Annotated in this window: 210 protein-coding genes, 2 tRNA genes, 3 pseudogenes and 3 riboswitches (2 of these 218 cut by a window edge); of the genes and pseudogenes, 106 read left to right on the forward strand and 109 right to left on the reverse strand. The window is 55.0% G+C overall.

From position 1 onward, the window contains the following. The 8 genes from A7E78_RS13025 to A7E78_RS13060 form a co-directional block, all read right to left on the reverse strand. A tRNA-Thr gene (locus A7E78_RS13025) sits at positions 1 to 57 on the reverse strand (it extends 19 nt beyond the left edge of the window). 193 nt (positions 58 to 250) lie between these two features. Then, positions 251 to 1,912 (reverse strand): hydroxylamine reductase, encoded by a 1,662-nt coding sequence (hcp, locus tag A7E78_RS13030; RefSeq protein WP_072284675.1) that lies wholly within the window; start codon positions 1,910 to 1,912, stop codon positions 251 to 253. Between the two features lie 484 nt (positions 1,913 to 2,396). Further along, a complete protein-coding gene (locus A7E78_RS13035; protein ID WP_072284676.1) occupies positions 2,397 to 2,678 on the reverse strand; it encodes a DUF2325 domain-containing protein in 282 nt (93 codons plus the stop codon). Between the two features lie 43 nt (positions 2,679 to 2,721). Beyond that, the gene (locus A7E78_RS13040; protein WP_083553110.1) at positions 2,722 to 3,405 is read right to left on the reverse strand and encodes a DUF3793 family protein; all 684 of its coding nucleotides are present in this window, start codon (positions 3,403 to 3,405) and stop codon (positions 2,722 to 2,724) included. Positions 3,406 to 3,587: 182 nt separating this feature from the next. Beyond that, positions 3,588 to 4,553: a CDF family Co(II)/Ni(II) efflux transporter DmeF gene (dmeF, locus tag A7E78_RS13045; protein WP_072284678.1), complete on the reverse strand. Its 966-nt coding sequence runs from the start codon at positions 4,551 to 4,553 to the stop codon at positions 3,588 to 3,590. Positions 4,554 to 4,820: 267 nt separating this feature from the next. Next, complete coding sequence (locus A7E78_RS13050; protein WP_083553111.1) at positions 4,821 to 5,963, reverse strand: LbtU family siderophore porin; 1,143 nt, start codon at positions 5,961 to 5,963, stop codon at positions 4,821 to 4,823. Positions 5,964 to 6,180: 217 nt separating this feature from the next. Then, on the reverse strand, positions 6,181 to 8,025 hold the full coding sequence (gene feoB / locus A7E78_RS13055) for a ferrous iron transport protein B (protein ID WP_072284679.1): 1,845 nt from the start codon (positions 8,023 to 8,025) through the stop codon (positions 6,181 to 6,183). Positions 8,026 to 8,076: 51 nt separating this feature from the next. Then, positions 8,077 to 8,298 (reverse strand): FeoA family protein, encoded by a 222-nt coding sequence (locus A7E78_RS13060; protein ID WP_072284680.1) that lies wholly within the window; start codon positions 8,296 to 8,298, stop codon positions 8,077 to 8,079. A gap of 277 nt (positions 8,299 to 8,575) precedes the next feature. Here A7E78_RS13060 and A7E78_RS13065 point away from each other — a divergent pair, with 277 nt between their 5' ends. From A7E78_RS13065 to A7E78_RS13085, 5 genes are all read left to right on the forward strand, one after another. Next, positions 8,576 to 9,178 (forward strand): TetR/AcrR family transcriptional regulator, encoded by a 603-nt coding sequence (locus tag A7E78_RS13065; RefSeq protein ID WP_072284681.1) that lies wholly within the window; start codon positions 8,576 to 8,578, stop codon positions 9,176 to 9,178. Positions 9,179 to 9,339: 161 nt separating this feature from the next. Next, positions 9,340 to 10,653, forward strand: coding sequence for a 4Fe-4S dicluster domain-containing protein (locus A7E78_RS13070; protein WP_072284682.1), 1,314 nt, complete (start codon positions 9,340 to 9,342; stop codon positions 10,651 to 10,653). Between the two features lie 123 nt (positions 10,654 to 10,776). Next, entirely contained in the window at positions 10,777 to 11,013 is a 237-nt protein-coding gene (locus tag A7E78_RS13075; protein WP_072284683.1) for a hypothetical protein, read from the forward strand. Positions 11,014 to 11,015: 2 nt separating this feature from the next. Next, positions 11,016 to 12,098: an NADH:flavin oxidoreductase gene (locus tag A7E78_RS13080; RefSeq protein ID WP_072284684.1), complete on the forward strand. Its 1,083-nt coding sequence runs from the start codon at positions 11,016 to 11,018 to the stop codon at positions 12,096 to 12,098. Further along, positions 12,085 to 13,356 (forward strand): MFS transporter, encoded by a 1,272-nt coding sequence (locus tag A7E78_RS13085; protein WP_158516116.1) that lies wholly within the window; start codon positions 12,085 to 12,087, stop codon positions 13,354 to 13,356. The genes A7E78_RS13080 and A7E78_RS13085 overlap by 14 nt, the downstream gene beginning before the upstream one ends. Positions 13,357 to 13,586: 230 nt before the next feature. On the opposite strand, the gene A7E78_RS13090 is transcribed toward A7E78_RS13085, so the two are convergent. Beyond that, a complete protein-coding gene (locus A7E78_RS13090) occupies positions 13,587 to 14,558 on the reverse strand; it encodes a GlxA family transcriptional regulator (protein ID WP_072284685.1) in 972 nt (323 codons plus the stop codon). Positions 14,559 to 14,719: 161 nt separating this feature from the next. On the opposite strand from A7E78_RS13090, the gene A7E78_RS13095 reads away from it, so the two are divergent. Next, the gene (locus A7E78_RS13095; RefSeq protein ID WP_072284686.1) at positions 14,720 to 15,403 is read left to right on the forward strand and encodes a transglutaminase-like domain-containing protein; all 684 of its coding nucleotides are present in this window, start codon (positions 14,720 to 14,722) and stop codon (positions 15,401 to 15,403) included. Between the two features lie 52 nt (positions 15,404 to 15,455). Here A7E78_RS13095 and A7E78_RS13100 read toward each other — a convergent pair whose 3' ends face one another. Next, a complete protein-coding gene (locus A7E78_RS13100; protein WP_072284687.1) occupies positions 15,456 to 16,400 on the reverse strand; it encodes a M28 family peptidase in 945 nt (314 codons plus the stop codon). Positions 16,401 to 16,527: 127 nt separating this feature from the next. Then, positions 16,528 to 16,602, forward strand: a riboswitch (cyclic di-GMP riboswitch). A 182-nt stretch (positions 16,603 to 16,784) separates the two neighbouring features. Between A7E78_RS13100 and A7E78_RS13105 the strand changes: the two genes are divergently transcribed. Then, a complete protein-coding gene (locus tag A7E78_RS13105) occupies positions 16,785 to 18,875 on the forward strand; it encodes a methyl-accepting chemotaxis protein (RefSeq protein WP_072284688.1) in 2,091 nt (696 codons plus the stop codon). A gap of 67 nt (positions 18,876 to 18,942) precedes the next feature. Here A7E78_RS13105 and A7E78_RS13110 read toward each other — a convergent pair whose 3' ends face one another. The 8 genes from A7E78_RS13110 to A7E78_RS13145 form a co-directional block, all read right to left on the reverse strand. Further along, positions 18,943 to 19,575, reverse strand: coding sequence for a class I SAM-dependent methyltransferase (locus tag A7E78_RS13110; RefSeq protein WP_072284689.1), 633 nt, complete (start codon positions 19,573 to 19,575; stop codon positions 18,943 to 18,945). Positions 19,576 to 19,614: 39 nt separating this feature from the next. Then, a complete protein-coding gene (locus A7E78_RS13115) occupies positions 19,615 to 20,010 on the reverse strand; it encodes a DUF805 domain-containing protein (RefSeq protein ID WP_072284690.1) in 396 nt (131 codons plus the stop codon). Between the two features lie 13 nt (positions 20,011 to 20,023). Beyond that, positions 20,024 to 20,860 (reverse strand): DUF1189 family protein, encoded by an 837-nt coding sequence (locus tag A7E78_RS13120; RefSeq protein ID WP_072284691.1) that lies wholly within the window; start codon positions 20,858 to 20,860, stop codon positions 20,024 to 20,026. Positions 20,861 to 20,981: 121 nt separating this feature from the next. After that, on the reverse strand, positions 20,982 to 21,749 hold the full coding sequence (locus tag A7E78_RS13125; RefSeq protein WP_072284692.1) for a M48 family metallopeptidase: 768 nt from the start codon (positions 21,747 to 21,749) through the stop codon (positions 20,982 to 20,984). A gap of 89 nt (positions 21,750 to 21,838) precedes the next feature. After that, positions 21,839 to 22,312, reverse strand: a complete 474-nt coding sequence (locus A7E78_RS13130; protein WP_072284693.1) for a YbjQ family protein — start codon at positions 22,310 to 22,312, stop codon at positions 21,839 to 21,841. 14 nt (positions 22,313 to 22,326) lie between these two features. Further along, positions 22,327 to 22,641 (reverse strand): YbjQ family protein, encoded by a 315-nt coding sequence (locus A7E78_RS13135; RefSeq protein ID WP_072284694.1) that lies wholly within the window; start codon positions 22,639 to 22,641, stop codon positions 22,327 to 22,329. Between the two features lie 90 nt (positions 22,642 to 22,731). Further along, positions 22,732 to 23,781, reverse strand: coding sequence for a CNNM domain-containing protein (locus tag A7E78_RS13140; protein WP_072284695.1), 1,050 nt, complete (start codon positions 23,779 to 23,781; stop codon positions 22,732 to 22,734). A 192-nt stretch (positions 23,782 to 23,973) separates the two neighbouring features. Continuing rightward, the gene (locus A7E78_RS13145; protein ID WP_072284696.1) at positions 23,974 to 26,007 is read right to left on the reverse strand and encodes a GGDEF domain-containing protein; all 2,034 of its coding nucleotides are present in this window, start codon (positions 26,005 to 26,007) and stop codon (positions 23,974 to 23,976) included. Positions 26,008 to 26,125: 118 nt separating this feature from the next. Further along, positions 26,126 to 26,204: riboswitch (cyclic di-GMP riboswitch) on the reverse strand. Between the two features lie 209 nt (positions 26,205 to 26,413). On the opposite strand from A7E78_RS13145, the gene A7E78_RS13150 reads away from it, so the two are divergent. The 15 genes from A7E78_RS13150 to A7E78_RS13220 all read left to right on the forward strand — a co-directional run bounded on the left by A7E78_RS13150 (position 26,414) and on the right by A7E78_RS13220 (position 46,283). Next, positions 26,414 to 27,325, forward strand: a complete 912-nt coding sequence (locus tag A7E78_RS13150; RefSeq protein WP_072284697.1) for a DMT family transporter — start codon at positions 26,414 to 26,416, stop codon at positions 27,323 to 27,325. Positions 27,326 to 27,893: 568 nt separating this feature from the next. Further along, the gene (locus tag A7E78_RS13160; RefSeq protein WP_072284699.1) at positions 27,894 to 29,198 is read left to right on the forward strand and encodes a cation diffusion facilitator family transporter; all 1,305 of its coding nucleotides are present in this window, start codon (positions 27,894 to 27,896) and stop codon (positions 29,196 to 29,198) included. A gap of 165 nt (positions 29,199 to 29,363) precedes the next feature. Then, on the forward strand, positions 29,364 to 31,217 hold the full coding sequence (locus tag A7E78_RS13165) for a lysophospholipid acyltransferase family protein (RefSeq protein ID WP_072284700.1): 1,854 nt from the start codon (positions 29,364 to 29,366) through the stop codon (positions 31,215 to 31,217). A 29-nt stretch (positions 31,218 to 31,246) separates the two neighbouring features. Beyond that, positions 31,247 to 31,420, forward strand: coding sequence for a hypothetical protein (locus A7E78_RS15110; protein ID WP_158516117.1), 174 nt, complete (start codon positions 31,247 to 31,249; stop codon positions 31,418 to 31,420). Positions 31,421 to 31,471: 51 nt separating this feature from the next. Further along, the gene (locus A7E78_RS13170) at positions 31,472 to 33,937 is read left to right on the forward strand and encodes a hypothetical protein (RefSeq protein WP_072284701.1); all 2,466 of its coding nucleotides are present in this window, start codon (positions 31,472 to 31,474) and stop codon (positions 33,935 to 33,937) included. After that, positions 33,912 to 34,919, forward strand: a complete 1,008-nt coding sequence (locus A7E78_RS13175) for a phosphatidylserine decarboxylase (protein WP_072285164.1) — start codon at positions 33,912 to 33,914, stop codon at positions 34,917 to 34,919. Before A7E78_RS13170 ends, A7E78_RS13175 begins: the two co-directional genes overlap by 26 nt. A gap of 164 nt (positions 34,920 to 35,083) precedes the next feature. Continuing rightward, complete coding sequence (locus A7E78_RS13180) at positions 35,084 to 36,136, forward strand: prolipoprotein diacylglyceryl transferase family protein (RefSeq protein ID WP_072284702.1); 1,053 nt, start codon at positions 35,084 to 35,086, stop codon at positions 36,134 to 36,136. Further along, entirely contained in the window at positions 36,114 to 36,620 is a 507-nt protein-coding gene (locus A7E78_RS13185; RefSeq protein WP_072284703.1) for a DUF2062 domain-containing protein, read from the forward strand. Before A7E78_RS13180 ends, A7E78_RS13185 begins: the two co-directional genes overlap by 23 nt. Positions 36,621 to 36,885: 265 nt before the next feature. Further along, positions 36,886 to 38,049 (forward strand): glycosyltransferase family 4 protein, encoded by a 1,164-nt coding sequence (locus A7E78_RS13190; protein ID WP_072284704.1) that lies wholly within the window; start codon positions 36,886 to 36,888, stop codon positions 38,047 to 38,049. Beyond that, positions 37,991 to 39,847, forward strand: coding sequence for a GGDEF domain-containing protein (locus A7E78_RS13195; protein WP_235606839.1), 1,857 nt, complete (start codon positions 37,991 to 37,993; stop codon positions 39,845 to 39,847). Before A7E78_RS13190 ends, A7E78_RS13195 begins: the two co-directional genes overlap by 59 nt. A 90-nt stretch (positions 39,848 to 39,937) precedes the next feature. After that, positions 39,938 to 40,507 (forward strand): phosphatase PAP2 family protein, encoded by a 570-nt coding sequence (locus A7E78_RS13200; RefSeq protein ID WP_083553124.1) that lies wholly within the window; start codon positions 39,938 to 39,940, stop codon positions 40,505 to 40,507. Positions 40,508 to 40,576: 69 nt separating this feature from the next. Continuing rightward, entirely contained in the window at positions 40,577 to 42,772 is a 2,196-nt protein-coding gene (locus A7E78_RS15470; protein ID WP_072284705.1) for a methyl-accepting chemotaxis protein, read from the forward strand. Between the two features lie 326 nt (positions 42,773 to 43,098). Beyond that, the gene (gene serB, locus A7E78_RS13210; protein ID WP_072284706.1) at positions 43,099 to 44,301 is read left to right on the forward strand and encodes a phosphoserine phosphatase SerB; all 1,203 of its coding nucleotides are present in this window, start codon (positions 43,099 to 43,101) and stop codon (positions 44,299 to 44,301) included. Further along, positions 44,298 to 44,993, forward strand: a complete 696-nt coding sequence (gene sfsA, locus A7E78_RS13215; protein WP_072284707.1) for a DNA/RNA nuclease SfsA — start codon at positions 44,298 to 44,300, stop codon at positions 44,991 to 44,993. The genes serB and sfsA overlap by 4 nt, the downstream gene beginning before the upstream one ends. 42 nt (positions 44,994 to 45,035) lie before the next feature. Further along, positions 45,036 to 46,283: a nucleotidyltransferase gene (locus A7E78_RS13220; RefSeq protein WP_072284708.1), complete on the forward strand. Its 1,248-nt coding sequence runs from the start codon at positions 45,036 to 45,038 to the stop codon at positions 46,281 to 46,283. Positions 46,284 to 46,588: 305 nt separating this feature from the next. On the opposite strand, the gene A7E78_RS13225 is transcribed toward A7E78_RS13220, so the two are convergent. The 3 genes from A7E78_RS13225 to A7E78_RS13235 form a co-directional block, all read right to left on the reverse strand. After that, positions 46,589 to 47,221 carry a TPM domain-containing protein gene (locus A7E78_RS13225; RefSeq protein ID WP_072284709.1) on the reverse strand — a complete coding sequence of 211 codons (633 nt, stop codon included), beginning with the start codon at positions 47,219 to 47,221 and terminating at the stop codon, positions 46,589 to 46,591. A gap of 208 nt (positions 47,222 to 47,429) precedes the next feature. Continuing rightward, positions 47,430 to 48,137 (reverse strand): TPM domain-containing protein, encoded by a 708-nt coding sequence (locus A7E78_RS13230; protein WP_072284710.1) that lies wholly within the window; start codon positions 48,135 to 48,137, stop codon positions 47,430 to 47,432. 1 nt (position 48,138) lies between these two features. Further along, the gene (locus A7E78_RS13235) at positions 48,139 to 48,729 is read right to left on the reverse strand and encodes a LemA family protein (protein ID WP_072284711.1); all 591 of its coding nucleotides are present in this window, start codon (positions 48,727 to 48,729) and stop codon (positions 48,139 to 48,141) included. 131 nt (positions 48,730 to 48,860) lie between these two features. Here A7E78_RS13235 and A7E78_RS13240 point away from each other — a divergent pair, with 131 nt between their 5' ends. From A7E78_RS13240 to A7E78_RS13270, 7 genes are all read left to right on the forward strand, one after another. Beyond that, a complete protein-coding gene (locus A7E78_RS13240; RefSeq protein WP_072284712.1) occupies positions 48,861 to 50,003 on the forward strand; it encodes an NAD(P)/FAD-dependent oxidoreductase in 1,143 nt (380 codons plus the stop codon). A gap of 15 nt (positions 50,004 to 50,018) precedes the next feature. Then, positions 50,019 to 50,870, forward strand: coding sequence for a rhodanese-like domain-containing protein (locus A7E78_RS13245; RefSeq protein WP_072284713.1), 852 nt, complete (start codon positions 50,019 to 50,021; stop codon positions 50,868 to 50,870). A gap of 291 nt (positions 50,871 to 51,161) precedes the next feature. After that, positions 51,162 to 51,644 (forward strand): TadE family protein, encoded by a 483-nt coding sequence (locus tag A7E78_RS13250; RefSeq protein ID WP_072284714.1) that lies wholly within the window; start codon positions 51,162 to 51,164, stop codon positions 51,642 to 51,644. Further along, positions 51,631 to 52,218 (forward strand): TadE family protein, encoded by a 588-nt coding sequence (locus A7E78_RS13255; protein WP_083553131.1) that lies wholly within the window; start codon positions 51,631 to 51,633, stop codon positions 52,216 to 52,218. Before A7E78_RS13250 ends, A7E78_RS13255 begins: the two co-directional genes overlap by 14 nt. A gap of 19 nt (positions 52,219 to 52,237) precedes the next feature. Beyond that, positions 52,238 to 53,581: a vWA domain-containing protein gene (locus A7E78_RS13260; protein WP_072284716.1), complete on the forward strand. Its 1,344-nt coding sequence runs from the start codon at positions 52,238 to 52,240 to the stop codon at positions 53,579 to 53,581. Positions 53,582 to 53,687: 106 nt separating this feature from the next. Further along, positions 53,688 to 53,819 carry a hypothetical protein gene (locus tag A7E78_RS13265; protein ID WP_083553133.1) on the forward strand — a complete coding sequence of 44 codons (132 nt, stop codon included), beginning with the start codon at positions 53,688 to 53,690 and terminating at the stop codon, positions 53,817 to 53,819. Positions 53,820 to 53,961: 142 nt separating this feature from the next. Beyond that, complete coding sequence (locus tag A7E78_RS13270; RefSeq protein WP_083553135.1) at positions 53,962 to 54,576, forward strand: CAP domain-containing protein; 615 nt, start codon at positions 53,962 to 53,964, stop codon at positions 54,574 to 54,576. A gap of 118 nt (positions 54,577 to 54,694) precedes the next feature. Here A7E78_RS13270 and A7E78_RS15785 read toward each other — a convergent pair whose 3' ends face one another. The 9 genes from A7E78_RS15785 to A7E78_RS13315 form a co-directional block, all read right to left on the reverse strand. Then, positions 54,695 to 54,802: an RCKP-type rubredoxin-like domain-containing protein gene (locus A7E78_RS15785; protein WP_072284717.1), complete on the reverse strand. Its 108-nt coding sequence runs from the start codon at positions 54,800 to 54,802 to the stop codon at positions 54,695 to 54,697. A gap of 129 nt (positions 54,803 to 54,931) precedes the next feature. Then, a tRNA-Arg gene (locus A7E78_RS13280) sits at positions 54,932 to 55,008 on the reverse strand. Between the two features lie 213 nt (positions 55,009 to 55,221). Then, positions 55,222 to 56,289: a hypothetical protein gene (locus A7E78_RS13285; RefSeq protein ID WP_072284718.1), complete on the reverse strand. Its 1,068-nt coding sequence runs from the start codon at positions 56,287 to 56,289 to the stop codon at positions 55,222 to 55,224. Beyond that, complete coding sequence (locus tag A7E78_RS13290; RefSeq protein ID WP_072284719.1) at positions 56,271 to 56,723, reverse strand: quinol:electron acceptor oxidoreductase subunit ActD; 453 nt, start codon at positions 56,721 to 56,723, stop codon at positions 56,271 to 56,273. Before A7E78_RS13290 ends, A7E78_RS13285 begins: the two co-directional genes overlap by 19 nt. Position 56,724: 1 nt before the next feature. Beyond that, a complete protein-coding gene (gene nrfD, locus A7E78_RS13295) occupies positions 56,725 to 58,017 on the reverse strand; it encodes an NrfD/PsrC family molybdoenzyme membrane anchor subunit (protein ID WP_072284720.1) in 1,293 nt (430 codons plus the stop codon). 44 nt (positions 58,018 to 58,061) lie between these two features. Next, positions 58,062 to 60,860, reverse strand: a complete 2,799-nt coding sequence (locus tag A7E78_RS13300) for a molybdopterin-dependent oxidoreductase (protein ID WP_072284721.1) — start codon at positions 60,858 to 60,860, stop codon at positions 58,062 to 58,064. A gap of 62 nt (positions 60,861 to 60,922) precedes the next feature. Beyond that, positions 60,923 to 61,435: a cytochrome c3 family protein gene (locus A7E78_RS13305; RefSeq protein WP_072284722.1), complete on the reverse strand. Its 513-nt coding sequence runs from the start codon at positions 61,433 to 61,435 to the stop codon at positions 60,923 to 60,925. A gap of 94 nt (positions 61,436 to 61,529) precedes the next feature. Beyond that, complete coding sequence (locus A7E78_RS13310; protein ID WP_145924909.1) at positions 61,530 to 62,864, reverse strand: c-type cytochrome; 1,335 nt, start codon at positions 62,862 to 62,864, stop codon at positions 61,530 to 61,532. A gap of 172 nt (positions 62,865 to 63,036) precedes the next feature. Next, positions 63,037 to 63,723, reverse strand: coding sequence for a DUF1573 domain-containing protein (locus tag A7E78_RS13315; RefSeq protein ID WP_072284724.1), 687 nt, complete (start codon positions 63,721 to 63,723; stop codon positions 63,037 to 63,039). Between the two features lie 173 nt (positions 63,724 to 63,896). On the opposite strand from A7E78_RS13315, the gene hpt reads away from it, so the two are divergent. From hpt to A7E78_RS13330, 3 genes are read left to right on the forward strand one after another with little or no spacing between them, the layout of a single operon-like run. Continuing rightward, positions 63,897 to 64,433, forward strand: a complete 537-nt coding sequence (gene hpt, locus A7E78_RS13320) for a hypoxanthine phosphoribosyltransferase (RefSeq protein WP_072284725.1) — start codon at positions 63,897 to 63,899, stop codon at positions 64,431 to 64,433. A gap of 23 nt (positions 64,434 to 64,456) precedes the next feature. After that, on the forward strand, positions 64,457 to 64,948 hold the full coding sequence (locus A7E78_RS13325; RefSeq protein ID WP_072284726.1) for a zinc-ribbon domain-containing protein: 492 nt from the start codon (positions 64,457 to 64,459) through the stop codon (positions 64,946 to 64,948). A gap of 41 nt (positions 64,949 to 64,989) precedes the next feature. Further along, complete coding sequence (locus tag A7E78_RS13330) at positions 64,990 to 65,616, forward strand: DUF3426 domain-containing protein (RefSeq protein WP_145924910.1); 627 nt, start codon at positions 64,990 to 64,992, stop codon at positions 65,614 to 65,616. Between the two features lie 216 nt (positions 65,617 to 65,832). Here A7E78_RS13330 and A7E78_RS13335 read toward each other — a convergent pair whose 3' ends face one another. The 4 genes from A7E78_RS13335 to A7E78_RS13350 all read right to left on the reverse strand — a co-directional run bounded on the left by A7E78_RS13335 (position 65,833) and on the right by A7E78_RS13350 (position 66,915). Continuing rightward, entirely contained in the window at positions 65,833 to 66,024 is a 192-nt protein-coding gene (locus tag A7E78_RS13335; RefSeq protein WP_072284728.1) for a twin-arginine translocase TatA/TatE family subunit, read from the reverse strand. Between the two features lie 213 nt (positions 66,025 to 66,237). Further along, entirely contained in the window at positions 66,238 to 66,408 is a 171-nt protein-coding gene (locus A7E78_RS13340) for a 4Fe-4S binding protein (RefSeq protein ID WP_072284729.1), read from the reverse strand. A 95-nt stretch (positions 66,409 to 66,503) separates the two neighbouring features. After that, the gene (locus A7E78_RS13345) at positions 66,504 to 66,674 is read right to left on the reverse strand and encodes a 4Fe-4S binding protein (RefSeq protein WP_072284730.1); all 171 of its coding nucleotides are present in this window, start codon (positions 66,672 to 66,674) and stop codon (positions 66,504 to 66,506) included. 70 nt (positions 66,675 to 66,744) lie between these two features. After that, positions 66,745 to 66,915 carry a 4Fe-4S binding protein gene (locus A7E78_RS13350; RefSeq protein WP_072284730.1) on the reverse strand — a complete coding sequence of 57 codons (171 nt, stop codon included), beginning with the start codon at positions 66,913 to 66,915 and terminating at the stop codon, positions 66,745 to 66,747. Positions 66,916 to 67,187: 272 nt separating this feature from the next. Between A7E78_RS13350 and A7E78_RS13355 the strand changes: the two genes are divergently transcribed. Both A7E78_RS13355 and A7E78_RS14865 read left to right on the forward strand, forming a co-directional pair. After that, positions 67,188 to 68,450, forward strand: a complete 1,263-nt coding sequence (locus A7E78_RS13355) for an acetate kinase (protein ID WP_072284731.1) — start codon at positions 67,188 to 67,190, stop codon at positions 68,448 to 68,450. Between the two features lie 112 nt (positions 68,451 to 68,562). Further along, a protein-coding gene (locus A7E78_RS14865; protein ID WP_418361389.1) for an IS3 family transposase occupies positions 68,563 to 69,797 on the forward strand; the annotation gives its coding sequence in 2 pieces (ribosomal slippage) (positions 68,563 to 68,931 and positions 68,934 to 69,797; 1,233 coding nt in all). 53 nt (positions 69,798 to 69,850) lie between these two features. Here the strand turns inward: A7E78_RS14865 and pta are convergent. Next, a complete protein-coding gene (pta, locus tag A7E78_RS13370) occupies positions 69,851 to 70,852 on the reverse strand; it encodes a phosphate acetyltransferase (protein ID WP_072284732.1) in 1,002 nt (333 codons plus the stop codon). A gap of 142 nt (positions 70,853 to 70,994) precedes the next feature. Between pta and A7E78_RS13375 the strand changes: the two genes are divergently transcribed. Beyond that, a complete protein-coding gene (locus tag A7E78_RS13375; RefSeq protein ID WP_083553137.1) occupies positions 70,995 to 71,882 on the forward strand; it encodes an energy transducer TonB in 888 nt (295 codons plus the stop codon). Positions 71,883 to 71,891: 9 nt separating this feature from the next. Here the strand turns inward: A7E78_RS13375 and gcvH are convergent, their stop codons facing one another. The 3 genes from gcvH to A7E78_RS13390 all read right to left on the reverse strand — a co-directional run bounded on the left by gcvH (position 71,892) and on the right by A7E78_RS13390 (position 73,825). Then, positions 71,892 to 72,275 carry a glycine cleavage system protein GcvH gene (gene gcvH / locus A7E78_RS13380; protein ID WP_072284734.1) on the reverse strand — a complete coding sequence of 128 codons (384 nt, stop codon included), beginning with the start codon at positions 72,273 to 72,275 and terminating at the stop codon, positions 71,892 to 71,894. 131 nt (positions 72,276 to 72,406) lie between these two features. Further along, positions 72,407 to 73,453, reverse strand: coding sequence for an aminopeptidase (locus A7E78_RS13385; protein ID WP_083553139.1), 1,047 nt, complete (start codon positions 73,451 to 73,453; stop codon positions 72,407 to 72,409). A gap of 117 nt (positions 73,454 to 73,570) precedes the next feature. Next, positions 73,571 to 73,825: an FmdB family zinc ribbon protein gene (locus A7E78_RS13390; RefSeq protein WP_072284736.1), complete on the reverse strand. Its 255-nt coding sequence runs from the start codon at positions 73,823 to 73,825 to the stop codon at positions 73,571 to 73,573. Positions 73,826 to 74,075: 250 nt separating this feature from the next. Here A7E78_RS13390 and A7E78_RS13395 point away from each other — a divergent pair, with 250 nt between their 5' ends. Continuing rightward, positions 74,076 to 75,944: a sensor domain-containing diguanylate cyclase gene (locus A7E78_RS13395; RefSeq protein WP_072284737.1), complete on the forward strand. Its 1,869-nt coding sequence runs from the start codon at positions 74,076 to 74,078 to the stop codon at positions 75,942 to 75,944. A 76-nt stretch (positions 75,945 to 76,020) separates the two neighbouring features. Here the strand turns inward: A7E78_RS13395 and A7E78_RS13400 are convergent, their stop codons facing one another. The 3 genes from A7E78_RS13400 to A7E78_RS13410 are packed head-to-tail and all read right to left on the reverse strand — an operon-like array spanning position 76,021 to position 78,769. Further along, positions 76,021 to 76,803: a nucleoside phosphorylase gene (locus A7E78_RS13400; protein ID WP_072284738.1), complete on the reverse strand. Its 783-nt coding sequence runs from the start codon at positions 76,801 to 76,803 to the stop codon at positions 76,021 to 76,023. Then, entirely contained in the window at positions 76,800 to 77,222 is a 423-nt protein-coding gene (locus A7E78_RS13405; protein ID WP_072284739.1) for a cytidine deaminase, read from the reverse strand. Before A7E78_RS13405 ends, A7E78_RS13400 begins: the two co-directional genes overlap by 4 nt. Before the next feature lie 20 nt (positions 77,223 to 77,242). Next, the gene (locus tag A7E78_RS13410) at positions 77,243 to 78,769 is read right to left on the reverse strand and encodes a mercuric reductase (protein WP_072284740.1); all 1,527 of its coding nucleotides are present in this window, start codon (positions 78,767 to 78,769) and stop codon (positions 77,243 to 77,245) included. 20 nt (positions 78,770 to 78,789) lie between these two features. Here A7E78_RS13410 and A7E78_RS14975 point away from each other — a divergent pair, with 20 nt between their 5' ends. Next, entirely contained in the window at positions 78,790 to 79,035 is a 246-nt protein-coding gene (locus A7E78_RS14975; protein WP_145924911.1) for a hypothetical protein, read from the forward strand. A 7-nt stretch (positions 79,036 to 79,042) separates the two neighbouring features. Here A7E78_RS14975 and def read toward each other — a convergent pair whose 3' ends face one another. Further along, on the reverse strand, positions 79,043 to 79,546 hold the full coding sequence (gene def / locus A7E78_RS13415) for a peptide deformylase (RefSeq protein WP_072284741.1): 504 nt from the start codon (positions 79,544 to 79,546) through the stop codon (positions 79,043 to 79,045). Positions 79,547 to 79,549: 3 nt separating this feature from the next. After that, on the reverse strand, positions 79,550 to 80,089 hold the full coding sequence (locus A7E78_RS13420) for a glycine cleavage system transcriptional repressor (protein WP_072284742.1): 540 nt from the start codon (positions 80,087 to 80,089) through the stop codon (positions 79,550 to 79,552). A 109-nt stretch (positions 80,090 to 80,198) separates the two neighbouring features. On the opposite strand from A7E78_RS13420, the gene A7E78_RS13425 reads away from it, so the two are divergent. After that, positions 80,199 to 80,516, forward strand: coding sequence for a peptide chain release factor-like protein (locus A7E78_RS13425; protein WP_235606752.1), 318 nt, complete (start codon positions 80,199 to 80,201; stop codon positions 80,514 to 80,516). A gap of 29 nt (positions 80,517 to 80,545) precedes the next feature. Here the strand turns inward: A7E78_RS13425 and A7E78_RS13430 are convergent, their stop codons facing one another. The 7 genes from A7E78_RS13430 to A7E78_RS13460 form a co-directional block, all read right to left on the reverse strand. Next, complete coding sequence (locus A7E78_RS13430; RefSeq protein ID WP_083553141.1) at positions 80,546 to 81,370, reverse strand: potassium channel family protein; 825 nt, start codon at positions 81,368 to 81,370, stop codon at positions 80,546 to 80,548. 39 nt (positions 81,371 to 81,409) lie between these two features. After that, on the reverse strand, positions 81,410 to 82,183 hold the full coding sequence (locus tag A7E78_RS13435; protein WP_072284743.1) for a UbiA family prenyltransferase: 774 nt from the start codon (positions 82,181 to 82,183) through the stop codon (positions 81,410 to 81,412). Beyond that, entirely contained in the window at positions 82,180 to 83,112 is a 933-nt protein-coding gene (gene coxB, locus A7E78_RS13440) for a cytochrome c oxidase subunit II (protein WP_072284744.1), read from the reverse strand. The genes A7E78_RS13435 and coxB overlap by 4 nt, the downstream gene beginning before the upstream one ends. A gap of 163 nt (positions 83,113 to 83,275) precedes the next feature. Beyond that, positions 83,276 to 83,560 carry a cytochrome C oxidase subunit IV family protein gene (locus tag A7E78_RS13445; protein WP_072284745.1) on the reverse strand — a complete coding sequence of 95 codons (285 nt, stop codon included), beginning with the start codon at positions 83,558 to 83,560 and terminating at the stop codon, positions 83,276 to 83,278. Positions 83,561 to 83,570: 10 nt separating this feature from the next. Continuing rightward, complete coding sequence (locus A7E78_RS13450; RefSeq protein WP_072284746.1) at positions 83,571 to 84,167, reverse strand: cytochrome c oxidase subunit 3; 597 nt, start codon at positions 84,165 to 84,167, stop codon at positions 83,571 to 83,573. Next, positions 84,164 to 85,777, reverse strand: coding sequence for a cytochrome c oxidase subunit I (gene ctaD, locus A7E78_RS13455; protein ID WP_072284747.1), 1,614 nt, complete (start codon positions 85,775 to 85,777; stop codon positions 84,164 to 84,166). The genes A7E78_RS13450 and ctaD overlap by 4 nt, the downstream gene beginning before the upstream one ends. A 69-nt stretch (positions 85,778 to 85,846) precedes the next feature. After that, entirely contained in the window at positions 85,847 to 86,770 is a 924-nt protein-coding gene (locus A7E78_RS13460; protein ID WP_072284748.1) for an SCO family protein, read from the reverse strand. Between the two features lie 211 nt (positions 86,771 to 86,981). Here A7E78_RS13460 and A7E78_RS13465 point away from each other — a divergent pair, with 211 nt between their 5' ends. The 5 genes from A7E78_RS13465 (at position 86,982) to A7E78_RS13485 (ending at position 90,907) form a co-directional block, all read left to right on the forward strand. Continuing rightward, positions 86,982 to 87,173 carry a SlyX family protein gene (locus tag A7E78_RS13465; RefSeq protein ID WP_072284749.1) on the forward strand — a complete coding sequence of 64 codons (192 nt, stop codon included), beginning with the start codon at positions 86,982 to 86,984 and terminating at the stop codon, positions 87,171 to 87,173. Further along, the gene (locus A7E78_RS13470; protein ID WP_072284750.1) at positions 87,166 to 87,678 is read left to right on the forward strand and encodes a rhodanese-like domain-containing protein; all 513 of its coding nucleotides are present in this window, start codon (positions 87,166 to 87,168) and stop codon (positions 87,676 to 87,678) included. Before A7E78_RS13465 ends, A7E78_RS13470 begins: the two co-directional genes overlap by 8 nt. Then, positions 87,675 to 88,103 carry a MauE/DoxX family redox-associated membrane protein gene (locus A7E78_RS13475; RefSeq protein WP_072284751.1) on the forward strand — a complete coding sequence of 143 codons (429 nt, stop codon included), beginning with the start codon at positions 87,675 to 87,677 and terminating at the stop codon, positions 88,101 to 88,103. Before A7E78_RS13470 ends, A7E78_RS13475 begins: the two co-directional genes overlap by 4 nt. After that, positions 88,096 to 89,685 carry a B12-binding domain-containing radical SAM protein gene (locus tag A7E78_RS13480; protein ID WP_072284752.1) on the forward strand — a complete coding sequence of 530 codons (1,590 nt, stop codon included), beginning with the start codon at positions 88,096 to 88,098 and terminating at the stop codon, positions 89,683 to 89,685. The genes A7E78_RS13475 and A7E78_RS13480 overlap by 8 nt, the downstream gene beginning before the upstream one ends. Before the next feature lie 184 nt (positions 89,686 to 89,869). Beyond that, positions 89,870 to 90,907, forward strand: a complete 1,038-nt coding sequence (locus A7E78_RS13485) for a KamA family radical SAM protein (RefSeq protein ID WP_072284753.1) — start codon at positions 89,870 to 89,872, stop codon at positions 90,905 to 90,907. Between the two features lie 900 nt (positions 90,908 to 91,807). Here A7E78_RS13485 and ilvY read toward each other — a convergent pair. Next, complete coding sequence (ilvY, locus tag A7E78_RS13500; RefSeq protein WP_072284756.1) at positions 91,808 to 92,704, reverse strand: HTH-type transcriptional activator IlvY; 897 nt, start codon at positions 92,702 to 92,704, stop codon at positions 91,808 to 91,810. A 290-nt stretch (positions 92,705 to 92,994) separates the two neighbouring features. On the opposite strand from ilvY, the gene ilvC reads away from it, so the two are divergent. Next, positions 92,995 to 94,467: a ketol-acid reductoisomerase gene (ilvC, locus tag A7E78_RS13505; RefSeq protein ID WP_072284757.1), complete on the forward strand. Its 1,473-nt coding sequence runs from the start codon at positions 92,995 to 92,997 to the stop codon at positions 94,465 to 94,467. 688 nt (positions 94,468 to 95,155) lie between these two features. Here ilvC and A7E78_RS13510 read toward each other — a convergent pair. Together A7E78_RS13510 and efp are read right to left on the reverse strand one after the other, a co-directional pair. Next, complete coding sequence (locus tag A7E78_RS13510) at positions 95,156 to 96,067, reverse strand: EF-P lysine aminoacylase GenX (RefSeq protein ID WP_072284758.1); 912 nt, start codon at positions 96,065 to 96,067, stop codon at positions 95,156 to 95,158. Between the two features lie 6 nt (positions 96,068 to 96,073). Further along, positions 96,074 to 96,637: an elongation factor P gene (gene efp, locus A7E78_RS13515; protein ID WP_072284759.1), complete on the reverse strand. Its 564-nt coding sequence runs from the start codon at positions 96,635 to 96,637 to the stop codon at positions 96,074 to 96,076. Positions 96,638 to 96,827: 190 nt separating this feature from the next. Here efp and A7E78_RS13520 point away from each other — a divergent pair, with 190 nt between their 5' ends. Together A7E78_RS13520 and A7E78_RS13525 are read left to right on the forward strand one after the other, a co-directional pair. Then, positions 96,828 to 97,655: a nitroreductase family protein gene (locus A7E78_RS13520; RefSeq protein WP_072284760.1), complete on the forward strand. Its 828-nt coding sequence runs from the start codon at positions 96,828 to 96,830 to the stop codon at positions 97,653 to 97,655. Positions 97,656 to 97,718: 63 nt separating this feature from the next. Further along, positions 97,719 to 98,072, forward strand: a complete 354-nt coding sequence (locus A7E78_RS13525) for a hypothetical protein (protein WP_072284761.1) — start codon at positions 97,719 to 97,721, stop codon at positions 98,070 to 98,072. A gap of 62 nt (positions 98,073 to 98,134) precedes the next feature. Here the strand turns inward: A7E78_RS13525 and A7E78_RS13530 are convergent, their stop codons facing one another. The 6 genes and pseudogenes from A7E78_RS13530 to A7E78_RS13555 all read right to left on the reverse strand — a co-directional run bounded on the left by A7E78_RS13530 (position 98,135) and on the right by A7E78_RS13555 (position 105,432). Further along, a complete protein-coding gene (locus A7E78_RS13530) occupies positions 98,135 to 99,268 on the reverse strand; it encodes a metallophosphoesterase (RefSeq protein ID WP_072284762.1) in 1,134 nt (377 codons plus the stop codon). Between the two features lie 39 nt (positions 99,269 to 99,307). Beyond that, positions 99,308 to 99,865: a nitroreductase family protein gene (locus A7E78_RS13535; RefSeq protein WP_072284763.1), complete on the reverse strand. Its 558-nt coding sequence runs from the start codon at positions 99,863 to 99,865 to the stop codon at positions 99,308 to 99,310. A 445-nt stretch (positions 99,866 to 100,310) separates the two neighbouring features. Further along, positions 100,311 to 101,141 (reverse strand): CvfB family protein, encoded by an 831-nt coding sequence (locus A7E78_RS13540; RefSeq protein WP_072284764.1) that lies wholly within the window; start codon positions 101,139 to 101,141, stop codon positions 100,311 to 100,313. A 366-nt stretch (positions 101,142 to 101,507) separates the two neighbouring features. Then, positions 101,508 to 102,077, reverse strand: a complete 570-nt coding sequence (locus A7E78_RS13545; protein ID WP_072284765.1) for a LemA family protein — start codon at positions 102,075 to 102,077, stop codon at positions 101,508 to 101,510. Between the two features lie 48 nt (positions 102,078 to 102,125). Continuing rightward, entirely contained in the window at positions 102,126 to 104,075 is a 1,950-nt protein-coding gene (locus tag A7E78_RS13550) for a GIDE domain-containing protein (RefSeq protein ID WP_072284766.1), read from the reverse strand. A gap of 53 nt (positions 104,076 to 104,128) precedes the next feature. Continuing rightward, positions 104,129 to 105,432 (reverse strand): annotated as a pseudogene (locus tag A7E78_RS13555) (DUF3422 family protein). Between the two features lie 194 nt (positions 105,433 to 105,626). On the opposite strand from A7E78_RS13555, the gene A7E78_RS13560 reads away from it, so the two are divergent. From A7E78_RS13560 to A7E78_RS13570, 3 genes are all read left to right on the forward strand, one after another. Further along, the gene (locus A7E78_RS13560) at positions 105,627 to 106,190 is read left to right on the forward strand and encodes an elongation factor P (RefSeq protein WP_072284767.1); all 564 of its coding nucleotides are present in this window, start codon (positions 105,627 to 105,629) and stop codon (positions 106,188 to 106,190) included. Between the two features lie 53 nt (positions 106,191 to 106,243). Beyond that, on the forward strand, positions 106,244 to 106,543 hold the full coding sequence (locus A7E78_RS13565; RefSeq protein ID WP_072284768.1) for a hypothetical protein: 300 nt from the start codon (positions 106,244 to 106,246) through the stop codon (positions 106,541 to 106,543). 163 nt (positions 106,544 to 106,706) lie between these two features. Then, positions 106,707 to 107,186, forward strand: coding sequence for a GreA/GreB family elongation factor (locus A7E78_RS13570; RefSeq protein ID WP_072284769.1), 480 nt, complete (start codon positions 106,707 to 106,709; stop codon positions 107,184 to 107,186). Between the two features lie 59 nt (positions 107,187 to 107,245). Here A7E78_RS13570 and A7E78_RS13575 read toward each other — a convergent pair whose 3' ends face one another. Then, positions 107,246 to 108,166, reverse strand: a complete 921-nt coding sequence (locus A7E78_RS13575; protein WP_072284770.1) for a LysR family transcriptional regulator — start codon at positions 108,164 to 108,166, stop codon at positions 107,246 to 107,248. A 148-nt stretch (positions 108,167 to 108,314) separates the two neighbouring features. Here A7E78_RS13575 and A7E78_RS15235 point away from each other — a divergent pair, with 148 nt between their 5' ends. The 3 genes and pseudogenes from A7E78_RS15235 (at position 108,315) to A7E78_RS13590 (ending at position 111,824) form a co-directional block, all read left to right on the forward strand. Next, positions 108,315 to 108,491, forward strand: coding sequence for a symporter small accessory protein (locus tag A7E78_RS15235; RefSeq protein WP_201258005.1), 177 nt, complete (start codon positions 108,315 to 108,317; stop codon positions 108,489 to 108,491). Between the two features lie 16 nt (positions 108,492 to 108,507). Beyond that, positions 108,508 to 110,123 (forward strand): annotated as a pseudogene (locus tag A7E78_RS15790) (sodium:solute symporter family protein). Positions 110,124 to 110,265: 142 nt separating this feature from the next. Continuing rightward, positions 110,266 to 111,824, forward strand: a protein-coding gene (locus tag A7E78_RS13590) for an IS3 family transposase (RefSeq protein ID WP_145924912.1) whose coding sequence is annotated in 2 segments (ribosomal slippage) — positions 110,266 to 110,737 and positions 110,737 to 111,824 — 1,560 coding nt in all. Because the reading frame shifts where the segments join, the coding sequence is not laid out codon by codon here. Positions 111,825 to 112,116: 292 nt separating this feature from the next. Here the strand turns inward: A7E78_RS13590 and A7E78_RS13595 are convergent. The 3 genes from A7E78_RS13595 to A7E78_RS13605 form a co-directional block, all read right to left on the reverse strand. Then, positions 112,117 to 112,437: a putative quinol monooxygenase gene (locus A7E78_RS13595; protein ID WP_072284772.1), complete on the reverse strand. Its 321-nt coding sequence runs from the start codon at positions 112,435 to 112,437 to the stop codon at positions 112,117 to 112,119. 130 nt (positions 112,438 to 112,567) lie between these two features. Then, positions 112,568 to 113,146 carry an acyl carrier protein phosphodiesterase gene (locus A7E78_RS13600; protein WP_072284773.1) on the reverse strand — a complete coding sequence of 193 codons (579 nt, stop codon included), beginning with the start codon at positions 113,144 to 113,146 and terminating at the stop codon, positions 112,568 to 112,570. A gap of 13 nt (positions 113,147 to 113,159) precedes the next feature. Further along, positions 113,160 to 114,500 (reverse strand): M23 family metallopeptidase, encoded by a 1,341-nt coding sequence (locus A7E78_RS13605; protein WP_072284774.1) that lies wholly within the window; start codon positions 114,498 to 114,500, stop codon positions 113,160 to 113,162. A 384-nt stretch (positions 114,501 to 114,884) separates the two neighbouring features. Between A7E78_RS13605 and A7E78_RS13610 the strand changes: the two genes are divergently transcribed. The 4 genes from A7E78_RS13610 to hrpB all read left to right on the forward strand — a co-directional run bounded on the left by A7E78_RS13610 (position 114,885) and on the right by hrpB (position 120,240). Beyond that, on the forward strand, positions 114,885 to 116,021 hold the full coding sequence (locus A7E78_RS13610) for a M20/M25/M40 family metallo-hydrolase (RefSeq protein ID WP_072284775.1): 1,137 nt from the start codon (positions 114,885 to 114,887) through the stop codon (positions 116,019 to 116,021). A gap of 484 nt (positions 116,022 to 116,505) precedes the next feature. Then, the gene (locus A7E78_RS13620; RefSeq protein WP_072284777.1) at positions 116,506 to 117,684 is read left to right on the forward strand and encodes an aminotransferase; all 1,179 of its coding nucleotides are present in this window, start codon (positions 116,506 to 116,508) and stop codon (positions 117,682 to 117,684) included. Further along, positions 117,677 to 118,060, forward strand: a complete 384-nt coding sequence (locus A7E78_RS15670) for a hypothetical protein (RefSeq protein WP_335743812.1) — start codon at positions 117,677 to 117,679, stop codon at positions 118,058 to 118,060. The genes A7E78_RS13620 and A7E78_RS15670 overlap by 8 nt, the downstream gene beginning before the upstream one ends. Next, a complete protein-coding gene (gene hrpB / locus A7E78_RS13625; RefSeq protein ID WP_335743813.1) occupies positions 118,057 to 120,240 on the forward strand; it encodes an ATP-dependent helicase HrpB in 2,184 nt (727 codons plus the stop codon). The genes A7E78_RS15670 and hrpB overlap by 4 nt, the downstream gene beginning before the upstream one ends. Before the next feature lie 424 nt (positions 120,241 to 120,664). On the opposite strand, the gene A7E78_RS13630 is transcribed toward hrpB, so the two are convergent. Beyond that, the gene (locus A7E78_RS13630) at positions 120,665 to 121,486 is read right to left on the reverse strand and encodes a mechanosensitive ion channel family protein (RefSeq protein ID WP_235606753.1); all 822 of its coding nucleotides are present in this window, start codon (positions 121,484 to 121,486) and stop codon (positions 120,665 to 120,667) included. Positions 121,487 to 121,623: 137 nt separating this feature from the next. Here A7E78_RS13630 and A7E78_RS13635 point away from each other — a divergent pair, with 137 nt between their 5' ends. From A7E78_RS13635 to lspA, 8 genes are all read left to right on the forward strand, one after another. After that, positions 121,624 to 122,814 (forward strand): MFS transporter, encoded by a 1,191-nt coding sequence (locus A7E78_RS13635; protein WP_072284778.1) that lies wholly within the window; start codon positions 121,624 to 121,626, stop codon positions 122,812 to 122,814. Between the two features lie 384 nt (positions 122,815 to 123,198). Further along, positions 123,199 to 123,480 carry a hypothetical protein gene (locus tag A7E78_RS13640; protein WP_072284779.1) on the forward strand — a complete coding sequence of 94 codons (282 nt, stop codon included), beginning with the start codon at positions 123,199 to 123,201 and terminating at the stop codon, positions 123,478 to 123,480. A 203-nt stretch (positions 123,481 to 123,683) separates the two neighbouring features. Then, positions 123,684 to 124,541: a bifunctional 5,10-methylenetetrahydrofolate dehydrogenase/5,10-methenyltetrahydrofolate cyclohydrolase gene (locus A7E78_RS13645; protein ID WP_072284780.1), complete on the forward strand. Its 858-nt coding sequence runs from the start codon at positions 123,684 to 123,686 to the stop codon at positions 124,539 to 124,541. A gap of 254 nt (positions 124,542 to 124,795) precedes the next feature. Further along, positions 124,796 to 127,024 carry an ATP-binding protein gene (locus tag A7E78_RS13650; protein ID WP_072284781.1) on the forward strand — a complete coding sequence of 743 codons (2,229 nt, stop codon included), beginning with the start codon at positions 124,796 to 124,798 and terminating at the stop codon, positions 127,022 to 127,024. A 25-nt stretch (positions 127,025 to 127,049) separates the two neighbouring features. Next, positions 127,050 to 127,757: a type 1 glutamine amidotransferase gene (locus A7E78_RS13655; protein WP_072284782.1), complete on the forward strand. Its 708-nt coding sequence runs from the start codon at positions 127,050 to 127,052 to the stop codon at positions 127,755 to 127,757. A gap of 357 nt (positions 127,758 to 128,114) precedes the next feature. Continuing rightward, entirely contained in the window at positions 128,115 to 128,273 is a 159-nt protein-coding gene (locus A7E78_RS13660) for a plasmid mobilization protein (RefSeq protein ID WP_072284783.1), read from the forward strand. Positions 128,274 to 128,627: 354 nt separating this feature from the next. Next, positions 128,628 to 131,411, forward strand: a complete 2,784-nt coding sequence (ileS, locus tag A7E78_RS13665; protein WP_072284784.1) for an isoleucine--tRNA ligase — start codon at positions 128,628 to 128,630, stop codon at positions 131,409 to 131,411. Continuing rightward, complete coding sequence (lspA, locus tag A7E78_RS13670) at positions 131,411 to 131,896, forward strand: signal peptidase II (protein WP_072285172.1); 486 nt, start codon at positions 131,411 to 131,413, stop codon at positions 131,894 to 131,896. Before ileS ends, lspA begins: the two co-directional genes overlap by 1 nt. A 448-nt stretch (positions 131,897 to 132,344) precedes the next feature. On the opposite strand, the gene A7E78_RS13675 is transcribed toward lspA, so the two are convergent. Beyond that, positions 132,345 to 133,250: a rhomboid family intramembrane serine protease gene (locus A7E78_RS13675; RefSeq protein ID WP_072284785.1), complete on the reverse strand. Its 906-nt coding sequence runs from the start codon at positions 133,248 to 133,250 to the stop codon at positions 132,345 to 132,347. A gap of 85 nt (positions 133,251 to 133,335) precedes the next feature. Between A7E78_RS13675 and A7E78_RS13680 the strand changes: the two genes are divergently transcribed. Together A7E78_RS13680 and ppsA are read left to right on the forward strand one after the other, a co-directional pair. Continuing rightward, positions 133,336 to 133,572, forward strand: a complete 237-nt coding sequence (locus tag A7E78_RS13680; RefSeq protein WP_072284786.1) for a DUF4911 domain-containing protein — start codon at positions 133,336 to 133,338, stop codon at positions 133,570 to 133,572. Positions 133,573 to 133,677: 105 nt separating this feature from the next. Then, positions 133,678 to 136,067: pseudogene (gene ppsA / locus A7E78_RS13685) on the forward strand (phosphoenolpyruvate synthase). Positions 136,068 to 136,678: 611 nt separating this feature from the next. On the opposite strand, the gene A7E78_RS13690 reads toward ppsA, so the two are convergent. Then, on the reverse strand, positions 136,679 to 137,803 hold the full coding sequence (locus A7E78_RS13690; protein ID WP_072284787.1) for a mechanosensitive ion channel family protein: 1,125 nt from the start codon (positions 137,801 to 137,803) through the stop codon (positions 136,679 to 136,681). Between the two features lie 219 nt (positions 137,804 to 138,022). Between A7E78_RS13690 and A7E78_RS13695 the strand changes: the two genes are divergently transcribed. The 3 genes from A7E78_RS13695 (at position 138,023) to A7E78_RS13705 (ending at position 143,959) form a co-directional block, all read left to right on the forward strand. Continuing rightward, on the forward strand, positions 138,023 to 139,960 hold the full coding sequence (locus A7E78_RS13695) for an aconitate hydratase (protein WP_072284788.1): 1,938 nt from the start codon (positions 138,023 to 138,025) through the stop codon (positions 139,958 to 139,960). Between the two features lie 197 nt (positions 139,961 to 140,157). Further along, on the forward strand, positions 140,158 to 142,380 hold the full coding sequence (locus A7E78_RS13700) for a lipopolysaccharide kinase InaA family protein (protein ID WP_072284789.1): 2,223 nt from the start codon (positions 140,158 to 140,160) through the stop codon (positions 142,378 to 142,380). A 103-nt stretch (positions 142,381 to 142,483) separates the two neighbouring features. Beyond that, complete coding sequence (locus A7E78_RS13705; protein WP_201258009.1) at positions 142,484 to 143,959, forward strand: sensor domain-containing diguanylate cyclase; 1,476 nt, start codon at positions 142,484 to 142,486, stop codon at positions 143,957 to 143,959. Between the two features lie 260 nt (positions 143,960 to 144,219). Here the strand turns inward: A7E78_RS13705 and msrA are convergent, their stop codons facing one another. The 4 genes from msrA to A7E78_RS13725 all read right to left on the reverse strand — a co-directional run bounded on the left by msrA (position 144,220) and on the right by A7E78_RS13725 (position 147,433). Then, positions 144,220 to 144,876 carry a peptide-methionine (S)-S-oxide reductase MsrA gene (gene msrA / locus A7E78_RS13710; RefSeq protein WP_083553152.1) on the reverse strand — a complete coding sequence of 219 codons (657 nt, stop codon included), beginning with the start codon at positions 144,874 to 144,876 and terminating at the stop codon, positions 144,220 to 144,222. 47 nt (positions 144,877 to 144,923) lie between these two features. Continuing rightward, positions 144,924 to 145,448: a peptide-methionine (R)-S-oxide reductase MsrB gene (gene msrB, locus A7E78_RS13715; protein ID WP_235606756.1), complete on the reverse strand. Its 525-nt coding sequence runs from the start codon at positions 145,446 to 145,448 to the stop codon at positions 144,924 to 144,926. Between the two features lie 169 nt (positions 145,449 to 145,617). Next, on the reverse strand, positions 145,618 to 146,712 hold the full coding sequence (locus A7E78_RS13720) for a sensor histidine kinase (RefSeq protein WP_072284790.1): 1,095 nt from the start codon (positions 146,710 to 146,712) through the stop codon (positions 145,618 to 145,620). A gap of 4 nt (positions 146,713 to 146,716) precedes the next feature. Continuing rightward, positions 146,717 to 147,433, reverse strand: a complete 717-nt coding sequence (locus A7E78_RS13725; RefSeq protein ID WP_072284791.1) for a response regulator transcription factor — start codon at positions 147,431 to 147,433, stop codon at positions 146,717 to 146,719. A gap of 363 nt (positions 147,434 to 147,796) precedes the next feature. Between A7E78_RS13725 and pduL the strand changes: the two genes are divergently transcribed. The 10 genes from pduL (at position 147,797) to A7E78_RS13770 (ending at position 156,339) form a co-directional block, all read left to right on the forward strand. After that, positions 147,797 to 148,408 carry a phosphate propanoyltransferase gene (gene pduL, locus A7E78_RS13730; RefSeq protein ID WP_072284792.1) on the forward strand — a complete coding sequence of 204 codons (612 nt, stop codon included), beginning with the start codon at positions 147,797 to 147,799 and terminating at the stop codon, positions 148,406 to 148,408. A 289-nt stretch (positions 148,409 to 148,697) separates the two neighbouring features. Further along, entirely contained in the window at positions 148,698 to 149,204 is a 507-nt protein-coding gene (nrfH, locus tag A7E78_RS13735) for a cytochrome c nitrite reductase small subunit (RefSeq protein WP_235606757.1), read from the forward strand. Next, a complete protein-coding gene (locus tag A7E78_RS13740) occupies positions 149,197 to 150,624 on the forward strand; it encodes an ammonia-forming cytochrome c nitrite reductase subunit c552 (protein ID WP_072284794.1) in 1,428 nt (475 codons plus the stop codon). The genes nrfH and A7E78_RS13740 overlap by 8 nt, the downstream gene beginning before the upstream one ends. A 96-nt stretch (positions 150,625 to 150,720) precedes the next feature. Continuing rightward, entirely contained in the window at positions 150,721 to 151,500 is a 780-nt protein-coding gene (locus A7E78_RS13745) for an inositol monophosphatase family protein (protein ID WP_072284795.1), read from the forward strand. A 57-nt stretch (positions 151,501 to 151,557) separates the two neighbouring features. Further along, entirely contained in the window at positions 151,558 to 152,157 is a 600-nt protein-coding gene (locus tag A7E78_RS13750) for a DUF924 family protein (protein WP_072284796.1), read from the forward strand. Positions 152,158 to 152,343: 186 nt separating this feature from the next. After that, positions 152,344 to 152,508, forward strand: a complete 165-nt coding sequence (locus A7E78_RS15115) for a nitroreductase family protein (protein WP_158516120.1) — start codon at positions 152,344 to 152,346, stop codon at positions 152,506 to 152,508. 287 nt (positions 152,509 to 152,795) lie between these two features. Further along, positions 152,796 to 153,794, forward strand: coding sequence for an AAA family ATPase (locus A7E78_RS13755; protein ID WP_072284797.1), 999 nt, complete (start codon positions 152,796 to 152,798; stop codon positions 153,792 to 153,794). Between the two features lie 85 nt (positions 153,795 to 153,879). Continuing rightward, positions 153,880 to 155,043 (forward strand): vWA domain-containing protein, encoded by a 1,164-nt coding sequence (locus A7E78_RS13760; RefSeq protein WP_072284798.1) that lies wholly within the window; start codon positions 153,880 to 153,882, stop codon positions 155,041 to 155,043. A gap of 48 nt (positions 155,044 to 155,091) precedes the next feature. Next, a complete protein-coding gene (locus A7E78_RS13765) occupies positions 155,092 to 155,292 on the forward strand; it encodes a hypothetical protein (RefSeq protein ID WP_072284799.1) in 201 nt (66 codons plus the stop codon). Positions 155,293 to 155,403: 111 nt separating this feature from the next. Continuing rightward, entirely contained in the window at positions 155,404 to 156,339 is a 936-nt protein-coding gene (locus A7E78_RS13770; RefSeq protein ID WP_072284800.1) for an NAD-dependent epimerase/dehydratase family protein, read from the forward strand. Positions 156,340 to 156,533: 194 nt separating this feature from the next. Here A7E78_RS13770 and A7E78_RS13775 read toward each other — a convergent pair whose 3' ends face one another. The 3 genes from A7E78_RS13775 to A7E78_RS13785 all read right to left on the reverse strand — a co-directional run bounded on the left by A7E78_RS13775 (position 156,534) and on the right by A7E78_RS13785 (position 161,205). Beyond that, positions 156,534 to 158,828, reverse strand: coding sequence for a Tex family protein (locus tag A7E78_RS13775; RefSeq protein ID WP_072284801.1), 2,295 nt, complete (start codon positions 158,826 to 158,828; stop codon positions 156,534 to 156,536). A gap of 33 nt (positions 158,829 to 158,861) precedes the next feature. Continuing rightward, the gene (locus tag A7E78_RS13780) at positions 158,862 to 160,514 is read right to left on the reverse strand and encodes an ABC-F family ATP-binding cassette domain-containing protein (RefSeq protein ID WP_072284802.1); all 1,653 of its coding nucleotides are present in this window, start codon (positions 160,512 to 160,514) and stop codon (positions 158,862 to 158,864) included. 142 nt (positions 160,515 to 160,656) lie between these two features. After that, on the reverse strand, positions 160,657 to 161,205 hold the full coding sequence (locus A7E78_RS13785; RefSeq protein WP_072285176.1) for an O-acetyl-ADP-ribose deacetylase: 549 nt from the start codon (positions 161,203 to 161,205) through the stop codon (positions 160,657 to 160,659). Positions 161,206 to 161,292: 87 nt separating this feature from the next. Here A7E78_RS13785 and A7E78_RS13790 point away from each other — a divergent pair, with 87 nt between their 5' ends. The 6 genes from A7E78_RS13790 to A7E78_RS13820 all read left to right on the forward strand — a co-directional run bounded on the left by A7E78_RS13790 (position 161,293) and on the right by A7E78_RS13820 (position 166,072). After that, complete coding sequence (locus A7E78_RS13790) at positions 161,293 to 161,688, forward strand: MAPEG family protein (RefSeq protein WP_072284803.1); 396 nt, start codon at positions 161,293 to 161,295, stop codon at positions 161,686 to 161,688. Between the two features lie 142 nt (positions 161,689 to 161,830). Next, entirely contained in the window at positions 161,831 to 163,072 is a 1,242-nt protein-coding gene (locus tag A7E78_RS13795; protein WP_072284804.1) for an FprA family A-type flavoprotein, read from the forward strand. A 44-nt stretch (positions 163,073 to 163,116) separates the two neighbouring features. Further along, positions 163,117 to 164,415: a DUF2157 domain-containing protein gene (locus A7E78_RS13800; protein WP_072284805.1), complete on the forward strand. Its 1,299-nt coding sequence runs from the start codon at positions 163,117 to 163,119 to the stop codon at positions 164,413 to 164,415. After that, positions 164,412 to 164,966: a GDYXXLXY domain-containing protein gene (locus tag A7E78_RS13805; protein WP_072284806.1), complete on the forward strand. Its 555-nt coding sequence runs from the start codon at positions 164,412 to 164,414 to the stop codon at positions 164,964 to 164,966. The genes A7E78_RS13800 and A7E78_RS13805 overlap by 4 nt, the downstream gene beginning before the upstream one ends. 10 nt (positions 164,967 to 164,976) lie before the next feature. Continuing rightward, positions 164,977 to 165,600, forward strand: coding sequence for an NUDIX hydrolase (locus A7E78_RS13810; protein WP_072284807.1), 624 nt, complete (start codon positions 164,977 to 164,979; stop codon positions 165,598 to 165,600). A gap of 85 nt (positions 165,601 to 165,685) precedes the next feature. Continuing rightward, the gene (locus A7E78_RS13820) at positions 165,686 to 166,072 is read left to right on the forward strand and encodes a DnaJ domain-containing protein (protein ID WP_335743815.1); all 387 of its coding nucleotides are present in this window, start codon (positions 165,686 to 165,688) and stop codon (positions 166,070 to 166,072) included. A 238-nt stretch (positions 166,073 to 166,310) separates the two neighbouring features. Here A7E78_RS13820 and A7E78_RS13825 read toward each other — a convergent pair whose 3' ends face one another. After that, entirely contained in the window at positions 166,311 to 166,988 is a 678-nt protein-coding gene (locus A7E78_RS13825) for a PEP-CTERM sorting domain-containing protein (protein WP_072284810.1), read from the reverse strand. Between the two features lie 93 nt (positions 166,989 to 167,081). On the opposite strand from A7E78_RS13825, the gene A7E78_RS13830 reads away from it, so the two are divergent. From A7E78_RS13830 to A7E78_RS13865, 8 genes are all read left to right on the forward strand, one after another. Then, a complete protein-coding gene (locus tag A7E78_RS13830) occupies positions 167,082 to 167,354 on the forward strand; it encodes a hypothetical protein (protein WP_072284811.1) in 273 nt (90 codons plus the stop codon). A gap of 354 nt (positions 167,355 to 167,708) precedes the next feature. Continuing rightward, complete coding sequence (gene amaB / locus A7E78_RS13835; protein ID WP_072284812.1) at positions 167,709 to 169,247, forward strand: L-piperidine-6-carboxylate dehydrogenase; 1,539 nt, start codon at positions 167,709 to 167,711, stop codon at positions 169,245 to 169,247. Positions 169,248 to 169,362: 115 nt separating this feature from the next. Continuing rightward, a complete protein-coding gene (gene lat / locus A7E78_RS13840; protein ID WP_072284813.1) occupies positions 169,363 to 170,724 on the forward strand; it encodes an L-lysine 6-transaminase in 1,362 nt (453 codons plus the stop codon). Next, positions 170,724 to 172,352, forward strand: coding sequence for an FAD-binding oxidoreductase (locus tag A7E78_RS13845; protein ID WP_072284814.1), 1,629 nt, complete (start codon positions 170,724 to 170,726; stop codon positions 172,350 to 172,352). The genes lat and A7E78_RS13845 overlap by 1 nt, the downstream gene beginning before the upstream one ends. After that, entirely contained in the window at positions 172,345 to 173,691 is a 1,347-nt protein-coding gene (locus A7E78_RS13850; protein ID WP_201258010.1) for a hypothetical protein, read from the forward strand. Before A7E78_RS13845 ends, A7E78_RS13850 begins: the two co-directional genes overlap by 8 nt. A gap of 58 nt (positions 173,692 to 173,749) precedes the next feature. Continuing rightward, entirely contained in the window at positions 173,750 to 174,331 is a 582-nt protein-coding gene (locus A7E78_RS13855) for a hypothetical protein (RefSeq protein ID WP_083553154.1), read from the forward strand. A gap of 220 nt (positions 174,332 to 174,551) precedes the next feature. Beyond that, positions 174,552 to 175,388, forward strand: a complete 837-nt coding sequence (locus A7E78_RS13860) for an MBL fold metallo-hydrolase (RefSeq protein WP_072284815.1) — start codon at positions 174,552 to 174,554, stop codon at positions 175,386 to 175,388. A 272-nt stretch (positions 175,389 to 175,660) separates the two neighbouring features. Beyond that, complete coding sequence (locus tag A7E78_RS13865; RefSeq protein ID WP_072284816.1) at positions 175,661 to 176,002, forward strand: PAS domain-containing protein; 342 nt, start codon at positions 175,661 to 175,663, stop codon at positions 176,000 to 176,002. Between the two features lie 132 nt (positions 176,003 to 176,134). Here the strand turns inward: A7E78_RS13865 and A7E78_RS13870 are convergent, their stop codons facing one another. From A7E78_RS13870 to hslV, 18 genes are all read right to left on the reverse strand, one after another. Beyond that, positions 176,135 to 176,980, reverse strand: coding sequence for an alpha/beta hydrolase (locus tag A7E78_RS13870; RefSeq protein ID WP_072284817.1), 846 nt, complete (start codon positions 176,978 to 176,980; stop codon positions 176,135 to 176,137). A 662-nt stretch (positions 176,981 to 177,642) separates the two neighbouring features. Next, positions 177,643 to 178,158 carry a thermonuclease family protein gene (locus tag A7E78_RS13880; protein WP_072284819.1) on the reverse strand — a complete coding sequence of 172 codons (516 nt, stop codon included), beginning with the start codon at positions 178,156 to 178,158 and terminating at the stop codon, positions 177,643 to 177,645. After that, positions 178,158 to 178,583, reverse strand: coding sequence for a hypothetical protein (locus tag A7E78_RS13885; protein WP_072284820.1), 426 nt, complete (start codon positions 178,581 to 178,583; stop codon positions 178,158 to 178,160). The genes A7E78_RS13880 and A7E78_RS13885 overlap by 1 nt, the downstream gene beginning before the upstream one ends. Positions 178,584 to 178,605: 22 nt before the next feature. Beyond that, on the reverse strand, positions 178,606 to 179,415 hold the full coding sequence (gene larE, locus A7E78_RS13890) for an ATP-dependent sacrificial sulfur transferase LarE (protein ID WP_072284821.1): 810 nt from the start codon (positions 179,413 to 179,415) through the stop codon (positions 178,606 to 178,608). A 4-nt stretch (positions 179,416 to 179,419) separates the two neighbouring features. Beyond that, positions 179,420 to 180,343: a cysteine synthase A gene (gene cysK / locus A7E78_RS13895; RefSeq protein ID WP_072285179.1), complete on the reverse strand. Its 924-nt coding sequence runs from the start codon at positions 180,341 to 180,343 to the stop codon at positions 179,420 to 179,422. 352 nt (positions 180,344 to 180,695) lie between these two features. Further along, positions 180,696 to 181,928, reverse strand: a complete 1,233-nt coding sequence (locus A7E78_RS13900; protein ID WP_072284822.1) for an LL-diaminopimelate aminotransferase — start codon at positions 181,926 to 181,928, stop codon at positions 180,696 to 180,698. 213 nt (positions 181,929 to 182,141) lie between these two features. Then, positions 182,142 to 182,945 carry a 4-hydroxy-tetrahydrodipicolinate reductase gene (gene dapB, locus A7E78_RS13905; RefSeq protein WP_072284823.1) on the reverse strand — a complete coding sequence of 268 codons (804 nt, stop codon included), beginning with the start codon at positions 182,943 to 182,945 and terminating at the stop codon, positions 182,142 to 182,144. A 34-nt stretch (positions 182,946 to 182,979) separates the two neighbouring features. Continuing rightward, entirely contained in the window at positions 182,980 to 183,858 is an 879-nt protein-coding gene (gene dapA / locus A7E78_RS13910; RefSeq protein WP_072284824.1) for a 4-hydroxy-tetrahydrodipicolinate synthase, read from the reverse strand. A gap of 73 nt (positions 183,859 to 183,931) precedes the next feature. After that, positions 183,932 to 185,185, reverse strand: a complete 1,254-nt coding sequence (lysA, locus tag A7E78_RS13915) for a diaminopimelate decarboxylase (protein ID WP_072284825.1) — start codon at positions 185,183 to 185,185, stop codon at positions 183,932 to 183,934. Between the two features lie 122 nt (positions 185,186 to 185,307). Beyond that, entirely contained in the window at positions 185,308 to 186,066 is a 759-nt protein-coding gene (locus A7E78_RS13920; protein WP_072284826.1) for a fibronectin type III domain-containing protein, read from the reverse strand. A 4-nt stretch (positions 186,067 to 186,070) separates the two neighbouring features. Then, a complete protein-coding gene (gene argH / locus A7E78_RS13925) occupies positions 186,071 to 187,456 on the reverse strand; it encodes an argininosuccinate lyase (RefSeq protein WP_072284827.1) in 1,386 nt (461 codons plus the stop codon). Between the two features lie 406 nt (positions 187,457 to 187,862). After that, on the reverse strand, positions 187,863 to 189,092 hold the full coding sequence (locus tag A7E78_RS13930; protein WP_072284828.1) for an argininosuccinate synthase: 1,230 nt from the start codon (positions 189,090 to 189,092) through the stop codon (positions 187,863 to 187,865). A gap of 213 nt (positions 189,093 to 189,305) precedes the next feature. Further along, positions 189,306 to 190,013 (reverse strand): RDD family protein, encoded by a 708-nt coding sequence (locus A7E78_RS13935; RefSeq protein ID WP_083553156.1) that lies wholly within the window; start codon positions 190,011 to 190,013, stop codon positions 189,306 to 189,308. A gap of 32 nt (positions 190,014 to 190,045) precedes the next feature. Beyond that, positions 190,046 to 190,954, reverse strand: coding sequence for an ornithine carbamoyltransferase (gene argF / locus A7E78_RS13945; protein ID WP_072284829.1), 909 nt, complete (start codon positions 190,952 to 190,954; stop codon positions 190,046 to 190,048). Between the two features lie 56 nt (positions 190,955 to 191,010). Beyond that, positions 191,011 to 192,204 carry an acetylornithine transaminase gene (locus A7E78_RS13950; RefSeq protein ID WP_072284830.1) on the reverse strand — a complete coding sequence of 398 codons (1,194 nt, stop codon included), beginning with the start codon at positions 192,202 to 192,204 and terminating at the stop codon, positions 191,011 to 191,013. Continuing rightward, positions 192,204 to 193,091 (reverse strand): acetylglutamate kinase, encoded by an 888-nt coding sequence (gene argB / locus A7E78_RS13955; protein ID WP_072284831.1) that lies wholly within the window; start codon positions 193,089 to 193,091, stop codon positions 192,204 to 192,206. Before argB ends, A7E78_RS13950 begins: the two co-directional genes overlap by 1 nt. Positions 193,092 to 193,327: 236 nt before the next feature. Beyond that, positions 193,328 to 194,656, reverse strand: coding sequence for an ATP-dependent protease ATPase subunit HslU (gene hslU / locus A7E78_RS13960; RefSeq protein WP_072284832.1), 1,329 nt, complete (start codon positions 194,654 to 194,656; stop codon positions 193,328 to 193,330). Beyond that, on the reverse strand, positions 194,653 to 195,186 hold the full coding sequence (gene hslV / locus A7E78_RS13965; RefSeq protein ID WP_072284833.1) for an ATP-dependent protease subunit HslV: 534 nt from the start codon (positions 195,184 to 195,186) through the stop codon (positions 194,653 to 194,655). Before hslV ends, hslU begins: the two co-directional genes overlap by 4 nt. 346 nt (positions 195,187 to 195,532) lie before the next feature. Here hslV and A7E78_RS13970 point away from each other — a divergent pair, with 346 nt between their 5' ends. Then, a complete protein-coding gene (locus A7E78_RS13970) occupies positions 195,533 to 196,708 on the forward strand; it encodes an integrase core domain-containing protein (RefSeq protein ID WP_072284237.1) in 1,176 nt (391 codons plus the stop codon). A gap of 92 nt (positions 196,709 to 196,800) precedes the next feature. On the opposite strand, the gene A7E78_RS13975 is transcribed toward A7E78_RS13970, so the two are convergent. From A7E78_RS13975 to A7E78_RS14010, 8 genes are all read right to left on the reverse strand, one after another. Next, positions 196,801 to 197,145 (reverse strand): cupin domain-containing protein, encoded by a 345-nt coding sequence (locus tag A7E78_RS13975; protein WP_072284834.1) that lies wholly within the window; start codon positions 197,143 to 197,145, stop codon positions 196,801 to 196,803. 404 nt (positions 197,146 to 197,549) lie between these two features. Next, complete coding sequence (alaS, locus tag A7E78_RS13980; RefSeq protein ID WP_072284835.1) at positions 197,550 to 200,201, reverse strand: alanine--tRNA ligase; 2,652 nt, start codon at positions 200,199 to 200,201, stop codon at positions 197,550 to 197,552. 122 nt (positions 200,202 to 200,323) lie between these two features. After that, positions 200,324 to 200,788 carry a regulatory protein RecX gene (locus A7E78_RS13985; protein ID WP_158516121.1) on the reverse strand — a complete coding sequence of 155 codons (465 nt, stop codon included), beginning with the start codon at positions 200,786 to 200,788 and terminating at the stop codon, positions 200,324 to 200,326. Next, complete coding sequence (locus A7E78_RS13990; protein WP_072284837.1) at positions 200,775 to 201,941, reverse strand: type IV pilus twitching motility protein PilT; 1,167 nt, start codon at positions 201,939 to 201,941, stop codon at positions 200,775 to 200,777. The genes A7E78_RS13985 and A7E78_RS13990 overlap by 14 nt, the downstream gene beginning before the upstream one ends. After that, complete coding sequence (recA, locus tag A7E78_RS13995) at positions 201,928 to 202,965, reverse strand: recombinase RecA (RefSeq protein WP_072284838.1); 1,038 nt, start codon at positions 202,963 to 202,965, stop codon at positions 201,928 to 201,930. The genes A7E78_RS13990 and recA overlap by 14 nt, the downstream gene beginning before the upstream one ends. 33 nt (positions 202,966 to 202,998) lie before the next feature. After that, a complete protein-coding gene (gene thpR, locus A7E78_RS14000; protein ID WP_072284839.1) occupies positions 202,999 to 203,577 on the reverse strand; it encodes an RNA 2',3'-cyclic phosphodiesterase in 579 nt (192 codons plus the stop codon). A gap of 16 nt (positions 203,578 to 203,593) precedes the next feature. Next, complete coding sequence (locus A7E78_RS14005; RefSeq protein WP_072284840.1) at positions 203,594 to 204,832, reverse strand: competence/damage-inducible protein A; 1,239 nt, start codon at positions 204,830 to 204,832, stop codon at positions 203,594 to 203,596. After that, positions 204,829 to 205,302, reverse strand: coding sequence for a phosphatidylglycerophosphatase A family protein (locus tag A7E78_RS14010; protein WP_072284841.1), 474 nt, complete (start codon positions 205,300 to 205,302; stop codon positions 204,829 to 204,831). The genes A7E78_RS14005 and A7E78_RS14010 overlap by 4 nt, the downstream gene beginning before the upstream one ends. 695 nt (positions 205,303 to 205,997) lie before the next feature. Between A7E78_RS14010 and A7E78_RS14020 the strand changes: the two genes are divergently transcribed. Beyond that, positions 205,998 to 207,959, forward strand: a complete 1,962-nt coding sequence (locus A7E78_RS14020; protein ID WP_072284843.1) for a TonB-dependent receptor plug domain-containing protein — start codon at positions 205,998 to 206,000, stop codon at positions 207,957 to 207,959. Between the two features lie 150 nt (positions 207,960 to 208,109). Here A7E78_RS14020 and larC read toward each other — a convergent pair whose 3' ends face one another. The 3 genes from larC to A7E78_RS14035 form a co-directional block, all read right to left on the reverse strand. Further along, positions 208,110 to 209,294, reverse strand: coding sequence for a nickel pincer cofactor biosynthesis protein LarC (larC, locus tag A7E78_RS14025; RefSeq protein ID WP_072284844.1), 1,185 nt, complete (start codon positions 209,292 to 209,294; stop codon positions 208,110 to 208,112). Then, entirely contained in the window at positions 209,291 to 210,049 is a 759-nt protein-coding gene (gene larB / locus A7E78_RS14030) for a nickel pincer cofactor biosynthesis protein LarB (RefSeq protein ID WP_072284845.1), read from the reverse strand. Before larB ends, larC begins: the two co-directional genes overlap by 4 nt. 210 nt (positions 210,050 to 210,259) lie before the next feature. Beyond that, positions 210,260 to 211,354, reverse strand: coding sequence for an AAA family ATPase (locus A7E78_RS14035; protein ID WP_072284846.1), 1,095 nt, complete (start codon positions 211,352 to 211,354; stop codon positions 210,260 to 210,262). A gap of 316 nt (positions 211,355 to 211,670) precedes the next feature. Here A7E78_RS14035 and A7E78_RS14040 point away from each other — a divergent pair, with 316 nt between their 5' ends. From A7E78_RS14040 to A7E78_RS14085, 10 genes are all read left to right on the forward strand, one after another. Next, positions 211,671 to 213,029, forward strand: a complete 1,359-nt coding sequence (locus tag A7E78_RS14040; RefSeq protein ID WP_072284847.1) for an ABC transporter ATP-binding protein — start codon at positions 211,671 to 211,673, stop codon at positions 213,027 to 213,029. After that, a complete protein-coding gene (locus tag A7E78_RS14045; RefSeq protein WP_072284848.1) occupies positions 213,016 to 213,708 on the forward strand; it encodes an energy-coupling factor transporter transmembrane component T family protein in 693 nt (230 codons plus the stop codon). Before A7E78_RS14040 ends, A7E78_RS14045 begins: the two co-directional genes overlap by 14 nt. 57 nt (positions 213,709 to 213,765) lie before the next feature. Continuing rightward, positions 213,766 to 214,317, forward strand: coding sequence for a hypothetical protein (locus A7E78_RS14050; RefSeq protein ID WP_072284849.1), 552 nt, complete (start codon positions 213,766 to 213,768; stop codon positions 214,315 to 214,317). 36 nt (positions 214,318 to 214,353) lie between these two features. Next, on the forward strand, positions 214,354 to 215,094 hold the full coding sequence (locus A7E78_RS14055; protein ID WP_072284850.1) for a hypothetical protein: 741 nt from the start codon (positions 214,354 to 214,356) through the stop codon (positions 215,092 to 215,094). A gap of 312 nt (positions 215,095 to 215,406) precedes the next feature. After that, positions 215,407 to 215,610, forward strand: coding sequence for a hypothetical protein (locus tag A7E78_RS14060; RefSeq protein ID WP_072284851.1), 204 nt, complete (start codon positions 215,407 to 215,409; stop codon positions 215,608 to 215,610). Positions 215,611 to 215,638: 28 nt separating this feature from the next. Further along, positions 215,639 to 216,466 carry a hypothetical protein gene (locus tag A7E78_RS14065; RefSeq protein WP_072284852.1) on the forward strand — a complete coding sequence of 276 codons (828 nt, stop codon included), beginning with the start codon at positions 215,639 to 215,641 and terminating at the stop codon, positions 216,464 to 216,466. 178 nt (positions 216,467 to 216,644) lie between these two features. Beyond that, positions 216,645 to 217,340, forward strand: a complete 696-nt coding sequence (locus A7E78_RS14070) for a MotA/TolQ/ExbB proton channel family protein (protein ID WP_072284853.1) — start codon at positions 216,645 to 216,647, stop codon at positions 217,338 to 217,340. Then, entirely contained in the window at positions 217,340 to 217,735 is a 396-nt protein-coding gene (locus A7E78_RS14075) for an ExbD/TolR family protein (RefSeq protein ID WP_072284854.1), read from the forward strand. The genes A7E78_RS14070 and A7E78_RS14075 overlap by 1 nt, the downstream gene beginning before the upstream one ends. A 3-nt stretch (positions 217,736 to 217,738) precedes the next feature. Beyond that, on the forward strand, positions 217,739 to 218,440 hold the full coding sequence (locus A7E78_RS14080) for an energy transducer TonB (protein ID WP_072284855.1): 702 nt from the start codon (positions 217,739 to 217,741) through the stop codon (positions 218,438 to 218,440). A gap of 214 nt (positions 218,441 to 218,654) precedes the next feature. Next, the gene (locus tag A7E78_RS14085; protein WP_072284856.1) at positions 218,655 to 219,005 is read left to right on the forward strand and encodes a hypothetical protein; all 351 of its coding nucleotides are present in this window, start codon (positions 218,655 to 218,657) and stop codon (positions 219,003 to 219,005) included. Between the two features lie 88 nt (positions 219,006 to 219,093). Here the strand turns inward: A7E78_RS14085 and A7E78_RS14090 are convergent, their stop codons facing one another. The 4 genes from A7E78_RS14090 to A7E78_RS14105 form a co-directional block, all read right to left on the reverse strand. Then, a complete protein-coding gene (locus tag A7E78_RS14090) occupies positions 219,094 to 222,162 on the reverse strand; it encodes an efflux RND transporter permease subunit (protein ID WP_072284857.1) in 3,069 nt (1,022 codons plus the stop codon). Between the two features lie 62 nt (positions 222,163 to 222,224). After that, a complete protein-coding gene (locus A7E78_RS14095) occupies positions 222,225 to 223,343 on the reverse strand; it encodes an efflux RND transporter periplasmic adaptor subunit (RefSeq protein WP_072284858.1) in 1,119 nt (372 codons plus the stop codon). A 296-nt stretch (positions 223,344 to 223,639) separates the two neighbouring features. After that, the gene (locus A7E78_RS14100; RefSeq protein ID WP_072284859.1) at positions 223,640 to 224,221 is read right to left on the reverse strand and encodes an HD domain-containing protein; all 582 of its coding nucleotides are present in this window, start codon (positions 224,219 to 224,221) and stop codon (positions 223,640 to 223,642) included. After that, positions 224,214 to 226,208 (reverse strand): monovalent cation:proton antiporter family protein, encoded by a 1,995-nt coding sequence (locus tag A7E78_RS14105; RefSeq protein ID WP_072284860.1) that lies wholly within the window; start codon positions 226,206 to 226,208, stop codon positions 224,214 to 224,216. The genes A7E78_RS14100 and A7E78_RS14105 overlap by 8 nt, the downstream gene beginning before the upstream one ends. 322 nt (positions 226,209 to 226,530) lie before the next feature. On the opposite strand from A7E78_RS14105, the gene A7E78_RS15795 reads away from it, so the two are divergent. Next, positions 226,531 to 226,764: a (2Fe-2S)-binding protein gene (locus A7E78_RS15795; RefSeq protein WP_072284861.1), complete on the forward strand. Its 234-nt coding sequence runs from the start codon at positions 226,531 to 226,533 to the stop codon at positions 226,762 to 226,764. Between the two features lie 176 nt (positions 226,765 to 226,940). Here A7E78_RS15795 and thiC read toward each other — a convergent pair whose 3' ends face one another. Together thiC and thiD are read right to left on the reverse strand one after the other, a co-directional pair. After that, on the reverse strand, positions 226,941 to 228,227 hold the full coding sequence (gene thiC, locus A7E78_RS14115; RefSeq protein WP_072284862.1) for a phosphomethylpyrimidine synthase ThiC: 1,287 nt from the start codon (positions 228,225 to 228,227) through the stop codon (positions 226,941 to 226,943). A 74-nt stretch (positions 228,228 to 228,301) separates the two neighbouring features. Then, complete coding sequence (gene thiD, locus A7E78_RS14120; protein ID WP_072284863.1) at positions 228,302 to 229,756, reverse strand: bifunctional hydroxymethylpyrimidine kinase/phosphomethylpyrimidine kinase; 1,455 nt, start codon at positions 229,754 to 229,756, stop codon at positions 228,302 to 228,304. Between the two features lie 85 nt (positions 229,757 to 229,841). Continuing rightward, a riboswitch (TPP riboswitch) is annotated at positions 229,842 to 229,863 on the reverse strand (it continues 83 nt past the right edge of the window).

The raw sequence follows: 229,863 nt of genomic DNA on the forward strand, positions 1-229,863 counted from the left end.
TGAACCGACGACCTACGCATTACGAGTGCGTTGCTCTACCAACTGAGCTAGGGCGGCAATTGTTTAGGTCACTCTATCTACCGCAATTTGTTTCTCTAGTCAAATACTTTTGGTGACGATTCGGTACGATAGGCCATATGTTATGAAGCCATTCCGTTTCTCAGGTACTTTATGGGACTCTTTCTAGGCTTCTAGGGCAAAAGGCGGCACACCGAAATGTGCCGCCTTTTAATCTCATACAGAGTAGTTGTTAACCGAGAATTGCCTTGAGGTCCTCCTCGGCCGTGGTAATAGGAGCGATGTTGAAGTTTTCCACCAGGAAATTAAGAACATTCGGAGTGATAAAGGCCGGCAGGCTGGGCCCAAGCTTGATGTTCTTAATGCCGAGGTGCAGCAGGGTCAGGAGGATAACCACCGCTTTTTGCTCGTACCAGGATAAGATCATGCTCAGCGGAAGATCGTTGACCCCGCAATCGAAAGCTCCGGCCAAAGCCACAGCAATTTGAATGGCACTGTAGGCGTCGTTGCACTGGCCGATGTCGAGCAGGCGCGGGATGCCGCCAATATCTCCAAAGTCGAGCTTATTGAAGCGGTACTTGCCGCAGGCCAGGGTCAGGATCACGCTATCCTGGGGCACCTTCTCGGCGAACTCGGTGTAGTAGTTGCGACCCGACTTGGCTCCGTCACAGCCGCCGATCAGGAAGAAGTGCTTGATGGCTCCCCCCTTAACCGCCTCAATGACTTTGTCGGCCACGCCGAGTACCGCGTTGTGGCCGAAGCCAACCAGGATATCCTTGCCTGATACCTCTGCCAGGTCAGGGCAGGCCAAGGCTTTGTCGATGACCGCAGAGAAGTCGAAACCGTCAATGTGGGTAACCCCGGGCCATGCCGTACAGCCCCAGGTGAACAAGCGGTCCTTGTAGGACTCGGCCGGTTTCTGAATGCAGTTGGTGTTGAAGATGATCGCTCCGGGGAACTGGGGCAGCTCCTTGGCTTGATCTTGCCACGCACCACCAAAGTTACCTGCAAGATGGGTGTATTTCTTGAGGCCTGGATATCCGTGAGCCGGTAGCATCTCGCCGTGAGTATAGACGTTGATGCCCTTGCCTTCGGTCTGCTTGAGAAGTTCCTCGAGCATCTTCAAATCATGTCCTGAGACCAGAATGCCCTTGCCGGTCTTGGTTCCAGTACTAACCGGGGTCGGTACAGGATGGCCATAGTGTTCAACATTGCCCTCGTTGAGCAGGCCCATGGTGGTCAGGTTCTGTTTTCCGCACTCCATGCTTAAATTGACAAAGTCCATCAAACCAAGATCAGGATCACAAGTGGCTGCTAACGCTTGATGGTTGAAAGCCAGAACTTCTGGGCTAGTTTTGCCAAGAATTTGCGCATGGTCAGCATAGGCAGCCATGCCCTTGATACCGTAGATGAGGATCTCGATGGCCGAGCGGATGTCGGGATCATTATGCAGGGTTTCGATGCCGACCTGTTCGCCTTGTTTGACCAAGTCTGTAGCAGGGGTCCAAGCCATAGGGCCTTTACCGGTCACCTCAGCGCCGAAAAACGCTTTTATGCGGTCAAATAACGAGCTTCCCTCTTCGTGGCCGCCGGCCTTCAGGAACATGTCCCGGGCCTTGTCTTTCATCTTCGCACATTTCTGGATTACGGCAGCAAGATGGTTTGGGTCGAAGTCGACGTTGGTCACCGTGGCGAACAACCCTTCCAACATAAAAATGTCGATGTCCGGATCGGTGGCTCCCAGCTTTCCTGCCTCGCTGGCGTAGCAAGCTAGACCACGCAGGCCATAGAGTAGATTGTCCTGCAGGGCCGCTACATCCGGTTGTTTTCCGCATACTCCTACTTTGGTACATCCGGCGCCTTTAGCGGTTTGCTCGCATTGATGACAAAACATAATTGATCTCCTTTTGACTAAGTGTCCGGTTGGAATACTCTCGATGCATAAGCGCAATTTTTGTTTGCTGTGGTATGAGAATACCTTTTTTTATTTTCCGAAAGTTGATCGATATCAACTTTCGAATGATTAGTACGACTCAGCCATGGATTTAAGAATAACAATGTTTTTTTAGGTTTCCACTACAATAGTGGATGGAGAGGGCGGATGAAAATGTTTTGTAGGAGAAATATTATTAAGTTGTATGATTAGAATAAAGCTTGGCTCGCAGAGTGGATCTGTTTGTCAACGGAGTTTTGCCAGGGCCGAACAAAGAAATAAAGTCGAAGGTATGGGGGGAAGAAAACGAAGAGTCATAGACGATGTCAAAAAGTTTGAAATTATCCTTTTCGCATCATGTTGATCGGTTGTTTACTTTGAAAGAATTTGAAAGGCAGCGGAGATTGAAAAGGAGTCTTCATTGGACTCTGCCTGCTGCCAATGATTACTGAGCCAACCGATCCAACTGTTCACTCATTTCACTCCAGCAACGCCGGCAATGGAGGCAAGGCAGCCCCAGCTTCTTGGCTTGCGATTTAAGTTTACGAGCGGCCGTATGATGTAAAAAATCGGTGAAAAACAGTACCGCATCAACATGGACTGGAATGGTGTTTTTTGCAACCTTACGATTTCGTGCGGGCCAGTGCGTAATCCGGGATGCTCCCAATTCTTCGAGACGAGGGACCAGAGCGCCGATACGGTCAGCTCCTACGATGAGAATGGACATGGCAGTTGGTTCCTTTTCAGGGTAGTCATAATGTGTATGTGGGTTATTGAGTCCACGAAGTCGTTTGCAGCAGAGCGATAGGATTCCCTGCATCCCTGAGCTGGCTTGCCATGCCTCGCCTGCAAGCAGCATAGCGATCGCTCAGAGCCAGACTTGGAGCGGGGTCACCATAAATACGCCACTGGCGGCAGCCGGTGCAGGGTTTATCGCTGCAGCCCATGAAACCGGCAACGTCCTTGAGGGGATAGCCGAGGAAAAGACCTATTTCATGGGGCATATCAACTTCGGTCTGAAAGCGCTTCTGCAGTTCTGCCAGGGTCTGCTGCAGATTTTCCGGGGTAAGATAGCCCAGTTGCTTGAGAAACTTTGCCGTTTTAGGGTGTTGCAAATGAGACTGTAGTAGTTCCGGAGTGTAGAACAACATCAAGTCGCCGGTCTCTTTTTGTCGCAAGGAAAGGGCTTTGAGAGCGCTGCCAGCCAACAGGGTGTTGCTGTACAATTTCCATAGCTGGTGAAGGTTGCGCCCACAAGGTTGGCGACGGTTGCGCAGTTGAACCAGGTTGGCTGGTTTGACGCCGGCCAGGACCTCGGCGGCTTCCAGGGCTAGAAATGACGCCAGGCAGTCCCTCTCGTCCGGGAACTTCCAGCTAAAGTCCAGCCACCTGGCCCTGGATTTTCTGCGGGTTTGGGTGCATTGTTTTGCGGCGTGGGTCATTGGCGATAGCATGGACTTTCTCCTTCAGGCGGTGTGATTTCGATGATTCAATCTATCAGAAAATGAAAACCGATTTCAAGTAAAAAGTGTGCTGAATTCCTGAACAACCTAAAATGTTGAGTAATGTTTTTTTGATCCGGTTAGCTGGGGGCATTCAAGTGTTTCGGGATATAGATTATTTATTCCTATTCAATTCAAGTTTTCTGCTCTAGTGCAATACACGGTTTGCCCTCGCATTGCACTACCTCAATGGTGATGTGTTTGAGGTGGTGGAATTTGGCCAACAGTTGCTTGTAGCTTTCCACAGGTTGAGGATAGTGGGTCACCAGGGTGATGATAGCTGCCAGATGGTGAGGTCCGACTTTCCAGATATGCAGATCCGCGACCCGATTGTCGCCATCCTCTTCAATCGCACTTTGAATTTTATCCCGCACCCCACCATCGACACTAGCGTCGAGCAATATCGCACCGCTCTCTTTGAGTAGTCCCCAGGCCCAGCGGGTGATCACCAGTGCCCCAACGATCCCCATCAGCGGATCAAGGGCCCACCAACCGAAGGTTCTGCCAAACAATAATGCAACGATGGCCAAGACCGAGGTCAAGGCATCGGCTAAGACATGAAAGTAAGCAGCCTTTAGGTTGTGGTCTTCATGATGATGGTCGTTGTCTTCGCAGTAAGTATGCCCGTGCTGATGATGGTGCCCATGACTGTCGTGCAGCAAAAAAGCACAGGCAATGTTAACCAAAAGGCCGATCCCGGCCACCAAAACGGATTGTCCATATTGGATCTCTACCGGAGAAAAGAAACGGCCTATAGATTCGACAGCCATGACTAAGGCTACTACTCCCAATGCGACAGCACTTGCAAAGCCGCCAAGGACATTGATTTTTCCGGGCCCGAAGGAAAAATCAGGACTATCAGCGTTCTTTCGAGTGTATCGATAGGCAAATAGAGTGATCATGAAAGCCGCAACATGTGTCCCCATGTGCCAGCCGTCAGCCAGTAGTGCCATTGAACCGAACGCAAGCCCGGCAAAGATCTCGACGGCCATGGTAATAACCGTAAGGCCCATTACCTTTTGGGTGTTCTTCTCATTTTGTTCACGGTGCACAAAGAAGTTGTGCCGATGTTGCCATTGCTGGATTTTATGAATATGCATCTAACTTATAACTCCTTTGCAAAAGCTCATGCTGTGCAGAAGTGGGCATAACTAAAAACTTTTGGCTGCAATAACAGTGGCTTACAAAAGCCAGCTAAAATACAGGTGATTTTCGCTGGTATAAGGGGGCAGGTTCATGTTTGCAAATAAAAATCCTCTCCATTTATATAGATGAAGAGGACTTTTAAAGCTAAAGAACTTTTCAATGCTTAGTGTGCGAGGTTAGGCATTGAGCAGCTCTGCGTTGAGCTTTCTTAAAAAGGTCATTTAGAATTCAAAGGCAAGCTGTGCTGTTACCACGTCCTGCTCGTCGTCGTTTTCAAATTCGCCGTGCAAGTATTCCACGGCTAGGGTAGTGCTCTCGAACAGGCCGTAACTGGCGGCGATACCGTACTGACTATCTGGAAGCAAATCACCTAGGTCGTCTCCGCCTTCATAGCGGACAGCCACTTCCAATGCTTCGGTGACGGCATAGCCGAGTTCTACGTTCCAGGTTTTCGGCTCGAATTCATCGCCACCGTCAAAGGTAAGCTCGCCGGCTTCGAATTTGTCCAAGGCGCCGAGGTATTCTGCGATCAGAGTCCACCGTTCGTTGAGGGTGGCCGTAACGAAGGCGGCTATGCCGTTGACCTTGTCGTCGAGTTCGGAGCCAACTACTTCTTCTCCCAGCACGTCGCTGTCGGCGATGTTGGAGATCCAGGAAACCCCGCCGGTCAGGGCCAGGCCGGCAACGGCGTTTTCGGGCAAGGTGTAGACGGCGCTGGCGACAAAGCTGTTGATGTGATCGTCTTTCCCGGTTTCATCGATGTCGCCGTTGAACGCGCCGAAGGAAAGATCGAACATGTCGTTGGCATAGCCGACGACGGCGGCTGATTCCCGGGTTTCGCCCAGTTCCAGGGTCAGTGGATCGCTGATGAACATGCTGTCGAAGTTGCCGAAAGGTACGTACATCTTACCTGCCTGCAGGTAGAGGGGCAGGACATCTTCGCCGTCGAGGCGGATATACCCTTCGTCGACAATCAGGTGGTCGCTCTCTTCGTCTTCTTCCCACAGCAGCAGTAGGTGGCCGGAGACGTGCTTGACAAAGTCGGCGTCGATGCCGAGTTCTACCGTGGCCAGCGTCAGGTCGCTCTCGTCTTCGCTGCTGCCTGCTTCCGGATCGGTGTTAAAGTAACCGGCTTCCACTTCGATCAAGCCACTGAGAGAGACTTTTTCCGCTAGTCCGGACAGGGATAGAGAGTCCTTTTTCTCAGCGCTGTCGGCAAGGACTTTCTCGGCCTCCAAGGCTTCAATGCGTTGCTTCAAGTCTTCAATTTCGCTCTGGGAAGCGGCCAGGGCCGGCCCGGCCGTAAGTGCCAGAACAGCGACCAGGGCGATGAGTTTTAAGGTTCGGGTAAGATGGATGAGCACAGTAAACCTCCTCGGTTCATTCAATGGTCAAGATACGCTTGTGAGCGAAATAGTCAGTGACGTCCGCAGTTGCCACAGCCGCTGCAGGATTCCAGCTCCCGGCGACAACGAGGGCATTGCCTCCAGCTGCGATCTTGCAGTGGGCAACCGCAACCGGGGCAGGTTGCGGCATGATGGCTGGATTTTTGAACTTTGTCTATCGGTTTCATGGCAGTCCCTAAAGAACGATCTGTGCCAGCAGGCCGCCAACACTAAAGGCGAGCACCCAAGCTCCCAGCCACACGGTTGTTGCTTCCTTAAACCCTCGTTCTTTAAACAGGATCATCAGGCTGGCGATGCAGGGTACGAAAAGGGTGATGACCACCAGGGAGACAACAACCTGCCAGGGTGAAAGAGTTAGGTCAGTCAGGCCGGCAGCGCCAAAATCACGGCGGACCATGCCCATGACGAACGCCGTGGCCGCTTCTTTCGGAAGGTGCAGCCAGCCTTCTGTCAGGGGGGCCACCAAGTTCTGCCATGCTTTGAGACCGCCGCTTACCTGAAGCAGGGACACGCCCAGCGAACCGGCAAAGAACCAGATGTAAGCTTCCTTCATGAAGAAAAAGGAGCGAATTGCAGTTTTGCGCAGTACGTTTGTCGGGCGGGGCAAGCGCATAGGCGGCAAGTCGATGAGCAGAGCACTGCTTTGGCCTGGGATAACTTTGTTGAGCACCGTTCCGAGCACCGCCAGGCAAGTGAAGATTACCGCGACATAAGTCATGCTGAGCATGAAGCCAACGGCGGCCAACATACCGGCGATAACACCGATCTGAGCGCTGCAGGGCACGACAAAGTTAAGGATTGCCGTGGCGATGGTGCGTTCCCGTTTGCAGCCGAGGATGCGGGTGGTAATGGTGCCGAGCTGGACGCAACCGAAGCCGAGGATGACCGGAATGATGGCGCGACCGTTCAAGCCGATGGAGGTCATCAGTCGGTCGACAAAGGTTGCCAGACGCGGTAGATACCCCGAGTCTTCAAGGAGAGAAAGGGCGACGTAGAAGCCGACAACCAGGGGCAGCAGTAGTCCAAGCAAGTAAGTAATTGTCATGGTCAGCAGACCGAATTCACCAATGAGGATCTGTCCGAAAACCGAGCTTTCAGGCACCAGGGGGTTGACCAGGCCACGAATCCATGGCTCCCAATGGCCCTGCATAATCGCTTCTTCGGTGAGGCCGACGATGTCACCGGCCACCCAGACGCCGATTAATTGGTAGCAGCCCCACAATACCGCGCTCAGGATCAGCAGGCCGCTGGTCGGATGCAGGCAGAGCCGTCCCAGCAGGTCGCGAAAGCGGGCTGTTTTTTCCGGACGGTTTACCGTTGCGCCAACGATATCGTTGGCTCGCTGGCGGCGCAACAGGTAGACCCTTTCCCGATCGTTCTCCGGGGTGACGCCGTGCCGCTCAGCTACTACCTCGTCCCCTTCGAGCACCATCAGTGCTTCGGGGCGCGTATCGATGCGGTCGAGCAGATTAGTGACCGCCTGGTCTATTTCGGGGTGGGAAAGACCAGGTCGAGCCAGCGCCAGTGCGGCGAAGACTTCCTTCAGGCCGTGATTTTTAACCGCCGAGGTCGAGACCACCGGTACGCCAAGTCGTTCTTCCAGGCCCTTGGTGTCGATGCGGATGTCGAGGTTTTCGGCTTCGTCGCAGAAGTTCAGGGCTACCACCATAGGGATCCCCATGTCGGCCAGCTGCAGGGTAAGAAAGAGGTCGCGCTCCAAGTGGGTGGCATCGATTACGTTGACCACCAGGTCGGCCGTCAGAATAACATCGCGGGCGACTCGCTCTTCGTCGTTAAAGGAGGAAACACCGTAGACGCCGGGGGTGTCCAGCAACACGTCTTCCCCGATCTTTCCGCGGCTGATCTCTACCGTAGTGCCGGGAAAGTTCGACACGTCGGCATACACGCCGCTCCAGGCGCTAAAGAAAATTGACTTGCCGACGTTAGGGTTGCCGACCAGAACGATGTTGCGTTGGCCTGCTTCAGTGCAGGCGGCATTACTGCAGCAAGATGGGGACATTTTACTATTTCTCCGGGTTGACGGTAATGAGTTTGGCTCTTGCGGGAAGGATCAATATGCGGTTTTGATGGTTACCTGGCGGGCAATCTCGCGGCCCAAAGCGATTTCCTGGCCGCCATATTTGAGGACCACGGGGCCGAAGGGCAGTTTGCAATGGCAACTAACCTGAGAGCCATTGATGATCCCAAAGCGCAATAATTGTATCCGCAGATTTTCGTCGGGGACGTTGGTGATCGTGGCGCTCTGGCCTCTTTTTAACTCATTCAAAGACATGGAATCCTCCTGGTTGATGAATGTGAAACTGAAATCGAATATCAAGATAGAGGGGTTGGGTGTGTTGGTCAAGAAAAAAAATGAAAAAGAGATTCAAAATCTGTTGAAGGCGGGTTGACGTGTGGGAAGGGGGCTGCACACAGGATGCTTAGTTTAGGTCTTCATAGCACGTGTCTCACTGTAAATGAGAGTCAAATAAGTTGGTCCAGCCGAGCCGGTGATAGTTTTGCGAGGCTAACGATTGACAATAGAAAACCTATCATGCATACTGGTCGGTATGAGACCTAATAAAAACTCAGAACATACTCGGCAAACGCTCCTGGATGCAGCCGCTCATGAGATACATCGCCATGGCTTTCAGGCCGCCAGCCTGAGCCGCATTCTGGCAACCACCGGGTTGACCAAGGGGGCGCTGTATCACCACTTCCCTAACAAGAAGGCCCTGGGCTACGCGGTGCTGGAAGAAGTTATTCTTGCTCGCGGCCGGGAGACCTGGATCGCTCCCCTGGAACAGTGCGCCGATCCTGTTGACTGCCTGCAAGAGATGATTGCTGCTAGGTTTAAGAACATGACCGAACAGGACCTTTTACTCGGTTGTCCTCTGAACAACTTGGCCTTGGAAATGTCCCCCATTGACGAAGGTTTCCGGCGACGGGTGCAGGATATATACGACCGGTGGACACGGGCCCTGGCGGCGATCCTTGCTCGCGGACAGGGCAGTGGCAGCGTCAACCGTGTGATTGATTCCTTCAAAGTAGCGACCTTTATCGTCGCTTCTATCGCCGGGATTCGCAGTTTGGCTAAGACCGCCCAGAACGCCACGGTCCTGGAGGCCAGTGCTGACGCGTTGATCGATTATTTGGAAACCTTACGCCGCTAGCGAGTTTTTTTACGCAAATAGATACCGACCGGTATGAACTCTCTTGGGTCTTTTACCACCGGTTTTGACAAACACAGAGATAAAGAGTCGACCTTCGAAGTCTGTTAAAACTCAGCCGTAAGGGATTCAGAAAGTGGGCCCCGAGCAAAAGGAGGCGAGTCATGGGACATCTGGTTGGAAAGGATATTTACCGCAAGCTTGGCAAGAAGGTTGACAATCTTACCCTGCGAGCTCCCTGGAACGATACTCTGTTCGCCATTTTGAAAGAAATCTATACCGAGGAAGAAGCGAATGTCGTTGTCCGGATGCCCTATGTGTTGTCGAATCTGGAGCGCATTGCAGATATTACCGGCTATGCGCCCGCTCGGTTGCGGACCATTCTTGACGACCTGTGCGACAAGGGTCTGATTCTGGACCTGTGGGTTAACGACGAATACAATTATATGCCTTCACCGCTGATGGTCGGTATCTTTGAATTCACCATGATGCGCACCGGCAATAACGTGAACAGCAAGGAATTGGGCAAACTATTTCACCAGTATATTGATGACAACAAGGCATTCTTTTCGGCGAACTTCAATGATGACATGAGAGTCTCCATAATGCGCACCCTGCCGCACGAAGAAGCGGTCAGGCAGGGGGAGTATATGGAAATTCTAGATTATGAAAAAGCCTCGGAACTTATTGAATCATCCTCTAAGTTCGCCGTTAGCCTTTGCAGTTGTCGTCACGAAAAACTGCATGCCGAAAAGAAAGAATGTGATGTGCCGCTAGAGTCCTGTACGACCTTTGGCTATGGGGCGGATTACATCATACGGCATAACCTGGGCAAGGAAATCTCCAAAAGTGAGATGCGAGATCTTTTCATCCGCTCAAAGGAAATGGGCCTGGTTCTTAATGCTGACAACGTACAGAACAATCTTGCCTTTGTCTGCCACTGCTGCAAATGCTGCTGTAATCCGCTACTGGGCATTCGTGTCTTCGGTTATCCCCACAGTTTGGTCACTTCCAATTTTATCGCTGAAATTGATTCCTCTGCCTGCGTCGGCTGCGGCAAATGCGCCAAGGCCTGCCCCATCGAGGCTGTCGAGATGGTTCCGGTCCCCAAAGGACAGGGCAAGGGTAAAAAACTTGCCAAGGTCGATAGTTCAATTTGTCTCGGCTGCGGGGTCTGTGCCCTACCGTGCAAATTTGAGGCGTGCCGGCTATGCAAGCGCGGTCAGCGCGTGATTCATCCGGAAACCACCTTTGAGCGGGTGATGCTGCAATGCCTGGAGCGGGGTACATTGCAAAATCAGATATTCGATAACCCGCAGAGCCTGGGGCACAAATTTATGCGCGGTTTTGTCGGCGGATTCCTGAACCTGTCGCCGGTCAAGCGGGCCTTGATGAGCGATACCATGCGCTCCCGGTTCCTTGCCGCCATGAAAAAGGGAGTGGAAAAACAGGGTAAGGGTTGGTTGGCTGAGATGTAGATATGCGACGAAATGGGTGAACGGCATGACGATGCCAAAAAGGAACCCTGCTTTTGTGCGATCGCCGGGAAGGAAAGCATCCTCTATACACGATGGGTTAAAAGAGCATAAGGAGATCTGGGAATGAATAGCGAACGCTTCAAACATCTTCGAGATTATGTAGGCTATGACAATGAGCGTCTGGCAAAGATGTTAAACATTGATGTCGCAGAAGTAGAGGAATATTGTTCCGGCGGCAAACCCATCCCGGACCGCATGGCCAATGAACTTGAAGCTTTTGCTGATTGGTCGAGTGAGGTCGGAGACACTACAGTGAAACGGGAATTGGCAATGAAATACTTGGGGAAAGAGGGACGATAATCATGGCAACCTTGTTTGAGAAAACCTCGATCAAAAACCTGGATATGCGTAATCGCTTTGTACGGTCGGCAACCTGGGAGGGAATGGCCGATGAACAGGGGGCGCCAACTCCCGAATTAAATCAATTGATGGCCGACCTGGCCCAGGGTGAAGTCGGGCTGATCATCAGCGGCCATGCCTATGTAAGCCCAGAGGGGCAGGCCAGCCCTTGGCAAATGGGAGCTCATGACCCGGAACTGCTGCCGAAGTTGACGCTGATGCCGAAGGCGGTCCATGCCGCAGGGGGGCGCATTGCCTTGCAGTTAGCCCACGCTGGCGTTTACGGGATTGTTCCGGAGGGGACGATCGGTCCCTCGGCTATTGCCGACCATGAAGGGAAAAACTGCCAGGCGATGACCAGCGAAGATATTCAGCGAATCGTAGCCGCTTTTGCCGATGGCGCTAGTTTGGCTAAGCAGGCCGGTTTCGATGCGGTACAGATTCATGCGGCCCATGGCTATCTGCTCAGCCAGTTCCTTTCTCCCCATTACAATCGCCGTGAGGATGAGTATGGCGGCAGCCTGGAAAACCGTGCTCGAATAGTGCTGGAGGTGTTGGCCGCGGTTCGCCAGGCGGTAGGTGAAGATTATGCCGTGTTGATCAAACTCAATTCCGACGATTTCATCGATGGTGGTTTGACCACAGAAGACATGCTTCAGATAGCGGAATTCCTTGAACCAGCCGGTATCGATGCCATCGAAATCAGCGGCGGAACCATCTGGGGGCCGAGTCAATACCATGCGGTGCGTATGGCCCCGGAAGCCCTGACTCACAAAGCTTATTATCGCAAGGCGGCCAGGCTTTGCAAGGCCTTTGTGCGGGTTCCGGTGATACTGGTGGGCGGGATTCGCTCTCTGGGCGTTGCGGAAGAACTGCTGACAGAGGGAGCCGCCGATTTTATCGCCCTGTGCAGGCCGCTGATTCGCGAACCGGATCTGATCAAGCGCTGGGCTTCGGGCGATCAGGAACCGAGCGGCTGCCAATCTGAAAATGCCTGCTTCGGGCCGATTTTGGCCGGCAAGGGAATCTCCTGTGTCCTCAAGTAAGACCGACTCGGCAGATAGCGCAGAAGGTGTTCTACGACCTTCTGCAGATTCCAATGATCTCCTCAAAACCGAATCTGCCTGGCCGTCGCCACTGCTGCTTTGTTGCGTCATTTCTCTGTTGTGTTATGTAGCTTCCTATATCCGCATGCCGGTGGTGCCGAAACTCGCTATCGATTTAGGCATCAGTCCCGCAGGCATCGGTCGCATCAACGCCGCTTTTTTTCTGACGGCAGGGGTGGCTGCCTTTCCTTTGGGGCGGCTTAGCGACCTGGTCGGCAAGAAGCAGGTCGCCATGGGGGGGCTGGTATCTCTGTCTGCTGCTGGCTTTCTATTGGCATTCAGTTCCACCTTCCTGCAATTGGTTACCGGTTACATTCTGGTCGGGCTCGGCATGGCCGCTTTCGGCTCGGCGATGATGTCCCTGGTAACCGACCTGTCAACGTCTGCTCGGCTTGGACGCGCCTACGGTTGGTACACCCTGACCCTATATGCCGGCATGAGTTTCGGACCTGCTCTTGGTGGTCTTCTGGCAGGCAAGATGGCTCTTGCAAGGGTGCTGCTGCTGGCTGCAGTGCTGACGACTCTGGTGACGGTGATCGCCAAGGTTTTTTTGCCGGCAACCACGGCGGAAAGCCACAGGCGGGATCATCATCGTACTGCCGGTTCCGCCCTGCGCACTCTATTGCGGAATCGGCCCCTGCTAGGCTGTTGGGTAGCGACTCTGGGGGCCTGTTTCAGCATGGGGATGTTCCTGACCTTTTACCCGGTTTATGCCTACGCGGAAGGCTTTAACACCAGTCAGGTCGGGATTGTCTTTCTGTTTCATGGAGTCGGCAACGGTTTGATCCGGCTTCCATCCGGATATTTCAGCGACCATGTCGGTGACCGACGTTTTTTGGTGTTTGTCGGGCTAGCAGGCTGTTCGCTGGCTATGGTGGTTTTAGGCCTGGCGAACACACTAGGGTTGGCCAATGTAGGGGCCGCAACCCTCGGCCTGAGTCTCGGCGTGGCCTTCCCGTCATTGGGGGCTTCCATCGGCGAGGTGGTGCCCAGGCATTTGCGAGGTGCGGCCATGGGAGGCTTCAATGCCTGCATCTTTCTCGGGATGTTGGCTAATGCCATGCTCATGGGGGTGGCCATTGAAATCATTGGCTATGGCAACTGTTTCTGGCTGAGTGCTTTGGTCAATGGGCTATTGGCCGGGCTGGCTCTGGTATTAATGCGGGGTATGCGTAAGAAACCTTGTCCCGCTACTTGAATTATCCGCAGGGTTTCCTGTGGAGCTAAAACAATCTTGCATTACGAAAAAGGGACAGGCCTCTAGCGCATAGAAGGCCTGTCCCTTTTTCGTTTCTTATATTCAGTAGAGACTCAGGATTCAGACTGCCGAGTGCAATGGAAACAGCAAGTATTGACGAAGATGTCTTGGTTCTGGCGCCTTATCCGTCCGGCTAATCGCTGTGCCAAGGTTTGTCTGCGCGGTCGGAATCAGGAACGGCGAAATTTCTGCCGGTACTCTTGAGGCCGCAGGCCGGTGTGCTTTTTGAACACCTTGCGGAAAAAGGAACTGTCTTCGTAGCCGAGCCGATAGGCGATTTCATTGAAGGAGTGGGTCGCGGTTTCCAGCAACCCCTTGGCGCTCTCGACTCGCAGACGTTGCAAATAGAGTAGCGGGGCGTCGCCTGTTGCGGCCTTGAAGCGCCGTTCAAGGGAGCGGCGGCTCATGCCGTGTTTCTGTGCCAGGCGATCGATGTCGTGGTGGTCGGAACAGTTTTCTTCCAGCTGTTGCTGCACCGCCAGTATTTGTGCATCGTTATGTTCCTTGCGAAAGCGGTGTACTGCGTAGGGGGTTTGAGAGGAACGGCCGACATCATGGAGCAGGGTCTTGGAACTCTCCAGTGCCGTTTCCGGCCCGCAAAAGCGCGCGATGAGGTAGAGGGACAGGTCGATGTAGGAGTTACAAGCTCCGGAGGTAAGTAGGTCCCCCTCGTCGGTGATCAGCTTGTCCGGGCGAAGTTTGACTCGCGGGAAGAGCTTACGGAAGGCCTCGACGAAACCCCAGTGGGTGGTGGCTGTCTTGCCGTCGAGCAGGCCGGTGGCCGCCAGCATAAATGAGCCGAGGCAGATGCTGCCGATGAGTGTTCCGCGCAGGCGATGCTGGCGCAGCCAGTGTCCGACCTGTTCGGCATGGGCCAGAGGCTCGTAGCTGGCGAAGGAGGCAATCAGGATCAGGTCGGCCTTTTCGATGTCCCCGGCTGCGCAATGGGGAGTTATGGGCGCGCCGTTGAAGCTGGTTACCGGTCCCCCGTCGAGAGTGACGATGTTGACCTCGAAGCGCGGCGTCGGGGCTTGGCCGAAGATGTGGTTCCAGGTCAGGCCGGCCTGGCAGAAGATATCCATAGGTCCCATGACCGAAGCGGCCATGGCTTGTTCCAGGGCCAGAATAGCTATTTTCTTCATAACGGCCTCTTTTTTTTGTCGCAATACACCTCTTCTTTGTCGTTTGTGCCACTTTCGCGGACTGTTGTCAAATGCGAGGATAAGATCAAAGACAGTCGTTTGGCGGCCGGCCACGGTCGGTCTGCTCCAGAGGTACAACCACCCGATAGAAGGAGGACGACATGAAAGTGAATCCAAAAGAAGCGTTGGCCAAGACCCATTACTGCGACCATGACCACCCGGCGATCAGCGCCTTGGCGGCGCAGCTGGCAGAGGGATGCACCGATCAGCGGGAGATTGTCCAGCGCGCCTTCCGCTCTGTCCGTGATCAACTTCCTTTCGGCTTCGCTCTCTACCGCCGAAAGGCATCCGAAGTGCTACAACGCGGCTATGGGGTCTGCTGGAACAAGTCGTTGCTGTTGACGGCCCTGTTGCGCGGCAACGGCATCCCGGCACATTTTGGTTCTATCCCCTTGCGTCGCACCTTTATCGCACCGGTTATCGGCGGTCTGCACCGGTTGGCTTCCGATCCCTTTAATCACTGTCTGGTCCATGTCTGGCTGGATGATCGTTGGTTTGTTCTCGATCCGGTGCTCGATCGAAAAACCTATGAAACATTTTTCCGCCCTTTAAAGGTACCGTGGGGCATCGACTGGGAAGGCCAGGACGATTGTCATCTCTATACTGAAAGCGTACTCGGTCCGCCGGTCATGCATTTAGATATCGATGCGGCGATTAATAACCGGGTCGGCAACAAAGAACTGGCGGAGCCCCTGGCGGTAGTGGCCAACAGCCAGCTCAACAAACAGCTTTGGAAAAAAGCGGGTATCCAGATCGGAAAAACAGCTATGGCCGAGGGTTCGTAGGGTAAGCCATCCCGGGAGGAATAGCGTCTTAATCCTGCCCTGAGTCATCAGTTCATCGAAGTGCATCAGGTTCGGTTATCGTATGCGCATTTGAAATGCTACCGGTTTGGTCCAGGGCGATTATAAGTCCTGCCACGGCGCTGCCGACGGCCGTGGCGAAGTCAAGATTGAGGGTCTCAAGGGTGTCGCTGGGCTGATGATAGTGGGGGTTGCGGAAATTGGTGGTGTCGGTGAGCATGATGGCCGGATAGCCTTCATCCCAGAAAGGGGCATGATCGGAGCGGCGGGTGTCGGGGATCATTTCTCCATTTCCTGGCACGACCAGGGGCACTTTTGGGAGGTCGGGCTGATGTTTTTCCGCTGCGCGCAGAAAGGCCTCAACCAGGTAGTCAGAAGCCTTGTTGCCAATCACGGCGATAAAGTCTCCAACCGTCGGCACGTCAATGGGTAAGCCATCGGGTATGGTCTGAACTGCATCCTCACTGGCATAGGCCACCGATTCCAGAACGATGACACCAGCCAAGCTCCATCTCTCTTTTCGGGCATGTTGTGCCAATGCTCGACTCCCGCGCAAGCCTCGTCCCTTTGGTTTCGTTTCCCGTTCGTTCTCCTCCAGGTTGACGGCAACAAATTCCATTGTTCGTTTGAGGCGGGTCAGTGCGCATATTCTGGCCAGTTCCAGCAACAACGCCACGCCGCTGGCATTGTCATCGGCCCCGGGGGAATTGGACACCGTGTCGTAATGGGCAATTATCAACAGCTTCGGTTGGTTCTTGACTGTGCCAGGCAAGGTGGCGATCAGGTTGCGATATTCTCTACCGTTATCTAAAAAACAGTGATTTTTTATCTTGTAACCGGAATTTTGCAGGGTCGATTCAATATAGTTGGCGGCTTTTTCCAAGGCCTCGGGGGCGACCAGCGGGTGCCGGACGCCTTGCAGGGAAGCGATATGCCCTCTAAGGGCCCCTGTGGAAACGGGAGGGATTGATGGCTGCATGGGAAAGGTCTCCTGGTTGGCGAAAAAAATGGTGTTTTAAGGAGAGGTTGAAAAAAATACATTAGAAATGTTGACAGTTAAGAGTGTGTTTATTATAAAAAGCAACTATTGGTTGCTGTTTGTTGAGATGTTAACTGGGCAAAACCGGGGAGATCCGGTGACGCAAAGCCACGGGTCCTTCGAGGATCGCCGGGTTGTTAAATAAAATGATACAAAATCATCATAGTATTAACATAGAGATAGAACGAGAAAATAGTTAATTGCCCTTCGCCTGCTGTTCTTCAGCCATGCGAAGGGTTTTCCTTTTTCTAATCCATGAATGTGCTCATTCTCTTTTAATTGCAATGTAATAACTTGAGGTCCAACTTTCAGAAAGGGAGAACTATGAAACTCAATTTGCGTGCAAAACTGCTGCTGCCAACTTTTGCGGTGATAATCTTATGCCTGGCTGTGACAGGTTTTTATTCTTATCGTACCGCCAGAATATCTGTGGAAACGGCTTTGAAAGAGCAGATGAAAACGATCGCCGATAATATGAGTAAGCAGATCGAGGCCAATGTAACAGATCTGACTCGCACCTTTCGCAGTCTGGCCGGCCGCAGTGTAGTCCGCACTCTTTTGGTTGATAGCGGGACTACTGCAACGGAAAAGGTACCGGAGGCCGAAGCCGCGTTGCTGCAGATGATGCAGGACTACCCGGGAGAGTTTGAGTTCCTGGCCGTCATTGGGGGGGACGGCCAGGCGTTGGCCGCCTCAAACCACGAGTTGGTCGGTCAACTCAACGTGGCTGATCGCGGTTATTTTAAAGGCAATCTAGCCGGAAAAGTTGGCTACGAGGTGGTCAAGAGCCGGGTATCGGGCGAGCCGATCCTGGTATTGGCAGTTCCGGTCTCGATACAGGGGCAGCCTCGAGGGGCCTGTATCGGCGCCGTACGCATCAGTTATTTTGCCGAGCAGTACGTTTCGCCGGTTAAGGTTGCTGAGCGTGGCTATGCTTATCTGGTCGATGCAACCGGAACCTTTCTCGCTCATCCGGATCCTAAAAACATTCTCAACGGCACCATCGGTGATTATGACTGGGGGCGCAAGATGCTCGCCGAAGGCAATGGCTTTCAGGTTTATGACTGGAAAGGTCAGAGCAAAGTCGTTTCTTACCAGGTTATTCCCACAACTGGTTGGGTCATTGCCGCCGGTGCTGAATTCGACGATATGTTCGCTCCCTTGGCTGGAATCGCTCAGGCCAATATCCTGGCGGCTGTGCTGACTCTGATTGGAGTTGGGGTGGTGCTGTTTGTGATTGCCACGTCGATCGTCAAGGCGGTGCAACAGGGGGTCGATTTTGCCGAAGAAGTCAAGGAAGGCGATGTCGGTCGGCGATTGAATTTGGCTCGCCACGACGAAATCGGCACTTTGGGTGCCGCTCTTGATCGGATGGCGGATGGCCTGGAAGAAAAGGCCCTGCTGGCTGAAAGCATCGCCAATGGTGACCTGACGGTTGAAGTCGGCAAGTTTGGTGAGCGCGACCGCCTCGGTCAGGCTTGCGCCAGGATGGTAACTAACCTCGGCGACCTGATGACCCAGTTGCAGGCGGCTGCGGAGCAGATTGCCGCTGGCAGTGTGCAGCTCGCTGAAGGCAGTCAAAGTCTCTCCCAGGGTGCCACGGAATCGGCGGCGTCCCTTGAGCAGATCAGCGCCTCCATGACCGAAATGGCTTCGCAGACAAAGCTCAGCTCCGATAATGCGGACCAGGCTAACGGACTTTCCAACGAAGCGATGAGTGCAGCCACTAACGGCAGCGAATTGATGGCTGAGATGGTCACAGCTATGGGAGCCATCAACAACTCGGGCCAGGATATCGCCAAGATTATCAAGGTCATCGACGAAATAGCGTTCCAGACCAACTTATTGGCTCTTAACGCCGCGGTTGAGGCGGCCCGTGCCGGTCAACACGGCAAGGGTTTTGCGGTGGTGGCTGAGGAGGTTCGCAACCTGGCGGCACGAAGTGCCAAGGCTGCCAAGGAAACCGAGGAACTTATCGAGGATTCGGTCACGAAAACTCGCCATGGCAACGAAATTGCGGAGAAAACTGCTGCCGCGTTAAAGGGGATTGTCAGCGGTACCACCAAGGTTTCGGATCTGGTGGCAGAGATTGCCGCTGCCAGCAAAGAGCAGTCCGAAGGTATCGGTCAGGTCACAGAGGGACTCGGCCAGATCGACCAGGTCACCCAGCAATCGACGGCCAATGCCGAAGAGACTGCCGCTGCGGCTGAGGAACTTTCCGGCCAGGCCGATCATCTGCGACAAAACCTGGCTCGGTTTAAGGTGAAAGGGGGGGCGGCCCAGTTCTCAGCCCGCTCCGTTGCTCCGCCGTCTCTCCCTGCCGTTCCTCCGACCGGTATGGACGCTGTTGGATTCGATGCCCCAAGGTCGGCACAGGTTATCGCCCTTAACGATGGGGAGTTTGGTAAGTACTGAGTGGTTTGTAAGACAGGAAAAAGCCCGGCAGAATAATCTGCCGGGCTTTTTCCTTCTGGTAGATTCTTCAACAGGCAGGTTTGCGGACTTGTAGAAAAAACAGCGGATAATCCCTTAACCGCCCCTTGGAATCAGCTCTCTGCATAGTATGGCTGTTGTAACAATTCTCGACAACCAAACCAAAGTTAACCAGAATAGAGGCAAGGTGCTGGTAATCAAAACCATGATGCACCTGCATTTCGTTCTGATGAAAAGAGCCGTCTTCGGTTTCCAGATCACCGATGCACAGGACGCCTCCGGGGTTTAAGAGCTGCACCAATTCGGCCAGCGTTTGATCTGGATTGACAACATGGTGCAAGGCCATGTTGCTGTAAATCAGGTCAAAACTCTCCTTTGCTGGGTCTATGACCGACAGGTCGCCCAGCCGAGGATGCATATTGGAGATCTCATGATGGGCGATCTTTTGCTGCAATACTTCTATCATACCTGCTGAGGTGTCGAGTAAGGTGATGGATGCGACAAGGTGGCGTAGTTTCGTACTTACCAGCCCGGTGCCGCAGCCAAACTCCAGCAGATCCATAGTCGGTAACAAAGGCACATTCTTCTGCAATTCGTCGACGAAAACCTGAGCGACTTTCCTCTTTCCCGGATGTTCATCCCATTCTTGTGCTTTAGCATCAAAGTGTTCCCTGTTCGTCATTACAAAATCCTGTGCTGTAGTCCCTGATTGAACTTGTATCTAAGAGGTTGCGCTCTCGAGAGAAACTTGGGTGTCCCCTTCTTTCGGGTTAGGTCCGTATTGATTGCTGGCGGGCTGGCTGTCCAGCACCATGAATATAAAGAGTACGATGCCGCCGATGAGGGGAACCAGGCCAATCAACAACCACCAACCGCTACGGCCGGTATCATGCAAACGGCGCACGGACACTCCCAGAGCGGGCAACAGAACAGCCAGTGTATAAAGGGTGGAGAGTAAACCCAGACCGCCTTCGCCTCCCATGCCCAGTATCCCCTCGATAATCATCAGAGCGATATAAACCAGCATGTTAAAGAGGGTAAACATCCAATACTCTTTACGGCGGGCGCGACCCTGAAAGACGAAATACTTTTTTAATACATCCAGATACCAGTTCATAACATCCTCCCTTTTATTCGTTGTTGAGTTTCCTGGCAGTCAAATGGGGTCGTTCAAATTGGAAGGTCGGCCCGCCGTTGCCGACAGATGCGCGGATGCCGAACAGCAGGTAGCCCATTGAGAGCAGAAAAAACCACAGACCTTCCAAGGGTAGGCTGACGGCGGCGGCATCGAACAGGGTGCCGATGATGATGGCCGGAGTAATGGCGATTACGCTTAGCCGCAACAGGGCGTCAAAGGGCAGCTTGCCTTTGCAAAGGTTAGCAATGAGCAGCCCGATGCAGGCATAGAGCAAGGCCTGAACAATGCGGTAGGTAAAAGAGCCCAGGATGCACAAGGGATAAAGCACCGGCGCGGCCCAGGTTTTACTTATGTCGAGCCAGCGAGTGATTTTTTCTTGATTGAGAGTGTAGCGGTCCACAGTCTCGAAACTGAACGAGCGCGTCTCAATAGCGTTCTTTTGAAAAATCGCCTGCCGGGCCGTCACAAGTCCGCGGGCATCGGTCTGTTCAAGAGAAGTAATGGTGCCGCTGGTGTCGATGACCAGCAGGGCTTCACCCGTATCAGGGTCATAAATGGTATAGGGCTGGGGTTGATCGATGAAAGCCTGGCCGTTGATGATGGTGATCTCCGGAACTTGTTCTATGACCAGCGGTGCTTCTTCATCGACAAAGAAAGCGAAAGACCGGTGAATTCTGATTGCACCAGGAATCCAGCAAAGGGCTAACAGCAAGAGCAGGTAGCCGAAAGCAACCCCCTGCCAGCGTAGAGCAATATCCCGGTAGAGGAGCCGGGAAAAGAAAGACAATGGTGGAATCTGCCAGATTCGATAGAGTTTCTTAGGTCTCAATTCAGAGCTCCTTGACTGTTCACCTTGATTAACGGCGGTACCTGTTAAGAATCCGGGCTGCCGAAGGGATTATGCCATTTTAACTAAGGCAAGACAAGAACTGGTGTGTTTGGAGATGTATTTATTCGGACGGCCCGTCGGCGTTTATGGCTGCTCGGTCGTTGTCGATAAGGAGTTCCTCGCCTTGCAAGGGCAGTGTATCCGCCAGTGGATAACCGGCTTCGGTGATCATACGCTGCAGGCTGGCTATTCGGGCGCGAGGGTGGGGATGGGAAGCCAAAAGGTAGTCGAACCGGCTTCCGACTTGGCCCTCCAGGCGCTCAAAAAAGTTGGTGGCGCCACCGGCGTGGCCATAGCGGGCTGTTAAAAGCTGCAATCCGAAAGTATCCGCGGCGGTTTCCTGCTTTTGAGAATATCGCATTTCCAGGCCCGAAAAGAATCGCGCGGCGATACCGGCGGCACGGCTTTCCTGGCCGAACAAGGTCGCCATAAGCAGAGTCATTCCCAGGCCCCGTCCCATGCCCCGCAGGTGGTCGCGGCGGGCGTAGTGTCCCAGTTCATGAGCCAAAACCATGGCGAGTTCATTTTCGGAACGGATTTCCTTGAGCAGACCGGAAAATATCACCATGTGGCCACCGGGCAAGGCCAGAGCGTTAACCTCGTCACTGTTCACCAGGCTGACCGAAAATTCGTAACGGTGCAGAGGCGAACCAGTCGGCAGCATCGCCAGCAATTGGTCGAGGCGCTGCTGCAGGGCCGGGTTCGACTCTTGGTCCAGTTGTCCCAGCAAGTGCTGGCCGGCCCAGACTTCTACTTTTACGGGCACTTGCGGGGCAAGCAATTCGCTGGCTAGCCAAAAGGCCAGATAGACTGCAATGAGTAGAGTCAACAGGCCGCCAAGCAGCCAGGTTAGTTCCGTGAGTGGATGGCCCGATGAGACATTTACGTTTCCCGCCAGCCTCCTGGGGGTGAATTTCATCACTTGTGCAAGGTGACGGCCGTGCCGTAGGCGATGGCTTCGACGCTGCCGACCTGTTTTTTGCGATTGGCCGAGTTGCCGATGGTCGAGGTCTCAAGCCGCAGATTGATGACCATGTCGGCTCCACGGACCATGGCTTGCTCTTTTAGCCGCAAGATCGCTTCCCTGCGAGCTCTGTCGACCAGTGATTCGTAGGCTTTGACCCGCCCGCCGAAAATGTTGCGCAGTACTGCCAGCAGGCGTTTGAAATAGTCGATGGAGATTACCGCGCTACCCTGGACCAGAAAGCTTTCTCTAACTTCTTCTTTGTTGAGCCGTGGCTCAATGGTCATGGATTGAAAATCCAGTTGTTCAGCTTCTCTGCGAGTAATGGAGGCGTAGTGACGTCGTTCAGCCAACGACCCGCAGCCGTAGCCGACCGCTAATAACACCAGAAAAAATATCAGGTCAAAATTACCAGCAAGGTTTTCCATTAGAGGCCTCCCTATTATTCGACCCGTACCGCCGTACCGTAGGCAAACAGTTCCGCCGCGCCCTGGGCCACCGACGAAGTGGCAAAGCGAATGTTGACCACCGCATTGGCGCCGACCTGGTCGGCCTGCTCGACCATTCGCTTCATCGCCTCTTCGCGGGCGTCTTGTAGCAGTTCAGTGTAGCCTTTCAACTCGCCGCCCACCAGGTTCTTCAGGCCGGCCATGAGATCTCTGCCGGCATGTTTGGCTCTTACGGTACTGCCCTGTACGATGCCGAAATGTTCGACAATCTCTTTGCCGGGCACCGTGTTGACGTTTGTCAGGATCATGATCTTCCTCCCTTGGGGTTAATATGAGATGCTGACTATGATGGGTTTTATTGCAGGATCAAGGCCAGGAAAAAATTCGCCGGTACTGGTTCATTCACTGACGTCCAGGCCCATTTCTTTCGCCCGTTTTTGCCACAGTTTGCGAGCCAGTTTCTGCATGTCCGCATTCTTGTCTCGTTCGTCGACGATTTCCAGTCCCAATAAGGTTTCCAAGACGTCTTCCAAAGTGAGAACCCCTTTCATGCCGCCGTATTCGTCGATGACCAATAGAATATGGGTGCGCAACTGCATGAATTTATCAAACGCCAGAGACAGGGCCAGGGTTTCATGTATCAGAGAAATGGGGCGAATATAGCTTTTGAGGAGGTTGGAGCTGTTCCCTCGGGCCTGGGCCAGCAGCAGATCGCTCCGCAGCACAAAGCCGACAATCTGGTCGGGGTGATCGCTGTAGACGGGAATCCGGGAAAAAGGACTGCTGTTATGCTGATAGAAATATTCTTCGACCAGCATCGATTCGGACAAGGAAAAAACTACCGTGCGCGGGGTCATGGCATCCTTGACCTGAGTGACGCGCATTAACAGAAGATTCTTCAGGATAATCGATTCCTGCTGGGCCAGCTGTCCTTCACGGGTGCTTAAATCCGCCATGGCCGCGAATTCGCTGCGGCTGAAGCCGTTCAGTGTCGGTCCATGGGCCAGACTCCCGGTGAGCAGCTCCGACAGTTTGACAAAAGGGTAGAGAAACCAGATCAGCAGGCGCAGTCCATGGGCGGTAATCGGGGCCAGTTCCCGCCAGTAGCGGGCACCGATAGTTTTAGGAATGATTTCGGAAAAAACAAGGATCAGCAGGGTCAGCACCGCTGAGGCGACTCCGACATAGGCGTCGCCAAAAACAACCGTGGCTTGAGCTCCAGCGCCGGCTGCACCCACCGTGTGGGCGATGGTATTGAGGGTCAGGATCGCAGCCAGAGGTCTGCCAACCTCTGCTTTCATCCCCCGCAATATAGCGCCGGAAGACTTTTGCTTCTGCTCCATCAGAACGATATGGGGCATGGTTACACTGAGCATCACCGCTTCGGCAATGGAGCAGAGAAAGGAAAAGACCAGCGCGACCAGAACGTAGGTTAGAAGCAGGAGCATGAGGAACCTTTATAGAACTCTGGTTAGTAAGGGCTTATGGGACTCGGAAATAGTTGCGCGGCAGGAGACAACGATTCAAAGTTCTGCTCGCGGCTACAAACGTAGACTTGACTGCAATATAACAGCATATAACCACTGAATCCACTAACTTGGAACCTTGAACAAGGTTCTTTGGGATGTTGCTGGGGAAAATCAGGAGTTATGTTTAGCCAGAAGGGTGGGGATGGCGTCCGGTGCCACCGGGCGACTGAACAGGTAACCCTGGCCGAGATCGCAGTCGAGCTGTTGCAGATAATTGAGCTGCTCCTGGGTTTCGATCCCTTCGGCGACGGTCTGCAGGTCGAAGCTGCGGGCCAGGGCCAGGATCGAAAAAACCAGCTTTTCGTTGTCGCGGTTGCCGGGGATTTCGTGGAGGAAGGAGCGGTCGATCTTGAGCTTGCTCAGAGCCAGATGGCGCAGGTAATTGAGAGAGGAGTGTCCAGTGCCGAAATCGTCGACGGCAAAGCGGACCCCGACCTGCCGCAGGCGGTGCATGGTGCCGAGGGCTTCCTCGATATTGGCCATGATGGCGCTTTCGGTGATTTCCAGTTCCAGCCACTCAGGCGCAAGTCCGGTATCATTCAGGGTCCGCAGGACCTTGTCGACAAAATCCTGTTGCGCGAACTGTTTGGCGGAGATGTTGACCGTCACCTGGATCGGCGGCAGTCCGCTCTGCTGCCAACGCCGGTTCTGGGCGCAGGCCTGGTGCAAAATAAAATCCCCCAGGGGATGAATCAGCCCCGAAGATTCTGCTACGTTGATAAAGATTTCCGGCGAGGGGTTGTCGCCGTTCGGTCCGGCCCAACGCGCCAGAGCCTCTACGCCGCTGATGCGACCGCTCGCCAAATCGATCTGCGGTTGATAATGGAGATAGAATTCCTGGCGTTGCAGGGCTTCGCGCATATGCTTTTCGAACAGAAAGGTGGCTTCGCGGTCCCGCTGCATCTGGGGGAGGAAATGAATATGCCGGTTGCCCCCCTGCTGTTTGGCCTCGTTCATGGCAATGGTCGCCTGGCGCAGTAGGCTGGCGCTGTCCTGGTCTTCCGGTCGACTGGTTACGATACCGATGCTGGCTGTCAGATGAACCACATGCTCGCCGACCTGCAGTGGGTTTTGAAGTTCCTTACTCAGTCTCTGCACCAGTTGTGTGAGGCTGTCCGGTCGTGAAATATTGCTGTAGACCAGGGCAAATTCATCGCCGTTGATGCGAGCCAGCATATCGTTGCAGCGCATCTTTTTGCTGAGTCGCAGGGCAACTTCACAGAGCACCTGATCGCCACAATCGTCGCCGAGAGAATCGACTACCTGCTTAAACCGGTCGATGTCGAGCAGCACCACCGTCAGCGGCTTGCCACTCTGACAGTAACGTCCCAGGGCCCGGTCGAGCCACTCGAAAAGTTGGCTGCGATTGGGCAGACCGGTCAGCTGGTCGTGCCTGGCCAGGTTCTTACAGTGCCCCTCGAGCTGGCGCAGAGCCCGTTCCGTATTCGCCAGCTGTGAACGATTTTCAATCATGCCGCGAAGGACGGCGATGCGGCCCTGCTTTTTCACCGGAATCAGGTGAAGCAGAACCGGAACACTTTGTCCTTTGCTGATTTCGACCGTGAACTCTGCCGACAGGGATTTCTCTTCCTGCAGGGAGCGCTTGTGCAACCGCTCAATTCGCTGGCGGTCGGCATCGACAACCAGTCGCTGCAGGCAGATGTTTTGATCTGATACCGGTTTGGTGAATCTGAACAGCTCGATGCAGCGGGGATTGGCGAAATGGAGTTGGCCCTGCAGATCGCATTCGAAGACCGGCTGCGGCAGGCAGGACAGGGCCTGTCTGACCAGGTCGGTGGGACCGTTGATCTCGGGGGCCTCGACAGGAGAGATATGCAGGGCGGCCTGGGTAGCCTGCCCATCCGGGCCGGTCAAGGGCTGTATCCGCAATTGAAGGTCGCCGAGCAGGGGGTGGTGCAGTTGCCTGTCGACGGGGCGGCTGGTTTGAAGAGCTTCGCGAATATGGCAGCTATTGCAGGGACAGGAGTTATGCAGGGCGAGCAGCTTATGGCAATGAGCCGATTCCATTGGGGCGGCTGATAACAGCTGGCCGCTGGAGGAGATAATCCTCCCTGTTGCATCCACTAAGGCACAGAAATCGCCATGGTGCAGAAAATGTTTGTGCAAGCTGCTCGCTAAGGACATGCGGTCTACGTGGCTCCCTACAGCCAGCCGGCGGCTGGTTTCAGGTTGCGGCGGAAAACGGCAATAAAAAATCCACCTTCGACCGAAGGTGGATGAATAGTACAATCCAGTAACGTTCTTCGGCAACCTGGCGATCCATATGTTATGGACCCATGGCTTTGCGTCCCCGCATTGCTGCGGGTTTGCTATTGACGAGAAATTGATAATTTTGAGATTGTCTCTTTAAATACTGCTTAACCGTTGTCCTTGTCAATAAAAAAATCCCAAGAATTCTGGTGGTTTGGTTAGATAAACACCCTGTTCGTTGCCACCGCTATTTGGTGGTCAGGGAAAATATGCCTTGCTGCGGAACGTGTCACTGGGGACAATGGGGCGGCTTACGGGGGTACTTTTTTGCGAGGGATACATGCCTAATAATCGATCCGGCACTCTGTTGCTGGCTGTAATCGCCTGTCTACTCTGGTCGACAGCTTTTGTCGGAGTTAAAGTGGGCCTGAGGTATGCCGGGCCCTTTGCTTTTGCCGGTCAGCGCTTCATGCTTTCCGGCCTTTTGCTGCTCCCCTTCTGGTGGGCACGGCGGCCAAATAGGTCCACTGTCTGCAGTCATGGGGGCATGATTCTGAGCGTCGCTCTTTTTCAGACTTTTATATTGTATGGCCTGTTTTATTTCGGTATGACCCTGATCCCGGGTGCGCTGGCGGCCATGGTTATCGGTGCATCGCCTCTGGTTACGGCAGTATTGGCACATTACTGCATGCCGGGCGATCGATTATCAGCGATTAAAGGAAGTAGTTTGTTATTAGGGGGCATCGGCGTGGCGGTGTTGAGCCTTAGTCGGCAACCTTGGGTTTCTGCTTCGGGATTGGTGGAACTGGCCGGAATCGGGGTGCTGTTGTTGGCCAATGTGGCCGGAGCTCTTGGCAATATCCTGGTGGCGCGGCATCGGACAAAAATCGACCCCGTGTTCCTTAACTCGGCCCAGTTGTTCATTGGCGGCCTTGGTCTTTGGCTGTTGTCCCTGTTGCTGGAGGTTCAACCGGCAGAGATTGTTCCCTGGAGCTATTACGCTGCTTTGGGCTGGCTGGCTTTTCTCTCGGCGGCGGCTTTTTCTATCTGGTTTATTCTGCTACGGCGGCCGGGGGTAAGGGTCTCGGAGCTGAATCTGTGGAAATTTCTGATTCCCGTCTGTGGGGCTTTATTCAGTTGGTTGTTGTTGCCGGAGGAAGAGCCGAGCCTGTGGCCATTTGCCGGTATGCTGTGTATCGCAGCAGCCATTGTTCTTTTTAACCTTCAGTCGGTCCGGACGCGGCGGGACTGAAGGAGACTTGCTGGGAGGAATGTTTGCGGCTTTGCACCCTTTAACGATGGCGAAGCAGTCTTTAGTCATATCAAAGTTACAATTAAATATATGGAGAACAAAGGAGCTATCGATCCTGGTACATTCTATGTTATGTGTAAAAAACATCTACCGAGGGTGATTGCTGCGATGGGTCGTACTTATTTTCAACAGGAAAGGAGTTGTTCATGGCTTTCGGTTTTGGTCGGGGAAAAGGTAAAGGGACGGGAAAGCGTTCGGGACGAGGCGGACTGGGCGGAGACTGTATTTGTCCCAGTTGCAAGTTAACATTGCCTCACGAACCCGGCAGACCTTGTTTTGAACGTTTCTGTCCTGCTTGCGGTTCGCCCATGAGTCGCTGCTTTGGTGATTGCAAGTTCCGAGAGTGAAACGACGATGGTGTCGCAAAAAGTCCGCCCTCCTGCGTTACGGCCTTTTTTCAGGACCTCGACATACTATTTGTATGTCTTCGCCCCTGAAAAAACACCAAGCCTTTGGGGGCGAAATTTTTGCTTAGCCATCCTGTGAGTTGTTGGGAAGCCATCAAGAGATGACCGGGAACTTTTTTGAACTAAAAAATAAGCAGGCTCTGCAGCGGGGGCAGAGGGTGGCCCTCGTCGCTACGTTGGCTACCCTGCTGCTGGCGCTGCTTAAAGCATCGGTCGGCTGGTATTACCGGGCGCCCGTGCTGGTGGCCGACGCTTTTCACAGCGTTGCCGACTTGTTGGCGATCTTTGCCAGCTATTTCGGCCTGTGGCTGGCGGGGAAAAAAAAGAGTGATCGCTTCCCCTACGGCCTCTATAAAGCCGAGACCCTGATCACTTTGATGGTCGGCGGCCTGATTGTCTGGGCCGGTGTTGAGCTGCTGACAGAGGGGTTGGATAAGCTGCAGGGGGCAGTTGATCCGGTGCATTTTCCACTGGTACCGTTGCTTGTCAGCGGTCTGTCTGTCGTCCTTTCGTTGGGTATTGCTCTCAAAGAACGCCAGGTCGGTCGAGCGATAAATTCCCCGTCGTTGCTGGCTAACGCCGGAGAGTCATTTCTGGATGTCGCTACCTCTTTGGTTGTTTTGGCCGGTCTTTTGCTCAGGTTCTGGAGGTTGCCCTATGTCGAAGGGGCGGTTATTCTGCTTATCGCTCTGCTGGTTATCAAGCTTGGCGGCAGCAGTTGCTGGACCGCCTTTCTCCTTTTACTCGATGCCAATCTTGATCCGCAGTTGAGTCATGCCCTGGAAAAACAGGTCAATGCTATCTATGGCGTGAAAGGTCAGAGCGAGGTCCGCATTCGCCAGGCCGGTCCTTTTCATATGGTTGAATGCGTCATCTATACCCGTCCCACCCTATCATTGTACCGCGCTCACGAATTGGCGGATAAGGCCGAGCAGGCTATCGCCGCGCACTGCCCCCATATCGAATCGGTCTTTGTGCATGTCGAGCCGCTACGCAATGAGCTCCGTTCAGCCATCGTACCGGTGTCCGAAATAAACGGCATGCAATCCTGCGTTCATGGTCATTTCGGCCGGGCTCCCTATTTTATGCTATTGCGGCTCAACGAGCATGAGGCGGAAATAGAAGATTTTTATTTCAACGAGTTCCTCGGCGAACCGAAGTTTATCGGTCTTAAGGTCATCAAAGCGATTATCGCTTACCGCATTGATCTACTCTTCACCTCGCGCCTCGGCGAAATTTCTTTTTATATGTTGAAGGATAATTTTGTCGATATCTATGCCGTTGATGAAAATCAAACCGTGCAGGAAGTTGTCGACCGGTTCCGTAGCGATTCCCTGCAAGCTATTATGCAACCGACCCATTCCGTCGACCATGCCCTGGTCGAGCAGCAGACTGAACCATCCTGATTTCCCCGGGCCAGATTCTTCCAGTCTCAGCACTTACCTTTTTAGCCCCACTTTCCCGTACAAACACTTAATCGACTTTTAACTCAAGGCTAACAGTGGCGCGGTAAATCCCTGCACAAGTCAATCAGGGGTCGACATTTCGGCCCTCAATCAAGGATGTGCGCCATGACAGATGAGATCCGTTCAGAAGATGTTTTCCGCTTAACTGTTCCCGTAGATGCACCGTTGCCGCAACGACTGGCCGGGACTTTGGCTATTCCGGTCATGGACCGGCTGCTCGGGCTCAAGCGTTGCCGCGAAATTTACCGAACCATTGTTCACCAGACCCCGGAGGCCTTTGCCGGGGCGGCCCTGGACGCCCTGGGAGTTCAGTGGAATATCGAATCCGACGAACTGGCCAAAATACCGACCAAGGGGCCTTTGGTGGCGGTTGCCAACCATCCCTTTGGAGCCGTCGAAGGTTTGATGATGATCGCACTGTTGCGCCGGGTGCGGCCGGACATAAAGGTGATGGCGAACTACCTGTTGCAGCGTATCCCCCAATTGGCTGATACGGTGATTGCCGTCGACCCCTTTGGCGCCAGCCAGTCCGCGCGGCGTAATATCGGGCCGCTTCGGGAAAGCCTGCGCTGGTTGGGGCAGGGCGGCGTGCTGGTGGTTTTCCCTGCCGGCGAAGTATCCCATTTTAAACTATCCCACAGGGCGGTGGCGGACCCGACCTGGAGCGATACCCTCGGACGCATCGTGCGCCGCAGTGGCGCGGGGGTACTGCCGATCTTTTTCCCCGGCTGCAATGGCCTGAAATTCCAGGTGGCCGGGATGGTACATCCCCGATTGCGTACCGCACTGTTGGCCCGGGAGCTGCTCAACAAACGTGGTCGCTCTTTGTCGGCCCGGATCGGTGCCATGATCTCTGCAAAGCAACTGTCCCGGCTGAATTCCGATCGGGAGGTGGTCGATTATCTGCGTCTGCGCACTTATATGCTCGGATGTACACTCCGGACTCAGTCAGTGCAGCCAAGGGTCGACGAAGAAAGCAAGGATGAGGTCGAACCGCCGGTAGAGGTGATTGGTCCACAGGACAGCAAATTGGTGGCGGCTGAGGTAGACCGACTGGACCCAACCAGTTTGTTGGCGGAAAACAAAGTACTACAGGTGTGGCAGGCCGAGGCAGCACAGATTCCCTATCTGCTGCTGGAGATCGGCCGCTTGCGGGAGATTACCTTTCGCGCGATTGGCGAGGGGACCGGAAGACCTTTTGATCTGGATCGGTTCGACCAGCATTATCTGCATATTTTCCTATGGCATAAGGATCGGCAAGAGGTGGTCGGTGCCTACCGACTTGGGCGCTGCGACAAGATTTTGCCGGAGCAGGGCAAATCAGGGCTCTATACCAGTACCCTCTTTAAGTACCGCAGCAAGCTCTTTGAACGCCTTGGGCCGGCCCTGGAGTTGGGGCGAAGTTTTGTCCGTCCCGAATACCAGCGATCTTATACTCCCTTGCTGTTGCTCTGGAAAGGCATCGGGGCCTTTGTTGTGGCCCATCCCCAGTATCGCACCCTCTTCGGTCCGGTCAGCATCAGCCGCGACTATAGCGACCTGTCCCGGCGCCTGATCGCGGGTTCTCTGCGGGAGACCCTGTTGGCGCCGAAATTGGCCGGTCTGGTTAAGCCCCGGGTGCCTCTCGACCGGCGGCCGGTGCGGGTAAAGGGCTGCGCAGCCGATCTGGCCCACACCTTTTGTTCCAATATCGATCAGGTTGGGGCGATGGTGGCGGATATCGATGTCGAACAGAAGGGCATTCCGGTGTTGCTGCGCCATTATCTCAACCTAGGCGGCAAGCTGCTGGCCTTTAATGTCGATCGGGAGTTCAGCGATGTGCTCGACGGTCTGATTTTGGTCGATTTGACCGAAACCGAACGAAAGACCCTGGAACGCTATTTTGGCAAAGAGGGCACCGAAGCCTTCTTGAATTATCAATGCATGATGCAGATGCAGCCCCAGGCCCTGTGTGCTTAGGTTTGGATGCAAGGAAACGGGAGGGATGAATGAATTTGCCGCTGATACCGATAAGGAACCTTTTTAACCGTTTTTTGGGTGGGCCCCCTGGAGTGCGTATCGAGGATCGGCGCTGGCGTCGTTCCATTGACGCCCTGCACCGCGACGTCGAAGGGCTGCGTCGCCGTATGGGCGGTTCGTCATGGCCGGCGTTGCGGCGCTGAGCATAAAGCTGCCGATGACCTGGCAATGCGCTTTTGCGGAAAGGTAAGAGAATGCCTACATCATTTCATAGCGCAACCAGCCCGCTGCATCTGGTGCCTCGCCCTAACGAGACCAGGTTAAGTCTCTCGGAAATTTTTGCTGACCTCGGAATCGACGCCTCAGAAAACGTGGACCTGGCTTCTCGCCTGCCATTTTGTGGAAATGACGTCACTGCAGGTTCGGAGATGGAGTTGCAGGCGGCCGTAGCCGGGCGCAGGGAGGCCGTCGACCTGCCCCAGGCCATTGAACGGTCCAACTATTTTGCTCATATCATTCGACGGGCAAGGGTAGGCGATAGCCCGGCCAGCCTGGCCAACCTGCTGGAACGATTTGTTGCCAGTAACGATGAACAGATTTGGGAAAACAGCTGGGTACATTTTCCCCGTCGGAACCTTAGTCCGTTGGCCGACCAGGTGCTGCGCCATGATCTCCTCGCCGACAAGTCTCATCCGGAGCGGGGGCTGCGCAGTGACCGAAATCGCTATCTGATGGTCGGAACCGGCGGCGATGAGCATCTGCGCCTGCCGATCAGTTATCTGGTCAAACTGGCCCTGGCCGATGTGCTCGGCAGTCGATCCGACTTGCCGCAGACTGTTCAGCGGACCGGTTGGCGGTTAATGGATCATTTTCTCAACGACAATACCTCGCCGGAGACCTTCTCTTTCAACGTTTTATCCCTGCGGCCGGAGAACGGTTTGGGCCGGGTTGTCGGTCGGGAAGCTGCCAAGCGTTTTGCTCTGACCCATCTGCTGGTCCAATATGCCAATGTCAGTTTTGGCCTGGCCGAAAGCGGACAAAGGGCGATGATCTACGCCGCTCCCCATCCACCTCAGCGACAGAAAGCGCTTAATGAACTGATTCCTGACGCTCTTTACCGTGAACTGTTTATGAGCCCTTGTCTGTCGGGTTGGGACCGGGGGGAGGAAAAACATCGCTACATGCATCTCTGCCATGAAGTATTGAGCCGCAGCCAGCTCAATGCTGTGGCCAAGCTTAGAGATGCCGGTATTATCCCTAATAATCTGGTGGTGTTGCCCGGTGTCTCCAATACCAGTCTGGCCAACAACGGCACCCATATCAGCATCGGCAGCCAACTCCTTACGGCCCGCCGGGCAGCTGATGACAAGGCCTACGGCATGGCGGAAGAAAAGTATGTTGGCGACCTGGTGGTAAAGATCAGCGAGCATTTTTTGCCTCTGTTTGTAGGCACCTACAGTGCAGCTCCTTATCGGCTGGGCTTTGCCGATTTTCATCCGGAAAAGGCCCTCGGTTTCCTTTCCCACGAACTCGACTTTACCCATCTGCGCATGCTCTGGCGACGCTGGCGAAAAAAAGCCAGCTTGTCGGTCTGTGGCCGCTCGGTTACCCCCTTCGGTCCGGTATGGCTTGACCGGTTGTTCGCAGGCCTGTTCCGTCTCAAGGGGGATTACGTTTCCGACTTCCGGCTTATTGATTACCCCGCCTGGTTGCTCAGTACCTATCAACAGCCGGCCTGGGATGGTCGCCTCGGCAATCAGGATCGACTCAAACAGGACCTGGCCGAGATGGGCATCTTCGACAACCGTATGTCCCTGTATATGCTAATCAAATTGCGGGAATATGCGACCATGGGTTTCACCGGTTTCGAGGGCCGGCAGTACAGCCTGTTTGCCGATTACCAGGAAGACATGGGCCGGGCCGCGGACCTGCAGACCCTGATAACTGCCTTGGCTTTCAAATATATGGCTCAGGGACGAATCAAGCACCGTCATATCCCGGATAATCCGCTGGCGGAAAGTGAGCGCCGGCAGATGTTTTTTGCTTCGGCTCTTGGCATACCGACTTTCTTCGTCCGTAAAAACAGCCGCAATCTGCTGCTGAGAAGAATTCTCAAACGTACCGCGCAACTGCGGGTCAGCCGCCGCTATCCCGGTTACGTGCGGGTGCCCGTCGAAGAGTATCGTAAGGCGCTCTTGCAGACCCTCATCGAAGACGGTTCGGATCTGGTGGAATCGTTGAACCTGAAGGAGACCCTAAACGATCTGCGACTGCGGCTGGAGGTGCCCGGGCATCATGGCGCTTTTGGCAAGCTCAACGCGGGAATCCTTAAGGGGATCGGAAAATCGGCGGCCATGAAGGTTCCGGCCGGAGAGTTCAATCGGGCAGCCGAAGATTATTATCGCGGCTCCTTGCGCCAACGTCACTTGAGCGAAGGGCTGGATATTCTTGCCGATAATTTTCGAGATCTGGAAAAACGTCGGACCGGGAATGGCGAACTCCACCTCGCCCTCAGCCAGTTGCTGGAAGGGCACAGTGCGAGCGAATATTTCCAAAAAGTGCGGCGCGATCTGCTGACCGATCGGGCGCCACAGGAGGCCCTCGGCCGGATAATCACCCTGCTGTTGCTGACCGTGGCGGCCGATAGCGACTCGTCAGTAAGTTCTCAAGATTCGAAGGAGAATGCCGGTGATCATGTCCCTGCCACATCAGTATATTGAACGCATCAGCGGTGCTGTAAAAGATGAAGCTCTGTTTGGCGACCGGTTGGTTCGGATGGTTTATTCCCCTTTGCGGGAAAAGACTCCCTGGCTGTTTCGCGCCCTGACCGGTGCCCGTATGTCGGGTCTTCTGGCCTGGTTCAATTACGATGCGGCGCTTGCTTCCCGGGTCCTTGGTAACGAGGGGTTCTTAAAAGCCTGCGGCGTCGATTTCGAGGAATGCCTCGAGGCACCGGCTGATCTCGATACGGCGCGTAAGGTTTTTGAGCGCAAGATCCTCTACTGGCAGTGCCGGCCCTTAGCGGAGGAAGACGGAGCGGTAGTCTCCCCGGCTGACGCGCGAGTGCTGGTTGGTTCTTTCGCCCATCAGGATCGACTTTTTCTCAAGGAGAAATTTTTTTCCTTTGCCGAACTGCTCGGCGACCGTCCTTCCTGGCGGCAGACTTTTGCCGGGGGCGATTTTGCCGTATTTCGCCTGACCCCCGACAAGTACCATTACAATCATGTGCCAGTCAGCGGCCAGGTGGTGGATGTTTTCGATATCGAAGGCGACTATCATTCCTGCAATCCCTCGGCGATCGTGCGTATGGTGACGCCTTTTTCGAAAAATCGGCGGGTGGTGACCATTATCGACAGCGATGTGCCGGGTGGTTCCGGTGTCGGCAAGGTGGCAATGGTCGAGGTGGTGGCCCTGATGATCGGTGAGATTGTGCAGTGCTATAGCGAACAACGTTACGACAATCCACAGCCGGTGAAACCGGGGATGTTTCTCCGTGCGGGAAGTCCCAAGAGCCTGTATCGGCCGGGCAGCAGTACCGATGTGCTGATCTTCGAGAGAGGGCGCATCACCTTTGCCGACGATTTGCAGAACAATCAAGAACGGTGCGGTGTGGCCAGTCGTTTCGCCAGTGGATTTGGCAAGCCGCTGGTGGAGACTGAGGTGCAGGTGCGGTCGTTGATTGCCAACAGGAAACCGGGTTGAGGCTTTTTTACCTCGAAGAACACGAAGATCACGAACTAAAGCAAATCACTTAACCGTAAAGACCCTGGTTTTCTGCGTATCCTTCGTGATCTTCGTGGTGAATGGCTTGTCAAAAAGAGGGGCGCGAGATTAACCTTTCCAGCCAAAAATCAAGGAGATTGCCCATGGCCAACCATCTTTTTCTGCTGAACCTCGCGGTGCTCAGCGCCGTAACGCTGAACTGGGGCTTTCGACGCCTGCCCGGTCGCCAATGGCAGATCTGCGCCACCGTACCGAGCTACGAGGGCACCACCGGAAGCTGGCAGGGCACCAACCTGACCTGGTACGGCATCATTACCGCCAGCGCCAATTTGGTTGCGCTGCTGGTGGTGTTCTGTCTGCTGGGCAGTGTTGGAGTGCCCCGGGTTGCAATGCTGATGGTGGCTGGAGCTCTGCTGGTTTGCGCTTTGCCGGCGGCCCGCTGGATTGCCTGGCTGGTTGAAGGCAAGCAACATACCTTTACTGTTGGAGGGGCGGTGTTTGTCGGTTTTGTCACTCTGCCATGGATTGTTGTAGTCCATAATTTTTTCGCTGGCGACTTTGTTACGGGCCGCTTGTCTGTACTCGCGGTGCTTGCAGCCGTGTCTATCGGTTACGCCTTCGGCGAGGGACTCGGACGGTTGGCCTGCATCAGCTACGGCTGTTGCTATGGCAAGCCCCTGCAGGATTGCGGACCTTTGGTGCGGAGGGTTTTTAAACGCTGCCATTTCGTGTTTCGCGGCGAAACCAAAAAAATCGCCTATGCCTCGGGCTTGGACGGCGAATCGGTGGTACCGATCCAGGCTGTGACGGCACTGCTCTACTGCACTACCGGCCTGCTTGCCGCGGCTCTTTATCTACACGGTTTATTTGCCGCCGCCTTTTTAGTGGCGGCGCTGGTAACCCAGGCCTGGCGTGTGGTTTCAGAAATGTGGCGAGCCGATTACCGGGGTGGACGACGGCTGTCCGCTTATCAGGTCATGGGGCTGCTGTTGTTGCCATACACCTTGTTGCTGGTCTGGTTGTTTCCCTCCTCGCTACCGGGAGTTCCGGATATGTCAGCTGGTTTCCAGTCCCTGTGGCATCCGGCGGTGGTGCTGGCTCTTCAGGTCGGCTGGTTGACCATGTTCCTGTTTCTCGGACGTAGCCAGGTTACCGGTGCGCAACTCTCTTTCTATGTCCATCAAGACCGCATTTAAGCCTTTGACTGATCTGTTGCGGAAGCCGGTTTCCGTCCTGAAGCAATTGCTTGGTCAGGGCTGCTCGCCGGGGTGTCTGGCCCTGGGCGTTGCGGTCGGTGCGACCATCGGCCTGGCACCGCTGGTCTGGGGAACCAGTCTGCTCTGTGCGGCGCTGGCCTGGCGGTTGAAACTCAATCAGTTGGCGGTGCAGGTCGGCAACTATGCCTGCTACCCCCTGCAAATCGCCCTCTTTGTTCCCTTTTTGCTGGCCGGCCAGAAACTGTTTCTACTCTCTGCGCAAGCCTCTTCACTGGAGGCATGGCGGGTGGCCCTTGTTACCGACCCGCTGCTCTTTCTGCGCAACTTCTGGTTGGCCAATCTCTATGCGCTGGTAATCTGGTTGTTGCTGGCCCCTCTTTTTTTCTACGGCTTTTTCCTGCCCTTACGTGCTCTTCTGCTTCGCTGGAAAAGTACCTTCATTTCTTTGCAAAACACTCCCTGACAAAAACCGAAACCGTTGCTAACCCGTTCCTAATCCAGGCCGGATAACGTCTGTTCATCCACAAGCCTATTCAGGGCCGGGGGGAGTAATGAAAGTTTTTTCTGTGTTGCTGTTTGTCGTTGGTTTGCTGGCTCTGGGGCGTTTCAACTATCTGAGTACCCGGCGTAGTGCCCGGCATTTGATGAGTCTTTATCGCGACGAATAGCTGCTGTTTGGCCTGGCTGGCCCAAAAGGTTGTTTCCTCCAGGAAAGGACAGGGATTCCGTTGCGTATCACCCTTGTTACAGAAACTTATTTTCCGCAGATCAACGGGGTCTCCCGTACCCTGGAAAAGCTTGTCGGGCATTGCTCTGATCGGGGTGATCAGATTCAGCTCCTGGTGCCCCGCTACGATCAATCCCTGAAGGAGGATTCTGCCGGTGTGGAGCGCACCGACTTCCGCGGATTTTCTCTGCCCTGTTATCGTGAGGTGGCTCTGCCGCTGACCACTCCCGTCCGAATTCGTCGGGAGCTGTCGCGGTTCGGCAGTCAGCTGGTGCATATCGCTACCGAGGGGCCCCTTGGTTGGGTTGCTTTACGGGCCGCACGATCTCTTGGGCTGCCGATAGTCAGTTCGTACCATACCAACTTCCCTCAATATCTGGCCGGTTATCGGCTCGGTTGGCTGGAGCCGCCGGCCTGGCGTTATTTGCGCTGGTTTCACAACCGCACCTTGCAGACTTTTTGCCCCACACCATCGATTCGTAGTCTGTTGCTGGATAGGGGATTTAAAAACGTTGGTGTCTGGGGGCGGGGGGTCGACAGCGACCATTTTCATCCTTCGCAGCGCGACGAAGCGTTGCGCCTTTCTCTCGGTTTTCTACCGCAGGAAACTGTTTTGGTTTATCTCGGTCGTCTGGCCGCAGAAAAGAATCTGCAGATGCTGTTCGACGCCTTCGACCGGCTGTCTGCCGATAACCCTTGCCGTTTGCTGGTAATCGGTGACGGCCCTCTTGGCGATCGGCTGCACAAAAAGGCAGATCAGCGGGTGATCTTCGTTGGCTATCAGCGCGGTATCGAGTTAGCCCGACTGTTGGCGGTCGGCGATCTGTTGGTATTCCCCTCGCTGACCGATACCTTTGGCAACGTTATGCTTGAGGGCATGGCCAGCGGCCTGCCGGCTATCGGCTTCGATGTGCCGGGGCCCAAGGATGTCATTATGGACGGTCAAACGGGAAATGTTGTGCCCCATGCGACCGTCGCCGACCTGGCGCTTGCCATTGACCGAATGGTCGGCGATCAGGATGAATTACGCAAGATGGGGCAGCAAGCCAGACGGCATGCCGAAGGCCAGAGCTGGCCCCGTATTATGGAGGGTGTTCGTGAGCAGTATGAGTGCCATATGCCTGGCCCAGAACGTTGTAGAAGACGACCCGGATATGCTGACTGAAATTTTACATGACATCCTTGTCGGAGAGCAGCTGACCGCCCTGTTTCAGCCCATTGTCGATCTGAAAGGGGGTGGCATCGTCGGTTATGAATCCCTGGTGCGCGGGCCTTCCAATAGTCCCCTGCATTCGCCGAGTAATTTATTTAGCGTCGCGGCCCGTTGTGGTCGATTGCTTGAACTCGATCTGTTGTGCCGTGAGGTCAATATCCGTGCTTTTGCCCGGCAAGGTTTGCCGGGGAGACTTTTCCTCAACGTTAATCCCAGCTCTCTTTTGGAACCGGGATTCAGGGCCGGATTTACCCGGCAGTTTCTTCACCAACATGGCTTGAGCCCACAACAGGTGGTAATCGAATTAACCGAACACTATCCTGTCGATGACTTCGAAGTGACCCGCCAGGGGGTAGCCCACTATCGGGACATGGGCTTTGCCGTGGCTATCGATGACCTCGGCGCCGGTTATTCCGGTTTAAGACTCTGGTCGGAACTGCAGCCCGATTTCGTCAAGTTCGATCGCCATTTTATTCAGGGCATTCATGGAGACGAAAACAAGGCGCGTTTTATTCGTTCCCTGCAGGAAATCGCTCATGAACTAGGCTGCAAGACCATTGCAGAGGGGGTCGAAACGGACGAAGAGTATCGGCTGGTAGGGGGAATCGGTGTCAGCCTCGGGCAGGGGTACTACTTTGCGCGACCAAGCGTGGCGCCTCCCCGGCATCTCCATTCTTTGCAACGTCTCCAGCCGACCAGGGAAAATACCTGTTATCTTCCCCGGCGCACCAAAACTGTAGAGTGCCTGGCTCAAACGATGCCGGCAGTCGAGCCCCAGGTGAAGGTGGCGGAGGTTGGTGATATGTTCAGTTCCATGGCCAACCTGAAAACGCTGCCGGTGGTAGGCGAGGGTGATATTCCGGTAGGAATCGTTCATCGCAATACTTTTATGGAGATTATTGGTAGCCGATACGGTCGAGATTTATATGGCCGAGAACCGATTGTCAAGTTCATGGACGCAGAGCCGCTGGTCATCGACAAAAACCAACCCATTGAAATACTCAGCCAGTTGATTACCAGCGCAGGCAACTTTAATGCCCTCGACCACTTTATTGTGACCGACAAGGGGCTGTATGCCGGTATCGGAACGGTTATGGACCTACTGCGGGAAATTACCGACCTTCAGATCAAACATGCCCGCCATGCCAACCCCTTGACTCTGCTGCCGGGCAATGTGCCGCTCAACGAGCATATCGACATGCTTCTTGAAGAAGGGGGCGAATTTGTTGCCTGTTATTGCGATCTCGACAATTTCAAGCCCTTTAACGATTACTACGGGTATGGACGCGGCGACCAGGTGTTACGTTTTTTCTCCCGTTTGCTGGTCGAAACGGTCGACAGCCAGTGCGACTTTGTCGGACATATCGGCGGGGATGATTTTATGGTGGTTTTTCAGAGCGGATACTGGCTTGAACGCTGCCAGTCGCTGATTAAGAATTTCGATCGGGATGTGGCCGCTTATTACGATCCCAAGGATCGCTTGAAAAACGGTTTGTGGAGTGAAAGCCGCACTGGGTTGCCGACCTTTTTCCCGGTGATCAGTCTTTCCATTGGAGCAACCGTTGCCGCCGACGGAAATTTTTCCAGTTGTCACCAAATTGCTGCGGCTGCTACCGAGGTTAAGCGTCAGGCTAAAAAGCAGCAGGGCAGCGTTTTATGCATCGATCGCCGCAATGAAAAGCAGACCTTCAAAGTGTCTTGCGATGAGTTGAGTGCGACACTGATGAAGGCTAACGAGAGGCTAGTGTAACCCTAATAAAGTGAGGCTAACTTACCATCTTCCGCAATTCTGTTCGGCAGATGGCAGTGGCCTGGCTTCCCGGCAAAAAAGGAGTCGCTCTTGACAGTTTCGTACCTGCTAAAAGAATGTGGTGCCGGAATGTCGTATCGCCTCAATTACATTGAGGCGGTTGTGTTGCGGTCGTTGAGCCGATGGCGCAAAGTGCGTTTGCTGACCTTTGGTTTTTCCATGTGTAGTCGACTCGGCGATGGCCCGCTTTGGGCTGCGGTGGCGGTTACCCTGCTATTGTTCGGTCAAAGCCGGGAGCGTCTGGCGGTAGCCACTGCTGCGATGGTGGTTGTCCTGGCCATTGCAGCTTTCAGCAGTCTGAAAAAGTTGGTGAGAAGACGTCGGCCCTTTGAATTCTTGGCTGACCTTTCCTGTCTGGTACAGCCGCCGGATCGATATTCCTTCCCCTCCGGGCATACCATGACCGCTTTTTCTCTGTACGGGACCTTTGCCACGATGTTGCCCGGTTCCGGATGGTTCTTCTGTCCTGCTGCGCTGCTCATCGGTCTGTCGAGGATTTTTCTCGGTGCGCATTATCCCAGCGACGTTATCGTCGGTGGGCTGTTGGGAGCGGGGCTTGGTCATACTGTAGCGTTAGGAGCCTTGTGGTTGCTTGGTTGAAGAAAACATACGTGGCGACTGTTTTTGGAATGTATTTGTTTGGATGATTTTATCAGAAGGATGAGTTGTATGAGTTGGACCTGGCACAAAAACTGGACTGTGAAGCAACGATTGTACTTGGGTTTTTTGGTAATAATTACTCTGGTGTTGGGGATGCTTGCCTCCAACTACTGGACGACCGCTAAAATTAAACGGGCCGACGGTGAATTAGAGGCTGCTCTTGATGCTGCTGCGCAGGTGCAGGACGAGTCGTCCCGAGCTACGCGCTGGCTTGCCGCTGTTAATGAGTCCCGTACCGGCTTGCGAATGGCCATGGACGGACTGCGCGACGGGTTGTTGGAAAATCGCGCCGAGGTTGGTCTTTTTGCCGATGGCAGGGATGACACTTTGCAAAGCTTTCTGGACAGCTCCGAATTAAAGGAAATCGGGGCGCAACTGCCAGACTTCGGTGCCCGCCTCAGCCAGTTGCAAGAACTTCACGACCAGTTGCTGGCTTCCGATGAGCGCCTGCGCCAGGTCTGGAGACCACGCCATCAAAACCTGGCCGAATCGCTGGCCGAACTAAAACGCACCCAGCTCTATTGGGCTCTCAAGGTCGCTAATATGCTTTTCGTCAAAAGCTCTATCAGCGAACTCCTCTACGAAGAGCTTGGCGATACCCCCCTCGAGGAATTTCGCTCCGGGCCGGTTTACAATAGCCTGGCGGACAAATTACCGGCTCTGAACGCTGCCCTGAATAAGGCTGCTCCCATCAACGAACGACTCTGGGATTCCTCTTACGAACTCAATTCACTGATTATGAGCAGTGAATGGGAGCAGGCCCGCATTCTTTATCGTGATCAGGTGCCACCGGCCATCAAGGCCATGGCCGTTGACCTTGACCGGGTCATCAGTGTTGAGCGTCGGATTTTATCTGATCAGCAGAAGGCGGTCGCCTTGCTCAATGGCAAGGTCAAAGCCACAGCCGATGATGTTATTGAAATATTCAAGGACCTCGAAATATCTCTTGCCGAACTGGAAGTTGCCTCTGGCCACAGTGTTCAGGCGGCTTCCAGCGCCATTCTCCAGAAACGCAGCGCCATCGAATCAAACATCGGTGGAATGCAGCGGATCAACCTCATCGTCACCCTGGTGGTTGTTATGGTCAGTGCTTTGGCCGGGTTGCTGATAACCCGTTCCATCTCGCGCCCCCTGTCGCAGACTGTTGACATGATCCACCGTTTGGAGCAGGGCCAGCTCGACCATCGTTTGCAGCTTAACCGCCAGGATGAGATCGGTACAATGGCCGAAGCCCTCGATCGGTTTGCCGACAATCTGCGGGATGAAGTGCTGACAGCTTTTGATCGCCTGGCTGCCGGGGATTTCACTTTTCAGGCTAAAGGCTTGATTCGGGAACCTTTGGCCCGGACCAACCAAGCTATGCAACAAACCATGGGACAGGTGCGGATAGCTGCTGAGCAGATTAACTTCAGTACCGTTCAGGTGACCGAATCCAGCACGGCTCTCTCCCGGGGAGCGACCCACTCCGCCGCTTCCCTTGAAGAGATCAGTGCTTCGCTGGCTGAGGTCGCCTCGATGACCAATAACAACGCTGAAAATGCCAAACAGGCAAATACCCTGTCCAATGAAGCTAAAACCGCTGCTGTCCGGGGTAGCCGCTTGATGGATGAGATGGTCGATGCGATGAGCGAAATTAATCGATCCGGCGAGGATATTGCCAGAATCATCAAAGTGATCGATGAGATCGCTTTTCAAACTAATCTGTTGGCCCTAAACGCAGCTGTTGAGGCCGCCCGTGCCGGCCAGCACGGCAAAGGATTTGCCGTGGTCGCCGAAGAGGTGCGAAACCTGGCAGGCCGTAGTGCTAAAGCCGCCCGGGAGACCGCCGAACTTATTGAGAATTCGACGGCGAAAACTCGCTGTGGTACGGACCTTAGTGATCAGACGGCGGCGGCTCTGCAGGAGATTGTGGCCGGCGCAACCAAGGTTTCAGACTTGGTCGCCGAAATTGCAAGTTCGAGTACCGAGCAGGCAGAGGGCATTAGTCAGGTCAACCGTGGCTTGGGGCAAATCGATCAAGTGACCCAACAGAATGCAGCCAATGCCGTCGAAAGTGAAAGAGTCTCACAGGAATTGTCAGTGCAGGCGGCTCAACTGCAACAGATGATCAGCCAGTTTCGTCTTGGTGGATCACCGCTGCGCCTCGTGGGAGGCACCGAAGCCGCGCTGCCTTCTGCTGATGCCCCGGCTCTGCTTACAGGCTGAATTCGCTGAAAAGATGAGTTTTTCTTGCCTTGCCGGATGGATGTACCTCCGGCATTAAGCCAACCCCACCACGTAAGACCTCCAACTATGCAATGGCCGACCAACAAAATTTGGTCGGCCAAATTTTTTCAAAATCCCCTGTGTCGGTCGAAATAAGTCATTTCTGCAGGTATGGTTAGATGTGCTGCAGGCACGGGGGCGGTTTTTGTATACCGGTTTGCAACTCGAACAAGGCACCGCTCGGGGAATTAGGTTCATTATCGCAGTTAAGGTTGTGGCAGGAATGATTTAGCGGTAGAATACGGCCATTTTTCCGAAGGAGTAGAATGATGGATAACAAAATGGTGCTTATCACCCTGATCGGTCCGGACCGTCCCGGCATTCTTGCGGCGGTTACCGGTTGTATCGCCGATGGGGGAGCGCGCATTCGCGATATCGAACAGAGCGTGACCCATACCCTGATGCTGTTATCCCTGCTGATTGATTTTCCTACCGGCGAAAGCGATCAGAAGCCGCTGATCAAGGACCTGCTGTTCCTGGCCAAGGAGCTTGGCCTGCAGCTCGATTTCGAGGTCGTCGCAGAAGAGGACTATCAGAATCTGCAGTCTTCCCGCTATGGCTATGTGTTGACCATGCTCGGCGACAGTGTCGATGCCGGTGCGGTAAACAGAGTCGCTTCCTTGCTTACTGACTACAGCATCAACATCGACCGCATCAACAAGCTGACCCGTGGTCAGTTGCGTTGCGTGGAGTTTTTTCTTAATGTGCCGAATAATACCGATCTTAAGGGTATGACCCGCCAGTTACTGGCCGAAGGGGGCGGACTCGGTATCGACATCGCGGTACAAAAGGAAAACCTCTACCGGCGAGCTAAACGGTTGGTCGTTCTGGATATGGACTCGACCCTTATTCAGATCGAGGTTATTGACGAGTTGGCCCGTCTGGCCGGAGTCGGTGAGCAGGTTGCGGGTATTACCGAGCGGGCCATGAACGGTGAACTCGATTTCCAGCAAGCTCTGCGCGAACGGGTGAGTCTGCTGAAGGGGCTGCCTGCCGATGCGCTGGAGCAGGTCTATCACGACCTTCCCTTCACTCCCGGGGCCAAGAACCTGGTTCGTATTTTGCGCCAGCTCGGTTTCCGTACCGCGGTCATCTCCGGAGGGTTCGATTTCTTCACCGACCGACTCAAAGCCGAACTGGGCCTCGACTATGCCTATGCCAACGCCCTGGAGATTGCGGACGGCAAGGTCACCGGGCAGGTAGCCGGCGCTATTGTCGACGGTCAGCGTAAGGCCGAACTGTTGGCCGAGATCGCCGAGCGAGAAGGCATTACCCTCAGCCAGGTGATCGCCATCGGCGATGGCGCCAATGACTTGCCGATGCTCGACCGGGCCGGTCTCGGCATCGCTTTTAACGCCAAGGCCCGTGTGCGGGAACAGGCCGACTATCATATCAACCAGGGCAGCCTCGATTCGATACTCCATTTGCTCGGTATTGCTGAATGGGAGATGGCGGAGCTGTCGAAGTGAAGCTGCCCGCTCCCCTGATCGAAGGGCGTCTGGTGCGGCGTTATCAGCGATTTCTTGCCGATGTTGAGCTGGCCGATGGGTGTCTGGTGACAGCCCACACTCCCAATACCGGCAGTATGCGTCAGTGCGCCGTGCCCGGCCATCGGGTGCTGATTTCCCGATCCGATAACCCCAAACGCAAGCTTAAGTATACTCTTGAACTTATCGGGGTTAATGGCCATTGGGTCGATACTCATACCCATCGCACCAATCGGGTGGTGGAAGAGGGTCTGCGTCAGAGCTGGATCAGCGAGCTGGAAGGCTATGAGATTACTCCCGAGCACCGGTTCGGCAACAGCCGCATCGATTTTTTGCTGGAAAAAGATCAGCAGAAGGTGCTGGTCGAGGTGAAGAACGTCACCCTGATGTGCGATGCCCGGCAGGCCTGTTTTCCCGACGCGGTGACGACCCGTGGTCAGAAGCACCTGCGCGAGCTGATGGCGGCGAAAGCCGAAGGCTACCGAGCGGTGATCTTCTTTCTGGTACAGCGGGGCGAAGCGACCAGCTTTGGCCCGGCCGACGACATCGATCCGGAATATGGCCGCCTGCTGCGCGAGGCAGTGACGCAGGGGGTGGAGGTATTAGCTTATCGCAGCCAGGTGTCCGTTGAGGCGAACCGGGTCGGGGAGCGGTTGCCGGTGGTGCTTGATTGAGGCCCCTTTTACGTTCAGTCATGATAGTCAGAGGGTAACTCTATGCGTGCCGTCGGCCTGATCACCGAGTACAACCCTTTTCACAACGGCCATCTTCACCATCTGCGCGAAAGTCTCAAACAGGCCGATGCCGAGGTGTCGGTGGCGGTCATGAGCGGCCATTTCCTGCAGCGGGGGGAACCGGCCTTGGTCGACAAGTGGCGGCGCACAGAAATGGCGCTACGGGCCGGGGTCGATGTGGTGGTAGAGCTGCCCTTCGCCTTTGCCTGCCAGAGCGCCCCTTATTTCGCCCGTGGCGCGGTGCAGTGTCTGAACGCGCTCGGGGGCGTGAAATCTCTCTGTTTCGGCAGTGAAGCGGGCGAGTTGAAGCCCCTGCAACGGTGTGCCGAGCTGTTGCAGCAACGGCAGGGTGAATTAGCTATTGGCATCGCTGCTCAATTGCGCCAGGGGGTTCATTATGCCGACGCCCGTGCTGCCCTGGTGGCTAAGCTGAGTGGCGACGACCAAATGACCACTCTGCTGCAAACCCCCAACAATATTCTGGCCCTCGAATACCTGCAAGCTCTGCGGGACACCGGCAGCGCCATGCAGTCGCTGACCATTCCCCGGCTGGGAGCCGGTTACCATGAGTTCGCAGCAACCGGCAGCATTGCCAGCGCCACAGGCATTCGCCAGCGGCTTGCCGAGGGGCAATCGGTGGCGGAGTTTCTTCCGGCGGCCTGCGTTGATTCGCTGCAACAGACGTTGACCAACAAGCTGACTGCCGATGCCAATTCGTTGCACCAGTTGCTGCTTGGCCAGATTTTTCGCGGTCGGGATGACTTGCAGAAGGTCTACCAGGTCGAGGATGGCCTCGACCGGCGCTTGGCCGATGCCGCTCCGGAAAGTAATGGTTGGGAAGACCTGGTCGATCGGATCAAAGTGCGGCAACTGACCCGCACCCGCGTTCAACGTATCCTTTGCTACGTGCTCAACGCCGTACCCTCTGCCGTGATGGCCGATGCCATCGAAGCAGGCCCCCTTTATCTGCATCTGCTTGGTTGCAGCGATCGTGGCCGACGTTTTCTCTCCTCTTCGCGCAAACAGCGCTCCCTGCCACTGATAGCCAATTTTTCCCGGGTCTATGCCACTCTGAAACGTTTCCACGGTCCTGAATCAGGGCGTCTCAAGCTGGCTCTTGCCATGCTCGAAATCGACTTAAGGGCTACGCGCAATTACACTCTGCTGCTGCCGGGCTGGGCCGGTGGTAATCGCAACCGGGATTTCTTTCAGGAAGTCCTCAGCGACTGATTCTTTTTTCCGTTGCACCGTCGCCACTTCACGAGAGGAACAGACTCTAAAAGCTTGATTTCACGCGGAGCCGCGAAGCTGCGAAGAATGTCCAAATCGGCCTCATGCCATAGCGCAAAGAGCGCAGCGGAAACTCAGAATCAGATCAATAATTCTTTTCGGATTTGTCCTTGCTCTGCTTTTGTTCTGTCGTGGACGCGTTGGGTAAGGATGTGGTGTTGGGGGTTAAGGCTTTGATTCCTTCGCGATCTTCGCGGCTCCGCGTGAGTCGGGATTGTCCGTCTGTTTTTCGCACCAAGCCACGATCAGTCGATGATTAGATTAGGCAGTTCATTGGTGTCGTCTTCGCGAATCGGAAATTGTTCGGTAAGCAATTCGCCGCAGCGACCGATGGCCCGGCACAGGGCATCGCACGCCTGACCCCGGCGCAGACCGTCGGTGACAATGGCGACGATTTCCTGCCAGGTTTCTTTCGGCACCAAAGTATTGATGCCCCGGTCAGCCAGCACCTCGACCCGGTGTTCAAACAGGCAGATCAGAATCAGAATGCCGGTGTTGTCACGGGTGTGGTGCAACCCCTGCTCGACAAAGGACACGAGAGCTTTTTCTTCAACCTCGGCGTTGATCTCCGCTTCGGCAATCAGCCGTTTTTTCAGAGCCGGGACAAAGCGGACCAGCCACTTACAGGGCAGGTAAAGAAGCAGGAAGGCGGGGAGAAAGGCCCACAGGGAAGCATTCCAGAACCACCAGCTGATCAGGGAGGCGAAGGCCAGCGCAAAAAAACCGCCGCCGATGATCTCGGCCCTGGGATAGTCGTAAGCCGCACCGACCACCATCGGTACGATCTCGCCGCTGGTCTGTTTTTCCGCTGCTTCGACTGCAGCCTCGATGCGTTGTTGTTCTTCTGCCGAAAAGAATCCGTCGGTTTTAATTGTCATGCCTTCCTCGAATGCTTTGCCAGGTTAAATTTTTACCACGAAGGTCACGAAGTCCACGAAGAAAAGCTTAACAACCAACCTTTATGGCTTTGGCTTTTTGATCCTTGTTTTCCCTTTGTGTCCTTCGTGCTCTTCGTGGTGCAGGCTTTTGAGTTTGGGTTTTTTATCTACGCTTCAACTACCAATCGCAACTCGATTTGACAACCGGCTACCAGCTGCCCGAAGCCCCGCCGCCGCCGAAGCCGCCACCCCCGCCGCTGAACCCACCGCCGCCACCAAAGCCTCCGCCGCCACCCCCGCCGAACCAGATGCCTCGGCTGCGGCCATAGCGGGAGTGGGGTAGAAACAGACGTAGCAGGCCAGGTCCCAGGAAAAACAGGAAAAACAACAGGCCAAAGGGGCTGCGCTTCTTTTTGCCGGTAGAGGGCCCTGTGCCCTTATACTCACCCCGCACAGCTTGAGTCATGGCGCCGACTCCGGCGATGATGCCGCCGTCGAAATCTCCCTGTTTGAAGCGGGGCGAGATTTCGTTGTCGATAATGCGTCCAGCGAGCAGATCGGTCAGTGTCCCTTCGAGGCCGTAACCGACCTCGATGCGGATTTTACGCTCCCCTTTGGCCACCAGCAGCAGGGCTCCGTTGTCCATTTCTTTTTGACCGATCCCCCAGGTTTCGGCGACTTTCAATGCATATTCGTCCACGGCTTCCCCTTGCAGGGAGTCAATGGTCAGAACTGCGATCTGAGTCGAGTCGCTTTCTTCAAAAGAGCGCAGGTAGCGCTCCAGTTTCTGTTCCGTGGCGGAACTGAGGATTCCTGCCCGATCGGTGACATAGCCCTTCGATGAGGGCACATCCAGAGCCGCTGCAGGCAATGCCAGGCTGAACAGAAGCAACAGGGAGAGGAAAGATCGTTTCATATCAGAATTTCACCTGAGGTGCCTGCTCGGCACCAGCGGCGGCCTTAAAGGGTTCTTTGCGTTCCAGCTTGAGCAGGAATTTGTTGGTCAGGTTTCCGGGAAAGGTGCGGATCGAGCTGTTGAAGGTCCTGACCGCCTGATTATAGCGCTGACGCGCCACGTTGATACGGTTCTCCGTGCCTTCCAATTGATGCTGCAGGTCGCGGAAGTTTTGATTGGCCTTCAAGTCCGGATAGCGTTCGGCAACCACCAGCAGCCGCGACAGGGCGCCGGACATGCCTTGTTGGGCCTGTTGAAATCGCGCTATGCTGGCGGCATCGCCGAGCTGGTTGGCGTCGAGCTTGACCTGGCCGACTTGAGCGCGGGCCTCGGTGACTGCCTGCAGAGTCTCTTTTTCATGGGCGGCGTAGGCCTTGACCGTTTCCACCAGGTTGGGGATCAGATCGGCACGGCGCTGATAGGTGGCCTCCACATCGGCCCAGGAGGAAAAGACCGTCTCCTCGTTTTCCTGAATACGATTGTAGCCACAGCCGGACAGAGACAACAAGGTGATGAGCAACAAAGGCCAGAACAGCAACGATAATTTACGCATAGAGTGATCTCCTTGTGAAAATCGACAAATTTTCGTTAATATAGTTATGCATCATACGAATGTAAAGGTGTCACTGGTTCGTTTCAGTTTTGTGATTTTAACACTCTTTTCCCGTGAACGAGAGTTTTTCTATGAGCAAACATTTGGTCTTAGTTGGTGGTGGTCACGCCCATATGACCGTGATGAAGAATCTGGCTGATTACATAAGTCGCGGTCATCGTGTAACTCTGGTTAGCCCAAGTCCCTATCATTATTATTCGGGCATGGGACCGGGGTTGCTTGGCGGCACCTATCGTCCTCAGCAGGTACGTTTTCATATCCGCAAATTGGTGGAGAACCGTGGCGCCCGCTTTGTCGAAGATCGGGTGACCTCCATCGATGCTGATAAACGCAGGCTGCGCATGGCTTCCGGTGATGTCCTCGATTATCACATTGCTTCCTTCAACACCGGCAGCGGGGTGCCCCTTCAGGTAGCGGGAGCCCAGGGAGAAGGGGTGGTGCCGGTAAAGCCCATTGTCAATCTGTTACAAGCCCGGCGCCAGCTTTTGCAGAACATGGGAGGCAAAAGTCAAAACCTGTTGGTGGTGGGGGGCGGTCCGGCCGGTGTCGAATTGGCTGGCAACCTGTGGCGACTGGTCAATCTGGCCGGTGGTCAGGCGCAGATCACCCTGCTGGCTGGTAGCCGGTTGCTGCACCGCTTCCCGGACCGGGTAAGGAAACTGGCGTTAAAGTCTTTGCGGGAAAGGGATATACCGGTACTGGAAGGGGGGCGCGCCTCCTCGGTGGCCAATGGCCGGGCTGAACTTTATGACGGGCGTAGTCTTCCATACGATCTGGCATTTATTGCCGCCGGCGTCGAACCGTCTCCGATCTTCGGTGATTCGGGATTGCCTGTTGGTGAGGATGGCGGATTGTTGGTCAATAAACAGCTGCAGTCGATCGCTCATCCTGAGTTGTTCGGCGGCGGTGACTGCATCAGCCTGCAAGGGAAGCCTTTGGCCAAGGTGGGAGTCTATGCGGTACGGCAGAATCCGATTCTTCATGCGAACCTGCTGGCGGCCCTCGAAGATCGGCCGCTGATTTCTTTCAAGCCGCAATCCCGATATCTGCTTATTCTCAATCTTGGTAACCATCGTGGCATTTTAAGCAAAGGGTGCCTGGCCTGGGAAGGACGGCTGCCATTCATGTTTAAGGACTGGATCGATCGACGTTTTATGAAAACCTATCAGGTCTCCGGAGAGTTGGGAGAAGGCAACGACAATCACCACTTTTAATAGGAGGCAACCATAATGGGACTGATCGATTATTTCAAACCGGTAGCCACCTGGAACACCGACAAAGTGCGCACTTTTCTTAAAGAGCAGTCAGACGACAGTTACAACCTCGTCGATGTGCGCCAACCCGGCGAATATGAGCGAGGGCATCTACCTGGAGCTGTCCTGATACCGGTCAAGTCTCTGGATGAGAGACTGTTTGAGCTCGATCCTGAAAAGCTGACCATCACCTATTGCGCCGCCGGTGTACGCAGCCGGGCGGCGGCCTCGGTGCTCAATAATGCCGGGTTCAAGGAAGTATACAGCATGTCCGGGGGCATAAACGCCTGGGATGGTCTCATCGCCGAAGGTGACTTGGCGATAGGGACCGCCTGGTTCACGACCGCGACCAAGGCAGAAGAATATCTCGCTCTGGCCTGGCTGCTCGAAGATGGTGCCCGGCAGTTTTATGCCGAACTGGCGAGGTCCTTTCATGAAACGCCGGCAGGTGAGTTTTTTAAACGCTTAATCGCTGCAGAAGACGCCCACAAGGAAACCCTGCACAACCTCTATCATGGTCTCAGTACCCGTTCTGCCGGCGATGATTTTCCTGCGGCAGTGCTCCCTGGACCGGTCTCCGAAACCATGCTTGAAGGCGGCTTGTCTTTGGCGGAGGCGTTGCGCTGGCTCCCCGGCAAAACAGCCCAGCAGGCCCTTGAGCTGGCTATCAGTCTGGAAGTTAATGCCTATGATCGTTATCAGATTATGAGCCGTAAGGCCATTGACCTGGAGGGACAATCGGCCTTTGGGAAACTGGCCCTTGAGGAAAAGGCCCATCTTGGTTTGCTGAGTGACGAGTTAGATCGTTGGTTGGCACACCATCAATAGACACTGGATATTTCCTCCCCCTGATCGTTAGGCCGATGTTTTCTCTAGCTTGGAAATGGACCTATCGAGTCAGGGGGCACTATTCTAGACAATTAATAAGTTGAGTTCGCCCTCGCTGGTCTTTTAGAGACTCCGTGGGTTTTTTTGTTAAAAGTCTAGATGGTTATGTGCCTTTTGTGAGCGCTTGACAGTTTATCTGGAGTTCTTGACATCATTCAAACACAAGATAATCTCTTAATACGTAATAGCAGATTCGTTGTTTTCCTGACAGATTATTGCAAAGGGGAAACTATGAACGGACTGATAAACTTGTTACGCAGAAAGAACCCTTCCTTTAAAAAAGGGGCGACGGTAGTTGAATTCGCCCTGATCATCCCTGTTCTCTTGATCCTTCTCATGGCGATTATCGAGTTGGGAGCGTTGTTCTGGGTCAATATGACCATGCAGCATGCCGTTAGAGAAGGGGCCAGATATGCAATCACCGGTCGTATTGACTTGGACCCGAATCCGAACCCAGATGATCGATTACGGCCCGCTGCGGTGGCAGAGAAAATCAAATTGAGTTCTCTGGGGCTGTACGATTCCGTGGTCACCGACATGGTTGTTACCGACCCGGACGGCAACGTGCTGGGCGGTTTCGGTGGACCCGGGGAGACACTCGTTATTAATCTGCAATGTTCCTGGCCCTTGCTGACGCCACTGATCAGACCTTTTTTTGACGGTGGAACCTATAACTTTCAGGTGAGCTCAACGATGCGCAATGAAAACTTTTAAAGACAAACATAGTCGTTATTCTTTCTGGCAATCCCGTGGTCAAAAAGGAGCTGCGGCGGTGGAAATGGCCTTGGTGTTGCCGTTGCTTCTGGTGTTGGCTTTTGGGTTGTTTGAGTTTGCCCGAGGGATTCTGGCTAACAATGTCATCACCGGTATGAGCCGCGAAGGGGCCAATCTCTATTCTCGAACGGGAACGCCGCCGGGAGACATCATGACCGCTTTGACCGGAACTGCCAGTCAAGTCAACATGGTGGATAACGGCATTATTTATATGACCAGGATTCAACAGACGGGGGGCAATCCCCAGGTTCTGGAGCAGTTCCGTTGGATCGATTCGGCCTTGACGGATCCACCGTCCAGCGGAGTCTGGCTATGCGATGGTCCGAGTAACTGGGATGGCGAGCAGTGTGACATCGGTCCGGCTGTGACAAGCGCAACCCGCACGGCCACTCTCGATATGACCCTCAATGACGGTGAAGAAATTGTTGCGGTGGAGGTTTTCTATGTCTACCGGCCGGCCTTCGACTTTTATTTGAAAAAGGACCTGACTTTCTATTCCCGGACATTGCTCTGACCTCTTACGGAGCCGCAATATGCATAAGAATAGGTTGTCGAATAATTCTGGTGCTGTTCTGGTTATTGTTGCCCTGTTTACGGTGGCTCTGCTCGCCGTCACCGGGCTTGCTATTGATTCCGGCATTGGCTTTGGCGTGCGCGCCAAACTCAATGCCGCTCTGGATTCTGCCGCCATCGCTGCTGCTAGAGCGGTTGCGACCGGCAGTACGGACAGCGAACGAGCAGCGGCGGCACAGGCTGCCGGAGAAAAGTATTTTGCAGCCAATTTCCCTGATGGCTGGCTGGGGGCAACCCCCGGTGCGCCTATTATATCGGCCGTTCACCATGCCGATGGTTATTGGGAAATAGACGCTTCAGGTTCGGCATTGGTTCCCACCAGCTTTATGCGCCTTATGGGGCGGGATATCATGACGGTTAATGCTGCGGCTGAAGCGATTCGGCGTGATCTCGACATGATGTTGGTCATCGATTCATCTGGTTCCATGGGTAATCCTTCAAGTGCCTTTGGTGAAGTCAAAGATGCCGCCAGCAATTTTGTCGATTTATTCAATTCCGGCCCTGGCGGGGATAGACTCGGCTTGGTTTCCTTTGCTTCAGGTTCGGTGCTAGATGTGCCGATCAACAAGGATTCGACCCGCGGCTTTGATAAAACCGAAATGCAAAATGCGATCAGTGCCCTCTCTGCGAGCGGCTATACGACCTCCGAGTGGGCTATGCAAAGGGCTTATCAGGAATTGGAAGCCGTACCTGCCGGAATACGTTCCAGCTTGCGGGTTATAGTTTTTTTCAGCGACGGGGCGCCGAATACGGTAGCGTCCGATTACACGCGCTTTGGAAGTACGGTGACCGGAACGCTTGCTTCGGGGACATCGGGGCCTGGCGATAATCGCGCCCAAGGTTTTTACGATCATCTACAGCTCAATTCTTATTCGGGAAGTTGGGGAACCGATATTGCCACCTTGCCGGAATTCGGCCTCGGAAACGTACCTCTAGCCAGTTTTAACAATGCACGCACCCTGGACCCGACTAGTGCGCCCTATGACAATACCAGGTGCAATGTGAATATGGCCGCCCGGAATATGGTGGAGAATGTGGCTAACACGGCTCGCGGAAATAATATTTTTGTTTTTACTTTGGGTTTTGACGGCAGTTCCAGACTGTCTACTCAGGAAATAGATTTTTGCGGTTACGGTTCTGAGGAATTGGGCGCGAACATTCTGCAACGGTTGGCGAATACGACGGCGGCGGACGTCTCTCAAGGTGATCAGCCGCGAGGCCTTTCCATTATTTTTGAGGAACCCGAAGAAGCCGAAGCGGCTTTTAATCAGGTAGCCAGTGCTATCTTGAGGCTTACCCGTTAGAGCCGGCAAGCGCTAAAGCTGGTGGTTAAACATTATAGAAAGGAACCTGGTGACAACATTGGCCAGACGTGGAAAAAATCGGTTATGTCAGGAGGCGGGAGCGACCATGGTGGAATACGCGGTACTCTTGGCGCTTTTTGCTTTGCTGGTTGTCGGAGCTGTTGTCCTTATCGAAAACAAGGTCAATAACTCATTTGATACGGTGACTAACGAACTAGCCAACCCGCCCGGTTCTTGAATCAATTCCAGATGTGAACTAGCTGAGATTGGCGTCGCGACCGGGTAGGTTTGCGGCGCCATTTGTGTTTGAGATGTCAGGATTGTTTTTATAGTGGAATAGCAGGACGTTAAGCATTTTCCCTTTGATAAAATGAGATTTTATGATGTACAGGTTATTTATCCAGCGAACTATTTTCTTGCTGGTCATACCCGGGTTGCTGTTATGCAGTGTTGCTTGCGGTAATCATGCGAGAGGTTTAGATGCCGCGGTTCCAATCCCATCTCAAAAAGTCTCAGCTTCGGGTGAGCAAAACATCTATAACAATTCTTTCGGCCTGACTGACGGCGAGGTTCAGCAGTTGCTTACAGAGCATAATCGAGTAAGGTCGGCGGTTGGTGTGGGGCCAGTGATCTGGTCCCCTGATCTCGCAGCCTATTCTCAGGAATGGGCTGATTACTTGGCTGATAATCAATGCCACATAAAACATCGTCCGGCGGAAGGCCGGTGGCAGGGGCTTTACGGAGAAAACCTGTTCACTGGTACTGCCGGTTTTTATGATGTGGGCGATGGGGTGCGGGCCTGGGAGAGTGAGAAACAGTTTTTCAAGGGTGGCGCTGTTACCCTGGCTAATGTCCAGCAGGTTGGTCACTATACCCAGCTGGTCTGGCGAGGGACTACCCAGATCGGCTGTGGCAAAGCCGAATGCGGGGGAAGGATTATCCTGGTATGCAATTATGCACCCGCGGGCAATGTTGTGGACGAGGCTCCCTATTAAGTAGAGATCCAAGCATGAAAACACTAGAGCGGGGCGCCAGGGGGAGGGCGACCCGCTCTAGTGTTTCAGGGGGAGGTTTAATGCTTACCAACTACTATTTTGCTTTCTTGCGAAAGCATTAAGCTTGTTTGATAAAGGTGCCGGATTCTGCACAGGAAGGGCATTTTCTAGGTTTGCAGCGCCCTTCTTTTTCATGTCCGCATTTTTCACATTTAAAGATGGCCATATCTGTCTCCTTGTGGATGGAATTGTTTAAATAGAACCAAATTGGTAAAGATTCTACCTGAAATGAATTTCAAGTCAAGGGGCAAATAAAAAAGGGGTTACGTCAATGACGTAACCCCTTGATTTTACTTGGCGCGCGATGCAGGATTCGAACCTGCGACCTCTGCCTCCGGAGGGCAGCGCTCTATCCAGCTGAGCTAATCGCGCTTGGACCTGATGGTATAACTCATTCCCTGCGGAATTGCAATGGATAATTGATGGCGTCGCAAAAAGTCCGCCCTACTGTGTTGCAGTTATTTTTCAGGACTTTGACATACTGATGTATGCCTTCATCCCTGAAAATTAACTACGCCTTGTAGGCCGAAATTTTTGCTTAGCCATCTAATGTTTAATATGAACAGATCTTGTTTGCCAATGAGATTATTGACCTTCGTTTCTTTCCGGTGGAGCTTGTGGTAACAAACGTTCGCTGCTGTGCAGCACTAATAACATCATGACAAATATCAAACCGTTGTAAAGCAACAGGGCGCCGCCATGATAGGGAATTGCAGGCAACAGAATGAATAGTCGCTCGGCAAAGAGTCCGGCCAGGACCAGTAAAGATATGGATGACACAAAGCGTAAATCGCCTTTGGCGTCGCCACCGAGCAGAGCAACAAAGGGGGCAAGAAACAGGCTGATTAGAAACAACCAGCAGAGTTCCCGGCCGGGGCTGTGGCTCAGGCGTTCAGTGACGAAATGCACTTCCTCGGGCAGGTTCGCGTACCAGATGAGCAGGAACTGGGCGAAGAATAGACCTGCCCAGAGGATGCTGAAGCCGAACAGCAACAGGCCGACATCCCGCAAGTGGAGGGTTGTCTGTTCAGGTGCGGCTTTTATTCGAAGGCGGAAGTAGAGCAGCATAGCCAGCCCGGAAACGGCGATGCCGGCATAAAGGGATTCGGTGAAGAAGTAGAGGCCGAACATGGTGTTGACCCAGGGGAAGGCCGCCGACATGAGCCAATCGTAGCCGACCAGACTCTGAGATAGAACAAAGGCCGCCAGGTAGATTACGGCGTAGCGGTCCTTGAAGGGAGTGCCTTGGGTGCTATGCAAAGCCAGCTGCCGACCGGCAATGAAGGTCAGTACTAAGCTGACCAGGTTGCGTCCCATAAAGAAGGGCCGGTTAAGCCATGCCGTAGGATGGTTATCCCAGGGGAAAAGCTCGAGCTGAGGCCAGAGCAGGGCAAACAGCAGCGCCAACAGCAACAGCAGGGGATAGAGGGCGAGCAGTTCGCGGCGTAAAGAGGCGATCCATTTAGCTCGTACCAGGGCAGTCACGGCCGCGACTGCCACCGCACCCTGGATAATAGCCCCCCAGAAGCTCAGGGTGAGGAGTAGTGAACCCTGCTGATCAACAAGTCCGCCGTATTCGATAAGGCCGATGGTGACGGCGAGAATCAATAACAGGCTATAGCAACCGCCGATGCTCAGTTTAGTGTCGTGCATGGCGCAACCTCATCTGTAATGGTAATGATAAATCGGGAGTCGAAATCCTGTTCTTCGACCAGGGCTTCGATTCGGGGAAGTCTGGCTAGCAGCAGGAAACCCGCGAAGGAAGCCAGCGATCCGATGAGGATGGTCATCAGGTAGCCGATGAGCAGAAAGGGCGGTACCGCCACGACCGGCTTACCGCCGGTGCTGATCGGCCAGTCCAGGGAGGTGAGCGCTGCCAGCAGAAAGCCGCCGCCGAAACCGGCCAGCGCCCCTCCCAGGGCAAACAACGGCAATTTGCTTGGCGGTTGGGCAAGTAACGTTTCGACCTCGCTAAGGTGGTAGGGAGTGCGCACGTCCAGTTGCTCACGAGGAGTGCCGTCCTTTAGCAATTGTTCCAACTGCTGCAGAAAGGTTTGCTGATCGTCAAAGAAAAGCTGTCGAGCCATATCAGCGCTCCTTCAGTTCGGTAATCGACAATACCGGAAGAATTTTGATGAAGAGCAAAAAAAGTAAGAAAAACAGCCCGAAAGAGCCGGCGGTAATGCCGAACTCGGTCAGAGACGGGGTGTATTTTCCCCAGGCATAGGGGTCGAAGTCCCTGGCCAGGGAGGTGACGACGATGACGAATCGCTCTAACCACATGCCGACGTTGACCAACAGAGAGAGGACGAAGAGGAAGGCCAGGTTACGTCTCAGGCGGCCGATGAACAGAGTGAGCGGCAGGACAGAGTTGCAGCCGACCATAATCCAGAACAGCAACCGGTAGTCGCCGAAGGCGCGGAAGCGGAACTGCTCCATTTCAAATAAGTTGCCGCTGTAGAAGGCCAGCCCCTGTTCGACGATATAGGCGAAGCTGACGATCAAGGAGGTCAGTAGCAGGATCTTGGCGATTGATTCGATATGCTCAACGGGAATATAGGTTTCCAGACGTAGCAGACGGCGCATGGGGATCACCAGGGTAATGACCATGGCGGTGCCGGAGAGGATGGCGCCGGCCACGAAGTAGGGAGCAAAAATAGTGGTATGCCAGCCGGGGACGATGCTCACCGCAAAGTCCCAAGAGACAATGGAGTGGACCGAGGCGACCAGCGGCGTTGCAAAAGCTGCCAGAAAAAAGTAAAGCTTGGCATAGTGTCGCCATTGTTGGGAGCTACCGATCCAGCCCAAAGTCAGCAGACGATAGATTTTGCCAGTAAAGCCGGTTCTACGACGGGCGACGATGGCCAGGTCGGGCATCAGGCCGATATAGAAAAACACCAGGCTGACCAGCATATAGGTGGAAACGGCAAAAACATCCCATACCAAAGGCGAACGGAAGTTAACCCACAATTGACGCTGGTTTGGGTACGGAAACAGGAAGTAGGCAAACCAGACGCGGCCAAGATGGATCAGAGGGAATAGTCCTGCCACCATTAAGGCAAATATGGTCATCGCTTCAGCCGCTCGGTTAAAGCTGGTGCGAAAGTGGGCCCGAAAAATGTAAAGCACAGCCGAGATGAGTGTGCCGGAGTGAGCGATGCCGACCCAGAAGACAAAGTCGGTGATGTAGACGCCCCATCCGACCGGGTGGCTGATACCCGCCACGCCCATGCCGAGGGCGATTTGTCGCCCCCACAGGGCCATGCCGCCGAGAAACACCAAACCAGCTAGAAATATGCAGGCCAGGTAGGAGCGGCTCGGCCAACTCATGGCCGCGAGAACATCCTGTTCAATTTTCTCAGTCGAAGAAGTGTTCTGCATGGTCTCTCAATCGTGTGAATAGTAGTTGTGGCGATTGCGCCCGGTTACTCGGGGCGCAGGTAATGCACTGCTGGTTCGGTGCCCAGGTCGGCGAGAACCCGGTAAGCCCGTTTACTGTGGGTCAGTCGATAAATGTGCGACTCTTTGTCAAGCAGGTTGCCAAAGACGATGGCACCGGTTGGGCAACTCTGGGCGCAGGCTGTGGTCACTTCGCCGTCCTGCACCAGACGGTTTTTATCTTTCGCACGATCTTTGGCAATGCGAATACGTTGCAGGCAGAAGGTACATTTTTCCATCATTCCCTTGGTACGTACCGGCAGATCAGGGTTGCGCAACCGATCAAGGGGCGGGGTGGCTTTATGCTGCCACCAGTTGAATCGGCGTACTTTGTAGGGACAGTTGTTGCTGCAGTAACGGGTGCCGACGCAGCGGTTGTAGACCTGGACATTAAGCCCTTCGGGATTGTGATAAGCGGCATAGACGGGGCAGACCGCTTCGCAGGGGGCATAGTCGCAGTGCTGGCAGAGCATGGGCAGAAAGTCGACCCGCCCCTGCTCATCATAGAAAGGTTCAATGCGCAGCCAGGACATCTCACGCCCGGCCAGATGATCGGACGCTCCGACCACCGGCACATTATTTTCTATGTAGCAAGAGGCGACACAGGCGCTGCAACCGACGCAGCGTTGCAAATCGATAGCCATGGCCCAGCGATAGTTTTCGTATTGCGGCTCGGGGTAGAAGGAGGCGCGGGGGCCGTGCTTTTCCTGGTCGTGTTTTTGCTGGCGATGGATCGGTTTAGGAATCAGGCCGCGCCCCTGCTGTGAGGGAGATCCGGCCAGGATAGTCAGGCGGTGCAGTTTTCCGGTGTTTTTCACCTGCAGATTTTCAAGATAGCGCAACGCCTCGCCGGTATCAGGATCGATACCCGCTGCCGGATTCGGCAGGCTGTCCATGGGCAGGGTCAGAACTTCGGTCGCCTGACCAGGTTGGATGCGCACCGGTTGTGTGCTCTGCCAAGCAGCGGTTTTGAGCTGGAGCTCTCCACCGTCCCGCAAGCGAAGTCGGTCTGCGGTCTGCGGAGCAACGGCAATCCAACTGCCGTAAGAGATGGTGGTAAGGGGGTCGGGAATCTCCGAGAGTAACTCCAAATTATGACTGCGGCCGTCGAAGGAACGGATTGACGGAGCAATAACCGCCGCAGGTAGCAGAAGGGGAGCCTGTGATTGCAGATTTTGCAGAGCTTTTGTTGCGCGGGCCTGGTTGAGGCGTATGGAAGGTTGCTGTCGGGTTTCGACCAGGAAGCCATCTTCCATAAGCTGCCCAAGTTGGGGGCGACTGAAGCGCTTCTGCCACTGGTTTTGCAGATAGGTCTCCCAGTCAGCCGCCGGAGCCTTACCGGTGGCTTGTTGCAGCAGTTTAAGCAACAAGTCGCCTTCGCTGAGGGATTGAATCTGTGGGGAGGCTATCGGTTGCAGCAGACCGATGACGCCCCGACGGGGTTCGGTGTCCCCCCAAGTTTCAAGACTGTGAGCCAGTGGCAGGACCAGGTCCATCTGGTCGGTGGTGTCATCGGCGAGATCCGCCAAGCCGACCTTCAGAGTCGCTTTGCCCAGAGCCTTTTTTATCTCCAGCGTCGTGGGACTATGGCGAACCGGATTGCAGCGGCTGACGAACAGTACCCCAACGCGGTCAGCGGCGAGTTGCTGACTTAATTCATTTAGATCCAGCAGGGATCCGACCCGTGAATAATTTTCAGGTGCAGAAAAATCCAGGCCGCCCCAAGGCAGGGAGGTCAGCCACTGCAATAGAGCACCGAGCAGGGCGACCGATTGGCCGTTGCGATGGCCGGTAGCGGTGCCGCCGACAATTAACAGCGGTTTTTTGGATTGCGCAAAGCGGGAGGCCAATTCCTTTAGTTGTTGGGTGGACAAACCGGTTGCGGCAGATGTTGCGGCAAGATCTTGCGAGGGAAACAACTTCTGCAGTGTCTGTGGCCAGCGGCCTTGGTAACGATTCTGGGAAGTCAGGGTCTGCAGCAACCAGAGCAACAGAGCTCCCTCACTGCCGGGTTTCAGAACCAGTCGGTTGTCAGCATTGGCGCCGGTCAGGGAATAATGCGGTTCCAGGTGCGTCCAGTGGCGCTCTTTGTTCGCTGTCAGGGCACTTGCCTGATTCGTATAATCGATGGGGCTGAGAAATGTCTCGAGTAAATCGGCACCGATAGTAATCAACAGATCGGCTTGCTCGATCCTGTAGCGGGGCAGGTCGGGCTGGTCGAAGAGCCGGTCATAGCTTTGCCGCAGGGCGGCATGGGAAAAGGGTTCAAATTCCGCCAGCCGTTCGATATCCAGAGAGTCGCAAAACTCTTCAATGAGGGTGTCCAGGGTGCCGCTGGTGCGCCCGGCCAGCCAGGAATTTTTTCGACCCTGCTGACGGCTTAGCTGAAGAGCTTCGGCAATGTCAGTTAATGCCTGAGTCCAGGAGATCGCTTGCAAGCGCCCGTCGGCTTGCCGTTTAAGAGGGGTCTGCAATCGCTGCGGATGATAGAGCCGCCACAAAGAGGCCTGCCCGCGCAAGCACAGGCCACCGCGATTGACAGGGTGTTGGGGGTTGCCTTCCAGTTTGACCGGGCGACTTTCCCGGATGCGGGTGAGCAGGCCGCAGTGGGCCGGGCATTCACAACAGGTCGATGGTCGCCAGGTTTCGGTGCCGGGAATGATGCCGTCTTCGGCTGGCACCAGTAGCGACACGAGCTCCTCCTGTCCTTTTTCAGAACCACAGGATGAGAGTGCTGCGGCTCCGGAAACCAGGCCAAGCATCTGTAAAAACTGCCGTCGATCCATGCTCGATTCTCTCCGTTAAATCAGAAACTCATCAGTGTCCAGCCTGAGGGTCTAGACAAACACTACTTATGGCAGGTGGCACAGTCGAAAGAAGCACCGCGGCTGCGATGGCAGCTCAGGCACCAACCCATCTGCAGGGAACGGACTCGGCGTACTTCTTCCATTTCTGCGATGGCACCATGGCAGGCGTTGCAATCCAGACCGCTGCTGATATGGCGTTTATGAGAAAAGTAGATGAATTCGGGTACTTGGTGAATGCGCCGCCAGCGAATCGGTTCGCCCTTTTGCTGATAGCTGAGCAGTTTCTGGATTTCCGGCCGCTCTGTGGCGATGGACTGGTGGCAGGATACGCATTTAGCGACAGCCGGCATGCCGGCCTGAGGGCCTTTTGTTACCGATTCGTGACAGAAATTGCAGTCCAGCCCAAGACGGCCGGCATGAACGGTATGTGGAAAAGCAATGGGCTGGCTATTGTCCCGGTCCGATGCAGGCCAGAACAAGGCCACCGCTCCAAGGAGCAGTAAAAAACCTCCGAAGTAGACGCATAACAGGGTATGGGGCAACCATTTGGGCATTGCAAAGCCTCTTTAGGCAAGGAGCAGGTTGAAGGGATTTGCCAGGGAACCAATGATAAAGCTGGTTGATCGCTCTCTTTGTCCCGCCAACATCCTAACGCTGCCCAGGTTGATCAGTGTTCTCGGTGAGCAGGTATTCGGTTATTGCGCCGGCTTCTTGCTCTGATAGACCAAGGTTCGGCATTGCCGGATAGTTTGGATCAATTTTTGGTGGATTGCGTAGAAAGCCTGACAGGCTGTCTTTGTCCGAGCGGTATTTATCGAGCACGCTGTTCAGTGCTGGTCCGATCAGGGGTTGATCAAAGCGATGGCAGACGCTGCATTTTTGTTGGAACAGTTGGCCGCCGTCGACAGTCGGTAAGACTTTCGGCTCTGTTGCGGGCTGAGGCGCAGATGGCTTTGTTGTTTGGATTGCTGCCGCGGGCAGTTGCAATCCGGCCAGAGCCACATCGGTCAAAGAATTTTCCCGTGCGGTTTGAGCCCCTAGCACCCAGAGCGTGGTCAGCACGATGATGGCTAGCAAGGGGGGTGTTAATGCCTGCGGTCGCTTCTGTAACAGAGGTTTGATTGTCATCAGAGCCAAGGCTGCACTGGTGGCCAGAGTGAGGGCCGCGCCCAGGTAAAGCCAAGGTGAATGAGCCAGTTCCGGGGCCAGTAGCAGCTCCAGAATTTGAAAGAGAGGCCAGGTCAGGGCTGCACCGAAAATCAGTATCTGGCGGTTGTGTTGCCGGTCGAGTCCGGCCAGCATCAGTGCCAGCAAGATGAACTGGGCAAAACGAACGGTACCGTGCCAGGAGAGCAGTAATGCTGGCCGCGTGGTGAGAAAGGGCCAGCTCTCGGGGGTCAGCAGTAGGCTTTCAGTGTTGAGGAGAAAGTAGCAGATCGAAAGGAGCAGTAAGTCGCCGATTATCGCTGCCGCGAGAGACAGGCGCCCGGCAGGCTGGGTCCCTTTCAGGTGCTGCCGGGCTGCAAGAATGAGTGCCAGGCCGATAATGAACAAGAGCGTTACCCCACCCCAAAAGGGGTTGGTAAAAAGAGCGGTGCGATAGGCTATTTTTAATAGCAACAGATTGCAGGCCATGATCAGGGCAATCAGCAGGCCGGCGCGTCTGCCGGTTAGTACTTTGGGGCCGGGCGCGAAATTGGGCTGGGTGGGTGGCGGAGCGTTGGACGGAATGAGGGCTTTGCCGGGCAGGGTGAGCAAAACCTCGCCTGCCAGATAACCCAGGGACAGGCAGAGCAGGGTCTGACAACCCCCCTGCATCGCTTTGATGAGCAACAGCTGTTCCTGAATGACCGGCAACATTCGGGTCCCCTGATGTGTGGAATAAAAAATGGATTGCAGTTGTTCGTTTAGAAGGGTATCGGACTTACCATGAATCGACAGCAGAATCGTATGGTCGGCCCATGTTTCCGATACCTTCAGCAAAATAGCCCTGCTATTCGCTCTTAAATCCTCGAAAGTCTGGCCTTGAACAGCCAATCTTTCGTTTCGGCCCGTTACGTCCGAGATCCTCCTGGCGCAGGCGGTTTACCAGGCCATTAAATCATAAATCCCCTGTTTTGCAATACTTATGCTCTTTACAATCCTTTGAAAAGCTTTACTGCATATTGCCGGATAGAACTGCAGTCACGGGGATTCGTACCTTGGGCGTGCGGGGGCTGCTGGTGCGTAGAGTCACATACCCTGCAAACCGGCTCTTGTCCGTATCGGGAGCCAGACGAATAGTAATCTGCACGCTTTCTCCCGGGGCAACTTGCGGGGAGGTAAGGTCCGCCTGTAATTCCTTGCTGGTGGTTTTAAGATCGGAAAGGAATAGCTGCGTGGTGCCATCGTTGCGCAGGTTAATGACTGCAGTGAAAGGGGCTTTGTCCTTCCTGCCCTTGAATTGCAAGCGCCGAGGTGTCACCACAACCTCTTTTCGCACCTCACCATGCAATCGAAATTTGGTTTGTGGTTGATCGGGATCGTTGGAGTAGACATAGACGGTCTTGGTGACTCTCCCTTGGAACCCCTTGGAATTAAAGGTGGTCTTTAATTCCCCCCATTCGCCGGGCGCCAGGTTCTTTGCGGATAATAATGCTGCCGTACAGCCGCAGGAACTGCGAACCTTGCTGATGACCAGCGGAGCATCTCCAGTATTTTGAAACCGGAAAGTGTGGTCGGTTTTGCTGCCTTCTGCAACCCGCCCAAAGTTGAACGACGGTGCTTCTGCCTGTAAGCGAGGAGAGGCGAGAGCTATTGCCGGCACGGCCAGGATTATCAATAAGAGCAGGAGGTGTCTCATAGCGATGATCACTTTATTGTTAGATGGATAAGTTGGATATACTATGTTTAACTATATAGCACAGAATATAATGTTACTGCCAGAGTCTCGGTTTCCGGTGAATCAATTGACACCCCATTTGCCGATCTGTTATAGAATGACACTGCTTTGGACTTACATATAAACGGGGGCTTATGCCGACACAGGGATTGGAAAAATCATACAGCCGGGAGCATATCGCTCGCCAGGTGCAGCGCCTCGGTGAAGAGATCAGTCGTGACTACGCAGGAGAGGAGCTATTGGTCGTTTGCGTCTTGAAAGGGGCCTTTCTGTTTTTCGCCGATCTGGTACGAGCGATCTCTCTGCCGGTGAATGTCGATTTTGTGCGAGTGGCCAGTTACGGTCCTCATACCCAGACGACGGGACTCGTGGAGTTTCGTAAAGACCTGGAAATGTCTGTAACCGGTCGCCACGTTCTAATCATAGATGATATCTTGGATAGTGGCTTTACCTTGGAAGCTCTCTACCAGAAGCTCGCCGGTCGCAAACCGGAAAGCCTCAAGACCTGCGTGTTGCTTGATAAACGACAGGCACGGCAAACGGCCTTTGAGGCCGATTATGTGGGTATTAGTTTTGATAGCGGGTTTGTCGTCGGCTATGGTCTCGATTATCAGGAATCCTTTCGAAGCCTTGCCGATATCTATTTGTTCGATCCGGCTCAGTCGGTATAGGGGGAAGCTTTTATGGTAATACAATGCCCCATTGCCAGGCTCGATTCAAGTTGCCGCAAAGCAAAATGAAGCCGGGCGGCACCAAAGTACGATGTACCAAGTGTAAGATTGTATTTATGGTCACCCCGCCTCAGGACGACGTCTCGCCAGAGGACACAAAATCTGGAAACACTACAGAGGATACTCGAGAAGAGAGCGATTCGGGGTTTGCTGAGGGATTCGGCAAGGATTTCGATAATGCCGATTTTTTTTCCGATGGTGATGAAGGGGATGATTTTCTCCTTGGCGAGGCGGCCTTTGATGACGATGGCAGTGACCCCTTTGCCCTGGATGAAGAGGAGGCCGGGGAACAAGCTGATTTAAACTGGACGGAAGACTCGGTTCCATCCTTTCTAAATTCCGACCCGGAGCCAGCAGAGGATTTGCCTGTAGCTGATGAAGTTTTTGGCGGAGAAGGTGAGGTCTCTGGGGCCTCAGGACAGGGGGGCCGGAGGAGCCGCCGGAGGTCGCCCTGACCCTTGCGGAGGACGACCCCCCGGAGGTTGGCGAATCGGTTTTGGGGCTGCCCGAAGAAGAGGTCTTTTTCGACGAAACTTCGTCCCGCACATCCTTGCCGGCACCACGACCACCGGCAGAGCGCCGTAAAAAATCCCGCAGGGGGTGGATGTGGTTGCTGTTGCTGGTGGCGTTAATGGCCGGCGGTGGTTATTTTTACTATGCTCGCCAGCAGCTGACGTCTTACTGGCAGGAACTGTTGGTCGAATGGCAACTGATTCCAGAGCCTCCCGCCGAGGGCAAGGGGCTTAAGCCGGTAGAGCTGACCGGTTATTTTATAAACAGCCAGAGGGAAGGTCAGTTGTTTGTTATTCAGGGGCAGGTTCTGAATGAAGGTATTGAGCCGCGGGCGGCTATCGTCGTGAAGGGTAGCATCTATGATGCGGCCGGAGCACGTTTGGCTCAGCAGAGTGCTTTCTGTGGCAATCCCATGGGCAAGGAACAGCTTCGTGTCTGGCCGATAATGCGTATCTCCGAGCGGATGCAGAACCAGTTTGGGGAAATGCTGACCAATCTCAACCTGGAACCGCAGCGGGCTATTCCGTTTACCCTGGTGTTCAAAAATTTACCGGGTGAGGTTGCGGAATTCGAGGTGATTGTCGAGACCAGCGAACCGGTAATCAAGTAGTTTCCGTTCGGCAACGGCTCTTTCCCGCCGTGGCGGCGTCAATCTTCGAACTTGCTTGTGCGGCGTACCGGTGTACGCCTCCGCGCAAGCTCTTGATTTTCTTGCCACGACGAAAAATCCCTCGTTTTCGATTCGGAAACCTGCGCAGGAAATGAAAAAGCCGCCTTAAGGGGCGGCTTTTTTTCATTGTCTTTGGCTAGCTATTTGGATTACCGGTCATGCTTTGGGTTCGTCGTCTTTTTTGTCTTTCGGGGTGACGTCAATTTCGTCTTTCCCCTGGAGACTTCTGCGAAAATTGGTGATGCCTTTGCCTAAGGCAGACCCAATTTCAGGCAGTTTCCGGCCGCCAAAAATTAATACGACAACGGCCAGGATCAGAATTAATTCAAAGGTTCCGGGAATCCCCATGCATTCCTCTTTAATGCATTCGCAAAACGTATAGGATGGCTAAGCAAAAACTCTGTTCTACAAGGCTTGGTGTTTTTTCAGAGATAAAGGCATACATTTAGTATGTCTAGGTCCTGAAAAAATGTCCTAACGCCGTAGGGTGGACTTTTTGCGACGCTATCTCTTTAAAAGAAAAGAGGAGCGCCTTTAGGGGCGCTCCTCTTCGCTATTTTGTCAGGGAGCTTTGATGCAGTCTACGGGACAGCAATCAACGCAAGCGCCACAATCGGTGCAAGCTTCGGCGTCGATGACGCGAACATCGCCCTGCTCAGCAATAGCGCCCAGAGGACAGGAGTCGTCGCAGGCACCACAGTTGATACATTCGTCAGTGATGGTGTAAGCCATGGAATTTACCTCTTTTTCGTTAGGATGTGATTCGCCTTGCTAATAATAACAAGTAAATAGGAAGAGCCTGGAGGCTTTCCCTTTACAGTTTGCTATTAGGGAGCTTTGATGGCGTCCACGGGGCAGCAGTCAACGCAAGCGCCGCAATCGGTGCAAGCATCGGCGTCGATGACGCGAACATCACCCTGCTCGGCGATAGCGCCCAGGGGGCACTCGTCGTCGCACATGCCACAGTTGATACATTCTTCGGTGATGGTGTAGGCCATGGGGTTTATCTCCTTTTGTTAAAACAGGATCGGTGCTGTTTATTGGTGGAGTATATTAGCAAAAATGCTATTAGGGAGCCTTGATGGCGTCCACGGGGCAGCAGTCAACGCAAGCGCCGCAATCGGTGCAAGCATCGGCGTCGATGACGCGAACATCACCCTGTTCTGCGATAGCGCCCAGGGGGCACTCGTCGTCGCACATGCCACAATTGATACATTCTTCAGTAATAGTATAGGCCAAGGAATTCACCTCCTTTGCTTTTAGATTATGAGCAATGGCTTCAATGCCATTGCGATTCTTTATACAACAGCTAGAGTTTCCTTGTCCACCCTAAAGCACTGTCCTTGCGGGAGCGGCTATAAAACCCCTTGCATTTACCCCGGCCGTGCTTTAGTATTTCGAAGTTTGTACCGGATACGGAAGCCGCTTGTTTTATAAAAAAGCGTTTTATTGTTCAAGAGTTAGGCGTCATTTTGTTGGTCTGCCTAACAAAAAAGCTAAGGAGAAAGTTCATGGATATTCTTGCTCTAAATTGTGGCAGCTCATCGGTAAAATACCAGCTTTATAACTGGGACAAAAAGGAAGTTATCGCCAAGGGTGTTGTTGAGCGGGTCGGCATCGGCAATTCGTTCATCGGCCACGAAGTTCCCGGCCGGGACGATTACAAGAAGGAGCAGGATTGCTCCGACCACACCGTTGCCATCGAGCTGATTATCAATACCCTGCTCGATAAGGAAGTCGGTGTAGTAGATAACATGGATCAGATTTCCGCCGTCGGCCATCGCGTGGTTCACGCGGGTGAAAAATTTGCCAGTTCGGTCCTGATCGACGATGCGGTGCTCGAGGCAGTCAAGGAATGCTCTCACCTTGCTCCCCTGCACAATCCGCCCAACATCATGGGCATCGAAGCGGCTCAAAAGGTGTTGCCCAACGTTCCTCATGTAGGCATCTTCGACACCGCTTTCCATCAGACCATGCCCGAAGAAGCCTACATGTACCCGCTGCCCTACGAGTGGTACGAAAAGCACGGCGTTCGCCGTTACGGTTTCCACGGCACCTCCCATCTCTATGTGTCCAAGCGGGCCGCTGTGCTGCTCGGCAAGGATTCCAAGGATTGCAACATCATCACCCTGCACATCGGTAACGGTGCCTCCCACGCGGCGATTCGCGGCGGTGTTTGCGTCGATACCAGCATGGGCATGACCCCTCTGGAAGGGGCGGTTATGGGTACCCGCTGCGGCGATATCGACCCTGCCATCCCGACCTTCATGATGGAGGCAGAGGGCTACACCGCCAAGGAGATGGACAGTATTCTGAACAAGAAGTCCGGTTTGCTCGGCATTACCGGTCAGTATACCGACCGTCGCGACATCGGTAATGGCATCGAGGCTGGCGACAAGCGCTGCAAGCTGGCCAATGATATCGAGTGTTATCGCATTAAGAAATACATCGGTGCCTACATGGCAGTTCTGGGCAAGGTCGATGCCATCGTCTTCACCGCCGGTGTCGGCGAGATGGGTTCCGAAATCCGTCAGCAGGCTCTCGAAGGTCTCGAGCCCCTTGGCGTCAAGGTCAATAAGGAGCTGAACCTCAAGACCCGTACCAAAAAAGCCGAAGTGGAAATCTCCACCCCCGATTCTCCGGTCAAGGTGTTTGTTATTCCCACCGACGAGGAGTTGGTTTTCACCGAAGACGTGGTCGGCATTCTGGAAAAAACTTATTGCGATCACATGGACTTTGACTATACCTTCAAGTCCAAAGATTACGAGCGCTAGTCAGTAAATTCAAATCGTTGCATAGAAAAAGGCCGGCTTGGGAAATTCCCTGCCGGCCTTTTTTGTTCATTTGTCCCGTCCTGAAATAAGTTTACAGCTAGGAGGCTTATTTATGGACACAGCAGAAAGTAAGCGGAAGAGACGTACTCAACGTGATTACACCATGGGCTTTAAATTGCAGGTGGTTGCTGCCGTAGAAAAAGGCGACATGACCTACAAGCAGGCTCAGAAGATTTATGGCATCCAGGGCCGCTCGACAGTGTTAAAATGGTTGCGAAAACACGGAAGGCTGGATTGGACCCAACCTGTGAGGATGACCATGCCCAAATCTCCCAAAGCCAAAGAAAGTCCCGCACAGAAAATCAAGCGACTCGAGCGCGAACTTGAGGATGAACGTCTTCGCAATCTGTTGTTGAATGAAGTGGTGGATATCCTGGATGCAGAGCACGGAACGGGACTGCGAAAAAAGTATATTGCCAAGGAGCGAGACGCCTTCAAAAACAAAAAGGGCTGAGTCTAAGCCGCGCTTGTAAGCTCCTTGGCATCACCCGGCAAGCCGTTTATCAAAGAGAAAAACGCAGTGAGCAGCGCAGCATAGAGTTGGCACCCGTCAAGTCAATGGTGATGGAGGTCAGACGGTTTATGCCGCGGCTTGGTACGCGCAAACTGTATTTTTTGTTGAAACCCATGTTTGTTGAGCAGGGAATAAAGTTGGGGCGTGACGCTTTTTTTGACTATTTGAGAGCGCATCAACTGCTGGTGACACCGATCAAGCGCTACACAAAAACGACGCACAGCAAACATTGGATGAAGAAATACCCGAATCGTTTAGGCAGTCAAGAGATCAGCTGTGCCGAACAAGCCTTTGTGAGCGATATTACCTACGTTGAAACGGATGAAGGTGTTCACTATCTATCATTGGTCACAGATGCCTATAGCCGCAAAATCATGGGTTATGAAGTCAGTGACAATATGCGTGCTGACAGGGTCGTAAAAGCTTTACGTCGGGCAGCTAAGCAACGACAGACAAGCCGAGCGTTAATACACCATTCAGACCGAGGTCTACAATATTGTTCAGCGATCTACCAGCAAGAGCTAAAGCGTCATGGTATGACGCCGTCAATGACAGATGGCTATGATTGTTATCAGAACGCTTTGGCCGAGAGGGTAAATGGTATTTTGAAGCAGGAGTTTCTGATCACCAAGTGCCGGACTTTGAGTGAGTTGAAGGGTTTGGTGCGGGAATCCGTCGATACCTACAATCGTCTGAGGCCACACCTCAGCTTAGACATGAAAACACCAGAAGAAGTACATAAGAAAGCCACCTCCGCAAGGGAGGTGGCTTGAAAAAACCGTCAATCTATTTTAGGACGTGACAGTTGCTTGCTTCCAGGTTTTGATCAGCCCTGAGCCTGAACAGCGGTAATAGCGGTGACGTTGATAATGTCGTCTACCGAGCAGCCGCGGGACAGATCGTTAACCGGCATGGCCAAGCCCTGAATGACGGGGCCGACAGCTTCGGCACCGGCCAGACGTTGTACAAGTTTGTAGCCGATGTTGCCGGCACCCAGATCAGGGAAGACCAGGGTGTTGGCTTTGCCTGCTACCGTAGAGCCAGGGGCTTTGCTGGCGCCGACCTTGGGTACCAGGGCGGCATCGGCCTGCAGTTCACCGTCGATCTGCAGCTCGGGAGCCATTTCCTTGGCGATGGCCAGGGCTTCGATGACCTTGTCGGCCTTTTCGTGCTTGGCGCTGCCCTTGGTGGAAAAGGAGAGCATGGCCACCCGCGCATCGACACCGAGGAAGCTTTTGCAGCTTTTGGCGGTCGATACGGCGATTTCGGCCAGGGCCCGTGCGTCCGGGTCGGGGTTGACGGCGCAGTCGGCAAACAACATGTAGCCGTTTTCACCGTATTCGGGGGTGTTGGTAACCATGATAAAGCAGGACGAAACGGTTTTCATACCCGGTGCGGGGCCGATGACCTGAAACGCTGCGCGCAACACGTTGCCGGTGGTGTTGTAGGCACCGGCGACACAGCCTCCAGCATCGCCTTTGCGTACCATCATGGCACCGAAAAACAGGTTATCGTCGGCGGTCAGCAACTTCAGGGCGTCTTCACGGGACAGGCCCTTCTTTTTACGGATCTCGACCAATTCGTCCGCGTAGGCGTCGAGTTGATCCGCGCTTTTGGGGTCGAGCAGGGTGACGCCCTCAAGGGAAACACCAAGCTCGGCAGCTTTTGCCTGCATGGCAGCGGGCTCGCCCAGCAGTACTACATTGGCGAGGTTGTCTTTTACGATCGGGCCGGCAGCCTGAATCATGCGGTCATCGTAACCTTCGGGCAGCACGACTGTCTGCACGCTCTGACGGGCTTTTGCCTTGATCTGATCTACTAAATGCATTGCTTCCTCCTTGGTGGCAGCAGGGAAAGGGTAAAGGTTAGCGGTCCCTTTTATACTTTATGGGATACTGAGGGTCAACTTATTTTGTCCCCTCCGATTCACTGTTAATTAAGGTCAGACGAATGATTGCTGGCATCCTGTAATGAGCTTGCTGTATAATGTCTTCATTACCAAAGACCACCGCTGGAGTCAGCTACCCTCGATGAACATTCATGGCCGGCATGATGCCATTCTCGCAGGATTTATTCTCTGTTCACTATTGTTGCATTTTCTGCTGCTGCACTTTCTTCCCGCCCGTCGTTTAAACGACTTGCGGCAGAAAGAGCCGGTCGTTGTCGAGGTGCGTCCGCCGCAGAACCGTGACCGGGAACTCGATCTGCCCCCTCAGCCGGATCAACCGGAGCCCCGTAAAAAACCGGCCAAACGGCTCGGTCCAGCTGATCTTACGGTGCCGAAGGAAGTGGCCCCCAAGGGTGATGCTCCCGAGGATCGATTGCCAGTTCCCAAGCCGCCCGCCCAGGCAAAGCCGCCTCAACCGTCATCGACTGCCAAGGCGTCGAAGGCAGCCTCCTTGCCTGATCCCGCCGCCATCGACCTTAACCTGTCACAGAATACCCGGACCCGTTATCAAGAGGAATGGCGACGTAAATATCGTCAGGATGTTGAAGCGGGAGATGCTGTCTGGCTCGACACCGAAAAAGATATTTTACTGTCTTTTTTTGATCGCTTCCGGCGCAATATCTACAATGTGTGGAATTATCCGCCGCCTGCGGCAAAGCGTGGAGAACAGGGGATTTGCCTGCTGGAAATCATCATCAATCGCGACGGCAGCGTTGAAGCCGTCAAACCTTTGGAAAGTTCCGGGTTCCCGACTCTCGATCGGGAAGCCGTGGCCGCGGTCTATCGCGGTGCACCTTATGGGCAGTTGCCCGGTGCCTACACGGATGATACGCTGAAAATCATGGCCTTTTTCCAATATCGTTTGTCTCTCAGCGGTCAGCGTGGCGGAGATATCTTCGGTGCCCGGTAAGTGGTGCGATTAAAAACCGTCGATAAAGTCCTGGTAATCGTCGCTTTCAAGCAGATCTTCCAGTTCTGCCGATACCTCAATTTTCATGCGCAGCAACCAGCCATCTTCATAGGGCGAATGATGCAGCCATTCCGGCGAGTCCTCCAGGGCGTCGTTGATCTCCAGAACTTCCCCGGTCAGCGGGGCATAAAAGTCAAACAATGTGTTTATCGACTCGGCTGTTGCCATGGGACTGCCGAGTTCCAACAGGTCGCCTGTTTGGGGAAGCTCGACGGAGGTTAATTCTTCCAGGTCCTCTTGCAGGTATTCTGATACGCCGATGGTCGCGGTATCTCCTTCCACCAGCAGCCAGAGATGTTCCTCCGTATAAAGCAATTCCTCGGGTATTTCCATTTATCTCCTCCAAACCTGATCTTAGGTAGAACTTTGACCGGCCTTGAATAACGCAAGGAATCTTGTTCTCTGCCGGCTTGAAAAAAACTATACGAGAAGGTTCGGGTCCTGTAAAGCGGGAAAAACGGACTTCAGGGGAGGGGATTGTGCGCGGTCTGTTCTAAAAATTGCAGCCGGGCGATACGTTCATTTTCCGGCAGTTTACTGATTTCTCTCGCCGCCTGGTAAAACTGCGCAAAATTATTGCCCTGTTGGACAAATAAGGCCAGAAAACTTGCGACCGTTTGGTGATAGGTATTAACGGAGGCCAGTTTTGCGTTGTTGAGTTGGTCTGATACCCACTCATCGTAACCACCGTCGCCGCCTGCTTCTCTTTTCCATTGATCGTAATCGGCGATAAATGATGCGAGTAGTTCGGCTTTGCCCTGCCGCATGCAATCAGGGCACAGAGGTTGGCGATAGAGGTCCGCCAATTGTTGGCGAAGGTTGACCAGCAATTGAATAAAGTCAACTTCCCCTTGAATTCGCTGGTGGTAAGCGGCTATGGCCCCAGGAGAAGCGTTATGATCCAGCCATTGATTAACCCCCAGTTGCTCAACGGCCGTGGCGAAGCCTTCGCTGAACTCCGGGTCATTGGGAAGAAAAAGCTGCTGGTGGGCCAGCTCGTGAAAGATAATGCCTGCCCAATCGACAGGCGATCCATTCAGAAAGGTTCTCAGTACCGGATCGTCGAACCAGCCAAGGGTCGAATAGGCGGCCACCCCATAAAGATAAGTGTCATAGCCCTGTTTTTTGAGTTCTGCGGCAAAGGTTTCCGCGCGTTGGCGGTCAAAAAAGCCTTGATAGGGAAGACATCCTGCAACGGGGAAACACCAGTGAAGCGGTTGCAGATCGAACTCTTTGGCGGCGACCACGTTCCAGGTCGCGAAAGGACGGTTTAAATCGCTATAGCTTCGATAGCTGCCGTTGACGGGAAGTTTCAGTTCGGTGCTGGCAAAATCGCGAATGCGGGAAATCTCTTGCAGTTGTGTGACGAGTTCTTCGGGGGTTGCAGGATCAGAGAGGAGCTTTGCGATGGGCGTTCTGCCTGCCAGCAGTGCCAGATGACCTTGAGTGCAATGGGCATAGTAGCCCAGTCGACTGCATCCGGCCATGATCACCAGACCGGTGATTAACAAAAAAGTGCCGATCGGTCTTTTAGGGCTCAGCTTGTGCTCCTGAAATAAGAGGGTAGATCAGGATCTTTCGGGCGAAAGCAAAAATCCCCGGCTGCAACCGGGGATTCTCGATGATTGTTATTCGTTGGCCGCTTTTGGACAGCCGCCGCAACCCTTGCCAGCTGCTGCAGAGGAGCAAGAAGGTTTGGCTGCAGGTTTTGAATAACCCTGCTGATACCACCCGCTGCCCTTGAGGGCAAAGGCGGTTTGGGAAATCAGTTTATTGACCGCACCGCCACAGGATTTGCATTCGGTCAACGGATCGTCGGAAAATTTCTGTCTGGCCTCAAAAACCAGACCACATTCTTCACATTGATACTCATACATCGGCATGGGGCTACCTCCAAGTTTTTTATCGTCGGTAATCTAATCACTTACCCCCTGTTTGTCAAGACCCGCCACCGTATATTCGTGGTCAATTAAAAATAGCTGCAGTTTTTTGTTGTCAAATATTAACTGAAACATGGTATAAGCATTGTTTAATTATGTTGCCTGATGATTTGGATATCATCAGTAAGCGAGTTTGAATCGAGCTTCCTATCTACCGACAGACTTTTTCTTAATCAGCTTGTCAGGGAGAGAGATGAGCTTTTCAGGTACGACTACTCGAGGGATTTTACGCCTCTGGCTGATCCTGGCGTGCTGTTGTCTGCTCGGTGGTTTTTTTGCCGGCAGTGAGGCTGTTGCGGGAGAGGTGTCATTGCTGCGTCTCGGAGGGGGCGTAGAACGTTACGAAGTCGGTCCCCACCTGGAAATACTGGAAGATGCCGCGGGGCAGTGGGGCATCGACGATATCACCAAGCCCGCTTTCAATGAAGTCTTCACTCCAATCCACTCTTTCTCCATTAACCGCGGCGTCAGCGCCTCCACCTATTGGGTCAGGTTTTCCCTCAGTCAGCAGAAGGGTGAGGACTCTGCCCGGTCCCGTAAGATTCCTTGGCTACTCGATATAGGCTGGCCCTTCTTCGAACAGGTCAATGGCTATATGGTGTCCGGTGCAACGTCTCATTCCCCGCCAACAATCGCGCCGGTTCCTTTTTACGATGTTTTTCGTCCTATCGGCGGTCCCCACTCTAAAGACCAAGGGCTGTTGGCCCGTCTGCCAAAACTCGTCAGTGCCGAACAGACTATTTATTTGCGATTAAGACCCAATGGAGTATTTTTCCTCCATCCGGTGCTTTGTACGGTTAAAAGCTATCTGGAAACATCAACGCTGCGGATGCTCTGTTTCGGGATTTATCTGGGGCTGTTGTTGGCATTATTACTCTATAATCTTTTTCTGTATTTCTGTCTGCGCGATCGCAGTTACCTCTGGTATGTAGCTTCCATTGCGGCGATCGGCATCTATTTTCTGGGGATCAACCGACTGACCTTTGAATTCCTTATTGATTATCCGCCGACCACCATTTTGCGCATCAATTTAGTGACTCTGTCCGCCAGCTTGATCGCTTTGGTGTTGTTTGCCCGGTCCTTTTTGCAAACACGAGAACGAGTGCCACGGATTGATCGTGCCATGCAGGGGCTGTTGATATTATTGCTGGCTGCTCTGTTGCAAGTTCCATTTATGCCCCTGTCTTATCTCAATCGCTGTTACCTTGTAGTCGGTGGTCTTGTTCCCTTTGGCCTTGTCATCTCCTCCGCGGTCTGTTGGAGACGTGGCTATCGTCCGGCTCGTTTTCTGGTTTTGTCCTGGGGGATTTACGGGGCCTGCGGTTTGGTCTACGCCCTGACTTTTATGGGCTTGCTGCCCTTTAACCAAGTTACTTTCCACAGCTTCCAGGCCGGTTCCGTCCTGGAAGCGATTCTGTTGTCTTTTGCCTTGGCCGATCGCATTAATTTGTTGCGTCAGGAACGGGAACAGTTGAGCCACAGTGAACGGCGCCACAAGGAATTGGCGGTAACCGATGGGCTGACTGGACTCTACAACCGGCGCTATTTTGAAACACAGATCGATCTCGAGATCGAAGGCTCAGATCGGCTCGGTCAAAAATTGACTCTGATGATGTTGGATGTGGATAACTTTAAGGTGTTCAATGATCGCTTCGGCCATCAGGCAGGCGACCACGTGTTGGCCACTTTGGGCGGGATTATGTTCTCTTGTGTGCGGGACAGAGATGTGGCCTGCCGCTATGGCGGCGAGGAATTCACCATTATTTTACCGGGCGGGCAGAATTCCACAGCCGTGGAAATCTATGAAAGGATTAACGGTGAACTGGAGGCCCATCGTTTCGGAACTGAAGGACAGAGCGCCGGCCGGATCACTATGAGCATCGGTGTGGCGGAACATCTGCCCGGCGAATCGGCAGAGAGTTTGTTGCGCCGGGCTGATCGGGCTTTGTACGAAGCTAAAGCGCGGGGCAGAAATCAGATCGTCATTGCCAGCCGGGAACCGGAAGCTGCATTTTTCTCCTGTTTCGATTCCTCTTCATCAAGCAACCAGCCCTACCTCTAGCTGTTCCCCCGGTTAATTCTCAGGTTTTCAGGTCCTGTTGTTCTTTGTCTGGCCTTGGTTGAGGTGGTTTCAGAGACTACCGCTGCCGAAGTGCCATATGCAGGGCCACCTGGATCGCCCCTTGTATCGCCTGTTCTTTCTTCTCAATTTCTACCTTCTCGCTGCGACTGCGATCTGCCAATACTGCACAGATGCAGGCGGCCGCAAAGCCATAAACCCCGGACATTTTGAATAAAGTTCCAGCTTCCATTTCATAGTTGAGGATGTTGAGTTGGCGGTATTCCTCGGTGATACCTTGGAGGCGTCGCAACAGGCGCGGGTTCGCTGACGATTGGGAACGCTCCTGTCCTTCGTAGAAGGTGTCGACAGAGGCGGTGATTCCGAGATGCCAAGGGATATCAAGGGTGCGAGCCGCTTCGACCAGGGCGACGGTGAGAAAGGGATCGGCTGCAGCCGGATATTCAAGGGGGGCGATGTCCTCGGCAGCCCCCTGACGGCAGAGGGCCGCTTGGCTGATTACCACACTGCCGGTCGTTATGTTGTCGGCGATGGCGCCGCAGGTGCCAACTCGAACCATCTGGCGAATGCCGACCTGATAGAGTTCATTGACCACGATGCTCAGTGAAGGACCACCCATGCCGCTGGTGGCAATCAGCAGAGGGCGGTCATTGGCCAGACGAACCAGGTAGCTGTTGAGGCCACGCTGAAGGGACAGGGTTTTAAGGAGTGTCACGCCCGGCGTCTCCTCGGCAATCTGACGACTGCGTTCAGGGTCGCCGCAGAGCAGGGCCATGCGTGGAGGCGATTCCCCTAAATCCTGCCGATTGAAACCGATATGGTAGAGAGCGAAGGGCTTCATGGTGTTTGATCCTGTCGTCGGTTCATCGAAAAGGCCATCGGCAACAAGGCAGCAAGAGAGCTCTCCAGGCGCTGGTCTCCCTGACACAAGGAAATAATCACAGCATCGGCGGCGAACTCCCTGAGCACTTGTCGACAGGCGCCACAGGGAGGGGTCGGAGTGGCCGTCGGGGTATAAATGGCCAAGGCGACGATCCGTTGATGCCCCTGGGATGCGGCGTTGAACAGGGCGACCCGTTCGGCGCAGCAGGACAAACCCTGCGAGGCGTTTTCCACGTTGCAGCCGGTTACGATCTGGCCGCTGCCGGTCAGCACGGCCGCCCCGACCGGAAAATTGCTATACGGGGCATAGGCATATCGACAGGCTTGGCGGGCTGCTTCTTCAAGGGCAGTTTTTTGAGTCGGGTTCAGGTTTTCCATTGCGGTGATGCCGCCTTCCTTTAACGCCGCTGCCAGCGCAACCAGAGACCAAGCAGCTTTTGCAATCTGGGGGTTAAGCGGCTGCGGTTATAGGCATCGGCGAGCTTCTTCATTATTTCGGCTTGGGTCGGATAGGGGTGCAGGGTGCGGCCGATGGCTGCCAGGCCGATGCCGTTGGTGACGGCAAGGGCCATCTCGCCAATCATTTCTCCGGCATGCTGGGCCACGATGGTCGCGCCCAGGATTTTGTCACTGCCCTTTTTTAGGTGGACGCGAGCAAAGCCTTCCGTCTCTCCATCAATCTGTGCCCGGTCGGTGTCTCCGAGCGGCACGGTCAGGGTGTTAACTTGATAACCCCGGTCGCGCGCTTCCTTTTCATACATTCCGACATGAGCGATTTCGGGCGATGTGTAGGTTGCCCAGGGAATGACCAGTCGCGAATTGCGTTGTCGTCCCATGAACAGCGCGTTGGCAATGATGATGCGCGCCTGAGCGTCGGCCGTATGGGTAAACTTGTACAGAGAGCAGACATCCCCGGCAGCAAAAATGCGGGGGTTGCTGGTTTGCAGTCGATCGTTGACCTTGACTCCCGCTTTGGGGTGAAAGTCGACATCGGCTGTTTCCAACCCGAGGTCTTCGATGTTGGGTGCTCGGCCGATGCCAACCAGAATCTGGTCGACGGCGAGTTGACTGGAGTGGCCGTTGTCTTCGTAGGTGATGATGCGTTCAGTCCCTTGCCTCTCGACCTGCTGGGTGCGGACGTTGAAACGAAGTTGAATACCTTCGGCGGCAAAAGTCTCTTGCACAATTGCGGCGGCGTCCTGATCCTCCCGGGGCAGCAGACGGGGGCCGTATTCCAGTATAGTCACTTCGCTGCCAAGGCGAGCAAAAGCCTGGGCCAGTTCGCAGCCGATGGGACCAGCACCGAACACCGCCAACCGTGGCGGTAACTCGCTGAGAGCAAAGACCGTTTCGTTGGTTAGAAAACCGGCTTCCTCCAATCCCGGAATGGGGGGCGCTGCAGCTCGAGCGCCGGTGCAGATGGCCGCCTTTTTAAAAGTCAGGATTTGCTCTCCGACCAGCAATCGGTCCGGTCCGGCGAAGCGGCCCTGGCCGAGAAAAACATCGACGCCAAGTTCTTCGCTGAATCTCCGTGCCGAATCGTGATCACTGAGCCCGGTCCGGACCTTTTGCAGGCGGGCCATGACTTCTGAAAAATCGGCCTGCAAGCCTGTTGTGCCAAGGACACCGAGTGGATTGGATTGGCGAGCGTTATGCAAGGCTCGGCCGGAACGGATCAGGCATTTAGAAGGTACGCAACCTAGGTTAAGACAGTCCCCACCTAACAGGGATCTTTCCACCAGGGCGACCTTGGCGCCAAGGCCGGCGGCTCCGGCTGCCGTAACCAGCCCGGCAGGACCTCCACCGATGACAACCAGGTTATAGCAGGGGGCCGCCTGCGGGTTTATCCAGTCGCGAGGATGAACATTATCGATCAGGGCCTGGTTGCTTTCGGTGGAGGGCAATATTAGGGGGTGGTGGTCCATTTGGTCGCTCCTGATGATACATGGCAGAGAATAGCATTGATGGCGGTACAAATAGCCCGTTTTACATCGTTACGACGCTTTTTAGGACGATATTCTTGCTTGGCCATCCTGTAAATTATGCAATTGTATCAGCATTAAAAGGACAAATTTTCGTAGAACCAGGTGCAAGCAAGTATAGCATGGAAAACCAGGGTAGCTTTGAACGGTTTTCTTATGGCTATCCGGAAAGAAAACCACTGATGTTGAGCCTCTACGGCCCATGGTAAACGTCCATCAGCGTTTTTTGCGCCGGAACAGATCGGTTTTCAGGCTAGACACCCGGTCGAGAAAGAGCAGGCCGTCGAGGTGGTCCATTTCGTGCTGAATGGCCACCGCTTCAAAACCGGTAGCGCGAATGACCTGAAGATCACCCTGACGATCGAGAAATTGCACCAGAATATCCTCCGCCCGGGTCACATTGCCGGTGTAGTCGGGAACACTCATGCATCCTTCACGCATGATCTTCTGTCCTGATTGCTCGAGGATTTCCGGGTTAATCATCACCAGTTGGCCGTGATTGTTCTCCCGGCCGAGTTTGCTGTTGGAAACATCGACGACAACGACCCGTCGTGAGACACCGATTTGGGGGGCCGCTACTCCGACGGAGTGGCCCGATTCAATCATGGTGTCCAGCAGGTCCTGAACCAGGGTGTCGCACGCTTGGTCCAGTTCGGCGACCGGCTTACAAACCATTTTCAGTATCGGGTCGGGATAACAGAGGATTTCGCGAACAGCCATGGGTTACAGCTCCACCGGCGTGATATCACGCACTGTGATATCGACCTGCAGCTTTCCTTTTAACTCGGCCATTACTTCATCAATTTGTTCAATGGGGATGTCGGGTGGCAAAATGGCTTCGATCAACATGACGTAGACCGGGTTTTCCGGCGAGCCGACCAGCTTGGTGTTGAGGTCGGTGATGTTGATTTGCCGGTCGCCCAGTTCCTTGACTACCGGATAGACGATTCCCGGTTTGTCGGAACCGTAGACCGAAATCAGGCAGAGCTCGCCCTGTAGATAGGGTGCCGCTTCACCGCCGGGTTTCAGGGTGCGGATAAAGACAGACAGGCCATCCTTCTCGATGGGGTCAAAGGCGGTGCCGAAGCTCTCTTTGCTGACGAATCGGGGGTGGGATATAATCAGAATCATGGCGAATTGGCCGCCAAGAATGGTGCAGCTCGAATCGGCAATATTGCAGCCCAGGTCAAAAAGAACTTTCGTCACGCGGGCAACAATCCCTGGATGGTCGCGGCCGATGATTGTCAGAGCAAAATGGTTCATAGCGGGCTCCTGCTTAGGTGGGTATGATAGGTTTAGCCTTTGCCTTGGTGATGTATTTCTTCTAACATGACTCGTATAAAAATACCATCTTTCTGCAGGAGATCGAACAGTGTTGAACCGTAAGGATTTGGACATCACTTTTTTCAGAGCATCCGGGCCTGGCGGCCAAAAAAAGAACAAGACCGAATCGGCGGTGCGGATTAAGCATCTACCCACCGGAATGATGGTTGTCGCCACGGAGGAGCGTTCCCAGCAACGTAATTTGGAACGAGCTCTTCAACGACTTGAGGAGAAATTACAGGCAAAGCGGCGCCGGCCGGCAAAGCGGATCGCCACTCGACCGGGTCGCGCTGCCCGTGAACGGCGGTTGCAGCAGAAGCGCCAGCGTTCGGAAGTCAAAAGAGGCCGCAAGAACTGGCAGGAATAGCTTGTGCTTATCCGAAAACTTCGGATTTCCTAACGCACAACGATCGAAGCGCCGCGATCAAAGGGGTTGGTTCGCAGAGTAAGGGAAAAGAGGAAAGGGTAGTTCTTTTGTAGATGCTGGACGTAGAGCAGCCATTGAAACACCAGTTGAGAGTAGGCGCGGCGTATGTCGCCGCATAAATGATCGTTGTCGCTTTCCGGGAGAACCTCAATACCCTTGCGGTGCTGCAACTCTTCCTTGAGATGCATGACGGCGATGAGCAGGTCGGTGAAGGACTCGTGCTCAAGCATGTAGGGGCTCTCTATCAAGCGTACCAGTAATTGAGATTGCTCACCGATAAATGCGCGCAGCTTATCGATATCGATCTTTTCGACCTCGACTTTATACAGATGTCGGTCGAGTTTTTTCAGGGCCGTCTGGTAGCTTCGGGCGTTCCAGTTATCATCCAGATTCAGAACCTGTTCCAACTCTTCGCGGTGGCAATCGGCTGCAACGAAGAAGCGCATCAGTTCGGTTCCCGCCTCACTGAAAAAGAGCCCGATGACCATCTGCAGCTTTTGCAGGCGAATCTGATTATCCCGCCGTTCGATAAAGATTTCGGTGGCGTTGGCCAGCAAACTGACGAAGGTGCCGACGCCGGCAAAGATCAAAAAAATGGCCAGCCCTTTGCCGGTCGCGGTGGCAGGAGAAATATCTCCGTAGCCGACGGTGGCGATAGTCACCATGGTAAAATAGGCGGCATCGATCAGGGACAGTTTTTCAATCAGGCTGAAGCCAAAGGTGCCGATCAGCATTACCAGAATGAAAATGGCCAGATAAATAAACAGGCGGGTTTTGTTTGTGCGGGACATCATGATGAGTATATATGTGCCGTGGTTGCAGGTTCGGGGAAATTATGGGGTAACGGTAGCGGATTCCTTTATCGGCCTTTGTAATGAACGCCAATGATTTATTGGCCCGACCCACACTGCCAGGCAAAGAAGCGCGGCCAGCCATTCAGGCAGCATGCCGAGTGCCGCCAGCAACAGGGTAGCCACCGACAAGGCAAAGGTCCAGAGAAAAATCAGGCCTGGCAAAGGGCCCGTGGGTTGCAGGGACAGATCCGGAAAGAGGCCGGCCTTTTGCAGGTCGGCCTGATGGCGCAGAGCAAAGAGCCAGAAGTGGGGTAGCTGCCAAAGTAACAGCAGTCCGCTGAGCACGAGCAGGCGAAAGTCGCTGAGTTGGCCACCGCCGGCCAGCCAGCCCAGTATAGGGGCCATGCTGCCGCAACAGGCGCCAGGCAACAAGGCCAGGGCCGTATGGCGCTTTAAGGGGGTGTAGAGACCGTTGTAGCAAAAGAGTGCGACAACACCGGCTAGAGCGCTGCTCTTGTCGCAAGCGGCCAGCAGTGTCAGGCCAAGGCTGCCGGCAACAGTCGCAGCGATGAGTACCGTGCGGGCCTGCAGACGGCCGGCCGCTAATGGCCGGTTGCGGGTGCGAATCATGCGAGCGTCGCTGTGTCTTTCCTGGACCTGGTTGAGCATCGTGCCGGCCATGGCCAGAAGTAAAGTGCCAAGGCTCAATGGCAAGACAGTTGCCCCCGAGGCTCCGGGGCAGAGCAGCCACCCGCCCAGGGCCGCCGCGGCTACCGCGGCGCAGAGACGAATCCTCAGCAGGCCGGCGATCATGGCTTTTCCGGTGCAATCGACAATACCTCGCTGCACAGGTAGTCGACCATGGACTGCAATTCATCCTCCGGAATTTGCTCCTGGTAAGAAGGCATCACCGGGGGATAACCGACGACCAGGTCGGCCTGAGCATCGAGGATGGAGCGCTGTATGTAATCGCGGTCGGCAATCAGTTTTTGCTCCTGCCCTTTACTAGTCACCTGTACCTGCCGACCGAACAGCCCCTGAAAAGTTGGTCCGACCCGTTGGCTTCCATCTAACGAATGGCAACCGCTGCAGCCGTGACGGGTCAGCAGGGCGGGACCTTCGTCCGGTGCCACTTTTGCCCCCTGTTTTAACCAGGCGTCGAACTGTTCTTGCGGCAGGACCTCGACGGTGGTGATCATGGAGGAATGGCTGACGCCGCAATATTCAGCGCAATACAGATCAAAAGAACCGACTTCCGGTGCCCGGAACCAGACGTAAGTGTTTAGCCCGGGCACCGCGTCTTTTTTGACGCGGAAGGCCGGGATGTACAGACTGTGCAGCACATCTTTCGAGATGATCTCCACCCGTACCGCCTGTCCCAGCGGCACGTAAAGGCGGTCGCTGCTGCGGCCGTTTTGGTAATTGAAACTCCATGACCACTTGCGGCCCTCAGCCTGTACTTTGAGGGCGTCGGGTGGCACATCGCTCAGCTTCAGATATCCTTCCCAGCTGTACCAGAACATGCTCAGTACGATCAGGGTCGGGATCAGGGTCCAGACCAGTTCCAGCCAGAGTTTGGAGCTGGGGCTTGGCTGCGGTTGCGGATGACGGCGACGGTGGTAGCGGATCACAAACACCACCATGGTCGCGGTTATGCCAAGCAACAGCAGCCCTGAAATACCGAAAATATAGAGAAATACGGCATCGACGGCTTCAATGGTTGTTAAAGGCAGATCGGTCACAATTACTCTCAACGGTAATGGCGTCGTAAAAAGTCCGCTCTACTGCGTTGCAGCAATTTTTCAGCGTTTAGACATGCTTGTGTATGCCTTCTCCCCTGAAAAATCACTACGCCTTGTGGATCGAAATTTTTGCTTAGCCATCTCATAGTTTATTGCAAAAGAATTAACGGTAGAGGACATCAAAAAAAGTCAGGCCGATAAAAGTGGCCAGGGTCAATAAAGCGACAAACAGGCAGAGCACCAGCATTCGGGGTTCGCTCTTGAGATGCATAAAATAGAATACGACCAGGCTCGCTTTCAAGGAGGCGATGCCAAGGGCGGCCCAGACATTGATGGCACCGAGATCATAACGGGCAACTCCGACAGTTATTCCGGTCAGGATTAACAGGAGAAACCAGACAGTGGTCAGACAACGAAAACTCAGGGGTTGATGGGCAGTTTGATTCATGTGTCCCTCGTTACAGCAGCAGATAGTATAGGGGGAAGATGAATATCCAAATCAGGTCGACCAGATGCCAGTAGAGGGCGCCGTTTTCCAGCATTACCGAATTTTCCGCGGTGACTTGGCCCCTGTGGGTCAGACCAAGAGTCCAAAGTAACAGGGCCGCACCGACCAGAACATGCAGGCCGTGCAGGCCGGTGGTCACGAAATAGAGACCGAAAAAAATCTGTTGGCCCACCGGCAGGGACTCAAGTTCGGTGCCGCCGGGGAAGATGCCGTGGGCGAATTTGGCTTGCCATTCGACCCCTTTGATGGTCAAAAAAAGTAGTGACGCAAATATTGTAGCGCAGAGCAGTATCTGGCAGAGCTGCCGTCGTCCCTGTTGCAAGGCACTCAAAGCCAGCGCTACGGTCAGGCTGCTGGTAATCAATAATAGCGTATTGCCGGTGCCGAGCAGGGCGTCCAGCTGCTGACCGCCGGCGGCAAAATCGGCGGGATAGCGGGCCAGATAAACGGCGTAGAGTAGAAATAAACCACCGAACAACAGCAGCTCTGAAAACAGGAACAGCCACATACCGATCCGGGCGCCGAGGGCATCAGGTTGCATGGTCATGGTTTACCTGCCTGTTCCAGGTCGTAGGGCCCGTGGGTTACCTGCGGCGGATGAGAAAAGTTTTCCTCGGGGGGCGGCGACGTCGGGACCCATTCGAGGGTGGCTGCTTGCCAAGGGTTATTGCCGGCGAATGCACCGCGCCGCATGCCGCGGTAGAGATTGATGAACATCAGCAACAGGCCGATGGCCAGCACCCAGGATCCGATGGTGGAAACCATATTAAGACCTTGAAAATGCGGCAGGTAATCGTAGTAGCGGCGGGGCATGCCGCGCAGACCGACCAACATCATCGGAAAATAAAGCAGGTTGAAACCGACGAAGATGATGGCCCAGGCGACGGTGGCGATCTTCATGTTGTACAAGCGACCGAAAATTTTCGGTAGCCAGTAATGCAGAGCGGCAAAGAAGGCGAAGCCGGTGCCGCCGAACATCACGTAGTGAAAGTGACCGACAACGAAGTGGGTGTCGTGGACATGCATGTCGGTGGATGCCGAGCCAAGGATCAGGCCGGTCAGGCCACCGATGGAAAAGAGGAAGACGAAAGCCAGGGCAAACAGCATCGGCGGCTCAAGGGAGATGGAGCCACGGTAGAGAGTGGCTACCCAGTTGAAGACTTTAACCGCCGATGGAATCGCCACCAGAAAGGTCAGCAGGGAGAAAATCAGGATGGCGGTGTCGCTCATGCCGCTGACGAACATATGATGCCCCCAAACCAGCGATCCGGCGGCGGCGATGGCCACGCTTGAAGCGGCGATGGCTTTGTAGCCGAAGGTCGGCTTGCGGGAAAAGACCGGAATGATCTCCGATATCACCCCCATGGCCGGTAGGACCATGATGTAGACCGCCGGGTGGGAGTAAATCCAGAACAGATGCTGGTAAAGGATCGGGTCGCCGCCCCGGGCCGGATCGAAGAGACCGAAACCGATGATTCGCTCGACCATCACCAGGACTACGGTGATGCCGAGAACCGGCGTGGCGAGTATCTGTACCCAGGCGGTAGCGTAGAGGGACCAGATGAACAAGGGCAGGCGCCCCCAGTGCATTCCCGGTGATCGCAAGCGATGGATCGTGGTGACAAAATTGACCCCGGTTAGAATTGAGGAAAAGCCGATGATGAACACCGCCAGCAGGGCCAGCGAGACGTTGGTCGGAGTCTCGGAGCTGAAGGGTACGTAAAATGTCCAGCCGGTATCCGGAGGGCCGCCGCCGCTGAATAAGGAGGTCAAAGCCATGAAGGCGCCAAGGATGTAGAGCCACCAGGAAAGCAGGTTTAGGCGTGGGAAAGCTACGTCTTGAGCGCCGATCTGCAAAGGCAGCATGATGTTGCCAAAGGCGCCGGGAATGCCGGGAATGATGAATAGAAAGATCATCACCACGCCGTGCAGGGTAAACAGGGCGTTGTACGTCTGAGCCGTGGCGATGGTCGGGCCGGGAGCGATGAGTTCCAGGCGGATCAGCAGACCCAGCAAAACGCCGGAAAGGAAAAAAGCACCGACTGAATAGAGATAGAGAAGGCCGATGCGTTTGTGGTCGACGGAGAAGATCCAGTCGAAGAGCAGCGGCTGTCGGTTGGAAGCCTGAAGAAAACCGCGGTCATTTTGCTTGGCCATAAGAGGAAGCTTTCCGTACTAGGTTGAAAGACTGCGTAGAGAATCGGTCATGGGCTTGCGGCAGCTGGGTTAGCGTTTACGACCAGAGATAAATAAAAACAGGAGAAAGCCACCGGCCGTTATCAAAATCACCGTGGCGGCAATACGCAGCAGGTTAAACACATAATGCTTTTGCTGCGAATCGTAGTTGAAACAGAAACGCACCACCTTGCGAATGGTACTGCCGAGGCGTCCCTCGCGAGCCTCGGTAAGGGCCAGAGTCAGGTCCATAGGCAGCATGCGGGTGCCGTGCAGATAGCGAACGATACGGCCTTCGCCGGTAACGACGAAGATTACCACCGGATGCAGAAAATCGTTGCCCTGGCGCAAGAAGCTGTAGCCAGCCGCTTTGGTCAGGGCTTTGCTGGCGGCGGCCTCACCGGTGAGGAAACGCCAGCCTTGCTCCGGGAAGGGTTGGCCCATGGCAGTCATATAGGTTTTGCGCGACGCCCGGGCTGCCATTGGAGTATCCTTTTCATCGAAACTGATCGACAATACCCGGTAGTCCTGGTCGGGTTGCAACTTGATCGCTGGCAGGTTCCGGGCCAGGTCGGCTTGCAGAAAAGCGCAGACGTTGGGGCAGCTGTAATAGATGGGAGCGATGATTGTTGGGCCGGTAATAAGGTCGCGTAAAATTACCGTCTGCCCGTTTTCGTCCTGAAAGGTCAAATCGAGAGGGATAAACGCGCCAAGCCTCTCCTCAATGCCCACCTGATTGTCCGTCATCGCTTGTGCTGAATGATCATGCTGGTGTTGCGGGACCTGTTGCTCGGCCGGCGGATCATGATGCTGCATGGAGGCCCTGTCGTTCATGTCTGCTTCGGCGGATGGATGTTCTGCTCCAGCCGGGATTGCCGGCAGGATGAGCAGTACTGCCAGGAGTATTAACGTCAGCAGGGAAAGGGTGCTTTGAGAAGAGGAGATTTGCCGTGCAAAGGAGATGATGCAATTCATCGGAGCCTCGATCGGTTAGACGGAAGGGCGCTAAACGGCTGAATCGACTCATGAGATTATACGCAAAACAATTCATTATGCAAAGCTTCCTTAGCGATGTGCTCTCTTTGTTGCCGGGACTTCGTGGTTCTGCTAGCATGCAGGTAGATTCGTGGCAAGGAGTCTGTTGCCATCAGTGCCTAACTGTACGACACTGCTAAAGGAAAAAAGTATGTCGCAAATTGAAGAACGCCTGACTGAACTTGAAATCCGGTTTACCCATCAGGCCCGCCTCATCGAGGAGCTGAACGAGGTGGTCACCGATTGCAACCAGAGCATTGCCCGGCTGGAAGCAGAAAATGGCCGCCTGCGTGAGATGTTGAAGTCCTTTGCTCCCGAACTGTCGGAATCGCCTGATGAGTAAGCAACTCAAAGTAAAAACGCTATGGCGCGATCTGCGGCGAGCGTTTCTCATTGCTCTGCTGGCCGCTGTGGTCGGTTTGGCGGTCAACAGCCAGTTGCTTTGGCGGGTTTTTTCCGGTCAGACTCTGAACACGGTACCGTCTGCCGTCGATGAATCGGTTGAAACGATTCTGCCTCTGCCGGTGGAACTGGCCGAGGTGCGGGAACTGCAAGCTTCGACGACCCTGTTCATCGATGCGCGTAGCCGGGAGGCTTTCGCCGAAGGTCATCTGCCCGGTGCCAGGTCTTTGCCTTGGGGGGAAGAGGTGGCCGGAGTGGGAGTTTTGCAGGCCGAGGTGCCCCTGGAAACGCCGCTCATCGTCTATTGCAGTGGCTATGACTGTACGGACTCTTTTGAACTGGCCGAGAGATTAATCGCCGCAGGCTACCATCAGGTACGGGTCTTTGAAGGCGGTTTCCCCGAATGGCGGGACGCCGGCCTGCCGGTCGAGGGGGCGCAACCATGAAAAACTGGCGCACTATACTCTATCACGGCAGTCGTTTGGTGCTGGGCGCTCTTTTCTGTTATGCCGGAGTGGTCAAGGCGCTGGACGTCGTGGCTTTTGCCGGTAGTGTGGCGAACTATCAGCTGCTGCCTTATCAGCTCAATTTTCTGGTCGCCGCCCTGTTGCCTTATGTCGAGCTGGCAGCCGGCCTGCTGCTGTTGCTCGGACGACAGGTGCGCCCGGCCGTGGTGCTGATTGCCGGGATGAACGGGGTGTTTATTGTCGCGCTGCTTTCCGTTATTCTGCGCGGCCTCGATATTGACTGCGGTTGTTTTCGGCCCGGTGGCGAAGGGCACACCAGTGCTCAAATGGCTCTGCTTCGGGACGTCGGTATCATGTTGTTAGCCCTTGTGACCTGGTTGGGAGTCGGTCGCCGCAATGACTGAATCCCTGTCCGTGTTGTTGTTGCAGCCGCCAGCAATCAAGCCGGCCGGCCCGCCCCTTGGTTTGGCTGTGCTCCTCGGATATTTACATCGTCAGGGTGTAGAATCTCAAGCTCTTGATGCCAATCTGGGCGCCTACCGTTATCTGTTGCAGCCTGAACGATTGGCTGCGATGGTTCAGCCGACGGCAACAACCTCTCTGCGTCGGGCGATAAAAAATACCGAACGGTCCTGGACTCTACTTACCTCCCCGGCGGCTAGCCGCTCTTTTGCTCGATACCAAACTGCCGTTCACCATCTGAATACGGCTTTGGGTGTTTATCGTGGCATGAATGGCGACGAGCGCCTGACCCTTGGTGACTATCGCCACGGGGGGCGCTCGGAATTCTCTTTGAACGATCTGCAACAGTTTGCCGATGCCGAAGCTTCAACCCTGTTTGGTTCCTATTTTGCGGAGGAACTGTTGCCGAAGGTTGTTGCCTGCAAACCAAGCCTCGTCGCTCTGTCTATTAATTATCGACACCAACTGCTTCCCGCTTTCGAGTTGGCCGGGATGCTCCGCCGAGCCTTGCCCGGCGTGAAACTGGTTGCGGGCGGTGGCATGCTGACTTCCTGGCGGGCAGAACTGGAAAAGTCAGGCGACGTCTTGCTTCCCTTCGATCACCTGGTGTTCGGCCCCGGCGAAGAGGCGTTGTTGCGTTTGGCCAGAGAAGGGGTCGATGATTTTTTTCTCGAAGGCAGCACCTGTCTCTCCTTTACTCCGAATTTTAGTGGTCTGGTCCCCGGCGATTATGCGAGCCCCGAACCGGTTTTGCCGGTAACCGCTTCGCGGGGCTGCTACTGGAAGGGGTGCCTCTTTTGTCCTGAAGCTGTTGCGCCGACGCATACTTATCGCAGTTGTGCGCCAGCCGAGGTGCCTGACCTGTTGCTGACACTGGCCCGGCAATGGCAAGTGCGGCATTTTCATTTCACCGACAACGCCCTGCCGATGCCGGTGTTGAATGCGTTAGCGGCCCGTCGAGACGATTTGGCCGGAATGTCCTGGTACGGCTTTGTTCGTTTTGAAGAAGCCTTGACCGATATCCAACTGGTCGATCAACTGGCCACTGCTGGGTGCCGAATGTTGCAGCTTGGCCTGGAAAGCGGATCCCAGACGGTTCTCGATAAGCTCGGCAAGGGCACTGCCGTCACGACGGCTGCGGCAGTTTTAAGCGCGCTGCATCGGGCCGGAATTGGGACTTATGTTTACGTCATGTTTGGCATTCCTGACGAAACGGAAGAGGATCGACGTGCGACCCTGCGCTTTTTAGAAACACATGCCAATGCCATCGGTTATCTGAATCTGGCCATCATGAATCTGCCTCATCAGTCGGAACTGGCGGCCGGGCGAGACGCGAGCGTTCAAGCAGAGGGGGAGCGAGGGCTTTATCTAACCGGCGCCGCAGAGCAGCAACGGCGCACCGATGCCCGTCGCTTCATCCAGCAGGAGTTGCTTGCTTCGCCCGCTATACGGGCCATCGTCAACCGCACTCCGCCGCTGTTTACCTCCGACCATGCGTTTTTCTTCGATCCGCAGGCCATGTAATGAACAAAATTCAACAAAATGGATAACCAAGGGCAATCGGTCCACGGAAAACACTGAAAGCACGGAATGGTTGGAGTCTTTTTCCGTGTCTTCCGTGGACAAAGAACAGATGTTCTACGTCATGGACTCGAAGCGGAGGCTGTGGTAAACCTCGACACTCTTTTTCCCTGGAGTAGCTCTGTTTATGGAAGTCTGGCAACATACCCTGCGGCAGGCCCTGGTCGATCCCGCCGAACTGGCGGAGCGATTCGATGTCGCTGTGGCGCCCCTGCAGGAAGTGGCGCAACGCTACCCCATGCGCATCAGCCGCTACTATTTCGACCTGATCGAGGCCCCCGGCGATGCCGTCTGGCGTCAGTGCGTACCCGATCTGCGTGAACTGACCGACCCGACCCTTTCGCCCGATCCTCTGGACGAGGGACGGCTATCACCTGTACCGGCGGTGGTGCATCGCTATCCCGATCGGGTGCTGTTGCTGGCAGGCAGCGATTGCGCCACCTACTGCCGCTTCTGCACTCGCAAGCGTAAGCTCGGTTGTTCATCTATGAAGGTCAGTGAGGCGGAGCTTCATGCAGGTATCGACTATGTTGCCGATCACTCGGAAGTGCGGGATGTGCTTTTGTCCGGGGGGGACCCTCTGCTTCTTGAAGATGACCAGTTGGAAGCAATTCTACTCCGCTTGAGTGCGATTCCCCATGTGGAGATGGTGCGTATCGGTAGCCGATTGCCCGTGACCCTGCCGGAACGCATAACCGACAATCTGTGCAAACTGCTACGCCGTTTCCCGCCCCTTTACCTGAATACTCACTTCAATCATCCCCGGGAATTGACTCCTCAGGCGGCCGCTGCCTGCAACAAACTGGTCGATGCCGGTGTCGTTCTCGGCAATCAGACCGTGTTGTTGCGCGGGGTCAACGACTCGGCGGTTACTCTGGCCAGGTTGTGGCGTGGTCTGTTGCGCCTGCGGGTTCGTCCCTATTATCTGCATCATATGGATCTGGTTCGCGGCACCGGTCATTTCCGTACCCGGATCGAGACCGGTCTAGGAATTCTGCAAGAGCTGCGTGGGCCTTTGTCCGGCATGGCCCTGCCTCATTATGTGATCGATAGCCCGGGCGGCAGGGGTAAGATTCCGCTGCTGCCTGAATCTATACTTCGGCTTGGCGAACAGGCGTTGCTGCGGGCCCCTGGTGGCGAGACGATTGAGTTTCCTAATCACTAATCCCCCCTTCACTAACGAACGCTCTTCGACCAACTGTCAGCCATTGTCAGACCAGATATGGGTTGGAAAGCTTCAGTTTTTCGCGCCGCCGTGTTCAAGATGCTGAAGAGGAAAGGGGAGGTCAGTGGCGATCTGATAACTAAGATCCTGCGCTGGCGGCACACCTCGGGCGTTAGCACTCATAACGGTTAACTTTTTGGCGTCGGCGTCGTCGACCTCGATAAAGTAACGTCCTATTACCTGCTTACCCCTGCCCCTCAAAAAAGTGCACTGGGCCAGCGATTCCTTGACCAGTCTGACAATGGAGTGGTAATTTCCATCGACAATTCACCCTGAAAACAGTTTCAAATCAACGAGCAACACTTACGCTAGTCATCTTGAGGCGATTCATTATGCGAGTTTTAATTGCTGTCGTGTTTTTTTTGATCCCAGCCTTCTGCGTTGCAGCCTCATCAAATATAACGGTATACGCCCCCGGCCAATACGTCTATAAAACCACGATGCATGATTCAAGGCGTTCATACGATCCGTGGTTTGATGTGCAGATAGTCTGCAATCACGGCAAGAAAAATTACATAGTCTCCAATCAAAGAACGAAAGAACAATTTTATCTTGACGCGAATCAGGCCGTTTATTTTTTTACCAGTCCCGGGCTTGAATCGATACGTGATTATAAATGCATCAAAGATTACGGGAGTAACTAGTTGAGAGAGCACTTGAAAAAGCCACCCTTGAGCGAAGGTTTTAGTCAACGTCGATCGCCGGTTTAATTGAAAAGAAAGGGCCCGCACAATCAGTGCGAGCCTTTTTTTGAGCGGCAGAAATAGGCCCAATCCTATTTGTCGGGGAAAATAGGTAATTGCGAAAAACGGTCTTGTTCGCGAGAACCGAAGCCAAGAACTAGAAGTTGACCTTGCCCCCCGATCGCTCCACCGCCAGCTGCCAGAAGGCCTGCACGGCCGGGCGTTGCAGGTTGCGTTTGCTGGAACAGAGACCGACCACATAGGGGTCGAGGGCTGGGCCGTTTTCAAGAATACGTACTTCTTCACGAAAGGGACTGCGGGCCAGAACCAGTTCCGGGACAATGCCGATGCCACAGCCGAGTCGTACCATGGCGATGAGCGCTTCGTTGCCGGAGACTTCGGATGTAATATTGGGAGTGATGCGCCGCTCTTTCAGCCATTGATCGAGGCGCCGCCGCGACAGGCCGCGCTGTGGTACGACCAGCGGTACTCGGGACAGGTCGATGATACCGTTCTTTAGCGGCAATTCGGTGGTGCTCTGCAGAGGTTCGATAAACAGCAGCGGCGTGTTGATAATGGGCAAGAACTGCAATTGGGCTCGATAACGATCGGGCAGGGCGGCTACCGCCAGATCGATGTCGCCGCTCTGCACCAGAGCCACAGCCTGCTCAGCCACCCCGGTGCGCAGTTCCAGCTGTACCTCCCGATGGGCACTGCGAAAGGCCTCCAGCAGATGTGGCAACAGGCTGTAGACCGCGGTTACCGAGGCATAGATAGAGAGGCTGCCGGAGAGACCGCCCTCTCTTTGCAGACTGCTGCGCATGGCGTGCCATTCCTGCACCGTTCTTCGGGCGTAGGTTCGGAATTCTTCGCCGGCTGCCGAAAGGGCCACTTGCCGTTTGTCGCGAATGAATAAGGGCTGGCCCAGTTCTTCTTCAAGGCGTTGGATGGTTCGGGTCAATGCCGACGGACTTAGATTGCAGGCCTGACTGGTGCGACCGAAATGACGCAGCTCCGCCAGAGTCAGAAAAATCTCCAGATGACGAATGTCCATGAAATACTCCGTATTGCGTTTTTTGCAATATAGTATTCATAATAAATCAATTTACGCAATAGTGGTTTTCGCGTATGGTGCTCTAGGAGTCTGTTGGACTTGACGGGCCGAAACGAAAAATTGGCTGTGAGAGGCCAGATTTTTGAGAATTTGAGAGCGAATAGCAGGGCTATTTGACGAAAATTGTCGAAAATATGGGCCGATCAGGCGATTTTGCAGTCGGCTCATGGTAAGCCCGACAGCCTCCTGACCTATAAAATTTCCAATTCACCCACATAAGGAGAACAATCATGGGACAGAATTATTTTAATTCTCTGCCGCTGCGTCGCCAGCTTCAGGAACTCGGGACTTGCCGCTTTATGGACGCGTCGGAATTTGCCAACGGCTGTGAATATGCCAAAGGCAAGAAGATCGTCATCGTCGGTTGTGGCGCACAGGGCCTCAACCAGGGCCTCAACATGCGCGACAGCGGCCTCGACGTTGCCTACACCCTGCGTAAAGGTGCTATCGAAGAGAAGCGCCAGTCCTATCTCAACGCCACCGAAAACGGCTTTGCCGTCGGCACCTACGAAGAGATGCTGCCCACCGCCGACATCGTTATGAACCTCGCTCCCGACAAGCAGCACACCGACGTGGTTAACACCGTGGTGCCGTTGATGAAAGAAGGCGCGACCTTCTCCTATGCTCATGGCTTTAATATTGTTGAAGAAGGTACTGTGATCCGCGCAGACCTGACGGTCATCATGGTCGCGCCCAAGTGCCCCGGTTCCGAGGTGCGTGAAGAGTACAAGCGCGGCTTTGGCGTTCCGACTCTGATCGCCGTACACGGCGAAAACGATCCCAACGGCGACGGCCTGGAGATCGCCAAGGCCCTCTGTTCCGCTCAGGGTGGCGACCGCGCCGGGGTTCTTGAATCGTCCTTCGTCGCCGAAGTCAAATCCGACCTGATGGGCGAGCAAACCATCCTCTGCGGCATGCTGCAGGCCGGTGCGCTGCTCTGCTTCGACAAGATGACCCAGAACGGCATCGATGCCCCTTATGCCGTCAAGCTGATTCAGTTTGGTTGGGAGACTATCACTGAGGCACTCAAGCACGGTGGTATCACCAACATGATGGATCGTCTCTCCAATCCCGCCAAGCTGGTTGCTTTCGAATTGGCGGCTGAGCTCAAGCAGATTATGCGTCCCCTGTTCGAAAAGCATATGGACGACATCATCTCCGGCGAGTTTTCTCGCACCATGATGGAAGACTGGGCCAACGATGACATCAACTTGCTTACCTGGCGCGAGGCGACGGGCAAGACTGCTTTTGAGCAGACCGAAGGTGCGGGCGAGATTTCCGAGCAGGAGTATTTCGACAAGGCCATTCTGATGGTAGCCATGGTCAAAGCCGGCGTCGAATTGGCTTTCGAATCCATGGTTTCTTCCGGAATCGAGCCCGAGTCAGCTTACTACGAGTCCCTGCACGAAACCCCGCTGATCGCTAATACCATTGCTCGTAAGAAACTCTATGAGATGAACCGGGTGATCTCCGATACCGCCGAGTACGGTTGCTACCTTTTCGCCCACGCCTGCGTTCCTTTGCTGGAAGATTTCATGAGCAAGGTCGGTACCGATGTCATCGGCAAGGGCCTCGATGTGACCGACAACAGTGTCGACAACAGCACCCTAGTCGCAGTCAACGCCGAGATTCGCTACCACCTCATCGAAGAGGTCGGCCAGGAACTGCGTGCGGCCATGCAGGGCATGAAAGCTATCGTCTAAACGACGAATAATTTATATCGCCAACAAAAAGGGGGGCAGACTGCATCAGGCAGTCTGCCCCCCTTTTTTTAGTTTGAAGATGATGGCGTCGCAAAAACGGTGTTGAATGGCTAAGCGAAATAAAAGAGAAGTCACGCGCTCATTTTATCCACTCCGCATTTTGCTCGTGTCGCTACTGTTTTTTTGTATGGATCGGGGCCGTTGATTGACAACGATAATTAATCAAATATACTTAGGCATCGCTAATTGTTTGGAGAGGTTAAATCGACAAGGATTTCGAAAAGTTTAGCAAGGTCAAATCACCTGTAAATACGGAGGCCGTAATGATTTATTACTGTCCACTTGCGTTTTCTAGAGACTGCAACAAGGAGAAATGTTCCTTCCACGGTACGTCTAGTTGTATCGACGGTCAGTTGCGGGTCAGTGTCAGCAACCGAACAAGTGGCCGGGGCGTTCCCTGTCCCCGTGCCCATGGTCCCAATTGCAATGAAAAAGATTGTTCCCTGTGGGGGTCGCCGAGTTGCAATGGGGGAGAAGTTAACATCTATATACAACTCTGATCTGGTTGGCGGGTGCATGGACCATCGATTCCAAACCGGATTGTAATAGAATTGATGTCGAGATTAGGGCATGGCAAGGTCTGAGATGATCATGCTGTTGTAAAGACTCGCTGCATCAATCTTGGTTTTTACAGTAATTCGGGGGTGAAGGTTACCACTTCATCGATGGTGGTGGCGTCAGTGAGCAGCATCACCAGGCGATCGAGACCGAGGGCGATGCCGGCTGCTTCGGGCATGGCGGCTAGCTCGGTAAGGAATTTATCCGGGACAGGATAGGGGGGCTTGCCGGCTGCTCGGCGCTCGGCTTCATCAGCGTCGAACCGTCGGCGTTGTTCTGTGGGATCGGTCAATTCGGAAAAGGCGTTAGCTAACTCAATGCCTGCCACATAGAGTTCAAAACGTTCGGCTACTTGAGGGCGCTCGGGATGGCAACGGGCAAGAGCTGCAAGTTCAGAGGGGTATTCGATAAGAAATGTCGGCCGATCTCGGCCCAGGAGCGGTTCGACCTCCAGGGTTAGCAATTCGTCAAAGCGATTCGTCTCCAGGGCCGTGGCCAGTCCTAAGCTGGCATAGCGATCAAAAGCTTCTGCTACGGTGAGCCGTTCAAAGGGGCCACTCAGGTCAATGGTCTCACCTTGATAGACAATATTATCCTGCGGTGCCAACGCTCGAAGCAGTATCTCGCATTCGTCCATCAAGCGGCGGTAGTCGCAGTCGATGGCATACCATTCGAGCATGGTGAATTCGGGCAGGTGGCGCTTGCCCCGTTCTCCATCCCGCCAGCAGTGGCAGATCTGAAACAGTTTCTCATAGCCCGCTGCCAGCAGCCGTTTCATGCACAGCTCAGGGCTGGTATGCAAGAACCAGTCAGCACTGGTCATTGCATCGATATGGGCTTCAGGGGCGTTGCCCGGTAATCGCTGAGGGGTCTCGACTTCCAGATATTCCCGGGCATTAAAAAAGGCCCGGATCATCTGTACGATCCGGGCCCTTTGTTCCAGCCGCGGACGCTTTCTGGTCAGCGCCCAATTGCCATCCATGATCGACTATTCCTTGACCCGGGTAACGTACTCGCCGGTGCGGGTGTCGATCTGAATCAGGGTGCCTTCCTCAACGAAGGACGGCACTTGCAAGGTATAGCCGCTCTCTACGGTGGCCGGCTTGTTGTTGCCGGCGGCGGTGTCGCCCTTGACCCAGGGTTCGGATTGGGTGACCCGCAGATTGACGAAGTTGGGCAGAGTGATGCCGATGCCGCGCTCGCCGAACATCAGGATCTTGACCTCCATGTTGTCGACCAGGAAGTATTTTTGGTCGCCGAGGGCTTCTTCCGGCAGGGTGGTCTGCTCGTAGGTTTTCTGGTCCATGAAGACATATCCGGACTCATCCTGATAGAGGTACTGCATGTCGGATTCATGCAGAGCCGCAGGCTCAAAGCTTTCGCCAGAGCGGTAGGTGCGGTCGAACAGAGCACCGGTAATCATGTTACGCAGTTTGCATTTATATAGGGCTTGGCCTTTGCCAGGTTTAGAAAAATCGAACTGGGCGATGACGTGCGGTTCGCCGTCGATCATCAGCTTGGTACCTTTACGCAGGTCGGACGTGCTCAGCATGGTAATTGCTCCTCTATCTGTAATTGCCCCGGGGCTCAAAAGTGTCGAGAGTTTTAACATCACATTTAACCATAGGAATAACGTTCTTGTCATGAAAAAAGTCCCTTTTCTACGGCTTGCTCATAACGGCAGGTCATGCTATCAATGAAGCGGGATGAAACGGGGCCGTTTATTAGCATAGGAGCAATCGATGATCGAATTTGTGGTGGATAATAAGAAGTGCACCCGTTGCGGTGAGTGTGTTAAGGATTGCCCTGTCGGTATTATTACCCTTGAAGAAAGCGGCCCGGAACTCATTGCCGACAAAGTTAAACTGTGCCTTAAATGCCAGCATTGCCTGGCTATCTGCCCGACGGCGGCGATCAGCGTATTGGGCAGAAATCCTGCTGACAGTCAGCCTCTGGCAGGGCACCTGCCATCAGCTGAAGAGGTTGAGACACTCATTCGTGGTCGCCGTTCCGTGCGGCGTTTTGCTCCCGAACCGGTTGACAGCGAGACCATCGGTCGGCTGCTGAGGACTGCCGCCCATGCCCCCACCGGCCGGAATAACCTCGGTGTGCAGTTCACGGTGGTCGAAGACCAGGCCACCATGAAACAGTTGCGCGAAGAGACTCTGGCCGGAATCCGCCAGGCGGCGGAGGCCGAACGCCTGCCCAAGGGGCTGGAGTTTTTTGCCGGGATCGTCAAGGCCTGGGATCGCGGTACCGATATTATCTTTCGTGACGCACCTCATTTGTTGATCGTATCGGCACCGAAGGCGGGTCCGACCCCTGCGGCTGATGGTTATATTGCTCTCTGTACTTTCGAGTTGATGGCCAGCAGTCTGGGGCTCGGCACTATGTGGAACGGCTTTGCCACCTGGGCCCTGGTCGATATTGCGCCTCAAGTGGGTGCCAAGCTCGGTATCCCCGAGTCCCATGAACTGGTCTATACCATGTTGTTCGGTGAACCGGCGGTGCAGTACCATCGCACCGTGCAGCGGGACCAGGACGCCAATATCCATCAGTTGGTTTGGTAGAGGGCGGTTGCTTGCATCGACGGGGTCGCCGCTCACCATATCGGTTATACGAAGGAAACAACCATGTCTGCATGCCGTCGCAAAGGCCCTGATCTGTGGAGCCGCTCGCTGCGTTATCTCGCCCTGACCGGCTGGCTCTTGTTGGTCTGCGCCTTTTTTGTCCTGGACTACGCCAAGCCGAAGGTTGAGACGTTCTTTGAACGGGTCTACGATATTCGTCTGCACCAGCAATGGGATATGGATCTGGCCCAGTACATCTTATGGCTGATGGTTCTGGGTCTGGTTCTCAGCATTGTCGGACTGGTTATTAATGCGAAACGGAATCGGCGTCGTACCGATCAATGGCGCCTTTCACTGATTTTTCTCGGGATCATTTCCTTAGCTGGGATGGTTCTCTATTTTGTGAATTTTAGCTGAAGCGGGAACTTGCTTTCTTCTTTAAAGGTAGTCCCCGGCAACTTTTAACACCTCCCCAGAGCTTAATCCCTGGACCCTTTCTTCTGTACAATTTCAAACAGGGTGATTTCCGGAGGCGAGAGGATACGCATGGGAGGCCCCCAGCTGCCGGTGCCGCGGCTGGTGTAGAGCCAACCGCCTTCCGGTAGATCGTAGAGCCCGTTTTGTCGGGGATATTCAAGGGCCGTCAACAGATTGAAAGGGAATATCTGGCCGCGATGGGCGTGTCCAGAAAGCTGCAGGTCGAAGAGACCGGCAGCTTTTTTGTCTATGAGGGGCCGGTGTTTGAGCAGTACGGTGAAATAGCCTTGGCGGTGTCGTTCTAACAGGTGCGCCTCTTGGTTGTTCTGTCCTCCCGTTGGATCGTCCACCCCGACCAGAGTGATAGTCTGGTTCACAGTGACCCCCTTATTACGCAACATGGTAAAGTCACTGCGTTTTAAAAAGTTAAGCGATTGGTCGAGGCCGGCGTAATATTCGTGGTTGCCGGTAACCGCGTATTTTCCCAGGGGCGGGTTGATCTGTTGCCAGAGTTTGCTCAAGGGGGCGAGATGATCCATTTGCGCATCGACGATGTCACCGGTGGCAATCAACAAATCCGGTTGCAACTGTTGCAGCTCGGTCAGCACCGGAGCCAGGGTTTCTCCGCGGTGAAGCAACCCGAGATGCAGATCCGATATCTGGGCAATGCGTAGTCGCTCACGGCCGAGGGGCAGTTTTTCCGAGTAAAGCCGTATCTCTTCGATGCGCAGGTCGTTCGCTTCGTAAACTCCATACAGTCCCGAAACAAGTGTAATCAACAACATCAGCGCGGAACCGGCTGGCCTGTGTAGAGTCAGCAGGGGCAGATCGGGTAACAGCTGTTTTGTCAGCAGGGCCAGCAGATGCCAGCCCGCCATGGCGGCAAACAGGCAGAAGGCGATAAACAGCAGTCCCATCCAACAATAGCCGACCCACGCCAGGCCCCGTGCCGTTGCAACATACCCGCTGTGATCCAGAAGCCGGACTGCCACCGGGGAAACGATCATCAATCCCATCCAACCCCAGACCAGGCTCGGAAGGGCAGGGTGGCTGACCAGCAGGGGATGCATGCCCCAGAAAACCAGGGCGTGCATCAGGCCGTAGATTGTCAGAAAGACCAACACAAACAGGAGCATGGACATCCTTTCTTTGACTGCATGAAGCAATGCCGCCTGTCAGGCTTTGATGCAATAGCCGTTGCGGCTGCTCATGGCGGTGGCCGGTTTACGCTGCTTATTGCGCAGGGGGTAGTTTGGTGCGGCATAGCCGATGGTAACCAGCAGGCCGATTCGGCGCCGGAGGGGGATGTTCAGCAATCGTTTAATTTTTCCCTCGTCAAACCAACCTAGCATGCAGCTGCCGAGTCCGAGTTCTGCGGCCTGGAGGCAGAGCTGCGCAGCTGCGATACCGATGTCGATCAGGGGAAGTTGCCGCCTTTTGATCAGCGTCCCAAGCCGAACCGTCATCGGGGGCGGTTCTATAACCAACACTGCTATCAATGGTGCCTGTACGGCAAACTGGTTAAAGGAAAGAACTTTGCCGAAAGAGGCCTTGGCCACCTCTGTACGCAGAGTCGGTTCGTCAACCAGCAGCAGGGACCAGGGCTGAGCGTTGCAGGCTGAAGGGGCCAGGCGCACCGCCTCGATAAGCCGATCCTGCTTTTCGGATTCTACCGGACGGTCGCTGTAACGGCGAACGCTCTGGCGACGGCTGATAAGCTGGGTAAAGTCCATGACATTCCCTGTGCGGTTTTGATGAATTTTTCTTGGAGAGTTATCCTTACCTTAGCTTATGCCGGCCATAGCGCAACTGGTGAAGGAAACCACAAGGGTAAACATGGTAAAATAGTTGAAAGATTTCTTTTTGTGCAGTCTTCGTGGTCGGCTGGCTTGGGGGAGGTTCATGGGGCGTCTCTACAACTGCCCGGCACCTATCTGCCCCTCAAGCACGATTTCAATCGGTGAGTTTTCGTGTGGCAGCTTCCTGTACAAATGCACAGTTGAAAAATAGGCATTTGGTCGTCCATTTTTACGGAAAGTCACGTGGCGGAACCATTATCAAAGCGCTATAGTTTAATCACGAAACACAAATACCTCCATCTTTTGGCGCGTTGCCTCGGTCTCCTGGACAACGCGCCTATTTTTTTGCGTAGCCATCTTATGAGTTCTCGCAGGAGCATCAACCTTTTCTGCGAATCCCATTGTCGGCCAATTCGATCTGCCGATTCTTGTACAGACCTCCGACAGCCTTTTTGAACAACTTTTTACTCATGCCCAGAAGCTGCTTGATCTCCAGTGGCGAGCTTTTGTCATGCAAAGGCAGAAAACCGTCCTTGTCCAGAGCTTCGAGAATGGTCTGCTGGGCTTCCTTCACTTCCTCAATACCTCCACGGCGTAAAGAAACATCGATCTTCTGATCTTCGCGAAGGCGTTTGATATAACCCTTAAATTGTTCGCCGCGCCGTTGGCCTGGCATCAATTCGTTTTTGTAAAGAAGACCACCGTAGCGATGGTTGATGATCACTTTGGCGCCGAGATCAGTATATTCCCATAGCAGCAGGTCCACTTCCTGGCCTTCGCACAGATCGATCTTTTCTTTTTCTTTTTCCAGACAGTGGTCGATACGCGCAGTGGCGACGGTCCGTCCCTGATCATCGAGATAGACTCTGACGATGTAGTTTCGGCCGACTCGCATCCGCTCCGGTTGCTCGCTATAGGGAACCAACAGGTCCTTTTCCAATCCCCAGTCCAGAAAAGCTCCGTGGCGGGTCACGGCGCTGACCTTGAGCAGAGCGAATTCACCGACTTGAGCCTTGGGTCGTTTTAGAGTCGCAGCGAGATCACCGCTAGTGTTTTGATAGAGAAAGACCTCTAACCGGTCGCCGTCTTTCATCGAAGTATTCACCTCGGTGGCAGGCAGCAAAACACGATGGGGACCAGCCTTTAGCCAGGCTCCGTCTTCGTCGATGTGATGAATCTGCAAAGTGTTGACGCGACCGATGTTAACCATGATGAGCTCCAATGGGTATGGGCGGAAGGAAATGGAAACGCGATGAAAAGCCAGGTGTCTTTTTCAACTAAAGGCTACGGGACCGGACTTATTAGCACAACCGCGGAATCCCTGCAAAGAAAATAGGACCTTTGCGTCAGAAATTGGGAGTGATTCAAATTATTGCAGATGCAGCCATTGCCGTCAAAGAGTCCAAATGGCGAGGGGATGTTTCACTGCAGGCAATGTGAGTACGTCAGTGTCCCATGGTGGCGGGTTGTCTATTGGGCCATATAATATTGTAGTGAAAAAGCTCCGACAGGAATCTGCCGGAGCTTTTTTATGACGGTCCTTGCACAGGGAGCAGTATCAATCAGAGTCAGCTTTTTACATGTGCTGAAAGCTCACCTCGACATCTTCGCGGTGGGCGGCATCGATTTGCCACAGGGTGCGGGCGGCAAAGTTGAACAGCCGGGCGATGATGACGTCGGGGAATTGCTCGATGCGGATGTTGTAGATGGTCACCGCGTCGTTGTAGTACTCGCGGCGGTCAGCGATCATGTCCTCCAGTTCGGAGATTCGCTGACTCAAGCTCTGAAAGGCGGTGTCGGCTTTCAGATCGGGATAGCGCTCCACCACCATGAAAAGTGAACGCAGGGTGTCGGTGAGCATGTTCTGGGCTTGCAGGCTATCTTTGCCGCCACGGGCATTTTGCACCATGGAACGGGCTTTGATCACCGCTTCCAGGGTCTTTTGTTCGTGCTGCATGTAGCCTTCGCAGACCTTGATCAGCTTGGGCAGTTCATCGAAGCGCTGCTTGAGCAGCACATCGATGTTGCTCCAGGCTTTGTCGATATTGTTTTTCAGGCTTACCAGGCCGTTATAGATGGTGACTACATAGATAGTCAGTACTGCCAGTATCAGCAGCAGCACAGCGAGTACGATCAAGCCGATCATGGGTTCCTCCATAAAAGATAGATTGCTATAAGTTTATGCACGTGTATCTCAGGTAGGTCGCAGATACTCTACCAGCATCACTACCGTCCAGACAACCGTCAAAACTGCGCCACCGAAAAGGGGTAAGGTATAGAGGCTGTAACTACGGACAAGATGGGCCTCTGACGCTGTTTCAGCAATGATAAAAGGCAACGAGCGTTGCTGCGGTCGAGTGATAATTACCCGGTCCTGTTGCGGCAAGCTGCGGCCTTTTTCCTGCAGGCTCTGATGCAATAACTGCTCTTCGACCAGACGGCGGGCTTCACTCCATTCCTGCTCGCAGATTTGGCCATCTCCGTTACGATCGTAACGCTTCAGCGCGGCTGGATCTTTTTTCAGTTCCCGCAGGGATTCGATAACCCGCTGCCGCAAGGGAGGGCGCCGTTGAGTATTTTCCTTCGCCTGACCGAGAATATAGAGGCGGGTTCCTTCGGCGATGGTTTCTTCAATCCACTTCTCGTCACGGTCGATATGGCTTGGCTTGTCCATCAGCAGGCTCTGCTGGCCGCCGAAACCCTGCTGGCGGGAACGGGGGCGCACCGTGGCCCGCTGCGGGTCGATGATTACCCGCCCGGTGTCGTCCTCCAGGTAGAAGGGCACGTGGTCGCTTTCCTTGCAGCTGGTCAATTTCCAGCGGTTATTGCGATCTTTGCGGTATTTGCGTAGGCGATAGTAGGCGCAGGGCAGTTGGCTCATGGGTGACACCAGAGCATATTTGCGGCGTGTCTGGCCGTGTATCTCGACCAGTCCCATGGCCAGCGACCGAGTTTTGCTGGTGGGGGTGTTTTCCACCCGTCGTTTGAGTCTTAAAAAATGGAAACCACCCCATAGAAATGCGGCGGAAAGGGCCGCAGGAAGCAGGCCGGGGCGAATGCCGTAATGTAGCACGGCCTGGGCAAAAGCGTTGTTATCGAGAGCGAGGAAGATGGCTGTGCCTGCCGCCGTACCACAGATCGACAGCAACTGCGGCTTTGACAGCCCGCCCTTTCGTGGACGCGGGGGCGGTGCCGGAAGCGGAGCGGCGGTGGCGGCCGGAGGGGCCGGCTCTGCCAAGGGGGGCATTTCTTCGCGGATTTCATCAAGCAGTTCACCGACGTAGGCCACATTGCCCAGACCCGGTACGACGGTTGGGTTTTCCATAGAGTTTGGAATAGGCCGGATTGAACCGGCGACGGCCAGGCCGGTCACCAACCAGCCGTAACGGCTCAGGCTGGCCAGGTTCTGTTGCTCCCACGGACCGCCATCGGTGGCTTTTTCTACTCGACAGCCGGGGAGGTTTGCCAGGCCGAAATCGAGAGCCAGGGTGCAGGTAGAGGCATACTCCTGCACCCGCTCGAGAATACGCTGCAGGTTGATGGTGGCGCTCAGGCTCATGCTTTCGCCCAACCCCTTGGGGTCGAAACGGCCCGGCAGAACCCGTACGGCACTCGAAACGCTGCCGTCCTTCAACAGGTAGAGATCAAGTACCGGTTTGGCCCTGAGAATAGCTTGCTGTAGATCTTCGTCGCTGATTGGCTGGGCCTTGTCGATGCCGTTGTAGACCTTTTGCGCCATGAGATGCTTGAGATGTTTGCCGACAATGCTGCCTGACAGGTCGGCCAGCACCGCTACCACCGCCATGCCCCGTTCAAGAACGATTTCATCGCCAGCGGTAAAAAACGTCAGCATATCGGGTTCGATATTCAGGCTGCGAAGGCGGGTTGGCACCAAGCGGGGGAGGGCGTTCGGCAGCACCCAGCAACGCCAGCCCCGGCGGGTGAGGATGTTGGCGCTTTCTGCCAGTTCTGCCTGGCTGCCTTCGGCCAGCAGGTTCGGTCCGCGACCGATAAGGCGCTGGCGGGCCAGGTAGAGGTCGATGCCAGGTTGACCGTCCAGTTCGGTCAACAGACTGTCTAATTCGTTGCTGCCAGTAGCGACGCTGTCGACCACCAGCAGGTGAGGAAGGGAAGTTTCAGCCATGGGAAACACAATCTCCGGTGCGTTTAGGGCGGCTATCTGCTAAGGGTTGACCCTCAGGGTTCGCAAAGAGGTTTTTTTATCAGACGATCCTTGATGTGTTTTACCCCCCACCAGACCGTCACCAATACCAGTGGCACCAGGCAGGCCAGGACCACCTTCTTTTTCAGATTAAGCGTAGCAAGAGGCAGCCCGCTCAAAATATAGCTGATCAGGCCGATCATATAGTAGCTGATGGCCGCCACGGAAAGTCCTTCGACCGTTTCCTGCAGCCGGAATTGCAAGTCGCTGCGACGGTTCATAGCCGCCAGCAGATCTTTGTTCTGCTCCTGCAGGGTCAGGTTGACCCTGGTTCGTAGAAGATCTCCGGACCGTTCGATACGTTTGGAGAGGTCTTCCAGCCAGTTCTGTATCGACTCGCAGGTGCGCAGGCCCGGGTTGAAGCGGCGGGACATGAATTCGGCCATGGTCATATGGCCTTCTACTTTGTCTTCTCGAATGTTCTGCAGGCGGCTCAGGACCAGGTCCCGGTAGGCCCAGCTTGCGGAAAACAGGGTGTTGGTTTCGGCTCGCCAACTTTCCAGTCGCGTTGATAAGCGGGATAGCTCTTCCAGTAGTTTGCGCTCTCCGTCGCCCGTATCTGCGGCAGGGATGCGAGCCAGCACTTCGGCCAGTTTTCGGTCCATTTCATGCAGTTCCGGTGCCAGTTTCTTGGCGATGGGCATGGCCAGCTGGGCGAAGAGCCGGTAGGTTTCCATCTCGTACAGGCGTTGCACCAAACGCCCCATACGACATTCGTCCATCCCGCGGTTCTGAACCAGGATACGGCCGAAACCGTCGCCGTGCACCCGAAAGGCCGAACAGATCTGGGCCTTACCGGCTTTGGGTTGACTGAGGATCAGTTGTTGCCCTTCAAAGGCTTCCGCCAAGGCGGGCGGGCTGATATCTGTCTCTTCATCCACCACTTCCAAGTGAAAGGCTGCCACCGCCTGGCCCGGCAGGGAAGTCAGCCAGTCTCCGGGTACCTGATCGAGAACCCGTTGCTTGAACAGGGCTCCGCGGCCTTTGCGTGCCAGCGTCAGGGCATAGAACTCCATGTGCCGGTCCCAGCGGAAGGTAAAGGGGCCGCAGTCCTGCCAGAAGGAAACCATGGCGGCATCGGGGGGGCTACGGCAAAACGCTGGCAGAGTTGACAGACCAGGTCAAAGGCCCGTTCCAACTCCTGAGGGGTTGCCTTAAAGGCCAAGTGGCTTATTTGTTGCGGGGTGGCCACGGCACGAAACGGCCGCGCATGCAGTTCATCGTAAAGCTGTTCGCGCAGAGGATGACTGGAAAAGGGCAGGCAGTAAAAATCGGCCATGGACGGCTCCTGTCTTGAAGTGTGCAGATTATGGCACGGTCCGCTGATATGAGCAACATTCACGAAAAATGGTTGAAAAGTTGTTGCCGAGACGGCGATGCTAAACGATTTAATGCGGTGTGAGATTGTTTTTTTAGCTACTTTTGTGTTAGATTTCCCCGGTTTGGCAATTTAAGAAACTATAGGAGAACAATATGCCCACTACCGCCGATCTGAAACGCGGTCTGGTGATCCAGATCGACCAGGCGCCCTGCCTGGTGCTCGACGTTACCTCTCAGTCTCCTTCCGCCCGGGGCGGCAGCACCCTTTTTAAGACCAAGTATCGTAATTTGCTTACAGGCCAGGTACTGGAAAAGGCTTTTAAGGGCGGAGAACGCATCGATGAAGCGGACTTCGAGCGGCGCAAGGGGCAATTCCTCTATCCCGATGCCGAGGGCGGGGTTTTCATGGACCTGGAAAACTACGAGCAGTACGAGTTGGCTGGCGAGCTCTTTGATGGTGCAAAGGATTACCTTCTCGAAGGAATGGAGGTACAACTCGGTGTTTTTGAGGCTCAGGTCGTGAGTATCGATCTGCCGCTGACAGTGGAATTGGTTGTCACCGAAACCGCACCGGCCATTAAAAAAGCTACGGCTACCGCACAAACCAAGGAAGCACTTTTGGAGACGGGGCTGCGACTGCAGGTTCCCGGTTACCTCGAAGCCGGTGAGAAAATCAAGGTCGATACCCGTGAAGGGCGTTTTATTTCCCGGGCTTGAACCGTAGCTACCGCTGATTTATAGATTCATAGAAAACAGATAAGGAGGGACACATGCCGTCCGGTACTGGAAAAATTATTAGGGAAATTCGAGATTTCATTGCTAAACACGGTGATGACTACGGTAACTGGTACATTGGCATTACCACCGATCCCATCAGCCGACTGCTCGACGATCACAAGGTCGATATCAATGTCGACCTGTGGTTGTGCAGCGAGGCTTTCTCCAATGAAGAGGCGCGTAAGGTTGAAGAGCGGCTCATCTCTGAGTGTGGTGTGAAGGGTGATTGTCAGGACGGCGAGACCGGGCAGTTCATATATGCTTATCGCATGAGTGATAATACCCAGCCCTAGGTCGAGTATTTCCGATTAAAGGAGTTGACGCCTTGTAGTAGGTGTCGTGGCCACTCAAATAAAATGGCTCCGCCAATCATTTGGCTGGGCCATTTGTTTTTGAGGCGGAGGTGACTTTTGTTGCCTGTAATTCCTTTCATTCTTGCATGTTTTCGAAAGAACTATGAATAAACAAGCCTTGCTTTCCCAGATCATTGTTCGCCTGGAGTCCGACTACGCCTTGCTGCTGCAGGCCGCAAAAACATCTCATGCGGCTGCGACCCATGAAGAGAATATTCCCGATAATAAATACGCCACTCTTGGCCTTGAAGCATCCTACCTGGCACAAGGCCAAGCCAATCGTGCCCAGGACATCCTTGGTGCCCTGAAGGCCTTCCGGCAAATGGTTTTGCAGGAGTTTTCACTGGATTCCAAAATTCGTCTGACAGCGCTGGTGGAATTAGAGGACGATGAGGGGCGCAACCGGTTGGTTTTTCTCGGCCCTGCTGCGGGAGGCTTGCGTTTAGATTTCGAACAGGAAGAGATCATGGTGATCACCCCGGAGTCCCCCTTGGGACGGGGGCTGCTTGGAAAACAGGCTGGTGATCAGATCATCGTTAAAACCGGTGCCTTGCGAGAATACGAGATTGTTTCGGTCTGTTGAGCCAAGCGATGTTCAATTGTTGCTTCCATGCGGCCAGGCTTATGTTGACAGCCTTAAACCTAGATCCAGCATTTGTCTGCTAGCTCCCCATCCCCCATTGACGGCGGCTTGCGCCAGATATAGCGAATCACTTCCAGGGCGGCTTTCACCCGGGGAGCCTCACGATTGTTTGCCAGCCATCCCAGGCACAGCGGAATCTCTCCCCAGCCTTTATTCCAGATCTTTACCTGGCCACTCTCTACCAGCGGTCGAGCCTCATCCTCACGCATGATCGCCACCCCTTGTCCCGCCAACACCAGTTCCCGCACGATCTGTTCATCAATCGCGGTCACCGCCTTGTTCGGCAGGGTGCGATAATCCCCGAGGCTTTGTTGCAGGACAGCAAAGAAGGGTAGGTTTTCGACCCATATCCAGGGCAGGGCAGAAACTTCTGACCAGCTCATGATTGGGTCGTCGGATAACAGTTGGGTCGGGATGACGACGCAGGTTCGTACTTGGCTGATCACCGTCTGTTCAATATCCGGTTCACGATTGTCGCCGTAGAAGAAGCCAAGGTCGATCTGGCCGTGACGAAGACGCTGGGTCGTATCTATGGATTGACAGAGATGAAAGATGACGTTGGTGTTGCCATGGAGCTGGCTGTAGCGTTGGTTGATGGCGCTGACCCGCAGGAAGTTCGGGTCTGTGTTGAGGCCTATGGTGACCGAAACCGTATTGCCTCGGGCCAGGACGTTGGCTTGTTGCTGCAGTTTATCGGCAGCTTCTAACACATCTTGGGCCCGGGCAAGCAGTTGCCGTCCCTGCTCGGTCAAGAGCATTCCCCGGGAAGTTCGCTTGAACAGACGAAGCCCCAGCTCCTCTTCGAGTAGTTTGATCTGGGTGGAGAGGGCCGATTGACTGATATGCAAGACTGCGGCAGCACGGGTCAGGTTCTGTTCACAGGCCACGGTCAGAAAGGATTTTAGTTGATAGTGCTCCATACCTCCTCCGGCGTTCGATAAAATCGAACGCTAAGCACAGAAAGTTCAATTGGACTCCAAGCGTAGAGCATTGTAAAAACAGCGTCCAGCACTTTTTCTTGCAGATTTGCCTACAACAAAGCGTTCTTAATAGACAAAGGAGGCACAGATGTTCGGATTGGAAGGTTTCGGAGTCATCATGGGGTTTGTTCTGACCCTGCTCAGTACTCTGATTTGCATAATCTATGGCGCCAAAAACTGGAACCATGGCCATCTTGATGAAAATGAGGTGGACAGGAAGCAGGCCTGGCTCGAAGAAGAACAAGAACTTGAGGAGCAGTTGTAGCAAGAGGAGATAAACCGTGAGCATTCCATTGTTAACGACTGTGGTTCTGATCTACCTGGCCATTGTCGCCTACCTGACCCTTAAGGCTTACCGGCATACCAACAGTGCCGCCGACTATATGCTCGCCGGCCGGGAAATCCATCCCTTTGTTATGGCGATGTCCTATGGTGCGACCTTTGTTAGCACCTCAGCGATTATCGGCTTCGGCGGGGCTGCTGCGATCTTTGGTATGAGCGTGTTGTGGTTAACCTTCCTCGCTATTCTGGTCGGTATCTTTATCGCTTTCGTTTTCTTCGGTCGGCGCACCCGCCTGATGGGATTGAACCTAAACGCCCACACCTTCCCCGAACTGTTAGGCCGCCGTTTCAATTCGCTGGGCTTGCAAGGCTTGACCGCTCTGCTGATTTTTGCAGCGATGCCCCTCTATGCCAGCGTTGTGCTGATGGGAGGCGGTAAGTTCATCGCTCAGGTATTGGCCGTGGACTACAATGTCGCCCTGTTTTTTCTCACCGTGATCATTGCGATATACGTGATCATGGGAGGGCTCAAGGCCGTCATGTACACCGATGCTTTTCAGGGCAGCATCATGTTCAGCGGTCTGTTAATTCTGCTGGGAGTAACCTATTACAAGCTCGGCGGAATAACCCAGGCCCACCAGCGTCTCAGCAACATGAAAGAAATAGCCGTCAACATGTTTGGCGCCAAAGGACACATGGGGTGGACGGCGTTTCCGCAGCTTGGTTCGGAATACTGGCTGATAGTGGTAACCACCATCATTCTTGGCGTCGGCATCGGGGTACTGGCCCAGCCGCAGCTGATCGTGCGCTTTATGACGGTGAAGAGTAGCCGTGAGTTGAACCGGGCCGTATTGATCGGGGGGTGTTTATCCTGGTGGCGGTTGGCGTACCGTTCGTTGTCGGGCCGTTAACCAACGTCTTTTTCTACTATGAGCATGCTGAAACTGCGGGACAAGTTGCCTTGCTTGCTGCTAATAAGAACGTGGCCCAGATCCTTCCAATGTATATCAGCAAGGCCATGCCCCAGTGGTTTACAGCGCTGTTTATGGTCACTCTGCTTTCAGCGGCGATGAGCACCCTGAGTTCACAGTTTCATGCTATGGGAACCTCCCTTGGTCGCGACATCTACGCCAAGGCCCTTGGGCGCAGCGGCAACTCTGTACTCCTTACCCGGGTCGGAATCCTGTTTGCCATCCTGCTCAGTTATTTCCTCGCATGGGGTCTGCCCCACTTCTTTGAAAACGGCACCGCAATCATCGCCCGTGGCACGGCGATCTTCTTTGGAATTTGCGCAGCGGCATTTCTGCCCATCTATTTCGGGGCTATTTATTTTAAGCGTATGACCAAACTGGCTGCCTACGCCGGATTCTTCAGTGGAACGTTGGTCAGTTTTTTCTGGTTGTTCTTCATCCATTTAAAAGAATCCAAGCCGTTGTTGTTGTGCAAAACACTCTTTGGCGTCGACTCCCTTGCTATGGGCACCAAGTGGGCACTGGTAGACCCGTTGGTGATTGCACTGCCTGCTGCGATTTTAACCACCCTGTTGTTTAATTGCTTTGGGAGACAATTGGACGAACAGCACGTGCGGAAATGTTTCCACGCCGTTGAAAAGTGAAGTACCTCAACTGCTAAGATGTTCTATTTGAGGTCCGAGTTTGTCAATGCTCCAGAGACTAGAAGCCCCCGGTGTCCCCCTGTGTCAGCATAGTTGTCGCCTCTAACTGAACTCAACAAGATTGGGGGCAGTCAGGAGGCGCATGTATTCCAAAGCATTCAGAGCCCTGATGATTCAGAAGATGACCGACCCTGAGGGGCCGAGTCCGGTATCCTTGGCTGATGAAATTGGCGTATCACGTAGCTCCCTCTACCGATGGGTGAGTGAAGCTGATACGCTTGATATTGCTGTCAATACAGAGCCGCCATCCTTTACTGAATCCATGCAGAGGCTGTCCAATATGAAACGACCACAAGACTGGAGTGCCGAAGAGAAGCTGGCGGCCGTTCTGGAAGCGGCATCGCTTTCCGAAGAAGAGTTGGGCGCTTTTTTACGCAGCCGGGGATTACATGACGCCCAACTGCAGCAGTGGCGTGACCAGATGCTTATTGGTCTTGAGCCAAAGCCAGCAAAGCGCGCCGAGACCAAGCGCATCCGCGATTTGGAGAAGGAACTCAGGCGCAAGGACAAGGCGCTGGCTGAAACCGCGGCTTTGCTGGTTCTCAAAAAAAAAGCCCAAGAGATTTGGGGGGACGAGGACGACGACACCGACCGTTAGAGCGCCAGAAGGCCTTGGAGCTGGTCGATGAGGCCATGTGCCGGGGCGCCAGATTGAAACCGGCCGCCCAGATGCTGGGACTGACTGCCCGCACCATTCAGCGCTGGGCCCGCCAGGAGAATGACGAGGATCGGCGTCATGGCCCAGTAACCGCACCGGCCAACAAGCTGACGCCCGTTGAGCGGCAGGAGGTCCTGTCGGTTGCCAATTCACCAACATATCGGGAACTATCACCCAAGCAGATCGTCCCCCGCCTGGCCGATGAAGGTCGATATGTGGCGTCGGAATCGACCTTTTACCGGATTCTGCGGCAGGAGAATCAACTGGCCCACCGGGAACGCTGTCGGCCGGCCACGCATCGCCGTCCACGGGAGAAAGTGGCCACAGGGCCATGCCAGGTGTGGTCTTGGGATATTACCTATTTGAGGTCCACGATCACCGGCCAGTTCTTTTATCTCTACATGATCCTGGATGTCTGGAGTCGTAAAATCATGGCTGCTACTGTCTTCTCCAAAGAATGCAGCCAGAACAGTGCGTTGCTGTGCGTGGAAGCCTTTCACCGCCACAAGGTTGATCCCAAGGGCTTGGTGCTGCATTCCGACAACGGTAGCCCGATGAAAGGCTCGACTATGCTGGCCACGTTACAGCGCCTGGGCGTCGTTCCCTCCTTCAATCGACCAGGCGTGAGCAATGACAACCCGTTCTCGGAGTCACTGTTTCGTACTTTGAAGTATCGGCCGGAGTATCCGTCTCGCCCTTTTGCTTCTGAGTTTGAGGCTCAACGGTGGGTCGATGCATTCGTCCACTGGTACAACACAGCGCATCAGCATAGTGAGATCCGCTTTATATCGCCGGATGATCGGCATTATGGGCGTGAAGTCGCGAAGCTAAAAAAACGGAAAGAGGTTTACGAGCAGGCACGACAGAAGAATCCCAACCGTTGGACCAGGAAAACACGGAACTGGGAACCCGTCGGCATAGTTCGACTGAACCCAGAACGAAAAAGGTCCCCCGAAGAGGACCTAAGTAGCGAAGCAGCATAACGAGACTGAGGCGACAACTATATTGACACCCGCCGGAACATCAAACAGCCCAATCTGTTTTTCATAGGTTGGGCTGTCCTGTATTTTGTCCAAAATTGATTGTCAGATTATCTAAGATTTATGAGGCATTAGAAAGGGGCCGAGAGGTTTGAGTATCGTAAATACTAAATATATGTCCCTGTTCTGAAATAAGTTTACACCTGGGAGAATTATTTCAGGACGGGACAGTAAAATAAGAAAAGGCTCCTCGGACATTGAGGAGCCTTTTTGTCGTATATGGGAAATTGGTGGCTCAGGCCTGTTTCTGCCAAACCGAATCGGCGGGGAACAGGTGGCTGCCGGTGGAGATATCGAGGGGAGCGGCCAGCCAGTCCTTGGTAGTATCGAGCCAGGTTTGGAAGTGCGGGGTTTCTTTATGCACGTCGAAAGCCTGCTCGCTGGTATAGACCTCATAGAGGTGTAATTTGTTCGGATCGGTGTGGTCTTCGACGATATTGAACAACAGGCAGTCTGGTTCGTTGTTTACCGAGCCGCGACCATCGGCCAGCATGGCTTCGATAAATTCTTCGCGATGTTCCGGTTTGATCTGTACCTTGACGATGACGGCAAACATACGCTCCTCCTGTGGTGAATAGAAAAATGATCAGTGGTTTTTGGCCGTTCCGGCCAAGATCTGTTAATGAAAATCATTAAAACAGGGGTGGTAGGGATGTCAAGGTATTTATCGGTTTCTGGGTGGGAATTTAGGGCGCCAGCGTCTCGACATAACCGCAGGCGTCGTGCAGAAAATATCTGAAGTCGGTCTCGAGTTGTGGGTAGTGACGCTTTATCTCGATCAGGCCACTGTTGAGGTTGTTGCTGCGGCTCAGACGTCCCGCCAGACGTTGCAAGACCTTGTCTACGGTCTTCAGCTGGCGAGCGGCTACCAGCCAGTCAGCAGCCACCATGCGCGGCGCAGCCTGTTGCAGGTCGGGCGGCAGCAGGGCGTGATTTTCCGTAAGCAAATGGTAGATGTTAGCGGCGAATCGTTCCAGGGGGGAGTCTGAGAAGTCTGACCAGTGCACAGCCAGAAAATGATCGTAGGCCACATCGACCAAGATGCCCCGGCAATGGCGCAGGGTTGGGTCCAGGCGCCGCTTGCTGCGTTGGAAATGGGGGTTGGTCTCCGCAAAGCGGTCAACCTTGCGGTGTAGTTGCAGGCCCCAGCGAATCTCCGTTGGGTAATGGTCGTCAAGACGGCCCTTGACGTAGTCACCCATCAAGGCACCGAGGAGGCAACCGTCAGTGGGATCGGACAGATACAGGTGGACCAGATGGTTCAATAAAAGAGGCCTGTCAGTTGCTGGCGGTTTCGTTATGTTCCGATTGCTTGGCGGCAGCAATTTGGGTTGCCGCGGGAATCCCCTCGCCAAGTTGAGCCACAAGAGGGGCGATAGCGGTCTTGAATGCGGCCATGTTGGCTTTGGAAACCGGCGCGGTGGGGGTGGATTTAAGCCGGGCCGGATTAATCGGGCGACCGTTTTTGTACATACGGAAGCAGAGGTGAGGGCCTGTTGCCAGGCCGGTCATGCCGACATAACCGATGGTTTGACCTTGGGCAACTCGTTTCCCCATGCGCATTTTTCTGGCAAAGCCGTTCATGTGTAGATAAAGGCTTTGCATGCCGTTGCTGTGGCGCAATTTGATAAAGTTGCCGTTGTGTTTGGTACGGCCGATTCTACTGATGACACCATCGCCGATAGCCTTGATGGGAGTACCGGTTGGAGCCGCGTAATCGATAGCTGGATGGGACTTCCAGGTTTTGGTGATGGGATGGAAACGGCGCAAGGAAAAGCCGGAAGAAATACGGCTGAAGGACAGCGGGGCTTTCAGGAAGGCTTTGCGCAGGCTCTTGCCCTGCTCGTCGTAATAAGCTGCGCGCTGATTGCCGTCCTTAAACAGGTAGGCCTGAAAGGTTTCTCCCCGGTTCGCAAAGGTCGCTGCCAGAATGCGACCGTAGCCTGCCTGCTTACCTTCGCGGAAACGCTTTTCGACCAGGACCTGGAAACTGTCGCCGTTTTGAATATCGCGAATAAAGTCAATATCCCAGGCAAAGATGTCGGCCAGGTTGATGGCCAGGGTTTCACTTTCGCCGCTTTTAAGCACTGCGTTAAACAGACTGCTGGTTATGGTGCCATTGATGAGTTGTTGTTCAACGGTATAAGGAATAGCGGTTCGGGAGATGTCGAACCCCTCCTCGTTTTGCAAAATAATCAGTTGCTCTTCGTTGTCGATGTCGTATTCAAAGCGTTCAAAAGCACCGTCCCGCAAAGCCAGACGATAGTCCTGCCCTGCGCAGAGCTTGGACAGGGGGAACACTTCTTTGCACTGCTTATTGAGGTTGTGAATCTGCTGCGGAGTAAAAATATGGCCGAGCAGGGAGGTAATGGTTTCGCCGGGTTGAATGGCGCCGCGAACCAGTTCCCGCTTTACTTCTGGTACTGCTGAAATCTCCGGTATTGTATTGCCTCCGTCTTGGGCAATTAAGTCGGCCTGCTGGCGGTTGGATAATAACAACAGGCTTCCGAGTCCCAGCAACACCAGGAGCGGAAGCAGAAAGCGACGATTGATAAAGCGACTATTGGAGCGAGTCCGTTGCACCATAGAGGTGCGCGGTGGATTGAAATCGTTATTCATGGTAACCGTTCCTGAATTAATGCTATGGATAGCAGAAGCCCGAAAGCTTGCTTGTTATTTTATCGACCTTAACCTTGCAGATGCTAGCAATTTTTCCCATCCTTTGTCCAGTGTCTGACTTTAGCGACATAAGTCTTTTTTGATATTACGCTTTATCCTTTCCATCAGGACCGCGCATTGCCAAACCCCGGTAAATAATCTATCTTGGTTACATTCGGCAACGATGCTTTATCCAGTCAGAATCATATCACCACGAAGCACACGAAGATCACGAAAAAAACCGTAAAGAGTTTTGGCTTTCTCTGTGTTCTTCGCGGCCTTCGCGGTGGCAAATTTTTGACTTTACGAAATTTATTCAATCTTTTTATAGACAGGAATACAGAAATGGTTAATCAACAACGTATCGCCGCGGAATTCAGCCGTCTGGCCGGTATATCCAGCCCGGCTTTTGGCGAAGGAGAAATTTCGCGGTATCTGATCAAGCGTCTGCAGGAACTCGGTGCAACGGTGGTAATGGACGATGCCGGTGAGAAGATCGGTAGCGAGAGCGGCAACTTGGTCGCGACCTTTCCTGCTAACGGAAAAGATAGCGAACCGCTATTGGTTTCAGTCCATATGGATACTGTCGGACCCGCCGAAGGGGTGCAGCCGGTGCTGAATGATGGGGTCTTTACCAGCGCCGGGGAAACAATCCTTGGCGCTGATGACAAGGCCGGCATCACTGAAATAATCGAGGCGCTGGAGGTGGTGCGGGAACAGAACATCCCCCATGGCCCCGTGGAGCTGGTCGTCGCCGTATGCGAGGAAGTGGGACTTCTCGGGGTTAAGCACCTCGATTGCAGCCTGGTAAAATCCCGCCGCGGTGTAGCCCTTGATACCTCCGGGACCGATTGGCTGATTAATACCGCACCGGGAGCCAACAAGATGCGTTTCGAAATCGTCGGTCGCGAATCCCATGCCGGTATCGCCCCGGAACAGGGCATTTCTGCCATTGCCGTGGCAGCAAAAGGTGTAGCCGCCATGCGCCTGGGTCGCATCGATCACGAGACAACTGCCAATATCGGTACTTTTAACGGCGGCGAGGCGACCAATATTATTCCCCGCAAGGTTGTGCTGGAAGGGGAGGCGCGCAGCCACGACGAAACCAAGTTGGCCGCGCAGACCGAACATATGATCGCCTGTCTGGAAGACGCAGCCCGGGAAGCTTCTTGTGTTATCGACGGCGAGCAGGTTGATGTGACTGTCAGTCGGGAGGTAACAGCCGATTATCCGCGCATGGCGGTGGCCACCGATGCGTCCATCGTGCAGTTGGCGCAGCAAGCTGCTGCCGGACTTGACCGCACTCTGGAGGTAAGGGACGGCGGGGGCGGCAGCGATGCCAATATTCTTAACAGCTACGGCATCGAGACCGTAATCCTTGGTACCGGCATGTGCAAGGTTCATTCTGTAGACGAATCGGTCAGCGTGGCGGACATGGCCCGGGTGGCGGAGCTGCTGGTGGAGATTATTCGGTTGGCTTAGAGCTTGGTTTGGGATGGAGATTAAACCATAAAATAAACTTCACCGGACTTCTGTCGCCAAGAGGTGTTGCCGCTTATATCCATTGTTAGTATCTGAACATAGGCGGCTCTCCGACGGAAGCTCTCTGAACCTGAATCTGCTTGCAGGCTCGTTTCAGTGATGCGCAATGGTGCTACTCAGCATCTGCGCTATTGGGTTTTAAAACCCAGCAAAACATAGACCTCAAGTTCGCAAAACTTATGAACCAATGGAGTTAGCAGCGGCCTATCGTAAAAGAGGGCGCTGCAATGAAACCGCCGTCGCCATGGCATTTTTTAGTAGAAGTTATATTTTCCCTGACTAACAACCTGCTGCTCCACGCAGTGGAGCCATTTTTTGCCTACTTTTTGTTGGCTCGGACAAAAAGTAGGGCGTCTGGCGGGACGCGACCCGCCGGTTTCAGTTTTGAGTTGCTTCCCGCGACAATGCAGGATTCCTGAATATAATGAAATTCCCCATCTCCCCCCACATGCAGCAGATACCCTTCCCACCCATATCCGAGGTGCAGCGCTGGCTGGCGGACGGTCTCTATACCGGAGAAGAACCACTCATCGACCTCTGCCAGGCGGTTCCCGACTACGGCCCGCCACCGGAGTTGACCGAATATCTGGCCACCCTGCTGAACGATCCCCAAACCGCTCGCTACAGCCTCGATGAAGGTTTGCTGGAGGTGCGCGAAGAGCTGTGTCGTCATTACCGGTCCCGGTACGGCGCCGTCATTGATCCCCGCCAGCTCTGTTTAACCATCGGCGCTAGTCAGGCCTTCTGGCTGGCTATGGTCGCTCTCTGCCAAGCCGGTGATGAGGTGCTGGTCGCCACACCTTATTATTTCGATCATGTCATGGGTTTGCAGGCCCTTGGCATTCGACCGGTGCTGCTGCCCTTTGATGAACAGAGTGGCGGGGTGCCTGATCGGACAGCCATTTCTGCACGCATCGGACCCCGTACCAAAGCTCTTTTGCTGGTGACACCCGGTAACCCAGCGGGTACCATTATTCCATCTGCTGAATTGGCCGAACTGTCGGCACTGGTGCGCCAGCACAACATCGCCCTGATACTGGACGAAACTTACCATGCCTTCATTCCCGGCATGCAAAGGCCTCATGATTTGTTTAGCAATCCGGATTGGGGCGATCATTTCATTCATCTCACATCCTTCGGTAAGACCTTTGCCCTGACCGGTTATCGGGCCGGCATGCTGGCCGCTTCAGCCGCATTTATAGAACAGGCCCTTAAGGTGCAGGATTCCATGGCTGTCTGTGCACCGCGCATTACTCAACAGGCCATCGCCTTCGGTGCCCTTCACCTCGGAGATTGGGTGGAGGGCAACTGTCGCATGATGCAGGGCCGTCACGATCTATTCTGTAATGAACTGAGTCACTCGGCCAACCCCTTTACCCGCATCGCCAGCGGTGCTTTTTTTGCCTGGTTGCGTCATCCCTTTACCGACCGCAGTGGCCGTCAGGTTTCCAGGCATCTGTTGCAGAAGGCTGGTTTGTTGACTCTGGGGGGTGAGGTTTTCGGCCCAGGTTTGGAGGGCTATCTGCGGATCGCTTTTGGCAATTTGAGCGAAGAACAGATACCCGAAGCGGTAAGGCGCCTGCGGGAGTTGCCCTTTGACTGATTGTTCTTCAGCGAGAATGCCCCTTCCTATCGACGAGTTGCTGCCCGATTTACGCCGCGCCCTGAAGGAGAACGATTGTGCGGTGTTACAGGCTGAACCGGGGGCGGGTAAGACCACCCGGGTACCTCTCGCTCTGCTCGACGAGCCGTGGCTGTCCGAACGCCGCATTCTGATGCTTGAGCCCCGTCGGCTGGCGGCCAGTAACGCGGCCCGCTATATGGCGGGTTGCCTCGGAGAACAGGTGGGTGGCACCGTCGGCTACACCATTCGTTTCGAGCGCCGGGTGTCGCGCCAAACCCGTATCGAGGTGGTGACCGAAGGGGTCCTTTCCCGCCGGCTGCAAAGCGACCCCTATCTGGAGGGGTCGGGCTGGTGATTTTCGATGAATTTCACGAGCGGAATCTTCATTCGGACCTGGCTCTGGCTTTGTGCCGCGATGTACAGCTCGGCCTGCGCGACGACCTCAAGCTGCTGGTCATGTCAGCGACTCTCGATGGCGAGCCCATCGCTCGTTTGCTTGGTGATGCGCCGCTTTTGAGCAGCAGCGGCCGTAGCTTTCCCGTTGCAATTCGCTATCTGGATAAGCCTCCAGTGGGCCGCCCGGCTGAATATGCTGCTGCAGCAGTGATTCGGGCCTGGCCGGCGACGGAAGGCGATCTGCTGGTGTTTCTCCCCGGGGTGGGCGATATTCAGCGTTGCCGGGAGCTGCTGGCCGGCCATCCGGTCATGAGCGAAGCCTTGCTCTGTCCCCTCTACGCCGATTTGTCTTTTGTCGACCAGGAACGGGCTTTGACTCCTGCCGCCCAACGCAAAGTGGTGCTGGCCACAAATATTGCAGAGACCAGTTTGACCATCGAAGGGGTGCGAGTGGTGATCGACAGCGGCTACATGCGTCAGCCCCGCTTCGATGCCGGCTCTGGTCTTCAGCATTTGCAGACGGTACGCATTTCTGCTGCTAATGCCGTACAGCGAGCCGGACGAGCCGGGCGCCTCGGTCCCGGGGAGTGCTGGCGCTTATGGACCGAAGGCGAACAGGGCGGATTGCTGCCTTTTGCGCCGCCGGAAATTCGCTCCGCCGACCTGGCCCCTCTGGCTTTGGAGCTGGCTCGTTGGGGAATAACAAATGTCGAACAGTTGGCCTGGCTCGATCCGCCGCCAGCAACCGCCATGGCACAGGGGCAGGCGTTGTTGAGACTGCTCGGTGCCCTCGATGAAACGGAGCGTATCACTCCCTATGGTGAAGGGATGGCGGCTTTACCGGCCCATCCCCGTCTTGCCGCCTTGCTGCTCACTGCCAAAGCGAGGGAACAATTGCCCCTGGCTTGTGACTTGGTGGCCCTGCTGTCGGAACGGGATCCCTTGCGCCATCCGCGGCGGGCGTCTCACCGCAGCAAGTGTGATCTTCTGGAGCGGTTGGAAGTCGTTTCTGCTTGGCGCGCCCGGCGTAAGGTGAACAACCACTTCGATGCCGGTGCTTGTCGGGCCATCGATCGTACAGCCCGTTACTGGCGAAAACACTTTGGTTTGACGGATGAACCGACAACGGTTGCACCGACAGTGGAAGAACTCGGTCCGTTGGTTGCGGCGGCCTATCCTGACCGTATCGGCCGTCTGCGTGAGAGCGGCGATAGCCGCTATCTGCTTAGTGGTGGTCAGGGCGGAAAACTGTCGCCCCGCTGTGGGGTCGGTGAGGTCGAATTTCTAGTTGCGGTGAATATGAGCGGTGGCCGGAAGGGGGACGGCCAGATTCACTCGGCTTGTACCATTCAGGGTGAGGTTTTGGAGGCCCTGTTTTCTGATCGCCTGGCTTGGCGACGGCAGGTTTGCTGGGACCGGGAGCGGCAGCGGGTGGTGGCCGGCGAAGTGCGCTTGCTGGGGGCTCTGCCCCTGGCGGAACGGCCAGTGACGGTTAATGCAGAAGAGATGCTTCCGGCGCTTTTTGAGGGCCTTCGCCTGCTTGGATTGGATATCCTTGGCTGGAGCCGGGCCTCCCGTGCCTTGCAACAGCGGGTACAATGTGTTGCTGCAGTCTTTCCCGAGCAGGAGTGGCCCGATTTTTCCGACCAGGCTCTGCTGGCCTCCCTCGAATCCTGGCTGGCTCCTTTTGCTTCCGGGTTACGAAGCCGCGACGACTTGTCCCGTTTCGACCCTTTGCAAGCGTTGAACGCCTGTCTGAGCTGGCCGCAGAGTCGCCTGCTCGATGAGATGGCTCCGACCCATCTGCTGGTGCCGAGCGGTCGCAAGGTGGCCCTCGAATATCAAGCTGAAGGGCCGCCGGTGTTGGCGGTCAAGCTGCAGGAACTTTTCGGTCTGGCCGATACCCCCGGTATTGCCGCAGGCCGGATACCGGTTTTGATTCACCTGCTCTCGCCAGCAAGAAGGCCATTGGCCGTGACTCAGGATCTGGCCAGCTTCTGGAATAGCGTCTATCCTGACGTTAAGAAGGAGATGGCCGGCCGCTATCCCAAGCATCCCTGGCCCGATGATCCCTGGCAGGCAGCTGCGACACGTTCGGTGAAAGGCAAGAAGAGGGGCTATAAACCAGAGAAAAGGTAGACCATCGCTCACGCGGAGCCGCGGGAAGCGCGGAGAAGGGCCTACGGGTGAAGTCGTAATACGTGATGCGTAATGAGGTAATGTCTTTTTCCACCTACGACCTACGATTCACGTTTTACGTTTTACTGATTACGGATTACGGATTACGGATTACTGATTACTGATTACTGATTACTGATTACTGATTACTGATTACTGATTACTGATTACTGATTACTGATTACTGATTACTGATTACTGATTACTGATTGCTGATTGCTGATTGCTGATTGCTGATTGCTGATTGCTGATTGCTGATTGCTGATTGCTGATTGCTGATTGCTGATTGCTGATTGCTGATTGCTTTTCCGCAAAAAAGCCCTGAGAAAGGCGGGCCTTTCCCAGGGCTTGTCGGTTGCAAATAATGATATTGTTGGAGCTAGGTTCAGACCGCCGGTTTGTCTGCCGGTGCCGGAATCATATGAACGTCGCTTTGCGGGTAAGGGATGGAGATGCCTTCTTCGTCAAAGCGTAGTTTGATCGTCTCGAGAGTGTCGAAATAGGTCGGCCAGTAATCGCTGCCGTTGACCCAGGGGCGGAAGGCGAAGTTGACGCTGCTGTCGGCCAGTTCAAGTACTGCGACCACCGGAGCAGGATCTTTAAGAAATCGTTCGTCTTTGGAGATGATGTCGAGCAGCACTTCCTTGACCTTGCGGATGTCGTCGTCGTAGCCGACGCCGATTACCAGGTCTAGGCGCCGGGTGCCCTTGGTGCTGTAATTGACGATATTGCCTCCGAGCAGGGCGCCGTTGGGTACGATAACGGTCTTGTTGTCGCCGGTCTTGAGTTGGGTGCTGAAAATCAGGACCTGCTCGACAACGCCTGCCGTACCGCCGCCCTCGATGAAATCGCCGGCCTTAAAGGGTTTGAAGATGATCATCATGACCCCGGCGGCAAAGTTGGACAGGGAACTCTGCAAAGCCAGACCGACGGCCAGGCCGGCGGCACCGATCACCGCGATCAGCGAGGTGGTTTGGAAGCCGACTTGGTTGAGAGCCGCGATGATCACGAAGACCAGGAGGGCCGAGTAGACCACGTTGCCAGTGAAGCCAATCAAGGTCGGATCGACACTGCGCTTTTTGAGAACCTTGCGCAGTAGCTTGGTCAGTAGCTTACTGAACCAGATACCGAGTACCAGAATAACAACGGCACCGAGGATGCGAATGCCGTAGACGGTCAACCAGGCATTGACAGAATCCATGTTCATGTTTCCTCCTTGGGGAATAAGTGGGTTGCCTGCAGAGTTCAGTCTAGCAAGTTTTAATTACTATAATCGAAATTGTCTTATTGGAAGTATTAAACAATAGGTGTTTGCTTAAACGCAAGGGGTTATAAAGGGGTTTGATGCGAAAGTCATTAATATGTATATCAGATACACCTCGTCTCTACAGCCCTTCCTTTATTGCTATGGCGCTGGCTAATTTTGCAGCTGCGGCCAGCTTCGGGGTGTTTTTCCTGTTTCCCCTGGTGATTAAAGCTTACGGCGGCAGCGAGGCGGATATCGGTCTGATCATGGGCGTTTTTGCCCTGGCCGCTACCCTGTGCCGGCCTTGGGTGGCCGAACTCATCGACCGGTTGGGGCGAAAACATAGCTACACGATCGGTTCTTCGCTGATGACCCTGCTGCCCTTTGTCTATCTGGCTCTGGGCAACGACTTGTCCGATATCTATCTGTTGTTGCTGTTGCTGCGTGTGGTCCATGGCATTGGCTTGGCCCTCTGTTTTACCGCTTGCTTTACCTACGTCGCCGACATTGTGCCTCCGGCTCGTCTCAATGAAGGTATCGGCATGTTCGGCATTTCCGGCCTGGTCGGGTTAGCGGTGGGTCCCAGTCTGGCGGAACTGGCCCTCGATCGCTGGGGGGAACCGGCTCTTTTCTTTACCGCCAGCGGTCTGGCCGCGGTCGGCCTGGTCTGTCATTTGCCGCTTGCCGAAACCCTGACTCGCGGCATCGTGGCCAGCAGAGTTTCCTTCTTCGCCGTGTTGCGGCGTCCCAAAATGGTGCTGGTGTCGATACTGGCGGTGTTGTTCGGTTTCGGCCTGGCCGCTGCCGGTAATTTTGTCGCCCCGCTGGCCGCGGAGCGACGTATTGTCTTCGTCTCCCTCTATTTTCTCTGTTATTCGGCGGCGGCGGTTCTGGTGCGACTGGTGGGGGGAAGACTGGCCGACCGTTTCGGAGAGCGTCGCATCGTACCCTATGCGTTAAGTATCACCGGCTGTGGCTTGTTGGCTTTGGCCCTGGTGCATGGGCAACTTGCTTTGGCCGCTGCGGGGCTGGCTGCCGGTTGCGGTCACGGCTTGCTCTATCCGGCCCTCAATTCCTGGGCGATTCGCGGCGAGCCGGTGGCCGTTCGCGGTAAGGTGACCGGTATCTATACTGGCGCTCTTGATGCCGGAAATTTCAGTGGTTCGGTGATGCTCGGTTTGATCGGCGAATGGTTCGGGTTGCCTGTTTTATTTCTGGTCGCCGGGGGGGCTTTGCTGATGGGGTTACTGGTTCTGTGGCGAAGTGGCGATAACGTCTGTGTCAAATAAATAACTGGTTTTTTCGGGTGCTTGCCGCCAAGTAGCAGCTCTGAGAAGTTGTCAAATCTGGCGGAGTATTTGCTGTAGATGCTGCTCCAGTTTGAGGTCGCTTAGCAGACCATGGTCACTTTTTCTGCCATGAGGCCTTGCCGGCGCCGGAAGAGTTCTGTGTTGCTTTGGCATAAGAGGGGTGGCCGGATTATCCTCGGCTGTTTTATGAGGTTTTCTCCGTAATCAAGAGGACTCCAGTAGGAGCCCCTTGGTCTTTGTGGCAGAATCTGCTATGTAAAAGGGGCTAGATCTTCCAGCACAGGGATTGTAAATCCATTATAGCCTAGTCGCTCCGAGCGGCGGCAACGGCGATCTTTACTTAGCGGAATGATTGCGAATCTTATGAAGACCTATTATCTGGAATTTCGTGCCCGGGAAGAGTTGGACGGGCCTGTCGACAGTCTGACCGAAGAAAAACTGGTTCGCTTTTGGGTCGTTGACCGTAGCCCAGATGGCGCCTTGCGTCGAGCTCACCATTACCTGGTGCAGAACGGTTGGCAACCAGACGGCCTGGAACGATCGCCGGAGGAAGTGCTGTTGCCGCAGACGGATATGGACGATCAAGACATGGAGTGCTACGAACAGGCGCAGCGTTACGGTATTTCAATGGCGGTGACTGACTGAGCAAATTCAACTTTTCGAAGGATTTAACTCCCTGTCCCTATGAATCGCAGGGAGTTTTGCTGTTTAAGTCAGACAGTTTGCGGTTGAATCGGGCTGGCATCCGGTTTAGTCTAGGGCCCGATAAGAATCTTCCCCGGCGGGTCTGGTCCGAAGACCTCGGCCGATACAGTTTATAGTTTTACAGCGGTAGAAAAGGAGTTTTCATGGCAGCGGAATTGCTGGAAGGAAAAGTGGTCGCCGAAGCGGTGCTGGAGGATGTTGCCAGCCGTGTTGCGGTGATGAAAGAACGCGGTGTTACCCCCGGCCTAGGGACCATTCTGGTGGGTGATGACGGTCCCAGTGTCAGTTATGTGAATAAAAAGCGCGAAACCTGCAAATCGGTAGGGATCGCATCGTTCCATATTGAAATCCCTGCCAGTGCCGGTCAGGCCGATCTGCTGGCGGCGGTCAAGGACTTTAACGAAAGCCCTGATGTCGACGCCTATATCATTCAGTATCCCCTGCCCGGCGGTTTTGATTTCAACGAAGCTCTTTTGCTGATGGATCCCGATAAGGATGCCGACGGTTTGCATCCTGTCAATCTCGGCCGCCTGGTATTGCAGGAGCCGGGGCCGGTACCCTGTACCCCGGCGGGCATCCGCGAGATGCTTAAACATTACCAGATTGCCGTGGAAGGCAAGGAGGTGGTGATCATCGGTCGCGGACCGACCCTGGGGCGCCCTCTGTCCCTGCTCATGACCCTTAAGCAACCCTTTGCCAATGCCGCGGTAACCGTAGTTCATTCGGGTATCGCCGATCTGGGATCCTATACCCGGCGGGCCGATATCATCATCGCTGCAGCCGGTTGCCCTGGTATCGTTCAGCCGGATATGGTGCGGCCGGGGGCGGTAGTGATCAGTGGCGGCATCAGCTGGGAAGGACGTAAGTTGTTGCCCGACGTGGCTGAAGAGGTCGGTGAGGTAGCCGGCTGGATCACCCCGCGTCTCGGCGGAGTCGGCCCGACCACGGTGGCTATGTTGCTGCGCAATACGATGCTGGCCGCGGAACGGCGCTTAAGTTGATGGCGCGATGTTGAACGGTTTCGTAATTGTTTTATGGTAAAATGACCCGTAAGCACCCGCACTCACCAGTAGCGCGGGTGCTTTTACTTATCCCTGTTAAGAAGCATTCGTAAAAACTTAATGGGATGGCTAAGACATCTTTTAATTCAGTAGAAAAATATTGTCGGCTCTGGCGCCGGGAGATTGATGCGCTATAGTATGCCGCTGTAGTGGCTTGAAAAGTTTGTTTGTCTGGCTTGACTGGTGGAATATTCATGTGGATTAAAAAATATTTTCTGCTGATTTTGCTGCTTGCTCTGACGGTATTTGGAGTGTTCCGTTCTGATTCCGTTTGGTCCGGTGAGCAGTCTCCCTCTGTCCTTATCGTACATTCCTATCATCCCGAGCTGGGATGGACAGGAAACATCAATAGTGTGTTACTCGGTGAGCTTAAGAAAGTCCACCCGGATATTGATGTTCAGATAGAATATCTGGATGCCAAGCGGTATGTCGAATCGTTCTATTACGAACAGACCCTCAGGGACCTCTACCGTTACAAACTCAAGGGCCGACGTTTCAGCGCCGTTCTGGTTTCGGACAACCGGGCACTCGATTTTGTACTGGGGATTCGCCAGGAGTTGCTGCCGGATGTTCCGGTAGTCTTTTGCGGGATCAATAATTTTGATAAAAGCATGCTCCGTGGCCAGCGGGGGATTACCGGCGTTGCAGAGCAACCGGCCTATCTCGAGACCCTGCAGACGGCGCTTCAGCTGCACCCCACTGCCAGGAAGGTGGTGGTTGTCGGCAACCAGCGGACAACCACCGGTCGCTTGATTCTACAGCGATTGCAGGAACTGCCCGGACGCGTATCGCCGGGGGTGGAGTTCTCTTTCTGGAACGACGTGCCGTTGGAAGAGCTGCAAACCCGGCTGAAGGGATTGGGGGCCGATAGCCTGGTGCTGTTGAGCGTCGTGGTCCGGAATGCCGCCGGCCAGCCCCTGTCCTTTGCCAAAAGCAGCGAGGCGCTGCGAGCCGCCTGCCCGGTTCCCATCTACGGATTTTGGGATTTTTTCCTTGGACACGGCATTGTCGGCGGCAAATTAATCTCTGCCGCAGAACAAGGTCGCCTGGCCGCCGGATTGCTGTTGCGTATTTTGGACGGTATGCCGGTCGATAATCTGCCGGTGATCACCTCCGGTGCCAATCAATACATGTTCGACCATCGTGAATTGGTCCGTTTTGGCTTAACCGTGCAGGACTTGCCGCCCAGAAGTCAGGTAATTAACAGCCCGTCCAGTCGCTATGCCATAGAGAAGAGCTATCTGTGGCTCGGGGGCGTGGCGCTGGTTCTACTCACGATTATTACTCTTTTGCTGGTCTGGAATATCCATGGTCGGCAACGGGTCAAGAGGGAGTTGGAGCAAGCCCTTGTCGAGGCGGAACAGACCAGGGACAGCGTCGACCTCATTCTAAAGTCGATGACTGAAGGTCTGATCGTTGCCGACATGAATCAGCGCATTATCCGGATGAACGGTGCCGCTGAAAAGTTGCTGGGGGTAACCTTTGAGCAAGCGCAGGGGCAGGCGGTGCGTTCGGTGTTGCCGCAGAAAGGATTGCCGGGAACCCGCTTGCAGCCGGGCTGCAGGCCTCGCCGACAGATCGAATGGGAGATTGTTGATCCAATTACCCGCAAACCGGTTTTGATCCAGGCCCATACCGGGTATGTGGAGAACGCCACCGGGCAACGTTCGGGAACTATTTCGATTTTGCGGGATGTTACCCGTGAACGGGAGATTGATCGTTTCAAAAACGAATTTATCGCCACCGCCGCCCACGAGCTGCGCACACCGCTGACAGCAGTCATGGGTTTTGCGGAAATCCTTTTGCGGCAGGATCGGCTCGGTGGTTTTGATGCCGAGCAGCAACGTCACTACTTGGAGATCATTTTTCAAAAGAGCGACGCCTTGAGGCGGATCATCGGCGATCTGCTCGATATCAGCCGGGCGCAACTTGGCCAGGGGGTGGCCCTGGAAAAACGTCCCTGCGATCTTTGCGATCTGGTGCGGCGGGCAGTGACCCCTTTCCGGCAGGTACAGAACAGGCATTGTTTTGAGCTCGAGTTGCCAAAAGAATCGGTGGAAATGGACATCGACGAAGGGAAGGTGCTGCAGGTGCTGGACAACGTGCTCAGCAATGCTGTGAAATTTTCACCCGATGGCGGTCGAATTTCGGTAAAGTGCCGCAAACTGGGTCCCGAATTTCGGGTTTCAGTGGAGGATCAGGGGGTTGGCATGTCGCCGGAACAGCTGGAGAAGATTTTCGATAAGTTTTTTCGGGTCGATGCATCCAACTCCGCCGCTGGCGGCTTGGGTCTCGGCATGACTATCGCCAAGAACATCGTCGAAGCCCACGGCGGTCAGATCATGGTAGAGAGCTCCCTCGGCCAGGGGACCAAGGTGACCTTTAGTCTGGTGGAGGAAAACGCCATGTCGGCCTTGTTGTAGATCGGTGCCGGCGGAGAGAAATGGGATGAGAATTCATTGTTTGCAACATGTGCCTTTTGAGGGGCCTGCCGCCATTGCGAACTGGGCCTCCGCCAGGGGCCATCAAATGACCCTGACCAGATTGTATGCAGGGGAAAGGCTTCCTGGGGTCGAGGATTTTGATTGGTTACTGATCATGGGTGGGCCGATGAACATCTACCAGGAAAAGCAATATCCCTGGTTGAAGACGGAAAAAGCTTATATCGACCAGGCTCTGATTGCCGGGAAGACTCTTCTTGGTATCTGTCTTGGCGCTCAGTTGCTGGCTGACCGGCTAGGCTCTCAAGTCTATGCCGGGGCCGAGAGGGAAATCGGTTGGTGGCCGCTGAGCTTGACCGAGGCAGGGCGTCAATCGGAGCTTTTCGGCGAATTGGACGAACCTCTGCAAGCCTATCACTGGCACGGAGATACCTTTGATCTGCCCGCCGGTTCGGTCTCCCTGGCCAGCAGTACCGCCTGTGCCCAGCAGGCTTTTCTCTATAACCATCGGGTGCTCGGTTTGCAATTCCATTTTGAGGTCACCCCGGAGAGTATGGAGCGGCTTATCGAGCAGTGTGGCGAGGAGATTCTTCCCGGTAGCTATGTACAGAGTGTCGAGCAGATGCTGGCGACCCCGCAGGCGACCTTTGATCGTCTGCATGAAAGCCTCTATCGTTTACTCGACGGTCTGTCGGCTGTTGACGGGTCTGTTTAGCCGTTTTGATGTTTGTTGTCCCGGGCAAAAGCGTCTGCCGCAACTATGCGGTGGGCGTTTTTTTATGCTTCGAGGGCGGTTTTCTGTGATGCTATCAATAGCTGCGGCAAGAGCAAGAATGTAGCGCTCCGGTGCGGATTGTGTCTGATTGAAACGCTTGTTCCAAATAGGTGGCCGCCATGATCTTTTAACTCCGGTTTTATAAGTATCTGTAATGGTTGAAGTTGTTCAGGAATTTTTGTGCGGACAGAATTTGTGGCAACAGCTTTGCAGAAAAACGTCTATGCGTTTTTTTTTGTCGATCAAGACCCGGTCCGGGTATGATTTGTTTGCCATAGTTTCTTGGAGAGTCGTGTTATGGGTAAATCCGTTGAAAATCCTAAAAAGTTTATTGTCTCCTGTCGTATCAACGACCGTGAAATGGAGAAACTGCAGAAGCTGGCCAAGCAGTCGGGAACTAATATTTCCAATCTGTTGCGTAGAAGTCTGCTGGGATTGACGGAGGTCGAAGGTTGATGGTGTCGCAAAAAGCCCGCCCTACGGCGTTACGGTGTTTTTTCAGGCCTTCGACATACTAGATGTATGCCTTCACTCCTGAAAAAACACCAGGCCTTGTAGGACGAATTTTTTGATTAGCCATCTCATGTCTTTTTGTGAAAGCGTCAAGATTGATGGCATCGCAAAAAGTCCCCCCCCCCATGGTGTTTTGGAAAATAATCAAGTTTAAACCTTGTTTTTAGCGTTGTCACCGACGCCCTGTACCTGAATTCAGGCCTCCTTTTGGAGGCCTTTTTTCTTGTACTTATGCGGCTGTTTTGCTAACTTGTTTGACTTGATTTTCACCCATGAAAGTGACGCGGGAGCAGCGATATGGATTATAAAACGACCCTCAATCTGCCGGTAACTGACTTTCCCATGCGGGGCAATCTGCCCAAACGGGAACCGCAGATGCTCGAGAAGTGGCAGGCCGACGGGCTTTATCAGAAGCTTGAAGAGACAGGGAAAACCCTGCCTAACTTCACCTTGCACGACGGCCCTCCCTATGCCAACGGCCACATCCATATCGGACATGCGCTGAACAAGATTCTTAAGGACGTAGTGCTGAAAAGCCGCCGTATGCAGGGTTTCTATGCCCCTTATGTGCCGGGCTGGGACTGCCATGGTTTGCCCATCGAGCTGATGGTCGACAAAAAACTCGGCAAGAAGAAGCGGGAAATGAGCAAGACCGAGATTCGCAAGGCTTGCCGTGAATATGCCGCCGAATGGGTCAAGATTCAAAGCGAGGAATTCGAGCGTCTCGGTGTGTTCGGCGAATGGGACCGTCCCTACCTGACCATGACCGAGCACTACGAGGCCTCCACCGCCCGCGAGCTAGCTCATTTCGCCGAGCGTGGCGGGCTGTTCAAGGGCAAGAAGCCCATCCACTGGTGTTCTTCCTGTGTCACCGCCCTGGCCGAGGCCGAAGTCGAATACGCCGATCACACTTCACCATCGATTTTCGTTAAGTTTCCCTTTGCCGATGAGCTGCCGGAAGAGCTGACGGAACTGGCTGGGCGGCGCTTGTCCTTTGTTATCTGGACCACCACCCCCTGGACCATTCCGGCCAACCTGGCGGTCTGCCTCAACCCGGAATTGCCTTATGCCGTCGTTGAAACCGGGGATGAGCTGCTGGTCCTTGCCGAAGGGTTGGTCGCCAGCGTCATGAGCGCGTTGGCCATCGACGATTACAAGGTGGTAACCACTTTCGATGCCAAGCTGTTCGAGCGCAAGGCCTGCCGCCATCCCTTTTATCAGCGGGATTCGTTGCTGATTCTCGGCGATCATGTCACCCTCGAAGCGGGTACCGGTTGTGTACATACCGCACCCGGTCATGGTCAGGACGACTATGTGGTCGGCCTCGCTTACGGCTTGGAGATTCTCAACCCGGTTAATGACTACGGCAAATATGTTAAGGATCTCGAGTTCTTCGGCGGCATGAAGCTGGCCGATGCCAACGAGGCGGTCAACGCCAAGCTGGAGGAGGTCGGCGCTCTGCTGCAGCAGAGCAAGGTGTCCCACAGCTACCCTCACTGCTGGCGCTGCAAAAAGCCGGTTATCTTCCGCGCCACCGAGCAGTGGTTCGTCTCCATGGCGGCCAACGATCTTCGCGACAAGGCTCTGCAACATATCAATGATGTGCAGTGGATTCCCCGCTGGGGCCAGGAACGCATCTACGGTATGATTGAAAAACGCCCCGACTGGTGCATCAGCCGCCAGCGCAGCTGGGGGGTGCCGATCACTATCTTCTATTGTGCCAGCTGCCGTGAGGCCATGACGGACGGCAAGCTGATGCATCATGTGGCGGATATCTTCGAAGAAACGGGCAGCGACGTGTGGTTCGAGAAGGAGGCCGCCGAGCTGGTTCCGGCCGGTACCGTTTGTCCCTCTTGCGGCGGTAGCGAATTCGTCAAAGAGACCGACATCCTCGACGTTTGGTTCGATTCCGGAGTTTCCCACGCTGCTGTTCTCGAAAACCGCGACTATCTCAATACGCCGGCGGAACTCTACCTGGAAGGCAGCGACCAGCATCGCGGCTGGTTCCATTCCAGCCTGCTCGCTTCTGTCGGTACCCGCGGTGTGGCTCCCTACAAGGCGGTACTGACTCACGGTTTCGTGGTCGACGGCCAGGGTAAGAAGATGTCCAAATCGACGGGTAACGTGGTTGCTCCGGAGGAGGTCATCAAGAAATTCGGCGCCGAGATTTTGCGCCTGTGGGTAGCGGCTCAAGACTATCGGGACGATATCCGCATCAGCCAGGAGATCCTGCAGCGTATCTCTGACGCCTACCGGCGTATCCGTAACACCGCCCGCTATATTCTCGGCAATGTTCACGACTTCGATCCGGCGACGGACAGTGTCGCCGACGGTGAACTGCTGGAGATCGATCGCTGGGCCCTCGGTCAACTTGAGGGTTTGGTTGCCCGCGTGGAAAAATCTTACGACGATTACGAGTTTCATGTCATTTACCATGCGGTGCATAACTTCTGCAGCGTTGAGATGAGCTCCTTTTATCTCGACGTGCTCAAGGACCGGCTCTACGTGTCGCCGGCCAAGAGCGTGGCGCGACGCAGCGCCCAAACCGCCATGTATCGCATTCTCGATGCCTTGACTCGGCTGGTGGCTCCGGTTCTGTCCTTTACTGCCGAGGAAATCTGGCAGGAATTGCCTGGTGAACGGGAGCAGAGTGTGCATCTGGCCCGTTTCCCCCGTTTTGAAAGCAGCCTGATTGATACCGATCTTAACGAGCGTTATCAGCAATTGCTGGCGGTTCGTTCCGATGTGAGCAAAGCTCTGGAATTGGCCCGCAACGACAAAATGGTCGGTCATTCCCTCGATGCCCGGGTCCTGCTCGAGGCGCCGGCAGGGCCGGTGGCCGAACTGCTGGAAGAGTATCGGCAGGAACTGGCTACACTGTTTATTGTTTCCCAGGCGGAACTCTCCACGAACCTGGAAACCTCCCAGGTCGGCGAGGCGGTGCCCGGCCTTAAAATCCGTATTGAGAAGGCTCAGGGCGACAAATGCGAGCGTTGCTGGAACTATTCGGTTACCGTCGGTGCCGATGAGACCCATCCCGGTGCCTGCCAGCGTTGCCGGGAAGCCCTGGCGGCCTCATGATGATAAACCGTTTGCGCCTGGCCCTGCCCATTGCCGGATTGGTGGTCTTTTTCGACCAACTCAGCAAGATCTTCATCGATCGGCGCTTCGCTATCTATGAGTCCGTGGAGGTGGTGGAGAACTTTTTCCATATCACCTATGTGCGCAACAAGGGGGCGGCTTTTGGCCTGTTCGCCGACAGCGCCTTTCGAGTACCGTTCTTTATCTGCGTGGCCCTGTTGGCGGTGGTCGGTATCTTCTGGTATCTGGCCCAGGTCGAGGACTCTCAGAGGGGGCAGCAGGTCGGTTTAAGTCTGGTTCTCGGGGGCGCCCTTGGCAACCTGGTGGATCGGATTCGACTTGGCGAGGTAATCGATTTCCTCGATGTGCACTGGTATCGACACCACTGGCCGGCCTTCAACGTGGCCGATATCGCCATTTGTGTCGGGGTAGGTCTGCTGTTACTCGGCCTATGGCAAGCAGAACGACAGGCGAAGCGGGACTGATCTCCGCAACGGTTTAGCCGTTGTGTAGTTGGGTTTTAAAACCCAGCAAAAGATGGGCACCAAGGTGGCAGAAGATATGAGCCAATGGTGTTAGCATCGACCTTTCGCAATAGAAGAGCGTGGCAAAGAATCTACCGTAGGCAGGATACGTTTTAACGGTAGTTGGTGTTTCCCTTACCGACACTCTGCTGCCCCACGCAGTGGCAGGCATTTTTTGCTTCCTTTTTGTTGCCGCCTGGGCAAAAAGGAAGGCGTCTGGCGGGACGCGACCCGCCGGTTTGGAAGGTTTTTGATCGTCAGATTTCGGCCCCGTATTCAGTAAAGCTCAAACATATAAACCGCCCCGCGCAAGGACAGCGGGGCGGTTTTTCATTGGATATGATATTTTCTTGTTACTGATTACTGATAACTGATTACTGATAACGGATTACTGATAACGGATTACGGATTACTGACTGAACGCCATCAGCCAGGCGCCGACCACCAGCGCCGCGCTTCCTAACCCGACCAGTCGGTTGCTCAGGCCATTGACTGTCGGCCCTGAAGGCCAGAGCAGACTGCTCAGCCAGCCCAGTCCTAGGCCGGCGACGAAGCCCCACAAATGGGCACCGATATCGGTTCTTTGCCCACCGCTGCCGAGCAGGCCGAGCAGAGCCAGCGCCGCGGCCAGGGGCAGGGGCCAGCGTCGCCGCAGGCTGCGGCGATGGTGATAGACGCTGCGCACCGCTAGAATGGCCACCGTGCCGAAGACGGCCGTCGACAGGCCGACGGCGCGATGGTTGCTCGGTTGTATGAAGGCGTTGATCAAATTACCCAGCGTCCCGGACATCAGCACCAGGGACCAGCCTCGACCGATTCCGAGTTCGCGGTTCAGGCGATCGATAAAGAAGCCGCCGATCAATAGATTGCCGAGCAGGTGCAGGCCGTCGGCATGCAGGGTCAGGGCGGTGACGGCCCGCCACCATTGGCCGGCACGGATCGCTCCGGCATCGGCGTTGCCGAGTTGCAGCAAATCGATGTTCAGGCTGTGAATCCCGGGAAGGTGCAAAACAACCAGATTGTGAAAGATGCCGAGCAGCGCCAGTAAGGACAGGGTGACTAGGCTGTTGTTTTGCAGAGGCATCGGTGGCGTCAGGGGGGGCGGCCAGTGGCTGTTTTCCGTTTCGTAGCGGCGCAATTCATCGAGAGCCCGGGGCTGTTCTTTCTCCGGCACCCGCAGTAACCAGAGTCTCCCCTGCTGTTCGAGGCTGTAGGGCAGCCCCCGGGCTTCGAGAACCAAGGCCCATAGCCGGGCCCGTTTGCGGGCAAGGGGGACCTTCAAATGTTCGTCCACCTCCCGCGGGTCGATGGTCACCCAGGTGGCCTCTGGGGTAGGTTTACATCCCTTGGTGAATCCGTGGGTGATTTGTCGCTGGGAAAATTCTGCACAGGAGTATCCATTGCTAAAGAGCTACTATCGTTTGCCCCGTCGGCAGATCGGCTATTTGCGATTTATTCTTGAAAGTTACGACGGGCTGGCTTTCGTGCGTACCTTGGATAACCGCCAGGCACTGGTCGAGATTGCCTATCCCGCTTCCCGCCGTGAGGACGCACAAGGCCTGCTGGCGGCGTTGGCCGAAGAATGCAGTATGACTGCGGTGGCCCCGCCGTCGGCCTCAGAATACCCACCTCTGTAAATCCCCCCGTTGGTCATGGTCAGCATCCTGTTTTCTGGTAGATTTTAAGGTGTGAGGCAGGGTTCACTTGCTCCTTATATCCATCAATCTAACGGAGGTGGGGTGATGACGCAAGCCAACATGATCCGCTGGTTTCAGAATATTCGTTTGACCGACCTGCCGCTGGTTGGTGGCAAGAACGCCTCCCTCGGTGAGATGATCACCGCTCTTGGCGATGGGGGATTTCCGTGCCCGGCGGTTTTGCAATTACCGCCGAGGGGTATCGCCTTTTTCTGAGCGAGACCGGCCTCGACCGACAGATCGAAGCATTGCTCGGAGAACTCGACAAAGACCAACTGGCCAGCCTGAATTATGTCGGCAGTCGCATCCGCCGGGCCATTCGCCATGCGGAGCTTCCCGCAGGACTGTGCCAGGAGATTCGTGCGGCCTACGCTCAACTCGAAGAGCAATACGGTTCTGACTGCGACGTAGCAGTCCGCTCCAGTGCCACCGCCGAAGATCTGCCCGACGCCTCCTTTGCCGGTCAGCAGGAAACCTTTCTGCATGTCCGGGGGGCCGATGACTTGTTGCTGGCCTGTCGCAATTGTTTCGCCTCCCTGTTTACCGACCGGGCGATCAGTTACCGGGAGGACAAGGGATTTGATCAGCAGGAGGTAGCCTTGTCCATCGGGGTGCAGAAAATGGTCCGGTCCGATCTTGCTTGCGCGGGGGTCATGTTCACCATCGCCACCGAGTCGGGTTTTCCCCATGTGGTGTTGATCAACGCGGCCTGGGGCCTGGGAGAGAACGTGGTGCGCGGCGCGGTCAATCCCGACGAGTTTTATGTCTTTAAGACGACCTTGCGCGAAGGCTACCAGCCGATTTTATCCCGACGGTTGGGCAGCAAGGAAAAGAAGATCGTTTATGCCCCGGACGGGGGAATTAAAGGCACCCGAGAGATTCAGGTGCCTGTCGAGGATAGGCGGCGTTTTTGCCTGAGCGATGACGAAGTGCTGGAGTTGGCGCGTATGGCCTGTACCATCGAGGCTCACTACGGCCGGCCGATGGACATCGAATGGGCCAAGGACGGCCAAACCGGGGAGCTGTTTATTCTGCAGGCGCGGCCGGAAACCGTTCAGTCGGCTGCTGCCACCAACGTCATGGAAACCTATCGCCTCAAGGAAACGGGCCGGCGCTTGACCGAGGGGCGGGCGGTAGGCAGCAAGGTCGGGTGTGGTCCGGCGATGGTTATTCGAAACGCCGAAGAGATTAGGCGCTTTACCGAGGGCAGCGTGCTTGTTACCGATATGACCGATCCCGACTGGGAGCCGATCATGAAGCGGGCGGCGGCCATCGTCACCAATCGGGGTGGGCGCACTTGCCATGCGGCCATCGTCAGCCGCGAACTCGGCATCCCCTGTGTGATCGGCACCGGTGATGCCACCAGCGCTGTTGCCGAAGGGCTGCGGGTCACCGTCGCCTGCTGCGAAGGAGAGACCGGTGTCGTCTATGAAGGTGAACTGGCCTATGATATCCAGCGAACCGATCTGCAGGAACTTCAGCGGCCACGGACCAAGATCATGCTCAACCTCGGTGACCCCAGTCAAGCATACAGTCTGGCCTGCATCCCCAACGACGGGGTCGGTCTGGCCCGTCTCGAATTTATCATCAATAACGCCATTCAGGCCCATCCCATGGCCCTGCTTTATCCCGAACGGGTGACGGACAGCGAGGAACGGCAGCGTATCGAAGCACTGACCGCCGGCTATAGCGATGGCGCGGCGTTCTTTGTCGATCAACTCGCCCAGGGGGTGGCCACCATCGCAGCGGCCTTCTATCCCAACGACGTCATCGTGCGCATGAGCGATTTCAAGAGTAACGAATATGCCAATCTGCTCGGCGGGCAGGATTTCGAACCGGAGGAATCCAATCCCATGATCGGATTTCGCGGCGCCTCCCGTTACTACGATGAACGCTACCGGGAGGGCTTTCTCCTCGAATGCCAAGCCATGCAACGGGCGCGGCAGGAGATGGGGCTGAAGAACATCAAGCTGATGGTGCCCTTCTGTCGCACGGTGAATGAAGGACGGCGGGTGATCGAGGTCATGGCCCAGGCCGGACTGAAGCAGGGCGAGGAGGGCCTGGAGCTGTACGTGATGTGTGAAATACCCGCTAACGTGATTCTAGCTGAGGAATTCGCTGAGCTGTTCGACGGCTTTTCCATCGGCTCCAACGACCTGACCCAGCTAATCCTTGGTCTCGACCGCGACTCGGAGATCGTCGCCCATCTCTATGATGAACGTAACGCCGCGGTGACCCGCTCCATCGCCGACGTAATCGCCCGGGTGAAAAAGGCCGGTCGCAAGATCGGTATCTGCGGTCAGGCGCCCAGTGACTACCCCGAGTTTGCGGAATTTCTCGTCAAGTGTGGCATCGACAGTCTGTCTCTTACCGCCGACACGGTGCTTTCCACCACCCTGCGGGTGTTGGAACTGGAAAAAAGATTGGAGGGGTAGGGGGCGGATTGTAAATGTTTTTGGCATTGCTTGATCTGCGAATGCGCAGCATCCGGTTTTATCTGCGTCCGAATCAGGGGACAAAGGCTTTACGGGCCGCAGATGAACGCAGATAAGGTCAAAGACTGGAAACCGGGTCATTTCACTTGGGCCTGTTGATCCCCGTGGAATCAAGAGCATTTACCACAGAGCTCACGGAGGACACGGAGAAAGTCCACATTCTTCCCCCTCAACAAACAGGATTATCAGGAGCCATCGGTCCACGGAAGTCACGGAAAGCACGGAATGGTTGGAGAGCTTTTCAGTGTGTTCCGTGTATTCCGTGGACAAGGAAGGATATGCGCAGCATCGGATTTTATCAGCGTCCAGATCGAGGGTCAAAACATGTCGGGACGCAGATGAACGCTGATAGTTTCAAAATCCGTCCCTGGTTATTTACTTAGAACCTGGCAAGGTCAAATGTTTGCACCGCAGAGGGCACAGAGAAATTCAGTTAAAGCAACAGATTTTCTCTGTGATCTCTAGTGAACGAAGTGAACGGGTGGTAAAACTGGTTTTTTGGTCAGCCACCGCTGCTGCAGGCAAATGCATAACCAGATTCAAGTGTCTTCTCAGTGTTCCACCATTGGCAGGGTTTCTTCCTCGTCGGCACCGCGCAGGTAGACGGTGCGGCTGGGAAAGGCGATCTCCAGGCCGTGGGCCTCGAGAAGGTCCATGATCTTCAGGCAGACGTCCTCGCGGGCGTCGAGATACTCACCCCAGACCGTGGTTTTTGTGAAGCAGTAGACCAGAATATCGAGAGACGAGGCGTTGAAATCAGTGAAGTTGACCAGAAAGAAATCCTGGTCGATTGCGGGATGTTCGCGCAATAATTTACGAATCCCTTCGACGGCCAGACGCATCTGTTCCGGGCTGGTTTCGTAGGTTACTCCTACGGTTATTTTGATGCGCCGTTTGGGCATGCGGCTGATGTTGTCCACCGACAGGTTGGCAATAATGTTATTCGGAACCGTGATCAGGGTTTTGGCGAAGGTGCGGATCTTGGTAGAACGAAAGCCAATTTCTTCGATGGTGCCCTCCATGTCGCCGGCCTTGATCCAATCGCCGATATGAAAAGGGCGGTCGAGAATGATCATTATCGAGCCGAAGATGTTGGACAGGGTGTCTTTGGCAGCCAGGGCTACCGCCAAACCACCGATACCGAGAGAAGCGAGAAGGCCGGAGATGGAATAACCGAGATTCTGAATGGTCATGATCAGGGCCAAAAAGACGATGAAGGCGCGCGCGCTTTTGCGAATAAAGGGCAGCAGGTGGTCGTCGAGGGTCGATTCGGTTTTACTCACCCAACCGGAGAGGAAGGCTTCGAGAATAGACACCAAATTGAAAAGGGCCCAGGCGATATCGAAGGTGACCAGTCCCTTGAGCAAACCGTAGGCACCTCGGCGCAGATCGGCGGGTTCGGTAGGTAATTGCAGAATCTGCAGAGCGACGAACAAGCCGATGATCACCAGCAGGAATTCCGCCGGTTTGCGAATACTCTGCAAAAACAGGTCGTCATAGCGGCTCTTGGTGCGCGTCGCCAGGGGGAAAATCACTTTAACGAACAGGTGAGCGAAGACCCTTTTCAATACGAGGGCACCGATCAGTACCAGAAAAGCGCCGGCAAAGCGGCTCAGGCTGATGCCAAGAAAGGTTTCCCGCAGAATAGCTTCCAACGTGGCGAAGAATTCGCTCATCTTAATTGCTCCATTGACTGATACCTGGGTGAGTAATTGAGTCATGATTAGAGCAAGACAAACACTTGCACTCTTTTCTCGCCCCTGATTTACAGAACCGGGTTATAATAAGCCGCTTTTTACTTAACAGAAGGGGGCCGGGATTGCAAGCAACCCTTGATCTTTCCCGTCTTTTTATCGTATTGCCACCGTGGATTATCGCTTGATAAGGGAGTTTTCATGGCTCACAATCTGACCGAAAAGATTCTCGCTGTCCATCTAGTGGAAGGGGCTCTTGAGCCCGGCACAGAGATTGCCATTCGTATCGACCATACCCTGCTGCAGGACGCTACGGGCACCATGGCTCTCCTCGAATTCGAAGCCCTTGGTCTCGAAACGGTGCTCGTCGATCTGGCCGCCCAGTATGTTGATCATAACCTGTTGCAGACTGATTTTCGCAATGCCGACGACCATCGCTATCTGCAGAGCGCCTGCGCTCGCTACGGTATCCATTTCAGCCGCCCCGGCAACGGGATCTCCCACCAGGTGCATCTGGAAAACTTCGGTCGGCCCGGCTTGACCCTGCTCGGCGCCGACAGCCATACCCCGGCCGCTGCGGGCTTGTCGATGCTGGCCATGGGGGCCGGCGGCCTCGACGTGGCTCTGGCCATGGCTGGCCGCCCCTATTATCTGCCCTGTCCGAAGGTGCTGGGGGTGAAACTGACGGGAAAATTGTCCGACTGGGTGAGCGCCAAGGATGTGATCCTGGAGATGCTTCGCCGTTATGACGTCAAAGGCTGCCTGGGCAAGGTGGTGGAATACTACGGCCCCGGAGTTGCCACCCTGTCCGTCGAGGATAGGGCGGCGATCGGCAACATGGGCACCGAGCTCGGTGCTACCAGTTCGCTGTTTCCTTCCGATGAACAGACCCGTGCCTACCTGGCCGCTCAAGGCCGGGAAGAAGCCTGGCAGCCTTTGTCCGCCGATGAAGGTGCCCGTTACGATGAATACGACGAGATCGACCTTGCTACCGTTGAACCTCTTATCGCTTGCCCGTCTTCTCCGGGCAAGGTGGTGAGGGTGGCCGAGGTCGCCGGCACAAAAGTCGATCAGGTCATCGTCGGGTCCAGTGCTAACAGCGGCTATAAGGATCTGTTGCGGGTAGTGCGCATCCTCGAAGGGCGCCACAGCGCCCCGGAGACCGATTTGCACATCAATCCCGGTAGCCGTCAAGTGTTGGAGAACATTGCCGAGGCTGACGGTATTCTGCCGCTGATGATGGCGGGGGCTAAGATTCATCAGTCCGGTTGCCTCGGTTGCATAGGCATGGGCCAGGCCCCCGGCACCGGCCAGGTCAGCTTGCGTACTTTTCCTCGTAATTTTCCTGGTCGCTCCGGCACCAAGGGCGATCAGGTCTACCTCTGTTCCCCCGAAACAGCGGTAGCCGCTGCGTTGACCGGAATGATCACCGATCCCCGGGACCTTGGCCGGAAGATGACATACCCGTTCGTCGAAGAGCCGAAAAAGCGGGTCATCGACCGCTCGTCGGTGGTCTATCCCGGCGAGGAGTTATACCAGACCGAGGTGGTGCGCGGCCCCAACATCAAACCTTTTCCCGAATTTGAGCCCCTTCCCGAGAGTTTGCGGCTGACTGTAGCCATTAAGGTTGGCGACAACATCTCCACCGATGGCATCATGCCCGCCGGCAACAAGGTTCTGCCGCTGCGATCCAATATCGAGGCAATCAGCGAATTCGTTTTCTATCAGCTTGATCCCGATTTCCACACTCGATGCCAATCCCTGAACCAGGCGGCGGTGGTGGGTGGCGATAACTACGGTCAGGGTTCCAGTCGCGAGCATGCCGCTTTGGCTCCGCGTTATCTTGGCGTGCGTCTTAAACTGGCCAAGAGCTTTGCCCGTATTCATCAGGCCAACCTGTGTAATTTCGGTGTGCTACCGCTGACTTTTCAAAATCCAGATGACTATCATCGTTTAGAAGAGGGGATGGAACTGACCATTGAGAATGTACGGCAGCTCATCGAAGATGGCGAAACGGAAATTCCCGTACATTTGAATGGTGAAAGAATCATCACCCTGCTGAATGTGTCGCAACGTCAGCGGTTGAGCTTGCTGGCAGGAGGAACCTTGAATCGCGTACGGCAGGAATTGGTGGAATAAAAGAGGGCCAAGAAACACACCTGTAGCCGTCTCTTGATTTGACAGAGATGCAAGGGCTGGTGTAAGTAACACGGGTTGTTTTGATGTGACTTTTCCCATAGGAAATATCTGTCACCCGTGTGCAGATTTTTTTGCCGGTGACATGGCGAATGCCGTATATTCGAACCGAAAACTATTACTGACAGGCTTTTTCTGTTTTGAACGAATCCCTTAAACGCCGTTATTGTTTACCCCTCGCCATAGGCGATGTCATCACCAGCATGCTCTCGCCCTTTACCTGGGGCCGTCGGAGTCATAAATATCAGGACTCCCTGCGAATTCCCGATGATTTTTTCGGTATAAATATCGCCTCCTCCGAAGACGAGCGTTGCGATGATTATGTTTTGGAACGTCTTAGAGAACTTGGCATTGATAATGTGCGGTTGGGATTCAGTTACTGTAGTTTTGACGGCCCGGCGGCCAGGTTTCTTGAGAAACTTCTTTCTGAGAAATTTGAGGTAACCCTGGTCGTTTTACCGCCCTTGGAGATGGCCAGAGAAATGCTTGCGGATAAGGGCGTGCAGGAACAATGGCGGTCCTTTGTTGCCGAGGTGTTTAGCCGCTACGCCCAGCGTGTTGCGGTTTTCGAGATTGGAAGCACCCCCAACCGCAAGAAATGGTCCGGTTTTCATCCTCGCAGCTATCTGCAGGCCTGGGAGATCGCCTGCGAAGCGGCAAAAGACCATGCCGTCATTCTGGCCGGGCCAAATATCCAGGATTTTGAGCCGTTTTACAACGCCGCCATTTTGTCCGCCATGGGGCGTCTTTCACGAGCCCCCGATATTCATACCAACAACTTGTTTGTCGAGCGGGTGGTTGAACCCGAGGCCTATGACCATCGTGTCCTTGGGCGCTGGGCGACCAACCTGCTAAAATTCAATCTGGCCAAAAAAGCGCGTATCTTAAAGTCTTTGGGAAAGAGGGTCGGTTGCCGGCAGTTTTTTTCGACCTGCAAGTTCTGGTCGACCAAACGGCTGCGGCGCTGGTCTCTCTATCCGCAGGATAAGAAGGTCGATTACCTGGCCCGCTACTTGGTGCTGGCTGCTACCAGCGGTTCTCTGGGCCGGGTTTACTGGGGGCCGATGATCTGCGGGCGCGATGGGCTGATTGATGACCTGGCCGAAGACTATCCCACCATCGACCATTCAAGCTTTTATAAACGGGTTCGCGGAGATATCGAGGACTTTACCGTGACCCCGGCATTTTTTGCCCTCGGCCATGTTGCCCAGCGCCTGCGCAATGCTTACTGCGACCATGCTTTTAGCGACGCCAACGGGATCAGTCATTTTGCCTTTACCGGTGCTGAAAACGAAGTGTTTCATATCTGCTGGTGCCGGGACGGTCAGGCCTATCGCCTGGATGAACTGTACAGCGCGGAGCAGTTGGCCGACGCTGTTTTCACCAATGCCTGTGGCAAAATCGTCGATTTGCCTGTGACGATCAATGAACGACCGCTGTTCATCGATTTCCCGCGGTTGACCGGCCAGCAGCTGCCTGAGCACCGATCCGCGATGGCAGGGAAAAAAGCAGATGTCTTCTATGTTGCCCAGCCCAAGGTGCAGGCCTTTCCCTGGAAAAATCGTCACTGGCGCGGAGCTTTTACCAGTATCGCCGAGTTACCGTCCCCGGCGCTTGGCGACCTGTTGGCTCCGGACGAAGTGGTGCAAAGAGCCGAACTGACAGTATTGCGGGATCGGCGCAACCGGCTGTGGAATATCGCTCATCCCCTTGATGAGAAGCAACAGCTGACGGTTAAATTCAATCGCCCGCGGGGCAGTAAGCGGCTGCTTTACCTCTTCAAGCCAAGCAAGGGACTGCGCCACTGGAATACCGCCTCCAGGATGCTGCACAAGGGCATCAGCACACCTTTGCCCGTAGCCTTTTATGAACGTCACCGCTTCAGCGGGGTCAGGGACAGTTATTATATCTGTCAATATATCCCCGGAGCGTTTTCCTCGCGCCAGGTCTGCAACGCCTTTCGACAAGGACAAAAAGAGTACCGGGGGCTTGATAAACAGCAGTGGTTTGACTTGCTGACCGGCTTTATTTGCAATATGCACAATGCCGGCATCCTGCATCGGGACCTTTCCGTGGGCAACCTTATGCTCACCCAGGATGATGACGGTAAAATCACCCCTTATCTGATCGATATCGGTCGGGCCAAAGTGGTAAAAAATACCCTTGGTGGCCGCCAGCGCATTCTGGATCTGATGCGAATCTGTTATAAACTCGATTGGCCGGATCGCGAACTGTTAATCCAATGTTATAGCCAGCATTGGGGAAGATCATTCTCTTCGTATTGGCGGTTGGCGGTTAAATATTATGACATAAAGCAAGGCGGCAAAAAGAAGCTAAAAGGGAAGCTTAAGAAAAAACGCTGAAAGATTTATGCTCCGATGTATTGGCAGGTTCAGGTGCAAGGTCTTATTTAATGACCTGGGTTGAATTAACGCAGATCATGTCCTGTTCAGTAGAGAGAATTAAATGAGACATATGACCCTGAAAACAAAGCTGATATTGTCCGTCAGTATTCTGCTGGTGTTTGGTTTTGTGCTGACCAACGTCAATCACTACCGTGTCTCTACCCGCTCGATCCGTAAAAACATCGTTGAACATTCTCTGCCGCTGACCCGCGACAATATCTATTCGGAAATTCAGGCCGACCTGATGCGCCCCATCTTTATTTCGTCGCTGATGGCCAACGACACCTTCCTCAAGGACTGGGCTATTGGCGGCGAACAGGATAAGGGCAAAGTCCTGCGCTATCTGCAGGAAATCAAGGATCAATACGGTTTTTTCTCAACCTTTTTCGTCTCGGAGCAAACCGGGCTTTATTACCATTTCAAAGGAGTGCAGAAAAAGCTCAGCCGGGAAAATGACCACGATGTCTGGTATTACGACTTCAAGTCCCTGAATAAACCCTATGATCTGGTTGTCGATACCAATGAGGCCGAAGAAAACAGCCTGACTATTTTCATCAATCATCGCCTTAACGACTACCAGGGCAAACTGCTTGGGGTGACCGGTGTCGGATTGAATATGGAAATGGTCGCTGATCTGCTCAAGTCTTATCGTCAACGTTATGACCGGGATATCTACCTGGTCGATCGCGATGGATTGATCAAGGTGCACAACGACCAGAGTCTGGTAGACCGGGTCAACATTGCCGACCAAGAAGGATTAGGCGAGGTGGCTTCGCAGGCGGTGAAGATTAAGCCCGGAAGTGATGCTCTGGATTTCTGGCGAAATGGTCGACATATCCTTCTGGCTTCGCGATATATCCCCGAGTTTGAATGGTTCCTGTTTGTCGAGCAGGACGAAACAACGGCGATCGCTGAAATCCGCAAGAGCTTTTATAAAAACCTGCTTTTTGATCTCGCCATTATTCTGGCGATCCTTGCCGTCACTGCTTATACCGTCAATCGGTTTCAAAGCCGATTGGAGGAGATGGCCACCACCGATAAGTTGACCGGTGTTTGCAACCGGCGGGAGTTCGATCGCTTTTTTGATGCGGCTGTCTACCTCCACAAAAGGCAGGATGCGTCCTTTTCTGTCATTTTGTTGGATGTCGACGGTTTTAAGACGATCAATGATCAGCTCGGACATATGGCGGGAGACCATGTGTTGAAGGTGATTGCCAGACTAGCCGGCGAAAATATTCGGCAAAACGACCTGGTAGTGCGTTGGGGTGGGGATGAGTTTGTTCTTCTGGTGCATAACGACTTGAATCATGCCTGGCAGGTGGCGGAACGCTTGCGGAAGCAGATTCGCAGTCAGAATATGTTGGCTGTGTTTACCAACAATGGCGCCGATGAGTCGGTCACCATCAGTTGCGGTGTGGTGAGTTATGAGGCCGGAGAGACCCAGGATCAACTTATGATGAGGGTCGATGGGGCTCTCTATGAGTCCAAAAAGGAGGGCAGGGACCGGAGTGTAGCTTTCCCGACCATTGTCTCGTAGTCGATAGAGGCCGATTGAATCAATTGCGGTCAGTAGCTGGGCCGGTGCAGTTCGTTGAGGCAGAGTTATCCACAGAGTTTGTGGAAAATCTCCCCTATGCTCTGAAAGAGGCCTTTGTTATCCCGTGATTTTACAAAAGAATCATCCGTTTGCCTAAAAAATAATCAGATACAAAAGTCATCTTTCCCGTCGATAAATGTAAAGGCCCGTCTTCGCAATCGCGAGACGGGCCTTTAAGCACTGGTCACTGTTATCCGAGCCTATTTGTTGAGGCGTTCTTCGCCCCACTCCCTATCGAGGAATCGGTCTCTACCCGAGTTATAACGGTAAAACTTGTAGCGCAGCGGATTTTTTTTGTAGTAATCCTGGTGATACTCTTCGGCAGGATAAAAGGTTGAGGCCGGTACGATTTCGGTGACGATGGGCTTGTCGAAACGTCCCGATTTTTCCAAAGCTTGTTTCGATTCCTCGGCCAGCAACCGTTGCTCTTCATTCAAATAAAAAATCCCCGAACGGTACTGGTTGCCCCGATCGACAAACTGGCCTTGTCCATCGGTCGGATCGATGTTCATCCACAGGATCTCAAGTAGCTGTGGATAACTTATTTGTGACGGGTCGAAGACAATTTCAATGGCCTCGGTATGACCGGTTCCGCCGGCGGAGACCTCATTATAGGTTGGGTTGAGCTTCTGTCCGCCGGTATAGCCGGAGGTCACGGAAAGCACTCCCGTCAGTTTTTCGAAAGGAGGCTCCATGCACCAGAAGCAGCCTCCGGCAAAGATCGCCAGTTCTGTGTTGGCCGCCACGGCGGCCGTTCGTTCATTTTGCATCATCTCCCTGTCCTTTTTGTCTGCGGCCACCACCGTAAACAGTCCGGCGGCAAGCAGGGTGAGTACCAGAAATACAAGTCGTTTCATAGTCGCCTCCTTGTCTGTTTCACGACCCAACTTTATGCAAACCCGGACTATTTATACGTTACGAAATTGAGAGCAGCGGAATTCATGCAGTAGCGCTTGCCGGTGGGCGCCGGACCATCATCAAATACATGGCCCAGATGACCGCCGCAGCGGGGGCAAAGCACTTCGGTGCGTACTATGAAAAATTTACGATCCGTTTTCAATTCCACGTTTTCTTTAGCGATCGGTTCATAGAAGCTTGGCCACCCGGTTCCCGAGTCGTACTTGGTCTCGGAGCGGAACAGCTCAAGTCCGCAACCGGCGCAGGTGTAGATGCCCGCCTCGTGGTGATCGTTATATTTGCCGCTGAAGGCGCGCTCTGTCCCTTCTTCGCGGAGCACATGGTACTGCATGGGTTCCAGTTGCGCTTTCCACTCCGCATCGCTCTTAATGACCTTTTCGCTCATAACGTATTCCTCTTGCTCGGTTGAAAAGACACGAATCGATTCCGCCTTTGCAATACCGTCACCCAAAGGTACGGATAGCAGCAGAGCGGAGAAAAAGAACAACTGAAAGATGCTTCGATAGGCCATTGTTAAACCTCCTTGCTTTCATTTATGGTTATTTGCACCTTAACGCAAGCCGGTAAAGGAGCGGGCAAGGATTGGTAAAGATTGTGTAAAGCTATCCGATTATTTTACCCCGGGGCGAGATCGGAGCGATAGGTAGGGGGAGGGCGTAACTGCTCTTACCCAGCACAGATTACTCGTCACGGCCCTTGCCCGGTAACCAGAACCAGATACGCGTCCGGTCGGCATCGCTTTCTGCGCCGACTTTGCCGCCGTGGGCTTCGATAATCTGTTTGACGATGGCCAGACCCAGGCCGGCGCCGCCGGCTTCGCGGGAGCGGGAAGCATCGGTGCGGTAGAACCGCTCAAAGATCAGGGGCAGATCCTTTGCGGCGATAGGGGCGCCGTTGTTGGTGAAAGCCACTGTGACTCCCCCTTTGGTCTCCTCGGTTTCGACTGTCAGGTTTCCTTCGGCGGGAGTGTATTTCCAGGCGTTTTCAAGTAGATTGCGGACCGCTTGCAGTAGCTTATCGCGGTCGCCGCTGATGCGGTTTGCCTGTGGCTTGATGGTGCGAGAAACCACGATGCTCTTTTCTTCGAAATTAGGCTGGTAGAGGGCCAGCATTTCAGCGATCAAATCGCCCAAGTCCAGCTCTTGTCTGTTGAGGTAGGCATCGGCTGCGTCGGCCTTAGCCAGCTGCTGTAGATCCTCGACCAGATGCACCAGGCGCAGGTTCTCCTCTTGCAGCATGGCGAAGGTTTGCTTCTCCGGCGGCAAAACCCCGTCGCTAAGACCTTCCAGGTAGCCGCGCAGGTTGGTTAAAGGGGTCCGCAGTTCGTGGGCCACATCAGCGACCATCGTCTTGCGTAGCTTTTCTACCCGTTCCAGGCTGTCGGCCATGGAGTTAAAGGCACTGCCCAGCTCTCCGACTTCATCGTTAACCTTGACCTCGACACGGGTGGTGAAGTTGCCGGCGGCCACTTCGCGGGTCGCCGTCACCATCTGCGACAGGGGGCGCAGCACTCGGCGAGTAAGCAGATAGCTGAGCAGCAGCGCAAGCAGCAGGCCGGCCAAGCTGGCCCAGAGCAGATAGTAGTTGATGGCGGTGAGAAAGGCGCGATGGGTCTCCACCGGTTCGATCATGTAGTCATCCATCAGTACCATGAAATAGTTCGCCGCCAGGCGGTCGATGGCCAGCCAGATAGTTAGTACTATTACGGCAATCACCGGCACCACATTGACCAGTAGCAGTTTCCAGAGCAGGCGCTGTTTGATCGGCTCTTTCATGGACTCACCCTTCCTCGTCGGCGAACCGGTAGCCGAAACCACGCACCGTGTGAATGTAGCGGGGCGCATTGGGATCGTCCGCTATCTTCTGGCGCAACTTGCCGATGTGCACATCCACCACCCGGTCGATCACCGCCTCGCCGTGATCATAGAGTCGGTTCAGCAGTTCCTCCCGGCTCAATACCCGGCCCGGCGAACGCATCAGAGCGTAGAGAAGCTTGTATTCAACGGCCGTCAGGGTCACCGGTTGATCATCCACGGTCACCCGATGCTTTTCCAGGTCGAGGGTCAAACCATCGTGTATAAGAACATTGGGAACATCGGTTTTAGGTGGTGCGGCGGGCCTCATTCGACGCAGGATGGCTTTGACTCGCTCCACCAGCTCCCGGGGGCTGAAAGGTTTAACTACGTAGTCGTCTGCCCCCAGGGATAGACCCAGCACCCGGTCGATTTCCTCCTCACGAGCGGTCAGCATCAATATCGGTACGTCTGATACCTTGCGCAATTCCCGGCAAATCTCCCAACCGTCCATCCCCGGCAGCATTACATCCAGGATTACGAAGCCGGGTTTTTCCTTCTGTGCCGTTTCCAGAGCTTGCGCACCGTCATGCACCTTCAGAGTGGTGAATCCTTCTCTTTCCAGGTAGGTTGTCACCAACGCCGCTGTGTTGCGGTCGTCTTCGACGATCAGGATCGGACCGGGCAGGTCGGCAGGGTTCATGGGTGGGCTCCGATATGGATTATTTGTGGCGGGTGAAAAGTTGCTGTCATTATAACAACTTTCCGTTGCAGGGTGGAAGGGGCGGAGTTGGTTTTTAGGTTGACAACCGGAAGGTGGCGCAAGAGAATGTTTTTTGCTTCATTGGGTATGGCTTATTTATGCGAGAGGTAAGCACTTAGAAAAAATAAGGACAGGCCTCTGTTTCTTAACGTTAGTTCGAAGTTCCTGGGAGAATTTCTTTAATTTTCAGAAATTCAGTATACTGTATCAAGAATTCAAAAGTTTCTGATTCCTGTCACCTGTGTGCTCGATAACTACAATGGCCGCGTTCGTATCGTGCGGCGCTAAGAGAGAGGCTTGTCGATGAGTGAGGAACTTCGTATTCCCATCAGCGCCAGTGTACGCCATATTCACCTCTGTCGCGAAGATGTCGAGGCGCTCTTCGGCGCCGGCCATCAGCTTGCCCCCGCCAAGGCGTTAAGCCAGCCCGGGCAGTTTGCCTGTGAAGAGACTGTCTCCGTCTGCGGACCCAAAGGTCGTATTGAGCGCGTGCGGGTGCTCGGCCCCGAGCGCGAAGAGACGCAGCTTGAAATATCCCGCACCGACGAGTTCAAACTCGGCGTTGATGCACCGGTCCGCGCCTCGGGTAAGCTCGAGGGCACGCCTGGTATCCGCCTCGAGGGCCCTCACGGTGCCGTGGAGCTCGAACAAGGCGTGATTCAGGCGGCGCGACATATCCATATGACACCGGCCGACGCCAAGCGCTTAGGTGTTGAGGATGGGCAAATGGTGATGGTGCGCGTGGGCGGCGAGCGCGGGATCATATACGATGATGTGCTGGTGCGGGTCAAAAAGAGCTACGCCCTCGATATGCATATCGACACCGATGAAGCCAATGCGGCGAATTTAGGCTCCGATGCGTGGGGCGTACTGATCAAAGGCCCCACCGAGGTTGCCCCTGACCCCAACGATTGAACGGCAAGAGCGAGACAAGGGGCACGGCCGGAAACGAAAGTACTGCCGAAAATCCAAATGCAAATAACGGTGGGAGAAGACTTGACAAATAGAGCTGTTGGTCTGTCTCTAATACGTATTCCTTGGTCCGGGGCAAGCGATTTTAAGGCCGTGTTTGCGGTGTTTAAATCAGCCGCGAAAAAATCCTTTCTGAGCGCCATATAACCTTGCGTCTTCTTCATAAAGTGGTGTTTTATAGTAGAGTATTGACTGAGGCGATGATTGCACGGGAGTCGGGGGAGTGATGGCATTGGACAAAAAAACAGTGGTACTCGCGGTGTTGATCGGCGTTGTTGCCGGAACCGGAGCCTATACCTTTAAATATGCCAAGGGCCTTTCCTACCTCAGCGCCGAACCCAAGGCCTGTGTCAACTGCCACATTATGACGCCTCAATACGATTCGTGGCAGAAGTCCAGCCATCATGCGGCCGCCACTTGTGTCGACTGCCATCTCCCACACGATTTTATTGGGAAGTACATCGCCAAGGCGGAAAACGGCTGGCACCACTCAAAGGGCTTCACTTTGCAGGATTTTCAAGAGCCCATCATGATCAAGGGAAAGAACCGCCAAATTCTTCAGCGCAATTGTGTCAAGTGCCATGAAGATATGGTTCATGAAATGTTCCGGCAGGATATAACCAATCCCGATGCAGTCAGCTGCGTCCATTGCCATGCTTCAGTAGGTCACGGTGAATTGCCGACAAGCATCGGCGGAGCGGATCGGGGAGAAGAAAGGGAGAGGATAGGCCATGAGTGACCTGAGCAAAAAACGCCGCGGTCTCGGAATTTTCATTGGGCTGATAGTGGTCGTCGCAATTGCTGCTGTGGCGGTAACCGCATTGCTGACCAATGTTTTCGAGCGCAAGAGCGAAGGCAGATCGCCGTATTTGCGGTTGGTCGAAGTAAACGAGGATACGACCGATCCAGCAATATGGGGAAAAAACTGGCCGAAGCAGTACGATGGTTATAAACGCACTGCAATTGCCACCCGCACACGTTTCGGAGGCCACGGCGGCAGCGAAGCGCTGCCCGAAGAAAAGATAGAGCGTGATCCGTGGCTTAAGCGCATGTTCCTCGGCTACGCCTTCTCCATCGATTATCGCGACCGCCGCGGCCACGCATTCATGCTTTCCGACCAGGAACAGACCGAGCGACAAACCAAACCGCAGTCGGGCTCCTGCATGCACTGCCACGCCTCGATCATGCCCGTGTACCGTGAACTCGGCGATGGTGATGCTCTGGCGGGTATGAACAAAACCCACGCCATGTCGTATCAGGAACTCAATAAAATGGTCCATGAGATGGGGCATGCACACCCGGTCTCTTGTGTCGACTGTCATGACCCCGATACGATGCAGGTCCGGGTAACCCGCCCGGCCTTTATTGTCGGAGTGCAGCGTCTTGCGGAATCCGATGCACCGGTTCCGGCCATCCCTTCTATAGATATCTGGCGAAAGGGTTCGCGTTCCAAGCCCTATGACCCGAATGTCGATGCTACTCGCAACGAATTGCGCTCCTTTGCCTGTGGCCAGTGTCACGTGGAATACTACTGTTCTTCCGACTTTCCGCTCACCTTTCCCTGGAGCAACGGCCTGAAGATGGAAGATCTCGAAAAGGACTGGGACGAAACCAAATTGACCAGCGGGGCACGTTTCTACGACTACAAACATAAGGAATCCGGTGCTGAAATCCTCAAGGCACAGCATCCGGAATTTGAACTGTGGAGTCAGGGTATACATGCTCGCAGCGGCGTTTCATGCTCCGACTGCCATATGCCGTACCAGCGCGATGGAGCATCCAAGGTTTCCGACCACTGGGTGCGCAGCCCGTTGTTAAATGTTAACCGGGCCTGCCAGACCTGCCACCATACCAACGAAAAGGAACTCCTCGCCCGGGTTGATTCTATCCAACAGAAGAACTTCGATCTGCTGCAACGTGGCGGAACGGCACTGATGGGGCTGCTTGATGCGGTTCAGGAAGCCAAGAGCGCCGGGGCGACCAGTGAACAGCTCAAACCTGCGCTTGAATTCCAACGTAAGGCGCAATGGCGACTTGACTATATTGCCGCAGAAAACTCCATGGGATTCCACGCCCCACAGGAAGCGGCCCGTATTTTGGCTGAAGCCGCCGACTATGCCCGCCAAGGGCAGGTCGAAGCACTTAAACTGGCAAAATAGAGACCTCCACCACACACAAAAAAGGCCGCATTTCGATGCGGCCTTTTTTGCGGCAACGCATCAAATGCAAGCGACTGATAGTTTATGGAAGGTGCGATGAAAGAACTTCTCGAAACGGCAAGTATTTTGGCTGAGAAGGCCGGCGAACACATCCGCCAATCGGCATCGCAACTGCGCCAGGTGGATTACAAAGGCCGAGCCGACATGGTCACTGATGTTGATCGGCGGGCGGAGAAAATCATTCTCGAAGGTATCCGTCAGGCCTACCCCGACCATGCGGTGCTGGCCGAAGAATCGGGCGAAAAGGAGGCTCAAAGCGATTATCGCTGGGTGGTCGACCCCCTCGACGGCACCACCAACTTCGTCCACGGCTACCCCTTTTACTGCGTCTCCATCGCCGTGCAATATCGTCAGGAGACGGTGGCCGCCTTGGTGCTGAATCCGGTTCTGGACGAACTCTTTTCTGCCCTAAAAGGGGACGGTGCCCATCTCAACGGAAAACCGATCGAGGTTTCCCCAACCTGCGAACTATCCAGAGCCCTGGTAGCTACCGGCTTTCCCTATGAGTTCGGCGAACACTGGGAGCATTCCATGACCCTGTTCGAAACTTTTTACCGCAACTGCCACGGGGTGCGCCGGGACGGCGCAGCAGCTCTGGATCTTTGCTACGTGGCGGCGGGGCGCTTCGACGGTTTTTGGGAATATGAGTTGCAACCCTGGGACGTGGCGGCGGGCTTGCTGATTGTCCAGGAAGCGGGGGGCAAGACCACCGACTTCAAGGATAATCCCAGCGGCATTTGCGATGGGCAAGTCCTGGCCAGTAACGGCCGGATTCACGATGAGATGCTGCGGGTGATTGGCTCACATGTTGTTTAGCACCTGAAGAAAACCACGCCCCTGTTTGGGCCAACATCATTCCCATCCCGGAATTCAATGGAAGATCGACACACAGTACTCAGATATTGGTTCGGCAGAGACCCTGATGACCCCGGATTAGCAAAGGAGCGTGCTTCCCTCTGGTGGTCCAAGGCCCCCCAAACCGATAAGGAAATCCGCGAGCGGTTCAAACCATTGGTCCTTGCGGCCGGCAGGGGCTTTCTCGGGAACTGGAAGTCGACGGTTCACGGCAGGTTGGCTCTAATCCTGCTCACCGATCAGTTTCCGCGCAACATTTATCGTGGCCAACCGCAGGCTTTCGCTTTTGATGGCATCGCTCTGGAGTTGAGCCTTAAGGGGCTGGCTTCGGGGGAAGACCGTCTGTTGAAACCCATCCATAGAGTGTTCTTCTATCTGCCTTTGGAACATTCCGAGGTACTTGAGCACCAACATCGTTCCGTCGATCTCTTTCAGGAATTGGTTCTTGAAGTTCCCGAAAGCAGGAAACAGTTCTTTGCGGGCTTCTTGAACTTCGCCATCCGGCACTGCGCCATCATCGAGCGGTTCGGCCGGTTCCCCCATCGCAACGCGATCCTCGGTCGTGAGTCCACGCCGGAGGAGGTCGAGTTTCTCAAGCAGCCCGGGTCATCCTTTTGAGTCGGCTGATTTAGAAAATAAGGGTGTTCTTCGTTTTGAAGCGCGGATTTTTGATAAACTTGGACCTGTGTTGCGGTATTTTTAACTAGCTGGCCTCAAAATTGAAGTGCTACCATTCCGACGTCGGGACAGAGAGCTTCTGGTGACTCTGGAGCTTGCCGTACTCTCCTTCGGTCTCGGAACCTGTTGACCGGTTTTCTTCATCAGGCGGTGCACAGTTCCTCCGGGATTGCACGAGCTCTCGACCTGCCGCCCGGTCATCGCATGATCGGCGGCCTGATGATCAGCCATCCGGAAATGGAATATGCACGGGTTCCTGTGCGCAAGCCTGCGGTGGTGATTTGGCGGTAAAGTCGAAGTTACAGTTTTAGATTCCAGCAGGTCGTGAAAAGCCTCAGATCCGGCGGGTCGCGTCCCGCCAGACGCCCTACTTTTGTCCAAGCAACAAAAGTAGGCAAAAATGGCTCCACTGCGTGGGGCATCAACTTGTCAGTAGGGATCCTTTAACAGACCCACCTGAAATTGACATTGATCAAGGCAGCTCCTACCCGTTATTTTATATCTTTAAAACAAAAAAATACCCCAAATGCCAAAAATACGAACCCTACACACCGGGACGGCCTCAAAGGGAGACATGTATGGAGACTTCAGTAAGCGTTAAACCATCGCTGGCTATAGCGATTCTCAAAAGCGGGCTTGATGTGAACGTGCCCATGTTCCTCTGGGGGCCCCCTGGAATCGGCAAGTCCCAAATCGTGGCTCAGGTGGCTGCGGATCTGGATCTGCCGCTGATCGATGTGCGAGCGGTCCTGCTGGACCCCGTCGATCTGCGCGGCGTCCCGTCTGTTGAAAATGGCACGACCCGTTGGAACCCTCCTAACTTCCTGCCCACCGAAGGAGAGGGATTGCTGTTCCTCGATGAACTTTCCCAGGCTCCTGAATCGGTGCAGAGTTCGCTGCTGCAGCTCGTATTGGATCGTAAACTCGGTGAATATTCCCTGCCTGACGGCTGGAGAATTCTGGCTGCGGGCAACCGGGTGACGGACGGTACCTTTAGTCGGAAAATCAGCAAGGCGCTCGGTTCCCGTTTTGCGACTCATCTCGAACTGGCTACCGACCTGGACGAATGGTGCGCCTGGGCTATGAATAACGACGTGCCCTCGGAAATTATCGGTTTCTTGCGCCTGCGGCCCGATCTGCTGCATCATTTTGATCCCAAAGCCCAGGGCAATTCCTTTCCCTGCCCACGGGTCTGGGCCAGTGTCGGCCAGTTTATGGGCAAGCTCCCTTTAGAGGCGGAACTGCCTTTTTTTGCTGGGGCATTGGGCTTCGGAGCCGCTGCTGAATTTACTTCGTTCCTGCATATTTATCGTGACTTGCCGGACATCGAATCGATTATGCTCGATCCGGATAAATCGGACGTCCCCGAAGAACCTTCGGTTCTTTACGCCCTTTGCGGTGCCATGAGCCGAAAAATTACGGAAGAAAATGCTTCGCCGGCTTTTCGCTACATGAAGCGATTGCCCTCAGAATTTCAAGTGGTCTGGCTGCGCGATGCGCTGCAAGCCCAACCCAAGCTGGCGACCAGCAAGGAATTCACCAAATGGGCCAAAGAAAACGGCGATCTGCTGCTGTGATCGCCCAGTAGGTCTTTTTAATTCAACTGTTTCTGCCGCAAGACTATCGGCATTCTTGAACTAGCCCACTTGGGAAGGCAAAGCGATGAAAAAATCCCCAAAGCTGGCAAAAGCGATTGCAAGGACGGTACTTGATCACCCGTTTTTCGCTACTTTGCTGCTGCGCATGAAATTGCATGAGGATGAAGAGATCAAAACTGCCTGCACCGACGGTCGACAGATCCGCTATAACCCCAACTTCATTAACTCGCTGCAGGTCGATCAGATCGTGTTCGTCCTCGCCCACCTGGTGATGCACGTCGCTCACTTTCACCCCTTACGGCGCAGTGCCCGCAATAAGGGTCGTTTCAACAAGGCCGGCGATTATGCTATTAACGGCATCCTTAAGGATGCCGGCCTCAGCATGCTGCCCAAGGCTCTGTACCATAAGGACTTTCACAACCTGGCTGCGGAACAGATCTACGATCGCTTGCCCGGTTCGCCGAGCGATGAAGACGGCGAAGTCGAACGCAACGACGATCTGGAGGAAGGGGATCCCGGAGGCTGCGGCAGTTTCGAAGATGCCCGGGACGAATACGGCAATCCCTTGACCAAGGCGGAACGGGACCGCGCAGAAGCAGAAATCACCGTGGCCATCCAACAGGCCGCCCAGGCCGCTAAAGCTCAGGGCAAGTTGCCCGGATCCTTGGCGCGCCTGGTTGACGAGTTGGTCCATCCGATACTCGACTGGCGGGAAATGCTGCGGTCTTTCATCGATCACTCGGCGCGTACCGATTATTCCTGGAGACAGCCCAACCGGCGTCATATCGCCGACGGTCTCTATCTACCCAGTTTTCGCTCCGATGGCCTCAAGCCCTTGGTGCTGGCCATAGACACTTCCGGCTCGATCATGCAAAAAGAGCTCAATCAGTTTCAGGCCGAGTTGAATGATATCCTGCTCAGCTATCCCGCAACGGTCAACGTGGTATACTGCGACAGCGAGATATCTGATACTCAGACCATTACCCCGGACGAGTATCCCGTGCAGCTTAAAACCACGGGCTTTGGCGGTACCGATTTGTGTCCGCCTTTCGAATGGGCGATAAAAAACGTTCCCAATGCCGGATGTCTGATCTACCTGACCGACCTTAAGGGCAACAGCCCGGAAATCGACCCCGGGATTCCTACGCTGTGGATCAGTACCACCAAGGACCGGGATCTGGCCGAGAGCTATCGGCCGAAATTTGGTAACATAGCCACACTGGAATAACCATCAAGCGGCAACATCCGACACCCAATCAGGCCGTGGAGAACAAAGATGAAGAAGATCATATCCCTTACTTTCCTCCAGCGAGACACTGTCAGGGCCAACCACCCTGATCTCTGGAAAAAATGCACATATCTGGATACAGGAAAGTTGAGCGTGAAGCTCTACTCCTGGCGTTATTCCACTACCGTAGAAAATGCCCTGGCGTTGCGCTTGATGGGGTTATGCACCATTGAGGACCAAGTCGATTAAGCCAGGTCTGATTGGTGAGTGCTCGAGCAGCAAAGACAAAGCCGATCCCAGTCCCTGCTGTTGAGTATGATGTAACGCTCAATCCTTCAGACCCTGCTTAAGGAGAACGCCATGCCTCTTCGACCGAATATTCTTGTTATCGGTGGCAGCTATTTTGTGGGTCGTGTTTTTATTGAAAAACTTCTGGCACTGAACAAATATAATATCTATGCACTTAACCGCGGGACCCTCCCTATGCGGCTGGAAGGCGTCACCCACCTGTGCTGCGATCGTAACGATGAAGACCTGCTTCGCAAGGTGGTTCCCGATGTGCCCTGGCAGGCGGTGATTGATTTTTGCGCCTACACGCCGAAAGACATAGAAAAAACCTTTAAGGCACTTTCCAGTCACACGCTGACCCAATACATCTATATCAGTACCGCTTCGGTTTACGCACCTTCTTCTCAGCAGCCCATTGACGAATTGGGCGCAACCCTCATCGCCAGCCAACCGCAACTGGGCTCGGCCGCCGACTACGGTTTTCACAAGCGGTTGGCTGAGTTGGCGGTGATCGAGCAGTGTGGCATGCGAAATATCGCCTATACCATCGTGCGCCCCACCTTCATCTTCGGTAAATACAACTATGCACCGCGCGAGAGCTATTTCTTCGAAGAGATTCTGAAGCACAATGTGGTGGTGATTCCCGATCACGAACCCCCGGCGCGGTTTAGTTTTGTCTCGGTATGGGATGTGGCGTTTATCACTGCCGCCTGCATTGACAACCCGACGGCTTACGGAGAGATTTTCAATGCTTCCGGCGATGAAGTGTTGTCCTACTCGTCGCTGGTCGAATGCTTCAAACAGGTTACTGGTGTCAATTTTACTGTCAAAGTGTTGCCCATTTCTGAGATAGAGGCGCAGAGAATTCCTCTACCGTTCCCCTTAGACGAGGATTTGCTCTATTCCGGCCAACGCAGCAAACAGTTGTTGAATTATAGCTACTTTCCATTCCAGAAGGCCATGCAGGAAACTTATCGCCTCTACCGAGTGGGCGCCGGTCTCGGTTAATCGTTCCCTACCTCAGAGGGAAGTTGTGATGTTCTTGAATCTTTCCTTTTTCCGGGGATGGATTTTTATGAACTGCAATCGTGGCGAGCAAAGGCAAAATTACGGGTTTCTGTTTTAACAAAGATAAAAAGAGGGGGCGGCCATACGGCACGCCCCCTTCTTTATTGTCTCATGCGGTATTGAGGAGCCTGCACTCAGTGTTTCTGCCTCTTCTTAACCCGAAACCCGGACTTCTCAAGTGCCGCCGCCAGGTCGGTCACCGGTTTGGCGGCCTTTTCCTCGGGTCGCGTTTTTCTGCTCCGTTCCTTCGTTTCCGGCTGCTTCTCCAACTTACCGCTGCGCATAGTCAAGCCGATCCGCTTGCGTTGCAGATCGACGGACATCACCCGCACTTGAACCTGCTGACCGACCTTGACCACCTGGTTGGGGTCTTTGACGAAGCGGTCGGCGAGCTGGCTGATATGCACCAAACCGTCCTGATGTACGCCGATATCGACGAAGGCGCCGAAAGCGGCGACGTTGGTGACGATGCCGTTGAGGGTCATCCCTTCCTGCAGATCTTTGATATCCTGCACGTCTTCGCGGAAGCTGGCGGTGACAAAGCTTTCGCGGGGGTCACGGCCCGGCTTCTTTAATTCCGCCAGAATATCCCGTAGGGTCGGCAGACCGATATCCTCCCCGACATACTGCTCCAGTTGGATTTTGTCGAGCAGCGCCGGTTTGGCGATCAGTTCCTGCAGGGAAACGCCAAGGTCCGCCGCCATCTGTTCAACCAGCGTGTAACGCTCCGGATGGACGGCGGTATTGTCGAGGGGCTGCTCGGCATTTCTGATCCGCAAGAATCCTCCGGCTTGCTCGTAGGCCTTCTTGCCGAAGCGGGCTACCTTGAGCAGTTGCTTGCGCTGGGCAAAGGCTCCCTCGCTGTCGCGATGGCGGACGATGGCTTTGGCCAACGATTCGCCGATCCCCGAGACGAAGCTGAGCAGGGCCCAGCTGGCGGTATTCAGGTCGACCCCGACGTAGTTGACACAGGATTCCACCACCTCGTCGAGGGCCTTTTTCAAGGCCGCCTGGCTGACATCGTGCTGATACTGGCCGACGCCGATGCTCTTGGGATCGACCTTGACCAGCTCGGCCAGGGGATCCTGCAGGCGCCGGGCGATGGAGATGGCGCCGCGCACGGTCAAGTCGAGATCGGGGAACTCCTCGCGAGCGATATCCGACGCCGAATAGACACTGGCACCAGCCTCGCTGATCATGACTACCGGCAGCTTGAGGCCGTCCTCTTTAAGGGAGTGGCGGACGAACTGCTCCATCTCGCGACCGGCGGTACCGTTGCCGATAGCCACCATTTCGATATCGTGGGATTTAACCAGGCGCAGCAGTTCGTGGCGGGCGCTCTCAACCTTGGCGCCACCTCCGGCATGGGGATAGATGTTGACATGCTCGATAAATTGGCCGGTGGCATCGACGGCGGCCAGCTTGGAGCCGGTGCGCAGGCCGGGGTCGACGCCCAGCACCCGATGGCTGCCGGCTGGAGGGGCAAGGAGAAGGTTGCGCAGATTTTCGGCGAAGACCCGTATGGCTTCGTCATCGGCGGCGGTTTTCGCCTGCAGGCGCAATTCCACCTCGATGGACGGGGCCAGCAGGCGATGGTAGGCATCGGTTACCACCTCCCGCAACAGGTTGGCGAAACGGTTTTCTCCCGGCACGAACAGGGCCGACAGACGGCCGAGAATATCTTCCTCCGGGGCTTCGATGCTCAGGCGCAGGATGTCTTCCTTTTCGCCCCGGCGCATGGCCAGCATACGGTGGGAGGGGATCTGCCGCAGTGGCTCGCTGAAATCGTAATACATCTCAAACTTGCTGACGGTGCCTTCCTTGCCCCGGGCTACCTGGGAACAGAACAGCCCCTGCTGCCAGGTCAGCTCGCGGACCAGAGCGCGGGCCGCGGCCTCATCAGCAAATCTTTCGGCGAGGATATGGCCGGCTCCGGTGAGGGCATCCTCAGCCGTTGTTACTTCCAGTTCCGGGTTGACAAAGGCATTGGCCAGTTCCTCGGCCGTCTGGCCGCTTCCACTTGCCGCCAACAGTTGCTCGGCTAGCGGCTCCAACTCCCGATCCCGGGCGATAGACGCTTTGGTCCGACGTTTGGGCTTGTAGGGCAAGTAGAGGTCTTCCAGTTCGGTCTTCTGGCGGGTGGTCTCGATCTTACCGCGTAATTCGGTGGTCAGCTTGCCCTGCTCGTCGATCGACTTGAGGATCGTCTCCCGGCGCTTGTTCAGCTCGGTGTGGTATTCGAGACGCTCCTGTAGCAGACGAATCTGCACCTCGTCCAGCTCTCCGGTGGCTTCTTTGCGGTAGCGGGCGATAAAGGGCACTGTGGCCCCTTCTTGCAGCAGGGCTACTGTCTGCTCAACCTGCCCCTGTTGAAGCCCGGTTTCATCGGTCAGAATTTGCAGGGTCATTTTTTTTTCAGTTCCAGGCATTTCAGGGAAGTCCTTGTCTGAGTTTATTATGGCTTATTGGCCTGCAGGGAGTGGTTCCGATAATGCTTCCCGACCCGATTTATGCAGGTAGTAGTCGTAATCCCCCTCATAGCTCAGCATCTGGCCGTGATCAACCTCGAATACCCTGTTCACCAGGCAACGAAGGAAATGGCGGTCATGGCTGACCAGTACCACGGTACCGGCAAAGCCTTGCAGGGCTTCAAGCAGAATCTCCCGGGAAACGATATCCAGATGGTTGGTCGGTTCGTCGAGGACCAGAAAGTTGATCGGCCGGGCCAGCAGGGTGGCCAGAACCACCCGGCTCTTTTCGCCGCCGGAGAGGATGGAAATGCGTTTCTCCACATCGTCGCCTTGAAACAGGAAGGCGGCGCATAGGTTGCGCACCACGCCGACGGTGGCCATGGGAAGGGCCTCGCTGACCGTTTCGAAGACAGTCTTGGCGGGATCGAGGATATCCATGGAATGCTGGCTGAAGTAGCCCAGCTGAACGTTAGCGCCGATGGTTGCGGTGCCGGAAGTGGGCTCGGTCTGGCCGGACAATACCTTGAGAAAGGTCGACTTTCCGGCGCCGTTGACACCGGTAATCGCAATCTTTTCGCCCCGTCGAATGAGTCCTGAAATACCGCTGAATACCGGGTGCTCTCCGCCCTCGGGGGTTGGCCAGGCCTTGGCCAGATCTCTCATGGCGACCACATCGTCGCCGCTGCGGGGAGGTTCGGCGAATTCGAAGCGGATGGTTTTCTGCTCCGGCGGCAGCTGGATGCGCTCGATCTTCTCCAGCTTCTTGACCCGTGACTGGACCTGGGCGGCATGGGAGGCGCGGGCGGCGAAGCGGGCGATGAATTCCTCTTCCTTGGCCAGCATCTCCTGCTGTCGGCGGTGACTGGCGATAAGCTGCTCACGGCGGATCTCCCGTTCCCGCAGATAAAAGTCGTAATTACCGCCGTAGGTGGTGACGGTTTGATTTCCGACCTCGATGATCCGCGACACCAGCCGGTTCATGAAGTCACGGTCGTGACTGGTCATCAGTACCGCGCCCTTGTAATCTTCGGACAGCCAGTTTTCCAGCCAGATGATCGACTCGACATCAAGATGGTTGGTCGGTTCATCGAGGAGCAACACGTCAGGATTGAGGGTCAGGATGCGGGCCAAGGCGATGCGCATCTTCCACCCGCCGCTGAAAGATTCCGCCGGCCGGTCGTAGGCCTCCGGGCCGATGCCAAGACCGGTGAGCACCGTCTGGGCTCGGCTCTCCAGATCGTAACCGCCGCGGTGCTCAAATTCCTCCTGAGCCTCGCCGTAGCGTTCCAGCAGCGTTGCCAGGGCGTCATCGGCCATCGGTTCGCACATGGCCGCTTCCATCTCACTGATCTGCCGGCCTAACTCCATGGTGCGGGCCGAGGCGGCCATTACTTCCGCAAGGGCTGAACGGCCGGCCATCTCGCCCACATCCTGGGAAAAATAGCCGATAACGGTCTTCTTTGCACAAGTGATCTCGCCGCTGTCGATGGATTCCTCGCCGGTAATTAAACGAAATACCGAGGTCTTTCCGGCTCCGTTGGGGCCGACCAACCCGGTGCGGGTGCCGGCGGGAATCTGAAAACTGGCCCCCAGAAAAAGGATCTGCGAACCGTACTGTTTGGAAATATTGGTCAGGTGAATCATGGCGCCTCTCTGATAAAATGATGCGCATTGGTACCACAGGCCAGGGGCTGGCGGCAAGGTTCTTGATGCGCGTCGGAGGGGAGAGTCAGGCCGGTCTCTGCAGAGGGTGGGAAAGGTAACTGGTGATGGTAGACTGCGGGGATTACAGGGTCCCCTGGCGCAGCCGATCAAGCTGTTCCTTGTACACTTCATAATGGGCCGCTGAGTAGACCGCCAGAATGACTTTTTCAATGACGTCGCATTGCTGCAGAAAGTCGTGAATAGTGCGCAGGGCGATGGCGCAGGCCTTCTTCACCGGGAAGCGGTAGACCCCGCAGCTGATGGCCGGAAAGGCGATGCTGCGGATGTTGTGCTCTGCTGCCAGCTGCAGGCTGCGGCGGTAGCAGGAGGCGAGCAACTCTTCCGGTTTGAGATCGAGGCCGTAGACCGGGCCGACGGTGTGAATGACGTAGCGGGCGGGTAGCCGATAGCCCCTGGTGAGGCGGGCTTCGCCGGTAGGGCAGCCGCCCAGGTGTCGGCATTCCTCCGCCAGTCCGGAACCGGCCGCCCAGTGTATAGCCCCGTCGACCCCGGCACCGCCGGACAGGGAGGCATTGGCGGCGTTGACGATGGCGTCGACTTCCAGGCTGGTGATGTCGGTCCAGTGTAATTCGATACGCTGAAGTATGTTTTCCTCTGCATTGCGTTCCATGTCTTTCATAGATAGCATGAAATAGACGATATAAAACCTGGAAAGTGATTACTCGCTCGGCTGCATAAACCAGAGGAGATCGAAATTATGCATGTGACGCCTTTTTACGCTGCCCTTTTGGTCCTGGTATTTTTGCGACTCAGCATGCGCACCATCAAACTGCGCCGCCAGCTGAAAATCGCCATCGGCGCCGGCGGCAATCCGACGATGCACCGGGCCATGCGGGTTCACGGAAATTTCGCCGAATACGTGCCCCTTTCTCTGTTATTGATCTTTTTGTTCGAACTGCAGGGAGCGCATTTTCTTCTCATCCATCTTTTCGGTGCCTGCCTGCTGCTGGGGCGGCTCGCTCATGCACACGGCGTCAGCCGGGAAAAGGAGGATTACCGCTATCGGGTGTATGGCATGCTCATGACCTTCACTGTCCTGGCAGGTTCTGCAGTTGGTGTGCTGGTGCTTTATGTTGTGGAGTTGATAGGCTGATCCTGCTCCTTATTGATCAAGGGCATTGAAACATGTCCCGTTTTGCTTGATAATTGGCAACGGCTCATATTGTTGCTCGTATCCCAATGCCGGCATGGCCAGGTTGCCGTGCCGAATAGGCGAAAATGATAAGGAGAGGATTATGCAAGCCAGCGAAGTGACCGACGGTATTTACCGTCTTTCCGCCAACATCGGTCCGGAGATCCTGTTTGAGGGTATCTGGCCGCTGCCCCACGGGGCGTCGATGAACTCCTTCCTGGTCAAGGGAGAGCAGGTGGCTATCATCGACGGTGTCTGCGACTGGGACGGCGTTCCGGAGACCCTCTATGCCCAGTTCGAACAGCTTGGCATGCGCATCGAGGATGTGCGTTACGTGGTGATCAACCATACCGAACCGGATCATACCGGTTGGCTCAAATCCTTCGCCAATATAGCCGGCAATTTCGAAGTGTTGATAACCGCCAAGGGGGCGGAACTGGCTAAAGCCTTTTATGACCTGGATGTGCCGCTGCGGGTGGTCAAGTCTGGTGACAGCGTCGACCTGGGTAACGGAAAGAAGTTGGTCTTCGAGGAGATCCCCAATGTTCACTGGCCCGACACCATGGTGACCTATGAGCCGTCTACCGGCACCCTGTTCGCTTGCGATGCCTTCGGAACCTTCGGTGCCATGGACGACGCACCCTACGATGATCAGCTCGACGAGGCGCAGCTGCAGTTCTACGAAAGGGAAGGGCTGCGCTATTACGCGAATATTGTTGCGAAATTTTCCATTCCCGTGTGCAAGGCCCTGGAAAAGCTTCAGGGGCTCGATGTGCGCATCGTTGCGCCGGGGCACGGGCCGGTGTGGCGCAAGGACCCGCAGCGCATTATTCGCCTCTATGAGCGGTTCGCCGCCTTCGCCAAGGGGCCGGCTAAGCCAAAGGTGACGCTCCTGTGGGGCAGTATGTACGGCAACACCGAGCAGGCTCTGGCTCCGTTGCTGGAAGGCATCGCCGCCGGGGGAGTCGAGACGGTGGTGCACCAGGTGCCGCAGAGTCATATCAGCGACATTCTTGCCTCGGTCTGGGAGTCGACCGGTGTTGCCCTGGCCATGCCGACCTACGAGTACATGATGTTTCCGCCCATGGCCGAAGTTTTGGATGAATTGGGACGCAAAGGGATCAAGAACAAACTGACGTTGCGGACCGGAAGCTACGGCTGGTCAGGCGGTGCGCAGAAAGAGCTGGACGAGATCATCGTCCGGCATAAGATGAATTGGTGTTTCCTGGAGCCGGTGGAATTCCGCGGAGCTCCGGTTGCGGACGATTTGCAAATGCTTCGGCAACGTGGCGAAGAGCTGGCGCGACAAGTCAAGGAAAACGCCCTGGCCGACAACCCGAATTGACCTGGAGGTCTTTAGCGACATATTCCTGGGAGGGAACCGAGACCATGAGCAAAAGGGACGGGATTACCTGGCTCTACCGCGAACTGCCGGAACTGGTACGCAGCCGGGTACTGGACGAAACGACCGCCGAGCGACTGCGCGAACACTACGGCCCGGCACCACGGCAGCGCCGCAAGTCGTTGGGCGTGGTGATTTGCGCCGCTCTCGGCGCTTTGCTGGTCGGCTTAGGTATCATTCTGCTGCTGGCCCATAACTGGACCGAGCTGTCCAGGCCGCAGCGTACCTTGTTGTCTTTTGCACCGCTGCTCCTCGGTCAGGCGGTTGCCGGTTGGAGCTGGCTCAAGCGCCGCTCGTCAATCGCCTGGTGCGAAGGGGCGGCGACCTTTCTATTGCTGGCCGTCGGCGCCTCCATCGCCCTGGTCGGTCAGACCTATCACATCTCAGGCGACCTGCCGCGTTTTGTGCTGGTGTGGATGCTGCTCGGGGTGCCCCTCGTCTACCTGCTGCGGGCTGCCCTGCCGGCGTTGCTCTACTGGCCCGGGGTGACCTGGTGGTGTGTTTTGGGAGCCTTCGACAGATTGCCGGTGATGTTTTTCTGGCTGTTGGCTGCCCTGCCGCTGCCTTTCTGGTGGCAGCTGGTACGCAGCGGTCAGCGCCGGTTGGTGGCAGCCTGGATGGCCTGGATGTTGAGCCTGTGCCTGGCCGTGGGGCTCGGTTTCAGCTGTTACAGCTTCTTTGAAGACTTCTGGGCCCCCCTCTACCTGAGCCTGTTTGCCGTTTACTTCCTGCTGTTCGGGCAACTGTCGGTCCCTTCGGCAGTAGGCCGTCCTTTTCGTCTGCTTGGCAGTTGGGGGACGGTCGCTCTGTTGCTGCTGTTGACCCTTAAGGACGTCTGGCGGAGTTTTGCTTTTAACCCCCTGCTTGGCCCCGGCCGGGAAGCCTGGCCCCAATACCTACTGCTGGCCGTGCTGTTGCTGGCGGCCATCGGCCTGTTGACCCGCGCCCTGGCTTCTCGGCAGTGGATGGACACCCTGTTCGGCCTGGCGCCGCCGCTGGTTATTTTGCAACTGCTGGCCGGGCCGCAGCGGCTGGCGACCGGCATCAGTCTGATCCTCGCCAACCTCTACCTGCTGTTTCTTGGCGGCTTGGTGTTGCGGGATGGATTGCAGAGTGGCGGACTTCCGCGCATCAACGCCGGCCTCGGCATCCTCAGCGCCCTGATCGCGGTACGGTTCTTCGACAGTCAGCTGCCCTTCACCGTGCGCGGGGTATTGTTCATCCTGATCGGTCTGGCTTTTTTGGGTGTCAATCTGCTGGTAAAACGAAGGGAGGTGAGCGTATGAGCCGCCTGCTCGGTTTAGCCCTGGCGATACTTTTTCTGCTGCAACTGGCGGTGCCGGCAAGCATGATCGCCGGCCGGGAAATGACCCTGCGCCACGGGAAACAATACCGTTTTCGTACCGCACCGGTTGATCCCTACGATCCCTTTCGCGGCCGGTATGTGTCTCTCAATCTGGTGGCGAGCCGTGTTGCCCATCCGGAAGGCATGGAATTGGCGAGACGCCAGAGGGTCTATGCTCTGCTAGCGGTCGATGAGGAAGGCTTTGCCTATTGCCGTGACCTTGCTGTCGACCCGCCGACGACAGGAGATTATCTGGCAGCACGCGTCAGCTGGTGGAACAAGAAACACGTGGATTTGAAGTTGCCATTCGACCGCTATTACGCCGAAGAGGATATGGCCCCCGAGATCGAGCGGGCCTACCGTTCTCACAGCCGGCGGGACAAGCAGGAGGCTTACATCACGGTCCGGGTGCGTAAGGGCAATGGGGTATTGGAAGAACTCTATATCGAGGATCTACCGGTGAGCGAATACCTGCGCCGCCAAGCTGGATAAGGAGAAATGAGTGACTGAAGAGGACAGGAACAATGGGCAGAGGCCGTGGAAACTGTTGCGCTCGGAAGAGGGCGAGGATCTGCCAATTTTCAAGGTACGCTACGACTGGATGGAGAACCCTCGCAACGGGACCACGCTCAAGGCGGTGGTGCTCGATGTGCCCGACTGGGTAACCATTTCTGCCGTGACACCCGATAAGAGGATCGTGGTGGTCCGCCAGTACCGCTTTGGCGCCGCCGAGTTCACTACCGAATTGCCCGCCGGGCTGGTCAACCCCGGCGAGCCTCATTGTGAGGCGGCCATGCGGGAGTTGCGCGAGGAGACCGGCTACACCAGTGACGACTGGGTCTATCTAGGCTGGGTGCAGCCCAACCCCGCCTATCAGAACAACCGTCTGCACCAGTGGCTGGCCCGCGACGCACGGCTGACCGAGCCTCGCCAGCTGGATGAAGGTGAAGATATAGACGTGTCGGTGTTGACCACGGACGAGATGCGTCGCGAGGTGGCCGAGGGGCGATTTCGCAACTCCCTGGCGTTGCTATCCCTTTCGCGGATCATGAACCTGTGGGATGGCGATCCGGCCAACAGCGGTTTGTTGGATGAATTCGTCACCCTCGACCGGACTGCGTTCTGATGCTGCCGGGTATTGTTCGCATCTGTCGTGCTGTAGATTGGGGAAGGATGGCTGTCGTTATTTCGGGAACCGGATTGCTGTTGATATGGCAGGCTTTCTTTCCTGCGTCGGCGTGGACGCTGAACGCCAATCAGCTGCTTATCGTCAACAATCGTGTCGTCTCATCCAGCGAAAGGGCCTGACTATGGACTTTAGCGAACTGCATGAGGCCCAGCAACTGCTGGAGCTTGGTGACCGGGCGAGCCTCAAGGAGATCAAGGAGCGTTACCGGGAGCTGGCCCGACGGCATCACCCCGATGCCGGTGGGGAGCAAAGCGCGAGGATGCAGGAGATCAACGCCGCCTATGCGTTGTTGCTTGCCTATTTGAAGGATTACCGGTTTTCCTTTGCCGAAGAGGAATTTTACGAACAGCAGCCGGAAGAGCGCCTGCGTCAGCAGTTCGGCGACGATCCCCTGTGGGGTAATAAGTAGTTATGTAGACGCAGGCTGGAGGTAGAGTCTTGTGCCCTCATTCCAGATCGTAGCAGATGGTACCGTTCGGGGATTTGCCAAATCTATTTTTTTAGAGTCAAGGCACAGACTTATTGTCCGTGAGGTAGAGACTCAGTTGTCAGCGGATATGGAATAGGGCGGAAATAGCAGGAAGGTGGACAAACAAAAGGCGACGCATTGTGCGTCGCCTTTTGTTTGTAAGTTTTCAAACGATCAATTAGCTCTTCATGCGCTTACGGCCGAGGTAGCCAAGGCCCAGCAGGCCGCCGCCGAACAGCAGGAAGGTGGACGGCTCGGGAACAGCAGGAACGACATCCCCGGCAGAAGCTGCATTGTCGGTATCCGCAATAAAGCTCAGATTACCCAAGAATCCAGAAGCTCCGAAGTCGAGGTCCAACAGGGTGTAAAGGTCGCCTACCGGGTCGTTGCCGCCCACGCTCAGCAGATTTCTGTAAGTTGCAGTTAAATCGCCGGTATAAGCGGTAGTGAAAGTTCTGCCACTCGCTGAACCCGGTGTTCCCGAACCACTCCAGGTGATATCAAAGATGGTGTCGCCGGGTGCAGCATCGATCACCAGCTGGGACAACGTTACATCACTTGAAAGGCTCCAAGAATTAGTATACGTATCTCCGGATTGGCTCAAAGACCAGCTGGTTCCAGTGACTCCACCAGCATTAGCAACTGTGTCTGCCCAAGCGAGGGTCTGACTGCCCCCTGCCGCAAAATAAGCCGTCACAGACATGCCATCCATCATGTCGCCATAGGTGGAGAATCCCGTAAGTGACGTTGTGTTATACTGCGTGCCACTATCATAGTTAACAGTGAGTGCGTGCGACGCCATGGGTGCCATCAACACCAATGCCAGAACTGCCAACAATGCAGATTTCTTAAACATGTAAACCCTCCTTTTGGTAGCTACCCGTTCATATTTTATATTACGGTATTTCCTCTTTGAAATAAGAGTTTAGCAAAAAAGGTGCCATTCAATATGGAAGGTGATGCAGATTGCTGTGTCCTGAGAAAAAAGATTATAATATCAATGGGTTGTCCTATGGCCTTAGGTTGGTTCAGGAAGTGGTACTTCTTTATTGCAATGGGCCTGTGGAGATGTGTAAAAAAAATCGACAGAAGCAGGACGGTAGTCTGGCCTGTTGTTGAAGTGTGGTATTGTCGGGTTATAAGGGCAATTACTCTCGGTTGGAAAAAGGAAAGGCCGGAAAGAGAGTTAGCGCGGAAAAAAGCTGATATGAAATTCGTGTAAAATTTGGCGACATTGAGAGACTCGTTCCTGAAAAACGCTCATTTCTCTAGACCTTTGGAGACAAGGTTTATTACGCGACGATTCCTTGGTGAATAATAAATATCTTTAGAATTAATTGACTGACCTTTCTGTAGTTCCGGTTCCCCCATCTATATCGCTTTCCATACCCCTGGTTTTTATTCTTTGCCTATTTCATAGCGTCTTGGACCTAAGTTAGCCCCCTATACGGTTGGTTTGTTTATGGCTCTAGGTTCTCAGTCGAAAAGCCCTCTCAGCTTTGGTCGTTGCCAGAGAGCTGCCGGTTGATAAACTAAAACTAACAAGCAACAGCCTTTTGGCAGCCGGGAGGTACGGATGGACTTTCTCAGGCGATTGCATATTGAGGCCGTGAATTACGGTGCCTGTACGGGGCAGGATTGGGACGAGGAATGCGCCGAGCAGTGCTTTAAAAGCATTTCACCAGCCGACGGGCGAACCATTGCGGGGGTGCGACCGGCCTCGATGGCCGCTTGCGAACGGACCATTGCTGCTGCCGAAGCCGCTTTTGCCGAGTGGAGGCAGCGGCCGGCACCCCAGCGGGGCGAAATCGTCAGGCAGATTGGCCTGCGGCTGCGGGACTGCAAGCAAGATCTTGGCGCCCTGGTTTCCTACGAGATGGGAAAGTCGCTGCAGGAAGGGCTTGGCGAGGTTCAGGAAATGATCGACATCTGCGACTTTGCCGTTGGCCAGTCGCGCATGCTCTATGGCCTGAGCATGCATTCGGAACGCTCGCTGCATCGCATGTACGAGCAGTACCAGCCTCTCGGCATCGTCGGCATCGTCACCGCCTTCAACTTCCCGGTGGCGGTATGGGCTTGGAACGCTATGCTCGCTGCGGTGTGCGGTGATGTCTCGATTTGGAAACCTTCCTCTCAAGTGCCTTTGTCGGCCATCGCAGTCCAGAAAATCATTGCCGGTGTGCTGAAGGATAATGAGCTTCCGGAAGGAATCTTTTCTCTGCTGATTGGTTCCGGTGCCACTATTGGCGAAACCTTGTTGCACGATGAGCGGTTGCCGCTGATATCCTTTACCGGGTCGGTTCCGACCGGCCGTCATGCCGCCGAAGTGGTGGCACGGCGCCTGGGACGTACGTTGCTGGAGTTAAGCGGTAACAACGCTATCATTCTAACGGAACACGCGGACCTGGAGGTGGCCCTGCCTGCAGTCGTTTTCGGGGCTGTAGGGACTGCTGGGCAGCGGTGTACCACCACCCGGAGGTTGATCGTTCATGAACGGATCTATGAAAAGGTGAGTCGGGCTTTGCTGAAAGCCTATCGAGGGCTGCGTATCGGTCATCCCCTTGACGAGACCAATCATGTCGGGCCGCTGATCGATACTCGAGCGGTAACCGCCTTTCAGGACGCGCTATCCGCGGTAAAAGAGCAGGGTGGGCATCTTCTGTTCGGTGGCGAGGTGTTGAGTGGTAAAGGCTATGAGTCGGGCTGCTACGTGATCCCGGCTCTCGTCGAGGCTGAGAATCATTACCCCATCGTCCAGCAGGAGACTTTCGGCCCGATTCTCTACCTTATTCGTTATTCCGGCGAAGTGACGGAGGCTATTGCTTTGCAGAACGATGTTCGTCAGGGGCTTTCGTCGGCAATTTTTACCGATCATCTGCGTCAGGCGGAAAAATTTCTTGCCGCTTCGGGGTCCGATTGTGGCATCGCTAACGTCAATATTGGGACCTCGGGGGCTGAGATCGGCGGCGCCTTCGGTGGCGAAAAGGAGACCGGCGGCGGACGCGAATCGGGCTCTGATGCCTGGAAGGTCTATATGCGCCGACAGACGGTAACCATTAACTACGGCGGTGAGTTGCCGCTGGCGCAGGGGATCCGCTTCGAGCTAAGCGAGTAACGATCGTGACACGTGATGGGTAATCGGTAACAGGTGAACAGCACCATACCTGGCACTGCATAATCTCTTGCGCATTGAAACCTTACCGGGACCTTTTCGAAATGTGGGGTACAACATGATTCAACCTAATGACGTGAAAAAGATCCTGTCCCGTCATATGCTGACGGAGGGTTACGATATTATCCTCGATGTAAACCGGTCAAGCGGCAGTTGGTTCGTCGATGAGCGTAACGGCGAACGCTATCTTGATTTTTTCTCCATGTATGCCTCCATGGCGGTTGGTTACAATCATCCCCGTCTGCTGGATATCGAAGCTCAGTTGGGTCGGCTGGCAGTCAACAAACCCTCCAATTCCGATGTTTATACCATCGCCATGGCGGAGTTTGTCGAAACCTTCTCCCGGCTGGCGATTCCCGGGTATTTACCCCATGCTTTTTTCATCGATGGCGGTGCTCTGGCGGTAGAAAATGCCCTCAAGACAGCCTTCGACTGGAAAGTGCGCAAGAACCGCATGGCAGGTCTCCGGGAAAATTCCGGCGGTCAGGTGATCCACTTTCGCCAGGCCTTTCACGGACGCAGCGGGTACACCCTCTCCCTGACCAATACCCACGATCTGCGCAAGATCAAATTTTTTCCTACCTTCGATTGGCCGCGTATCGTTAACCCAAAAGTAAGCTTTCCCCTTGACGAAGCGAACCTGGCGCAGGTTCTTGCCTTGGAAACTCAGGCGCTGGCGGAGATCGATCGCGTCGTTCAGGAGCAGGGCCCCTTTATCGCTGCGCTGATAATTGAACCGGTTCAGGGGGAAGGGGGGGACAACCATTTCCGGCGGGAATTTTTACAAGCCTTGCGCACACTTTGCGATGAGCATGACATTCTGTTGATATTTGATGAGGTACAGACCGGTGTCGGTCTCACAGGTCGTTTCTGGGCACACGAGCACTTCGATGTAAAGCCGGATATCCTGGCCTTTGGGAAAAAGACCCAGGTTTGCGGCATCCTGGCGTCACGGCGTATCGATGAGGTCGGCTGCCACGTCTTTAAGGAGCGTAGCCGTATCAACTCGACCTTTGGCGGCAACCTGGTCGACATGGCCCGCTGTCGGCAAATTTTGCAGATCATCGAAGAAGAGCAGTTGCTGGAAAATGCCCGTTGTCAGGGCGAACGACTGCTCTTTGGACTGCAGCAGTTGGCGATCGATTTTTCCGAGACAGTCAGCAATCCCCGGGGGCTGGGCTTGATGTGCGCTTTCGATGCACCGGATCATCTGTGCCGGGATCAGCTGGTCAAGGCTTGTTTCCAGAACAAGTTGTTGTTGGTGGGTTGCGGTCGTCGCAGTATCCGCTTTCGCCCCCATTTGATCGTTCGTGCCGAGGAAATCGAACAATGCCTCTCTATTCTGCGTGGGGTTTTGCAACGGGGTGATTATCGTAGTCTGGAGATTCATCGCGACCCTTGCCTCGGCGGAGGTCCCTGATGAAACAAAAGGGAAAATTGCTGGCGGACAAACTGGGTGAATTGCTGCAGGGCAAGGTGCTGAGCGAAGCCCGGGACTTGCGACGCTTTAACCGGGACCAGAGTATCTATCAGATCGATCCGCTGGTGGTGGCACTTCCGGCGAATCTGACTGATGTGCAGCGACTGATCGCGTTTGCTGCCGAAGAAGGCCTGCCGATCACTGCCCGGGGCGGGGGGTCAGGCACCGTGGGGAGCGCCTTGGGCAGCGGGATTGTGATGGCCCTGCCGGAAGCCGGATCGGCCAGTGAACCAAACGGTGATTCCTGGAACCGGATCGGGGAGCTTGCCGTCGATGCTCAATCGGCAAGGGTTTCTGTCGGTGCCGGAGTTTTTCACAACCGGTTGCAAAGCTATCTAAAGGCGCAGGGTTTTTTTCTTCCTGCCGATGTCTCCAGTGCGGATATCAGCCGCATCGGTGGCAATATTGCTACCAAGGCCAGCGGCCCTCATGCGCTGAAGTATGGCTCGATCGACCGGTTTATCGAGAGCCTGGAGTTTGTTACTGATCGTGGGGAGTTGGTAAACACTGCCGATGAGCAGACCATCCCTCTGCGCTTTAAAGAGCAACTAACCGCGTTGCAATCCAGGGTGCTGGATGACGAAGCGGCCCGCACCTTTCTCGAGAGCCGCGCTCAAAGAAAGATAGCCAGCGGCTACAATCTGTTTGCTTTTATCCGCGAGTTGAATTTTGGGCAGCTTCTCGCCCAGTTGATGGCCGGCAGTGTCGGTACCCTCGGTCTGGTTATGTCTGCTAGCCTGCGAGCTGAAATTTATCAGCCGGAAAGAGCAGCGGTGTTGCTTTATTTCGATCGCTTGGCCGAAGCGATGCGGGCTGTGGGTGTATTACGTGAAGTCGAAGTGAGCGCCATCGAGGTGATCAGCCGGGAGACGGTGCGCATACTGCGCCAGCAGACCAAACTACCTACAGGTCTGACAGTGGATGCCCACCTGCTGCTGGTCGAAGTGACCGGCCCCGAACGATTTGTTTTGCTGGATCAGGTCAGCAGAGATTTACAACGCAATCAGGTGCGAATGGCCAAGGGGCAGGTCGTGGCAAGGGAGACGGCTCAGGTGGATGAGATTTGGGCTCTGCGCAAGCAGTTGTTGTGGTTGATTCGCCATCCGGCACCCAACCTTCGGGCATTGTCGGTGGTCAACGATGTCGGTGTTCCTCCCGAAAACCTGGCAGCTTTTGTCACCGAGGTGGAACAGGTCTTTGTTCGCCAAGGCATGACGGCCCTAATTTACGGACATGCCGGCAGCGGCAACCTTCATTTGAGACCGTTGTTTGATATTCATCGCCCCGACCTTGCAGAACATATTCGACATTTGGCGGATGAGGTATATGGGGTGGTGTTTCGTCACGGCGGTACCATATCTGCCGAACACGGCATGGGGCGGTTGCGGGCTCCTTACCTGCAGCGGGAATGGGGCTCGGCCCTTTACGAGACCATGCGGCAGCTGAAAAATATTTTCGATCCGCAGGATCTGTTCAATCCGGGAGTGATGTTCAATAACCGGCCGATAACCGATCATCTGCGTCCGGACTTTCTGCAACGGAATACCCAGGGAGAGAATGATGATTGAGCAACGTTTCATTTGGCAGAGACACGCCGAAGCAGAGCAATGGGTACTCAAATGTCTTGAGGACTTTTGCGAAAAAAATCCAAACTTGCAATACCTGTCCGAAAAATTTCTGCAGCAGGCCAGTTGCCGGCTTTACGATTGGGTCGATCACCTGCTATTGTCCGATTCCCCAGCCTTACGTCGACAACTCTCCGGGTTAGGTTTTGAGCTGCTGCCGGATATGGTGCAGACGGTCTACAGTCATCCGGGGGCTCTGCTGCCGGATATTGTCTTGCTCGGTGACAGTGCCGGCATAGAGTCGGGCGTAACACTGCTGGTTGAGTGTGTTAGTGAATTTCTACAGGTTAACGGCTTTAGCACTGAGATAGAGGGAAGTCCTTTTAGCGCCTATCGTCGTGCTTTGTTAGGGGTTACAGGGGATATTTCGCTTTCGGTCGCCGAACGGAGGGTCCGCCGGGTCTTTGAGCCTCAGGGGCTGACCGATGCCGAGTTGCGCGATTATTTGGCGGCGCTGGAACTGTGGCAGTGTCGACCGCGTAGCAGCACCGATGAAGATTTGGCATGGAAGGAAACCCAACGTCTTGCCGAACAGTTAACAACTCAGCTGGGTAAAGATCGGGCCGCTCAAGTGGTTTGCCTGGGTGAGCGCACCTATTGGCAAAGCCGCAACCTGATCGGTCGGCTGCAGAAGGGTCGCCAAGACATCTTGGGCCTGGGCTGGGCCAATCACGATCACCATACCTTTCGAAGTTCGCGGCGTAATTTCGTCCACCTGGTGAATTTGTTTACAACGCTCGGTTTTCATTGCCGAGAACGCTTTTATGCCGGTCGCGAGGCCGGATGGGGTGCCCAGGTCATGGAGAACCCCGAGGCCGGTTTAAGTTTGTTTCTTGATGTCGATCTGGCGCCGGAAGAAGTGACCACCGACTTTTCGCGACAAGAGTTGCCTGAACAAGAGCAACTCGGTACCATCGGCCTGTGGTGTGCTTTGCATGGTGATTCCATCTTTGAGGCCGGCATGCACCATCTGGCGGCTCGTTGCGATTTTTTGAGGCTTGACGAAGATATTGCCAGGCACGGGCAACGATTCATGGCACCTTTCAGTGACTTCCCCTATCTCAAGCAGGCCTTCAGTGTCGCCGAGCGTTGGCAACCCGATTCGGCCAGGGTGAATAGTTTGGTCGAGTCAGGAAAAATCAGCGCCGAGCAGGGGGACAAATTTATTGAGGAGGGGGCGGTCGGCAGCCACCTGGAAAACATTCAGCGCAGCGAAGGCTATAAGGGCTTCAATAAGAAAAACGTCAGCGCCATCATCCTGGAAACCGATCCTAGAAAGTAACCGGCGACGGGGGAGAGGTTCCAGGAGGCGGTGGAGATTCGAAAGACAGGGGTAACGAATGCGATCAAGTATAAACAAGATGTTTTTGCTGTTGGGGTTGGTGCTTCTGCTTGGCAGCAACTGTCAAGCACTGGCTATGGACACCGGGTTTGTGAGTCTTTACGGGGGGCGAGCCTGTTATGACGACTTGGCAAATATTCTCTCGAAGAGAGAATATGTCGATTCTTATGTTGCGGTTTTATCCGTCGGCAAGGGGCTAAGGGACTATAAACATTATCTTCGGCTGGAGGGCGAAGGACAGGTCGCAAAACATTGGGGGGAGCAAGATCACTTTGAATTTAACGCCCTGCTCGGGTTGCGTTGGTTGCCGTTTCCATGGGACCGCTATCTCGATACCAGCTTTGCTATGGGAGCGGGGCTTTCCTATGCCACCGATGAGCCGGAAATCGAAGTTGAAAAAAACGATAGAACTGCGCGAATGCTTGGCTATCTAATGTTTGAGCTGGGGGTGGTCGTACCGCAACAGCCGAAGTGGACCTTGTTTGCCCGGGTGCATCATCGCTCTGGAGCTTTTGGCCTTTTTGACGGGGTGAGCGGCGGATCCAACGTGGTCGGGGCGGGGCTGAGGTATTCCTTTTAGAAGTCTGGCTGCTTGTTTAAAGTCAGCTCATAAGGTTCTTTCTTGCGTTCTTCACCTGTAAGTTTGTGGACCCTCTTTTGAAGCTGGCCCGGCTTGTCTTTTGCTCCCTGCGATGGCGTAATTATTGAACCGATAGTCTCGAATTGCTAATAGTAGGGTAAATAGTTCCAGCTTTAAATGGCATTTTGAGCCTTTGATATTAAAAATGGGGGGGAGATTCATGACCGTTCGACTGACGATTCTGTGCGAGAATACCGTAGCCAGGCCCTTTGGTCTTCTCGGAGAACACGGTTTTTCCTGCTATCTGGAAACTCCTGAAGGCAAATATTTATTCGACACCGGACAGGGCCAGACTCTGGTTCCCAATGCCCGCACTCTCGGAAAAAATCTGGCGGACATCGATGCACTCCTTATCAGCCACGGTCATTACGACCATACAGGTGGTTTGCCGCAGGCCCTGGAAGCAAACAATAGTCTCAAGGTCTACGGCCATCCCGATATTTTCACCGCTCGTTACTGGGACATTCAAGATCAGCGGCGTTATGTTGGTATCCCCTACCAACGCGATTATCTTGAATCGCTTGGAGCTCATTTTTGCCTGCAACGAGAAATGCAGGTTATCGGCCCAGGGGTTTATCTGACCGGTGAAATTCCACGGCGGACTGCCTTTGAAAAAGGGGATAGCCAGCAACTGGCAGTGTCTCCGGACGGCACTATTCAACAACCCGATCCAGTGGCGGATGACCTATCCATGGTAGTGGCCTCACCGAAAGGGCTGATTCTGGTGCTCGGTTGTGCCCATGCGGGACTGGTGAATATTCTCCAGTATGTATCGGAAAAGTTTGATGGTAAGCGTATCTATGCGGTGGTTGGTGGGACTCATTTAGGGTTTGCCGGCGCCGAGCATTTTGAAGAAACCCTTAAGGTGCTCGATCATTTTCAAATCGAGAAGATCGGTGTTTCTCACTGCACCGGTTTGCCCAAAGCGGCGCAACTGGCTTCTCGCTTGGGAGAACGGTTTTTCTTCGCCAGTGTTGGCACCGTGCTCACGGTCTGATGAGGGGGGCATCCCTGGCATAGCAAAAATGCTATTAAATTCTAATATATAAAAAGTAATATGTTGACAAAAAGGCTCTTTCTGCTTGAAAGTAGAACGGTGTTAGAATAAGGCCTTTCCAGGGTCGCTCTATTTGCTCGCATTCGAATCACAGTGTTCAAGAGAGACCGTCCGGGAATGTCTATACACTCTATATGGCCACTTGTTGCGCTAGCCCGGGGCCATATGTTGCAGCACATTGTCTGCTAACCATGCGCCTAGGAGGAGCAAAAATGAGTGAGATCAACCAAGCTTGGGAAAACCTGAACACGGCTGTTGTTGTATCGGACCCTGATTTTAACGTAACCTACGCTAATAAAAGGGCTTACGAACTCTTTGATGAACTGGAGATTGCCGGACTGGAAGTTGGCAAAAACATGGCAGGCTGCCATCAGCCGGAAACCATGGTCAAATTGAAGGCCATTTACCAGGATTTTGCCGACAAAAAGATCAAGATCAACCACCTGACCATGGACGGCCCCGAAGGGACCCTGACCATCGTTAATGTGCCTTTCTACAATGGCGATGCTCTGGGGGGCGTAGTGGAAATGGTTTTCGAAGGTTCCTTGGCCTGATTAACTTGAAACCGAAGCCTGCAATTATTGGCAAAGGGGTAGATTGTAAACAAGGAACCTGACGGAATTTCTCGTCAGGTTCCTTGTTTTTTGCCTGGATGTCCGTTTGAGGTTATGGCCCTTTGCCGTTGGTCATCGCCCCTGATGGGCCGATGGCGGAAAGGATTCTTTGATGAAATCCCGCCACTGTTCCCAATAGGGCTCACCGCCGATATTATAGGTGTCGTTGTGGCCGGCACCGGGGATGAGATAGAGGGTCTTGGGGTGTGAAACTCGGGCGAAGAGCTGCTGAGCCATCTTTGGCGGTACGATGCGATCGCGGTCGCCTTGGAGTATGAGTACCGGACAGCGCAGTTGATCGATCTTGCCCAGGTTGTCGTAACGGGAACTGAGGGCCCACCAACCGAACAGAGCATAGCTCAAAGGTTGGTGGTGCCATCCCATGCGCGCCACCGAGGTGAAGGCCGATTCCAGCACCAGGCCGTCTGGCGGCTTCTCAAGGGCCAGCTGCAGGGCCACCGCGGCTCCCAGTGAACGGCCGAAATAGATCATTTGCTGCGGCTTCCAGCCCCGTTGCTGCAGCCAGGCCAACGCTCCGCGCATGTCTTTATAGCTGCCCTGTTCGCTAATCTGGCCTTCACTTATTCCGTAACCCCGGTAATCGAAGATAAACACCGACAGCCCCAGTTTCTGGAAGTGAGCCAGATTATCGATGCGGTGTGAGATGTTGCCGGCGTTACCATGGGCAAAGAGCAGTAGCGGCTTCCCCTTCTTGCCCGGCAAAAACCAGCCGTGCAGACTCACGCCGTCGGCCGCAGAGAAACGCACCTCCTCGTAGGTCAGCCCGGCCACCCCGGGGGAGGCCTGCAGGGTTCGCTCAGGAAAAAAGATATAGTGTCGGTCCATGGCGTCGAAGGCGTACGCAGTGCCGCTGAGCAGCAGTGCGATAATCGGGAACAGCAGCCGCTTAGCGCTCATGATTCCCCCATTCAGGTTTGGTTATTACCAGTTTACCAAGCGGGAACCTTATCGCCGACAATGTATAGATTGTTTTCTGTGCTGATTTCAAACCTGAAAAGTTGTTTAAACTGTTTGCAATTATTAAATTTAGTGGCAAACTTCTAATAAAGAAAGTGCTCAGGCAACGTCAGCCCTGTTCGATTTAGTCAAGGGAGGAGTCACGATGGTCAAATGTAAGAGTTGTGGACGTAAAGTGGGAGAGTCTTTGCTTTGCTGTCACTGTGGTTATCCTCATTCGGTAGCCAAGGTCATTCCTTGGCCCCGGAAACTTTGGCCGGTAGCTCCGCGGCAGTTCTGGAAGGCAACCATGTTGCTGTCCATACTTCTCGGGGTTGTGTCTGCGGTCGGAATTTATATCAATATTCAACGTGGCTTGTCGTGTCTGTATTACATTTATCCTTTTGCACTGAGCGTGATCGTCTTCCTGTGGGCCGACCTGGGTTCGCGGAAGAACCTCCGTTAAGGCAGTTGTCCGAGCAGCTTGAAGAAATAACAAAGCCAGGCAGATAGATTCTGCCTGGCTTTCAAACTTTTTGTGCGCAAGAAGGGAGGGCAGCTAGAATAAGCATGCTTCTTGATCATGGCCCTGAGAAAAATCAATCTGCAATATGTCTGTCCACCTAAAGATGTTTTCTTTGCCACAGGCCATTCTTATTGCACCGTGCCTGGGATTCGGCTTCAAGAAAGTCGGTTTTCTGTTCAAAATCAAAGCGCTTGTAAACCACGGCAAAGCCTTTCTCCAATAGCAATCGGTTGAGCAATCGGCCATCCGGTAAATAGACGTAAGCCAGCAGGCGGTTATAGCGGTCCCGTTCTTTGTTCTCGGTTTTCAGTACTACAGTCTCCCCCTTAACAGATTCGATAAGGTAGGTTTTCCCTGCCTGGTTGATGTGGCGCAGGGTGGCCGGTTCAATGCCCCAGCGAAGGTAATAGCGATCCCTCTGAGAAGCCTTGTGCTCCGGTGCGTCGATACCGAGCAGGCGCACGGTGCCGATGCCAGTGACTTCGATGCTGTCACCGTCGTAGATCCATTTAACCCGGCCGGAAAGAGTTTCGGCAGAGGCTGATGATGGCAGCAGGGCCAATAGCAACAAGAATGAGCAGATTAGGGTGCTGCGACGAAGTTGCCGGAACATCAGGAACGGCCCCATAGCAGGCGGGCAAAGAAACCGGTGAAGAATCCCCATGTCAGGTTATAGGCGAAAACGAACAGGGGGGTGAAGGTGCCGAGGCCGAAACCGAAGGCGCCATGAAGGGTCTGGTTGGGGAATACGTAGAAAAGTTGCCAGGCGGTAGGCAACAGACTGACCCAGAGGCCTTTGCGAATCCAGCCGGTTCGGGCCCGGGGGCCGGCAACGGTAATGAAATAGGCCAACCCCCAGAGACCGCCCCAGATCAGCCGGGGATAGAGCCAGGCCAAAGACCATTGGGGGGCCAGGGTTACCCCGGCCAGTTGGGGCAGGCCGAGGTTGCCGCTGAGGCAAACGACCAGGCTGTTAAATAGAGCACCGAGTAGTCCGGCGCAGAAACAGACGCTTAGTATGGCCTTGGTGCGATGCATGTGCCCCTCCCAAAAAACAGGTTTAAGAGAGCTCCTCGTTCAGGCTGCCGGTGCGGTAGCCTTCCAGATCGAGGGTTACAAAGTGAAATCCGGCTTGTTTGCAGTGGGCGACCAGCTCACTGCGCAATGGTTCCTGGATCAACTCGTACAGTTGGGCTGGTGGCACCTCGATTCGGGCGGTGTTTCCATGATGTCGGACCCGGTAGTTGTTGAGCCCCGCCCGGTTGAGAAAGGCTTCGCAGGTTTCCACCTGGGAAAGGGCTGCGGTTGTAATCGCCGTGCCGTATGGGATGCGTGAAGCCAGACAAGCGAAGGCTGGTTTGTCTGCCGTCGGCAAGCCAAGCTGATGGCTCAGAAAGCGTATATCCTGTTTGGTCAGGCCTGCTGTGACCAGAGGAGAGGAAATTCCCAGCTCTTTGATCGCTTCGCTACCAGGACGATAATCGCTAAGATCATCGAGGTTGGAACCGTCCACCAGCCGAGGAAAACCTAATTCCTGAGCCCGGTCCAGGCAGGATCGCATCAAAACCTTTTTGCAATAATAGCAGCGTTTGGCGTCGTTGCGAGTCACCTCTGGTGTTTGTAGCGGGTCGATGCTGATCAGTTCTTGATGAACACCGAGTTGGGCGGCCAGGGCTTTGCTTTCTTTTTGTTCGCGGATGGGAAAAAAGGGTGAAACGGCTGTTACGGCAAGCACGCGCTTCGCTCCCAGCAGATCTCTTGCAACGCGTAACAGTAAGGTTGAATCGACACCGCCGGAAAAAGCCACGGCGATAGATTCTAAGGAGGCCAGTTGGTTTTGCAGGGCAAGTAATTTTTCCTGCGGGCTCATTGGCTCAGCCCTTCACATCGAAGACGCCGGTCGACAGATAGCGTTCGCCCGTATCGCACAACACGGTGACTATGTTGTGACCGGGACCGAGCCGCTTGGCGATCAGCTGAGCGGCCGCGACATTGGCGCCTGCAGAGATGCCGACAAACAAGCCTTCCTCACGGGCCAGACGGGCAGTAGTCTCCATGGCCAGTTGATCGTCGATAGTTATCACTTCCTGGTAGATGGCGGTGTCGAGCACTTCGGGGATGAAACCGGCTCCGATGCCTTGAATGCGATGGGGCCCGGGTACACCGCCCGACAATACGGGGGAGGCGGCCGGTTCCACGGCGACAATGAGTACCTCGGGGATATGCGCTCTCAAGGCACGACCGACACCGGTAATGGTACCTCCGGTACCTACTCCGGCGACAAAGGCGGCGATCTGGCCTTCCAGGGCGGCCAGAATCTCCGGGCCGGTGGTCTGCTCATGGACCAGGGGGTTGGCCGGGTTGTTGAACTGCATGGGCATAAAGCATTTCTTTTTGGTGCTGATCTCCTGGGCCTTGGCAATGGCCCCGCGCATGCCTTTAGCGCCGGGAGTCAATACAAGTTCGGCACCGTAGGCGCCGAGCAGTCGCTGGCGCTCTATGCTCATGGTGTCCGGCATGGTCAGAATTAGCCGATATCCCTTGACCGCGCAGACCAGAGACAGACCAATACCGGTATTGCCGCTGGTCGGTTCAACCAGGGTGTCTCCCGGTTTGATGCAGCCGTCCTGCTCTGCTTGTTCGATCATGGCCAGGGCAATGCGGTCTTTAACACTGCCACCCGGGTTGGTCGATTCCATTTTACCCCAGATACTGGCGCTGCCGGGCTCAGCTATTTTGTTGAGGCGCACCAGAGCGGTTTTGCCGATCTGATCAAGGGAACTGTCGCTGATGGGGATGGTCACGGGTACCTCCAGGTGGATGGGTCGAAAAGGGATCTCTCCCACTTAAATGGATTTTGGCAGAGCTGTCAAGGTTGATGGCGTCGCAAAAAGTCCGCCCTACGGCGTTACGGTGTATTTTCAGAGCCTCGACATACTCGATGTATGCTTTCACCCCTGAAAAAACACCAAGCCTTGTAGGAAAACATTTTTGCTTAGCCATCCTGCAAATTTTGGTGAAAGTATCAAATTCGAAATAGTTCGGTTCCTACCGTCTGAAAACTGACACCGTCTTGTCCCGCCAGCTTTTTTTCAGGGTTCAACAAAAAGGCGGCCTTATGGCCGCCTTTCCTTCTTCTTAACCTTTGAATTACGCCAGGTTTTCTTTGATCCGCTTTACGGCTTCAATGACGTTTTCACGGTCACCGAAGGCCGAGAGCCGGTAGAAGCCTTCGCCGCTGGGGCCAAAGCCGCTGCCAGGGGTGCCAACGACGTGGCATTCAGAGAGTAATTTGTCAAAAAAGTCCCAACTGCTCATGCCACCCGGGGTCTTGAGCCAGATGTAGGGGGCGTTGATGCCGCCGTAAACGGTCAGACCGGCCGCCTGCAGGCCTTCGCGAATGAGGCGGGCGTTTTCCATGTAGTAGTCGATGGTTTCCTGTATTTGAGCCCAGCCTTCATCTGAATAGACGGCGGCGGCGGCTTTCTGTACGGGGTAGGATACGCCGTTGAACTTGGTCGACTGACGGCGGTTCCACAGTTTGTTGAGAGAAGTCAGTTCGCCGCCTTCGGTACGGGCCATCAGAGCTTCCGGTACCACGGTGAGAGCGCAGCGTACGCCGGTAAAACCGGCAGTCTTGGAGAAACTGCGGAATTCGATGGCACACTTTTCTGCGCCTTCGATTTCGTAGATGGAACGGGGAATGCCCGGTTCGGTAATGAAGGCTTCGTAGGCAGCATCGTAAAAAAGCACCGCTTCGTTGGCCAGAGCATAATCGACCCACTGCTTCAAAGCTTCTTTAGTGGCTACGGTACCCGTCGGATTATTGGGATAGCACAGATAGACGATGTCGACCTTTTCAGTGGGAATAGCCGGGGTAAAGCCGTTTTCCTCGGTACAGGGCAGGTAGACCAGGCCATCGTAGTAGCCCTTTTCGTTGGCTTCTCCGGTGCGGCCGACCATGACGTTGGTGTCATTGTAGACAGGGTAAACCGGATCGCAGATGGCCACTTTGTTGTCTAGGGCAAAGATATCGAGGATATTGGCGCAGTCGCACTTGCTGCCGTCGGAGATAAAAATCTCTGAGGTCTTCAAGGAGACACCCAGAGGCTTATAGGCCTTCTCGATGAGGGTGTCGATAAGAAATTCGTAGCCTTGTTCGGGGCCGTAACCCATGAAAGAGTCGCCTTGGGTCAGATCGTCTACCGCCTTATGAAAAGCGTCGATGATCGCAGGCGCCAGGGGCTGGGTAACATCGCCGATGCCGAGTTTGATGACCTTGGCTTCAGGATTGGCGTCGGTAAAGGCTTTAACTCGCCGGCCGATTTCGGGAAACAGGTAACCGGCCTTGAGCTTGAGATAGTTGTCGTTTAAACGTGCCACAGAAAACCCTCCAGTTGTTTTATTGATTCAGTGCGAATTCTTAGTAGCTTAGATTGGTGAGCGAAGTCACTTAAGCTATGAACCGATCAAAAACCAAGTCCTTATCGCAGAGGTCGCAGAGAAAATTAAAGCGATACTTTCAAGCAGCTCTCTGCGTTCTCTAGTGAGCAAAGCGAACGGGCGGTGAAAACTGGTTTTGATTATTGTCTTTGCTCATTTCAGCCCGAGAATATCCTGCATGTCGTAAATGCCGGGCTGTTGTGCGTCGATCCAGCCGGCCGCCCGTACCGCGCCGCGGGCGAACATGTCGCGGCTCATGGCCCGGTGGGTAATCTCAATGCGCTCACCCATGCCGATGAAGTAAACGGTATGCTCGCCGACAATATCGCCGCCGCGCACGGTTTGCATGCCGATCTCGTCCTTGGTCCGGGCGCCGCACATACCTTCGCGATGGTAAACGGCACTCTGCTGATAGTCGCGGCCAAGGGCGTCGGCGACGATTTCCCCCATGCGCACCGCGGTACCGCTCGGGGAGTCCTTTTTCTGGTTGTGGTGCAGTTCCACAATTTCCACGTCGAATTCAGGCCCGAGGATTTTGGCGGTCTCCTTGAGAAGCTTGAAGCAGGCGTTGACCCCGACACTCATGTTGGGCGCCAGGACCACCGGAATCTGTTCCGCAAATTTCTCTACAGCGGCCCGCTGTTCCGGGGTAAATCCGGTAGAGCCGATGACCATTTTCTTGCCAAGGCGGGCACAGACTTCGAGGTTTTTAAGAGTCACCTCGGGGAAGGTGAAATCGATGAGCACCTCGGCATTCTGCAGGGCCTGTTCGTGACTGTCGGTAATAGTGACGCCAAGGGGCCCGCAGCCGGCGATGCTTCCGGCGTCCTGGCCGAGCATATCGTGGCCGGCCATTTCAAGCGCGCCGGCCAGTTCCAGGCCTTCGCTTTCCTTGATGGCGGTGATGATGCGACCGCCCATACGTCCGGCAGCGCCATTTACAGCGATTTTAACCATAGTTTCCTCCCCGGATTGACGGGTTATCTGTGACTTAAGCGATCAGGCCGTGACGGGCCATGACCGTTTTCAGTTGTTCGATGCTCTGTGGCTGCATGGTCACCAGAGGTAGCCGCACCCCGGCTTTGCATCGTCCCATCAGTTCCAGAGCTGCCTTGGCCGGGGTCGGATTCGACTCGATGAACATAATGTTGTGGATGTCGAGCAGTTTAAAGTGCTGCTGCCGAGCATCCTCCCAACGGCCTTCCTCAATAGCGGCAACCAGGGCTTTGACCGCCGCCGGCATAATGTTGGCCGTGACCGAGATCACTCCTTTGGCGCCGACGGACATGAAGGGCAGGGTCAGGCTGTCATCACCGGACAGGATGGCGAAATCTTCACCGGTACAGGCCAGAATCTCACCGGCCTGGTTGACGCCGCCGGAAGCATCCTTGAGACCGATGACATTGGATATCTCGGCGAGACGCACGGTGGTCTCTACGGTCAGGTTGATGCCGGTACGACCGGGGACGTTATACAGCATTTGCGGAATGGCAACCTGCTCCGCTACCGTCTTGAAGTGCTGGTAAAGCCCCTCCTGGGAAGGTTTGTTGTAATAAGGGGTGATGAGCAACGCACCGTCCGCTCCCGCCTCTTTGGCCGCCTTGGTCAGTTCAATGGCTTCGCTGGTAGAGTTGGAGCCGGTGCCTGCCAAAATCGGCACCCGCTTGTTGACCTGCTCGACACAGGCGCGAATGACCTCCATGTGGCCCTGGTGATCGAGGGTGGCCGCTTCACCGGTGCTGCCGCAGGGTACGATGCCGTCGGTACCGTTCTCGATCTGGAACTCGACAAGTTGTCGAAAGGCCTCTTCGTCAAAGCGTCCCTCACTGTCGAAGGGGGTGACGATGGCCACAATAGATCCTCTGAACATGACTGGTTCCTCCAGTATTTACTTATCGATTAGTCGCCTTTTGCTTTGGGATCTCCCGCGCAAGGCAGTGGGGTTAGATCCCTTCCGGGATGCTTTCCCCTTTGATCAGGTCGTCATAGGTTTCCCGCTGGCGAATTACCAGTACCTGGTCGCCTTTGACCATCACCTCCGGGGTGCGGGGGCGGCTGTTGTAGTTGGAAGCCATGGTAAAACCATAGGCTCCGGCCGAGGAGACGGCAATCAGGTCGCCCTGTTTGAAAGCGGGTATTTCCCGGTCCTGGGCGAGAAAATCGCCGGACTCGCAAATCGGACCAACCACATCGGCGACCATACGCTCTTTGGTGGAACGGTCCACCGGTTCGATGCCCTGGTAAGAACCGTAAAGGGCAGGGCGGGCCAGGTCGTTCATGGCCGCATCGACGATGACGAAGTTTTTCGCTTCCCCTTCCTTGACGTACAGAACCTTGGCCGCAAGGATGCCGGCGTTGCCGACCATCATCCGGCCCGGTTCGAAGATCAAGGTCACGTCCAGGCCCTTGGTGGCCTCGATGATCGCTTCTGCGTAATCGGTCGGAGTTGGTGGTTCTTCGTCTTCGTAGGTGATACCCAGGCCGCCGCCCAGATCGAGATACTTGATGGCGAAGCCTTCTTGTTTCAGGGTTTCGACCAGTTCGCGAATCTTTTTGATGGCGTCGACAAAGGGGGATAGTTTGGTCAACTGACTGCCGATGTGGCAATCGACACCGATTACCTCCAGGTTGGGCATGGCAGCGGCGCGGCGGTAATCTTCCAGCGCCTGGCTGATATTGATGCCGAACTTGGCTTGTTTCATCCCCGTGGAGATATAGGGGTGAGTCTGGGGATCGACATCGGGATTGACCCGAATGGCGATACCGGCCTTTTTTCCGAGCCTCCCGGCCACCCGGTCGATGGTCTCCAGTTCCTGGGGAGATTCGACGTTGAACATCAGGATGTTGGCGTTGAGGGCCGCTTCGATCTCCGGTTCGGTTTTGCCGACCCCGGAATAGACGATCTTCTGCGGATCGCAGCCGACCTGTTGGGCGCGAAACAGTTCCCCACCGGAAACCATGTCAAAACCGGAGCCGAGAGTGACAAAAGTCTTGAGTACGGCCAGGTTGCTGTTGGCTTTGATGGAGTAGCAAACGATGTGGGGAACGCTGGCAAAAGCCGACGTAAAGGCTTGCATATGCCGGCTCAGGGTGGCGTGAGAGTAGAGATAGAATGGGGTGCCAACCTGGGCAGCGATGTCCTTGACGGCAACATCTTCGCAATAAAGGTCATTGCCCTGATACTCAAAGTGGTTCATGGGAATTTCTCCTGAAGATCGAAATCGATACTATGAAAAAAGTAAGCGCTTATATACGTTGCTGGCCTGGGATCAGAAAAATTAATCCTTAACACAGGCTCGGCAAGGATGTCAAAACCTGCCTATGGGGTGATAACCAGGGTCTCTGAAAGGGCGCTTTCAAGCACTTTGTCCCCCTGGCGCACCACAGTGCGCACGGCATAAACGTAACTGCGGTCTGTTTCGAAACCGCTATCCGTAAATCGCGGCTGTTCGAGCAGGCCTTCGTTTCGGGGGGCCGCGCTGAAGGCTCTTCCGGGACGGCGGCGGTAGACCTGGTAACCAAGAAGTTCCATTCCTTCAGGCATTTCTGCGGTTTGCCAGCTGAGAAGCAGGCCGCTGTTTTGCCGTTCGGCTTTGGGAGCGGCGGGAGCGGGAGGCGGCACAGCGAGAGTCTGGCGCGTTTCAACGGACTGTCCGTCCTGTCCCCATCGATTAAAGGGTACCACTTTGTAGCTATAACCCAGTCCTGCGTCAAGGTCGCTGTCGAGCAGAAACAGCCGGCCGTTACGGCGCTGGGCATGTCCCAGATAGTCAAGCTCAACCAGCTTCCATAGGGGAGCATTGTCCCGACATTCGGGGCAGTCTTCAACGGGGTCGAAGCTTTGCCGGTAGACCCGAAACCCGGCCAGGTCGGTCAACTCACTGCCGTCCTGATTGCTGCGGGGCAGACTCCAACTGAGTAGCAGAGCGTCGCCCTGCTGGTGCAGGGTTATCTCAGAAGGTGCACTCGGCGCAGGTTGCGCCAGCGGCTGCACCGGTCCTTTGACGCCGCAGCCGGCGAGGGGAGCCAGGAACAGAATAGCGAGTATCAGGATGACGGGTCGCAATCGACTATTCATGGCATCAGGACCTTTCGCTCCGTTCCTGGCGAGCCCGGGCTATCTCCCGTTGCACGGCCTCGCGGGCGGTGCCGCCGGTGGCACGACGGCTATTAACCGAGGCGTCCAAGGTCACGTAGTCGTAGATGTCTTCCTCGATGTGCTCTGAAAACGAGCGGAATTCCTCGAGAGTCAATTCCGGAATGTCTTTATCGTTCTCAATGCAGTAGCGCACGGTCTTACCGACGATCTCGTGAGCATCACGAAAGGGGATGCCTTTGCGAACCACATAGTCGGCAACATCGGTGGCCGTGGAGAAGCCCCGTGCGGCAGCTTCCCGCATGTTGTCCGCATTAACCGTGAGCTGGGCGATCATGTCAGCGAAAACCTTGAGGCTGCCTTTGACGGTGTCCAAGGTATCGAACAAGGGCTCTTTGTCTTCCTGCATGTCCTTATTGTAGGCCAGCGGCAGAGCTTTCATCACCGTCAGCAGGCTTACCATGTTTCCGTAGACCCGGCCGGTTTTGCCTCGTACCAGTTCCGGAACGTCGGGGTTCTTTTTCTGCGGCATGATCGAGCTGCCGGTGCAGAAAGAATCGGACAAAGAGATAAAGTCAAAGTCGGCGCTGGACCAGATAATCAATTCTTCGGAGAGCCGTGAGAGGTGCATCATCAGGATGGCCGAAGCGCCGCAGAATTCCAGGGCGAAGTCCCGGTCGGAAACCGAATCGAGACTGTTGCGGGTTACGCCGTCAAAGCCGAGCTGTTCCGCAACGAATTCCCGGTCAATGGGGAAGGTGGTTCCGGCCAGAGCCCCGGCACCCAGGGGCAGCAGATTGAGTCGCTTGAAGAGGTCTTTGAGACGACCGGCATCACGGCGCAACATCTCGTAATAGGCCAGCATATGGTGAGAAAAGAGCACCGGCTGGGCAGTTTGCAGGTGGGTATAGCCGGGCATGATTACCGACAGGTTGCTTTCCGCCTGTTCAAGCAATGATTCCTGCAACTTGTCAAGGTAGTCCTGGATCGTTTGCAACTCATCCCGCAGATAGAGGCGTATGTCCAGCGCGACCTGATCGTTACGGGAGCGGGCCGTGTGGAGTTTGCCACCCACCGAGCCGATGCGCTCGATAAGCTTCGCCTCAATGTTCATGTGGATATCTTCGAGAGATACGGAAAACTCGAAGTTGCCTTCCTCAATGTCCGTTAGGATCGACTCTAGACCGGAGACGATGGTCTGTGCTTCCTCATCGGTGATGATACTCTGTTTCGCCAGCATGCGTGCATGGGCGATGGACCCCTGAATATCGTAACGGTAAAGGCGCTGGTCGAAATCGATAGAAGCGGTAAAGGCCTCGACAAATTCATCGGTGGGCTGAGTGAAACGGCCAGCCCAGGGTTTTTTACTCATGGTGGATGTACTCCGTTTATGGGTACAGAGCATCCGGTAGGTTGCCGGATGTCCCAAGGAAAAAGGTCAAAGTCATTTAAATCGGCCGGTTCCGCCCGGCCAGGCGGGTTACTTTTCTTTGTGCCGACGAAAGAAAAGTAACCAAAAGAAAGCGGCCCCACCGTTTGCCCCTGCGGGGTTCCCTCTCTTCGGGAGTTTTAATCCGGGAAAGACGAGATTCGCTGCGCTCAGACGTCTTTCTGTGCCGGATTAAAATCCCTGCGTTCGGCGGCACTCAAAGGGTGTAAAGGCCGTAAATCGTAACGCGTAAGACCTGTTGCCGTTACACCCGCTGTGACGCAGCGCAGGGCCGCAACCCCGCGGTGTTGCAGTTTTTACTAAAAAGTAAAAAGGTTGAACCGCCGAATCAAATAGGCTGGTGCTGTTTCTTCTTCATCGCACTGCGAACCCGCAATCGCAAGGAATTGAGACGGATGAAACCTTCGGCGTCGGCCTGGTTGTAAACTTCGTCGGCCTCAAAAGTGGCGATTTCCGGATCGAACAGGCTGTCGGTCTCGGACTTACGGCCCACAACCCGGCAGTGACCCTTGTAGAGCTTGACCCGGGCCATGCCGTTGACGCACTTCTGGGTTTCGTCGATCAGGGCCTGCATGGCCTCCCGCTCGGGAGCGAACCAGAATCCGTTGTAGACCGTGGTAGCATAGCGGGGGATCATGGAGTCGCGCAGGTTGAGCACCTCGCGGTCCATGGTGATCTGCTCGATACCGCGGTGGGCCTCTTCGAGGATGGTGCCGCCGGGAGTCTCATAGACACCGCGGCTCTTCATCCCGATAAAGCGGTTTTCCATGATGTCTGCGCGGCCGATGCCGTGTTTGCCGCCCAGTTCGTTGAGCTTGGCCAGCAATTGGGCCGGGGACAGGACTTCGCCATTGATGGCTACCGGGTCGCCATGACGGAATTCGATTTCGACGTATTCCGGCTTATCCGGGGCCTTTTCAGGGCTGACCGACAGCAGGTACATTTCTTCCGGGGCTTCGGCCCAGGGGTCTTCGAGAATGCCCCCTTCAAAGGAAATGTGCAGCAGGTTACGGTCACTGCTCCAGGGCCGTTTTTTGTTTACCGGGATGGGAATCCCGTGCTTTTTGGCATAGGCAATCAACGACTCGCGGCTGTTGAGATCCCATTCCCGCCAGGGGGCGATGATTTTGATCTCTGGATCGAAGTGGTAATATCCCAGTTCGAAACGCACCTGGTCGTTACCTTTGCCGGTGGCGCCGTGGCTGACCGCGTCGGCCCCTTCGGCAGCGGCGATCTCCATCTGCTTTTTGGAGATCAGCGGCCGGGCGATGGAGGTGCCGAGAAAGTAGCGGCCCTCGTAGATGGCGTTGGCGCGGAACATGGGAAAGACGAAGTCGCGAACGAACTCCTCGCGCAGGTCTTCGATGTAGCATTTGCTGGCACCGGTCTGCCTGGCTTTTTCCGGAATGCCGTCGAGTTCTTCGGCCTGGCCGAGGTCGGCAGCAAAGGCGATGACTTCGCAGCCGTGTTCTTCGATCAGCCAACGCAGAATAATGGAGGTGTCGAGGCCTCCCGAGTAGGCCAGTACAGCCTTATTGACGGAACCGTGTTTGGACATTGAATATATCTCCTTTGATCTATAAATGATCAGTTGTGCTAGTGGTTTTTATTTAACATTCTCTTTTTACCACGAAGGGCACGAAGAGCACGAAGGGAACCCTGAAAACTGATTTTCAGAGACTCTGCCTTTCTTCGTGTCCTTCGTGATCTTCGTGGTTAACGGTATTTAGTTTCGATAGAGTGAGTTCCCAAACAGGCTGACAGGGTCGGATCAGAGCTTGACCACATAACTCCCGGCAATTTTGTCGTGCAGGCCCTGTTTGCGCTCGTCAAAAGCCACCATCAAATAGCCGATACCCAGAATGATGCCCGAGACAAACTTGCCGATTGTCTCCCGCAGGGTAGCTCCACCGTAGCCGAGGTCGCCGCCGTCCTTGCGGATGACCTTGATTCGCAGGGCCATCTTACCCAGGGTCTGGCCGCAGGAACCGGTGAAGATCACATAGTAGGCCAGGCCGAGCACCGTGGTAAAGAGCCAGGTCACCATCGCAACGGTACCGTCTGCGCTATCAAGGCCGCCTAGAAGTCCGCCGCTGGCAATGAGAATGCCGCCACAGACGAGCTGTAGAATGAAAACAACCACTGAGTCAAGCAGCGAAGCGACTACCCGTAACCAGAATCCGGCGTACTCTTGCACTTTCGCCCCGTCCGGCAGGGCATGGGCAACCAGGGTCAGGCCGCAGTTCCGGCAACGGTCCGCGGCTTTCTGGCGCAGGTTGCAGGCAGTGCAGGTAACCAAGACCTGTTCCGGCGTTTTTACCGGTGCGGCATTCTCAGGGGGCGGCTGTACCTCTGCGTTTGGTTTGACGAAAGGAAACGACTGGCCGCAACTCGGGCAATTGACCCGGTGGACGTCGGCAGGAATGACCTGCTCGTCGATGTCTTTACTGAACCCGCAGTGGGGGCAACGGATTTCCATGATCTCTCCAGGTTGGTAAGCGTTCTGCGCAGCTAGCCCATCAGGCTGGCCATAATGGCCTTCTGTACATGCAGACGATTTTCTGCTTCGTCGAACACCACCGAGTGGGGGCCTTCGATGACTTCGTCGGTAATCTCTTCATCGCGGTGGGCGGGCAGACAGTGCAATACGATGCACTCAGGATCGGCTACGGCAACCACCTGACCGTTGATCTGGAAATTGGCAAAGGCCTTTTCCCGTTCTTTCTGCTCCTCTTCCTGGCCCATGCTGGCCCAAACATCGGTGTTCAGGACCTGAGCGCCACGCGCTGCTTCCAGGGGATCATTGGTGTAGATGACTTTGGCGCCCATTTTTTCGGCGCGGGCCATAACTTGCGGATCGGGCTCATAGCCAGCCGGGGTTGCGATTCGCAGTTCAAAGCCGAAGACGGCGGCGGCGTTAATCCAGCTGTTGGCCATGTTGTTGCCGTCACCGATCCAGCAGTATGTCAGGTCCCGATAGTTGGTCTTGTGCTCGATAACGGTAAACAGATCAGCCATGAGCTGGCAGGGATGATAACTGTCGGTCAGTCCGTTGATTACCGGAATGTCCGAGAGCCGGGCCAACTCCTCTACCGCCGCCTGAGAAAAGGTGCGGATCATGATGCCGTCGACGTAGCGGGACATGACCCGGGCGGTGTCCTTAATCGGCTCTCCGCGTCCCATCTGGGTGCTGCTGGATGAAAGGAACAGGGCGTGGCCTCCAAGCTGGTACATGCCGACTTCAAAGGAAACGCGAGTGCGGGTGGAGCTTTTCTCAAATAACATGCCCAGAGTTTGCCCTTGCAACAGGCGATGTTCTTCGCCCTGTTTTTGCTTAGCTTTTAACTCACGAGACAGGTCAAAAATCTTTTCCAGTTCCTCAAGGGTCCAGTCGGTGAGGCAGAGGAAGTCTTTTTTCACGATCAGTTCTCCTAATCTAGATAAGGGGCAGAACCAGGATCTACCGCCCTTTCAAGTTAAATTTTCTGCAGGATGCCGTCCAGAATGGTCATCGCTTCGTCGATCTCTTCGCGGGTGACAATCAGGGGCGGCAAAAAGCGCAGCACCGTGTTGGCGGTGCAATTGATCAGCAGGCCTTGTTGCAGGGCTTGGGAAACAATATCAGCGCCCGGGATCGTCAGTTCCACGCCTAGAATAAGACCTCTCCCGCGCACTTCATTGATAAAGGGGTGGCGGCCTTTCAGCTCTTCCAGGCGATTGCGCAGGTAGTCGCCCATGGCGACGCAGTTGTCGAGCACACCGTCTTCGAGCAGGGTACGCATGGCGGTCACCGCTGCAGTGGCCATCAGCGGATTGCCGCCAAAGGTCGAACCGTGGGTGCCGGGGCCGAAACATTCAGCTGCTTTTTCCGTGGCGACCATGGCGCCGATGGGTGGTCCGCCAGCCAGAGCTTTGGCCAAGGTCAGGACGTCCGGTGCTACGCCGTCCTGCTCATAGGCGAAGAGGGAGCCGGTACGGCCGCAGCCGACCTGAACCTCATCGAAAACCAACATCAGGTCGTGCTCGTCGCAAATCTGCCGTACTGCCTCCAGGTATCCGGGAGGCGCGACGCGCACTCCGCCTTCACCCTGGACCGGTTCCAACATTACCGCGCAGATGTTGGGAGTGATCGCTTTGCGCAGGGCTTCGGCGTCACCAAAGGGTACATAGTGAAAGCCGGGCAACAGGGGATTGAAACCGGCCTTGACCTTGTCCTGGCCGGTAGCGCTGATGGTGCCGATGGTGCGGCCGTGAAAGGAGGCCAAGGCGGTAATAACCTCAAAGCGGTTGGAGCCATACTTTTCCGCACTGTACTTGCGCACCAGCTTCATCGCCGCTTCGTTGGCTTCGGCGCCGCTGTTGCAGAAGAACACCCGATCGCCGAAGGAATGCTCGCAGAGCAGTTCGGCCAACTCAATCTGGCTGGGGATATGATAAAAATTGGAGCAGTGGATGAGCTCAGCGGCCTGTTGCTGCAGGGCCGCAACCACTTTGGGGTGGCAGTGACCGAGGTTGTTGACCGCTACCCCGGCGAGAAAGTCGAGGTAGCGCTTACCATCCACATCCCACAGCTGGCAGCCTTCGCCGCGAGCCGCTACCAGCGGATAGCGGCCGTAGGTCTTGGCCACGTGTTTATCGCCTCTGGCGATCCATTGTGCTGAAGTGGTCATTAGGCAAACCTCCCTACGGCAGTGCCGATCCCTTTATCGGTAAACATTTCCAGCAGACAGGCGTGCTCCACACGTCCGTCGATGATGTGAGCCTTGTGTACCCCTTCGCTGACTGCGTCGCAACAGCAGTTGATCTTGGGTATCATGCCGCCGCTGATGGTGCCGTCGTTGATAAGGTCGGGGGCCTTGTTGATGTCGATGGTAGAAATAAGCCGGCCGCTCTTGTCCTTGACCCCCTCGATGTCGGTCAGCAGGATAAGTTTCTCCGCCCGCAGGGCGCCGGCAATGCGACCGGCTACCAGATCGGCATTGATATTGTAGGTTTCGCCGTCCAGGCCGACTCCAACCGGTGCGATGACCGGAATAAAACCGCTATCTTCCAGGGCGTTGATGATATCCGGATTGATCTGCTCGACCTCGCCGACCATGCCGACATCGATGATTTCCGAGGTCAGGGTATCCGGATTGAGAGCTTTGACCTCCAGCTTACGGGCCACGATCAAACGGCCGTCCTTGCCGCTCAGGCCCACCGCCTTTCCATCATGGCTGTTGATGTTGGCGACGATTTCCTTGTTGACCTTGCCACCGAGTACCATCTCCACCACGTCCATGGTTTCCGCATCGGTCACTCGCATGCCTTGAACAAAGTTGGTTTCTTTGCCCATGGCCTCCAGCACGCGGCCGATCTGCGGACCGCCGCCGTGCACAACCACCGGATTAAGACCGATGTACTTGAGCAACACGATGTCCTTGGCAAAGCCCCTCTTGAGGTGCTCTTCGACCATGGCGTTGCCGCCGTATTTTATGACGATGGTCTTGTTGGCGAAGCGCTTGATATAAGGCAGCGCTTCCATCAACACACCCGCTTTTCTGATCAGTTCTTCCATATATCAGTTTCTTTCTGGCACCAATTGCGACCGTTGATTGAACTTGAGTAGCAGCCTGTAGAGATCTTTCAAAACGATTCTCTCGCTCGTTCGCATTGCTCACTTAAGCCGCAAAGACCGCAAAGAAAAGCATATCTGAATTCCTTGGCGTCTTTGCGTCTTGAGCGACTGCAAGGAGCGGGCGTGAGGCGCTTTTTGTATTATTCAAAGACGACAGTACGTCGAATAGTCAAAACTTACAAAATATACCGCGACAGATCCTCGTCCTGGGCGATATCCGCCAAATGCTGTCGAACATTTTCAGCGTCGATGATCACCGATTGTTCCTGACGTTCCGGAGCCTCGAAGGATAATTCTTCGAGGAGTTTTTCCAAAATGGTGTGTAAACGCCGGGCACCGATATTTTCAGTACGATCATTAACCAGGGTGGCGGTGCGGGCGATTTCGCGAATCGCATCATCGCCGAAGGTCAATTCAATTCCCTCCGTAGCCAACAGGGCCCGGTACTGGCGGGTGAGCGCGTTTTGCGGTTCGGTGAGGATACGAATAAACTCCTCTTCGCCCAAATTCTCCAATTCCACTCGGATCGGAAAGCGCCCCTGCAGTTCGGGGATCAGGTCCGAGGGCTTGGAAATATGAAAGGCGCCGGCAGCGATAAACAGCACATGGTCCGTCTTTACCGGTCCGTATTTGGTGTTAACGGTGCAGCCTTCAACAATGGGCAAAATGTCCCGCTGTACGCCCTGGCGAGACACATCCGGACCCTGGCGGCTGTTCTGGCCGGCAATCTTGTCGATCTCGTCGATGAAGATGATGCCGCTCTGTTCGACCCGCTCTTTGGCCAGGGTGTTGACTTTGTCCATGTCGACAAGCCGCTCGGCTTCTTCTTCAATTAGCAGTTCTCGAGCTTCGCTGACCTTGAATTTGCGTTGTTTGGTCTGCTTGGGGAACAGGTTGCCGAACATCTCCTTGATGTTGAAACCCATTTCCTCGGTACCCTGGGGAGTGAAAATCTCCATGGATGGCATCTTGGCGGTCTGTATTTCGATCTCCACCGTGCGCTCGTCAAGGTCGCCTTGGCGCAGCAGTTTGCGCAGTTTGTCGCGCGTGCCACCTTCACCTGCATCCTCGTTCAGTTCCTGGGTGTCAGTGCCGGGAAGCAGCAGGTCGAGCAGTCGCTCTTCGGCGGCATCTTCGGCTTTGATGCGTACCTTACGGGCCTCCTCGTCGCGGACCATGATCACTGCCAAGTCTACCAGATCGCGAACCATGCTCTCTACATCGCGGCCGACATAACCGACTTCCGTAAACTTGCTCGCCTCGACCTTGATGAAAGGCGCCTGGGCCAGTTTGGCCAATCTCCGGGCGATTTCCGTTTTGCCGACACCGGTGGCGCCGATCATGATAATGTTCTTCGGCACGATCTCATCGCGCAGGTCATCGGGCACCTGCTGGCGCCGCCAGCGGTTGCGCAGGGCGATGGCTACGGCTCTTTTGGCCTTGTTCTGGCCGATGATATGGCGGTCGAGTTCAGAGACGATCTCCCGCGGGGTGAAGTTGGTCACGGCAAACTCTCGGATGCGATGTGAGCGTTAGTGTAAATGCAGATCTCTGCGGCGACCTTCAGCGCTTCTTCGGCGATTTGCCGGGCATCAAGCTGTGAATGGTTCTTCAGGGCTTTGGCCGCAGCCTGAGCAAAGGGGCCACCGGACCCGATAGCGGCGATGCCGTCATCCGGTTCGATAACGTCACCGGAACCGGACAACACCAGGGTCGTCTCCCTGTCGGCAACGATAAGCAGGGCCTCCAGCTTGCGCAGGATCTGGTCGGTGCGCCAGTCCTTGGCAAGGGCCACCGCTGCCTTGGGCAGATTGCCGCGAAACTCCTGCACTTTAGCTTCGAACTTTTCAAACAAAGTAAAAGCGTCGGCGGTGCTTCCGGCAAATCCGGCCAGGATTTGCTCATTATACATGCGACGAATCTTGCGCGCGGTATGTTTCATGACCGTGTTGCCCAGAGTCACCTGGCCGTCGCCGGCCAGAGCAATCTGGCCGTCTTTACGCACGCATACGATAGTTGTTCCGCGAATATCCATGGTCTCTTTTCAGGGTGAAGAACATTTTGAAAAAATAGGGGACATTCTAACACAGGCCTTAGGCTAAAAAAAGAAAAATGGCAAAGAACCGAACCTTTGCCAAGGGCGGTAAAAACTGGTCGCGAGGGACATCGTGTTGTTGTTTTAAGAAGAGCTGAAAAACTGGGATCGATCTATAGAATTGTTGCCACGAAGCTCAATGAAGGTTCGTACTGTTTGTGGACGACAAAGAATACAACAAAAACTGCCGACATCGGTACGGTTCATAAACATAGGTAACACTTTAGTTCAGGTACATGGGTAACACTTTTTGTATCCTATAGGCACTTTCTACAAGGAGGTGCCCATGCCCTGGAAAGAGGTGAAACCTATGGACCAGAAGCTGCTGTTTATTGCCGACCACCTTCGAGCGATGGACACCTTCAAAGGCCTTTGTCACCGTTACGGTATTAGCCGAAAGACCGGCTACAAGTGGGTGGCTCGCTACAGGGAACTAGGTTTCGAGGGGTTGCAAGACCAACCTCGGAAGCCCCATCAACACCCCCTGAAGACACCCTTTACCGTACGCAAAGCGATCATTGGCCTCCGTTCAAGCCAGCGGGATCCGCCGGGGCCGAAAAAGATTCAAGTGCTACTGAGGCAGAACCACCCAGAATGGGACATCCCTTCCAAGACGACCATCTACAAGGTCCTGGCGGAGGAAGGATTGATTCGTCCTCAAAGACGGCGCAAACCGGTTCCTGTCGGTCAGCAGCCCTTTTCTCCAGTGCATCACCCGAACGATGTCTGGTCGGCGGACTTCAAAGGGCAATTCAAGACTAGAGATGGCACTTGGTGTTATCCACTCACCGTAATGGATCATCAATGCCGTTACCTTTTAGAATGCATAAATTTTCCAGGGCCGCGGCTAGAACCAACCAGAGACGCTTTTGAATCCCTTTTCCGGGAGTATGGGTTGCCATGGCGCATTCGTACCGATAATGGCGTACCCTTTGCCTCTAACTCGCCCGGTGGACTGTCCCAGCTATCCAAATGGTGGATTCGCCTGGGCATCGTGCCAGAACGAATTGAACCGGGAAAGCCTCAACAAAATGGGCGGCATGAACGGATGCACAGAACACTTAAGAACGCTACGGCCATTCCTCCGGCGCCAACAGCCCAGCTTCAACAGCAGGCGTTTGATGCATTTCGCCAGCAGTACAATAACGAACGCCCTCATGAAAGCCTTGGACAAACAACACCGGCATCGAAGTACAGTCCCTCAACACGCAGCATGCCTGAAAAGCTACCGGAGATAGAGTATCCTGGCTACTTTCGAATTGCCTTAGTTCATCACAGCGGCATCATTCATCATCAAGGGCATCGTGTTTACGTCGCCGGCCTTCTCAAGAGCGAAAAGGTCGGTGTCGAAGAAACCGCTGATGGCATCTGGGACGTTCATTTTGGACCATTGAGATTAGGCAGCTTCGATATGCGGGATATCAAGAAAGCCCACAACGACTACTTGAAGCTTAATGTGTAACCTATGTATGCGAACTTTTGTGTTACCTATGTCCTTGACTCGTACACATCTTTTTGAGATGTCGGCAGTCGATCTTCTTCTGTATGGGACAGCTATTTCAAAGGGGGGGTAAAGAGGGCCAGCAATTCAACAGGCTCTTCTCCAACGTTCTTTAGATTATGAGACACGCCCGCTGGCGCCACCACACAGCAGCCGGCGGTGAGGACGGTTTCTTTCCCGTTCATGGTGCAGAGGGCTTCGCCTCCAAGGATATAAAAGGTTTCGGCCTGCTGGTCATGGGTGTGTGGCCGAATTTCACCGCCGACTTCGATGCGGCCGCGATGAACGGAGAGGGCAGGGTTGAGGGTTGCCGTAACCACGTCGCGCAAAAAGAAGCGATCGTGGGCCGGGTGGGCATATTCTTCCTGCTCCGGGGTACGAACGATGGTTCCTTTCATGATGGTCTCCTGGAATTGGCTGAAACTTGTAACTTCAACTTCGCCGTTTTCGGCCGGGAACACACGTAGTAACGTAAGGGTTTCTGCATGGCTTGTTGCTGGTTTTAAAGGCTTTCACACCAGCAAAACATAGGCCCCAACTCTGCAAAAGATGCGGACCGAGTGTCTTCGGAGGCAACCGTCGCAAGAGAGGGAGCCGCATAAAACCACCGTCATTGCAAAACGATTTACAGCCTGTTGCTTCCCCCGCCCCGACAATTAACCGCCCCACGCAGTGGCAGCCATTTTTTGCCTACTTTTTGTTGGCTTGGACAAAAAGTAGGGCGTCCGGCGGGACGCGACCCGCCGGTTTTGCCCCTGAAAGGTTAGATTACAACCAGCAATCCCGCCGGTGTTGCGTATATTTAAGCAGTCTCCAATGCCTCGGCAATCAGCCCCGGCGCCGCCGCCAAAGCCTCGTTGAGCTGCTCGGGCTTGCTGCCCCCGGCCTGGGCCAGATCGGGTCGACCGCCACCGCCGCCACCAACCATGGCAGCCAGCTGCTTGATCAGGGCTCCGGCTTGTAGCCGTTTGGTCAGATCTTTGGTCACCGCCACCAGCAGCCCGGCTTTTCCGCCATGGGCACCGCCGAGAATCAATACCCCCGATTCCATGCGGTCACGAACCTGATCGGCCAATTCGCGCAGCGCTTTACCGTCAAGGTTGTCGGCGCGACCGCAAACCAGCTGGACCCCGGCCACCTCGCTTGCCTGGTTGAGCAGGTCGCCTGCCTGGTCAGCGTTGAGTTTGCCTTGCAGAGCTTCAACTTCCCGTTCCAGTTCTTTTTGCCGCTCCAGCAGTTTGCGCAGACGGGTTTCAAGCTGCGGTCGGTCGGTTTTGATCAGAGCCGCCAGCTGGTCGAGGGTCTGCTCCTGTTCGGCGATCAATTCCAGGGCCTTGGTGCCGGTAGCTGCCTCGATGCGTCGCACTCCGGCGGCGATACCGGTTTCCTGAACGATTTTGAACAGGCCGATATCCCCGGAGGCGCTGGTATGGGTTCCTCCGCAGAGTTCCATGCTGAAGTCACCAACCTTAACCACGCGCACCGCTTCGCCGTATTTTTCGCCGAACAGGGCGGTGGCGCCGGCAGCGACTGCTTCGTCGGTAGACATTTGCTGAGTAGCAACCCGCAGGTTGTTGCGGATGCGCAGGTTGACCTGCTCCTCAATTCGGGCGATCTCTTCAGCGGTTAAGGCCGAGAAATGGATGAAGTCGAAGCGCAACCGCTCGGGCGTTACCAGGGAGCCGGCCTGCTGAACGTGCTCACCGAGGGTTTCGATCAGCACTTTTTGCAGAATGTGGGTGCTGGTGTGGTTGAGTGCTGTAGCTTGACGCAGGGCTTTATCGACCTTCAACTCGGCATTGGCACCCTTGGCGATGCTGCCGGAAACGATCTTGCCCACATGCACAGTCAATTCCGGCAAGGGCTTTTTGGTGTCACTGATCGCCACCTTGCCGGTGGCCGTGGTCAGTTCGCCTCGGTCGCCGGTCTGACCGCCCGATTCGCCGTAGAATGGAGTGGAGGCGGTGATGATTTCTACCTCGTTGTCCTGGTCGGCGCGGGTCACTGGCTGACCGTCACGCAGAATGGCAACGATTTCGGAGTTGGCGGTAAGGTTGTCGTAACCGTTGAATTCGCTGCGCAGGCCATCTTCGACCAGTTGCCGGTAGATACCGGCTACGGCTTCTTCTCCGGAGCCCTTCCAGTGCTCACGGGCCTTGCGTCGCTGTTCTTCCATAGCGCTGTCGAAACCCGCCTCGTCGATGGTGATGCTCTCGCCGGCAACGATGTCGGCGGTGAGGTCGAGGGGGAAGCCGAAGGTGTCATAGAGGCGGAAGGCGATCTCTCCGGGAAGGACGGTTTGCTTCTCCTGCTGCAGGCGAGCGACCTCGTCGGTCAGGATACGCAGGCCGTTGTCCAGGGTCTGGATGAAGCGTTCTTCCTCGTTCTTGACTACTTTGGCCACGTAGTCGGTACGCTGGGCCATTTCAGGATAGGCCTCAGCCATCGATTCGAGAACGAACACCGTGCTGCGGTAAAGGACCGGCTCGTCGAAGCCGAGCATCTTGGCGTGGCGGGCGGCACGACGCATGATGCGCCGCAGTACGTAGCCTCGCCCTTCGTTGCTTGGCAGCACGCCGTCGGCAATGAGAAAGGCGGTGGCCCGGCTGTGGTCGGCGATGACCCGCATGGAGACATCCTGTTCCTCGTCGTCGCCGTATTTTTTACCGGCCAGTTTCTCGATGTAGGCGATAATGCCTCGCAGCAGGTCGCAGTCGTAGTTGCTCTGTACCCCTTGAACCACGGCAGCGATGCGCTCCAGGCCCATGCCGGTGTCGATGGAGGGTTTCGGCAATGGGGTCAGCACACCGTCGGCACTGCGGTCGAACTGCATGAAAACCAGGTTCCACAGTTCCAGGTACCGGTCGCAGTCGCAGCTGCCGATGCCGCAATCGGGACCGCAGGACATGGACTCGCCCTGGTCGATATGAATCTCCGAGCAGGGACCGCAGGGTCCTGTGTCTCCCATGGACCAGAAGTTGTCTTTTTCATCCATGCGAATGACCCGTTCTTCCGGCAGGCCGATTTGATCCCGCCAGATGGCGAAGGCCTCGTCGTCATCCTGGAATACGGTGATCCACAGCTTGGAGACGGGCAGCTCCATCTCAACGGTAAGAAACTCCCAGGCGTAGCGAATGGCGTCTTCCTTGAAATAGTCGCCAAAGGAGAAGTTTCCAAGCATCTCGAAAAAAGTGTGATGGCGGGCGGTCCGTCCGACATTCTCAAGGTCGTTATGCTTTCCTCCGGCCCGAACGCATTTCTGTGCGGAAGAAGCTCGCACGTAGTCACGCTTTTCGCGCCCCAAAAAAACGTCCTTGAACTGGTTCATGCCGGCGTTGATGAACAGCAGGGTCGGATCGTTGTGGGGGATCAGCGGAGAGGATGGAACCAAGGTGTGGTTACGTTCCTTGAAGTAGCACAAAAAACGGCTGCGGATTTCATTGGCTGTGAGCATGAGCGGTATCTGTTACCTTTCTTGATGACGTCGCAAAAAGTCCAACCCGTGGCGATGCAGTGCTCTCGGGATTTTGTGCCTTTACCCCTGAAAAGCCGCTACGCCTTGTAGGTCGCTTTTGTTTAGCCACCGCATGGTTTTTTCAATTGTTCCAATATGGTCGCCAGGGCGAAGCCCCGGCGTAAAAAATAATTGACGACGCGGCGTCTCTCCCGGTCGTCAGCCAGTCGATAGTCAAAGGAAGCAAAGCGTCGCTCAAGCAGTTCGTCGAGCAGTGTCTCCTCCTTGAAATCACTTTGCAGTTCCGCCAGGGTCTGCTCGACAAGCTCTTCAGCGACGCCGGCAAGCTGCAACTCTCTTTGCAGCCGTCTTCCGACAGCCCGGCCGTTGGTCAGCAATTGGCGGGCTTTGCAGCGGGCAAAACGACTGTCATCAACGTAGCCGTATTCCCGGCAGCGGTCCACTGCAGCGGTTACTTCATCGGCCTCGAACCCTTTGCGCCGCAGTCTGGATGTCAGTTCTTTTTCGCTGCGTTCGCGGGTCTTAAGCAGCTGCACGGCAGCGTTGAAGGCGTCATTCCTGACCATTGCCCTCGGGTACATTCTCTGTTTCGTTCTGCTGCTCTGCTTCGTGGGAGTGCTCGAAATCGTCCCAGCTCAAATCCGAGGTAGAAGAGATACCGGAGGCTTTGAGTTTGAAGTCGTCGGGGTTGGAACTTTGACGCAGGGCTTCTTCAAAACTGATGAGATTCTGTTTGTAAAGAGTCATCAGGGACTGGTCGAAGGTCTGCATGCCGTAGGAGACATAACCCTGCTGAATAGTATCGCGCAGCAGTTTGGTCTTTTCCCGGTCATCGATGAGGTCGCGGGTGCGAGCGGTGGAGACCATGACCTCTACCGCCGGGACACGACCCTTGCCATCAGCCATTGGTACCAGGCGTTGAGAGATGACTGCCTTGAGGATGCCGGACAGTTGGGCGCGGATCTGGCGGTGCTGATGGGGCGGAAATACCGAAATAATACGGTTGATCGACTCCGGTGCGTCGACGGTGTGTAGCGTGGCGAGGACCAGATGCCCGGTTTCTGCGGCATGCAGGGCCGTTTCTACCGTCTCCTGGTCTCGCATCTCGCCGACCAGAATTACGTCGGGGTCCTGGCGTAGGGCATATTTAAGAGCAGTGGGAAAGTTTTCCGTATCACTGCCGATTTCCCGTTGGTTAATGATTGACTTGCGGTCCTTGTGAAGGAATTCGATGGGATCTTCGACGGTGATGATATGCACGGTGCGCTGGCTGTTGATGTAGTCGATCATCGCCGCCAGGGTGGTGGACTTGCCGGAGCCGGTGGCGCCGGTAACCAATACCAGCCCGCGGGATTCCATGGCGACTTTTTTAACCACCGGCGGCAGGACCAGGTCGTCAATCTTGGGGATTAAAAAAGGTATGACACGAAACACCATGGTGATGCTGCCGCGCTGGCTGAAGACATTGGCACGGAAGCGCCCCAGGCCGGGAACACCATAGGCCATATCGATTTCGTGGGTCTCTTCGAAATGGCGCCGACGTTTCTCGTTCATGATGGCAAAGGCCATCTGTTTGGTGTCGTCGGCGCTGATTCGCTCGGCCTTGGGCAATGGCCGCAAGGCACCATCGATACGATAGATCGGCGGCAGGCCCGGTTTGATGTGGATATCCGAAGCCTTGGCCTTAAGAGCTACTGTGAGGATTTCATTCAGTTCCATGGCTGCCATCCGCTGCAACGGCGGCCGGCGTTGCCAGGCCGAAGTGCTCAAAGAGTTTTCGTTCGATAGACAGACTCATGTCCGGGTGTTCGCGCAGAAACAGCTTGGCATTTTCCCGGCCCTGACCGATGCGCTCGCCTTCAAAGGAATACCAGGCGCCGCTCTTGTCGATAATATCGTTGGCCGCACCCAGATCGACCAGATCCCCCTCGCGGGAGATACCTTCGCCGTACATGATGTCGAACTCCGCTTCTTTAAAGGGGGGCGCGACTTTGTTTTTGACCACCTTGACCCGGGTACGGTTTCCGATCACATCCTGGCCCTGTTTGAGGGCGGCGATGCGGCGGATGTCCATACGGACAGAAGAGTAGAATTTGAGGGCGTTGCCGCCGGTGGTGGTTTCCGGGTTGCCGAACATGACGCCGATTTTCATGCGGATCTGGTTGATGAAGATCAGACTGCAATTCGACTTGCTGATGGTACCCGTCAGCTTGCGCAGGGCCTGGGACATGAGTCGAGCCTGCAAGCCCATGTGCGAGTCGCCCATCTCCCCTTCGATTTCGGCCCGCGGTACCAGGGCGGCAACGGAGTCGACCACCAGCACGTCGATAGCGCCGCTACGCACCAGCACCTCGGTTATCTCCAGAGCCTGTTCACCGGTGTCGGGCTGAGAGACCAGCAGGTCGTCGGTCTTGACCCCCAGCTTGCGGGCATAGTTGATGTCCAAGGCGTGCTCGGCATCGACAAAGGCAGCGATGCCGCCTTTTTTCTGTGCCTCGGCGACAATATGCAGGGCCAGAGTCGTCTTGCCAGAAGATTCGGGGCCATAGATTTCAACAATACGGCCGCGGGGGATACCGCCGACCCCGAGGGCCAGATCGACGCTAAGCGCGCCGGTGGGGATGACCTCGATATCGGGCATGGCGGTGTCTTCGCCGAGGCGCATGATGCTGCCCTTACCGAACTGTTTTTCAATCTGGCTCATGGCCAGGTCGATGGCGCGATCGCGGTTGTTGTCGCTCATATGGTTAAAATCCTTTGGTGGTTAAAGGTCGTTTTAAGGTTGTACTCCGGTCAGCGACACCCTGTGTCGTGGCAGGTGCAAAGCCCCTCGGGGGCCGAGTCGGCTTTCATAGAGAACCAGTTGGTCGAGTTGTGCACTGCCGCAGTCACGATCGCTAAACGATTCGAGTATCCGGCCGGCTCCGGGATGGGACTTCCGGCTGCGGCCAAGGGTCAGATGGGGCACAAAGGGCCGATCGTCAACTGGCAGCTGCAGAGTGCGTAACTCCGTTGCCAGGGCTTCATGTATTTGGGTCAAGGTGCGGCCGCCGTCAATGCCCAGCCAGACCACCCGTGGTCTGCTACGGGAAGGAAATGCGCCGACTCCTGAAAAAGTCGCTGTGACGGGCGGCTGCAAATCACCTATCGATAGCATAGAACTACCGAGTCTTTCAAGGGAATCTTCTGCAATATCGCCGAGAAAGGCCAGGGTCAGATGGATGGTTTCCGGCTTCACCCAGCGCACTCCCGGTAGATCCTTCGCCAACTCCTGTTGCAGTTTGCCGATGATCCGCAGGGAAGCTTCGGGCAGTGGCATGGCGACAAAGGCGCGCACTTTAGTCAGAGCCGGCATTCAGTTGTCCTGTTATTCACAGTCGGGAGTTCAGATAACGGCGGACCCATTCCAAAGCCATGCAGCTGGCCATACGGCGAATTCGATCCCTCTCGCCGCTGAAGCGGTAGCCTTTAACCTGTTCGTTTTGTCCGTCGCTGAGGGCAAGGAATACCGTGCCTACCGGTTTTTCAGGGGAGCCTCCATCGGGGCCGGCAATACCAGTGATGGCCAATCCCAGGTCACTGCCGGCCGTGGAGCGGATGCCTCGGGCCATAGCCAGTGCACAGGCTTCACTGACCGCGCCGGGGTTTTGCAGAATCTCGGGCGGTACCTGCAACCAGTCATGTTTGGCAGTATTGGAGTAGGTCACGGCGCCCCGTTCGAAAAAGGCCGAGGCGCCGGGTAATTCGGTGAGCATTCCGGCGACTATTCCGCCGGTGCACGATTCGGCCAGGGCAATGGTCAGGCCGGCATCGGTGAGCATGCGACCGACGTTGCCGGCCAGAGTCTCCTGGCCGTTGGCAAATACATAGGGTTCCAGCAGCTGGCGGGTTTGAACTTCGGCTCGGTCGAGGAGTGGTTCTGCCGACTCGCCGCTGGCCCGGAGTTTGACATGGACGAAGGGGAAATCGACACCGAAGGCCAGGGCAACGCCGGTGGGCAAGGTCTGCCCATCGAACAATTCTTCGACCCTTGGCTCCGAAAGGCCAAAGACCTTAAGTATACGTTCCTGCAGGGGGGCGGTTCCACCGCTGCGTTGTTGTATGCGCGGGAGTACCTGTTGTTCGAGCATGTCAACCATTTCTTTGGGCACTCCCGGCAAAAAGAACAGATCGCAGTTCTGTTGGTGCAGGGTGAAGCCGGGGGCGGTGCCCAGGCGATTGCCGAGGATGGTCGATTTTAATGGAAGCAGGGCCTGCTTTTCGTTGCGCGGGTTCATCTCCATATTGCGCTTGGCAAAAAAGGCCCGAATCTGAGCCAACGCTTCATCGTTGAGAACCAGACGCCGACCGAAGGCCTTGGCAGCGATCCGTGCGGTGAGGTCGTCTTCGGTAGGGCCGAGGCCACCGGTGACGATGACCACTTCCCGTTTGCCGGCCAGGTCGCACAGGGCGCTTTCGATTTCCTCCTCAACATCACCCACAACCCGGGATTCCCCCACGGTATAGCCGTGAGCGCCGAGAATGCCGGCGATGCGCGAGGTGTTGGTGTCGGCCATCTCGCCATTGATCAGTTCATCGCCGGTGGCAAGTACGGCAATATTGAGACTCATGCTCGACCCTCCAGAAAAAATGTCCATAGGAAGAGACCCAGGCGCAAGGACAGGGCCCCGTAGATTCCAGCAATTACATCATCCAGGACAACCCCGTAGCCGTTTTTCAGGCGTCGATCGAACCAGGACGCCGGGGGTGGTTTGGTGATGTCGAAGATACGGAAGAGAATGAAACCGAGGATCGCATTGGTCCAGGAAAAAGGCAGAAACGCCACCGTGAATAGATAACCGACCAGTTCATCAATAACGATGCGGCCGTCATCAACTACGCCGTAAATATGACCGGCGGCTCCGGCGGCCCAGAAAGATAAGCAGAGTAAGGCTCCCAAAGTAAGGATGTAGAGAGGCACGGGCAGAGAGGCCAGCAAGTAAAAAGCCGGAATGCCGGCCAGGGTGCCAACGGTTCCGGGGGCCACGGGGCTGTAGCCGAGGCCGGCATTGCTCGCCAGGCCAAGAACGAAGCGGCGCATGGTTGCTCCTTAGTGTCTAAAAATGAGGGGTAGCTGAGGGCTAACAAGATAGCAATTCGGCTGGCAAAATCAAAGAGGAAATATGGTGGCGAGGAGGGGGAGCGAAAGGGGCTGGCGGGAAGCCTAAAAGACTTCCCACCAGGAGAATTGTGAAAGATTAGGAGTGCATTGCCGGGCCGATGGGCCAGACCGGATAAAAGAAGGGGGGGCGCCGGTTTTCTTTTTGCCGATATCGGCCATGAAATTCTGAATATCAGGCGACAGCATGAAGTCGGCAAGGGCTTTCGCTCCGGTACGGTTGACCTGCGGATGGCGGTCCGGGCCGTAGGATTTCGTAGAGATCTGCAGGCTTGGGATGAAGCCAGAACGGGTCACTTGGCGAAGACTATGGCGTTCGGACAGTCAGGGGCAAGTTAATTTTTGTAAAGCCGAGTTTCCTGGGCAATGCGAACTAGCAGGGGCTTAATTTCACGAAACAAGATCGGAAGATCCAAGAGCGAAAGGCTTTCCGTGGGGATTAATTCGTTATGTAAGTTTGTTGACAGCGGTGAATGGGTTCGTTATAGTCGCGCGATTATAGCGCTAATTAAAAGTAGAATTTGTTGTGAAATGTATTTTGGTCTCGGAAGGCTCTATACAAGGTTTGCGACCCATGGAGTCCCCAATAACGATGAAAGATGAAAACAGGAGGAACTATGAGAACTGGTTGGTTTGCGGCATTGACCGCACTGGCTCTGCTAGCGACGCCTTTGGCGACCGGCACGGCTCTGGCTGCCGACGACGGTGTCTATCGTCTCGGCGAAGTTGTTGTTTCCGGTGAACAAGAGGGGGTCGAGGCCATCGGCACCACCCACAAGGTAACTGCCAAGGAAATCGAAACACGCGGCGTACGCACCCTCGACGAAGCCATCGACATGCTGCCCGGTGTGCAAGTCCGTACGGCTGCAGACGGTGCTCCGCGTATCGACATGCGCGGGTTCCGCACCCGTCACGTCAAGCTGTTGCTCAACGGTACACCCTTCAACGGCACCAACGACGGTCAGTTCGACCCTTCGTTGATTTCGGTGGAGAATATCGCCGAGATCACAGTCACCACCGGTGGCGGTTCCGAACTCTACGGTTCGGGTGGTAACGCCGGGATTATCAATATTGTCACCAAGAAGGGCACCAAAGGTGCTAACGGTTCCATGGGTGTTGAACTGTCCGAGGTCGATGCCACCTTGTTGCGGGCCACCAGCTCCTACGGTACGGAAAAATACGATGTCTTTGTCAGTGGCAGCTACTACGAGCGTGATGCCTATAGGATGTCAAACCATTACGGCGAAGAACTAAATGAAGATGGCGACGAGCGGGAAAACAGCGACCGTGATCGTAAAAACTTCTTTGCCAACTTCGGTTATCAACCGACCGACGCTACGCTGCTAGGGATGACCTTCAGCTATCTCAAAGGAGAGCGGGGTAAGCCGCCTATTACTCTTGAGGGTTACAATAGTAAGAAGGGGACGGGTGATGTTTTTGCCAAAACGATAAAATATCAACGGCAGGAAGACGAAGAATTCAACGTTCAGTTGGCCGCCAGCCACAACTTTGCCGGGCCTCTTAGTGTCAAGGGTTGGGCTTATTTTAATCGTCTTGATGTAGATGAGGAAGAGTTTGAAGATGACACTTATTCGACACTCAAAAACGGAAAAAGTGTTTATTCCGAAACGGAAATCTCCGGTGCTAACCTGCAGTTGTCTTATGATACGCAGAATTCCGGTCGGGCGACTCTGGGTCTGATGGTGGAAAACGACGACTATGAAAGCGAAGGAGATGATGGAGTAGAGATAGACAACGGAGATTTTCAGCTTTACTCGGCAAGCCTCGAATACGAAGTTTCCCCGATGGACAAACTCGGTGTGGTTCTCGGTGCGGGTGCTCACTTGCAGGATCGTGAAAGCGATAATGAAGAAGACTTTTCCTATCTTGTCGGTCTGACTTACGACCTGTCCGAGGGAACCCGACTCAAGGCCTCTCACGCTCGCAAGGTGCGTTTCCCGACTATTCGTGACCTTTATGACACGGATGATGGCAAGGTGAACGAAGACCTAAAAGCGGAGACCACTTGGCATTACGAAGCTGGTATCGAGCAGGTTCTGCCGGCCAAGACCCTGTTGTCGGTAACCGGTTTCTATATCGATATCGAAGATTACATCGAGAAAGTCAATGATGTAAGGCAAAATTTCGATGAGTACGAATTCTACGGTGTGGAAGTCGGGGCGGAGAATCGTTACTTTGACCGGCTGTTCTTGCGTGTCAGCTATACCTACATGAGCACCGAGGATAAGTCGGACGATACCGAACGGGATGAGCTGCAGAATCGGCCCGAGCACAAGGTCACCCTTGAATCGACCTGTAGTCTGCCTTGGGGTCTTACCGCTTATGCAGGTGCTCAATACATGACCGACAACTATTATTACAGCGTTGACGGTAACGAAGAGCAGGACAAATTGTCGGATATCTTCCTGGTCGACTTCAAGCTCAATAAGGCGGCTGCCAACGGCGCTATCGATCTCTATGTCGGAGTCGACAACGTTTTCGACGAAGATTACGAGCAGAGCTACGGTTTCCCCTTGGCCGGCCGTACTTTTTATGGTGGCGCGACCTGGAAGTTCTAATCGAACGAAGTTGGTTTAGCTAACAATTGCGGCCGGATCCCATTGAGGAGTCCGGCCGTTTTTTATGGTGCTTGGTACTTTTCGCAACTTGTGTGAAGGAATACAGGGGCAAAGAATTCAAAAGATGATTTCTCTCGCAGAGATGCTTTTTCAGGGTCGGTTTTTTTTCGCAGCGTCGATTCCTCGTTCCACCAACCGATACACTTCCGGCAACGGCAGGCCGCAATCGATTGCCAGTTGGCGACAACTTTCATATTCCGGCACCGAGCGCAGTAGCACGTCTCCCTCATAGAAATGCTTGACCTGCGCTTTCCCGAGATTGGTGGTTACAGTACCCGGTTCGCTGTGCAGTTTGTAGCGGCTAGACTCCCGCCAGCGTACTCCTCCGGCGCTGCTTTCCCGCATTATGATTCGTGCCAGTTGTTCGGATAAATGGGGCGGGGCGATAACGGTCAAAGCTAAGCCTGGTCGATTCTTCTTCATCTGCAAGGCATTGTAACCGACATCAAAAGCTCCGGCTGTCAACAGGCTGTCCATCAGGGCGCCGAGCCATTCAGGGTTGGCGTCGTCTAGATGGGTTTCAAGGATCGCCACACGGTCCCGGTCGAGGGTTTCTTCTGCCCCTGTTTCACCGAGCAGGCCCCGCAGCAGGTTTGGTCGATCCCTCAGTTCCCGTTCCCCGGCTCCATAACCGGTTTTTCCCAGGATCATGGATGGCAGGGTGCCGAAGGTAGCGATTTCAGCGGCGATAGCCGCACCGGTAGGGGTGACCAGTTCGACTCCGGCAAAATCGTGGACTATCGGCAGGCCGTTAAGGATCTCCAGGGTAGCCGGGGCCGGCAGGGGAAAGCTGCCGTGGGCGCAGCGCACCGTGCCCCGGGTCATCGGCAGGGGGGTGCAGGCGACCTGCGGATTTCCCAGCAGATGCAAGCCGATGGCGGCACCGACAATATCGACGATGGAATCGAGCGCACCAACCTCGTGAAAATGGACCGTTTCCAGAGCAACGCCATGAATCCGGGCTTCCGCTTCACCGATGCGCCGAAAGATGCGCCGCGCCAGTTCTTTAACCGGAGAGGCCAGATCGCTGTCCATCAGCATGCGGTCGATGCCGCTCCAGGTGCGGTGATGGTGTTGCTCTTTGCAGTGCACGGTCAGTTTGCTGCCGGTAATGGCCTGGCGCTGAACGGTCTTCAGTTCCAGGCGGTAGCCGTCAACGGGTAGTTTCTGCAATTCAGCTTCGAGATCTGCCAGAGATAGTCCCAGATCGAGCAGCAGACCGAGAAACATGTCGCCGGAGATGCCGGAGAAGGTGTCGAGAAACAGGGTTTTCATGATGAATTCCGTCGGTTGATGCGGGCGGCGGCGCAAGCGGCACCGAAACCGTTGTCAATGTTGACCACCGTGACCCCGCTGGCGCAGGAATTGAGCATGCCGAGCAGTGCAGCGATGCCGCCGAAGCTGGCTCCGTATCCGACCGAGGTCGGCACTGCGATGACCGGGGACGCCACCAGGCCGCCGATCACCGAAGGCAGAGCGCCTTCCATGCCGGCTACCACGATGACTACTGCTGCGCTGCGAAGCAGGTCCAGTCGATCGAAGAGGCGGTGAATCCCGGCGACTCCGACATCAACCAGTTCTTCCACCTCGTTGCCAAGCATACGCGCTGTCTCGGCTGCTTCCCGGGCCACGGGCAGGTCCGAGGTGCCGGCACAGACCACCAGGATCTTGCCAAGGCCGGTGATTTCAATCGGGTTCTGTATCAGGGAAAAAGTTCGAGCCTCGCTGTCATAAACACCTTGGGGATATTCAGCCAACAGTTGTGCGGCCTTATCCTCGTCGAGGCGGGTGATCAGCACGTTGCTGTCACGGCGCAGCATGGCCGCGACAATAGTAATCATTTGAATCGCAGTTTTGCTGGCCCCGAGAATCGTTTCCGGAGCGCCCTGACGCAGTTGCCGATGATGATCGAGGCAGGCAATGTCGAGGTCTTCGTAGGGTAGGGTGGCGAGTCGTTCCAGGGCCTGGTCGACGGAAACCTGGCCGTCGCTCAAGCTTTCCAGTAATTTTTTCAGGTTGTCGGGATTCAAGGGATCTCCAAAAAATTAACAGGCAAAATCACAATCTCTATCTCACGCTCGTTCGTTTGGCTCACTCAAGACGCAAAGCCGAAACGAAAAATCTGGAAAGAAGGTTTTGATTGTCCTGGCGTCTTTGCGGTTTTGCGTGAGAAACGTTTGTCGGTTTTTTTGGCCTTTAAAGATGCTAGCTCGCTTCGCCTCAGCGGCTTGTTGAAAATTTCAGAACAGATCATCAATGGCGTCGAAGTCCAGCTCGGTTTCTGCCAGCGATTGCAGCAAGACGATCTTTTCCTGGTCCTCGGCATCTATTTTGGCCAGGTCATTGGCGATGGTGGAAAAAACTTCCCCGCTGCTGTAGCTCTCGGCACGCATATAGGGGATCTGGCTGCGGTCGAGAATTTGCTGGGTAACTTTGGAGATGGGAAACAGGCCGGGGATCACCAATCCGGCAATTTTGCTTCGGTATTCGGGAATGTTGTACAAAGCCGCCAGGGTTACCAGGAGTTCGTTGCGGGTGCTAGTGACGATCAGTAAAGAAGATTCTTCCAGGAGGTCGTGAACCCGTTGGGTGGAGGCAGCACCGAGCTGCGTATGGTGAACGATACGCGGTCCGGCACTCTGCTCGCCCTTGAGAGGGACGCCGAGCAGTTTGGCTATGTGGTTGAGGGTCGGATTCGCCAGCACCGGCGAGAAGTCGAAGCCGGGTACGACCTTGAAAGGTTCTCCGCTGAAGGCTTGCTGCAGGTAGGCCATGGTTTCCTGCCTTTTTTTCGACAGCAACTTGTTGATCAACATCATCCGTAAGTCGGCCTTTTCCTGGAGGAGCAGGGCCATGTTGAGGTGGACATTGTCAATCACGCGACCGATGCCGGCATCAGTCACCATCAGGATCGGTGCGTCGAGTAAACGCGCTATACGGGCATTGTTCAGACCGACCACCGACCCGACGCCACTATGACCGGCCCCCTCGATAATCAACAGGTCGCAGCGTTGCTCCAGTTCCCGGGCTGCTTGCAGGATTTGTACTTCGAGATCGCCGGGCGAGATCTTTTTATCGAGGATCTGGCGAGTGGAGTTGGGCTGTAAAACCACCGGCGACATATAATCAAGGTCTTCTTCCAGGTCGTAGATTCTGGCCAGCAAAGCGGCATCCTGGTCGACCCACCGGCCGTTAAATAAGGTCGGTTTCGGACCCAGTGGTTTCATAAACCCGACCCGGCGATACTTTTTGCGGGCCATATGCAACAGGGCGATGCTGGTGGTGGTTTTGCCACATTGCTGTCCGGTAGCGGCAATAAAGATTTTTTTGCACACGGCGTTGCCTTCCGAGCATGAAAGTTCAGTTAATAGTTTGGCACTATTATATAGGCAAGCTCTGTCATTTCAAAGACTTGTTAGCCAGCCGTATGAAATGAATGGTTTTTGGCCTGTAGCAGGGAAATCAAAGAATTGGTTCGGAAGCATTTTAATCCGACTTCGGGGTTGGGGTAAATGTTTGACTCAGCAATAGAAATTCGTTATATTCCACCGGGTATAGCGAGGTGTTGTTGTGCCGTACTTTGTTTGGTCGTCATCAATAAGTATGCGGGCGACTTTGATGTTTGCCGTTGAGAGCGGATAAAATCGGACGATGGGCGTAATTTTACGATTGAAGAAGTTTTCCTTCACCTATCCGGAGGTGGAGGCGCCCGTTTTGCAGGACCTTAACCTGGAGGTCGAAGCCGGCCGTTGTTACTGTCTGACCGGGCCGACGGGTTCGGGAAAGACGACTTTGGCTCTGGCCCTCAAAGGGTTGTTAACTGCCGGACGGTACGAGGGCGAAATCGAGGTGCCTTCGGTAACTGAGTCGACCGACATGAATGTCGGCATGGTACTGCAAGACCCGGAGGTTCAACTACTGACGAGCACGGTGGGTGCGGAGGTGGCCTTCGGTCTGGAAAACCTTTGTGTCGAACCTGCCGAGATGCCGGAGCGGGTTTCCGCTGCCGTACAGGCCGTCGGACTCGATAAACCGCTGGATTATCCGGTGGATAAGCTTTCCATGGGGCAGAAGTATCGCTTGCTCATTGCGGCATTACTGGTTATGAAGCCTCGGTTACTTATTCTAGATGAGCCCGGCGCCCAGCTCGACCCGGAAGGTCTGGAGCTTCTTCGTAAGTGCCTGCGTCGCCTCAAGCAGGACGGAGTCGCTGTTATTTTATGCGAACACCGTCCTGATTCGTTGCTGAGCGAAATCGATACCTTCTGGCAGCTTGATGGCAGCGGCAGTTTCGCCGAAGGACGCTACCGAGGGGAGGCGCTCGCTCCCTTGGCCCCTTCATCATCGGTCGCTGGAGAAGAGACGGTGCTGCAGGTTCAGGATCTTTCCTTTGTCGGGGTCGGTGATCAGCCGGTCTGGTCGCAGGTCTCCTTTCGTGCCGAAAAAGGCCAGCGTTATGCCCTTACCGGTCTGAATGGCACCGGCAAGACGACCTTGCTGCGCTGCCTGGCCGGCTTCCTCAGTCCGCACCAGGGAGAGGTACAGATTCTCGGCGGTGCTCCCGATGCCAACCGTTTGCGTGGCAGGCTAGGATGCCTGTTTCAGAATCCGCAGAAGCAGATCTTTGAAAATACCGTCGGCGATGAGGTGGCTTTTCCTCTGAAGCGCTTGGGGGTTAACAAGGGGACCGTCGAAGAGCGGGTCGAAGAAACCCTGGCAGCCTGCGGAATCAGCCATCTCATCGATCAGTCGCCCCACAAACTCAGCTACGGTCAGAAGCATCTGGTGGCGTTGGCTTCGGTGCTGGCTCCACGCCCTGACTTGTTGTTTCTCGATGATCCTTTGGCCGGGCTGGATGATGGTCACAGCAGTAAGGTGATGGAGTTGCTGGTGCATTACAATAGGCAACACGGCACGACCATGCTCTGGACCTTCCACGATCCGGAGGCCTGGGAGGGGTGGGCTGATCAGGTGCTGCACCTTGAAGGAGGCCGTCTTGTTGTCAGTTAAACTCTTTTCACCTAGAAAGGTCAGTTTGCCGTCGGCGTCCCTCGAGGGTCCTGCCCCGGCCGGTGATGCCAAGTGGGTTGGTCTACGAATGCTTCTGGCCCTGACCCTCTCCTGCCTGGCCTTTGCCGCCCGCACCATTCCCTTTCTGCTGGTGTTGACTACCGTCAACCTGGCTTTGCTCTGGTACTTGGGCAATGGCCAGATATCCCTGCGCCGAGAACTTAAAGCTTTCGTTTGGCAGACCCTGGTTATCCTGGCGCTCTATCTGATCCGGTTTCAGAACCTGACCGGCCTCTGGGGAGGCTTCCAGATTTCCTGGCAGCTGTTTTTGGCTCTGTTGCCGAGCATGACCTTCGTGCGCAGCACCTCTCAAACGCGCATCGTTCAGGCCCTGAATCGGGTCATGCCCTGCCGCACGGCTTTTGTGCTCAGTACCTGCCTCAAGTTTGCTCCCCATTTGTTGGCTGAGATACGCAGTATCTACGAAGGGCAGGTTTTGCGCGGTGCGCGCATCTTGCCCAGAGACCTGGCGAAACCCTGGCACTGGATCGATCTGTTGCATTGCGTGGTGGTCCCGGCGGTGGTGCAAAGCATGGCTTTGGCCGGAAATATCGCTTTAGCGGCGAGAGCCCGCGATTTTGGCAGTCAGCCCAAGCGCACCTGTTGGCCCGGGCTATAAGTGATTCTGATAAGTAGATCTAAACGAGCCGCTGTTGCTCAGGAGAAAATCTCAATTATGAATCCAGTTGTTGAACCAGCCGGCGGTCTGTTTCGTCTGTCCCTTAAGGATGCGCTTTTTATCGGCTTCTGTGCCGTTTTTGCGGTATTGGCCAGAATGATGCTGCGGCTGCATCTGCATATTTCCGGTCATGCCATGCTGGTGACCGCCTTCTTTTTGTTATTGGCCCGGGGCAGCGTCCGCTACCGGTTCGCCGCCAGTTTTGCCGGTCTACTGGCCGGCAGCGCTTCGATTTTTCTCGGGTTCGCCAAGAGCGGCCCCTTCATGCTGGTCAAGTATCTGGCGGTAGCCCTGGTCATCGATCTGGCCGGCCTGCTGATGCCGAATCTGTTTCGTAACTATTTCTGGTGTGCTCTGGTTGGTGGAAGTGCCGGCGCAACCAAGTTTTTTACCGCCTATAGTGTGAATTTTTTAGCCGGCATGGACCGTACGGTTAATTTTCAGGCGTCGCTGCTGGAAGCGGCTGGCGCGATCTTGTTCGGGGTACTCGGTGGTCTGTTGGTCCCCGTAGTTCTTCGCCGTTTGCATGCCTACGGCGTCATATCGTAAGGAACGGCACCTGGATGCCGTCAACAAGGTGACACAATGAATGTATTGATCTGTATCGACGACACGGATAATCTCGAATCCCGCGGCACCGGTGAATTGGCCACCATTATGGCTGAAGAAATCGAACGCCGCTCCTGGGGGCGCTGCGACTTCGTTACCCGCCATCAATTGTTGGTCCATCCCGACGTGCCCTATACCTCCCATAATAGCTCCATGTGTTTTTCCGCAGATATCGATCCGACTATTCTCGATTCATTGATCACCTATGCCGGCGACTTTCTTCAGCAGGAGAGCGCCGAAGGCTCCGATCCGGGCTTGTGCGTGTCGGTGATGGAGCAATTGAACCAGCCCGAGGCTGTCATCGCTTTTGGTCATTCCGCCAAAAAGGAGGTGTTGACCAAACAGGCCGCTTATGACATGGCCGCCCAGCTCGGCGTACATCTTTCCGAGCATGGCGGCACCGGCCAAGGAGTGGTTGGGGCATTGGCCGGTATCGGTCTGCGCCTGAGTGGCAACGACGGCCGGATGAAGGGTTGGCTGAAAATCCATACTGAGAATGGCTTGGCCACGGTTGCTGACATCATGGCACAGACCTCTCTGGGCGGTGTGCGCACGATGGACGGCAAATTGTTGTCAGAAACAGAAATAGTTGAAGTGGAGAACAAACCGAAGGCTGTTCTGCTCGATGGCAAGATCTACATGATGGTTTCGCCGCATGCCGATGAAGGTCGGGCTCGTTGGCGGACTACTCCGCGCAGTCAACTGAAAAAGTTTTGATGGCGTCGCAAAAAGTCCGCCCTGCGGCGTTACGGCGTTTTTTCAGGACCTCGACATACTAAATGTATGCCTTCGACCCTGAAAAACACCAGGCCTTGCAGGACGAAATTTTTGCTTAGCCATCCTATGTGTAGTTAACGGTGATGGCGTCGCAAAAAGTCCGCTTTGAGGCGTTACGGCGTATTTTCAGGACTTCGACATACTGGATGTATGCCTTCGCCCCTGAAAAACACCAGGTCTTGCAGGACGAAGCTTTTGGTTAGCCACCCTACGAGCTTTTGCGAGTACATCAAGTTTTGAAAGGAGTTTCCTATGTGGTTGAAGGATACCCAGGGTAAGAAGGCGTTTCGTCACGGTCATGAAGCTTTTAGCCTGGCCAGCGAGGCGGCTGCGGAATGTGGTGATTTTCGTCCGGATGTCGAGGAAGAGTGGGTGGCGGATGAAGAGCGCTCCTGCTACAACTGCCGGTTGCGGCGCTGGACCGCCGAATCCTTTGTCTGTCTATTGCCGGCCTGATCCGGAACCTGACGAAAGGGCGGAACCCATGCGTTTTGTTGGAATCTTTGTTTTTTCTTTCTTGTTGTTGGCCCCTGGTCTTTCCTTGTCTGCCGAGTGGGTTCAAGAAAGCCCCGGACAAAAAGCTTATTACAACGGGCGGGGCCAGCTGGAAAAGCTGGAGATTGATGCGGACAAAGACGGACGTTTTGAAGCGGAAGAACGTTATCGCAACCAGCGTCGTGTCGAACGTCGCGAAGATCTCGATGGCGACGGCAAGTGGGAGCGTAAATATCTCTGGCATAAGGACGGTTCGGCCGAGTTGCGCGAACAGGGTCGAAAGGGGAAGCTGCAAAGGACCTTTTACGGTGTTGACGGCGCCGTGGAGCGGATCGAGAAGGATAGCGACGGGGATGGCACCTTTGAATCGAGGTGGGACTATAGTTCCGGGGTGCTGCAGTGGGTGAAAAAGCCGCGCGGGATCTGGCATTACAATAAAAAAGGAAAGTTACGCAAGGCTGAGCTGGATGAAGACCGCAACGGACGTATCGAGCGGATTGAGTATTATCAGGGTGTAAATCGTTTGGCGAAAGTCGAGGAACTGACCGCCAACGGTAAGGTGCGCTGCACTTGGCATTACGACGCCAATGGCAAGCCCCAACGGTCCGAAGAGGATACGGACGGTGATGGTCGTCTCGATTGTCAGCGACAATTCCATGCCAACGGTACCATGGAGCAGACCATCGATGCCGACGAGAACGGTGTGCCGGAGGTTCGAGAGTTGTTCAATGCTACGGGTAATTTGATCAGCCGCGAAGAAGATCTCGATGGTGACGGTGTTTTCGATCTGCGTACCGGAAGAGTCTCTAAACAGTGATTTAGGTAGTGCCGTACTAAAACACATCTCGTTACACTGCTGAATTTTTTCTGTGTTTCAAGCTGTTACAGGGATCTGATGCTCCTGAATGTTATGTCTTGCAGATGGAAATGGGTACTTATTTTCTCTGTAAATTGATATTGCGAAAGCTCAACTTTTTTTTAGGGAGAAGCGATCAATGGAAAGTCTCGTTGCTTTTTTGAGCAAAGCCGGTCCTATTGGCATTGCCATTGTCGGCTCATCGGTAATTGCGCTGTTTATCATTATCGAACGCTGCTGGGCCTTTCGCCAATTGCGACTCAAGGATGCCCGGGTTTTGCACCGGTTGCGTAAGCGGGTTACCGAAGGATCCTATACCGAAGCCATGGCCTTACTGCGGGAGGAATCTCATCCTTTGGCCATCGCCATGACGCCGATACTAACCCGCCTCGCCGGGTCACAACGGACCACGCGCGCCGCTCTGGAAAAATCTATTGCCCACGTCGCAGCCCGTGAAATTCGCCAGATGGAGCGATTTTTACCCACCCTGTTTTTGATCTCCAGCGTAACACCGCTGCTCGGTCTATTCGGTACCGTTACCGGCATGATCAAGGCCTTTCAGGCCATTCAACATCTCGGCGGCAAGGTCAATGCCTCGGTTCTGGCCGGCGGTATCTGGGAAGCCATGTTGACAACCGCTCTTGGTCTCGGGGTTGCGATTCCGGCCATGGTGGCCCACAACTATCTACAGGGCAAGGTGCATGTGGTGGTAGCCGACATCAAGGAAGAGTCGGGAGTATTGCTCGACGAGCTGGAAGAGGCCGGTTGCCTGAATTCGACGAACAAGCCCGCTTCGGTTCATGAGAGACACGCCGCTCAACGGGAGAATGGCTGATGGATATCCCGGTACGGACCAAAAGCACCGGGCTTAACCTGACTCCGCTTATCGACATCGTCTTTTTGTTGCTGGTGTTTTTTCTTTTGACCACCCAGTTTATCGAAGAAGACGGTATCGGAGTCAAACTGCCCAGTTCCAACTCTGTCACCACCCGCGATCGAGATGAGGTAGCCATAGCCATTACCAAAAAAGGGGATCTCTTTGTCAAGGGGCAACGATTGCCCCTCGCCAGCCTGACCGCTAAGTTGGAACAAGTTCTTGGCGCCGATACAACGGTTGTCGTGCGAGGAGACCGTGAAGTGGCCCTGCAGACCTTGGTCTCGGTGATGGAAAAGGCCAAAGAAGCCGGGGCCGCCCGGCTGGTGGTCGCAACTCTTCAAGAGGGTAACTGAGGTATGGTAGCCAGGCAACGATGGGCCTTGGGAGGCTCTCTGCTCATACATGCGGCTCTGGTGTTGCTTCTTGGTGCCAGTCTGATGACTCCCCAGCGAATCGTTAATCGTATCGAAATCGATCTTGAAGGAGTGGCCGCTCCCAACCGGGCACTCGGTGTGCAGACCCCGAACCCTTCGCAGATTCCCCATCAGCCTACCACCGCAGCTGTGCCGGTTCAGACTACGGTACCCATGCACCTGCAGATGCCGCAGGTGGTACCGCCGCGTCCAGCGACCAGTTTCGATGCCGACGCCTCTCTGGTCGCCCCGGCGGCTCCAGCACTGCCCGGCAGCCCTGCGGTTGCCTTACAACGACCGGTTGGAGGTACTGCGGGCGGGGGAAGTGGAAAGCATGATACTGGACGCGGCTCTGCTCTTGATGGGTATCGCAACAGGGTTCGTATGCATATCGATCGGGCCAAACGATATCCGAAGATTGCCCAGCAACGGCGTATCGAAGGGATGGCTGTCGTTTCCTTTCGGCTTAGTTCCGCCGGTAAAGTCATTGCTGGCCCAGACCTGGTCAAGGGGTCCGGCTACGGTCTGATCGACAGAGCTTCTCTGCGAGCGGTCACCCGGGGGGCTCCCTATCCTAAATATCCCGGGCCTGCAGATCCCGCCGGTCATGCTTTTGAAGTGCCGGTGCGCTTTTATCTGCGGTAAGACCTAGCGCCGAAATTCCTTCTACAACCCTCTTCTCCTCAAATTTTTACCCCTTGGTACGGCACCCATACTCCCCCAGGTTTGACCTGGCTGTCAGCCAGAGGGTACAATAAAACATGACCAATTAAGTCCTTGTTTTTCAGATGAGGTACCTCCTCGGGGTATATCCGGCAAGGGGGATCATAGTTCGAAGAACATGGGGGAAGGAGTTGACGTGAGGCAGATTGTAGAAATAACCCCGGTAACACTGAGAAGAATACGCAATTATGGTCAGGTTGCCGAGAATAAGACGAAAATGGCCCACAAGAAGCAGTGGATGTCCATGACTCTGGAAAACATGCAGGAATATCAGGAAACTCTGAAACATTCCGATAATGCCAGTGCCGTGGTGGGCTATGCCAGCTTCCTGTTCCGGGTGCAAAACGGTATGACGCCTCCGCGAATCCTCTATGGCGAGCAGTTGTTAAGAAATACTCTGGTCCATCTTTTGAAAGAATTGCACATTCCGATTGTGCTGGTCGATGTGGTCGAGGAAGAACACGAGACTATTGTTGCTCCTGGATGAGGTTATGTAGGGGTTGCTTGGCGTTGAATTAAGCAGCCAGGCAGGAAAACAAAGGCCGCCGCGACGAACCAATCGCGGCGGCCTTTTTCTATCCTCTCTCTTTGTCGTGGTCGCGAGCCACCAACATATAGATCGAGGGAACGACGAACAGGGTAAAAAGGCTGCCGATAAACATGCCCCCGACCAGCACCAGACCGATGGAATTTCTAGCGGCGGCGCCGGCACCACTGACCAGGGTCAGAGGGAAATGACCGGCGATAGTCGCGGCGCTGGTCATGAGGATCGGCCGCAGGCGGATGATCGATGCCTGACGGATAGCCTCGAGTTTGGGTAAGCCGATTAATTGTTGTTGATTGGCGAATTCGACGATGAGAATACCGTTTTTGGCCACCAGTCCAACCAGGGTGACCAGTCCGACCTGGGAATATATATTCAGGGTCGTAGTCCAGCCGGAAGTCCAGAAGCCAACGTTCGGATCGGGAATTTTCAAAAAGGTAAAGAGCAAGGCGCCGAACATGCCCAGAGGTACGGAACCGGCGAGAATAACAAAAGGATCCCGAAAGCTGTTGAACTGGGCCGACAGTACCAGGAAAATCAGGGCGACTGCCAGTGCGAAAGCGGGCAGAAAACGACCGCTCTCCGTACGCAACTGGCGGGATTCTCCGGTGTAATCGATGGTGTAACCGGCGGGCAGAATTTTGGTCGCTTCGTCTTCGAGAAATTTCAGGGCTTCATCCAGGGGGCGCATGGAAATACCGCTCAACTTGACGGCGTTAAGCTGTTGCAGGCGATTCAAAGAGCGGGGTACGGTGCTGTTGCGAATAGTGGCGATGGTGCTCAGGGGAATCAATTGTCCGGCGGGGCCGGTGACGTGAATGTTCTGTAGCTGTTCGGGCGTCAGTCGGTCGGTTCGCTGAATCTGCGGAATGACTTTATAGCTACGGCCAGCGATGTCGAAACGGTTGACATAATCGCCACCGACCATGGCTGCCAGGTCGCCACCGACTTGTTTAAGGTCGAGTCCAAGCATGGCAACCTTATCGCGATCGATAATGAATTCACTCTGGGGTTGGTCGATCTTGACGTCAATAATCGGCGGGAAAAGGAACATGCCGCTTTGCATGGCTTTGAACTGCAGTTGCTGGGCGAATTGCAGGATCTGCTCGGTGTCGGCTGTTGAGGCGAGGACGAATTCAACGGGGAAATCGCCGCCACCGGGAAGGGCCGGTGGAGTGACCGGGAACATTCGGATGCCGGGAATGCCGCTCAGTTTCTGCTGGACCTCCGGCAAGATTTGAAAAACGGTGCGCTCGCGTTGTTCCCAGGGCTTGGTCACCAGGCCGCCAAAACCGGAGGTTGCCGAGGTAAGCTGGAAGGTGAAATCGGTCTCGGGAATGCCAAGGAAAATATCGTTGGCCGCCGCGGCATAGAGACTGGTCTGGTCCAGGGAGGCATCGGCCGAGGCTTCAAGAATACCGAAAATAACCCCTTGGTCTTCGCTCGGCGCCAGTTCCACCGGGGACATGAGGTAAAGGGGTACCGCCAGCAGGGTGATAACGACCCAGACCAGATAGACAGCCGGCCGCCAACGGAGGGTATAGTCGAGCAGACGACCGTAGCCTTTGCTGGCCCGGTTAAAGAGACGGACGCTGGTGGCGGCCAGGCCATGGTCCTCGATGTCCGGTTTGAGCAGATAAGCCGACATCATTGGCGACAGGGTCAAGGCGACTACGGTAGAAATGATCACGGCCCCCGCCAGAGTGAAGACGAATTCCTGGAAAAGAGCCCCGGTCAAGCCACCCTGCAGCCCTATTGGGGCGTAGACGGCAGCCAGAACAATGGTGGTGGCAATCACCGGCCCGATCAGTTCCCGGGCGCCCTGTATCGCTGCATCCAAAGGTCTGAGCCCCTTGCGTAAGAGGCGTTCGACGTTTTCCACCATGACAATAGCGTCGTCGACAACCAATCCTACGGAAAGGACGATGGCCAACAGGGTCAGCAGGTTGACGGTAAAGCCGAAGACCTGCATGAGAAAAACCGCCCCGATCAGCGAGAGGGGGATGGCCACCACCGGAACCAGCACCGACCGCAGGGAGCCGAGAAATAGAAAGATCACCACCACCACGATAAGCAGGGTTTCGATCAGGGTCTTGATGACCTCGTTGATGGCGTCCTGAATATATTCAGTGGCGTCGTAGGCGACCCGTGCCGAGATACCCTGGGGCAAATCCCGTTGAATGGCCTCCATTTCCTGGCGAATGCGTTGAATGACGTCGAGGGCATTGGCGTTAGGCAAGGACCAGATACCCATAAAAACGGCCGTCTGGCCGGAAAATCGCACTTCCTGGGTATAGTTTTCAGCTCCCAACACGATATCGGCGATGTCCTCCAGGCGCACAAAAGCACCATCCTGTTGCCGGATCACCAGTTGCTTGAACTCCTGGACAGTCTGAAGATTGGTGTTGGCGGTAAGGTTGATCTGAATCAGGGCGCCTTTGGTTTGGCCGAGGGCCGCCAAATAGTTGTTGCTTGCCAGCGCTTGGCGAACTTGTGCCGGGCTGACGTTGAAAGCGGCCATTCTCTCAGGCTTCAGCCAGACGCGCATGGCAAAAGTGCGGGCCCCGAGGATGTCGGCGCGTTGCACGCCTTCTACCGCGGCCAGGCGGGGTTGGACCACCCGCGTCAGGTAATCGGTAATTTCATTCTGCAGCAACACATCGGAAGAGAAGCTCAGGTAGGCCGAGGCGAAAGCGCTGTCTGCCGATTCGATGTTGATAACCGGCACTTCGGCTTCCGGCGGCAGGTCGTTGCGTACCTGGTCAACCTTGGAGCTGATTTCCGCCAACGCCCTGGTCGAGTCGTAGTTGAGCTTGAGGCGGACTTTGATGGTAGAAAGACCCAGAGTGCTCTGCGACTCGATATAGTCGATACCGTCGGCGGCGGCGATGGCTCGTTCCAGGGGAGTCGTAACGAAACCGCGCACCAGGTCGGCGCTGGCACCGACATAGACGGTTGTCACCGTAACTGCGGCGTTTTCGCTGCGGGGATACTGGCGGACATTCAGAGAGCGGATCGCCTGCAGACCTGCGATGGTGATCAGCAGACTGACCACCAGGGCCAATACCGGGCGACGTATAAAAAGATCGGTAAAGTGCATGACAGCAACGGTTCCGTTTTATAGGTTAAGTGATTCAGGCATTACTTCCTGATGCGCCGCCATCAGTTGTTCTCGGGCGTCGGGGCAATGTCGAATTTTGGCGCCAGGGTATTGTCGATGATCACCTGCTGGCCGTTGCGCAGCTTGAAGACGCCGCTGCTGGCCAACTTTTGCCCCGGTTCCAGCCCGGACTGCACCGCCACAAAATCGCCACGTTTCTCGCCCAGCCGTACAAATTGCTGTCGCAATACCAAACCGGCTTTACCGTCTGCTTCTTCGATGAGAAACACCGAATCGCTATAGGGTGCATAGAGTACGGCTGTGGCCGGGATAACCAGGACTTGTTTTTGGGCCGGCAGCACGACTTTTGCCTCGACAAACATTCCGGGTCGCAAAATATCATCCGGGTTTTTCAGGGTTGCCTGAAGGCGAATGTTGCGGGTGTCGCTATCGACTTCGGGGCTGATTGTGGTGAGGCGACCCTCGACGCTTTTGTTGGGAAAGGCGTCGCTGGTGACGCGCACGGTTAAACCGGTGCGCAGTTTGGACAGGGTTTGCTGAGGCAGGGAGAAATTAAGATAAATAGGGTCGAGGGTCTGCAGTGAAACAATGTCCTGCCCCGATTGCAGCTGTTGGCCCAGGTCGACCTGTCGGATGCCGAGCCGACCGCTGAAAGGAGCGCGAATAGCCTTTTTGGCAATCGTGGCCTGAATGTCGTCGGCTTCGGCGATAGCCTGGCGAAGTTTGGTAACTGCATTGTCGTATTCTGCCTGGGAGACAACTTTTTCTGCCAGCAGTTTGTCGGCCCGCTGCAGGTTGATCTTGGCCAGATCAGACGCGGCCTTGGCTCCGGGCAGCAAAGCGCGCTCCGAAGAACTGTCCTGTTCCAGCAACAGAGTGCCTTCGCTGACCATGGCACCGGATTGAAAGTGAATGCGTGTCACCCTGCCGGGCAGTTCGGCGGCCACGGTCATGCCCTGTACCGCCTTTAATGAGCCGACGGCAGGCAGCAGGGTTTCCCAGTCAGTATTGATGACCTCAGTGCTGGTGACGGTTTCAGGCGGAGGACGAAACTCGGCGCCCTGATCGATCATTTTGCGGATCTGCAGAAACTTAACGCCGGCGAGGGCGCCTATCAGTAGTAGCAAGCCGAGGATGGTTACAATGATGCGCTTGGTCATTTTCAGGTATCCTGTCAAAAGTGGCCGTTGCTGGTGGGACGGGGAGGTGCAAAGTATTATGCGGCGGATGAGGCGGATGCAGCCACCGGTGCTTTATATGAGAAAACCAAGATTAAGATGATGGCGGGGGTGCTGTCAATGCGCAAACAATCAGGGACGATAAATGGTTTAGAAAATACTGGCTAGGGCTATGAGAATTTGGAGGCAGGCATCTATGATATCGTCGCAAAAGTCCACCCCGCGATTTCCTATGCCGGTCCGGGGTGGATTCTTTTGTGCGGGCAATTGCCGGCATGCTAGAGTTCTTCCCGCTGTCCGGTCAGATCCAGCCATAGTTCCAGATAGAGATCGTAGGCGTCCATTTTATCCAGGTGTCCAAGGGAACCCAGGGAGTCGGCTCGCAATAGGGAGAGGAGCAACGGAAAGTCTCTGTGGGTAATAAAATTAATATGTCTTTTGCTCGCCTGATTGGGGCTGGTCAATTGCCAGGCTAGATGGAAAGTGTGGTGGCGTACTGCCCAGGCAATTCGTCGGCACCGACCTTCGGGCATGCCCAGGCGTTCTAAAAGCTCGGCCGCGAGTTTGGCCCCCGCCCGGTCATGGCCACGGGAGTGGATTCCTGCCTCGTGCAGTTCGGTGGAAAGGGGTTTGCCGATGTCGTGCAGAAGAGCCGCCCACAGCAGGTCGGGGTCGCAATCGTTTGGGCAGGCCTCTATAGTCAGTCGGGTATGGGTGGCGACGTCTCCCTCGGCGTGAAAGCGAGGCGACTGGGGGGTGTCGGCCATAGGTTCCAGCTCTGGAAGAATGGTAACCAGTTCTTCCCACCAGCCTGCCGGCCGTTCGGCCAAGAGTTTTTCGATTGCAGCGTAGTCATTCACAGGTCTTCTCCCAAGAGCAGATGCCATGCAGCAGTTGGCGGACCCGCTGAATCTCCTCGTCGTTGCCGAGCAGAATAAGGGTGTCCCCCTGCTCCAATTGAAAGTCTGGCGATACGTTGTAGAGAGTCCTTTCGCGGCGCAATACTCCCAGGACCATGGCCCCGGTGCGGCTGCGAAAGGCCATCTCGGCCAGAGTCCGGCCGAGGCAAGGGGAATCGCCAGGTACCGCCTGGTACTCCACTTGTCCACCTTCGAGGACCGAGAGTGTTGGTGCCTCGGTGGATGCTCCTTGCCGGGGGGAGCGCAATTGGCTGTAGTGGGCGCGTCGCAACTGGGTCAGGTGCTGCAGAATTCGTCCTTCAGCGATGCCGAAGCGTCGCAACAGGTAGCTTGACAGTTGTAAGCTGGCTTCCAGTTCGTCGGGGATCACCTCGTCAGCGCCCAGATCTCGCAGATAATCCAGCTCGGCCCGGTAGCGGGTGCGGGCTAAAATGTAGAGGTCGGGGTTGAGTTCGCGACCGGCGCGGATGGCTCGGCTCAGGGCTCCGGGATCGTTGACGGCCAGCACCAGGGCCCTAGCTCGTTTGATTCCCAGTTCTTCGAGTACCGGCGGCGCGGTGGCATCGCCGTAGACGATGAATTCTCCATCCCGACGGCCGTTTCTTACAGACTCGCTGTTCAGTTCGATAAAAAGATGGGGAATCTGCATCTCGTGCAATATTCCACCGACGTTGCGCCCTGACAGGCCGTAACCGACGATAATCACGTGCCCCTCAAGGTTGGCGGTACGTTCCAGGGTTTCGGCCTCCATCTTGCCGCCTTTATGCCCCAGCAGGTTAGCGATTGTTGCCGCCAGAGCCGGTGCGCGAGGCACTAACAGAGGGGTGACGACCATCGACATAGCGATTACCGACAGGGCCAGTTGGTAGGGTTGGGGATCTACCAGGCCCAGGCTGGAAGCCTGCTTGAGCAGTACGAAGGAGAACTCACCAACCTGAAACAGGATGAGGCCGGCGGCCAGAGAAACCCGAAGCGGGCAGCGGGCGAACAGGGCGGCAACACCGGCGGTGCCGATCTTGAGCAAGGAGAGAACCAGCAGAAAACCGAGGACCAGATGCCAGGAGTGAGCCAGCATTCGAACGTCGACCAACATGCCCATGGAAACGAAGAATATCGCCAGAAAGGTATCGCGAAAGGGCAGAATGTCGGCCATTGCCTGATGGGAATAGTCCGACTCAGCCAGGAACAATCCGGCCAGAAATGCGCCCAGGGCCAGGGAAAATCCGGCCAGAGAGGTAACCCAGGCGGTGCCGAGCACCAGGGTTAGCAGGGTCAGTCGAAACAGTTCCGGAGAACTGGTTCGCAGTACCCCCCGCAGCAGCGGTTTGAGCAGGTAGCGGACAAACAGGGAAAGTCCCCCCATGAGGCCGATGGCATTAACGATTGCAAGCCAGGAGAATTGTCCGGCTCCCTCGCTCAAGAAGGGCAACAGTACCAGAAAGAATACCACGCATAGATCCTGAACCAGCAGTATCGCCAGAGACACCCGGCCATGGATGGTGTCCATCTCCCCCTGTTCGATCAGCAGCTTGAGAACGATGGCTGTGGAGGAGAGGGCCAGAGCCATACCCAGAGCCCAGGCGGCCCCGTTGCTCAGCCCCAGGAAGCGGCAGGCGGCCCAGATCAACGGAATGCTGAGTGCCACCTGAGCGGTGCCGCCGATCAGCATCAGTCGTCGCAGTCGCAGGATTCGGGCAAAAGGAAATTCAAGGCCGATGGTGAACAGCAGCAGGATAACCCCGATCTCAGCCAATACTTCGACTTCATGGAGCCCTTTTATCAGATGAAATCCGTAAGGACCGACCAGCATACCGGTGGCCAGGTAGCCGATGATCGGCGACTGTTTGAGGCGGCTGAACAGCCAGGCATTGGCCAGAGCCAGGGCCAGCAGAATCAGCATGTCTTGAAGGAAAACAAGTTCCGTCATGGGTAGGCCTTATAGGGCAAAGAAGTTAAAAGGGTCGGATGGTGTGCGAATGGCTATGTAAGAACTATAGCAGAGCCCAAACTTTCGGGAAACTTAATGTCACCCTGTTGTAAAGGTTGTTGGTCCGGGTTTGGTCACCGAACTTAATCGTGTAGTGCGGTCGGAGCTTTCTCATGTTTCAGGAAAAATTGGAACCACCCCTCGTGTGAGGTTGACTATCGGCCTTTACAACGAGATGATATATCGAAAGAGAGTGGTTGTTTATTGGCGCCGGTTCCCGCTCAGGGCATAAAGGAGTTGTCATGGATAGGCGGAAAACGAAATGACGGATAAACTAATTTGTCACTGTATCGGGGTTACTGAGGACAAAATTGTTCAGGCCATTCGAGAGGGCTCTCATACCCTTAAATCGATTCGGGAATCGACCAAGGCATGTACCGGGAACCGGTGCAAAGAGCTGAACCCCAAAGGGCGATGCTGTTCCGATGATATCATTGCGATCATTAGGCGGGAAATCGGAAATGATAAGGACACGAATTTCTGTGGCAAAAAGTAATTGCAAGTCTGAAACGAAGCCAACAACAAAACCTTGCACGATTAAATCATGCTGAAGGGGATTTTAGTTTTCCCAAGGAATTTATGAGGCCCCTATAAAATCGCCCCTGAACTTTTTATAGGTTCAAGGGCGATTTGAATTTTCTTTGATCTATCTTCCTGCCGTATTCCTCAGCTCTATTTCTTTCTTTCGTCCATCACCTTATAGGCACAGAACTCGCCGCACATGGTGCAGGCGCCGTGTTCCTCGTCGACCCCCGATTCGCCCCGTCTCTTTCGGGCAAGTTCCGGGTCTATGGCCAGGCAGTATTGGGTTTCCCAGTCGAGGGCCTTGCGCGCTTTGCTCATGGCGATATCTTTTTCCATGGCTCCGGGCAGGCCTTTGACGATGTCGGCGGCGTGGGCGGCGACGCGGGTGGCCATCACACCTTCGTGCACATCTTTGACGTTGGGCAGACAGAGGTGCTCGCTGGGGGTGACGTAGCAAAGGAAGTCGGCCCCGGCGCTGGCGGCAATGGCGCCACCGATGGCACAGGTGATGTGATCGTAACCGGGGGCGATATCGGTGACCAGCGGGCCGAGTACGTAGAAGGGCGCGCCGTGGCAGAGCCGTTTTTGCAGCTGGATGTTGGCCTCGATCTGGTTAAGGGGCACGTGACCGGGGCCTTCGATCATGACCTGGATGCCGGCGTCCCAGGCGCGCTGGGTGAGCTCACCAAGGATGATCAGTTCGTGGATCTGTGCCCGGTCGGTGGCGTCGGCCAGACATCCGGGACGGAAACCATCGCCGAGGGACAGGGTGGCGTCGTAGGGCTTAACCAGTTCCAGCAGGCGGTCGTAGTGTTCGAAAAGGGGGTTTTCAGCATCGTTGTGGGCCATCCAGGCTACGGTGAAAGAACCGCCTCTGGAGACTACCTCCATGATCCGGCCTTCGTTGTCCATACGCTCGACGGTGGCGCGGGTTACGCCGCAGTGCACGGTGATGAAATCGACGCCGTCATCGAGATGTTTCTTGATGCCGTCAAAGATTTCATCGACGCTCATATCGACAATGGCCTTGCCTTTTTTTACCACCGTGTCGCAGGCGGCCTGATAGAGGGGCACACTGCCGATGCAGGCCTGGGTCTCGGCGATGATGGCGTGGCGGATTTCATCAATGGGTCCGCCGGTGGACAGGTCCATGATGGCGTCGGCCCCGGCAGCTACCGCGACTCGGGCTTTTTCCAGTTCCTTGTCGATGCTGGTGTCGTCCTTGCTGGTACCGATATTGGCATTGACCCGGGTTGGCAGGCCCTTGCCCACGGCCAGCGGCAGGCCGTTGGTGTGCCTGTTGTTATGGCAGACGATGGCCGTGCCTTCGGCGATCCGTTGGCGCAGGATTTCCGCATCGATACCGGCAGCCTCGGCAGCCTGTTGCATTTTATCGGAGACGATGCCCTGGCGGGCGAGTTCGAGCTGGGTCATTAGTCTACCTTTCAGATCTCTTACATGTAAGTTTTTGCGAACGCTTCATAAATCTCAGGGTTGATAAAGAGGATTCATTGCTCAGTTCGATCAATTGTTCTCATCAGCTTTTGCGCTGCGGCAAAGTGATTGACCGGCCCGTGGCCGGCACCGAGATCGGGGGCGGTGCGGATCGCCTCGGTGATAAATTCTTTGGCCAGGGTGACCGCCTGCGGCAGAGGGTGACCGCTTGCCAGCAGGGCGGCGATGGCGGCTGAACTTGTGCAGCCGGTGCCGTGGGTATTGCGACAGTCGATGCGTTTAGCCGGCAGACGGTACAGGGTCTCACCGTCCAGCAGCAGATCGATGGCTTCCCCCTCGAGATGGCCGCCTTTGAGCAGCACGTTGCGCGCCCCGAGCTGCTGCAGCCGTCGCCCGGCCTTTTCCATGTCTGCTTCGTTATACACCGGCAGGCCGGTTAGCTCGGCGGCTTCCGGCAGATTGGGGGTGAGCAGATAGGTTTGGGGCAGCAACTGGTTGCGGCAGGCTTCGACGGCTTCCTGTCTAAGGAGCGGGGCGCCGCCCTTGGCGATCATTACCGGATCGACCATTGCCAGTAGACCGTGCTGTTTTAGGCGGTCGGCGACCAGGCGAACGATGCCGGCGTCGAGGAGCATACCGGTTTTAATCACCTCCGGGGCGAGATCGTCCAACACCGCTGCCAACTGTTCGTCGACAAAGTCGACAGGCACCGGGTGAATGCCCCGTACCCCGCAGGTGTTCTGGGCGGTCAGGGCGGTGATGACGCTCATGCCGTAGCTGCCCAGCAGGGTGATGGTTTTCAGGTCGGCCTGGATGCCGGCCCCGCCGCCGCTGTCGGAACCGGCCACGGTCAGCACCCGGCCATGGGGGACAGGTTGACGTCGGTTGAACTGCAGGGCGATTTCACGGGCCGCAAGGGCCGGCGCGGGGTCGGCCATAACGGCTGATATCAGGGCGATAGAATCAGCACCGGCTTCGATTACTTCGCCGACCCGATCGCGGTTGATGCCTCCGATAGCTACCAGAGGTACGTCGATGGCTTGGCGAATGGCACGCAAGGTATCGAGGCCGATATGCACCGCATCGCTTTTGCTTCCGGTCGGATAGATGCTGCCGACAGCCACGTAGTCGGCCCCGGCTTCTTGTGAAGCGACCGCCTGCTCAACGGTACGGTTCGAGGTGCCGATAATTTTATCCGGACCGAGTAAAGTGCGGGCCGCAGCGACAGCCATATCCTGCTGGCCGAGGTGCACGCCGTCGGCCTGACAGTCCATGGCCAGATGCGGATCGTCATTGATAATGAACAGGGCTCCGGCCTGTCGGCACAGGTCGGCCAGTTGTTTGGCCTCGCTTTGTATTTCGGCGGCAGAGCGGTCCTTGGCCCGGTACTGAACGATGGCCGTCCCACCTTGCAGGGCCGCGCGTACCTTGGTGAAGAGCTGTTCACCTCGCGCGCCATCGGTAATGAGATAAAGGCCGGTCAGTTTGTCTGTTTTACTGTCATTCATGGCCAGAAGTCTTTCGGTCCTTGCCGTTGGGCAAAATAAAAACGCCACGGTCGGTTGCGGGACACGTGACGATAGAAACGGTAATCGGCTCTAGTCACCGCTTCCCT

The sequence above is a fragment of the Syntrophotalea acetylenivorans genome (assembly GCF_001887775.1).
GTDB lineage: Bacteria > Desulfobacterota > Desulfuromonadia > Desulfuromonadales > Syntrophotaleaceae > Syntrophotalea_A > Syntrophotalea_A acetylenivorans.

Excerpts from the sequence above, each read along its gene's own strand:
- hcp (WP_072284675.1), bottom strand. The coding sequence starts at position 1,912 with ATGTTTTGTCATCAATGCGAGCAAACCGCTAAAGGCGCCGGATGTACC.
- A7E78_RS13035 (WP_072284676.1), bottom strand. The coding sequence starts at position 2,678 with ATGTCCATTCTCATCGTAGGAGCTGACCGTATCGGCGCTCTGGTCCCT.
- A7E78_RS13040 (WP_083553110.1), bottom strand. The coding sequence starts at position 3,405 with ATGCTATCGCCAATGACCCACGCCGCAAAACAATGCACCCAAACCCGC.
- dmeF (WP_072284678.1), bottom strand. The coding sequence starts at position 4,553 with ATGCATATTCATAAAATCCAGCAATGGCAACATCGGCACAACTTCTTT.
- feoB (WP_072284679.1), bottom strand. The coding sequence starts at position 8,025 with ATGTCCCCATCTTGCTGCAGTAATGCCGCCTGCACTGAAGCAGGCCAA.
- A7E78_RS13060 (WP_072284680.1), bottom strand. The coding sequence starts at position 8,298 with ATGTCTTTGAATGAGTTAAAAAGAGGCCAGAGCGCCACGATCACCAAC.
- A7E78_RS13065 (WP_072284681.1), top strand. The coding sequence starts at position 8,576 with ATGAGACCTAATAAAAACTCAGAACATACTCGGCAAACGCTCCTGGAT.
- A7E78_RS13070 (WP_072284682.1), top strand. The coding sequence starts at position 9,340 with ATGGGACATCTGGTTGGAAAGGATATTTACCGCAAGCTTGGCAAGAAG.
- A7E78_RS13075 (WP_072284683.1), top strand. The coding sequence starts at position 10,777 with ATGAATAGCGAACGCTTCAAACATCTTCGAGATTATGTAGGCTATGAC.
- A7E78_RS13080 (WP_072284684.1), top strand. The coding sequence starts at position 11,016 with ATGGCAACCTTGTTTGAGAAAACCTCGATCAAAAACCTGGATATGCGT.
- A7E78_RS13090 (WP_072284685.1), bottom strand. The coding sequence starts at position 14,558 with ATGAAGAAAATAGCTATTCTGGCCCTGGAACAAGCCATGGCCGCTTCG.
- A7E78_RS13095 (WP_072284686.1), top strand. The coding sequence starts at position 14,720 with ATGAAAGTGAATCCAAAAGAAGCGTTGGCCAAGACCCATTACTGCGAC.
- A7E78_RS13100 (WP_072284687.1), bottom strand. The coding sequence starts at position 16,400 with ATGCAGCCATCAATCCCTCCCGTTTCCACAGGGGCCCTTAGAGGGCAT.
- A7E78_RS13105 (WP_072284688.1), top strand. The coding sequence starts at position 16,785 with ATGAAACTCAATTTGCGTGCAAAACTGCTGCTGCCAACTTTTGCGGTG.
- A7E78_RS13110 (WP_072284689.1), bottom strand. The coding sequence starts at position 19,575 with ATGACGAACAGGGAACACTTTGATGCTAAAGCACAAGAATGGGATGAA.
- A7E78_RS13115 (WP_072284690.1), bottom strand. The coding sequence starts at position 20,010 with ATGAACTGGTATCTGGATGTATTAAAAAAGTATTTCGTCTTTCAGGGT.
- A7E78_RS13130 (WP_072284693.1), bottom strand. The coding sequence starts at position 22,312 with ATGGAAAACCTTGCTGGTAATTTTGACCTGATATTTTTTCTGGTGTTA.
- A7E78_RS13135 (WP_072284694.1), bottom strand. The coding sequence starts at position 22,641 with ATGATCCTGACAAACGTCAACACGGTGCCCGGCAAAGAGATTGTCGAA.
- A7E78_RS13140 (WP_072284695.1), bottom strand. The coding sequence starts at position 23,781 with ATGCTCCTGCTTCTAACCTACGTTCTGGTCGCGCTGGTCTTTTCCTTT.
- A7E78_RS13145 (WP_072284696.1), bottom strand. The coding sequence starts at position 26,007 with ATGTCCTTAGCGAGCAGCTTGCACAAACATTTTCTGCACCATGGCGAT.
- A7E78_RS13150 (WP_072284697.1), top strand. The coding sequence starts at position 26,414 with ATGCCTAATAATCGATCCGGCACTCTGTTGCTGGCTGTAATCGCCTGT.
- A7E78_RS13160 (WP_072284699.1), top strand. The coding sequence starts at position 27,894 with ATGACCGGGAACTTTTTTGAACTAAAAAATAAGCAGGCTCTGCAGCGG.
- A7E78_RS13165 (WP_072284700.1), top strand. The coding sequence starts at position 29,364 with ATGACAGATGAGATCCGTTCAGAAGATGTTTTCCGCTTAACTGTTCCC.
- A7E78_RS15110 (WP_158516117.1), top strand. The coding sequence starts at position 31,247 with ATGAATTTGCCGCTGATACCGATAAGGAACCTTTTTAACCGTTTTTTG.
- A7E78_RS13170 (WP_072284701.1), top strand. The coding sequence starts at position 31,472 with ATGCCTACATCATTTCATAGCGCAACCAGCCCGCTGCATCTGGTGCCT.
- A7E78_RS13175 (WP_072285164.1), top strand. The coding sequence starts at position 33,912 with ATGTCCCTGCCACATCAGTATATTGAACGCATCAGCGGTGCTGTAAAA.
- A7E78_RS13180 (WP_072284702.1), top strand. The coding sequence starts at position 35,084 with ATGGCCAACCATCTTTTTCTGCTGAACCTCGCGGTGCTCAGCGCCGTA.
- A7E78_RS13185 (WP_072284703.1), top strand. The coding sequence starts at position 36,114 with ATGTCCATCAAGACCGCATTTAAGCCTTTGACTGATCTGTTGCGGAAG.
- A7E78_RS13195 (WP_235606839.1), top strand. The coding sequence starts at position 37,991 with ATGAGTGCCATATGCCTGGCCCAGAACGTTGTAGAAGACGACCCGGAT.
- A7E78_RS15470 (WP_072284705.1), top strand. The coding sequence starts at position 40,577 with ATGAGTTGGACCTGGCACAAAAACTGGACTGTGAAGCAACGATTGTAC.
- serB (WP_072284706.1), top strand. The coding sequence starts at position 43,099 with ATGATGGATAACAAAATGGTGCTTATCACCCTGATCGGTCCGGACCGT.
- A7E78_RS13220 (WP_072284708.1), top strand. The coding sequence starts at position 45,036 with ATGCGTGCCGTCGGCCTGATCACCGAGTACAACCCTTTTCACAACGGC.
- A7E78_RS13225 (WP_072284709.1), bottom strand. The coding sequence starts at position 47,221 with ATGACAATTAAAACCGACGGATTCTTTTCGGCAGAAGAACAACAACGC.
- A7E78_RS13230 (WP_072284710.1), bottom strand. The coding sequence starts at position 48,137 with ATGAAACGATCTTTCCTCTCCCTGTTGCTTCTGTTCAGCCTGGCATTG.
- A7E78_RS13235 (WP_072284711.1), bottom strand. The coding sequence starts at position 48,729 with ATGCGTAAATTATCGTTGCTGTTCTGGCCTTTGTTGCTCATCACCTTG.
- A7E78_RS13240 (WP_072284712.1), top strand. The coding sequence starts at position 48,861 with ATGAGCAAACATTTGGTCTTAGTTGGTGGTGGTCACGCCCATATGACC.
- A7E78_RS13245 (WP_072284713.1), top strand. The coding sequence starts at position 50,019 with ATGGGACTGATCGATTATTTCAAACCGGTAGCCACCTGGAACACCGAC.
- A7E78_RS13250 (WP_072284714.1), top strand. The coding sequence starts at position 51,162 with ATGAACGGACTGATAAACTTGTTACGCAGAAAGAACCCTTCCTTTAAA.
- A7E78_RS13255 (WP_083553131.1), top strand. The coding sequence starts at position 51,631 with ATGAAAACTTTTAAAGACAAACATAGTCGTTATTCTTTCTGGCAATCC.
- A7E78_RS13260 (WP_072284716.1), top strand. The coding sequence starts at position 52,238 with ATGCATAAGAATAGGTTGTCGAATAATTCTGGTGCTGTTCTGGTTATT.
- A7E78_RS13265 (WP_083553133.1), top strand. The coding sequence starts at position 53,688 with ATGGTGGAATACGCGGTACTCTTGGCGCTTTTTGCTTTGCTGGTTGTC.
- A7E78_RS13270 (WP_083553135.1), top strand. The coding sequence starts at position 53,962 with ATGATGTACAGGTTATTTATCCAGCGAACTATTTTCTTGCTGGTCATA.
- A7E78_RS15785 (WP_072284717.1), bottom strand. The coding sequence starts at position 54,802 with ATGGCCATCTTTAAATGTGAAAAATGCGGACATGAAAAAGAAGGGCGC.
- A7E78_RS13285 (WP_072284718.1), bottom strand. The coding sequence starts at position 56,289 with ATGCACGACACTAAACTGAGCATCGGCGGTTGCTATAGCCTGTTATTG.
- A7E78_RS13290 (WP_072284719.1), bottom strand. The coding sequence starts at position 56,723 with ATGGCTCGACAGCTTTTCTTTGACGATCAGCAAACCTTTCTGCAGCAG.
- nrfD (WP_072284720.1), bottom strand. The coding sequence starts at position 58,017 with ATGCAGAACACTTCTTCGACTGAGAAAATTGAACAGGATGTTCTCGCG.
- A7E78_RS13300 (WP_072284721.1), bottom strand. The coding sequence starts at position 60,860 with ATGGATCGACGGCAGTTTTTACAGATGCTTGGCCTGGTTTCCGGAGCC.
- A7E78_RS13305 (WP_072284722.1), bottom strand. The coding sequence starts at position 61,435 with ATGCCCAAATGGTTGCCCCATACCCTGTTATGCGTCTACTTCGGAGGT.
- A7E78_RS13315 (WP_072284724.1), bottom strand. The coding sequence starts at position 63,723 with ATGAGACACCTCCTGCTCTTATTGATAATCCTGGCCGTGCCGGCAATA.
- hpt (WP_072284725.1), top strand. The coding sequence starts at position 63,897 with ATGCCGACACAGGGATTGGAAAAATCATACAGCCGGGAGCATATCGCT.
- A7E78_RS13325 (WP_072284726.1), top strand. The coding sequence starts at position 64,457 with ATGCCCCATTGCCAGGCTCGATTCAAGTTGCCGCAAAGCAAAATGAAG.
- A7E78_RS13335 (WP_072284728.1), bottom strand. The coding sequence starts at position 66,024 with ATGGGGATTCCCGGAACCTTTGAATTAATTCTGATCCTGGCCGTTGTC.
- A7E78_RS13340 (WP_072284729.1), bottom strand. The coding sequence starts at position 66,408 with ATGGCTTACACCATCACTGACGAATGTATCAACTGTGGTGCCTGCGAC.
- A7E78_RS13345 (WP_072284730.1), bottom strand. The coding sequence starts at position 66,674 with ATGGCCTACACCATCACCGAAGAATGTATCAACTGTGGCATGTGCGAC.
- A7E78_RS13355 (WP_072284731.1), top strand. The coding sequence starts at position 67,188 with ATGGATATTCTTGCTCTAAATTGTGGCAGCTCATCGGTAAAATACCAG.
- pta (WP_072284732.1), bottom strand. The coding sequence starts at position 70,852 with ATGCATTTAGTAGATCAGATCAAGGCAAAAGCCCGTCAGAGCGTGCAG.
- A7E78_RS13375 (WP_083553137.1), top strand. The coding sequence starts at position 70,995 with ATGAGCTTGCTGTATAATGTCTTCATTACCAAAGACCACCGCTGGAGT.
- gcvH (WP_072284734.1), bottom strand. The coding sequence starts at position 72,275 with ATGGAAATACCCGAGGAATTGCTTTATACGGAGGAACATCTCTGGCTG.
- A7E78_RS13390 (WP_072284736.1), bottom strand. The coding sequence starts at position 73,825 with ATGCCGATGTATGAGTATCAATGTGAAGAATGTGGTCTGGTTTTTGAG.
- A7E78_RS13395 (WP_072284737.1), top strand. The coding sequence starts at position 74,076 with ATGAGCTTTTCAGGTACGACTACTCGAGGGATTTTACGCCTCTGGCTG.
- A7E78_RS13400 (WP_072284738.1), bottom strand. The coding sequence starts at position 76,803 with ATGAAGCCCTTCGCTCTCTACCATATCGGTTTCAATCGGCAGGATTTA.
- A7E78_RS13405 (WP_072284739.1), bottom strand. The coding sequence starts at position 77,222 with ATGGAAAACCTGAACCCGACTCAAAAAACTGCCCTTGAAGAAGCAGCC.
- A7E78_RS13410 (WP_072284740.1), bottom strand. The coding sequence starts at position 78,769 with ATGGACCACCACCCCCTAATATTGCCCTCCACCGAAAGCAACCAGGCC.
- A7E78_RS14975 (WP_145924911.1), top strand. The coding sequence starts at position 78,790 with ATGGCAGAGAATAGCATTGATGGCGGTACAAATAGCCCGTTTTACATC.
- def (WP_072284741.1), bottom strand. The coding sequence starts at position 79,546 with ATGGCTGTTCGCGAAATCCTCTGTTATCCCGACCCGATACTGAAAATG.
- A7E78_RS13420 (WP_072284742.1), bottom strand. The coding sequence starts at position 80,089 with ATGAACCATTTTGCTCTGACAATCATCGGCCGCGACCATCCAGGGATT.
- A7E78_RS13430 (WP_083553141.1), bottom strand. The coding sequence starts at position 81,370 with ATGATGTCCCGCACAAACAAAACCCGCCTGTTTATTTATCTGGCCATT.
- A7E78_RS13435 (WP_072284743.1), bottom strand. The coding sequence starts at position 82,183 with ATGATCGCCGGCCTGCTGAGGATTCGTCTCTGCGCCGCGGTAGCCGCG.
- A7E78_RS13445 (WP_072284745.1), bottom strand. The coding sequence starts at position 83,560 with ATGAATCAAACTGCCCATCAACCCCTGAGTTTTCGTTGTCTGACCACT.
- A7E78_RS13450 (WP_072284746.1), bottom strand. The coding sequence starts at position 84,167 with ATGACCATGCAACCTGATGCCCTCGGCGCCCGGATCGGTATGTGGCTG.
- ctaD (WP_072284747.1), bottom strand. The coding sequence starts at position 85,777 with ATGGCCAAGCAAAATGACCGCGGTTTTCTTCAGGCTTCCAACCGACAG.
- A7E78_RS13460 (WP_072284748.1), bottom strand. The coding sequence starts at position 86,770 with ATGAATTGCATCATCTCCTTTGCACGGCAAATCTCCTCTTCTCAAAGC.
- A7E78_RS13465 (WP_072284749.1), top strand. The coding sequence starts at position 86,982 with ATGTCGCAAATTGAAGAACGCCTGACTGAACTTGAAATCCGGTTTACC.
- A7E78_RS13470 (WP_072284750.1), top strand. The coding sequence starts at position 87,166 with ATGAGTAAGCAACTCAAAGTAAAAACGCTATGGCGCGATCTGCGGCGA.
- A7E78_RS13475 (WP_072284751.1), top strand. The coding sequence starts at position 87,675 with ATGAAAAACTGGCGCACTATACTCTATCACGGCAGTCGTTTGGTGCTG.
- A7E78_RS13480 (WP_072284752.1), top strand. The coding sequence starts at position 88,096 with ATGACTGAATCCCTGTCCGTGTTGTTGTTGCAGCCGCCAGCAATCAAG.
- A7E78_RS13485 (WP_072284753.1), top strand. The coding sequence starts at position 89,870 with ATGGAAGTCTGGCAACATACCCTGCGGCAGGCCCTGGTCGATCCCGCC.
- ilvY (WP_072284756.1), bottom strand. The coding sequence starts at position 92,704 with ATGGACATTCGTCATCTGGAGATTTTTCTGACTCTGGCGGAGCTGCGT.
- ilvC (WP_072284757.1), top strand. The coding sequence starts at position 92,995 with ATGGGACAGAATTATTTTAATTCTCTGCCGCTGCGTCGCCAGCTTCAG.
- A7E78_RS13510 (WP_072284758.1), bottom strand. The coding sequence starts at position 96,067 with ATGGATGGCAATTGGGCGCTGACCAGAAAGCGTCCGCGGCTGGAACAA.
- efp (WP_072284759.1), bottom strand. The coding sequence starts at position 96,637 with ATGCTGAGCACGTCCGACCTGCGTAAAGGTACCAAGCTGATGATCGAC.
- A7E78_RS13520 (WP_072284760.1), top strand. The coding sequence starts at position 96,828 with ATGATCGAATTTGTGGTGGATAATAAGAAGTGCACCCGTTGCGGTGAG.
- A7E78_RS13525 (WP_072284761.1), top strand. The coding sequence starts at position 97,719 with ATGTCTGCATGCCGTCGCAAAGGCCCTGATCTGTGGAGCCGCTCGCTG.
- A7E78_RS13530 (WP_072284762.1), bottom strand. The coding sequence starts at position 99,268 with ATGCTCCTGTTTGTGTTGGTCTTTCTGACAATCTACGGCCTGATGCAC.
- A7E78_RS13535 (WP_072284763.1), bottom strand. The coding sequence starts at position 99,865 with ATGGACTTTACCCAGCTTATCAGCCGTCGCCAGAGCGTTCGCCGTTAC.
- A7E78_RS13540 (WP_072284764.1), bottom strand. The coding sequence starts at position 101,141 with ATGGTTAACATCGGTCGCGTCAACACTTTGCAGATTCATCACATCGAC.
- A7E78_RS13545 (WP_072284765.1), bottom strand. The coding sequence starts at position 102,077 with ATGATCGGCTTGATCGTACTCGCTGTGCTGCTGCTGATACTGGCAGTA.
- A7E78_RS13550 (WP_072284766.1), bottom strand. The coding sequence starts at position 104,075 with ATGGCTGAAACTTCCCTTCCTCACCTGCTGGTGGTCGACAGCGTCGCT.
- A7E78_RS13560 (WP_072284767.1), top strand. The coding sequence starts at position 105,627 with ATGCCCACTACCGCCGATCTGAAACGCGGTCTGGTGATCCAGATCGAC.
- A7E78_RS13565 (WP_072284768.1), top strand. The coding sequence starts at position 106,244 with ATGCCGTCCGGTACTGGAAAAATTATTAGGGAAATTCGAGATTTCATT.
- A7E78_RS13570 (WP_072284769.1), top strand. The coding sequence starts at position 106,707 with ATGAATAAACAAGCCTTGCTTTCCCAGATCATTGTTCGCCTGGAGTCC.
- A7E78_RS13575 (WP_072284770.1), bottom strand. The coding sequence starts at position 108,166 with ATGGAGCACTATCAACTAAAATCCTTTCTGACCGTGGCCTGTGAACAG.
- A7E78_RS15235 (WP_201258005.1), top strand. The coding sequence starts at position 108,315 with ATGTTCGGATTGGAAGGTTTCGGAGTCATCATGGGGTTTGTTCTGACC.
- A7E78_RS13595 (WP_072284772.1), bottom strand. The coding sequence starts at position 112,437 with ATGTTTGCCGTCATCGTCAAGGTACAGATCAAACCGGAACATCGCGAA.
- A7E78_RS13605 (WP_072284774.1), bottom strand. The coding sequence starts at position 114,500 with ATGAATAACGATTTCAATCCACCGCGCACCTCTATGGTGCAACGGACT.
- A7E78_RS13610 (WP_072284775.1), top strand. The coding sequence starts at position 114,885 with ATGGTTAATCAACAACGTATCGCCGCGGAATTCAGCCGTCTGGCCGGT.
- A7E78_RS13620 (WP_072284777.1), top strand. The coding sequence starts at position 116,506 with ATGAAATTCCCCATCTCCCCCCACATGCAGCAGATACCCTTCCCACCC.
- A7E78_RS13630 (WP_235606753.1), bottom strand. The coding sequence starts at position 121,486 with ATGAACATGGATTCTGTCAATGCCTGGTTGACCGTCTACGGCATTCGC.
- A7E78_RS13635 (WP_072284778.1), top strand. The coding sequence starts at position 121,624 with ATGCGAAAGTCATTAATATGTATATCAGATACACCTCGTCTCTACAGC.
- A7E78_RS13640 (WP_072284779.1), top strand. The coding sequence starts at position 123,199 with ATGAAGACCTATTATCTGGAATTTCGTGCCCGGGAAGAGTTGGACGGG.
- A7E78_RS13645 (WP_072284780.1), top strand. The coding sequence starts at position 123,684 with ATGGCAGCGGAATTGCTGGAAGGAAAAGTGGTCGCCGAAGCGGTGCTG.
- A7E78_RS13650 (WP_072284781.1), top strand. The coding sequence starts at position 124,796 with ATGTGGATTAAAAAATATTTTCTGCTGATTTTGCTGCTTGCTCTGACG.
- A7E78_RS13655 (WP_072284782.1), top strand. The coding sequence starts at position 127,050 with ATGAGAATTCATTGTTTGCAACATGTGCCTTTTGAGGGGCCTGCCGCC.
- A7E78_RS13660 (WP_072284783.1), top strand. The coding sequence starts at position 128,115 with ATGGGTAAATCCGTTGAAAATCCTAAAAAGTTTATTGTCTCCTGTCGT.
- ileS (WP_072284784.1), top strand. The coding sequence starts at position 128,628 with ATGGATTATAAAACGACCCTCAATCTGCCGGTAACTGACTTTCCCATG.
- lspA (WP_072285172.1), top strand. The coding sequence starts at position 131,411 with ATGATAAACCGTTTGCGCCTGGCCCTGCCCATTGCCGGATTGGTGGTC.
- A7E78_RS13690 (WP_072284787.1), bottom strand. The coding sequence starts at position 137,803 with ATGAGCGAATTCTTCGCCACGTTGGAAGCTATTCTGCGGGAAACCTTT.
- A7E78_RS13695 (WP_072284788.1), top strand. The coding sequence starts at position 138,023 with ATGGCTCACAATCTGACCGAAAAGATTCTCGCTGTCCATCTAGTGGAA.
- A7E78_RS13705 (WP_201258009.1), top strand. The coding sequence starts at position 142,484 with ATGAGACATATGACCCTGAAAACAAAGCTGATATTGTCCGTCAGTATT.
- msrA (WP_083553152.1), bottom strand. The coding sequence starts at position 144,876 with ATGAAACGACTTGTATTTCTGGTACTCACCCTGCTTGCCGCCGGACTG.
- msrB (WP_235606756.1), bottom strand. The coding sequence starts at position 145,448 with ATGGCCTATCGAAGCATCTTTCAGTTGTTCTTTTTCTCCGCTCTGCTG.
- A7E78_RS13720 (WP_072284790.1), bottom strand. The coding sequence starts at position 146,712 with ATGAAAGAGCCGATCAAACAGCGCCTGCTCTGGAAACTGCTACTGGTC.
- A7E78_RS13725 (WP_072284791.1), bottom strand. The coding sequence starts at position 147,433 with ATGAACCCTGCCGACCTGCCCGGTCCGATCCTGATCGTCGAAGACGAC.
- pduL (WP_072284792.1), top strand. The coding sequence starts at position 147,797 with ATGAGTGAGGAACTTCGTATTCCCATCAGCGCCAGTGTACGCCATATT.
- A7E78_RS13740 (WP_072284794.1), top strand. The coding sequence starts at position 149,197 with ATGAGTGACCTGAGCAAAAAACGCCGCGGTCTCGGAATTTTCATTGGG.
- A7E78_RS13745 (WP_072284795.1), top strand. The coding sequence starts at position 150,721 with ATGAAAGAACTTCTCGAAACGGCAAGTATTTTGGCTGAGAAGGCCGGC.
- A7E78_RS13750 (WP_072284796.1), top strand. The coding sequence starts at position 151,558 with ATGGAAGATCGACACACAGTACTCAGATATTGGTTCGGCAGAGACCCT.
- A7E78_RS13755 (WP_072284797.1), top strand. The coding sequence starts at position 152,796 with ATGGAGACTTCAGTAAGCGTTAAACCATCGCTGGCTATAGCGATTCTC.
- A7E78_RS13760 (WP_072284798.1), top strand. The coding sequence starts at position 153,880 with ATGAAAAAATCCCCAAAGCTGGCAAAAGCGATTGCAAGGACGGTACTT.
- A7E78_RS13765 (WP_072284799.1), top strand. The coding sequence starts at position 155,092 with ATGAAGAAGATCATATCCCTTACTTTCCTCCAGCGAGACACTGTCAGG.
- A7E78_RS13770 (WP_072284800.1), top strand. The coding sequence starts at position 155,404 with ATGCCTCTTCGACCGAATATTCTTGTTATCGGTGGCAGCTATTTTGTG.
- A7E78_RS13775 (WP_072284801.1), bottom strand. The coding sequence starts at position 158,828 with ATGCCTGGAACTGAAAAAAAAATGACCCTGCAAATTCTGACCGATGAA.
- A7E78_RS13780 (WP_072284802.1), bottom strand. The coding sequence starts at position 160,514 with ATGATTCACCTGACCAATATTTCCAAACAGTACGGTTCGCAGATCCTT.
- A7E78_RS13785 (WP_072285176.1), bottom strand. The coding sequence starts at position 161,205 with ATGGAACGCAATGCAGAGGAAAACATACTTCAGCGTATCGAATTACAC.
- A7E78_RS13790 (WP_072284803.1), top strand. The coding sequence starts at position 161,293 with ATGCATGTGACGCCTTTTTACGCTGCCCTTTTGGTCCTGGTATTTTTG.
- A7E78_RS13795 (WP_072284804.1), top strand. The coding sequence starts at position 161,831 with ATGCAAGCCAGCGAAGTGACCGACGGTATTTACCGTCTTTCCGCCAAC.
- A7E78_RS13800 (WP_072284805.1), top strand. The coding sequence starts at position 163,117 with ATGAGCAAAAGGGACGGGATTACCTGGCTCTACCGCGAACTGCCGGAA.
- A7E78_RS13805 (WP_072284806.1), top strand. The coding sequence starts at position 164,412 with ATGAGCCGCCTGCTCGGTTTAGCCCTGGCGATACTTTTTCTGCTGCAA.
- A7E78_RS13820 (WP_335743815.1), top strand. The coding sequence starts at position 165,686 with ATGGCAGGCTTTCTTTCCTGCGTCGGCGTGGACGCTGAACGCCAATCA.
- A7E78_RS13825 (WP_072284810.1), bottom strand. The coding sequence starts at position 166,988 with ATGTTTAAGAAATCTGCATTGTTGGCAGTTCTGGCATTGGTGTTGATG.
- A7E78_RS13830 (WP_072284811.1), top strand. The coding sequence starts at position 167,082 with ATGGAAGGTGATGCAGATTGCTGTGTCCTGAGAAAAAAGATTATAATA.
- amaB (WP_072284812.1), top strand. The coding sequence starts at position 167,709 with ATGGACTTTCTCAGGCGATTGCATATTGAGGCCGTGAATTACGGTGCC.
- lat (WP_072284813.1), top strand. The coding sequence starts at position 169,363 with ATGATTCAACCTAATGACGTGAAAAAGATCCTGTCCCGTCATATGCTG.
- A7E78_RS13845 (WP_072284814.1), top strand. The coding sequence starts at position 170,724 with ATGAAACAAAAGGGAAAATTGCTGGCGGACAAACTGGGTGAATTGCTG.
- A7E78_RS13850 (WP_201258010.1), top strand. The coding sequence starts at position 172,345 with ATGATTGAGCAACGTTTCATTTGGCAGAGACACGCCGAAGCAGAGCAA.
- A7E78_RS13855 (WP_083553154.1), top strand. The coding sequence starts at position 173,750 with ATGCGATCAAGTATAAACAAGATGTTTTTGCTGTTGGGGTTGGTGCTT.
- A7E78_RS13860 (WP_072284815.1), top strand. The coding sequence starts at position 174,552 with ATGACCGTTCGACTGACGATTCTGTGCGAGAATACCGTAGCCAGGCCC.
- A7E78_RS13865 (WP_072284816.1), top strand. The coding sequence starts at position 175,661 with ATGAGTGAGATCAACCAAGCTTGGGAAAACCTGAACACGGCTGTTGTT.
- A7E78_RS13870 (WP_072284817.1), bottom strand. The coding sequence starts at position 176,980 with ATGAGCGCTAAGCGGCTGCTGTTCCCGATTATCGCACTGCTGCTCAGC.
- A7E78_RS13880 (WP_072284819.1), bottom strand. The coding sequence starts at position 178,158 with ATGTTCCGGCAACTTCGTCGCAGCACCCTAATCTGCTCATTCTTGTTG.
- A7E78_RS13885 (WP_072284820.1), bottom strand. The coding sequence starts at position 178,583 with ATGCATCGCACCAAGGCCATACTAAGCGTCTGTTTCTGCGCCGGACTA.
- larE (WP_072284821.1), bottom strand. The coding sequence starts at position 179,415 with ATGAGCCCGCAGGAAAAATTACTTGCCCTGCAAAACCAACTGGCCTCC.
- dapB (WP_072284823.1), bottom strand. The coding sequence starts at position 182,945 with ATGGTTAAAATCGCTGTAAATGGCGCTGCCGGACGTATGGGCGGTCGC.
- dapA (WP_072284824.1), bottom strand. The coding sequence starts at position 183,858 with ATGTTCAGAGGATCTATTGTGGCCATCGTCACCCCCTTCGACAGTGAG.
- lysA (WP_072284825.1), bottom strand. The coding sequence starts at position 185,185 with ATGAACCACTTTGAGTATCAGGGCAATGACCTTTATTGCGAAGATGTT.
- A7E78_RS13920 (WP_072284826.1), bottom strand. The coding sequence starts at position 186,066 with ATGAATAGTCGATTGCGACCCGTCATCCTGATACTCGCTATTCTGTTC.
- argH (WP_072284827.1), bottom strand. The coding sequence starts at position 187,456 with ATGAGTAAAAAACCCTGGGCTGGCCGTTTCACTCAGCCCACCGATGAA.
- A7E78_RS13930 (WP_072284828.1), bottom strand. The coding sequence starts at position 189,092 with ATGTCCAAACACGGTTCCGTCAATAAGGCTGTACTGGCCTACTCGGGA.
- A7E78_RS13935 (WP_083553156.1), bottom strand. The coding sequence starts at position 190,013 with ATGGAAATCCGTTGCCCCCACTGCGGGTTCAGTAAAGACATCGACGAG.
- A7E78_RS13950 (WP_072284830.1), bottom strand. The coding sequence starts at position 192,204 with ATGACCACTTCAGCACAATGGATCGCCAGAGGCGATAAACACGTGGCC.
- argB (WP_072284831.1), bottom strand. The coding sequence starts at position 193,091 with ATGGAAGAACTGATCAGAAAAGCGGGTGTGTTGATGGAAGCGCTGCCT.
- hslV (WP_072284833.1), bottom strand. The coding sequence starts at position 195,186 with ATGGATATTCGCGGAACAACTATCGTATGCGTGCGTAAAGACGGCCAG.
- A7E78_RS13970 (WP_072284237.1), top strand. The coding sequence starts at position 195,533 with ATGCCCTGGAAAGAGGTGAAACCTATGGACCAGAAGCTGCTGTTTATT.
- A7E78_RS13975 (WP_072284834.1), bottom strand. The coding sequence starts at position 197,145 with ATGAAAGGAACCATCGTTCGTACCCCGGAGCAGGAAGAATATGCCCAC.
- alaS (WP_072284835.1), bottom strand. The coding sequence starts at position 200,201 with ATGCTCACAGCCAATGAAATCCGCAGCCGTTTTTTGTGCTACTTCAAG.
- A7E78_RS13985 (WP_158516121.1), bottom strand. The coding sequence starts at position 200,788 with ATGGTCAGGAATGACGCCTTCAACGCTGCCGTGCAGCTGCTTAAGACC.
- A7E78_RS13990 (WP_072284837.1), bottom strand. The coding sequence starts at position 201,941 with ATGGAACTGAATGAAATCCTCACAGTAGCTCTTAAGGCCAAGGCTTCG.
- recA (WP_072284838.1), bottom strand. The coding sequence starts at position 202,965 with ATGAGCGACAACAACCGCGATCGCGCCATCGACCTGGCCATGAGCCAG.
- thpR (WP_072284839.1), bottom strand. The coding sequence starts at position 203,577 with ATGCCGGCTCTGACTAAAGTGCGCGCCTTTGTCGCCATGCCACTGCCC.
- A7E78_RS14005 (WP_072284840.1), bottom strand. The coding sequence starts at position 204,832 with ATGAGTCTCAATATTGCCGTACTTGCCACCGGCGATGAACTGATCAAT.
- A7E78_RS14010 (WP_072284841.1), bottom strand. The coding sequence starts at position 205,302 with ATGCGCCGCTTCGTTCTTGGCCTGGCGAGCAATGCCGGCCTCGGCTAC.
- A7E78_RS14020 (WP_072284843.1), top strand. The coding sequence starts at position 205,998 with ATGAGAACTGGTTGGTTTGCGGCATTGACCGCACTGGCTCTGCTAGCG.
- larC (WP_072284844.1), bottom strand. The coding sequence starts at position 209,294 with ATGAAAACCCTGTTTCTCGACACCTTCTCCGGCATCTCCGGCGACATG.
- A7E78_RS14040 (WP_072284847.1), top strand. The coding sequence starts at position 211,671 with ATGGGCGTAATTTTACGATTGAAGAAGTTTTCCTTCACCTATCCGGAG.
- A7E78_RS14050 (WP_072284849.1), top strand. The coding sequence starts at position 213,766 with ATGAATCCAGTTGTTGAACCAGCCGGCGGTCTGTTTCGTCTGTCCCTT.
- A7E78_RS14055 (WP_072284850.1), top strand. The coding sequence starts at position 214,354 with ATGAATGTATTGATCTGTATCGACGACACGGATAATCTCGAATCCCGC.
- A7E78_RS14060 (WP_072284851.1), top strand. The coding sequence starts at position 215,407 with ATGTGGTTGAAGGATACCCAGGGTAAGAAGGCGTTTCGTCACGGTCAT.
- A7E78_RS14065 (WP_072284852.1), top strand. The coding sequence starts at position 215,639 with ATGCGTTTTGTTGGAATCTTTGTTTTTTCTTTCTTGTTGTTGGCCCCT.
- A7E78_RS14070 (WP_072284853.1), top strand. The coding sequence starts at position 216,645 with ATGGAAAGTCTCGTTGCTTTTTTGAGCAAAGCCGGTCCTATTGGCATT.
- A7E78_RS14075 (WP_072284854.1), top strand. The coding sequence starts at position 217,340 with ATGGATATCCCGGTACGGACCAAAAGCACCGGGCTTAACCTGACTCCG.
- A7E78_RS14080 (WP_072284855.1), top strand. The coding sequence starts at position 217,739 with ATGGTAGCCAGGCAACGATGGGCCTTGGGAGGCTCTCTGCTCATACAT.
- A7E78_RS14090 (WP_072284857.1), bottom strand. The coding sequence starts at position 222,162 with ATGCACTTTACCGATCTTTTTATACGTCGCCCGGTATTGGCCCTGGTG.
- A7E78_RS14095 (WP_072284858.1), bottom strand. The coding sequence starts at position 223,343 with ATGACCAAGCGCATCATTGTAACCATCCTCGGCTTGCTACTACTGATA.
- A7E78_RS14105 (WP_072284860.1), bottom strand. The coding sequence starts at position 226,208 with ATGACGGAACTTGTTTTCCTTCAAGACATGCTGATTCTGCTGGCCCTG.
- A7E78_RS15795 (WP_072284861.1), top strand. The coding sequence starts at position 226,531 with ATGACGGATAAACTAATTTGTCACTGTATCGGGGTTACTGAGGACAAA.
- thiC (WP_072284862.1), bottom strand. The coding sequence starts at position 228,227 with ATGACCCAGCTCGAACTCGCCCGCCAGGGCATCGTCTCCGATAAAATG.
- thiD (WP_072284863.1), bottom strand. The coding sequence starts at position 229,756 with ATGAATGACAGTAAAACAGACAAACTGACCGGCCTTTATCTCATTACC.